Annotated in this window: 197 protein-coding genes, 7 tRNA genes, 9 pseudogenes and 1 other annotated feature (1 of these 214 cut by a window edge); of the genes and pseudogenes, 123 read left to right on the top strand and 90 right to left on the bottom strand. The window is 51.9% G+C overall.

The window, feature by feature from the left end:
* The 4 genes from mdtC to yegD all read right to left on the bottom strand — a co-directional run.
* Positions 1 to 553 carry the beginning of a multidrug efflux RND transporter permease subunit MdtC gene (gene mdtC, locus AC4OVU_RS14310; RefSeq protein WP_017693079.1) on the bottom strand. The gene continues 2,525 nt to the left of window position 1, outside the view, so the window shows 553 of its 3,078 coding nt (coding positions 1-553); its start codon is at positions 551 to 553; its stop codon lies beyond the left edge, outside the window.
* Entirely contained in the window at positions 554 to 3,676 is a 3,123-nt protein-coding gene (locus AC4OVU_RS14305) for an MdtB/MuxB family multidrug efflux RND transporter permease subunit (protein WP_491928722.1), read from the bottom strand.
* Positions 3,676 to 4,875 carry an MdtA/MuxA family multidrug efflux RND transporter periplasmic adaptor subunit gene (locus AC4OVU_RS14300; protein ID WP_032619336.1) on the bottom strand — a complete coding sequence of 400 codons (1,200 nt, stop codon included), beginning with the start codon at positions 4,873 to 4,875 and terminating at the stop codon, positions 3,676 to 3,678. Before AC4OVU_RS14300 ends, AC4OVU_RS14305 begins: the two co-directional genes overlap by 1 nt.
* A gap of 215 nt (positions 4,876 to 5,090) precedes the next feature.
* On the bottom strand, positions 5,091 to 6,443 hold the full coding sequence (gene yegD, locus AC4OVU_RS14295; RefSeq protein WP_110292962.1) for a molecular chaperone: 1,353 nt from the start codon (positions 6,441 to 6,443) through the stop codon (positions 5,091 to 5,093).
* A 130-nt stretch (positions 6,444 to 6,573) separates the two neighbouring features.
* On the opposite strand from yegD, the gene alkA reads away from it, so the two are divergent.
* Positions 6,574 to 7,446: a DNA-3-methyladenine glycosylase 2 gene (gene alkA, locus AC4OVU_RS14290; RefSeq protein ID WP_017693082.1), complete on the top strand. Its 873-nt coding sequence runs from the start codon at positions 6,574 to 6,576 to the stop codon at positions 7,444 to 7,446.
* Here alkA and AC4OVU_RS14285 read toward each other — a convergent pair.
* The gene (locus AC4OVU_RS14285; RefSeq protein WP_110292963.1) at positions 7,411 to 10,740 is read right to left on the bottom strand and encodes a diguanylate cyclase; all 3,330 of its coding nucleotides are present in this window, start codon (positions 10,738 to 10,740) and stop codon (positions 7,411 to 7,413) included. The two genes, alkA and AC4OVU_RS14285, sit on opposite strands and share 36 nt — an antisense overlap.
* A 342-nt stretch (positions 10,741 to 11,082) precedes the next feature.
* On the opposite strand from AC4OVU_RS14285, the gene udk reads away from it, so the two are divergent.
* The 3 genes from udk (at position 11,083) to asmA (ending at position 14,271) form a co-directional block, all read left to right on the top strand.
* A complete protein-coding gene (gene udk, locus AC4OVU_RS14280; protein WP_000130320.1) occupies positions 11,083 to 11,724 on the top strand; it encodes a uridine kinase in 642 nt (213 codons plus the stop codon).
* A 91-nt stretch (positions 11,725 to 11,815) separates the two neighbouring features.
* The gene (dcd, locus tag AC4OVU_RS14275; RefSeq protein ID WP_006811250.1) at positions 11,816 to 12,397 is read left to right on the top strand and encodes a dCTP deaminase; all 582 of its coding nucleotides are present in this window, start codon (positions 11,816 to 11,818) and stop codon (positions 12,395 to 12,397) included.
* A gap of 23 nt (positions 12,398 to 12,420) precedes the next feature.
* Positions 12,421 to 14,271 (top strand): outer membrane assembly protein AsmA, encoded by a 1,851-nt coding sequence (gene asmA / locus AC4OVU_RS14270; RefSeq protein WP_032654208.1) that lies wholly within the window; start codon positions 12,421 to 12,423, stop codon positions 14,269 to 14,271.
* Between the two features lie 90 nt (positions 14,272 to 14,361).
* Here the strand turns inward: asmA and AC4OVU_RS14265 are convergent, their stop codons facing one another.
* Positions 14,362 to 15,945 (bottom strand): TerC family protein, encoded by a 1,584-nt coding sequence (locus tag AC4OVU_RS14265; protein WP_015572372.1) that lies wholly within the window; start codon positions 15,943 to 15,945, stop codon positions 14,362 to 14,364.
* 693 nt (positions 15,946 to 16,638) lie between these two features.
* Here AC4OVU_RS14265 and AC4OVU_RS14260 point away from each other — a divergent pair.
* From AC4OVU_RS14260 to ugd, 27 genes and pseudogenes are all read left to right on the top strand, one after another.
* A complete protein-coding gene (locus AC4OVU_RS14260) occupies positions 16,639 to 17,775 on the top strand; it encodes a polysaccharide export protein (protein WP_003862079.1) in 1,137 nt (378 codons plus the stop codon).
* Between the two features lie 6 nt (positions 17,776 to 17,781).
* Entirely contained in the window at positions 17,782 to 18,225 is a 444-nt protein-coding gene (wzb, locus tag AC4OVU_RS14255) for a low molecular weight protein-tyrosine-phosphatase Wzb (protein ID WP_003862078.1), read from the top strand.
* Between the two features lie 2 nt (positions 18,226 to 18,227).
* The gene (gene wzc, locus AC4OVU_RS14250) at positions 18,228 to 20,390 is read left to right on the top strand and encodes a tyrosine-protein kinase Wzc (RefSeq protein WP_015572374.1); all 2,163 of its coding nucleotides are present in this window, start codon (positions 18,228 to 18,230) and stop codon (positions 20,388 to 20,390) included.
* Between the two features lie 110 nt (positions 20,391 to 20,500).
* The gene (gene wcaA / locus AC4OVU_RS14245) at positions 20,501 to 21,343 is read left to right on the top strand and encodes a colanic acid biosynthesis glycosyltransferase WcaA (protein ID WP_017383272.1); all 843 of its coding nucleotides are present in this window, start codon (positions 20,501 to 20,503) and stop codon (positions 21,341 to 21,343) included.
* Entirely contained in the window at positions 21,343 to 21,834 is a 492-nt protein-coding gene (wcaB, locus tag AC4OVU_RS14240; protein WP_003863505.1) for a colanic acid biosynthesis acetyltransferase WcaB, read from the top strand. Before wcaA ends, wcaB begins: the two co-directional genes overlap by 1 nt.
* Positions 21,831 to 23,048, top strand: a complete 1,218-nt coding sequence (gene wcaC / locus AC4OVU_RS14235; RefSeq protein WP_017383273.1) for a colanic acid biosynthesis glycosyltransferase WcaC — start codon at positions 21,831 to 21,833, stop codon at positions 23,046 to 23,048. The genes wcaB and wcaC overlap by 4 nt, the downstream gene beginning before the upstream one ends.
* A complete protein-coding gene (gene wcaD, locus AC4OVU_RS14230; protein WP_015572375.1) occupies positions 23,023 to 24,243 on the top strand; it encodes a colanic acid polymerase WcaD in 1,221 nt (406 codons plus the stop codon). Before wcaC ends, wcaD begins: the two co-directional genes overlap by 26 nt.
* Positions 24,244 to 24,259: 16 nt before the next feature.
* Positions 24,260 to 25,006: a colanic acid biosynthesis glycosyltransferase WcaE gene (gene wcaE, locus AC4OVU_RS14225; RefSeq protein WP_003863510.1), complete on the top strand. Its 747-nt coding sequence runs from the start codon at positions 24,260 to 24,262 to the stop codon at positions 25,004 to 25,006.
* A gap of 16 nt (positions 25,007 to 25,022) precedes the next feature.
* Positions 25,023 to 25,577: a colanic acid biosynthesis acetyltransferase WcaF gene (gene wcaF / locus AC4OVU_RS14220; protein WP_015572376.1), complete on the top strand. Its 555-nt coding sequence runs from the start codon at positions 25,023 to 25,025 to the stop codon at positions 25,575 to 25,577.
* Positions 25,578 to 25,598: 21 nt separating this feature from the next.
* A complete protein-coding gene (gmd, locus tag AC4OVU_RS14215) occupies positions 25,599 to 26,720 on the top strand; it encodes a GDP-mannose 4,6-dehydratase (RefSeq protein WP_003863514.1) in 1,122 nt (373 codons plus the stop codon).
* 2 nt (positions 26,721 to 26,722) lie between these two features.
* The gene (gene fcl / locus AC4OVU_RS14210; protein WP_023303988.1) at positions 26,723 to 27,688 is read left to right on the top strand and encodes a GDP-L-fucose synthase; all 966 of its coding nucleotides are present in this window, start codon (positions 26,723 to 26,725) and stop codon (positions 27,686 to 27,688) included.
* A gap of 2 nt (positions 27,689 to 27,690) precedes the next feature.
* Positions 27,691 to 28,170 (top strand): GDP-mannose mannosyl hydrolase, encoded by a 480-nt coding sequence (locus tag AC4OVU_RS14205; protein ID WP_065186924.1) that lies wholly within the window; start codon positions 27,691 to 27,693, stop codon positions 28,168 to 28,170.
* Positions 28,167 to 29,390, top strand: a complete 1,224-nt coding sequence (gene wcaI / locus AC4OVU_RS14200; RefSeq protein WP_022651482.1) for a colanic acid biosynthesis fucosyltransferase WcaI — start codon at positions 28,167 to 28,169, stop codon at positions 29,388 to 29,390. The genes AC4OVU_RS14205 and wcaI overlap by 4 nt, the downstream gene beginning before the upstream one ends.
* A gap of 3 nt (positions 29,391 to 29,393) precedes the next feature.
* Positions 29,394 to 30,830 (top strand): mannose-1-phosphate guanyltransferase, encoded by a 1,437-nt coding sequence (gene cpsB / locus AC4OVU_RS14195; RefSeq protein WP_047738846.1) that lies wholly within the window; start codon positions 29,394 to 29,396, stop codon positions 30,828 to 30,830.
* A gap of 109 nt (positions 30,831 to 30,939) precedes the next feature.
* On the top strand, positions 30,940 to 32,310 hold the full coding sequence (gene cpsG, locus AC4OVU_RS14190; protein WP_045338360.1) for a colanic acid biosynthesis phosphomannomutase CpsG: 1,371 nt from the start codon (positions 30,940 to 30,942) through the stop codon (positions 32,308 to 32,310).
* Between the two features lie 128 nt (positions 32,311 to 32,438).
* Complete coding sequence (gene wcaJ, locus AC4OVU_RS14185; RefSeq protein ID WP_006811236.1) at positions 32,439 to 33,833, top strand: undecaprenyl-phosphate glucose phosphotransferase; 1,395 nt, start codon at positions 32,439 to 32,441, stop codon at positions 33,831 to 33,833.
* A 1-nt stretch (position 33,834) separates the two neighbouring features.
* Positions 33,835 to 35,313 carry a colanic acid undecaprenyl disphosphate flippase WzxC gene (wzxC, locus tag AC4OVU_RS14180; RefSeq protein WP_110293153.1) on the top strand — a complete coding sequence of 493 codons (1,479 nt, stop codon included), beginning with the start codon at positions 33,835 to 33,837 and terminating at the stop codon, positions 35,311 to 35,313.
* A 15-nt stretch (positions 35,314 to 35,328) separates the two neighbouring features.
* A complete protein-coding gene (gene wcaK, locus AC4OVU_RS14175; RefSeq protein WP_045338358.1) occupies positions 35,329 to 36,609 on the top strand; it encodes a colanic acid biosynthesis pyruvyl transferase WcaK in 1,281 nt (426 codons plus the stop codon).
* The gene (gene wcaL / locus AC4OVU_RS14170) at positions 36,606 to 37,826 is read left to right on the top strand and encodes a colanic acid biosynthesis glycosyltransferase WcaL (protein ID WP_108394037.1); all 1,221 of its coding nucleotides are present in this window, start codon (positions 36,606 to 36,608) and stop codon (positions 37,824 to 37,826) included. The genes wcaK and wcaL overlap by 4 nt, the downstream gene beginning before the upstream one ends.
* 12 nt (positions 37,827 to 37,838) lie before the next feature.
* Positions 37,839 to 39,230 carry a colanic acid biosynthesis protein WcaM gene (wcaM, locus tag AC4OVU_RS14165; protein ID WP_063624465.1) on the top strand — a complete coding sequence of 464 codons (1,392 nt, stop codon included), beginning with the start codon at positions 37,839 to 37,841 and terminating at the stop codon, positions 39,228 to 39,230.
* Positions 39,231 to 39,404: 174 nt separating this feature from the next.
* On the top strand, positions 39,405 to 40,301 hold the full coding sequence (gene galF / locus AC4OVU_RS14160; RefSeq protein WP_491928721.1) for a GalU regulator GalF: 897 nt from the start codon (positions 39,405 to 39,407) through the stop codon (positions 40,299 to 40,301).
* A gap of 359 nt (positions 40,302 to 40,660) precedes the next feature.
* Positions 40,661 to 41,746: a dTDP-glucose 4,6-dehydratase gene (rfbB, locus tag AC4OVU_RS14155; protein ID WP_491928720.1), complete on the top strand. Its 1,086-nt coding sequence runs from the start codon at positions 40,661 to 40,663 to the stop codon at positions 41,744 to 41,746.
* On the top strand, positions 41,746 to 42,630 hold the full coding sequence (gene rfbD / locus AC4OVU_RS14150; RefSeq protein ID WP_491928719.1) for a dTDP-4-dehydrorhamnose reductase: 885 nt from the start codon (positions 41,746 to 41,748) through the stop codon (positions 42,628 to 42,630). The genes rfbB and rfbD overlap by 1 nt, the downstream gene beginning before the upstream one ends.
* A gap of 28 nt (positions 42,631 to 42,658) precedes the next feature.
* Positions 42,659 to 43,356, top strand: a protein-coding gene (locus AC4OVU_RS14145; RefSeq protein ID WP_223429336.1) for an IS1 family transposase whose coding sequence is annotated in 2 segments (ribosomal slippage) — positions 42,659 to 42,908 and positions 42,908 to 43,356 — 699 coding nt in all. Because the reading frame shifts where the segments join, the coding sequence is not laid out codon by codon here.
* Positions 43,357 to 43,382: 26 nt separating this feature from the next.
* Positions 43,383 to 44,294 (top strand): annotated as a pseudogene (gene galE / locus AC4OVU_RS14140) (UDP-glucose 4-epimerase GalE); the annotation flags it as partial.
* A gap of 150 nt (positions 44,295 to 44,444) precedes the next feature.
* The gene (gene gnd, locus AC4OVU_RS14135) at positions 44,445 to 45,851 is read left to right on the top strand and encodes an NADP-dependent phosphogluconate dehydrogenase (protein ID WP_023303973.1); all 1,407 of its coding nucleotides are present in this window, start codon (positions 44,445 to 44,447) and stop codon (positions 45,849 to 45,851) included.
* 253 nt (positions 45,852 to 46,104) lie between these two features.
* The gene (ugd, locus tag AC4OVU_RS14130; RefSeq protein WP_110292756.1) at positions 46,105 to 47,271 is read left to right on the top strand and encodes a UDP-glucose 6-dehydrogenase; all 1,167 of its coding nucleotides are present in this window, start codon (positions 46,105 to 46,107) and stop codon (positions 47,269 to 47,271) included.
* A gap of 49 nt (positions 47,272 to 47,320) precedes the next feature.
* Here the strand turns inward: ugd and AC4OVU_RS14125 are convergent, their stop codons facing one another.
* Positions 47,321 to 48,325, bottom strand: coding sequence for an NAD-dependent epimerase (locus tag AC4OVU_RS14125; RefSeq protein ID WP_110292755.1), 1,005 nt, complete (start codon positions 48,323 to 48,325; stop codon positions 47,321 to 47,323).
* Between the two features lie 166 nt (positions 48,326 to 48,491).
* Between AC4OVU_RS14125 and AC4OVU_RS14120 the strand changes: the two genes are divergently transcribed.
* The 3 genes from AC4OVU_RS14120 to wzzB all read left to right on the top strand — a co-directional run bounded on the left by AC4OVU_RS14120 (position 48,492) and on the right by wzzB (position 52,050).
* Positions 48,492 to 49,699, top strand: a protein-coding gene (locus AC4OVU_RS14120; protein ID WP_089617520.1) for an IS3 family transposase whose coding sequence is annotated in 2 segments (ribosomal slippage) — positions 48,492 to 48,813 and positions 48,813 to 49,699 — 1,209 coding nt in all. Because the reading frame shifts where the segments join, the coding sequence is not laid out codon by codon here.
* A gap of 195 nt (positions 49,700 to 49,894) precedes the next feature.
* Positions 49,895 to 50,875, top strand: coding sequence for an IS5-like element IS5 family transposase (locus tag AC4OVU_RS14115; protein ID WP_213060656.1), 981 nt, complete (start codon positions 49,895 to 49,897; stop codon positions 50,873 to 50,875).
* A 194-nt stretch (positions 50,876 to 51,069) separates the two neighbouring features.
* Entirely contained in the window at positions 51,070 to 52,050 is a 981-nt protein-coding gene (wzzB, locus tag AC4OVU_RS14110; RefSeq protein ID WP_110292754.1) for an LPS O-antigen chain length determinant protein WzzB, read from the top strand.
* A gap of 38 nt (positions 52,051 to 52,088) precedes the next feature.
* Here wzzB and hisIE read toward each other — a convergent pair whose 3' ends face one another.
* From hisIE to hisL, 9 genes are all read right to left on the bottom strand, one after another.
* Positions 52,089 to 52,700: a bifunctional phosphoribosyl-AMP cyclohydrolase/phosphoribosyl-ATP diphosphatase HisIE gene (gene hisIE / locus AC4OVU_RS14105; RefSeq protein WP_110292753.1), complete on the bottom strand. Its 612-nt coding sequence runs from the start codon at positions 52,698 to 52,700 to the stop codon at positions 52,089 to 52,091.
* The gene (gene hisF / locus AC4OVU_RS14100; protein ID WP_003859481.1) at positions 52,694 to 53,470 is read right to left on the bottom strand and encodes an imidazole glycerol phosphate synthase subunit HisF; all 777 of its coding nucleotides are present in this window, start codon (positions 53,468 to 53,470) and stop codon (positions 52,694 to 52,696) included. Before hisF ends, hisIE begins: the two co-directional genes overlap by 7 nt.
* Positions 53,452 to 54,189: a 1-(5-phosphoribosyl)-5-[(5-phosphoribosylamino)methylideneamino]imidazole-4-carboxamide isomerase gene (gene hisA, locus AC4OVU_RS14095; RefSeq protein ID WP_015572395.1), complete on the bottom strand. Its 738-nt coding sequence runs from the start codon at positions 54,187 to 54,189 to the stop codon at positions 53,452 to 53,454. Before hisA ends, hisF begins: the two co-directional genes overlap by 19 nt.
* Positions 54,189 to 54,779 carry an imidazole glycerol phosphate synthase subunit HisH gene (gene hisH / locus AC4OVU_RS14090; protein ID WP_015572396.1) on the bottom strand — a complete coding sequence of 197 codons (591 nt, stop codon included), beginning with the start codon at positions 54,777 to 54,779 and terminating at the stop codon, positions 54,189 to 54,191. Before hisH ends, hisA begins: the two co-directional genes overlap by 1 nt.
* Positions 54,779 to 55,846: a bifunctional histidinol-phosphatase/imidazoleglycerol-phosphate dehydratase HisB gene (gene hisB, locus AC4OVU_RS14085; RefSeq protein ID WP_015572397.1), complete on the bottom strand. Its 1,068-nt coding sequence runs from the start codon at positions 55,844 to 55,846 to the stop codon at positions 54,779 to 54,781. Before hisB ends, hisH begins: the two co-directional genes overlap by 1 nt.
* Positions 55,843 to 56,904, bottom strand: a complete 1,062-nt coding sequence (hisC, locus tag AC4OVU_RS14080; RefSeq protein WP_059295492.1) for a histidinol-phosphate transaminase — start codon at positions 56,902 to 56,904, stop codon at positions 55,843 to 55,845. The genes hisB and hisC overlap by 4 nt, the downstream gene beginning before the upstream one ends.
* Entirely contained in the window at positions 56,901 to 58,205 is a 1,305-nt protein-coding gene (gene hisD, locus AC4OVU_RS14075; RefSeq protein ID WP_017693108.1) for a histidinol dehydrogenase, read from the bottom strand. Before hisD ends, hisC begins: the two co-directional genes overlap by 4 nt.
* Positions 58,206 to 58,210: 5 nt before the next feature.
* Entirely contained in the window at positions 58,211 to 59,110 is a 900-nt protein-coding gene (hisG, locus tag AC4OVU_RS14070) for an ATP phosphoribosyltransferase (protein WP_000886595.1), read from the bottom strand.
* 45 nt (positions 59,111 to 59,155) lie between these two features.
* Positions 59,156 to 59,279, bottom strand: a sequence feature (His leader region).
* A complete protein-coding gene (gene hisL, locus AC4OVU_RS14065; protein WP_099516347.1) occupies positions 59,255 to 59,305 on the bottom strand; it encodes a his operon leader peptide in 51 nt (16 codons plus the stop codon). It overlaps the preceding feature by 25 nt.
* 172 nt (positions 59,306 to 59,477) lie before the next feature.
* Here hisL and AC4OVU_RS14060 point away from each other — a divergent pair, with 172 nt between their 5' ends.
* From AC4OVU_RS14060 to AC4OVU_RS14045, 4 genes are all read left to right on the top strand, one after another.
* The gene (locus AC4OVU_RS14060; protein WP_110292751.1) at positions 59,478 to 60,302 is read left to right on the top strand and encodes an SDR family oxidoreductase; all 825 of its coding nucleotides are present in this window, start codon (positions 59,478 to 59,480) and stop codon (positions 60,300 to 60,302) included.
* A 41-nt stretch (positions 60,303 to 60,343) separates the two neighbouring features.
* Positions 60,344 to 61,273 carry a LysR substrate-binding domain-containing protein gene (locus tag AC4OVU_RS14055; protein ID WP_015572401.1) on the top strand — a complete coding sequence of 310 codons (930 nt, stop codon included), beginning with the start codon at positions 60,344 to 60,346 and terminating at the stop codon, positions 61,271 to 61,273.
* 219 nt (positions 61,274 to 61,492) lie between these two features.
* Positions 61,493 to 61,555: a membrane protein YoeI gene (gene yoeI / locus AC4OVU_RS14050; RefSeq protein ID WP_099458931.1), complete on the top strand. Its 63-nt coding sequence runs from the start codon at positions 61,493 to 61,495 to the stop codon at positions 61,553 to 61,555.
* A complete protein-coding gene (locus tag AC4OVU_RS14045; protein ID WP_006811203.1) occupies positions 61,545 to 62,903 on the top strand; it encodes an APC family permease in 1,359 nt (452 codons plus the stop codon). The genes yoeI and AC4OVU_RS14045 overlap by 11 nt, the downstream gene beginning before the upstream one ends.
* Before the next feature lie 121 nt (positions 62,904 to 63,024).
* Here the strand turns inward: AC4OVU_RS14045 and sbcB are convergent, their stop codons facing one another.
* Positions 63,025 to 64,461 carry an exodeoxyribonuclease I gene (gene sbcB, locus AC4OVU_RS14040; RefSeq protein WP_015572402.1) on the bottom strand — a complete coding sequence of 479 codons (1,437 nt, stop codon included), beginning with the start codon at positions 64,459 to 64,461 and terminating at the stop codon, positions 63,025 to 63,027.
* A 191-nt stretch (positions 64,462 to 64,652) separates the two neighbouring features.
* Between sbcB and dacD the strand changes: the two genes are divergently transcribed.
* From dacD to AC4OVU_RS13985, 11 genes are all read left to right on the top strand, one after another.
* Positions 64,653 to 65,825 carry a serine-type D-Ala-D-Ala carboxypeptidase DacD gene (dacD, locus tag AC4OVU_RS14035; protein WP_060460480.1) on the top strand — a complete coding sequence of 391 codons (1,173 nt, stop codon included), beginning with the start codon at positions 64,653 to 64,655 and terminating at the stop codon, positions 65,823 to 65,825.
* Positions 65,826 to 65,943: 118 nt separating this feature from the next.
* Entirely contained in the window at positions 65,944 to 66,417 is a 474-nt protein-coding gene (gene sbmC, locus AC4OVU_RS14030) for a DNA gyrase inhibitor SbmC (RefSeq protein WP_017383302.1), read from the top strand.
* A 91-nt stretch (positions 66,418 to 66,508) separates the two neighbouring features.
* Positions 66,509 to 67,567 carry an FUSC family protein gene (locus AC4OVU_RS14025; RefSeq protein WP_017693112.1) on the top strand — a complete coding sequence of 353 codons (1,059 nt, stop codon included), beginning with the start codon at positions 66,509 to 66,511 and terminating at the stop codon, positions 67,565 to 67,567.
* A gap of 147 nt (positions 67,568 to 67,714) precedes the next feature.
* Positions 67,715 to 68,050 (top strand): DUF496 family protein, encoded by a 336-nt coding sequence (locus AC4OVU_RS14020; RefSeq protein ID WP_000450410.1) that lies wholly within the window; start codon positions 67,715 to 67,717, stop codon positions 68,048 to 68,050.
* A 548-nt stretch (positions 68,051 to 68,598) separates the two neighbouring features.
* Positions 68,599 to 69,462, top strand: coding sequence for a DUF6387 family protein (locus tag AC4OVU_RS14015; protein WP_032278482.1), 864 nt, complete (start codon positions 68,599 to 68,601; stop codon positions 69,460 to 69,462).
* Between the two features lie 187 nt (positions 69,463 to 69,649).
* On the top strand, positions 69,650 to 69,865 hold the full coding sequence (locus tag AC4OVU_RS14010) for a helix-turn-helix transcriptional regulator (protein WP_262816703.1): 216 nt from the start codon (positions 69,650 to 69,652) through the stop codon (positions 69,863 to 69,865).
* 29 nt (positions 69,866 to 69,894) lie between these two features.
* Positions 69,895 to 70,209, top strand: coding sequence for a hypothetical protein (locus AC4OVU_RS14005; protein WP_491928718.1), 315 nt, complete (start codon positions 69,895 to 69,897; stop codon positions 70,207 to 70,209).
* An 11-nt stretch (positions 70,210 to 70,220) separates the two neighbouring features.
* The gene (locus AC4OVU_RS14000; protein ID WP_491928717.1) at positions 70,221 to 70,607 is read left to right on the top strand and encodes a hypothetical protein; all 387 of its coding nucleotides are present in this window, start codon (positions 70,221 to 70,223) and stop codon (positions 70,605 to 70,607) included.
* A gap of 16 nt (positions 70,608 to 70,623) precedes the next feature.
* Positions 70,624 to 70,911 carry a hypothetical protein gene (locus AC4OVU_RS13995; protein ID WP_491928716.1) on the top strand — a complete coding sequence of 96 codons (288 nt, stop codon included), beginning with the start codon at positions 70,624 to 70,626 and terminating at the stop codon, positions 70,909 to 70,911.
* A gap of 90 nt (positions 70,912 to 71,001) precedes the next feature.
* Complete coding sequence (locus AC4OVU_RS13990; protein WP_262816701.1) at positions 71,002 to 71,295, top strand: hypothetical protein; 294 nt, start codon at positions 71,002 to 71,004, stop codon at positions 71,293 to 71,295.
* Between the two features lie 112 nt (positions 71,296 to 71,407).
* On the top strand, positions 71,408 to 71,803 hold the full coding sequence (locus AC4OVU_RS13985; protein ID WP_491928715.1) for a hypothetical protein: 396 nt from the start codon (positions 71,408 to 71,410) through the stop codon (positions 71,801 to 71,803).
* A 96-nt stretch (positions 71,804 to 71,899) separates the two neighbouring features.
* Here the strand turns inward: AC4OVU_RS13985 and AC4OVU_RS13980 are convergent, their stop codons facing one another.
* Positions 71,900 to 72,193: a hypothetical protein gene (locus AC4OVU_RS13980; protein ID WP_064179591.1), complete on the bottom strand. Its 294-nt coding sequence runs from the start codon at positions 72,191 to 72,193 to the stop codon at positions 71,900 to 71,902.
* A 793-nt stretch (positions 72,194 to 72,986) separates the two neighbouring features.
* Between AC4OVU_RS13980 and AC4OVU_RS13975 the strand changes: the two genes are divergently transcribed.
* A complete protein-coding gene (locus tag AC4OVU_RS13975; protein ID WP_491928714.1) occupies positions 72,987 to 73,631 on the top strand; it encodes a hypothetical protein in 645 nt (214 codons plus the stop codon).
* A 75-nt stretch (positions 73,632 to 73,706) separates the two neighbouring features.
* Here AC4OVU_RS13975 and mobQ read toward each other — a convergent pair whose 3' ends face one another.
* The gene (gene mobQ / locus AC4OVU_RS13970; RefSeq protein WP_117093281.1) at positions 73,707 to 75,218 is read right to left on the bottom strand and encodes a MobQ family relaxase; all 1,512 of its coding nucleotides are present in this window, start codon (positions 75,216 to 75,218) and stop codon (positions 73,707 to 73,709) included.
* Between the two features lie 1,598 nt (positions 75,219 to 76,816).
* Here mobQ and AC4OVU_RS13965 point away from each other — a divergent pair.
* The 6 genes and pseudogenes from AC4OVU_RS13965 (at position 76,817) to AC4OVU_RS13940 (ending at position 80,545) form a co-directional block, all read left to right on the top strand.
* Positions 76,817 to 77,326 carry a hypothetical protein gene (locus AC4OVU_RS13965; RefSeq protein ID WP_001400543.1) on the top strand — a complete coding sequence of 170 codons (510 nt, stop codon included), beginning with the start codon at positions 76,817 to 76,819 and terminating at the stop codon, positions 77,324 to 77,326.
* A gap of 26 nt (positions 77,327 to 77,352) precedes the next feature.
* Positions 77,353 to 77,874 carry a hypothetical protein gene (locus tag AC4OVU_RS13960; protein ID WP_071080764.1) on the top strand — a complete coding sequence of 174 codons (522 nt, stop codon included), beginning with the start codon at positions 77,353 to 77,355 and terminating at the stop codon, positions 77,872 to 77,874.
* 83 nt (positions 77,875 to 77,957) lie between these two features.
* Positions 77,958 to 78,281, top strand: coding sequence for a conjugal transfer protein TraD (locus AC4OVU_RS13955; protein ID WP_491928713.1), 324 nt, complete (start codon positions 77,958 to 77,960; stop codon positions 78,279 to 78,281).
* 117 nt (positions 78,282 to 78,398) lie between these two features.
* Positions 78,399 to 78,926: a type II secretion system protein gene (locus AC4OVU_RS13950; protein ID WP_064356895.1), complete on the top strand. Its 528-nt coding sequence runs from the start codon at positions 78,399 to 78,401 to the stop codon at positions 78,924 to 78,926.
* A 514-nt stretch (positions 78,927 to 79,440) separates the two neighbouring features.
* Positions 79,441 to 79,638, top strand: a pseudogene (locus AC4OVU_RS13945) (conjugal transfer protein TraD); the annotation flags it as partial.
* A 337-nt stretch (positions 79,639 to 79,975) separates the two neighbouring features.
* Positions 79,976 to 80,545, top strand: coding sequence for a type 4 pilus major pilin (locus AC4OVU_RS13940; protein WP_077270737.1), 570 nt, complete (start codon positions 79,976 to 79,978; stop codon positions 80,543 to 80,545).
* 617 nt (positions 80,546 to 81,162) lie between these two features.
* Here the strand turns inward: AC4OVU_RS13940 and AC4OVU_RS13935 are convergent.
* Together AC4OVU_RS13935 and AC4OVU_RS13930 are read right to left on the bottom strand one after the other, a co-directional pair.
* Positions 81,163 to 84,123: a type III restriction-modification system endonuclease gene (locus tag AC4OVU_RS13935; RefSeq protein ID WP_491928712.1), complete on the bottom strand. Its 2,961-nt coding sequence runs from the start codon at positions 84,121 to 84,123 to the stop codon at positions 81,163 to 81,165.
* Positions 84,124 to 84,132: 9 nt separating this feature from the next.
* On the bottom strand, positions 84,133 to 86,049 hold the full coding sequence (locus AC4OVU_RS13930) for a site-specific DNA-methyltransferase (RefSeq protein ID WP_491928711.1): 1,917 nt from the start codon (positions 86,047 to 86,049) through the stop codon (positions 84,133 to 84,135).
* Positions 86,050 to 86,243: 194 nt separating this feature from the next.
* Here AC4OVU_RS13930 and AC4OVU_RS13925 point away from each other — a divergent pair, with 194 nt between their 5' ends.
* Positions 86,244 to 87,632: a SpnT protein gene (locus tag AC4OVU_RS13925; protein ID WP_491928803.1), complete on the top strand. Its 1,389-nt coding sequence runs from the start codon at positions 86,244 to 86,246 to the stop codon at positions 87,630 to 87,632.
* A gap of 46 nt (positions 87,633 to 87,678) precedes the next feature.
* On the opposite strand, the gene AC4OVU_RS13920 is transcribed toward AC4OVU_RS13925, so the two are convergent.
* Positions 87,679 to 88,953: a tyrosine-type recombinase/integrase gene (locus AC4OVU_RS13920; RefSeq protein WP_491928710.1), complete on the bottom strand. Its 1,275-nt coding sequence runs from the start codon at positions 88,951 to 88,953 to the stop codon at positions 87,679 to 87,681.
* Positions 88,954 to 89,133: 180 nt separating this feature from the next.
* Positions 89,134 to 89,209, bottom strand: a tRNA-Asn gene (locus AC4OVU_RS13915).
* Positions 89,210 to 89,435: 226 nt separating this feature from the next.
* Between AC4OVU_RS13915 and emmdR the strand changes: the two genes are divergently transcribed.
* On the top strand, positions 89,436 to 90,854 hold the full coding sequence (emmdR, locus tag AC4OVU_RS13910; protein WP_023294986.1) for a multidrug efflux MATE transporter EmmdR: 1,419 nt from the start codon (positions 89,436 to 89,438) through the stop codon (positions 90,852 to 90,854).
* A 103-nt stretch (positions 90,855 to 90,957) separates the two neighbouring features.
* A tRNA-Asn gene (locus tag AC4OVU_RS13905) sits at positions 90,958 to 91,033 on the top strand.
* Between the two features lie 120 nt (positions 91,034 to 91,153).
* Here the strand turns inward: AC4OVU_RS13905 and AC4OVU_RS13900 are convergent.
* Positions 91,154 to 92,608 carry an AMP nucleosidase gene (locus tag AC4OVU_RS13900; RefSeq protein ID WP_015572404.1) on the bottom strand — a complete coding sequence of 485 codons (1,455 nt, stop codon included), beginning with the start codon at positions 92,606 to 92,608 and terminating at the stop codon, positions 91,154 to 91,156.
* 76 nt (positions 92,609 to 92,684) lie between these two features.
* Positions 92,685 to 94,001 carry a shikimate transporter gene (gene shiA / locus AC4OVU_RS13895; RefSeq protein WP_110292537.1) on the bottom strand — a complete coding sequence of 439 codons (1,317 nt, stop codon included), beginning with the start codon at positions 93,999 to 94,001 and terminating at the stop codon, positions 92,685 to 92,687.
* A gap of 256 nt (positions 94,002 to 94,257) precedes the next feature.
* On the opposite strand from shiA, the gene pagP reads away from it, so the two are divergent.
* Positions 94,258 to 94,833, top strand: coding sequence for a lipid IV(A) palmitoyltransferase PagP (pagP, locus tag AC4OVU_RS13890; RefSeq protein WP_491928709.1), 576 nt, complete (start codon positions 94,258 to 94,260; stop codon positions 94,831 to 94,833).
* Here the strand turns inward: pagP and AC4OVU_RS13885 are convergent.
* The 3 genes and pseudogenes from AC4OVU_RS13885 to AC4OVU_RS13875 all read right to left on the bottom strand — a co-directional run bounded on the left by AC4OVU_RS13885 (position 94,830) and on the right by AC4OVU_RS13875 (position 99,939).
* Entirely contained in the window at positions 94,830 to 95,753 is a 924-nt protein-coding gene (locus AC4OVU_RS13885; RefSeq protein ID WP_026080612.1) for an acyltransferase, read from the bottom strand. The two genes, pagP and AC4OVU_RS13885, sit on opposite strands and share 4 nt — an antisense overlap.
* Positions 95,754 to 95,791: 38 nt before the next feature.
* Positions 95,792 to 98,854 (bottom strand): annotated as a pseudogene (locus tag AC4OVU_RS13880) (efflux RND transporter permease subunit).
* Positions 98,854 to 99,939, bottom strand: a complete 1,086-nt coding sequence (locus AC4OVU_RS13875) for an efflux RND transporter periplasmic adaptor subunit (protein ID WP_181419216.1) — start codon at positions 99,937 to 99,939, stop codon at positions 98,854 to 98,856. The pseudogene AC4OVU_RS13880 and the gene AC4OVU_RS13875 overlap by 1 nt, the downstream one beginning before the upstream one ends.
* 474 nt (positions 99,940 to 100,413) lie before the next feature.
* Here AC4OVU_RS13875 and AC4OVU_RS13870 point away from each other — a divergent pair, with 474 nt between their 5' ends.
* The 4 genes from AC4OVU_RS13870 (at position 100,414) to AC4OVU_RS13855 (ending at position 105,752) form a co-directional block, all read left to right on the top strand.
* On the top strand, positions 100,414 to 100,845 hold the full coding sequence (locus AC4OVU_RS13870) for a universal stress protein (protein WP_045341309.1): 432 nt from the start codon (positions 100,414 to 100,416) through the stop codon (positions 100,843 to 100,845).
* Between the two features lie 47 nt (positions 100,846 to 100,892).
* Positions 100,893 to 103,586 (top strand): cation-transporting P-type ATPase, encoded by a 2,694-nt coding sequence (locus tag AC4OVU_RS13865; RefSeq protein WP_110292536.1) that lies wholly within the window; start codon positions 100,893 to 100,895, stop codon positions 103,584 to 103,586.
* 62 nt (positions 103,587 to 103,648) lie between these two features.
* Positions 103,649 to 104,581, top strand: a complete 933-nt coding sequence (gene ldtA, locus AC4OVU_RS13860) for a L,D-transpeptidase (RefSeq protein ID WP_058689056.1) — start codon at positions 103,649 to 103,651, stop codon at positions 104,579 to 104,581.
* A gap of 616 nt (positions 104,582 to 105,197) precedes the next feature.
* Positions 105,198 to 105,752, top strand: a complete 555-nt coding sequence (locus AC4OVU_RS13855; RefSeq protein ID WP_491928708.1) for a hypothetical protein — start codon at positions 105,198 to 105,200, stop codon at positions 105,750 to 105,752.
* Here AC4OVU_RS13855 and AC4OVU_RS13850 read toward each other — a convergent pair.
* A protein-coding gene (locus tag AC4OVU_RS13850) for an IS3 family transposase (protein WP_089617520.1) occupies positions 105,749 to 106,956 on the bottom strand; the annotation gives its coding sequence in 2 pieces (ribosomal slippage) (positions 105,749 to 106,635 and positions 106,635 to 106,956; 1,209 coding nt in all). The genes AC4OVU_RS13855 and AC4OVU_RS13850 overlap by 4 nt on opposite strands.
* 99 nt (positions 106,957 to 107,055) lie before the next feature.
* Here AC4OVU_RS13850 and AC4OVU_RS13845 point away from each other — a divergent pair.
* The 3 genes from AC4OVU_RS13845 to AC4OVU_RS13835 all read left to right on the top strand — a co-directional run bounded on the left by AC4OVU_RS13845 (position 107,056) and on the right by AC4OVU_RS13835 (position 113,849).
* On the top strand, positions 107,056 to 110,538 hold the full coding sequence (locus AC4OVU_RS13845; protein ID WP_491928707.1) for a hypothetical protein: 3,483 nt from the start codon (positions 107,056 to 107,058) through the stop codon (positions 110,536 to 110,538).
* A gap of 45 nt (positions 110,539 to 110,583) precedes the next feature.
* A complete protein-coding gene (locus tag AC4OVU_RS13840; RefSeq protein WP_000019403.1) occupies positions 110,584 to 111,564 on the top strand; it encodes an IS5-like element IS5 family transposase in 981 nt (326 codons plus the stop codon).
* 158 nt (positions 111,565 to 111,722) lie between these two features.
* Positions 111,723 to 113,849: a hypothetical protein gene (locus AC4OVU_RS13835; RefSeq protein WP_129541324.1), complete on the top strand. Its 2,127-nt coding sequence runs from the start codon at positions 111,723 to 111,725 to the stop codon at positions 113,847 to 113,849.
* A gap of 90 nt (positions 113,850 to 113,939) precedes the next feature.
* Here the strand turns inward: AC4OVU_RS13835 and AC4OVU_RS13830 are convergent, their stop codons facing one another.
* Positions 113,940 to 118,793: an NACHT domain-containing protein gene (locus tag AC4OVU_RS13830; RefSeq protein ID WP_491928706.1), complete on the bottom strand. Its 4,854-nt coding sequence runs from the start codon at positions 118,791 to 118,793 to the stop codon at positions 113,940 to 113,942.
* A gap of 405 nt (positions 118,794 to 119,198) precedes the next feature.
* Here AC4OVU_RS13830 and AC4OVU_RS13825 point away from each other — a divergent pair, with 405 nt between their 5' ends.
* From AC4OVU_RS13825 to AC4OVU_RS13805, 5 genes are all read left to right on the top strand, one after another.
* Entirely contained in the window at positions 119,199 to 119,660 is a 462-nt protein-coding gene (locus tag AC4OVU_RS13825) for a hypothetical protein (RefSeq protein WP_049004530.1), read from the top strand.
* The gene (locus AC4OVU_RS13820; RefSeq protein ID WP_047738806.1) at positions 119,657 to 119,878 is read left to right on the top strand and encodes a helix-turn-helix domain-containing protein; all 222 of its coding nucleotides are present in this window, start codon (positions 119,657 to 119,659) and stop codon (positions 119,876 to 119,878) included. Before AC4OVU_RS13825 ends, AC4OVU_RS13820 begins: the two co-directional genes overlap by 4 nt.
* A gap of 496 nt (positions 119,879 to 120,374) precedes the next feature.
* Positions 120,375 to 120,728 (top strand): type II toxin-antitoxin system RelE/ParE family toxin, encoded by a 354-nt coding sequence (locus AC4OVU_RS13815; RefSeq protein ID WP_110292920.1) that lies wholly within the window; start codon positions 120,375 to 120,377, stop codon positions 120,726 to 120,728.
* 4 nt (positions 120,729 to 120,732) lie between these two features.
* On the top strand, positions 120,733 to 121,035 hold the full coding sequence (gene proR, locus AC4OVU_RS13810) for a transcriptional regulator ProR (RefSeq protein WP_110292919.1): 303 nt from the start codon (positions 120,733 to 120,735) through the stop codon (positions 121,033 to 121,035).
* A 504-nt stretch (positions 121,036 to 121,539) separates the two neighbouring features.
* Positions 121,540 to 122,427 carry an integrase domain-containing protein gene (locus AC4OVU_RS13805; protein WP_110292918.1) on the top strand — a complete coding sequence of 296 codons (888 nt, stop codon included), beginning with the start codon at positions 121,540 to 121,542 and terminating at the stop codon, positions 122,425 to 122,427.
* A gap of 697 nt (positions 122,428 to 123,124) precedes the next feature.
* On the opposite strand, the gene AC4OVU_RS13800 is transcribed toward AC4OVU_RS13805, so the two are convergent.
* Together AC4OVU_RS13800 and AC4OVU_RS13795 are read right to left on the bottom strand one after the other, a co-directional pair.
* The gene (locus AC4OVU_RS13800) at positions 123,125 to 124,387 is read right to left on the bottom strand and encodes a tyrosine-type recombinase/integrase (RefSeq protein WP_110293216.1); all 1,263 of its coding nucleotides are present in this window, start codon (positions 124,385 to 124,387) and stop codon (positions 123,125 to 123,127) included.
* Between the two features lie 161 nt (positions 124,388 to 124,548).
* Positions 124,549 to 124,624, bottom strand: a tRNA-Asn gene (locus tag AC4OVU_RS13795).
* Between the two features lie 320 nt (positions 124,625 to 124,944).
* On the opposite strand from AC4OVU_RS13795, the gene nac reads away from it, so the two are divergent.
* Both nac and cbl read left to right on the top strand, forming a co-directional pair.
* Entirely contained in the window at positions 124,945 to 125,862 is a 918-nt protein-coding gene (nac, locus tag AC4OVU_RS13790; RefSeq protein ID WP_003859531.1) for a nitrogen assimilation transcriptional regulator NAC, read from the top strand.
* A gap of 96 nt (positions 125,863 to 125,958) precedes the next feature.
* Positions 125,959 to 126,909 (top strand): HTH-type transcriptional regulator Cbl, encoded by a 951-nt coding sequence (gene cbl, locus AC4OVU_RS13785; RefSeq protein WP_017383311.1) that lies wholly within the window; start codon positions 125,959 to 125,961, stop codon positions 126,907 to 126,909.
* Positions 126,910 to 127,063: 154 nt separating this feature from the next.
* On the opposite strand, the gene AC4OVU_RS13780 is transcribed toward cbl, so the two are convergent.
* The 3 genes from AC4OVU_RS13780 to AC4OVU_RS13770 all read right to left on the bottom strand — a co-directional run bounded on the left by AC4OVU_RS13780 (position 127,064) and on the right by AC4OVU_RS13770 (position 131,273).
* Positions 127,064 to 127,945, bottom strand: a complete 882-nt coding sequence (locus AC4OVU_RS13780) for a nucleoside-specific channel-forming protein Tsx (RefSeq protein WP_017693117.1) — start codon at positions 127,943 to 127,945, stop codon at positions 127,064 to 127,066.
* A gap of 84 nt (positions 127,946 to 128,029) precedes the next feature.
* On the bottom strand, positions 128,030 to 129,592 hold the full coding sequence (locus AC4OVU_RS13775) for a bifunctional metallophosphatase/5'-nucleotidase (protein ID WP_491928705.1): 1,563 nt from the start codon (positions 129,590 to 129,592) through the stop codon (positions 128,030 to 128,032).
* A gap of 127 nt (positions 129,593 to 129,719) precedes the next feature.
* Positions 129,720 to 131,273 (bottom strand): bifunctional metallophosphatase/5'-nucleotidase, encoded by a 1,554-nt coding sequence (locus AC4OVU_RS13770; protein ID WP_015572415.1) that lies wholly within the window; start codon positions 131,271 to 131,273, stop codon positions 129,720 to 129,722.
* Between the two features lie 132 nt (positions 131,274 to 131,405).
* Here AC4OVU_RS13770 and AC4OVU_RS13765 point away from each other — a divergent pair, with 132 nt between their 5' ends.
* Positions 131,406 to 132,581 carry a cytoplasmic protein gene (locus tag AC4OVU_RS13765; RefSeq protein WP_110293196.1) on the top strand — a complete coding sequence of 392 codons (1,176 nt, stop codon included), beginning with the start codon at positions 131,406 to 131,408 and terminating at the stop codon, positions 132,579 to 132,581.
* A gap of 105 nt (positions 132,582 to 132,686) precedes the next feature.
* Here AC4OVU_RS13765 and AC4OVU_RS13760 read toward each other — a convergent pair whose 3' ends face one another.
* The 10 genes from AC4OVU_RS13760 to AC4OVU_RS13715 form a co-directional block, all read right to left on the bottom strand.
* Entirely contained in the window at positions 132,687 to 133,472 is a 786-nt protein-coding gene (locus AC4OVU_RS13760; protein ID WP_226868913.1) for an aryl-sulfate sulfotransferase, read from the bottom strand.
* Complete coding sequence (locus AC4OVU_RS13755) at positions 133,427 to 134,212, bottom strand: aryl-sulfate sulfotransferase N-terminal domain-containing protein (RefSeq protein ID WP_226868914.1); 786 nt, start codon at positions 134,210 to 134,212, stop codon at positions 133,427 to 133,429. The genes AC4OVU_RS13760 and AC4OVU_RS13755 overlap by 46 nt, the downstream gene beginning before the upstream one ends.
* A gap of 246 nt (positions 134,213 to 134,458) precedes the next feature.
* The gene (locus tag AC4OVU_RS13750; RefSeq protein WP_017693120.1) at positions 134,459 to 134,848 is read right to left on the bottom strand and encodes a M15 family metallopeptidase; all 390 of its coding nucleotides are present in this window, start codon (positions 134,846 to 134,848) and stop codon (positions 134,459 to 134,461) included.
* Positions 134,835 to 135,161 (bottom strand): phage holin family protein, encoded by a 327-nt coding sequence (locus AC4OVU_RS13745; RefSeq protein WP_017693121.1) that lies wholly within the window; start codon positions 135,159 to 135,161, stop codon positions 134,835 to 134,837. The genes AC4OVU_RS13750 and AC4OVU_RS13745 overlap by 14 nt, the downstream gene beginning before the upstream one ends.
* Before the next feature lie 329 nt (positions 135,162 to 135,490).
* A tRNA-Asn gene (locus AC4OVU_RS13740) sits at positions 135,491 to 135,566 on the bottom strand.
* Between the two features lie 163 nt (positions 135,567 to 135,729).
* Positions 135,730 to 137,919, bottom strand: coding sequence for a TonB-dependent siderophore receptor (locus tag AC4OVU_RS13735; protein ID WP_032654151.1), 2,190 nt, complete (start codon positions 137,917 to 137,919; stop codon positions 135,730 to 135,732).
* A 26-nt stretch (positions 137,920 to 137,945) separates the two neighbouring features.
* Positions 137,946 to 139,271: a lysine N(6)-hydroxylase/L-ornithine N(5)-oxygenase family protein gene (locus AC4OVU_RS13730; RefSeq protein WP_491928704.1), complete on the bottom strand. Its 1,326-nt coding sequence runs from the start codon at positions 139,269 to 139,271 to the stop codon at positions 137,946 to 137,948.
* Positions 139,268 to 141,010 carry an IucA/IucC family protein gene (gene iucC, locus AC4OVU_RS13725; protein ID WP_110292912.1) on the bottom strand — a complete coding sequence of 581 codons (1,743 nt, stop codon included), beginning with the start codon at positions 141,008 to 141,010 and terminating at the stop codon, positions 139,268 to 139,270. The genes AC4OVU_RS13730 and iucC overlap by 4 nt, the downstream gene beginning before the upstream one ends.
* The gene (locus tag AC4OVU_RS13720; RefSeq protein ID WP_110292913.1) at positions 141,007 to 141,954 is read right to left on the bottom strand and encodes a GNAT family N-acetyltransferase; all 948 of its coding nucleotides are present in this window, start codon (positions 141,952 to 141,954) and stop codon (positions 141,007 to 141,009) included. Before AC4OVU_RS13720 ends, iucC begins: the two co-directional genes overlap by 4 nt.
* Positions 141,954 to 143,696 (bottom strand): IucA/IucC family protein, encoded by a 1,743-nt coding sequence (locus tag AC4OVU_RS13715; RefSeq protein WP_110292914.1) that lies wholly within the window; start codon positions 143,694 to 143,696, stop codon positions 141,954 to 141,956. Before AC4OVU_RS13715 ends, AC4OVU_RS13720 begins: the two co-directional genes overlap by 1 nt.
* 138 nt (positions 143,697 to 143,834) lie before the next feature.
* Between AC4OVU_RS13715 and AC4OVU_RS13710 the strand changes: the two genes are divergently transcribed.
* Complete coding sequence (locus AC4OVU_RS13710) at positions 143,835 to 145,034, top strand: MFS transporter (protein WP_110292915.1); 1,200 nt, start codon at positions 143,835 to 143,837, stop codon at positions 145,032 to 145,034.
* Between the two features lie 3 nt (positions 145,035 to 145,037).
* On the opposite strand, the gene mtfA is transcribed toward AC4OVU_RS13710, so the two are convergent.
* Positions 145,038 to 145,835, bottom strand: a complete 798-nt coding sequence (gene mtfA / locus AC4OVU_RS13705; RefSeq protein WP_017693127.1) for a DgsA anti-repressor MtfA — start codon at positions 145,833 to 145,835, stop codon at positions 145,038 to 145,040.
* 266 nt (positions 145,836 to 146,101) lie between these two features.
* Here mtfA and psrA point away from each other — a divergent pair, with 266 nt between their 5' ends.
* Complete coding sequence (gene psrA / locus AC4OVU_RS13700; protein WP_003859540.1) at positions 146,102 to 147,004, top strand: L-proline-binding transcription factor PsrA; 903 nt, start codon at positions 146,102 to 146,104, stop codon at positions 147,002 to 147,004.
* Here psrA and AC4OVU_RS13695 read toward each other — a convergent pair.
* From AC4OVU_RS13695 to AC4OVU_RS13685, 3 genes are all read right to left on the bottom strand, one after another.
* Entirely contained in the window at positions 146,976 to 147,764 is a 789-nt protein-coding gene (locus AC4OVU_RS13695) for a substrate-binding domain-containing protein (RefSeq protein WP_047735601.1), read from the bottom strand. The two genes, psrA and AC4OVU_RS13695, sit on opposite strands and share 29 nt — an antisense overlap.
* A 6-nt stretch (positions 147,765 to 147,770) precedes the next feature.
* Positions 147,771 to 149,072, bottom strand: a complete 1,302-nt coding sequence (locus AC4OVU_RS13690) for an MFS transporter (RefSeq protein ID WP_129541327.1) — start codon at positions 149,070 to 149,072, stop codon at positions 147,771 to 147,773.
* Positions 149,073 to 149,332: 260 nt separating this feature from the next.
* Positions 149,333 to 150,628, bottom strand: a complete 1,296-nt coding sequence (locus AC4OVU_RS13685) for a serine hydrolase domain-containing protein (RefSeq protein ID WP_110292916.1) — start codon at positions 150,626 to 150,628, stop codon at positions 149,333 to 149,335.
* Between the two features lie 95 nt (positions 150,629 to 150,723).
* Here AC4OVU_RS13685 and AC4OVU_RS13680 point away from each other — a divergent pair, with 95 nt between their 5' ends.
* Positions 150,724 to 151,629 (top strand): LysR family transcriptional regulator, encoded by a 906-nt coding sequence (locus AC4OVU_RS13680; protein WP_491928703.1) that lies wholly within the window; start codon positions 150,724 to 150,726, stop codon positions 151,627 to 151,629.
* On the opposite strand, the gene fumA is transcribed toward AC4OVU_RS13680, so the two are convergent.
* Together fumA and AC4OVU_RS13670 are read right to left on the bottom strand one after the other, a co-directional pair.
* On the bottom strand, positions 151,618 to 153,267 hold the full coding sequence (fumA, locus tag AC4OVU_RS13675; protein WP_049013076.1) for a class I fumarate hydratase FumA: 1,650 nt from the start codon (positions 153,265 to 153,267) through the stop codon (positions 151,618 to 151,620). The genes AC4OVU_RS13680 and fumA overlap by 12 nt on opposite strands.
* A gap of 52 nt (positions 153,268 to 153,319) precedes the next feature.
* Positions 153,320 to 154,828: an anion permease gene (locus AC4OVU_RS13670; RefSeq protein WP_080347204.1), complete on the bottom strand. Its 1,509-nt coding sequence runs from the start codon at positions 154,826 to 154,828 to the stop codon at positions 153,320 to 153,322.
* Between the two features lie 608 nt (positions 154,829 to 155,436).
* Here AC4OVU_RS13670 and AC4OVU_RS13665 point away from each other — a divergent pair.
* Together AC4OVU_RS13665 and AC4OVU_RS13660 are read left to right on the top strand one after the other, a co-directional pair.
* Positions 155,437 to 158,217 (top strand): flavocytochrome c, encoded by a 2,781-nt coding sequence (locus AC4OVU_RS13665; protein WP_058687490.1) that lies wholly within the window; start codon positions 155,437 to 155,439, stop codon positions 158,215 to 158,217.
* A 58-nt stretch (positions 158,218 to 158,275) separates the two neighbouring features.
* Positions 158,276 to 159,238: an FAD:protein FMN transferase gene (locus AC4OVU_RS13660; protein WP_045338595.1), complete on the top strand. Its 963-nt coding sequence runs from the start codon at positions 158,276 to 158,278 to the stop codon at positions 159,236 to 159,238.
* Here AC4OVU_RS13660 and dcuR read toward each other — a convergent pair.
* Together dcuR and AC4OVU_RS13650 are read right to left on the bottom strand one after the other, a co-directional pair.
* Entirely contained in the window at positions 159,219 to 159,938 is a 720-nt protein-coding gene (dcuR, locus tag AC4OVU_RS13655; RefSeq protein ID WP_045339044.1) for a two-component system response regulator DcuR, read from the bottom strand. The genes AC4OVU_RS13660 and dcuR overlap by 20 nt on opposite strands.
* A complete protein-coding gene (locus tag AC4OVU_RS13650) occupies positions 159,935 to 161,551 on the bottom strand; it encodes a sensor histidine kinase (RefSeq protein ID WP_032619380.1) in 1,617 nt (538 codons plus the stop codon). The genes dcuR and AC4OVU_RS13650 overlap by 4 nt, the downstream gene beginning before the upstream one ends.
* A gap of 153 nt (positions 161,552 to 161,704) precedes the next feature.
* Between AC4OVU_RS13650 and AC4OVU_RS13645 the strand changes: the two genes are divergently transcribed.
* Entirely contained in the window at positions 161,705 to 162,568 is an 864-nt protein-coding gene (locus AC4OVU_RS13645) for an N-acetylmuramic acid 6-phosphate etherase (protein ID WP_032671692.1), read from the top strand.
* Positions 162,569 to 162,623: 55 nt separating this feature from the next.
* On the opposite strand, the gene ompC is transcribed toward AC4OVU_RS13645, so the two are convergent.
* Complete coding sequence (gene ompC, locus AC4OVU_RS13640; protein WP_129541329.1) at positions 162,624 to 163,811, bottom strand: porin OmpC; 1,188 nt, start codon at positions 163,809 to 163,811, stop codon at positions 162,624 to 162,626.
* Positions 163,812 to 164,095: 284 nt separating this feature from the next.
* On the opposite strand from ompC, the gene AC4OVU_RS13635 reads away from it, so the two are divergent.
* Genes AC4OVU_RS13635 through AC4OVU_RS13625 form a run of 3 tightly spaced genes read left to right on the top strand, consistent with a single transcriptional unit; the run spans position 164,096 to position 166,746 of the window.
* Positions 164,096 to 164,797 (top strand): phosphohydrolase, encoded by a 702-nt coding sequence (locus AC4OVU_RS13635; RefSeq protein ID WP_110293040.1) that lies wholly within the window; start codon positions 164,096 to 164,098, stop codon positions 164,795 to 164,797.
* Between the two features lie 43 nt (positions 164,798 to 164,840).
* Positions 164,841 to 166,274 carry a DNA cytosine methyltransferase gene (locus AC4OVU_RS13630; protein WP_110293041.1) on the top strand — a complete coding sequence of 478 codons (1,434 nt, stop codon included), beginning with the start codon at positions 164,841 to 164,843 and terminating at the stop codon, positions 166,272 to 166,274.
* On the top strand, positions 166,255 to 166,746 hold the full coding sequence (locus AC4OVU_RS13625; RefSeq protein ID WP_017693140.1) for a very short patch repair endonuclease: 492 nt from the start codon (positions 166,255 to 166,257) through the stop codon (positions 166,744 to 166,746). Before AC4OVU_RS13630 ends, AC4OVU_RS13625 begins: the two co-directional genes overlap by 20 nt.
* Here the strand turns inward: AC4OVU_RS13625 and yedA are convergent.
* A complete protein-coding gene (yedA, locus tag AC4OVU_RS13620; RefSeq protein ID WP_110293042.1) occupies positions 166,718 to 167,632 on the bottom strand; it encodes a drug/metabolite exporter YedA in 915 nt (304 codons plus the stop codon). The genes AC4OVU_RS13625 and yedA overlap by 29 nt on opposite strands.
* A gap of 178 nt (positions 167,633 to 167,810) precedes the next feature.
* Between yedA and AC4OVU_RS13615 the strand changes: the two genes are divergently transcribed.
* The 3 genes from AC4OVU_RS13615 (at position 167,811) to dgcQ (ending at position 170,767) form a co-directional block, all read left to right on the top strand.
* A complete protein-coding gene (locus tag AC4OVU_RS13615; protein ID WP_017383336.1) occupies positions 167,811 to 168,722 on the top strand; it encodes a DUF808 domain-containing protein in 912 nt (303 codons plus the stop codon).
* A gap of 77 nt (positions 168,723 to 168,799) precedes the next feature.
* Complete coding sequence (locus AC4OVU_RS13610) at positions 168,800 to 168,982, top strand: YodC family protein (protein ID WP_003859574.1); 183 nt, start codon at positions 168,800 to 168,802, stop codon at positions 168,980 to 168,982.
* A gap of 84 nt (positions 168,983 to 169,066) precedes the next feature.
* A complete protein-coding gene (dgcQ, locus tag AC4OVU_RS13605; RefSeq protein ID WP_110293043.1) occupies positions 169,067 to 170,767 on the top strand; it encodes a cellulose biosynthesis regulator diguanylate cyclase DgcQ in 1,701 nt (566 codons plus the stop codon).
* Here the strand turns inward: dgcQ and AC4OVU_RS13600 are convergent.
* Positions 170,752 to 171,552 (bottom strand): mannosyl-3-phosphoglycerate phosphatase-related protein, encoded by an 801-nt coding sequence (locus tag AC4OVU_RS13600; protein ID WP_110293044.1) that lies wholly within the window; start codon positions 171,550 to 171,552, stop codon positions 170,752 to 170,754. The genes dgcQ and AC4OVU_RS13600 overlap by 16 nt on opposite strands.
* Before the next feature lie 294 nt (positions 171,553 to 171,846).
* Positions 171,847 to 172,074 carry a YodD family peroxide/acid resistance protein gene (gene yodD / locus AC4OVU_RS13595; protein WP_017383339.1) on the bottom strand — a complete coding sequence of 76 codons (228 nt, stop codon included), beginning with the start codon at positions 172,072 to 172,074 and terminating at the stop codon, positions 171,847 to 171,849.
* A 128-nt stretch (positions 172,075 to 172,202) separates the two neighbouring features.
* Between yodD and dsrB the strand changes: the two genes are divergently transcribed.
* Positions 172,203 to 172,391: a protein DsrB gene (gene dsrB / locus AC4OVU_RS13590; protein WP_003859583.1), complete on the top strand. Its 189-nt coding sequence runs from the start codon at positions 172,203 to 172,205 to the stop codon at positions 172,389 to 172,391.
* A gap of 99 nt (positions 172,392 to 172,490) precedes the next feature.
* Here dsrB and rcsA read toward each other — a convergent pair whose 3' ends face one another.
* The 7 genes and pseudogenes from rcsA to fliM all read right to left on the bottom strand — a co-directional run.
* Positions 172,491 to 173,114 (bottom strand): transcriptional regulator RcsA, encoded by a 624-nt coding sequence (rcsA, locus tag AC4OVU_RS13585; protein ID WP_017383340.1) that lies wholly within the window; start codon positions 173,112 to 173,114, stop codon positions 172,491 to 172,493.
* A 287-nt stretch (positions 173,115 to 173,401) separates the two neighbouring features.
* Positions 173,402 to 174,197 (bottom strand): annotated as a pseudogene (fliR, locus tag AC4OVU_RS13580) (flagellar biosynthetic protein FliR).
* 6 nt (positions 174,198 to 174,203) lie between these two features.
* The gene (gene fliQ, locus AC4OVU_RS13575) at positions 174,204 to 174,473 is read right to left on the bottom strand and encodes a flagellar biosynthesis protein FliQ (protein WP_003859587.1); all 270 of its coding nucleotides are present in this window, start codon (positions 174,471 to 174,473) and stop codon (positions 174,204 to 174,206) included.
* A 10-nt stretch (positions 174,474 to 174,483) separates the two neighbouring features.
* Positions 174,484 to 175,221, bottom strand: coding sequence for a flagellar type III secretion system pore protein FliP (gene fliP / locus AC4OVU_RS13570; protein WP_015572437.1), 738 nt, complete (start codon positions 175,219 to 175,221; stop codon positions 174,484 to 174,486).
* A complete protein-coding gene (fliO, locus tag AC4OVU_RS13565; RefSeq protein ID WP_015572438.1) occupies positions 175,221 to 175,595 on the bottom strand; it encodes a flagellar biosynthetic protein FliO in 375 nt (124 codons plus the stop codon). Before fliO ends, fliP begins: the two co-directional genes overlap by 1 nt.
* A 2-nt stretch (positions 175,596 to 175,597) precedes the next feature.
* Complete coding sequence (fliN, locus tag AC4OVU_RS13560) at positions 175,598 to 176,011, bottom strand: flagellar motor switch protein FliN (protein WP_003859592.1); 414 nt, start codon at positions 176,009 to 176,011, stop codon at positions 175,598 to 175,600.
* A pseudogene (gene fliM / locus AC4OVU_RS13555) lies at positions 176,008 to 176,778 on the bottom strand (flagellar motor switch protein FliM); the annotation flags it as partial. The pseudogene fliM and the gene fliN, both read right to left, overlap by 4 nt.
* On the opposite strand from fliM, the pseudogene AC4OVU_RS13550 reads away from it, so the two are divergent.
* The 5 genes and pseudogenes from AC4OVU_RS13550 to AC4OVU_RS13530 form a co-directional block, all read left to right on the top strand.
* A pseudogene (locus AC4OVU_RS13550) lies at positions 176,778 to 177,431 on the top strand (terminase); the annotation flags it as partial. The pseudogenes fliM and AC4OVU_RS13550 sit on opposite strands and share 1 nt — an antisense overlap.
* An 11-nt stretch (positions 177,432 to 177,442) precedes the next feature.
* Positions 177,443 to 178,903 (top strand): DUF1073 domain-containing protein, encoded by a 1,461-nt coding sequence (locus AC4OVU_RS13545; RefSeq protein WP_110292986.1) that lies wholly within the window; start codon positions 177,443 to 177,445, stop codon positions 178,901 to 178,903.
* Positions 178,857 to 179,843: a phage minor head protein gene (locus tag AC4OVU_RS13540; protein WP_165852144.1), complete on the top strand. Its 987-nt coding sequence runs from the start codon at positions 178,857 to 178,859 to the stop codon at positions 179,841 to 179,843. Before AC4OVU_RS13545 ends, AC4OVU_RS13540 begins: the two co-directional genes overlap by 47 nt.
* Before the next feature lie 33 nt (positions 179,844 to 179,876).
* Positions 179,877 to 180,158 (top strand): annotated as a pseudogene (locus AC4OVU_RS13535) (phage tail protein); the annotation flags it as partial.
* Positions 180,159 to 180,216: 58 nt separating this feature from the next.
* Complete coding sequence (locus tag AC4OVU_RS13530; RefSeq protein WP_110292984.1) at positions 180,217 to 182,430, top strand: tail fiber/spike domain-containing protein; 2,214 nt, start codon at positions 180,217 to 180,219, stop codon at positions 182,428 to 182,430.
* Here AC4OVU_RS13530 and AC4OVU_RS13525 read toward each other — a convergent pair.
* A complete protein-coding gene (locus AC4OVU_RS13525; protein WP_491928702.1) occupies positions 182,413 to 183,510 on the bottom strand; it encodes an acyltransferase family protein in 1,098 nt (365 codons plus the stop codon). The genes AC4OVU_RS13530 and AC4OVU_RS13525 overlap by 18 nt on opposite strands.
* A gap of 171 nt (positions 183,511 to 183,681) precedes the next feature.
* On the opposite strand from AC4OVU_RS13525, the gene AC4OVU_RS13520 reads away from it, so the two are divergent.
* The 3 genes from AC4OVU_RS13520 to yedD all read left to right on the top strand — a co-directional run bounded on the left by AC4OVU_RS13520 (position 183,682) and on the right by yedD (position 186,021).
* Positions 183,682 to 183,990, top strand: a complete 309-nt coding sequence (locus AC4OVU_RS13520; RefSeq protein ID WP_110293180.1) for a hypothetical protein — start codon at positions 183,682 to 183,684, stop codon at positions 183,988 to 183,990.
* Positions 183,990 to 185,258, top strand: a complete 1,269-nt coding sequence (locus AC4OVU_RS13515) for a Y-family DNA polymerase (RefSeq protein ID WP_110293179.1) — start codon at positions 183,990 to 183,992, stop codon at positions 185,256 to 185,258. The genes AC4OVU_RS13520 and AC4OVU_RS13515 overlap by 1 nt, the downstream gene beginning before the upstream one ends.
* A gap of 349 nt (positions 185,259 to 185,607) precedes the next feature.
* Positions 185,608 to 186,021, top strand: coding sequence for a lipoprotein YedD (yedD, locus tag AC4OVU_RS13510; RefSeq protein ID WP_003859613.1), 414 nt, complete (start codon positions 185,608 to 185,610; stop codon positions 186,019 to 186,021).
* A 102-nt stretch (positions 186,022 to 186,123) separates the two neighbouring features.
* Here yedD and amyA read toward each other — a convergent pair whose 3' ends face one another.
* The 4 genes from amyA to fliD form a co-directional block, all read right to left on the bottom strand.
* Positions 186,124 to 187,611: an alpha-amylase gene (gene amyA / locus AC4OVU_RS13505; protein ID WP_003859614.1), complete on the bottom strand. Its 1,488-nt coding sequence runs from the start codon at positions 187,609 to 187,611 to the stop codon at positions 186,124 to 186,126.
* 98 nt (positions 187,612 to 187,709) lie between these two features.
* Positions 187,710 to 188,081: a flagella biosynthesis regulatory protein FliT gene (fliT, locus tag AC4OVU_RS13500; RefSeq protein WP_006811148.1), complete on the bottom strand. Its 372-nt coding sequence runs from the start codon at positions 188,079 to 188,081 to the stop codon at positions 187,710 to 187,712.
* A complete protein-coding gene (fliS, locus tag AC4OVU_RS13495) occupies positions 188,081 to 188,491 on the bottom strand; it encodes a flagellar export chaperone FliS (protein ID WP_006811147.1) in 411 nt (136 codons plus the stop codon). The genes fliT and fliS overlap by 1 nt, the downstream gene beginning before the upstream one ends.
* 30 nt (positions 188,492 to 188,521) lie before the next feature.
* Positions 188,522 to 189,934 (bottom strand): flagellar filament capping protein FliD, encoded by a 1,413-nt coding sequence (fliD, locus tag AC4OVU_RS13490; protein ID WP_006811146.1) that lies wholly within the window; start codon positions 189,932 to 189,934, stop codon positions 188,522 to 188,524.
* 268 nt (positions 189,935 to 190,202) lie between these two features.
* Here fliD and AC4OVU_RS13485 point away from each other — a divergent pair, with 268 nt between their 5' ends.
* From AC4OVU_RS13485 to sdiA, 8 genes are all read left to right on the top strand, one after another.
* Positions 190,203 to 191,840, top strand: coding sequence for a FliC/FljB family flagellin (locus tag AC4OVU_RS13485; protein ID WP_491928701.1), 1,638 nt, complete (start codon positions 190,203 to 190,205; stop codon positions 191,838 to 191,840).
* Positions 191,841 to 192,003: 163 nt separating this feature from the next.
* Positions 192,004 to 192,723, top strand: coding sequence for an RNA polymerase sigma factor FliA (locus AC4OVU_RS13480; protein ID WP_003859623.1), 720 nt, complete (start codon positions 192,004 to 192,006; stop codon positions 192,721 to 192,723).
* A 54-nt stretch (positions 192,724 to 192,777) separates the two neighbouring features.
* Positions 192,778 to 193,329, top strand: coding sequence for a flagella biosynthesis regulatory protein FliZ (gene fliZ, locus AC4OVU_RS13475; RefSeq protein WP_015570235.1), 552 nt, complete (start codon positions 192,778 to 192,780; stop codon positions 193,327 to 193,329).
* Between the two features lie 86 nt (positions 193,330 to 193,415).
* The gene (gene tcyJ, locus AC4OVU_RS13470) at positions 193,416 to 194,216 is read left to right on the top strand and encodes a cystine ABC transporter substrate-binding protein (RefSeq protein WP_110293055.1); all 801 of its coding nucleotides are present in this window, start codon (positions 193,416 to 193,418) and stop codon (positions 194,214 to 194,216) included.
* A gap of 103 nt (positions 194,217 to 194,319) precedes the next feature.
* Positions 194,320 to 195,306, top strand: coding sequence for a D-cysteine desulfhydrase (gene dcyD / locus AC4OVU_RS13465; protein ID WP_017693220.1), 987 nt, complete (start codon positions 194,320 to 194,322; stop codon positions 195,304 to 195,306).
* Positions 195,307 to 195,327: 21 nt separating this feature from the next.
* A complete protein-coding gene (gene tcyL / locus AC4OVU_RS13460; RefSeq protein ID WP_003859632.1) occupies positions 195,328 to 195,996 on the top strand; it encodes a cystine ABC transporter permease in 669 nt (222 codons plus the stop codon).
* Positions 195,993 to 196,745: an L-cystine ABC transporter ATP-binding protein TcyN gene (tcyN, locus tag AC4OVU_RS13455; protein ID WP_003859634.1), complete on the top strand. Its 753-nt coding sequence runs from the start codon at positions 195,993 to 195,995 to the stop codon at positions 196,743 to 196,745. Before tcyL ends, tcyN begins: the two co-directional genes overlap by 4 nt.
* A gap of 223 nt (positions 196,746 to 196,968) precedes the next feature.
* Entirely contained in the window at positions 196,969 to 197,691 is a 723-nt protein-coding gene (gene sdiA / locus AC4OVU_RS13450) for a quorum-sensing transcriptional regulator SdiA (protein WP_017384479.1), read from the top strand.
* Between the two features lie 64 nt (positions 197,692 to 197,755).
* On the opposite strand, the gene AC4OVU_RS13445 is transcribed toward sdiA, so the two are convergent.
* Together AC4OVU_RS13445 and AC4OVU_RS13440 are read right to left on the bottom strand one after the other, a co-directional pair.
* Complete coding sequence (locus AC4OVU_RS13445) at positions 197,756 to 197,980, bottom strand: DUF2594 family protein (protein ID WP_003859644.1); 225 nt, start codon at positions 197,978 to 197,980, stop codon at positions 197,756 to 197,758.
* Positions 197,967 to 198,047, bottom strand: a complete 81-nt coding sequence (locus AC4OVU_RS13440) for a hypothetical protein (protein WP_418235935.1) — start codon at positions 198,045 to 198,047, stop codon at positions 197,967 to 197,969. Before AC4OVU_RS13440 ends, AC4OVU_RS13445 begins: the two co-directional genes overlap by 14 nt.
* Before the next feature lie 397 nt (positions 198,048 to 198,444).
* Between AC4OVU_RS13440 and uvrY the strand changes: the two genes are divergently transcribed.
* The 7 genes from uvrY (at position 198,445) to AC4OVU_RS13405 (ending at position 202,719) form a co-directional block, all read left to right on the top strand.
* The gene (uvrY, locus tag AC4OVU_RS13435; RefSeq protein ID WP_017384478.1) at positions 198,445 to 199,101 is read left to right on the top strand and encodes a UvrY/SirA/GacA family response regulator transcription factor; all 657 of its coding nucleotides are present in this window, start codon (positions 198,445 to 198,447) and stop codon (positions 199,099 to 199,101) included.
* Positions 199,098 to 200,930, top strand: coding sequence for an excinuclease ABC subunit UvrC (uvrC, locus tag AC4OVU_RS13430; protein ID WP_047731769.1), 1,833 nt, complete (start codon positions 199,098 to 199,100; stop codon positions 200,928 to 200,930). The genes uvrY and uvrC overlap by 4 nt, the downstream gene beginning before the upstream one ends.
* Positions 200,931 to 200,986: 56 nt before the next feature.
* Complete coding sequence (gene pgsA, locus AC4OVU_RS13425) at positions 200,987 to 201,535, top strand: CDP-diacylglycerol--glycerol-3-phosphate 3-phosphatidyltransferase (RefSeq protein WP_003859652.1); 549 nt, start codon at positions 200,987 to 200,989, stop codon at positions 201,533 to 201,535.
* Positions 201,536 to 201,698: 163 nt separating this feature from the next.
* Positions 201,699 to 201,774: transfer RNA gene (locus tag AC4OVU_RS13420), tRNA-Gly, on the top strand.
* A 51-nt stretch (positions 201,775 to 201,825) separates the two neighbouring features.
* Positions 201,826 to 201,899, top strand: a tRNA-Cys gene (locus tag AC4OVU_RS13415).
* Positions 201,900 to 201,910: 11 nt separating this feature from the next.
* Positions 201,911 to 201,997 (top strand) — tRNA-Leu (locus tag AC4OVU_RS13410).
* A gap of 278 nt (positions 201,998 to 202,275) precedes the next feature.
* Complete coding sequence (locus tag AC4OVU_RS13405) at positions 202,276 to 202,719, top strand: hypothetical protein (RefSeq protein ID WP_032634721.1); 444 nt, start codon at positions 202,276 to 202,278, stop codon at positions 202,717 to 202,719.
* Between the two features lie 139 nt (positions 202,720 to 202,858).
* Here AC4OVU_RS13405 and AC4OVU_RS13400 read toward each other — a convergent pair whose 3' ends face one another.
* From AC4OVU_RS13400 to AC4OVU_RS13380, 5 genes and pseudogenes are all read right to left on the bottom strand, one after another.
* A complete protein-coding gene (locus AC4OVU_RS13400) occupies positions 202,859 to 203,869 on the bottom strand; it encodes a tyrosine-type recombinase/integrase (RefSeq protein WP_058652862.1) in 1,011 nt (336 codons plus the stop codon).
* Positions 203,869 to 204,096, bottom strand: coding sequence for a DUF4224 domain-containing protein (locus AC4OVU_RS13395; protein WP_072207491.1), 228 nt, complete (start codon positions 204,094 to 204,096; stop codon positions 203,869 to 203,871). Before AC4OVU_RS13395 ends, AC4OVU_RS13400 begins: the two co-directional genes overlap by 1 nt.
* A 40-nt stretch (positions 204,097 to 204,136) precedes the next feature.
* Positions 204,137 to 204,970 (bottom strand): hypothetical protein, encoded by an 834-nt coding sequence (locus AC4OVU_RS13390; protein WP_491928700.1) that lies wholly within the window; start codon positions 204,968 to 204,970, stop codon positions 204,137 to 204,139.
* 143 nt (positions 204,971 to 205,113) lie between these two features.
* The gene (locus AC4OVU_RS13385) at positions 205,114 to 205,326 is read right to left on the bottom strand and encodes a hypothetical protein (RefSeq protein WP_048208446.1); all 213 of its coding nucleotides are present in this window, start codon (positions 205,324 to 205,326) and stop codon (positions 205,114 to 205,116) included.
* Positions 205,313 to 205,942 (bottom strand): annotated as a pseudogene (locus AC4OVU_RS13380) (chromosome partitioning protein ParB); the annotation flags it as partial. The gene AC4OVU_RS13385 and the pseudogene AC4OVU_RS13380, both read right to left, overlap by 14 nt.
* Here AC4OVU_RS13380 and AC4OVU_RS13375 point away from each other — a divergent pair.
* Positions 205,931 to 206,563 (top strand): annotated as a pseudogene (locus tag AC4OVU_RS13375) (LysR substrate-binding domain-containing protein); the annotation flags it as partial. The pseudogenes AC4OVU_RS13380 and AC4OVU_RS13375 overlap by 12 nt on opposite strands.
* A gap of 5 nt (positions 206,564 to 206,568) precedes the next feature.
* Here the strand turns inward: AC4OVU_RS13375 and AC4OVU_RS13370 are convergent.
* From AC4OVU_RS13370 to AC4OVU_RS13345, 6 genes are all read right to left on the bottom strand, one after another.
* Positions 206,569 to 207,039 carry a hypothetical protein gene (locus tag AC4OVU_RS13370; RefSeq protein WP_045910790.1) on the bottom strand — a complete coding sequence of 157 codons (471 nt, stop codon included), beginning with the start codon at positions 207,037 to 207,039 and terminating at the stop codon, positions 206,569 to 206,571.
* A 165-nt stretch (positions 207,040 to 207,204) separates the two neighbouring features.
* Positions 207,205 to 207,921 carry an ABC transporter ATP-binding protein gene (locus AC4OVU_RS13365; RefSeq protein ID WP_110293163.1) on the bottom strand — a complete coding sequence of 239 codons (717 nt, stop codon included), beginning with the start codon at positions 207,919 to 207,921 and terminating at the stop codon, positions 207,205 to 207,207.
* Positions 207,918 to 208,793: an ATP-binding cassette domain-containing protein gene (locus AC4OVU_RS13360; protein WP_110293164.1), complete on the bottom strand. Its 876-nt coding sequence runs from the start codon at positions 208,791 to 208,793 to the stop codon at positions 207,918 to 207,920. The genes AC4OVU_RS13365 and AC4OVU_RS13360 overlap by 4 nt, the downstream gene beginning before the upstream one ends.
* Positions 208,790 to 210,064, bottom strand: a complete 1,275-nt coding sequence (gene livM / locus AC4OVU_RS13355) for a high-affinity branched-chain amino acid ABC transporter permease LivM (protein ID WP_110293165.1) — start codon at positions 210,062 to 210,064, stop codon at positions 208,790 to 208,792. Before livM ends, AC4OVU_RS13360 begins: the two co-directional genes overlap by 4 nt.
* Positions 210,065 to 210,075: 11 nt before the next feature.
* Complete coding sequence (locus AC4OVU_RS13350) at positions 210,076 to 210,990, bottom strand: ABC transporter permease subunit (protein WP_110293166.1); 915 nt, start codon at positions 210,988 to 210,990, stop codon at positions 210,076 to 210,078.
* Between the two features lie 68 nt (positions 210,991 to 211,058).
* Positions 211,059 to 212,180 (bottom strand): branched-chain amino acid ABC transporter substrate-binding protein, encoded by a 1,122-nt coding sequence (locus AC4OVU_RS13345; protein WP_032654017.1) that lies wholly within the window; start codon positions 212,178 to 212,180, stop codon positions 211,059 to 211,061.
* Positions 212,181 to 212,591: 411 nt separating this feature from the next.
* On the opposite strand from AC4OVU_RS13345, the gene AC4OVU_RS13340 reads away from it, so the two are divergent.
* Complete coding sequence (locus AC4OVU_RS13340) at positions 212,592 to 213,260, top strand: YecA/YgfB family protein (protein ID WP_003859671.1); 669 nt, start codon at positions 212,592 to 212,594, stop codon at positions 213,258 to 213,260.
* Positions 213,261 to 213,576: 316 nt separating this feature from the next.
* Here AC4OVU_RS13340 and tyrP read toward each other — a convergent pair whose 3' ends face one another.
* Positions 213,577 to 214,788 carry a tyrosine transporter TyrP gene (gene tyrP / locus AC4OVU_RS13335; RefSeq protein ID WP_045342371.1) on the bottom strand — a complete coding sequence of 404 codons (1,212 nt, stop codon included), beginning with the start codon at positions 214,786 to 214,788 and terminating at the stop codon, positions 213,577 to 213,579.
* Between the two features lie 191 nt (positions 214,789 to 214,979).
* Here tyrP and AC4OVU_RS13330 point away from each other — a divergent pair, with 191 nt between their 5' ends.
* Positions 214,980 to 215,216 carry a YecH family metal-binding protein gene (locus tag AC4OVU_RS13330; RefSeq protein ID WP_003859673.1) on the top strand — a complete coding sequence of 79 codons (237 nt, stop codon included), beginning with the start codon at positions 214,980 to 214,982 and terminating at the stop codon, positions 215,214 to 215,216.
* A gap of 36 nt (positions 215,217 to 215,252) precedes the next feature.
* Here AC4OVU_RS13330 and ftnA read toward each other — a convergent pair whose 3' ends face one another.
* Positions 215,253 to 215,750 (bottom strand): non-heme ferritin, encoded by a 498-nt coding sequence (gene ftnA, locus AC4OVU_RS13325; RefSeq protein ID WP_003859676.1) that lies wholly within the window; start codon positions 215,748 to 215,750, stop codon positions 215,253 to 215,255.
* A gap of 200 nt (positions 215,751 to 215,950) precedes the next feature.
* On the bottom strand, positions 215,951 to 216,289 hold the full coding sequence (gene yecR / locus AC4OVU_RS13320) for a YecR family lipoprotein (protein ID WP_015570249.1): 339 nt from the start codon (positions 216,287 to 216,289) through the stop codon (positions 215,951 to 215,953).
* A gap of 245 nt (positions 216,290 to 216,534) precedes the next feature.
* Here yecR and AC4OVU_RS13315 point away from each other — a divergent pair, with 245 nt between their 5' ends.
* A complete protein-coding gene (locus AC4OVU_RS13315; RefSeq protein WP_003859680.1) occupies positions 216,535 to 217,173 on the top strand; it encodes an RpiB/LacA/LacB family sugar-phosphate isomerase in 639 nt (212 codons plus the stop codon).
* A gap of 42 nt (positions 217,174 to 217,215) precedes the next feature.
* Here the strand turns inward: AC4OVU_RS13315 and AC4OVU_RS13310 are convergent, their stop codons facing one another.
* Complete coding sequence (locus AC4OVU_RS13310) at positions 217,216 to 218,634, bottom strand: MFS transporter (RefSeq protein ID WP_017384426.1); 1,419 nt, start codon at positions 218,632 to 218,634, stop codon at positions 217,216 to 217,218.
* Positions 218,635 to 218,848: 214 nt separating this feature from the next.
* Between AC4OVU_RS13310 and azuC the strand changes: the two genes are divergently transcribed.
* Both azuC and AC4OVU_RS13300 read left to right on the top strand, forming a co-directional pair.
* A complete protein-coding gene (azuC, locus tag AC4OVU_RS13305; protein ID WP_003859682.1) occupies positions 218,849 to 218,932 on the top strand; it encodes a stress response protein AzuC in 84 nt (27 codons plus the stop codon).
* Positions 218,933 to 219,038: 106 nt separating this feature from the next.
* Positions 219,039 to 219,290 carry a DUF2766 family protein gene (locus tag AC4OVU_RS13300; RefSeq protein ID WP_003859683.1) on the top strand — a complete coding sequence of 84 codons (252 nt, stop codon included), beginning with the start codon at positions 219,039 to 219,041 and terminating at the stop codon, positions 219,288 to 219,290.
* An 80-nt stretch (positions 219,291 to 219,370) separates the two neighbouring features.
* On the opposite strand, the gene AC4OVU_RS13295 is transcribed toward AC4OVU_RS13300, so the two are convergent.
* The 3 genes from AC4OVU_RS13295 to AC4OVU_RS13285 form a co-directional block, all read right to left on the bottom strand.
* Positions 219,371 to 220,714, bottom strand: coding sequence for an anaerobic C4-dicarboxylate transporter (locus AC4OVU_RS13295; protein WP_129541382.1), 1,344 nt, complete (start codon positions 220,712 to 220,714; stop codon positions 219,371 to 219,373).
* 576 nt (positions 220,715 to 221,290) lie between these two features.
* A complete protein-coding gene (locus AC4OVU_RS13290; RefSeq protein ID WP_045911142.1) occupies positions 221,291 to 221,794 on the bottom strand; it encodes a non-heme ferritin-like protein in 504 nt (167 codons plus the stop codon).
* 256 nt (positions 221,795 to 222,050) lie between these two features.
* The gene (locus AC4OVU_RS13285) at positions 222,051 to 223,076 is read right to left on the bottom strand and encodes an IS630 family transposase (RefSeq protein ID WP_040118421.1); all 1,026 of its coding nucleotides are present in this window, start codon (positions 223,074 to 223,076) and stop codon (positions 222,051 to 222,053) included.
* Between the two features lie 319 nt (positions 223,077 to 223,395).
* On the opposite strand from AC4OVU_RS13285, the gene AC4OVU_RS13280 reads away from it, so the two are divergent.
* The 6 genes from AC4OVU_RS13280 (at position 223,396) to otsA (ending at position 230,196) form a co-directional block, all read left to right on the top strand.
* Positions 223,396 to 223,953, top strand: coding sequence for a DJ-1 family glyoxalase III (locus tag AC4OVU_RS13280; RefSeq protein WP_110292692.1), 558 nt, complete (start codon positions 223,396 to 223,398; stop codon positions 223,951 to 223,953).
* A 316-nt stretch (positions 223,954 to 224,269) separates the two neighbouring features.
* Positions 224,270 to 225,259 (top strand): arabinose ABC transporter substrate-binding protein AraF, encoded by a 990-nt coding sequence (gene araF / locus AC4OVU_RS13275; protein WP_017384422.1) that lies wholly within the window; start codon positions 224,270 to 224,272, stop codon positions 225,257 to 225,259.
* A 71-nt stretch (positions 225,260 to 225,330) separates the two neighbouring features.
* Complete coding sequence (gene araG, locus AC4OVU_RS13270) at positions 225,331 to 226,845, top strand: L-arabinose ABC transporter ATP-binding protein AraG (protein WP_110292690.1); 1,515 nt, start codon at positions 225,331 to 225,333, stop codon at positions 226,843 to 226,845.
* Positions 226,846 to 226,859: 14 nt separating this feature from the next.
* Positions 226,860 to 227,840 carry an arabinose ABC transporter permease AraH gene (gene araH / locus AC4OVU_RS13265; protein ID WP_003859689.1) on the top strand — a complete coding sequence of 327 codons (981 nt, stop codon included), beginning with the start codon at positions 226,860 to 226,862 and terminating at the stop codon, positions 227,838 to 227,840.
* A gap of 153 nt (positions 227,841 to 227,993) precedes the next feature.
* The gene (otsB, locus tag AC4OVU_RS13260) at positions 227,994 to 228,797 is read left to right on the top strand and encodes a trehalose-phosphatase (protein WP_491928699.1); all 804 of its coding nucleotides are present in this window, start codon (positions 227,994 to 227,996) and stop codon (positions 228,795 to 228,797) included.
* The gene (gene otsA / locus AC4OVU_RS13255) at positions 228,772 to 230,196 is read left to right on the top strand and encodes an alpha,alpha-trehalose-phosphate synthase (protein ID WP_015570257.1); all 1,425 of its coding nucleotides are present in this window, start codon (positions 228,772 to 228,774) and stop codon (positions 230,194 to 230,196) included. The genes otsB and otsA overlap by 26 nt, the downstream gene beginning before the upstream one ends.
* A 15-nt stretch (positions 230,197 to 230,211) precedes the next feature.
* On the opposite strand, the gene uspC is transcribed toward otsA, so the two are convergent.
* The gene (gene uspC, locus AC4OVU_RS13250; protein WP_017384418.1) at positions 230,212 to 230,640 is read right to left on the bottom strand and encodes a universal stress protein UspC; all 429 of its coding nucleotides are present in this window, start codon (positions 230,638 to 230,640) and stop codon (positions 230,212 to 230,214) included.
* Between the last annotated feature and the right edge of the window lie 46 nt (positions 230,641 to 230,686).

Below are 230,686 nucleotides of genomic sequence, written 5' to 3'. Positions count from 1 at the left end.
CGGCGGGCAGGGAGCTGCCGCCGACGTCCACGTCGCCCACGCCGTCAATCTGGGCGATGGTTTGCGCCAGTTGGGTGGAGGCAAAATCGTACAGCTCGCCCTGGGAGTAGGTCTCTGACGTGAGCGTCAGGATCATGATCGGCGCGTCGGACGGGTTAGCCTTGCGGTAGGTTGGACGGCTCGGCATGCCGCTTGGCAGCAGGCTTTGGGCGGCGTTTATCGCGGCCTGCACGTCACGCGCCGCGCCGTTGATGTCCCGGTCGAAGTTAAATTCCAGAATGATGCGCGTGCTGCCCAGCGAACTGCTGGAGGTCATCTCGTTAACCCCGGCAATTCGCCCAAGCGAGCGCTCAAGCGGCGTCGCCACTGATGACGCCATGGTCTCCGGCGAGGCACCCGGCAGCGAGGCGCTGACCATGATCACCGGGAAATCGACCTGCGGCAGCGGGGCCACCGGCAGCAGCCGGAAGCCCAGCACGCCGCACAGGGTAATAGCGACGGAGAGTAAAATCGTCGCCACCGGACGGTAAATGAAGAGGGCGAAAAACTTCACTTACGCCTCCTCTTCACGTTTCGGGAAGCGGTTTTTCGTCCACAGGGCCAGACGGTCAAACAGCAGGTAGATAACCGGCGTGGTAAACAGCGTCAGCACCTGGCTCACCAGCAGGCCGCCCACCATCCCGATGCCCAGCGGACGGCGCAGTTCGGCCCCCACGCCGGTGCTCAGCATCAGCGGCAGCGCGCCCAGCAGGGCGGCGAGGGTGGTCATCAGGATCGGACGAAAACGCAGCAGACAGGCCTGGTAAATGGCCTCGCGCGGCGCCATACCCTGCTCGCGCTCGGCGGCCAGCGCAAAGTCGATCATCATGATGGCGTTTTTCTTCACAATGCCGATAAGCAGGATGATGCCGATGATCGCAATGACGTCCAGCTCGCTCCCCGCCAGCATCAGCGCCAGCAGCGCCCCCACGCCCGCCGTCGGCAGGGTGGAGAGGATGGTGATCGGATGGATAAAGCTTTCATACAGCACGCCAAGCACGATATACATCGCCACCACCGCTGCGACAATCAGCCAGACGGTGCTGCCCAGCGCGGCCTGGAACGCCAGCGTACTGCCCTGGAACTGGGTCTGAATATCGGACGGGAAGCTGAGTTCTTTCTCCGCGCCCAGAATGGCCTCCACCGCTTCGCCCAGGGAATACCCGTCCGGCACGTTGAACGAAATGGTGGTGGACGGGAACTGATCGAGATGGTTAATCGACAGTGGGGTGTGGCGCTCTTCCACGCTGGCAATGGCGCTGAGCGGCACAATCCCGCCGTCTTTGCTGGTCAGGCGCACCGTGTCCAGCGCGGCCAGCCCGGGCGTGTTTTCGGTGTTATGTTCCAGCACCACGCGATACTGGTTGGCCTGGGTATAGATGGTGGAGATCAGGCGCTGGCCAAAGGCGTTATACAGGGCGTTATCCACGTCGGACATGGTAATGCCCAGACGGCTGGCGGTGTCGCGGTTGACGTTCACGTACGCCGCCAGCCCTTTATCCTGCCAGTCGCTGCTGACGTCAGAAACCTGCGGCAGTGCTTTCAGCTTGTCCACCAGCTGCGGCACCCAGGTGCTCAGTGCCTCAAGCGAGGTGGCCTGGAGCGTAAACTGGTACTGCGTGCGGCTCACCTGCGTATCAATGGTTAAATCCTGGATCGGTTGCAGATACAGCTCAATGCCCGGCACGTGCGCCACCGCGCTTTGCAGGCGTTCAATCACCGCGTTAACGCGATCGTCGCGGTCATCGAGCGGTTTAAGGTTAATTTGCAGGCGCGCGCTGTTGAGCGACGGGTTGGTGCCGTCCACGCCCACGTAGGCAGTCAGGCTTTCCACCGCCGGATCTTTCATGATGATCTCAGACACCTGCTGCTGGCGCTGCGCCATGTTGGCGAAGGAGACCGTCTGCGGCGCCTGAAGCGTGCCCTGAATAATGCCGTTGTCCTGAATCGGGAAGAAGCCTTTCGGAATGAAAATCCACAGCATGACGCTGAGCGCCAGGGTGCCGAGCGCCACGCCGAGCGTTGCCCACGGATGGTTCAGCACTTTCGCCAGCACGCGGCCGTAGGCGGCGATAATGCGCTCGAACATCCGCTCGGAGGCGCGCGAGAAGCGGTTTTGCTTGCGCAAGGACTCGTGGCTCAGCATGCGGGCGCACATCATCGGCGTCAGCGTCAGCGACACCACGGCAGAGATCAGAATGGCGACCGCCAGCGTCACGGCAAACTCGCGGAACAGCCGCCCGACGATATCGTCCATAAACAGCAGCGGGATCAGCACCGCAATCAGCGAGAAGGTGAGCGAGATAATGGTAAAGCCGATCTCCCCCGCGCCCTTCAGCGCGGCGGCTAACGGCTTTTCACCTTTTTCGATATAGCGCGAGATGTTCTCGATTACCACGATGGCGTCGTCCACCACAAACCCGGTGGCGATGGTGAGCGCCATCAGCGTCAGGTTGTTAATCGAGAAGTCGAGGAACACCATCACCGCGAACGTTCCGACCAGCGAGAGCGGCACGGCGACGGCGGGAATGATGGTTGCCGGGACGTTGCGCAGGAACAGGTAGATGATCATCACCACCAGCGCAATCGCCAGCATCAGCTCGAACTGGGTGTCGGTCACTGACGCGCGAATATTCGTGGTGCGGTCAGAGAGCACTTTCACGCTGACCGATTTTGGCAGGCTTTCCACCAGCTGCGGCAGCATGGTGCGAATGCTGTCGGCGGTATCAATGATGTTCGCGCCCGGCTGGCGCTGAACGTTCATGACAATCGCCTGCTGCTTATTGGCCCACGCCCCGAGCCAGCTGTTTTCCGCGCCTTGTTCAACGGTTGCCACGTCGCCCAAACGGATCGGCGCGCCGTTCTGGTAGGCAATGATCAGCTGACGGTACTCATCGGCGGACTGCATCTGGTCGTTGGCGGAGAGCGTGACCGCGCGGGTCGGGCCGTCCAGCGAACCCTTCGCTGAGTTGACGTTGGCGCTGCTGATGGCGGTGCGAATGGTTTCGCTGGTTAACCCCAGCGCGGCAATGGCCTGGGCATTCAGTTTGACGCGCACGGCGGGGCGTTGACCGCCCGCCAGCGTCACCAGCCCCACGCCGGTCACCTGCGAAATCTTCTGCGCCACGCGGGTTTCAACCATGTCTTCCACCTGGGTCATCGGCATGGCGGAGGAGGTGACGGCAAGGGTCATGATCGGCGGATCCGCCGGGTTGACCTTGCTGTAAACAGGTGGATTCGGCAGGTCAGACGGCAGCAGGTTTGTGGCGGCGTTAATCGCGGCCTGCACCTCCTGCTCAGCGACGTCCAGCGACAGCGTGAGCTGGAACTGAAGCGTGACGACCGAAGCGCCACCGGAGCTCTGGGAGGACATTTGCTTCAGGCCAGACATCTGGCCAAACTGACGCTCCAGCGGGGCGGTGATGGCGGACGTCACCACATCCGGACTGGCGCCCGGATAGAGGGTGACAACCTGAATGGTCGGGTAGTCCACTTCCGGCAGCGCCGACACGGGCAGAAAACGGTAGCCAATGATCCCGGCCAGCAGGATCGCCACCATCAGCAGGGTCGTCGCAACCGGACGTAAGATAAACAGGCGTGATGGCCCACCTGTAGAGCTCGGCGGCATCACCTGCATCAGGCTTTTGCTCCTGTATCCTGCGCTTCCACCACCTCGACCTGCGCCCCTTCGGTCAGACGGTCAATACCGTCTGTCACGACGCGGTCGCCAGCGGACAGTCCGGCGCTGATCACCACCGTCTGGCTGTCCTGGATGCCGGTTTTCACCAGGTGTTTACTGACCTTGTTTTCGCTGTTCAGCACCCAGACAAAGTTGCCTTCACTGCCCATTTGCAGGGCCGCCGTCGGGATCACTACCGCGTTTTCTTCGGTCGCGACCAGCATTCGCGCGTTGACGAACTGATTCGGGAACAGGGCATCGTCCTGATTGTTGAAGCGTGCTTTTAGCTTAATGGTGCCGGTGGTGGTGTCGATCTGGTTATCCAGGCTCAACAGCGAACCTTCGCTCAGCTTCTGCTTGTTGGTGCGATCCCAGGCTTCAACCACCAGCGCTTTTCCGGCCTTCTGCGCCTGTATCACCGTCGCAATGTCGCTTTCCGGCAGGGTAAAGACGAGATCGATAGGGTGCGTCTGGGTGATCACCACGATGCCCGTGGTGTCGCCGCTGGAGATTTGGTTGCCGATATCGACCTGTTTCAGGCCCACGCGGCCGTCAATCGGCGCGGTGATCCGGCTCCAGTCGAGCTGGAGCTGGGCGCTGGCGACCGCGGCTTCGTCGGCCTTGATGGTGCCCTGAGATTCACTGACCAGAGACTGCTGGGTGTCCAGCTCCTGGCGCGACACGAGGTTGGTTTTTACCAGCTGCTGATAGCGGGCTAAATCGCGGCGGGCATTGGCGAGGGTGGCTTTGTCTTTCGCGAGCTGCCCCTGCGCCTGCGCCAGGGCCACCTTAAACTGGCTTGGATCGATTTCCGCCAGCAGATCGCCGGCTTTTACCTGCTGACCTTCCTGGAAATGGATGGCCATCAACTGACCGTCCACGCGGCTACGTACCGTCACGGTGTTGGCGGCGGTGATGGTTCCCAGCCCGGAGAGATAACGAGGCACCGCTTTATTCACCGCCGTTGCCGCCTGCACCGGTGCCAGCGCACCGCCGCGCATACCGTGGCGCCCGCCGCCCGTTGAGCGTTGTGAGGGGCTATTAGCGCCAGCAGGTGCCGTGGAGTTCGCGGACTGGCTGTGCCAGTACCAGGCGGCCAGGACCACCACAATCAGACCAACGGCGATTGCCCAGCGGGATTTGTTACTGCCTTTCATCGTTATACGTTCTCATCCTGAAACTCTTTCGGGGAATGATACTAGTTTAGTCAGCTAACACAGCGGAAAAATGGAGGAAATATGGAAGACTGTCGGGAATTGTCTGAGTGTGGCGCGCTGTTTCGCCTTCGCCGGGTGGCGCTGCGCTTACCCGGCCTACGGTTGGAGGATCTTGTAGGCCGGGTAAGGCGAAGCCGCCACCCGGCACAACCCCATTAGCTAAACACCACCTGCGCCCAGCGCGCCAGCCCTGCCGTAACGGAGCCAAAGTCATCGCCGCCGGCAATCGGGATCCCCGGCAGCTGTTCCGCCAGCGCTTTCTTGATCAGCGGCGAACGGGCGCTACCGCCAGTCAGGTAAATTACGTCCGGCTTCACGTTGCCGTTCTCAAGCGCCAGTTGCACCTGCTCCAGAATACGCTGAAGCGGCTGAGTCAGCGCCATTTCCAGCCCTTCCTGAGTGATAGCCGTAGCCAGATCGTCACTGATAAACGGCAGCGAAACCGTATGCTCTGGACGATCGGAAAGGGCAATTTTGCTCTCTTCGGCGGTGCGCACCACCCGGTAGCTCAGGCGCTGACGCCACACCTTATACAGAAGTGCGACCTTCTCTGCATCCTGCGCATCACGCACCAGATCGTTGAGGAAACGGCCATTCGCGGTGCTGTAAAAATCACTCTGGGCAGGGACGTCGTTGATGGCAATCGCGTTCCACCACGGCAGGATCGGCAGGGCGATGCCTTTATCGGTTTGACCGCCCATACCGAGCAGCGGCATCAGGCTCTTGAAGGCCAGGGCAATATCAAGATCGTTACCGCCCACGCGGCAGCCGCTGTGCCCCAGCAGACTATTTTCACGATCGCGACGGTGATGCCACTGGGGACCCATCAGCAGTAATGAACAGTCCGTCGTACCGCCGCCGATGTCCACCACCAGCACCCGTTTCTCTTCCGTCTGCGTGGCTTCAAAATCCAGCCCCGCCGCAACCGGCTCATACTGGAACACCACGTCGCGGAAGCCTGCCCGGTGCGCTGCACGCTCAAGGATCCCCTGCGCCTGCTGGTTGGCTTCGTCGCCGCCCAGCCCCTGAAAGTTAATCGGACGGCCAATCACCGCCTGGGTGATGGCATCCGGCACCTGGGACTGCGCCTGATTGCGGATGTGCAGCATCATCGCGCAGACCAGATCTTCAAACATCGCCACCTGCTGCGGCTTCAGGCCGCTGGCGCCGAGGAAGGATTTCGGCGATTTAACGAAGTAGACCTCTTCCGGGTCTTCAATATACTGCCCGAGGGAAGAGAGGCCGAACTGCACGCTGGACGGGGTAACGTCGATATCTTCCTCGCGGTTAAAGCTGACCGCACGGCGCAGCAGCGCCTGGGTCTCCGCCGCCGTGGCCGGAACCTGATGGTGGCGGAACAGCCACTCGCTCACCGCTTCACGCGTGGGCGCACAAAGCATTGACGGCAACAGCGTACTGCCGTTTTCCATTTTCAGGAGCTGCGGTTGTCCGTTTTGCATTATCGCAACCGAGCAGTTTGCGGTGCCGTAGTCGAATCCAATAAACACAATAAATCCCCATGCCGGTGAGAAGGGGCGAGACTTTAGCGAAATGTCTGCTAGGCGACAACAGGAATATGAAAGCAAGGCGCAAGGCGATCTTTCGGTTTATGCTGAGGTAAATACAAAAGGAGAGACGATGTACACCCTGAACTGGCAACCGCCCTACGACTGGTCGTGGATGTTTGGCTTTCTTGCCGCGCGTGCGGTCACGGGGGTTGAAACCGTTACGGAGGATTACTACGAGCGCAGTTTTGGCTATGCCGGGCACCAGGGCGTTTTCCGGGTTACGCCAGACAGCGCAACCCCTACGCTGGCGGTGTCGCTCAGCCCTGGCCTGATCCCGGTGGCGGATATCTGCCTCGACCGCATCTCCCGCCTGTTTGACCTCGATTGCGACCCGCTGCACATTGCGCAGACTCTCGGCGAGCTCGGCGCGGCGCGGCCGGGCTTACGTTTGCCCGGCGCGATGGATGCATACGAGCAGGGCGTGCGCGCCATTCTCGGGCAACTGGTGAGCGTGGCGATGGCGGCAAAACTGGCGTCACGGGTGGTGGCGCTGTGCGGTGAACCCATTGAGGATGCGCCGGGCTATCTCTGCTTTCCTCCGCCAGAGGTGCTGGCCGCGGCAGATCCGCTGGCGTTGAAAGCCCTCGGGATGCCGCTCAGGCGTGCGGAGTCGTTGATTCATCTGGCGCAGTCGGTGGTGGACGGTGAATTCCCGCTGTTCCCGCCTGCGAACGTTGAGGCCGGGATGAAGGCGCTACAGCAGCGCCCCGGCATCGGGCGCTGGACCGCGAATTATCTGGCCCTGCGCGGCTGGCAGGCGAAGGATGTTTTCCTGCCGGATGACTATCTGATTAAACAGCGCTTTGCCGGTATGACGCCCGCGCAGATCCGTCGCTATGCCGAACGCTGGCAGCCGTGGCGCTCGTATGCGCTGTTACATATCTGGTACACCGACGGCTGGTCGCCGTCAGTTGATGGCGAAATAGCTGGTATTCAGCAGTAGATCGAGCGGCTGCGCTTCCCGGATGGTGTCGCCGTAAATAAAATCAACGCCGATGCCCGACAGCGTATCCATCATGATCGACTGATGGCATGGCCCGGCAATGGTTTTTATGCCCAGACGCTGGGCGTGGCCCTGAATGATTGTCACCATCATCTCATCCATCAGATTGCCGTGGACGTTGGTCACCATGTCTGTATCCAGCAGCAGATAATCGGCGGTGTTGGCGCTGAGCTGGCTGAAGACGTTCATATCGCGTCCGACCCGGGTCAGCACCACGCGACAGCCGGCCTGACGAAGCTTTTGCAGACCCTGCTGCACGTTTTCATCCGTATTGCTCAGCACATCAACGGCGATCGCCAGATGCAGCAGCCGCGCCGGCAGCGGACCTTTGGTAATGAGGTCGAGCAGCTCATCCACCAGCGTGACGCTGGCTAAACCCGCTTCTGAGAGCGGCAGCGCGACGCCCATTCCTTTGGCCGCCACCTGTGCGGCATAGGTACGGAAAAATTCGCTGAATATACGTCGGTCCAGGGCGTGCAGCAGCTCCGGCTCCGCCAGCCCGGCGCGGAAGGCATGCTCTTCCAGCACTTCCCCCTGGCTGGTCCATAGTCGCAAGGAAATCAGCCAGAAGCTACTGCTCTCGGGAATGCGCGGCGAGGCGACGCTGCGGGCGATCATCAGCAGATGGTTATCTTTAATCATGTGCCACTGCTCATCCAGCGACATCATGCTGCGCGTGCTGTGGATCCGCTCCTGCTGGGGTTCGTAGACGGTGACCACGCCGCGCCCGCTGTTTTTCGAGGCGTAGCAGGCGATATCGGCCTGCGACATCACTTCCGCAGCCTGATAATTGGTGTCGTCAATCAGCGTAATCCCCGCGCTGGCGCCAATGCGGTGCAGGCGTCCTTCCCAGGAAAAATGATAGTTGTTGATGGCGTCGATCAACCGGCCCGCAATATAGCGTGCGCTTTCGACGTTGCAGTCCGGCAGCAGCAGGCCAAACTCGTCGCCGCCCAGACGCGCCAGCACGTCGCTGGAGCGCAGCATGGTCAGCATCAGCGAAGAGAGTTCGCGCAGGAGAGCGTCGCCCGCCGCGTGGCCTGCCGTATCGTTCACCGCCTTAAAACGGTCAAGATCGATAAAGACCAGCGCGTGACGCTGATGGGTCTCCTGTACCGTCTGCAACAGGCGCTTAAGATGGTTTTCAAAGCTGACGCGGTTCGCCAGGTGGGTAAGGGCGTCATGGGAAGCGCTGTAGCTCAGCTGGCGCAGCATTTTGCGCGACTCGGTGACGTCCTGAATCACCAGCACCGAGCCGATGGTGTGTCCTTCCAGAGTGCTGAGGGGGGTTATGCTGTAATGAATGTCGAAACTGCCGCCATTGCGGCAGTTAAGCACCACATCCTGTTCGATATCGGTACGGGACATATCGCCGCTGTGGATGTTTTCCATTAACGGACCGTTCTCGCCGAAGGTAATGTGCAGCACCTTCAGAATGGGCTGACCCAGCGCTTCGCTTTGCGACCAGCCGCTCATCTTCTCGGCGACCGGGTTCATAAAGGTGATGTTCATGTCGATGTCGGTACACAGCACCGCTTCGCCGATAGAGTCGAGGGTGATATGCAGGCGCTCTTTTTCCTGGAACAGCGCCTCGTTCAGCTGCTTCACCTCGGTCATATCCATGTTGATCCCTAACAGCCGCTCCACTTCGCCCTGTTTGTTCAGCACCCGGTTCGCCAGCGAACGAATGTGGCGAATGCCATCCTTGACGCGAATGCGAAATTCCAGCTTGAAAGGTACCCTGGCCTGGAGTGACTCACGCAGGACCTGTTCGGCGTGCGTACGATCTTCAGGCACCATGGCCGCATGCCAGAGCTGCCAGGTGGGTTTAATGTGCGGGGGGATTTCGTAAAGCTCAAACATCCGTTTATCCCAGCTGATCACGTCCGGCTCCAGATCCCACTCCCAAATCCCGATGCCACCGGCTTCGTTAGCGAGAGTGATACGCTCCATCAGACGCTTATTCACCCACTCGGTCTGTTTCAGATCGTTGATGTCTTCAATCTGGGCAATAAAGTAGAGCGGCGTGCCGTCGGCATGGCGCACAACGGAGACGGCCAGCAGCGCCCACACCACCTCGCCGCTGCGGGTGTAGTAGCGTTTTTCGAGGGTGTAGGTGTTGATCTCGCCGTGAATCAGCTGTTGCAACTGCTCCAGGTCGGTATTTAAATCTTCCGGCCAGGTTAACTGCTGGAACGTGAGCGACTGAAGCTCAGACTGGCTGTAACCGAGGAAATTGCACAGCGCCTTGTTGGCCTGGAGCCACTGGCCCTCAACGCCCACCAGCGCCATACCAATCGCGGAATACTCCATCGCATTGCGAAAACGTTCTTCGCTTTCCGTAATATGTTTACGCTCGGCCCTGAAGGCATACATCACCATCGTCATAATGTTGGCGGGAAGCAGCATCATCAGGAAGGGGAGCCACGGCGCGTTGAAGGTGACGATCATGCTGGAGGGCGTCATGGAGAGCGGATTTCGCGCCATCATCAGGGACACCATCATGATGGTGAATAAAAATATCAGGAACGCTTCCATACGCGGCAGACGCACCGCGCTCCACATCAGCAGAACGATAATGCAGGTGAATGGCCACGGCAGCCAGGTGATTGCCGTCCAGCTAAGAACCAGCGTGACGACCAGGGTCACCAGCGTTTCCAGCAGCAGTTTCGGGTTGCGGTGGCGCAGCAGGTAATGCGGCTTAAACAGCAGACCTAACGGCACCAGCGCCAGTGCGCCAATGGCTTCTGAAAGTACCCAGACAAGGAAATTACGCAGCGGCTCCGCGCTCGGCACCAGAAAATGAACCAGAACGCCCCCCACCAGCGGCGGCACCAGGGCACTGCCGAGGGCAAGCCGGACCCAGTCGTTGAGGTTTTGCAGCGGATTATACCAGGGGAGCAGCTTACGCAGTAACAGCGCGCCAACCGTGGCCTCAATGATATTGATCGCCGTGTAGGTGATGTTGATCGATGCCCATGAGAAGAGCATCCACGAGGCAAAAATATTGCCAAAGGAGCAGGCGAGCGCAATGCCGGGCCACATTTTTCCCGCATGGCGGTAAAACGCCACCATCATAATTGAAGTCGGGAACCATAGTGGCGCCAGCAGCGTACCGAAGCGAGTCAGCTCGAGGGAAAATAAGGTGAAGATGAACGTGACCAGACCCAGACAGACAAGCCGCAGTAAAGGATGTGGGGTAGTAACCAAAACCCGCTGGTATTGTTTATTCATTACCGCTCTATCCAGGGACGCCATGTTGTCAGGAGCCAGGTCCGGACGCGTGAAATTATTAATTTGGTTTATGCTAGTACAAACATTTTACAATTCATATGCTGAGTGGTCAGATTTTGACTTCATAGACTTATAAAATAGTTACTCTGCGAAGAAGGGTGATGAAATGGCGAAAAACCGCGCGTAAAAATTTCGCTAAAGGCGTGAAACGGCGCTTTTCAGCCCGCCTCGCATAACCTGCGCATTCGACTGGTATCACGCCCCCGAAATCCCTATAATTGCCGCGTTTGACGCTCCGGCGTCGTCCTTCCTTACATCCAGGTTAATCAGGTCGCTAAATTTATGACTGATAAGTCTCATCAGTGCGTCATCATAGGCATCGCCGGCGCATCGGCTTCAGGTAAAAGTCTTATTGCCAGTACGCTTTATCGCGAACTGCGTGAACAAGTGGGTGATGAGCATATCGGTGTGATTCCCGAAGATAGCTATTACAAAGATCAATCCCATCTTTCGATGGAAGAGCGCGTAAAAACCAACTACGACCACCCCAGTGCGATGGATCACAGCCTGCTGTTCCAGCATCTGGAAGCGCTCAAGCGCGGCGAGGCGATTGAGCTGCCCGTCTACAGCTACGTGGAACATACCCGCACCCAGGAAACGATCCGTATCGAGCCCAAGAAGGTGATTATCCTTGAAGGGATTTTGCTGCTCACCGACGCCCGTCTGCGCGAATCTATGAACTTCTCGATTTTCGTCGACACTCCGCTGGATATCTGCCTGATGCGGCGTATTAAACGCGACGTTAACGAACGCGGCCGCTCCATGGACTCCGTGATGGCGCAATATCAGAAAACCGTTCGCCCGATGTTCCTGCAATTTATTGAGCCTTCGAAACAATACGCCGATATTATCGTGCCTCGCGGCGGTAAAAACCGTATTGCCATTGATATCTTAAAAGCGAAAATCAGTCAGTTTTTTGAATAAGCCGTGTGAATTGTGTACCGTTCAGAGATAACCTGGTTTTGCCCTGACGCCGTAAGGCTTCAGGGCGCGATGCACGAAAGGAGAAAGTGCCATGCGTCTTTGTGACCGCGATATAGAAGCCTGGCTGGATGAAGGCCGCCTGTCTATCACCCCGCGTCCGCCGGTTGAGCGTATTAACGGCGTGACCGTCGATGTGCGTCTGGGGAATAAATTCCGCACCTTCAGCGGCCACACGGCACCGTTTATCGACCTCAGCGGGCCGAAAGACGAAGTCAGTGCGGCGCTGGATCGCGTCATGAGCGACGAAATCGTCATCGAAGAAGGAGAGGCGTTTTATCTCCATCCTGGCGAACTGGCGCTGGCGGTGACCTTTGAATCGGTCACGCTGCCTGCGGACCTGGTCGGCTGGCTTGACGGACGCTCTTCCCTGGCGCGTCTGGGCCTGATGGTGCACGTCACCGCGCACCGTATCGATCCGGGCTGGTCTGGCCGTATCGTGCTGGAGTTCTTTAACGCCGGTAAACTGCCGCTGGCGCTTCGTCCGGGAATGATGATTGGTGCGTTGAGCTTTGAACCGCTGACCGGCCCGGCAGACCGTCCTTATAACCGCCGTCAGGACGCAAAATATCGCGACCAGCAGGGTGCGGTTGCCAGTCGTATCGATAAAGACTGATCTGTGAGTTCACTGAGGAAGCCATGAGAAGAGTTCTGACAACGCTGATGATTTTGCTGGTGGTGCTGGTGGCTGGCCTTTCAGCGTTGGTGCTGCTGGTTAACCCGAATGACTTCCGGGCCTATATGGTGCGGCAGGTGGAAGCGCGCAGCGGGTATGAACTCAAGCTGGACGGGCCGCTGCGCTGGCACGTCTGGCCTCAGCTCAGCATTCTCTCCGGACGTATGTCCCTCACCGCACCGGGTGCCGCGCAGCCGCTGGTCACGGCGGATAACATGCGTCTTGATGTCGCGCTCATCCCGCTCTTATCCCATCAGCTCCAGGTTGAACAGGTGATGCTGAAAGGGGCGGTGATTCAGCTTACGCCGCAAACCGAAGCCGTTCGTCAGGCGGATGCTCCGGTCGCACCGCGTGAAAACACCTTGCCTGACGTCCCGTCTGACACCGGCTGGTCGTTCGATATTGGTAATCTGAAAGTTGCTGACAGCGTGCTGGTTTTCCAGCATGAAGATGACGAACAGATCACCGTACGCAATATCAACCTCAGGATGGAGCAGGATGCCAACCATCACGCCACCATGGAGTTCTCCGGGCGGATCAACCGCAATCAGCGCGATCTCAACCTGTCGATGAACGCGAACGTGAACGCCTCTGATTATCCGCACCAGCTGACGGCGGACGTTCAGCAGCTTAACTGGCAGCTGACCGGCGCGGATTTACCCGCGAAGGGGATTGCCGGCCAGGGCACGATGCAGGCGGTGTGGCATGAAGAGCGCAAACAGCTCGAACTGAACGCGCTCAACCTCCAGGCCAACGACAGCGCCCTGAAGGGGCAGGCGAGCGTCACGCTTGATGAGAAACCTAAGTGGGTGCTGGATCTGCAATTCGACAAGCTGAACCTCGAGAACCTGCTTCCGCCCCAACCGGTGAACGCGACCGATGAGGGAGCCACGCAGGTGGGGCAAAGCCAGGTCACGCAGTCGCGTCCGGTGATCTCCTCAAATCTCGATCAGCCTGACTACAACGGCCTGCGCGGATTTACCGCCGACATTCTGCTGAAAGCGAACAGCGTGCGCTGGCGTGGGATTGATTTTACTGACGTCAGCAGCCAGATGTTCAACCACAACGGCCTGCTGGTCATCTCCGAGCTCAGCGGAAAAATGGGAGCAGGGAACCTCTCCCTGCCGGGCACGCTGGATGTACGCAAAGACGTTGCCAGCGCCGCGTTCCAGCCGCGTCTGGAAAACGTTGAGATTGGCACCATCCTGAAAGCCTTTAATTACCCGATTGCCCTCACGGGGCAGCTGTCGCTGGCAGGGGATTTCTCTGGTACGAAGATTGATGCGGACGCCTTCCGTCGTAGCTGGCAGGGGCAGGCGCACGTTGAGCTGAAAGATTCGCGCATGGAAGGGCTGAACTTCCAGCAGCTGGTGCAGCAGGCGGTAGAGCGCAGCAGCAGCGTGAAAGCGAATGAAAACTACGACAGCGCAACCCGTCTGGACAGCTTTACCAGCGAGCTTGCCCTCGATAACGGTCAGCTCTCGCTTGACGACATGCAGGGGACTTCGTCACTGCTGGCCCTGACAGGAACCGGCGCGCTGGATCTGGTGAAAGAGACGGCAGACACCCGCTTCAACGTCCGCGTGAAGGCTGGCTGGGAAGGCGAAGGCCAGCTTGTGGAGTTCCTGAAAGAGACGCCGATACCGCTGCGCGTGTACGGAAAATGGCAGGAGTTGAATTACAGTTTGCAGGTCGATCAGATCCTGCGGAAGCACCTTCAGGATGAAGCGAAACGTCGGCTGAATGACTGGGCGGACCGCAATAAAGAGTCTCAGTCAGGTAAGGACGTGAAAAAGCTGCTCGATAAGCTGTGATGCCTGTTGTGCCGGGTGGCGGCTTTGTCTTACCCGGCCTATAAAAGCCAGACACCGTAGGCCGGGTAAGCGAAGCGCCACCCGGCTTTTTTACACCTCAAAATCCATCTCATCTTCACCGCGCAGCGGTATCAGCTGCACCTTCTGCACGCGATGGCTCTCTACCTGCAAGGTTTTGATCATGTAATCCCCCACCTGGACCTCTTCGCCCGGCTGCGGAATACGTTGCAGATATTCCATCAGCAAACCGGCGATGGTGTGGTATTCGCGCTTCTCATCCAGCGGAAGCGGAACGAACTGCACCAGATCTTCGAGCGGCATATGGCCGTTGGCGGTCCAGCTGCCGTCGGCGTTTTTCTGAATATCGTGACGCGCATCGATCTCATCCACCTCATTAGGCAGATTACCGGCGATGGTTTCCATCACGTCGCTGAGCGTCACCAGCCCTTCCACAGAACCAAACTCATCAACGACAAACGCGAAGTGGGTACGCGCGTTGCGGAACTGCTCCAGCGCGGAGAGCAGCGGCAGCGCTTCCGGGAAGACCAGCGGCTGGCGCACCAGCGCCCGCAGGTTGAGCGGCTCGCCGTGAAGCTGCTGTTGCAGGAGGTCAATCACGTGTACCACGCCCAGCAGCTCTTCTTCCTCTTCACCGCCGGTGACAACCACCCGGGTGTGCTGGTTTTTATCCAGCAGGGCACGGATCTGCTCTTCCGGCGCCGTCAGGTCAATATGCTCAATGTCATGGCGGGAGGTCATGATACTGCTCACCGAGCGCTGGTTGAGGTTAAGCACGCGCTCTATCATCCGGCGTTCCTGCGGGTTGAAGATCTGCCCGTCGCTGTGGTCGGCAAGCATCGCCGCGGATTCAGCATCCAGCTCGGCATCCTCTTTTTTGCCGCTCAGCAGGCGCATCACCGTATCTGCGGTGCGCTGTCGTAATGTCTGGTTCGCGGAGAGAAAACGGCGACGGTTGAAAATGGCCAGCTGGTTGAGAAACTCAATCAGCACCGAGAAACCAATGGCGGCGTACAAATACCCTTTCGGGATATGGAAGCCAAAACCATCCGCCACCAGGCTAAAGCCAATCATCAGCAGGAAGCTCAGACAGAGGATGACAATAGTCGGGTGACTGTTCACGAAGCGCGTCAGGGCTTTACTGGCGAGCACCATCAGGGTGATGGCAATGATCACCGCGGCCATCATCACCGCCAGATGGTCAACCATCCCGACGGCCGTGATCACGGAGTCGAGAGAAAAGACGGCGTCCAGCACCACGATCTGTGCGACCACCGGCCAGAATTTAGCGCCGCGTCGCTGGGTGGGGTTTTCACTGTCTTTTCCTTCCAGCCGCTCATTAAGCTCAACCGTGGCTTTGAACAGCAGGAACAATCCGCCGAAAAGCATGATCAGGTCGCGGGCGCTAAAGCTCAGACCCTGCACGCTGAATAAGGGTTTGGTCAGCGTCACCAGCCAGGAGATTGAGGCCAGTAACAGCAGACGCATCACCATGGCGAGCAGAAGACCCGTCACGCGGGCGCGGTCGCGTTGTGAAGGGGGTAATTTATCGGCAAGGATGGCGATAAACACCAGGTTATCAATGCCGAGCACTAATTCGATGACAACCAGCGTCACCAGCCCGGCCCAGATTGATGGATCGGCAATCCATTCCATAGTAAATGCAATACCTTCTGTTATATGACTAATGTCACACTTCGATCATGGATAAAGCCGACGGAAATTGCAATGCCGGGGTGAGATTTCTCTTAATGATACACTCTGGTAAACCCCATTTGCCGGGCGGTGTAAATAAGTTAATTGCGAAGATTTAATTACACAAGTCGATATTTAGGAAATATCGCAATAAATGGTCCGGCGATCTATTTTGTCAATATAAAGAAAATCCGAAAACCTTAAAACTTTGCTCTTAATATTAATCTTAAAAACGAATATTAGGACGGTTGTCTCCTTGCCTGCTATTAGGTTAGCTGCAACAATTCTTCCAGCATCAAATGTTAAATCTCCTTGTTGCTATTTTTGTTTCGGTCTTTGGTGAAGGTTATACATTTTCAATCGCCCCTGTGAGGCGTTTGATATATTTCGCAAAAGGCCTTATCCAAGAGGGTGTCTAACCATAACGCATTGTTTAGTCAGTGGATTGGTAACTGAAAGCCAAGGGCGGTAGCGTGCCTGAAAGCGTGTGAATCAGCCTCAATTATTCTGTCAATAGCCAATCGATGAATAAGCTTTTTTTAGGACTGATGCCAGTTATATTGCTAAATGATTAACTGCATTCTGATTGTCACCACGACCCGCGCTTATTTTAATTGCACAGGATAATTACTCTGCCAAAGTGATAAATAATCAATGATGAAATCCAAAATGAAATTGATGCCATTATTGGTGTCTGTGACCTTGATGAGTGGTTGCACGGTCTTTCCCGGCAGCAATATGTCGACAATGGGCAAGGATGTGATTAAACAGCAGGATGCTGATTTTGATCTCGACAAAATGGTGAATGTGTATCCATTAACCCCACGTCTGGTGGAACAATTACGCCCACGTCCAAATGTTGCTCAGCCAAATATGTCTCTGGACCAGGAAATTGCCTCTTACCAGTATCGCGTGGGTCCGGGTGACGTCATTAACGTGACCGTCTGGGATCACCCTGAACTGACCACGCCTGCGGGCCAGTACCGCAGCTCAAGCGACACCGGTAACTGGGTACAGTCCGATGGCACCATGTTCTATCCCTACATTGGCAAAGTGCACGTCGCGGGCAAAACGCTTGCTGAGATCCGTAGTGATATTACCGGCCGCCTGGCGCAGTACATTGCTGACCCGCAGGTGGACGTTAATATCGCCGCGTTCCGATCCCAGAAAGCCTATATCTCTGGCCAGGTCAATAAATCCGGCCAGCAGGCGATCACCAACGTCCCGCTCACCGTTCTCGATGCGATCAATGCCGCAGGCGGCTTAACCGACGGCGCTGACTGGCGCAACGTGGTGCTGACCCACAACGGCAAAGAGCAGCGCATTTCGCTTCAGGCGCTGATGCAAAACGGTGACCTGACCCAGAACCGCCTCCTTTATCCGGGCGATATTCTGTACGTGCCGCGCAACGACGATCTGAAAGTGTTCGTGATGGGTGAAGTGAAGAAACAGAGCACCCTCAAGATGGACTTCAGCGGTATGACCCTGACCGAAGCGCTGGGCAATGCGGAAGGCATCGATCTGACCGCCTCCAACGCCAGCGGTATCTTCGTGATCCGTCCTATCAAAGGCGAAAACGCGAAGGGCAAGATTGCCAACATCTACCAGCTGGATATGTCCGACGCGACGTCCCTGGTCATGGCAACGTCGTTCCGTCTCCAGCCGTACGATGTGGTCTATGTCACCACCGCGCCGGTTGCCCGCTGGAACCGTCTGATCAACCAGTTGCTGCCTACCATCAGTGGCGTTCGCTACATGACGGATACGGCGAGCGACGTTCATAACTGGTAAGCCGCGATGTTTAACAAAATTCTGGTGGTGTGCGTGGGGAACATTTGCCGTTCCCCCACGGCTGAAAGGCTGTTGAAAAATTACCAGCCTGCGTTAACGGTCGACTCCGCAGGGCTGGGCGCGCTGGTCGGAAAAGGTGCCGACGAACGTGCCGCAAGCGTTGCCCTTGAGCATAACCTCTCACTCGACGGGCACGTTGCCCGTCAGGTCTCTGGCCGGATGTGCCGGGAATATGACCTGATCCTCGCGATGGAAAAACGCCACATTCACGCGCTGTGCGATATCGCACCGGAGATGCGCGGCAAGGTGATGCTGTTTGGTCACTGGGATGGTGAGCGCGAAATTCCCGATCCGTATCGCAAGAGCCGCGAGGCCTTTGAGGCGGTATACACCTTACTAGACCAGTCTGCCCGTCAGTGGGCGCAGGCACTGAAAGCTCAGCAGGGATAACAATGACAGAAAAAACAAGACCTTCTGCCGCCCCGACGTCGGGCAGTGATGAAATCGATATCGGTCGCCTGGTCGGGACCGTTATTGAAGCGAAATGGTGGGTGCTGGGTATTACCGCCATCTTTGCCGTGGCGGCGATCGTTTATACGCTGTTCGCGACGCCTATTTACAGCGCCGACGCGCTGGTGCAGATCGAACAAAATACCGGAAACTCGCTGGTTCAGGATATCGGCTCGGCGCTGGCCAACAAGCCGCCGGCATCGGAAGCCGAAATTCAGCTGATCCAGTCGCGCCTGGTACTGGGCAAAACGGTTCACGATCTGGGGCTGGATATCGCGGTTACCAAAAACACCTTCCCGGTATTTGGCGCAGGCTGGGATCGCCTGATGGGGCGCAGTAACGATACGGTAAAAGTGACCGACTTCGTGATCCCAAAAGGGGCAGGGGACCAAACCTTTACCCTGACCGTGCTGGGACCAAAACAGTATCAACTGACCAGCGACGCGGGCTTCAGCGCACGCGGCGAGGTGGGGCAGATGCTGACCAAAGAGGGCGTCAGCATCAAGGTCAGCGCAATTCAGGCGCATGAGGGCGGGGAGTTTACGGTCACCAAATTCTCGACGCTCGGGATGATCAACAACCTGCAAAACAACCTGACCGTCACCGAAAACGGCAAGGACACCGGCGTCCTGAGCATGACATTCACCGGTGAAGACAAGGATCAAATTCGCGACATCCTCAATAGCATCACCCGCAACTATCTGGAGCAGAACGTTGAGCGTAAGTCAGCGGAAGCCGCAAAAAGCCTGGCGTTTCTCAGTAAACAGCTGCCGGAGGTGCGCGCCCGTCTGGATGACGCTGAGAACAAGCTGAACGCGTACCGTCAGGACAAGGATTCCGTCGATCTGCCGCTGGAGGCGAAATCGGTTCTCGACTCCATGGTGAATATTGATGCGCAGCTGAACGAGCTGACCTTCAAAGAGGCGGAGATTTCCAAGCTCTATACCAAACGTCACCCGGCGTACCGCACGCTGCTGGAGAAACGTCGTACCCTGGAAGAAGAGAAGGCGAAGCTGAATGACCGCGTGACCGCGATGCCGAAGACGCAGCAGGAAATTGTACGCCTGACGCGTGATGTGGAATCCGGCCAGCAGGTTTACATGCAGCTGCTGAACAAACAGCAGGAGCTGAAAATCACCGAAGCCAGCACCGTCGGCGACGTGCGTATCGTTGACCCGGCGATTACCCAGCCGGGCGTGCTGAAGCCGAAGAAAGCGCTGATTATTCTCGGCAGCATTATTCTCGGCCTGATGCTTTCCATCGTCGGCGTGCTGCTGCGCTCGCTGTTTAACCGCGGTATCGAAAGCCCGCAGGTGCTGGAAGAGAACGGGATCAGCGTGTACGCCAGCATCCCGCTCTCCGAGTGGCAGAAGTCCCGTGACAGCGTCAAAACCGTTAAGGGCGTCAAGCGCTACAAGCAGAGCCAGCTGCTGGCCGTGGGTAACCCGACCGACCTGGCGATTGAAGCGGTGCGCAGCCTGCGTACCAGCCTCCATTTCGCCATGATGCAGGCCAAAAACAACGTCCTGATGATGACCGGTGTCAGCCCGTCAATCGGTAAAACCTTCGTCTGCGCCAACCTGGCGGCGGTGGTGAGCCAGACCAACAAGCGCGTGCTGCTGATCGACTGCGATATGCGTAAGGGCTACACCCACGAGCTGCTGGGCACCAACAACGTTAACGGTCTGTCGGAAATCCTGCTCGGTAAAGGGGAAATCAGCGAGAGCGCCAAGCCGACGTCGATTCCGAAATTTGACCTGATCCCGCGTGGCCAGGTGCCGCCGAACCCGTCTGAACTGCTGATGAGCGAGCGCTTCACGCAGCTGATTGAGTGGGCGAGCAAAAACTATGACCTGGTGCTGATCGATACCCCACCAATTCTGGCGGTCACCGACGCTGCCGTGGTAGGGCGTCATGCGGGCACCACGCTGATGGTTGCACGCTATGCGGTGAACACCCTGAAGGAAGTGGAAACCAGCCTGAGCCGCTTTGAGCAGAACGGTATTGAGGTTAAGGGGGTCATTCTGAACTCCATCTTCCGCCGCGCGACCGGGTATCAGGATTACGGCTACTACGAGTACGAATACAAGTCTGACAGTAAATAATAATCCCCCTCATCCTAACCCTCTCCCCAGGGGGGAGAGAGGACTGCATGGTGCAGCTTTTCTCCCTCTCCCTCCGGGAGAGGGTCGGGGTGAGGGATAAGGGGAAGACCATGACCACACAACGCCCTTTGATTTCTATCTATATGCCGACATGGAATCGTCAGCAGCTGGCGATCCGCGCGATTAAATCGGTCCTGCGTCAGGATTACGATAACTGGGAACTGATTATCGTGGATGACTGTTCCTCCTCTTACGAACAACTGCAAAAGTTTGTTGAAGACCTGAACGACCCGCGCGTGGTGTACACCCACAACGCCATCAACTCCGGGGCGTGTGCGGTGCGCAACCAGGCGATTATGCAGGCGAAAGGGCAGTATCTGACCGGTATCGACGACGATGACGAATGGACGCCAAACCGTCTGTCAATCTTCCTGTCGCACAAAGCGCAGCTGGTGACCCACGCGTTTCTGTATGCCAATGACTATGTCTGCCAGGGCGAGGTCTATTCGCAGCCGGCCAGCCTGCCGCTGTATCCGAAATCACCGTATTCCCGCCGCCTGTTCTACAAGCGCAACATTATCGGCAATCAGGTGTTTACCTGGGCATGGCGCTTTAAGGAGTGCCTGTTCGATACCGAGCTGAAGGCCGCGCAGGATTACGACATCTTCCTGCGGATGGTGGTGGAGTACGGCGAGCCGTGGAAGGTGGAAGAGGCCACGCAGATCCTGCACATCAATCACGGGGAGATGCAAATCACCTCGTCACCGAAGAAATTCTCGGGCTACTTCCATTTTTACCGCAAGCACAAGGACAAGTTTGACCGTGCCAGCCGGAAGTATCAGCTCTTCACCCTGTATCAGATCCGTAATAAGCGCATGAACTGGCGCACGCTGCTGACGCTGCTGTCGGTACGTAACGGCAAGCGTCTGGCTGACGGGCTTCGGGGGAAATAATGTTTCTGGAAGATTGCCGCGCTAACAGCTGGAGCCTGCGCCCGTGCTGCATGGTTCTGGCCTACCGTATTGCGCACTTTTGCTCGGTGTGGCGCAAAAAAAATGTGCTGAACAATATCTGGGCCGCGCCGGTGCTGGTGCTGTACCGCATCATCACCGAATGCTTTTTTGGCTATGAAATTCAGGCCGCTGCCACCATTGGCCGCCGCTTTACCATTCATCACGGCTATGCGGTGGTCATCAACAAGTTCGTCGTCGCGGGTGATGATTTCACCATTCGCCACGGGGTGACAATCGGCAACCGCGGGCCAGATAGCCTGGCCTGCCCGGTGATTGGCAATAACGTCGAGCTGGGCGCCAACGTGGTGATGATCGGGGACATTACCGTGGGCAATAACGTGACGATTGGCGCAGGCAGCGTGGTGCTGGACAGCATTCCGGACAACGCGCTGGTGGTGGGCGAGAAAGCCCGCGTGAAGGTGATTAAATGAACATTCTGCAATTTAACGTACGCCTCGCAGAGGGCGGGGCGGCAGGCGTAGCGCTGGATCTGCACCAGCGCGCGCTGCAAAAAGGATTACAGTCGCGTTTTGTTTACGGTTACGGCAAAGGCGGCAAGAAAAGCGTCAGCCATGATAACTATCCGCAGGTGCTGAAGCAGACGCCACGTCTGACCTCCATCGCCAATATTGCGCTGTTCCGTCTGTTTAACCGCGACCTGTTCGGCAACCTGAATAATCTCTACCGCACCGTCACCCGCACTCGCGGCCCGGTTGTGCTGCACTTCCACGTGCTGCACAGCTACTGGCTGAATCTGGAAGAGGTGGTGGCGTTTTGTGGCAAGGTGAAGGCGCACAAGCCGGATACCCGATTTGTCTGGACGCTGCACGACCACTGGAGCGTGACCGGACGTTGCGCCTTTACCGACGGCTGCGAAGGCTGGAAAGATAACTGCCAGAAATGCCCTACGCTCAGCAACTACCCGCCTGTGAAGGTCGATCGCGCGCATCAGCTGGTTGAGGGTAAGCGTCAGCTGTTCCGCGATATGCTCTCGCTCGGCTGCACCTTTATCTCCCCAAGCCAGCACGTGGCGGACGCTTTTAATAGCCTGTACGGAGCAGGGCGCTGCCAGATCATCAACAACGGTATTGATGTGGCAACGGAAGCGATCCTGGCCGAACTGACGCCCGTAGCCGTTACCCCCGGTAGGCCGAAAATTGCGGTCGTCGCCCATGACCTGCGCTACGACGGCAAAACCAACCAGCAGCTGGTGCGCGACATGATGGCGCTCGGCGACAAAATTGAGCTGCATACCTTTGGCAAATTCTCGCCGTTTGATGGCGCTAACGTGGTGAACCACGGGTTTGAAACCGACAAGCGCAAACTGATGAGCGCGCTGAACGGTATGGACGCGCTGGTGTTCAGCTCCCGCGTGGACAACTACCCGCTGATCCTGTGCGAAGCGCTCTCCATCGGCGTACCGGTGATTGCCACCCACAGCGACGCCGCGCGGGAAGTGCTGGAGAAATCCGGCGGTAAAACTTTCAGTGAAAATGAGGTGCTGCCGCTGGTGCAGTTGTCGAAGGCCGATATCGCGCAGGCTGTTTTTGGCACGGACCTGGAATCGTTCCGCAACCGTAGCCGCAAAGCGTACAGTGGACAACAGATGCTGGAGGAGTATGTCTCGTTCTATCAGAATCTGTAGTTATCTGCTGCTGCCGCTGATCTACCTGCTGGTCAACGTTAAGATTGCCCAGCTCGGTGAAAGCTTCCCGATCACTATCGTCACCTTCCTGCCGGTTCTGCTGTTGCTTTACGTTGACAAGCTTAACCTCAAAAAGCTGATGATTTCACTGGGCATCGGGTTTGGTCTGACGGCGTTTAACTACATCTTTGGTCAGTCGCTGGACGCCAGCAAATATGTCACCTCCACCATGCTGTTTGTTTATATCGTTATCATTATTGGCATGGTGTGGAGTATTCGCTTTAAAACTATTTCTCCGCACAATTATAGGAAAATCCTCAGGTTCTTTTATATTGTCGTCGGGCTGATTGTTGTGCTTGCGGCAATGGAGATGGCGCAAATTATTCTCACAGGCGGCAGTAGCCTGATGGAAATAATTTCGAAATATCTTATATACAGTAACAGCTATGTACTGAACTTCATTAAGTTTGGTGGCAAGCGTACAACCGCGCTCTATTTTGAACCGGCGTTTTTTGCTCTGGCATTAATCTCAATTTGGCTCAGCATCAAACAGTTCGGTATCAAAACCCCCAAGACCGATGCTATGATTCTTGCAGGAATCGTTCTGTCAGGGTCGTTCTCCGGGGTAATGACGTTTATTCTGTTTTACCTGCTGGAGTGGGCGTTCCAGTACCTGAACAAAGAGGCGATTAAGAAAAAACTGCCGCTGGCGATAATCTCTCTGACGGTATTTCTAGTGGGCGTAATATTTGCGTTTCCGTACATTTCTGAACGTCTGGGTGATTTGGGAACGGAAGGTTCGTCGTCCTATTATCGCATCATTGGTCCACTGGTGATGGTGGGTTATTCCTTAACCCATATTGATGGCGTAGTAAGATTCGGCTCACTTTACGAATATGTTGCATCATTCGGAATCTTTAACGGTGCGGATGTCGGTAAAACCATAGACAATGGTCTGTATCTGTTAATTATCTATTTTTCCTGGTTCGCCGTACTGTTGACACTGTGGTATCTGTTTAAAGTTTTCAAAATGATGATTAACGCGTTTGGTGATAACCAGAACTTTCGCGTGCAACTTTATCTGTTCACACCGGTGTCGTTGTTTTTTACCGGGTCAATATTTAGCCCGGAATATGCATTCTTAATTGTATGTCCGTTTATTTTGCGCAAAGCGCTGAATATTACGAGCGTATGACGAAATGAGGTGATTTATGTTTCTTAGCGTCATTACTGTCGCCTTTCGTAACTACGAAGGGGTGGTAAAAACCTGGCGCTCGCTGCGCAACCTGGCGCGCGATCCGAGCCTCACCTTTGAGTGGATCGTGGTCGATGGCGGCTCGAACGACGGCACGGCGGAGTTCCTGGAAAAACTCAACGGTGAGTTCAACTTACGTTACATCAGCGAGAAAGATAAAGGTATTTACGATGCCATGAATAAAGGCATCAACATGGCGCAGGGGCGTTACGCGATCTTCCTCAATTCCGGCGATGTGTTCCATGAAGATGTGGCGCTGTTTGCCCGTCAACTGGCGCGCCAGAAAGAAGATGCCATGTTTATTGGTGATGCGCTGCTTGATTTCGGCGAGGGGAAAAAAGTGCTGCGCGGCGCGAAACCAGGCTGGTATATCTACCACAGCCTGCCGGCCAGCCATCAGGCTATTTTCTTCCCAATGAGCGGCCTGAAAAAACAGCCTTACGATTTGCGCTATAAAGTGTCATCAGATTATGCCCTGGCGGCCAGCCTGTACAAATCTGGCTACCCGTTCCGTCGAATTAAAGGACTGGTATCTGAATTTTCAATGGGTGGCGTGTCAACCTCGAATAATCTGGAACTGTGCCAGGATGCCAAAAACGTGCAGCGTAAAATATTACGCGTGCCGGGGTTCTGGGCGGAATTATCTTATTTCTTACGTCTGAAAACGACGGGTAAAGCGAAAGCCTTATATAACAAAGCCTGAGATATAAGGAAACGTAATGCAGGAATTAAATGGATTCTCCGTGCCGAAAGGTTTTCGGGGCGGGAGCGGTATTAAAGTTCAACTGTGGTGGGCTGTACAGGCAACGTTATTTGCCTGGTCGCCGCAAATACTGTACCGCTGGCGCGCATTTTTACTGCGTCTGTTTGGCGCAAAAATAGGAAAAAACGTAGTCATTCGACCTTCGGTGAAAATTACTTATCCCTGGAAATTAACGCTTGGGGATTACGCCTGGGTTGGGGATGACGCGGTGTTATATACCCTTGGCGAGATTACGATTGGCGCAAATTCGGTGGTTTCACAGAAGTGTTATTTGTGCACCGGCAGCCACGATTTTATGAGCCCGCATTTTGATATTACCGCTTCGCCTGTTGTGATCGGTGAAAAATGCTGGCTGGCAACAGACGTCTTTGTTGCACCCGGTGTTTCTGTTGGCGATGGCACGGTAGTCGGTGCCCGCAGCAGCGTTTTTAAATCGCTTCCGGCAAATAAAATTTGCCGTGGCAACCCCGCAGTGGTGATACGCGAACGCGTTGAAACTGAAAAACTTTGATAAGTACAGAGGAATATAAACATGTCTAAAGTCGCTCTCATCACCGGCGTTACCGGACAAGATGGTTCTTACCTGGCAGAATTGCTGCTGGAAAAAGGGTATGAAGTTCACGGTATTAAGCGTCGTGCCTCTTCATTCAACACCGAGCGTGTCGATCACATTTACCAGGATCCGCATGCGGCAAACCCGAAATTCCATCTGCACTACGGCGACCTGACCGATACCTCCAACCTGACCCGCATCCTGCAAGAAGTACAGCCGGACGAAGTGTACAACCTGGGGGCAATGAGCCACGTTGCGGTTTCCTTCGAGTCCCCGGAGTACACCGCTGACGTGGATGCGATGGGTACGCTGCGTCTGCTGGAAGCGATTCGCTTCCTTGGTCTTGAGAAGAAAACCCGCTTCTACCAGGCATCTACCTCTGAGCTGTACGGTCTGGTGCAGGAAATTCCGCAGAAAGAGACCACGCCGTTCTACCCACGTTCTCCGTACGCTGTGGCGAAACTGTACGCTTACTGGATCACCGTGAACTACCGTGAATCCTACGGCATGTACGCCTGTAACGGCATTCTGTTCAACCACGAATCTCCGCGTCGCGGCGAAACCTTCGTGACCCGCAAAATCACCCGCGCGATCGCCAACATCGCTCAGGGCCTGGAGTCTTGCCTGCACCTCGGCAACATGGATTCCCTGCGTGACTGGGGCCATGCGAAAGACTACGTGAAAATGCAGTGGATGATGTTGCAGCAGGAACAGCCAGAAGACTTTGTGATCGCGACCGGCGTGCAGTACTCCGTGCGTCAGTTCGTTGAGATGGCTGCGGCACAGCTGGGCATCAAGCTGCGCTTCGAAGGCACCGGCGTGGAAGAGAAGGGTATCGTTGTTTCCGTGACCGGCCACGACGCACCGGGCGTGAAGCCAGGTGACGTGATTGTCCAGGTTGATCCGCGTTACTTCCGTCCTGCTGAAGTGGAAACCCTGCTGGGCGACCCAACCAAAGCGCACGAGAAGCTGGGCTGGAAACCAGAAACCACCCTGCAAGAAATGGTATCCGAGATGGTGGCCAAAGATCTTGAAGCAGCGAAAAAACACTCCCTGCTCAAGTCTCATGGCTACGAGGTTGCCATCGCGCTGGAGTCCTGAGAATGACAAAACAACGTATTTTTGTCGCCGGTCATCGCGGAATGGTGGGTTCCGCGATTGTTCGCCAGCTGGAACAGCGCGGCGACGTTGAGGTGATTGTTCGCACCCGCGACGAGCTGAACCTGCTTGACAGCAAAGCGGTGCAGGACTTCTTCGCCAGCGAACGTATCGACCAGGTGTATCTGGCGGCGGCGAAGGTGGGCGGCATTGTCGCTAACAACACCTACCCGGCGGATTTCATCTACGAGAACATGATGATTGAGAGCAACATCATTCACGCGGCGCATCTGTACAACGTGAACAAGCTGCTATTCCTCGGTTCATCCTGTATCTACCCGAAAATGGCGAAGCAGCCGATCGCCGAGAGCGAACTGTTGCAGGGCACGCTTGAAGCCACCAACGAGCCGTATGCGATTGCCAAAATTGCCGGGATCAAGCTGTGTGAATCCTACAACCGTCAGTATAACCGCGACTATCGCTCGGTGATGCCGACCAACCTGTACGGACCGCACGACAACTTCCACCCGAGCAATTCGCACGTGATCCCGGCGCTGCTGCGTCGTTTCCACGAGGCGACTGCCGAAAACGCCCCGGACGTGGTGGTGTGGGGCAGCGGTACGCCAATGCGTGAGTTCCTGCACGTGGACGACATGGCGGCGGCCAGCATTCACGTCATGGAGCTGGATCGCGAGGTGTGGCAGGAAAACACCGAGCCGATGCTGTCGCACATTAACGTCGGGACCGGCGTGGACTGCACCATTCGCGAGCTGGCGCAGACCATCGCGCAGGTGGTGGGCTACAAAGGACGCGTGGTGTTTGACGCCACCAAACCGGACGGCACGCCGCGCAAGCTGCTGGACGTGACCCGTCTGCATCAGCTGGGCTGGTATCACGAGGTCTCACTGGAGCAGGGGCTGGCCAGCACCTACCAGTGGTTCCTGGAAAACCAGCACCGCTTCCGGGGGTAATCATGTTTTTAAGTCAGGAAGATTTTGCCACGGTAGTGCGTTCCACTCCGCTGATCTCAATTGATTTGATCGTGGAGAACGAACGCGGCGAGTTCTTGCTGGGGAAACGAACCAATCGTCCTGCACAGGGCTTCTGGTTCGTGCCCGGCGGGCGCGTGCAGAAGGATGAGACGCTTACCGATGCGTTTGAGCGTCTCACTCTGGCGGAACTGGGCCTGCAACTGCCGATGGCAGCGGGCCAGTTTTACGGGGTCTGGCAGCACTTCTATGACGATAACTTTTCAGGCACCGGGTTCACCACGCACTACATCGTGCTGGGGTTCCGCCTGAAGGTGAGTGAGGCAGACCTGCGTCTGCCTGATTCTCAGCATGACGATTACCGCTGGTTAACGCCAGAGGCGCTGCTGGCAAGCGACAACGTCCATGACAACAGTCGGGCGTACTTCCTTGCGGAACGTCAGGCCGAGGTGCCAGGTCTATGAAAATCCTCGTCTACGGAATTAACTACTCGCCGGAGCTTACCGGTATCGGGAAATACACCGGCGAGATGGTCGAGTGGATGGCGAGCCAGGGACATGACGTGCGGGTGATTACTGCCCCGCCGTATTACCCGGAGTGGAAGGTAGGCGAACGCTATTCCAGCTGGCGCTACCGCCGCGAAGAAGGCGCCGCGACCGTCTGGCGCTGCCCGCTCTACGTGCCGAAACAGCCCTCGACGCTGAAACGTTTAATTCATCTGGGCAGCTTTGCCCTGAGCAGTTTCTTCCCGCTGATGGCGCAGCGTCGCTGGAAGCCGGATCGCATCATCGGTGTGGTGCCGACGCTGTTCTGCACGCCAGGCATGCGCCTGCTGGGCAAACTCTCCGGCGCGCGCACCCTGCTGCACATTCAGGATTATGAAGTGGACGCCATGCTCGGGCTGGGAATGGCCGGGAAAGGCAAGGGCGGCAAGGTGGCGAAGCTCGCCAGCGCCTTTGAGCGCAGCGGCCTGCACAACGTGGATTACGTCTCGACCATTTCGCGCTCAATGATGAACAAGGCGCAGGAGAAGGGCGTCCCGGCGGAAAAAGTGATCTTCTTTCCGAACTGGTCCGAAGTGGCGCGCTTCCGCGATGTGACAGACCAGGATGCGCAGGCGTTACGCGCGCAGCTCGGGTTGCCTGCTGAGCAAAAAATCATTCTTTACTCAGGCAACATCGGCGAAAAACAGGGGCTGGAGAGCGTGATTGACGCCGCGCTTCAGCTGAGCGAACACCCGTGGATGTTCGTGATAGTCGGGCAGGGCGGCGGTAAAGCGCGGCTGGAAAAAATGGCCAGCGAGCGGGGACTGACCAACATCCGCTTCTTCCCGCTTCAGTCTTATGACGCGCTGCCCGCGCTGCTGAAAATGGCGGATTGCCATCTGGTGGTGCAAAAACGTGGCGCGGCGGATGCGGTGCTGCCGTCCAAGCTGACCAACATTCTGGCAGTGGGCGGAAACGCGGTGATTACGGCAGAAGCCGCAACAGAATTAGGCCAGCTGTGCAACAGCTACCCGGGCATTGCCGTTTGCGTGGAGCCGGAATCGGTTCCTGCGCTTGTGACCGGAATTGAGCAGGCACTCGCCATGCCAAAAGAGAACACGGTGGCACGTGAATATGCCGAACGCACGCTCGAGAAAGAGAACGTGCTGAGCCAATTTATTGCAGATATACGGGGATAAATCATGAGTCAAACCACTTTGTATCCGGTCGTAATGGCGGGTGGATCCGGGAGCCGGTTGTGGCCACTGTCCCGCGTGCTTTATCCAAAACAATTTCTGTGCCTGAAAGGCGACCTCACCATGCTGCAAACGACGGTTAACCGTCTGCACGGCGTGGAGTGTGAAAGCCCGGTGGTGATCTGTAACGAACAGCACCGCTTTATCGTTGCCGAGCAGCTGCGCCAGCTGAACAAACTGACCGAAAATATCATTCTGGAACCTGCCGGACGCAACACGGCGCCTGCCATTGCCCTTGCGGCGCTGGCGGCAAAACGCAGCAGCCCGGACTGCGACCCGCTGCTGCTGGTGCTGGCGGCTGACCACGTCATCCAGCAGGAAGAGGCCTTCCGCGACGCGGTACGCGCGGCGATTCCTTACGCCGAGAACGGCAAGCTGGTGACCTTCGGCATCGTGCCGGATCTCCCGGAAACCGGCTATGGCTACATTCGCCGCGGCAGCGTTACGCCTGGTGAAGGCGACAGCGTGGCCTTTGACGTGGCGCAGTTTGTCGAAAAACCGAATCTGGAAACCGCGCAGGCGTACGTGGCCAGCGGGGAATACTACTGGAACAGCGGTATGTTCCTGTTCCGCGCCGGTCGCTACCTGGAAGAGCTGGAAAAATATCGCCCGGATATCTTGCGCGCCTGCGAAAAAGCGATGGCGGTGGTGGATCCGGATCTCGATTTTATCCGTGTGGACGAAGAAGCCTTCCTCGCCTGTCCGGAAGAGTCCATTGACTATGCGGTAATGGAACGTACGGCAGATGCGGTAGTGGTACCGATGGATGCGGGCTGGAGCGACGTCGGCTCCTGGTCGTCACTGTGGGAGATCAGCGCGCATACCCCGGAGGGTAACGTCCATCACGGGGATGTGATCAGCCACAAAACGGAAAACAGCTACGTCTACGCCGAATCTGGCCTCGTCACCACGGTAGGGGTGAAGGATCTGGTGGTCGTGCAGACTAAAGACGCGGTGCTGATTGCCGACCGTAATGCCGTGCAGGACGTTAAAAAAGTGGTGGAGCAGATCAAGGCCGATGGCCGCCACGAACACCATATTCACCGCGAAGTCTACCGCCCGTGGGGCAAATATGACTCCATCGACGCCGGCGAGCGTTACCAGGTGAAACGCATCACCGTGAAGCCGGGAGAAGGGCTGTCGGTGCAGATGCACCATCACCGCGCCGAACACTGGGTGGTGGTGGCGGGGACCGCCAAAGTGACCATCGACGGTGAAGTGAAGCTGCTCGGTGAAAACGAGTCCATTTATATTCCGCTGGGGGCGACGCACTGTCTGGAGAACCCGGGGAAAATTCCGCTCGACTTAATTGAGGTGCGTTCCGGCTCCTATCTGGAAGAGGACGACATCATCCGCTTCCAGGATCGCTACGGGCGCGTGTAGCACTCCGCATCATGCCCGGTGGCGCTGCGCTTTCCGGGCCTACGAATGACAAAAATAAATTTGGCCATTACATGGTCAGGGCCAACTGTTGCCTGAAAAAGGGGTCATCATGGAAAAATTAACCTGTTTTAAAGCCTACGATATTCGCGGCAAGCTGGGCGAAGAGCTGAACGAAGACATTGCGTGGCGCATCGGCCGCGCGTACGGCGAATACCTGAAACCACAAACTATCGTGCTGGGCGGCGACGTGCGTCTGACCAGCAAATCCCTGAAGCTGGCGCTGGCGAAAGGGCTACAGGACGCGGGCGTCGATGTGCTGGACATTGGCCTTTCCGGTACCGAAGAGATCTATTTTGCCACCTTCCACCTGGGCGTGGACGGCGGTATCGAAGTGACGGCCAGCCATAACCCGATGGACTACAACGGTATGAAGCTGGTGCGCAAGGGCGCGCGTCCTATCAGCGGCGACACCGGCCTGCGTGACGTGCAGCGTCTGGCCGAGGCCAACGACTTCCCGCCGGTGAATGAAGCCACACGCGGCAGCTATAAGCAGATTAACCTGCAAAAAGAGTACATCGACCACCTGCTGGGCTACATCAACGTGGCGAACCTCAAACCGCTGAAGCTGGTGATTAACTCCGGCAACGGCGCGGCAGGCCCGGTTGTCGATGCACTTGAAGCCCGCTTTAAGGCGCTGAACGTGCCGGTGACCTTCGTCAAAGTGCACAACACGCCTGACGGCAACTTCCCGAACGGTATTCCTAACCCGCTGCTGCCGGAGTGCCGCGACGACACCCGCAACGCGGTGATTGAGCACGGCGCCGATATGGGTATCGCCTTTGACGGCGATTTCGACCGCTGCTTCCTGTTCGACGAGAAAGGGCAGTTTATCGAAGGCTACTACATCGTTGGCCTGCTGGCGGAAGCGTTCCTCGAGAAAAACCCGGGGGCGAAAATCATTCACGATCCGCGTCTTTCCTGGAACACCGTCGACGTGGTGAAGGCCGCGGGCGGCGAGCCGGTGATGTCCAAAACCGGCCACGCGTTTATCAAAGAGCGTATGCGTGAGGAAGACGCCATCTACGGCGGCGAGATGAGCGCCCACCACTATTTCCGTGATTTTGCCTACTGCGACAGCGGGATGATCCCGTGGCTGCTGGTGACTGAGCTGCTGTGCCTGAAAGGGCAGAGCCTGGGCGAACTGGTGCGTGACCGCATGGCGGCGTTTCCGGCGAGCGGCGAGATCAACAGCAAACTGGCGCAGCCCGCTGAGGCCATTGCCCGCGTAGAGCACCACTTTGCCATTCATGCGCTGGAGATTGACCGTACCGACGGTATCAGCATGGCGTTCCCGCAGTGGCGCTTCAACCTGCGCTCCTCCAACACCGAGCCGGTGGTGCGCCTGAACGTGGAGTCCCGCGCCGATACCGCGCTGATGGAAGCCCGAACGAAGGACATTCTGGCGCTGTTGAATCAGTAAAAAGAAAACCTTACCCCTCACCCTAACCCTCTCCCCAAAGGGGAGAGGGAACTTGAACACCCTCTCCCCTTTGGGGAGAGGGCCGGGGTGAGGGGCGAGGGGAAAGGTTTAGAACTAAAGGAACAACGATGACAAATCTAAAAAAGCGCGAACGAGCGAGAACGAATGCATCGTTAATCTCTATGGTGCAGCGTTTTTCTGATATCACCATCATGGTCGGCGGACTGTGGGCGGTGTGTTGGGTCAGCGGGCAGTCGTTCTTATACATGCACTTGCTGATGGCGTTGATTGCGCTGGTGGTGTTTCAGATGATCGGCGGCATGACCGATTTTTATCGTTCATGGCGCGGCGTCAAAATGACCACCGAACTGATGCTGCTGCTCCAGAACTGGACCTTAAGCCTGGTTTTCAGCGCAGGGCTGGTGGCGTTCAGCCATGATTTTGATAACCGTCTTGTGACCTATCTCTGCTGGTATCTGTTAACCAGCATTGGCATGGTGGTCTGCCGCTCGCTGATCCGCTTTGGCGCGGGCTGGCTGCGCAACCGCGGGTATAACCGTCGCTTCGTTGCCGTGGCGGGCGACCTGCCGGTGGGACAGGTGTTGCTCGACAGCTTCCGCAAAGAGCCGTGGTTAGGTTTTGAAGTGGTCGGGATTTATCACGACGCGAAGCCCGGCGGCGTGCCGTCCGACTGGGCAGGTAACTACGAACAGCTTATTGACGATGCGAAAGCCGGCAAAATTCATAACGTCTACATCGCCATGCAGATGAAAGATGAATCCCGCATCAAGAAACTGATGCGCGAGCTGGCGGATACCACCTGCTCGGTGATCCTCATCCCGGATGTCTTCACCTTCAATATTCTCCACTCCCGTATTGAAGAGGTGAACGGGGTACCGGTTGTTCCACTGTACGACACGCCGCTGTCGGGGATTAACCGCGTGCTGAAGCGCGTGGAAGATATCGTGCTTTCGTCCCTGATCCTGCTGCTCATTTCCCCGGTGCTGTGCTGTATTGCGCTGGCGGTGAAGCTCAGCTCGCCGGGGCCGATCATCTTCCGTCAGACCCGCTACGGCATGGACGGTAAGCCGATCATGGTGTGGAAATTCCGCTCCATGAAGGTGATGGAGAACGACAAGGTGGTGACCCAGGCGACGCAGAACGATCCGCGCGTCACCCGCGTGGGCAACTTCCTGCGCCGTACCTCGCTCGATGAGCTGCCGCAGTTCATCAACGTGTTCACCGGCGGGATGTCCATCGTCGGGCCTCGTCCTCACGCCGTGGCCCATAACGAGCAGTACCGCACCCTGATTGAAGGCTACATGCTGCGCCATAAGGTGAAGCCAGGCATCACAGGCTGGGCGCAGATCAACGGCTGGCGCGGCGAGACCGACACGCTGGAAAAAATGGAAAAACGTATCGAGTTCGATCTGGAGTACATCCGCGAGTGGAGCCTCTGGTTCGATATCAAGATTGTTTTTCTGACCATTTTCAAAGGCTTCGTGAACAAAGCGGCGTACTAAGATGAGCTTACGAGAAAAAACCATCAGCGGCGCGAAATGGTCAGCCATGGCCACCATCGTCATTATTGGCCTCGGCCTGGTGCAGATGACGGTGCTGGCGCGCATTATCGATAACCACCAGTTTGGTCTGCTGACCGTCTCGCTGGTGATTATCGCCCTGGCCGATACGCTGTCGGACTTTGGTATCGCCAACTCCATTATCCAGCGCAAGGAGATCAGCCATCTGGAGCTGACCACCCTCTACTGGCTGAACGTCGGGCTGGGGATCTTCGTGTTCGTACTGGTGTTCCTGCTGAGCGATGTGATTGCCGGCGTGCTGCATAACCCGGACCTGGCGCCGCTGATGCGCACCCTGTCGTTCGCTTTCGTGGTGATCCCGCACGGGCAGCAGTTCCGCGCGCTGATGCAGAAGGAGCTGGAGTTCAACAAAATCGGCATGATTGAAACCAGCGCCGTACTGGCGGGCTTTACCTTCACTGTGGTCAGCGCCCATTTCTGGCCGCTGGCGATGACCGCCATCCTCGGCTACCTGGTTAACTCTGCCGTGCGCACGCTGCTGTTTGGCTTCTTTGGCCGCAAGATTTATCGCCCGAGGCTGCATTTTTCGCTGGCGTCTGTTTCATCCAACCTGCGCTTCGGCGCGTGGCTGACGGCAGACAGCATTATCAACTACGTGAATACTAACCTCTCCACGCTGGTGCTGGCGCGCATTCTGGGCGCGAGCGTCGCGGGTGGCTACAACCTGGCGTATAACGTCGCGGTTGTCCCGCCGATGAAGCTCAACCCTATCATTACCCGCGTGCTGTTCCCGGCGTTCGCCAAAATTCAGGACGATACCGAAAAGCTGCGCGTGAACTTTTACAAGCTGCTCTCCGTCGTGGGGATCATCAACTTCCCGGTGCTGCTGGGGCTGATGGTGGTTGCCAGCAATTTCGTACCGCTGGTGTTTGGCGAGAAGTGGAACAGCATCATCCCGATCCTGCAACTGCTGTGCGTCGTGGGGCTGCTGCGCTCGGTGGGGAACCCGATTGGTTCTCTGCTAATGGCGAAGGCGCGAGTGGATATCAGCTTCAAGTTCAACGTGTTTAAAACCTTCCTGTTTATTCCGGCAATTATTGTGGGCGGCCACATGGCGGGCGCCATTGGCGTGACGCTCGGCTTCCTGCTGGTGCAAATCGTCAATACCGTGCTGAGCTACTTCGTGATGATCAAACCGGTGCTGGGCTCCAGCTACCGTCAGTACATCCTCAGCCTGTGGCTGCCGTTCTATCTCTCCTTACCGACGCTTGCGGTGAGCTACGGCCTGGGCGTGGTGCTCAACGGGCATCTGCCGCTGGCGGCGCTGCTTGCGGTGCAGGTCGCGGCAGGCGCGCTGGCGTTCGCCGTGATGATTGTGCTGTCACGCAATGCGCTGGTGGTCGAGATGAAGCGCCAGTTTTGCCGTAACGAAAAAATGAAAACGCTGCTTCGCGCAGGCTAATTTTACGAGGCCATTATGAAATTACTTATTCTTGGCAACCATACCTGCGGCAACCGTGGCGACAGCGCCATCCTGCGCGGTTTACTGGATGCAATTAACACCCTTAAGCCTGAGACTGAAGTGGATGTGATGAGCCGTTATCCGGTCAGCTCATCCTGGTTACTGAACCGCCCGGTGATGGGCGACCCGCTCTACAGCCAGATGAAACAGCACAACAACGCCGCGGGCGTGATGGGGCGCGTGAAGAAAGTGCTGCGTCGCCGCTACCAGCATCAGGTGCTGCTTTCTCGCGTGACCGACACCGGCAAGCTGCGCAACATTGCCATCGCGCAGGGCTTTACCGATTTTGTTCGTCTGCTGTCCGGCTATGACGCCATTATTCAGGTGGGCGGTTCGTTCTTCGTCGATCTGTACGGCGTGCCACAGTTTGAGCATGCACTTTGTACGTTCATGGCGAAAAAGCCGCTGTTTATGATCGGCCACAGCGTCGGGCCATTCCAGGATCCGCAGTTTAACCAACTGGCGAACTATGTCTTCGGCCACTGCGACGCGCTGATCCTGCGTGAATCGGTCAGCCTCGACATGATGAAACGCAGTGAAATCGACACCACCAAAGTGGAGCACGGTGTGGACACCGCCTGGCTGGTGGATCATCAGGATGACAGTTTCCAGGCCAGCTACGCGGTACAGCACTGGCTCGACGTGGTGGCAAAGCAGAAAACCGTCGCCATTACCCTGCGTGAACTTGCTCCGTTCGATAAACGCCTCGGCACGACCCAGGCGGCGTACGAGAAAGCCTTTGCCGACGTGGTGAACCGCGTGCTGGACAGCGGTTACCAGGTGCTGGCGCTTTCCACCTGTACCGGTATCGACAGCTACAACAAAGATGACCGTATGGTGGCGCTCAACCTGCGCAACCTGGTGAACGACCCGTCCCGCTATCACGTGGTGATGGACGAGCTGAACGACCTTGAGATGGGCAAGCTGCTCTCCGCCTGCGACCTGACCGTGGGCACGCGTCTGCACTCGGCCATTATCTCGATGAACTTCGGCACGCCAGCCATCGCCATTAACTACGAACACAAGTCCGCGGGCATTATGCAGCAGCTCGGTATGCCGGAAATGGCCGTCGATATTCGTCATCTGCTGGACGGATCTCTGGGGGCGATGGTGGGCGACACGCTCGGCCAGCTGCCTGCGATCAACGAACGTCTGGCGGTGGCGGTAAAAGCCGAACGCGAAAAAGGTATTGGCATGGTGAAATCCGTACTCGACCGCGTCCGGGAGGGGAAATGAAGGTTGGTTTCTTCTTACTGAAATTCCCGCTGTCGTCTGAAACCTTTGTGCTGAACCAAATCACCGCGTTTATCGATATGGGGTATGACGTGGAGATTATCGCCCTGCAAAAGGGCGATACGCAAAACACCCATGCGGCGTATACCCGGTATGGGCTGGAGGCGAAAACCCGCTGGTTGCAGGATGAACCCACCGGACGATTGAACAAACTGCGCCATCGCGCCAGCCAGACGCTGCGCGGCCTGCATCGCGCCTCGACGTGGCGGGCGCTGAATATGTCGCGCTATGGGGCGGAGGCCCGCAACCTGATCCTTTCCGCCATTTGCGGGCAAACGGCGCAGCCGTACCGGGCCGATGTCTTTATCGCCCACTTTGGCCCGGCGGGCGTCACTGCGGCAAAACTGCGTGAGCTGGGGGTGATTGACGGCAAAATCGCAACCATTTTCCACGGTATCGACATCTCCAGCCGGGAAGTACTGAACCACTACACGCCGGAATATCAGCAGCTGTTTCGCCGCGGCGACATGATGCTGCCGATAAGCAACCTGTGGGCCGGACGCCTGAAAACCATGGGGTGCCCGAGCGAGAAAATCACCGTTTCACGCATGGGCGTGGATATGGAACGTTTCACTCAGCGACCGGTCAAGGTGCCGGGCAAGCCGCTGCAAATTATCTCTGTTGCCCGCCTGACCGAAAAGAAAGGGCTGCACGTAGCCATCGAAGCCTGTCGTCAGCTGAAGGCGCGCGGCGTGGACTTCCACTACCGCATCCTGGGCATCGGGCCGTGGGAGCGTCGCCTGCGCACGCTGATTGAACAGTATCAGCTGGAAGACGTGGTCGAGATGCCGGGCTTCAAGCCGAGCCACGAAGTGAAAGCCATGCTTGATGATGCGGATGTGTTCCTGCTGCCTTCCGTAACCGGCGCCGACGGCGATATGGAAGGTATTCCCGTGGCGCTGATGGAGGCGATGGCGGTCGGCATTCCGGTGGTCTCGACCCTGCACAGCGGGATCCCTGAGCTGATCACCTCTGAACACTCCGGCTGGCTGGTCCCTGAAAACAATGCGCTGGCGCTGGCGGATCGTCTGGCCGCGTTCAGTGATATCGATCAGCAGACGCTGATCCCTGTGCTGCAAAATGCGCGGCAAAAAGTTGAAGCAGAATTCAATCAGCAGGTGATTAATCGCCAGTTAGCGAGCCTGCTGCAAACGCTGTAACGCTGAGGTTGTATGCTGAAAAAGATTACCCGACGCCGATTTGTCTCTTCTTTATCCGTCCTGGCTGCCATGCCGCTGCTGTCGCCCCGCTCTGTGCGGGCGGCAACCGGGAAGACGGTTTCTGTCGATCGCTACAACAATAACGACTGGATCGCCGCCTTTAAGCAGGCATTTACCGAGGGCGATACCGTTGTTGTTCCCGCCGGGTTAACCTGTGAAAACATCAATACCGGCATTTTCATTCCTGATGGCAAAACCCTGCTGATCCGCGGTGCGCTGAAGGGCAACGGCCGGGGGCGGTTTGTGCTCCAGGAAGGCTGTAAGGTCATTGGGGAAGGAGAGGGGCGCACGCATAACATTACGCTGGACGTGCGTGGCTCCGACTGTGTCATTAAAGGGCTGGCGATGAGCGGCTTCGGCCCCGTCACCCAGATCTACATCGGCGGTAAAAAGCCGAGAGTGATGCGTAACCTGCTTATCGATCGCATTGCCGTGAGCCAGGCCAACTACGCCATTCTGCGCCAGGGTTTTCATAATCAGGTGGACGGTGCGCGCATTACCAACAGTAAATTCAGCCACTTGCAGGGTGACGCGATTGAGTGGAACGTGGCGATTAACGACCGCAATATCCTGATCTCTGACCACGTGATCGATAACATCAACTGCACAAACGGCAAGATCAACTGGGGGATAGGCATTGGGCTGGCTGGCAGCACGTACGACAATGACTATCCGGAACAGCAAACCGTTAAAAACTTCGTGGTGGCAAATATCACCGGCAGCAACTGTCGGCAGTTGGTCCATGTTGAAAACGGTAAACACTTTGTGATCCGTAATATCAAGGCCAGCAATATTACCCCCGACTTCAGTAAAAAGGCCGGAATTGATAACGCAACGGTAGCTATTTATGGCTGTGATAATTTCGTTATTGATAATATCGATATGGTGAACAGCGCCGGAATGTTAATCGGGTATGGCGTGATCAAGGGCGATTATCTGTCGATACCGCAAAACTTCAAACTTAACGATATTCGCCTGGATAACCGACAGCTTGCCTATAAGCTGCGCGGGATACAGATTTCTTCCGGCAATGCCACCTCGTTTGTTGCCATCACCAACGTCAACATGCAGCGGGCAACGCTTGAGCTGCACAACAAGCCACAGCATCTTTTCTTGCGTAATATCAACGTGATGCAGGAGTCAGCGACGGGACCAGCGCTTAAGATGAACTTCGACTTGCGCAAAGACGTGCGCGGGAAGTTTATGGCCAAAAACGAGACGCTGTTGTCGCTCGCGAACATAAAAGCGGTAAATGAAAAGGGGCAGAGTTCGGTAGATATTGATCGGGTCGATCAACACGTGGTGAATACGGAACGGTTGAATTTTGCGCTGCCGCACAGGTAATCCTACAGCCTATTTTGCGACTATTCCTGGTACGGAATCGCGATCTATTCAGATTACAACTACTGTAATTTGTGGTGGGGTGACCTAGGATTACTTCATATTTACGGCAAAACATGCTGGCGAAAACAGGTTTAAAAGCTATAATTCGTCAACCATTTTAAGGTGGAAGAAATAATGATTAATTTGAAAGCAGTCATAACGGTAGCGGGTTTGGGCATGCATATGTTGCCCGCCACAAAGGCCATTCCTAAAGAGATGCTGCCGATCGTTGACAAGCCGATGATTCAGTACATCGTCGACGAGATTGTTGCTGCGGGGATCAAAGAAATCGTTCTGGTGACGCACTCTTCGAAGAATGCCGTTGAGAACCACTTCGACACCTCTTATGAACTCGAGGCGCTGCTTGAGCAGCGTGTTAAGCGCCAGCTTCTGGCAGAAGTTCAGTCTATCTGTCCTCCTGGCGTGACCATCATGAACGTGCGTCAGGCGCAGCCGCTGGGCCTGGGCCACTCCATCCTGTGCGCACGCCCGGTGGTGGGGGATAACCCGTTCATCGTCGTTCTGCCCGATATCATTATTGATACCGCCTCTGCTGATCCGCTGCGTTATAACCTGGCGGCAATGGTGGCGCGTTTCAACGAAACGGGCCGCAGCCAGGTACTGGCTAAGCGCATGAAAGGCGATCTGTCCGAATACTCTGTTATCCAGACTAAAGAAGCATTGGAGACGGAAGGGCAGGTAAGCCGTATCGTTGAATTTATCGAAAAACCGGATCAGCCGCAGACGCTGGACTCAGACCTGATGGCGGTTGGCCGCTACGTGCTGAATGCAGATATCTGGGCCGAGCTGGAGAAAACCGCGCCGGGCGCCTGGGACCGAATTCAGCTGACCGATGCGATTGCCGAGCTGGCGAAAAAGCAGTCCGTTGATGCGATGCTGATGACCGGCGACAGCTACGACTGCGGAAAGAAAATGGGGTATATGCAGGCGTTTGTGAACTATGGCCTGCGTAACCTGAAGGAAGGGGCGAAGTTCAGAAGCCGGATTGAGAAGCTGCTGGCTAACGACTGATAGCTCCTCGCAGGCATAATCGGTTTACGAGCGACAGCCATCATTTTGTTATGTGGTTACATAACTAAAATGATGGCTGTCGCTTTTTTGTTATTAATTCCTATGATAACAGAGAGTTATCTGCTTTATATCTGGACTGATTTGTAACGATTTGTGCTTGTTTCTGATGTGATTTAGGACGACAATTAACGCAAGTTTTGTCTGTAATCAGACTGTAAATCTTTTATTCAAACGTCGCTCAGTGCACTGGTAGCTGTCAAGCCAGGGGCGGTAGCGTGCAAAATTTGTGAAACCGTAATTAAGACAGTGGTTTCTCGATTGCCAATATCTCTATATCTCCATTAGACGGATTAGTTAACGTGAAAATTCTTGTGACGGGCGGGGCCGGTTTCATCGGTTCAGCGGTTGTACGACATATTATTAAAAATACCCAGGACGAAGTCGTTAACGTGGATAAATTGACGTATGCTGGCAACCTGGAGTCGCTTAACGATGTCAGCGGCAGCGACCGTTATGCCTTTGAGCATGCGGATATTTGTGATAAGTCGGCTATGGATCGTATTTTTGCCGAGCATAAACCGGATGCGGTAATGCACCTGGCGGCAGAAAGTCACGTTGACCGTTCCATTACCGGTCCGGCTGCGTTTATTGAGACCAACATCATTGGCACCTATGTGCTCCTGGAAGCGGCCCGCGCTTACTGGTCTACGCTGGGTGATGCAGCAAAAAAAGCGTTTCGCTTCCATCACATTTCTACCGATGAAGTGTACGGCGACCTGCCGCACCCGGACGAGCATCCGGCTTCTTCCGACCTGCCGCTCTTCACTGAAACCACAGCCTATGCGCCAAGCAGCCCATACTCAGCCTCTAAAGCGTCCAGCGACCATCTGGTCCGCGCCTGGCTGCGTACCTACGGTTTCCCGACGATTGTCACCAATTGTTCAAACAACTACGGTCCGTATCATTTCCCGGAAAAGCTTATCCCACTGGTAATCTTGAACGCGCTGGACGGAAAAGCGTTGCCGATTTACGGCAAAGGCGACCAGATCCGCGACTGGCTATATGTCGAAGACCATGCACGTGCGCTCTATACCGTTGTTACTCAGGGTAAACCGGGGGAGACATACAACATCGGTGGGCATAACGAAAAGCAAAATCTGGACGTGGTGCACACTATTTGCGATTTGCTGGATGAGATCGTGCCGAAAGAAGGCTCCTACCGCGATCAGATCACTTACGTTGCTGACCGCCCGGGGCATGACCGTCGCTACGCGATTGATGCGCACAAAATTGGCGTTGAGCTTGGCTGGAAGCCTGAGGAAACATTCGAAAGCGGAATTCGTAAGACTGTTGAATGGTACCTGAGCAACCAGGAGTGGGTTTGCAACGTAAAAAGCGGTGCTTACAAAACCTGGATCGAACAGAATTACGGGGAACGTCAATAATGAACATCCTTCTGTTCGGCAAAACAGGGCAGGTGGGTTGGGAGCTACAGCGCGCGCTGGCCCCACTGGGCAACCTGATTGCGCTTGACGTGCATTCAAAGGATTACTGCGGCGATTTTAGCAACCCTGAAGGGATTGCTGAGACGGTTCGTAATATTAAACCTGATGTGATCGTCAACGCAGCTGCACACACCGCAGTGGATAAAGCAGAATCTGAGCCAGAGTTTGCGCAGTTACTGAATGCGACAAGCGTTGAGGCTATCGCGAAAGAAGCTGCAAAGATCGGTGCCTGGGTTGTGCACTTCTCCACGGATTACGTCTTCCCGGGTGATGGCGAAACGCCATGGAGTGAAACGGACGCGACGGCGCCGCTCAATGTGTATGGTCAGACCAAGCTCGACGGCGAAAAAGCGCTTCAGGCATATTGCGCTAAGCACCTGATTTTCCGTACAAGTTGGGTTTATGCTGGCAAAGGTAATAACTTTGCAAAAACAATGCTTCGCCTGGCGAAAACGCGTAAAGAACTTTCAGTGATCAACGATCAGGTTGGTGCGCCAACAGGCGCTGAGTTACTGGCTGACTGTACCGCCCATGCAATCCGTGTGGCGATGGTTAAACCGGAAGTAGCTGGTCTTTATCATCTAGTAGCATCGGACACGACCACCTGGTATGACTATGCCGCGTTAGTATTCGATGAAGCCAGAAAAGCGGGGATTGAACTGGAAATTGAAAAACTCAATGCCGTTCCAACCACCGCGTATCCTACGCCTGCGCGTCGTCCTCAGAATTCGCGTTTAAATACAGAGAAATTCCAGCATAACTTTGGCCTTGTATTACCGGCATGGGATGTGGGCGTTGGTGATGCTGCCAACTTACTGATTTAGTGTATGATGGTGTTTTTGAGGTGCTCCAGTGGCTTCTGTTTCTATCAGCTGTCCCTCCTGTTCAGCTACTGACGGGGTGGTGCGTAACGGCAAAAGCACTGCCGGACATCAGCGCTATCTCTGCTCTCACTGCCGTAAAACATGGCAACTGCAGTTCACTTACACCGCTTCTCAACCCGGTACGCACCAGAAAATCATTGATATGGCCATGAATGGTGTTGGATGCCGGGCAACCGCCCGCATTATGGGCGTTGGCCTCAACACGATTTTACGTCACTTAAAAAACTCAGGCCGCAGTCGGTAACCTCGCGCATACAGCCGGGCAGTGATGTGATTGTCTGCGCTGAAATGGACGAACAGTGGGGCTACGTCGGTGCTAAATCACGTCAGCGCTGGCTGTTTTACGCGTATGACAGGATACGGAGGACGGTTGTGGCGCACGTATTCGGTGAACGCACTCTGGCCACACTGGAGCGTCTTCTGAGCCTGCTGTCGGCCTTTGAGGTCGTGGTATGGATGACGGATGGCTGGCCGCTGTATGAATCCCGCCTGAAGGGAAAGCTGCACGTTATCAGCAAGCGTTACACTCAGCGCATTGAGCGACATAACCTGAATCTGAGACAACATCTGGCAAGGCTGGGACGGAAGTCACTGTCGTTCTCAAAATCGGTGGAGCTGCATGACAAAGTCATCGGGCATTATCTGAACATAAAACACTATCAATAAGTTAGAGTCATTACCTCGATAATTTATCAAATTCTAATCTGTCGGTAATTAAACGAATAAATGAACTTTGCGGTGAGTCGTTTTGCTTCTATAAAGGAGATATACTTGATAGCAATGTCTTGAATGAAATATTTCGATCTCACTCTATCGAAAGTGTTATACATTTTGCTGGGTTAAAATCTGTCAGTGAATCTATTTCTAAACCTATAAAGTACTATAACGATAATATTTCCGGGACTTTGAATTTACTTAATGTGATGAATTTTTTTGATGTTAAAAAAGTAATATTTAGTTCATCAGCTACGGTTTATGGTCAACCCCAAAAAATACCGTTAACAGAGCAGTGTCCTATTGGTGGGACAACAAATCCTTATGGGACGAGTAAATTCATGATTGAAAAGATCTTGATGGACCTTTCAACTAGTGATGCAGAATGGGATATAACAATTTTAAGATATTTTAATCCTGTCGGCGCGCATCCATCTGGTTTATTAGGGGAAGAACCTAAAGGAACACCAAATAATCTAGTTCCTTATTTAACGAAGGTTGCAATTGGTGAGTTGGAATCACTCTCTATTTATGGTAATGATTACAATACTGTAGATGGCACCGGAGTTCGGGATTTTATTCATGTATGTGACCTTGCCACTGGGCACATTTCGGCTCTGGAAAATATGTCAGGAACCAAACTGAAAATTTATAACTTGGGTACTGGAGTTGGGACATCTGTTTTGAATTTAATCAAAACATTTGAAAATGTTAATAAGGTTTCTGTTCCTTATTCAATTACAGCAAGAAGAGATGGGGATATTGGCGAATGTTGGGCGGATGCTACTTTAGCAATGAGAGAATTAAAATGGAAAGCTAAATATGATCTGGCTGATATGCTTAGGCATGCCTGGAATTGGCAGATTAAAAACCCTAGTAGGCGTAAGTGATATATGTTTGTGATCAAGCGTAACTTTTTACAATAAAATCATTTTTTAGGATTTTTATTATCTCTTCTATATTATTTCAGTTTAGGTTATTATATTACAAATTTGTAGCCGCGCATAAGCCGTGGTGACCACACCTGACAGGAGTATGTAATGTCCAAGCAACAGATCGGCGTTGTCGGTATGGCAGTGATGGGGCGCAACCTGGCGCTCAACATCGAAAGCCGTGGTTATACCGTCTCCGTTTTCAACCGTTCCCGTGATAAGACCGAAGAAGTCATCGCTGAGAATCCAGGCAAGAAACTGGTTCCTTTCTATACGGTTAAAGAGTTCGTTGAGTCTCTGGAAACACCTCGTCGTATCCTGTTAATGGTGAAAGCGGGCGCAGGTACCGATGCTGCTATCGATTCACTGAAACCGTATCTGGATAAAGGCGACATCATTATCGATGGCGGTAACACCTTCTTCCAGGACACCATTCGTCGTAACCGTGAACTGTCTGCTGAAGGCTTCAATTTCATTGGTACCGGCGTATCCGGCGGTGAAGAGGGCGCTCTGAAAGGTCCATCCATCATGCCTGGCGGTCAGAAAGAAGCGTACGAACTGGTCGCGCCTATCCTGACTAAAATCGCAGCCGTAGCTGAAGACGGCGAGCCGTGCGTGACCTATATCGGTCCTGATGGCGCTGGTCATTACGTGAAAATGGTTCACAACGGCATTGAATATGGCGACATGCAGCTGATTGCTGAAGCTTACTCCCTGCTGAAAGGTGGCCTGAACCTCTCCAACGAGGAGCTCGCAGAGACCTTTACCGAGTGGAACAAAGGCGAGCTGAACAGCTATCTGATCGACATCACCAAAGATATCTTCACCAAGAAAGATGAAGAGGGTAAATACCTGGTTGATGTGATTCTGGATGAAGCTGCGAACAAAGGTACCGGTAAATGGACCAGCCAGAGCTCTCTGGATCTGGGTGAGCCATTATCCCTGATCACCGAATCCGTATTTGCACGTTATATCTCTTCTCTGAAAGAACAGCGCGTTGCAGCGTCTAAAGTGCTGTCTGGCCCGCAGGCTAAACCCGCTGGTGATAAAGCGGAGTTCGTAGAAAAAGTTCGTCGCGCGCTGTATCTGGGTAAAATCGTCTCTTACGCGCAGGGCTTCTCTCAGCTGCGCGCGGCATCTGACGAGAATAACTGGGATCTGAACTACGGTGAGATTGCGAAGATCTTCCGTGCCGGTTGTATCATTCGCGCTCAGTTCCTGCAAAAAATCACCGATGCTTATGCTGAAAATGCAGGTATCGCGAACCTTCTGCTGGCGCCTTACTTCAAGCAGATTGCAGACGAATATCAGCAGGCGCTGCGTGATGTTGTTGCGTACGCGGTGCAGAACGGTATCCCGGTTCCGACCTTCTCCGCAGCGGTGGCATATTACGACAGCTATCGTGCTGCCGTTCTGCCAGCGAACCTGATTCAGGCACAGCGTGACTACTTCGGTGCGCATACCTATAAGCGTACGGATAAAGAAGGTGTGTTCCACACCGAATGGCTGGATTAATCTGATTTAACTCAGTCTGATAGCATGGCCCGGTGAGTCTCACCGGGCTTTTTTTATCGCTTTCAGGCCCATGTTGACTTACTTTCTCCAGCCAACCACTTTCATTGCCGCATAAATCACTACATTTATCCCTTTCTGAAGCAAGGCATTCGTCTTGACAGTCCCTCAACTTAAGAGGTAAAAACCTCAACAGTTGTTTATTGCGGTGGTGTGCTTACGCCTCCAGAAACTCAAACTTGAAGAAGTTAAACGAATGAAAATAACTATCTCCGGAACAGGCTATGTTGGTCTCTCAAACGGTATTCTGATTGCACAAAACCATGAAGTGGTTGCGCTGGATATCGTGCAGGCAAAAGTGGACATGCTTAACCAGAAGAAGTCCCCGATCGTCGATAAAGAGATTGAAGAATACCTCACGACCAAACCGCTGAACTTCCGCGCTACCACGGACAAAGAAGATGCTTACCGCGATGCGGATTTCGTCATCATCGCCACCCCAACTGACTACGATCCTAAAACTAACTACTTCAATACCTCAACCGTTGAAGCGGTGATTAAAGACGTTACGGCAATCAACCCGAACGCAGTGATGATCATCAAGTCGACGATTCCAGTGGGCTTCACCAAATCGATTAAAGAAGAGTTGGGTATTGATAATGTCTTCTTCTCGCCGGAATTTCTCCGCGAGGGCAGGGCGTTATACGATAACCTGCACCCATCCCGTATCGTGATTGGCGAGCGTTCCGAGCGTGCAGAGCGTTTTGCTGCGTTGCTTCAGGAAGGCGCAATCAAAAAAGATATTCCGGTCCTGTTCACCGATTCCACAGAAGCTGAGGCCATTAAGCTTTTCGCCAATACCTATCTGGCGATGCGTGTGGCTTACTTCAACGAACTTGACAGCTATGCCGAGAGCTTAGGTCTGAACACCCGTCAGATCATCGAGGGCGTGTGTCTTGACCCGCGTATCGGTAACCATTACAACAATCCGTCCTTCGGTTACGGTGGTTACTGCCTGCCAAAAGATACCAAGCAGCTGCTGGCAAACTATCAGGCAGTGCCGAACAACCTGATTTCCGCCATTGTGGATGCCAACCGCACGCGTAAAGACTTCATCTCGGATTCCATTCTCGCGCGTCAGCCGAAAGTGGTGGGCGTATATCGCCTGATCATGAAGAGCGGTTCCGATAACTTCCGCGCTTCTTCCATTCAGGGGATCATGAAGCGTATTAAGGCGAAGGGCGTGCAGGTCATTATTTATGAACCGGCGATGCAGGAAGATGAGTTCTTCCATTCGCGTGTGATCCGCGATCTGGATGCGTTTAAGAAAGAAGCGGATGTAATTATCTCCAACCGTATGGCGGAAGAGCTGGCGGACGTGAAAGATAAAGTCTATACCCGCGATTTGTTCGGCAGTGACTGATCAAAATCGTGATATAAAAAAACCCGGCGCTCTGCCGGGTTTTCTGTTTTTAAACGTTATAGAAGTTGCGGTACCAGTCGACGAAGTTTTTCACGCCTTCTTTGACTGAGGTTTGTGGTTTAAACCCAATAACGTCATACAGCGCTTTGGTGTCCGCACTGGTCTCCAGCACGTCCCCCGGCTGGATCGGCATCATATTTTTCACCGCTTCTTTGCCCAGCGCCTCTTCAAGCGCGGTGATGTAATCCATCAGTTCGACAGGTGAACTGTTACCGATGTTATACACGCGATACGGGGCAGAGCTGGTTGCTGGCGAACCGGTTTCGACTGTCCAGTCGGCATCGGCCTGAGGAATAACGTCCTGTAGGCGAATAATCGCCTCCGCAATATCATCGATATAGGTGAAGTCGCGCTTCATCTTGCCGTAGTTGTATACGTCGATGCTGTTGCCTTCAATCATGGCGTTGGTGAATTTAAACAGCGCCATGTCCGGGCGCCCCCATGGGCCATAGACGGTAAAGAAGCGCAGGCCAGTGGTCGGCAGATTGTACAGATGCGAATAGGTATGCGACATCAGCTCATTGGCTTTTTTGGTTGCGGCATACAGGGATACCGGATGGTCTACGGAGTCGTCAGTAGAAAACGGCATCTTACGGTTGAGGCCGTATACAGAGCTGGATGAAGCATACAGAAGATGCTGAACCTTGTTGTGGCGACAGCCTTCCAGCACGTTCAGGTGACCTGCCAGGTTCGCATCCGCGTAGGCATGCGGGTTTTCCAGTGAGTAACGCACGCCCGCCTGTGCGGCAAGATGGATCACGCGGTCAAATTTCTCATTGGCGAAGAGCGCAGCCATGCCCTCGCGGTCCGCTAAGTCCAGCTTGTGGAAGGTGAAACTCTCGGATTTGAGCAGCTCGAGGCGAGCGAGTTTGAGGTTAGGGTCATAGTAATCATTCAGATTATCAAGCCCAACAACTTCATGCCCTGCATCAAGCAGGCGCTTGCTGACATGAGAACCGATAAAGCCCGCAGCGCCAGTTACCAGAAATTTCATAGTTTCCTCATTTAGTTTGTGTTCTTGTTGATGCCACTGGGCATCAAAGTTCATCTATGATAACGCGTTGGAATCTGATGTAGCCCCCTGAAACACCGGACAGTAGCTGTATCTCCAGATAAGAGATAGGCTTGAATATATGTCTAACACTAACGCCAATTTTGAGATGACCGGGATCCTGTTAGGGCAAGAAGTCCGTAAACGTAAAACTCCTCAGGAGAAGATCGCCATTATCCAGCAGACGATGGAGCCGGGTATGAATGTCTCCCATGTCGCCCGCCTGCATGGTATCCAGCCCAGCCTGCTGTTTAAGTGGAAGAAGCAATATCAGGAAGGCAGCCTCACCGCCGTTGCGGCTGGAGAGGAAGTCGTTCCTGCTTCTGAGCTTACTGCTGCTCTGAAGCAGGTCCGGGAGCTTCAGCGCCTTCTGGGCAAGAAAACGATGGAAGTTGAGATCCTGAAAGAAGCCGTGGAGTACGGTCAGTCGCGAAAATGGATAGCGCACGCGCCCTTGTTGCCAAAGGACGGGGAATAGCCATGGTCAGCCGGACCATGGGCGTGTCGCGTGCGCAACTGTCACTGCGGATTAACCGTTCTGCCGACTGGCAGGACAGGCGCTGTAACCGGCGTAATGAAGAAGCAGACGCAGAAATACTGTCGGCTATCCTCAACATTATCAGCGATATGCCGAGTTATGGTTATCGACGCGTGTGGGGCATCCTGCGCAAGCAACGTCGCACAGAGGGACAGCCACCTGTGAATGCCAAACGGCTTTACAGGATAATGAGCGAGCATAACCTGTTGTTGTTGCATCACAAACCAGAGCGACCGAAGCGTGAACATAAGGGCAAGATAGCGGTGGCAGAAAGCGATATGCGCTGGTGTTCAGATGGCTTCGAGTTCGGCTGCGACAACGGCGAAAAACTGCGGGTAACGTTCGCGCTGGACTGCTGCGACCGTGAGGCCATAGACTGGGCAGCAAGCACGGGAGGCTATGACAGTTCGACCGTGCAGGATGTGATGCTGAGGTCGGTGGAAAAGCGCTTCGGCGACAGGTTGCCCGACACAGCGGTGCAGTGGCTGACGGATAACGGTTCAGCGTATACCGCGTATGAAACGCGGAGGTTCGCGAGAGAGCTGAATCTGGAGCCCTGCACAACAGCGGTGAGCAGCCCGCAGAGTAATGGCATGGCCGAACGGTTCGTGAAAACGATGAAAGAAGACTATATCGCGTTCATGCCAAAACCGGATGTGAGAACAGCACTGCGAAACCTTGCAGTAGCGTTCACGCATTACAATGAAAACCACCCGCACAGCGCGCTGGGATATCACTCCCCGAGGGAATACCGGCGGCAGCGGACATCGTTAACTTAAGATACAAAAGCTGTTCGGAGATGGAGGGTCAAGATCAATAACGCGTTGGAATCAACATACATAACCCATCTTTCCGATATAACTCATCGGATTCTTATAGAAAATTCGCCAGCAACGGATACACTAAGGAAGGTGCGAACAAGTCCCTGATATGAGATCATGTTTGTCATCTGGAGCCATGGAACAGGGTTCATCATGAGTCATCAACTTACCTTCGCCGACAGTGAATTCAGCAGTAAGCGCCGTCAGACCAGAAAAGAGATTTTCTTGTCCCGCATGGAGCAGATTCTGCCATGGCAAAACATGGTGGAAGTCATCGAGCCGTTTTACCCCAAGGCTGGTAATGGCCGGCGACCTTATCCGCTGGAAACCATGCTACGCATTCACTGCATGCAGCATTGGTACAACCTGAGCGATGGCGCGATGGAAGATGCTCTGTACGAAATCACCTCCATGCGTCTGTTTGCCCGGTTATCCCTGGATAGCGCCCTGCCGGACCGCACCACCATCATGAATTTCCGCCACCTGCTCGAGCAGCATCAACTGGCCCGTCAATTGTTCAAGACCATCAATCGCTGGCTGGCCGAAGCAGGCGTCATGATGACCCAAGGCACTTTGGTGGATGCCACCATCATTGAGGCACCCAGCTCTACCAAGAACAAAGAGCAGCAACGCGATCCGGAGATGCATCAGACCAAGAAAGGCAATCAGTGGCACTTTGGCATGAAGGCCCACATTGGTGTCGATGCCAAGAGTGGCCTGACCCACAGCCTGGTCACCACCGCGGCCAACGAGCATGACCTCAATCAGCTGGGTAATCTGCTGCATGGAGAGGAGCAATTTGTCTCAGCCGATGCCGGCTACCAAGGGGCGCCACAGCGCGAGGAGCTGGCCGAGGTGGATGTGGACTGGCTGATCGCCGAGCGCCCCGGCAAGGTAAGAACCTTGAAACAGCATCCACGCAAGAACAAAACGGCCATCAACATCGAATACATGAAAGCCAGCATCCGGGCCAGGGTGGAGCACCCATTTCGCATCATCAAGCGACAGTTCGGCTTCGTGAAAGCCAGATACAAGGGGTTGCTGAAAAACGATAACCAACTGGCGATGTTATTCACGCTGGCCAACCTGTTTCGGGCGGACCAAATGATACGTCAGTGGGAGAGATCTCACTAAAAACTGGGGATAACGCCTTAAATGGCGAAGAAACGGTCTAAATAGGCTGATTCAAGGCATTTACGGGAGAAAAAATCGGCTCAAACATGAAGAAATGAAATGACTGAGTCAGCCGAGAAGAATTTCCCCGCTTATTCGCACCTTCCCTAAGGAAACAAGATTATGTTTGCCCTTTTTTATCTGTTAGGGATTGTATGACGCAAAACAACAACAACCTGGTCACACGCAACAATGACCCGGAGCAAATTGATTTACTGGATTTAGTGCTACAGCTGTGGCGTGGTAAGTGGGTAATTGGGGCATTTGTTGCTGCTTTCATTGTTCTCGCCGTTGTTTATATCACTGTAGTTAAAGAAAAATGGACATCATCTGCCATCATAGCTCAGCCTGATGCTGCACAAATAGCTACCTATTCCAATGCGTTGAATATTCTCTATGGTGGCGCAGCGCCTTCCATGCTGGATATTCAGAATCGTGCTATTGGTCGTTTTAATTCCTCTTTCTCGGCATTAGCACAGGCGCTGGAGAATCAGGAAGATCCGGAAAAACTGACTATTGAGCCTACCGTAAAAGGGCAAAGTTTACCTTTAACCGTAAGCTATCAGGGCGAATCCGCTGATGCAGCTCAAAAGCAATTAGCTCAGTATATTCAGCAGGTTGATGAGCAGACGGCTAAAGAACTGACGCTTGACCTCAGAGATAACCTCAAGCAGCAGATCACAACCTTGAACGACTCCCTTCAGAACCAGGAGAAAGTGGCTCAGGAGCAGAAAGATCTGCGTATCAAACAGATCTCTGAAGCTTACAAGAATGCGGAAGCAGCTAAGATTAGTACTCCACAGCTCCAGCAAACGCAGGATGTCACTCAGGAAACCATGTTCCTGCTGGGTACCGTAGCGCTCAAGTCAATGATTGATAACGAAGCGTCACGTCCGCTGGTCTTCTCAGGCGCTTACTACCAAACCAAACAGAACTTACTGGATATCCAGAACCTCAACGTTAACCCAGACACTATTCACGTCTATCGTTACGTAATGAAACCTAACCTGCCTATCCGTCGTGACAGCCCTAAAAAGGCCATCACCCTCATCCTTGCCGTTCTCCTCGGCGGGATCATCGGTTCTGCTGTCGTCCTCGGCCATAACGCGCTGAGAAACTACAAGCCAAGAGCCTGATTTACACACAAAAAAGACCGGGTTTCCCCGGTCTTTTTTTATTTATGTCGTTTCCGCAAATTCTCAATCACCGTCGTTAAATCCAGCTCCTGATCCTGAAGCAGCACCAGCAGGTGATACATTAAATCCGACGCTTCGTTCGTCACCTCCTCCCGATCATGCACGGTGGCCGCCAGCGCCGTTTCAACACCTTCTTCACCCACCTTCTGCGCAATACGCTTGGTGCCGCTGGCGTACAGCTTCGCCGTGTACGAGCTCTCGGGATCCGCTGATTTACGCTCTGCCAGCAGCTGTTCCAGCTGATAGAGAAACAGCCACTGGTGGCTCGCCTCGCCGAAGCAACTGCTGGTGCCTTTGTGGCAGGTCGGCCCAATCGGGTTGACCAGCACCAGCAGGGTGTCGTTGTCGCAGTCTGGCGTAATGCTGACCACATTCAGGAAATGACCCGAGGTTTCCCCTTTCGTCCACAGGCGCTGTTTGGTGCGCGAGAAAAACGTCACCTTGCCGCTGTCGAGCGTTTTTGCCAGTGCCTCCTGGTTCATGTATCCCAGCATCAGCACTTCGCCTGAAACGGCATGCTGTACAACCACCGGCAGTAATCCGTCAGTTTTTTCCCAGTCCAGCTGCGCCTGTTGTTGCTCTGTTAACATACCCTGATCTCCACGCCCTGGTCGGCCAGGTACGTTTTTAACTCACCAATATTGATAATCTGTTTGTGGAATACGGAAGCGGCCAGCGCGCCGTCTACGTTCGCATCGCGGAAGGCTTCAAGGAAGTGTTCCATGGTGCCTGCGCCGCCGGAGGCAATCAGCGGAACCTGGCAGACCGCGCGCACTTTTTTCAGCTGCTCGAGGTCGTAACCGTTGCGTACGCCGTCCTGGTTCATCATGTTCAGCACGATTTCACCTGCACCGCGTTTTTGTACTTCCTGCACCCAGTCCAGCGTCTCCCATTGGGTGACGCGCGTGCGGCTTTCATCGCCGGTGTACTGGTTAACGTGATATTTGCCTGTCGCGGTATCAAACCAGGTGTCGATCCCCACGACAATGCACTGCACGCCAAAGCGGTCCGCCAGACGCGTAATCAGCTCCGGATCTGCAAGCGCAGGGGAGTTAATCGAAATTTTGTCCGCACCGAAAGAGAGAATTTTCGCCGCATCGTCAGCAGATTTAATCCCGCCCGCCACGCAGAAGGGAATATCAATCACCTCTGCCACGCGCGCCACCCAGCTTTTGTCCACCACGCGGCCATCGCTGGAGGCGGTGATATCGTAAAATACCAGTTCGTCTGCGCCTTCTTCGGCATAGCGTTTTGCCAGGGGAACGATGTCGCCAATGATCTCGTGGTTGCGGAACTGCACGCCTTTTACAACCTGACCATCACGCACGTCCAGGCAGGGAATTATCCGTTTTGCCAGCATTGAATCGCCTCCTTCACCGTAAATTTGCCTTCCAGCAGCGCGCGACCCACGATCACGCCACGTACACCGGTTCCGCGCAGAGCGGCGATATCCGCCAGGTCGCCGATACCGCCAGAGGACTGAAATGCCACCTGCGGATAACGCGCGCAAACCTCTTCATACAGCGAGACGTTAGAGCCTGCGAGCGTACCATCGCGTGAAATATCCGTGCACAGGACGTGCTTAAGCCCTACCGGGAGATACATCCCGACCAGCTCTTCCAGCGTTACGCCGGAGTTTTCCTGCCAGCCGCTGACTGCGACCTGCTTGTTACCCTGCGCGTCAATGCGCACATCCAGCGCCAGCACCAGCGCATCCGCACCGAAGCGGCGGAACCAGCCCTTGACACTCTCAGGATCTTTCACAGCGGTCGAACCGACTACCACGCGAGCCACGCCGGCGTCCAGTAAGGCGGCAACATCGGCTTCCGTACGCACGCCGCCGCCCACCTGCACCGGGACGTCCACGCCAGCCACCAGTGTTTTAAGCAGCGGGATCTGGCGTTTGGCCGGATCTTTCGCGCCGGTCAGATCGACCAGGTGCAATACCTCAGCGCCCTCCGCGGCGTAAGCCTGTAACCGCGGCAGCGGGTCGTTGCCGTAGTCGCGCTGCTGCCCGTAATCGCCCTGGTGGAGACGAACAACCGTGCCGTCAATTAAATCTAAAGCGGGAATTATCATCACATCTCCAGGAAATTTTTCAGCAGTTGCGCACCGGCGGCGCCGGAGCGTTCCGGGTGAAACTGCACGCCGTAAAAGTTATCTTTCTGCACGGCGGCGGTGAACGCCTCGCCGTAATTGCACTGGGCGATGGTGTAGGCATTCACGGGCATGGCGTAGCTGTGGACGAAATAGAAGTACGCGCCGTCTTCAATACCCTGGAACAGCCTGTTGCCCGCCTTCGGATAAACGCGGTTCCAGCCCATGTGCGGCAGCGGCAGGCCGTGGTCGGTCATTTTCGGCACGTCTTCTTCAATAATGCCCAGCAGATCAACGCCGTTGCTCTCTTCGCTGCGGCGGCCAAGCAGCTGCATGCCGAGGCAAATGCCCAGCACCGGCTGAGTACAGGCTTTGATGAGATCCACCAGCTCGCGCTCATGGATCTGATCCATCGCCGCCTGGGCGGTGCCAACGCCCGGCAGAAAGAGTTTATCCGCACGCAGCACCACGTCCGGGTCGCGGCTCACCACCGGCTCGTAGCCGTGGCGCATAATCGCCGACTGTACGGAGTTCAGGTTGGCGCATCCGGTGTCCAGAATCACCACGTTCATTACAGCACTCCTTTCGACGAGGGCAGGGCGTCACCTTCCACGCGGATCGCCTGGCGCAGGGTACGGCCAAAGGCTTTGAACAGGCTCTCGACGCGGTGGTGATCGTTTTTGCCTTTGGTTTTCAGGTGCAGCGTCAGACCCATAGTGTAAGAGAGCGAGCGGAAGAAGTGTTCCACCATCTCGGTGCTGAGATCGCCCACGCGCTGGTAGGTAAAGTCGGCTTTGTATTCAAGGTGCGGACGCCCGGAGATATCCATCGCGCAGCGCGCCAGGCACTCGTCCATCGGCAGAACAAAGCCGAAGCGGTTGATACCGCGCTTGTCGCCTAGCGCCAGCTTCAGGGCTTCGCCCAGCGCCAGGCCGGTATCTTCCACGGTGTGGTGATCGTCGATATACAGGTCGCCCTTAACGGTGATCTCCATACGGAAGCCGCCGTGAGTGGCGATTTGATCCAGCATGTGGTCAAAGAAACCGACGCCGGTGTGGATCTTGCTGCCGCCTTCGCGGTCCAGCCAGACCTTCACGTCGATCTGCGTCTCTTTGGTGTTGCGTTCAACGTGGGAATAGCGGTCGCGTCGGGTGAGCTGCTCGCCAATCATCGCCCAGTTTAGCGTGTCGCGGTTATAGCGCAGGCCCGCAATGCCCATGTTGTCCGCCAGCGTGATATCCGTGACGCGATCGCCGATCACATAGCTGTTGCCTTTATCCAGCGCCTCTTCCGCCAGATAACGCTCAACAAGCTTCACTTTTGGCTTGCGGCAGTCGCACTCGTCGGCAGGCATATGCGGGCAGATCAGCACTTCGTCGAAGGCGATGCCCTGCGAGGTCAGCACCTGCATCATCAGGTTGTGCGGGCCGTCAAAGTCTACCTGCGGGAAGCTGTCGGTGCCCAGACCGTCCTGGTTGGTGATCATCACCAGCTTATAGCCTGCTTTCTGAAGCTTCAGCAGCACCGGGATCACGTCGGGTTCAAACGCCAGTTTGTCGAAACGATCGACCTGAAAATCGCTGGGTGGCTCCGAGATGATGGTGCCGTCACGATCGATAAAGAGATACTTCTGACTCATACTTTCTCCGCTTTCAGGGCGTCAATCACGCGCTGGCTCTCTGCACGGGTGCCGACGGTAATACGCAGGCAGCCGCTCAGGGTAGGTTGTTTATTCTGGTCTCGTAAGATAATGCCCTGATCCCACAACGATTTAAATATCGCGCTTGAGGCGGTGAAGCGCACCAGGATGTAGTTGGTTTCCGAGTCGAACACCTGCTCCACGCACGGAATCGTTTTAAGGGCATCGACAAGATACTGACGCTCTTCCAGGATCTGCGCCACACGCTCGCGCATCGCGCTGATGCCCTGCGGGGCCAGCGCCTGTGCCGCAATATCGGCAACCGGCGTTGAGAGCGGATACGGGGCAATCACTTTCAGCAGCAGGTCGATAACCGCTTTATTCGCCAGCGTAAATCCACAGCGAAGGCCGGCGAGGGCGAAGGCTTTGGAAAGGGTACGCAGCACAACGAGATGCGGATACTCCTCAAGCCAGCCTGCCAGCGTCGCCTGCGGGCAGAACTCAATATAGGCTTCATCAGCGACGACCAGGGCCTTGCCGCGCGTCATCTCCAGCAGGGTGCGGATATCCTGCGGATGAATAATCTGCCCGGTGGGGTTGTTCGGGCTACAGACAAACACCACCTTCACGCCGTCGAGGTTATCGGCGATGCCCTGCAAATCCAGCTGCCAGTTGTCGAGCGCCTGCACGTTGCGGCAGGACACGCCAAAGGTTTCGGCGCTGACGCTGTACATCCCGTAGGTAGGCTGGCAGTACATCACCGCGTCTTTACCCGGCTCACAGAAGGCGCGGATCAGCAGCTCAATCCCTTCATCAGCCCCACGGCTGACCAGCACCTGCTCAGGCTTCACGCCTGCATACTGCGCATAGTTCTCGATCACCGCTTTCGGCTGACACTCCGGGTAGCGGTTCAGCGTCTGCTGCGAGAGCTCAAAGGCCACCGCCGTGGGATATTCATTGGCATTCAGCCAGACGTCGCCGTTCCCGCCCAGACGACGCGCAGACTGATAGGGCGTCAGGCGACGGACATTTTCGCGGGCTAATTCTTCGATGTTCATGCTTGCTCCTTCAGGGCGGCAACGCGCAGCGTCACGGCATTTTTGTGGGCAGTCAGGCGCTCGGCGGCGGCCAGGGTTTCAATGGTCGACGCCAGCGAGGCAAATCCCTCGCGGGAGAGTTCCTGCACGGTCATGCGCTTCTGGAAATCCGCCAGCCCCAGGCTGGAGCAGGTTGAGGTATAGCCATACGTCGGCAGCACGTGGTTGGTGCCGGAGGCGTAATCCCCGGCGGATTCCGGTGACCAGTCGCCGAGGAACACCGAGCCTGCGCTGGTTATGCTGTCGACCAGTTCGCGCGCGTTGCGAGTCTGAATAATCAGGTGCTCAGGACCGTACTGGTTGGAGATGGCGATGCACTGGTCGAGATCGCGGGCCACAATCAGGCGGCTGGCGGATAACGCCTGACGCGCCGTTTCCGCCCGCGGCAGATCAGCCAGCTGACGCTCAACGGCGTCGCCCACGCGTTTTGCCATGTCGGCATCTGGCGTCAGTAAAATCACCTGCGAGTCAGGGCCATGCTCGGCCTGCGAGAGCAGGTCAGAGGCCACGAAATCCGGCGTGGCGCCGCTGTCGGCAATCACCAGCACTTCAGACGGACCGGCAGGCATATCAATCGCCGCGCCGTCCAGACGCTGGCTGACCTGACGCTTCGCTTCGGTCACGTAGGCATTGCCCGGGCCAAAGATTTTGTCGACCTTAGGAATGGAACCCGTCCCGAACGCCAGGGCAGAAATCGCCTGCGCACCGCCTACTTTATAGATCGCCTGCACGCCGCACAGCTTCGCCGCATACAGGATCTCGTCGGCGATCGGTGGCGGAGAGCAGAGCACCACCTTCTGACAACCGGCAATACGTGCCGGGGTGGCCAGCATCAGGACGGTCGAAAACAGCGGGGCAGAGCCGCCAGGAATATAGAGGCCGACGGACGCCACCGGGCGCGTCACCTGCTGGCAGCGTACGCCGGGCAGGGTTTCCACATCCACCGCCTGCAATTTCTGCGCGGTGTGGAAGGTATCAATATTTTTCACCGCGACGGCCATCGCCTGTTTGATGTCATCACCCAGACGATTGCTGGCATCAATGATTTCCTGCTCGGTAACCTGTAACGCGTCGACCTCAGTTTTATCAAACTTCGCGCTGTACTCGCGCAGCGCGTCGTCCCCGCGGGCTTTGACGTTATCGAGGATCTCCGCCACAGTGCGGGTGATGCTCTCCGAGGCGGAAATTGCCGGGCGCATCAGCAGCTCGCGCTGTTGCGCGTCGCTACAGGTATTCCAGTCGATGATTGTGTTAAAGCTCATGGTCGTTACTCCATCATCTTCTCAATTGGCAGCACCAGAATGGAACTTGCGCCCAGCGCTTTCAGTTTTTCCATGGTTTCCCAGAACAGGGTTTCGCTGCTGACCATGTGCATCGCCACGCGCTGCTGGTCGCCCGCCAGCGGCAGAATGGTTGGGCGCTCAGCGCCCGGCAGCAGGGCAATCACTTCGTCCAGGCGCTCGGTCGGCGCATGCATCATGATGTATTTGGATTCACGCGCCTGAATCACGCCCTGAATGCGGGTCAGCAGCTTGTCGATGAGCTGCTGTTTGGCGTCGGCCATCTCGCCGTCGCGCTGAATCAGGCAGGCTTTGGAGCGGTAGATCACCTCCACTTCGCGCAGGCCGTTCGCTTCGAGCGTGGCGCCGGTGGACACGAGGTCACAGATGGCATCGGCAAGGCCCGCACGCGGCGCCACTTCAACAGAGCCGTTCAGCAGACAGGATTTAAACTGCACGCCTTTTTGATCGAGGTAACGCTTCAGCAGGTGAGGGTAAGAGGTGGCGATACGTTTGCCGTTCAGCGCGGCCGGGCCGTCCCAGGCTTCATCGACCGGCGTAGCCAGCGACAGGCGGCAGCCGCCAAAGTCCAGACGACGCAGGGTAAAGTAGCGCGGATCTTCGCCCTGCGCGCGGCGGGTTAATAACTCTTCTTCCAGTACGTTTTCGCCGATGATGCCGAGATCAACGACGCCATCCATCACCAGGCCCGGGATATCGTCATCACGTACGCGCAGAATGTCGATCGGCATATTTTCAGCCAGGGCGATCAGGCGCTGGGTGTGCAGGTTGATTTTAATCCCGCAGCGGGCCAGCAGTTCGCGTGAATCGTCGCTTAAACGGCCTGATTTTTGAATAGCTATGCGTAAACGTGAGTTATCTAACATTCTGTGTTCCTCGTTAACCTGTTTTAACCTGTCTGAATGCGGTCCAAAAAAAAGCCCCCGGAAGAAGATCTTCCGGGGGCTTTTTCATGCGTTCATGCACCACTGGAAGATCCAAACGTCTTCCAGCACACATCGCCTGAAAGACTAGTCAGGATGATGGTGATGATGGTGGTTTTTAAAAGGAACGCGTGTCATATAAATTCTCGTTGAATGCTTATGCATTTGATGTCTTTTAACCTAAACCAGTTGTACGCCATAAAGCAAGGGCTTTTTTTGATCATTAATTCATTTCATATTGATGGTATGAATTGTGCGTTCCACCAGGCTGGCGTAGCCTTATAACAGGCATCGTTAAGCGGAGAATGTAATGAAAAAGGTCGCGATTGTCGGGTTAGGATGGTTAGGAATGCCACTGGCGATGTCATTAGCCGCGAAAGGCTGGCAGGTGACAGGGAGTAAGACCACCCGAGATGGGGTTGAAGCGGCACGCATGTGCGGCATTGATGGTGTCGAGCTGCGTCTCGAACCCGAGCTTATCTGCGATACCGACGAGCTGGATGAACTGATGAATGTGGACGCGCTGGTCATTACCTTACCGGCGCGGCGCAGCGGCCCGGGTGAGTCTTTTTACTTGCAGGCGGTGCAGGAGATCGTCGACAGCGCCCTGGCGCACCATATCCCGCGTATCATTTTCACCAGCTCCACCTCCGTCTATGGCGATATCGACGGTACGGCGAAAGAAAACACCGAGCGCCGTCCGGTGACCGCCAGCGGCCGGGTACTGAAAGAGCTGGAAGACTGGCTGCACAATCTGCCTGGCACGCAGGTGGATATCTTACGCCTGGCCGGACTGGTGGGGCCGGGGCGTCATCCGGGGCGCTTCTTTGCCGGTAAATCCGCGCCGGATGGCCAGCACGGGGTTAATCTTGTGCATCTTGAGGATGTTATCAGCGCAATAGAACTGCTTTTGCAGGCTCCGAAAGGGGGGCACATCTATAATATATGTGCGCCCTTGCATCCGCCGCGCAGTACCTTTTATCCGCTGATGGCGCGCCAGCTGGGTCTGGCGCCGCCGGTATTCAGCGAGGCGCAGGGGGAACGCAAAGGCAAAATTATTGATGGTAATCGTATTTGCCATGAACTGGGATTTGAATATCAGTATCCCGATCCGCTGGTTATGCCCATGGAATAATTGCGCCGGCGGAGACAATCGCACACCGCAAGGGGGCGAAGATGAAACCGCTGCTGGATGTTCTTGTTATTCTGGATGCGCTGGAAAAAGAGGGGAGCTTTGCCGCCGCCTCGGCGAAGCTCTATAAAACCCCTTCGGCTCTGAGCTACACCGTGCAAAAGCTCGAGAGCGATCTTAATATCCAAATCCTTGACCGCACCGGGCATCGCGCGCGTTTCACCCGTACAGGGCAGATGCTGCTGGAAAAAGGGCGTGACGTGCTGCATACGGTTCGCGAACTGGAAAAACAGGCCGTCAAACTTCACCAGGGCTGGGAAAATGAGCTGGTGATTGGGGTTGATGATACATTCCCTTTCTCCCTGCTTACCCCGCTTATTGAGGCGTTCTATCAGCGCCACAGCGTCACCCGGCTGGTTTTTATCAATGGCGTGCTGGGCGGTTCCTGGGAGGCCCTGACGCAGGGCAGGGCGGATATCATCGTTGGGGCGCTGCATGAGCCTCCCCAGTTGAGCGAATTTGGTTTTGCGCGGCTCGGTGTTCTGGAGCAGGTTTTTGCCGTTGCGCCTCATCACCCGCTGGCGAATGAACCGGAGCCTGTTACCCGACGCGTCATTAAAAACTATCGCGCCATTGTGGTTGGAGACAGTTCTCGCCCCGAATGCGGCATTTCATCGCAGCTGCTGGATGAGCAGGAGGCCATCACCGTTTTTGATTTTAAAACCAAGCTGGAGCTGCAAATAAGCGGCCTGGGGTGCGGTTACCTTCCCCGTTATTTAGCGCAGCGGTTTATTGACAGCGGAGCGCTGGTGGAAAAACAGGTTTTAGCGCAAAGCAGTAACGAATCGGTATGGGTAGGCTGGAATGAACAGACCGCCGGGCTTGCCAGCGCCTGGTGGCGAGACGAAATTTTAGCAAATAGTGCTATCGCCACAGTTTACGCTCAGGCAGATGATGGGAAATCAATCAGTTAGTAAAATTAATTTATGGGCAGGTTTCTCAATGTATTGCCTTTTGTATCTGGAATAGGGCAAAATGCCGCCGCTGCAAACAAATGAATAATCGACGATATAAAAGGCGTCGGTTATTTTTTTTTGCATGTACGAAACGAAACTAAAAACCAAGAGGCCGGGCTTCGTACCGGATAGATATTTACTAAAATCCGACAGTTGTTGTCGCTGAGGAAGAAAGAAATGGGGCAATTTTTCGCTTACGTGGCGGTTATCACCGTAAAGGAGAATAACTATGTCGCATAACGCAACTCCAAACACCTCTCGCGTGGAATTACGTAAAACGCTTACGTTGATTCCGGTTGTTATGATGGGCCTTGCCTATATGCAACCGATGACGCTGTTCGATACATTCGGTATCGTATCAGGCCTTACTGACGGTCACGTTGCAACGGCGTACGCCTTTGCGCTGGTCGCCATCCTCTTTACAGCGCTGAGCTACGGTAAACTGGTTCGCCGTTTCCCGTCCGCAGGCTCTGCGTACACCTATGCTCAGAAATCCATTAGCCCGGCGGTTGGCTTTATGGTGGGCTGGTCATCACTGCTGGACTACCTGTTCATGCCGATGATCAACATTCTGCTGGCAAAAATTTACTTCGAAGCGCTGGTGCCTTCCGTGCCGTCGTGGATCTTCGTTGTGGCGCTGGTGGCCTTTATGACCATCTCTAATCTGCGCAGCATCAAGACCGTGGCTAACTTCAACACCCTGATTGTGATCCTTCAGATGGGGATTGTTGCGGTTATCGTTGGGCTGATCATCTACGGCGTTTCCCACGGTGAAGGCGCAGGTACGCTGACCAGCACCCGTCCGTTCTGGTCTGAAGGCGCTCACGTAGTGCCGATGATCACCGGTGCAACTATCCTGTGCTTCTCGTTCCTGGGCTTCGACGGTATCTCTTCTCTGTCTGAAGAGACCAAAGACGCTGAGCGCGTGATCCCGAAAGCGATTTTCCTGACCGCGCTGATTGGCGGCCTGATCTTCATTGGTGCGTCTTACTTCTTACAGCTGTACTTCCCGGATATCTCTCGCTTTAAAGATCCGGATGCATCACAGCCTGAAATTATGCTGTACGTGGCGGGTAAAACCTTCCAGTGGGGCGTGCTGATCTTCTCCAGCGTCACCGTACTGGCTTCCGGTATGGCTGCGCACGCGGGCGTTTCTCGTCTGATGTACGTGATGGGCCGTGACGGTGTGTTCCCAACCCGCTTCTTCGGTTACGTGCATCCTAAATGGCGTACCCCGGCGTGGAACGTGCTGCTGGTGGGCGCTATTGCCCTGCTGGCGATTAAATTCGACCTGGTAACGGCCACGGCGCTGATTAACTTTGGTGCGCTGGTGGCGTTCACCTTCGTTAACCTCTCCGTGATTTCGCAGTTCTGGATCCGTGAGAAGCGCAACAAGACGCTGAAGGACCACATCAACTATCTGGTGCTGCCAGTGTGTGGTGCCCTGACGGTGGGCGCCCTGTGGATCAACCTGGAAGAGAGCTCAATGGTTCTGGGTCTGATCTGGGGTGCAATCGGTCTGATTTACCTGGCTTGCGTGACCAGAAGCTTCCGCAACCCGGTTCCTCAGTACGAAGACGTCGCGTAAGACTGTGTCGGGTGGCGGCTTTGCTCAACCCGACCTACAGTTTCGTAGGCCGGGTAAGCGTTAGCGCCACCCGGCAAAAAAAAGCCGGAGACATCGCCTCCGGCTTTTTTGTACCCGCTACTCAGACAATTTCTTGCGCATACTGGAACAGCGCTTTCAGCAGCGCCTGCTTCTCAGCATTCCCTTCATACTGACCGTAAAGCATCTCCAGCTCCTGGGCGTAGCTATTAAGAAACTCCGGCGTAAACACGTTGCGCCGATGCTGTAACCAGCGTTCCTGCTCTGCTTCATCCAGCGTGCCGGGATAGTTGCGCGCGCGATAATTAAACATCAGCTTCTCAATGCGCTTATCTGCGAAGGTGATATCCAGCGCGGGCAGGTTACGCGGGTCGGTTTGCAGCACGATATTCATCGCCGCGCGATCGGCGTCGCTGAAGAAGCCGTTATAAAGCTGCGCATCCACATTCTCAGACGGCACGAACGGCTCTGCTTCGGCAAAAATGGCGACGACTTTCTCGCGCACCTGCGGGTTGTCGCGCAGCACTTTCAGGTTATCGAGGCAGTGCTGACGGTTAATCCCCAGCCGGTCGGCGTCTTCCGGGCGCAGCGTGTTGGCCTGCGCCAGCACCGGGCACTTATTGATGTGCACCAGTTTTACCGGTACGGCTGGCAGGTCACCCAGCGCCTCTTTCGGCGTATAGAGCCGTTCACGTAAGGTGTCGCTGTCGAGCTCAAGCAGCGGGGAGATATCTCCGGCGAGATCCACCATGATGACGGCGTTACGGTTGTCCGGATGCCAGGCAAGCGGCGCCACCCAGCTTGTATTCCCGCGCCACGCACCGAACATCCCTGAAATATGCACCAGCGGTTTCATCTGCGGCACGTCAATTAGCGTCATCAGCTTTTGCTTGCTGCGATGGCTCAACAGATACTCAAACAGGCGCGGCTGCGCGGTTTTTACAAGTTTCGCCATAGCGATGGTCGCGTAAACGTCTGCCATCGCGTCGTGGGCGTTGCTGTGCTCAATGCCGTTGGCCCGCGTCAGGTGCTCGAGCCTGAAGCTCGGCAAGCCGTCGTCGTTCTCCGGCCAGTTAATCCCCTCCGGGCGCAGCGCATAGCAGGCGCGCATGATATCCAGCAAATCCCAGCGTGAATTACGGTTCTGCCAGCTCCAGGCATACGGATCGTAGAAGTTGCGGTAGAAGATATTGCGCGTCACTTCATCGTCAAAACGGATGTTGTTATAACCCACCACGCAGGTATTGGGCACCGTGAACAGGTCGTGGATGCGACGGGCAAATTCTGCTTCGCTAACGCCTTTATCCCGCGCTTCCTGAGGCGTGATGCCCGTCACCATCACCGCGCCCGGCTGCGGCAGATAGTCATCGGCGGGCTTACAGTAAAACACCTCGGGTTCGCCGATGACGTTAAATTCGTCATCGGTACGGATAGCCGCAAACTGCGCCGGTCGGTCCAGCGCCGGATGGGTGCCAAAGGTTTCGTAATCGTGGAACAAAAAAGTCGGGCGCGCGGCAGAGTCAGACACCAGTAATCTCATCCTGTTAAAAATTGACGTCTCTATGGTAAACGATTGGGGTGAGCAGTCCGAATAAAAAGCACCGTCAGGCAAGAAATTTGCGAGATTTGTTCCGAAAAAATCTGCGTGCTGTCACATTTTTTTGCAATTAAGGCAGGTAACGACATCAGAACTCCCGTAAAAAGGTCATCGATTTTTACTGACCTGAGGATATACCGTTGAAACGCCGTCTGTTTATTGCTGTTTCTTTACTCGCTTCGAGTATTTCTTCCGCGCTGGCTGCCGAGCCGCTGGATTTTTCACCTCAGCCGCCTGCCATCCAGGCTGGCTCCTGGGTATTGATGGATTACACCACGGGTCAAATCTTAACGGCGGGCAACGAACATCAGCAGCGTAATCCGGCGAGCCTGACCAAACTGATGACGGGGTACGTTGTCGATCGCGCCATTGATAGCCACCGCATCAGCCCCGATGACATTGTGACGGTCGGACGTGACGCCTGGGCAAAAGGCAATCCGGTCTTTGACGGTTCGTCGCTGATGTTTCTGAAGGAGGGCGATCGGGTTTCCGTGCGCGATCTCAGCCGCGGCCTGATTGTTGATTCCGGCAATGACGCCTGCGTGGCGCTGGCGGATCACGTGGCGGGCGGTCAGCCGCAGTTCGTCAGGATGATGAATGACTACGTTGAAAAGCTGAACCTGCGCGATACCCACTTCGAAACCGTACACGGGCTGGATGCACCGGGCCAGCACAGCTCCGCTTACGATCTCGCCGTGCTTTCCCGGGCCATCATTCACGGCGAGCCTGAGTTCTATCACATGTACAGCGAAAAGAGCCTGACCTGGAACGGCATCACCCAGCAGAACCGCAACGGCCTGCTGTGGGATAAGACCATGAACGTGGATGGCCTGAAAACGGGTCACACCTCGGGCGCGGGCTTTAACCTGATTGCCTCCGCGGTGGACGGTCAGCGTCGACTGATTGCGGTGGTGATGGGGGCAGACAGCCCGAAAGGACGTGAAGATCAGGCGCGCAAGCTGCTGCACTGGGGACAGCAAAATTTTGATACGGTGCAGATCCTGCATAACGGTAAAAAAGTGGGAACCGAGCGCATCTGGTACGGCGATAAAGAGCAGATCGCGCTGGGCACGGATCAGGACTTCTGGCTGGCATTACCCAAATCGGAAGTGCCGAACATCAAGGCGAAATACGTGATGGATAAAAAAGAGCTGGAAGCGCCGATCGCCGCGCATCAGCGGGTAGGGGAGATCCAGCTGTACGATCGTGACAAGGTGGTAGCGCACTGGCCATTGGTTACGCTGGAAAGCGTTGAAAAGGGCGGCCTTTTCTCCCGTATTGGCGATTATCTGCATCATAAACTCTGACCTTTTTGGGCAGACTGGCAGTGTTGCGAGTCTGCTCACATAATAAACACTCCTGGTTTGCCGATAATCTCGATTCTGCTTTACAGTGTATATATATACAGTAATAAACGGAGGCAGCATGGACTACAGCATCAGGCAGCAACAGAAACGTACGATCGCTGGCTTTCATCTCGTGGGGCCGTGGGAAAAGACGGTCAAGCAGGGATTTGAACAGCTGGTCATGTGGGTAGACGGGCGTCATATTCAGCCGCAGGAGTGGGTGGCCGTTTATTATGACAATCCGGATGACGTGCCGGCAGAAAAGCTCCGCTGCGTAACCGCCGTAACGGTAACGGACGATTTCACTATCCCTGAGAACAGCGAAGGGGTGATGATGACCGAAATTGCTGCCGGAGAGTATGCTATTGCCGCCGCGCGCGTCGAAAATCATGATTTCGCCACTCCATGGTATCAGTTCTTCAACTCCCTGCTGGAAGACAACAAATTCCAGATCGCGGCAAAACCCTGCTTCGAACGTTATCTTAACGATGGCAATGCTGACGGCTACTGGGATATTGAGATGTTTGTACCGGTAGAGCACAAAGTGGGATAATCCTGCGGAATGCAGGGTTTTTCAGCCGGGCGCGATCCACCCGGCTGAAAACACAGTACAATTGTGGTTTGCCGTAGAGCTGGAGACGGGTGTGCGCCCCGACAAGTCATTAACCCCTTTTGAAATTCGGTTATACAAACATTATCGCGTGGTGCACGGTTGCCGCATTGCGCTGGCGTTTGTGTTGACCTTCGTACTGGTTCGTCTGCTGGATATCCCGGAAGGGACGTGGCCGCTGATCACGCTGGTGGTGGTGATGGGACCGATCTCATTCTGGGGGAACGTGGTCCCGCGCGCTTTCGAACGCATAGGCGGCACCGTTTTAGGCTCAGCGCTTGGGCTTATCGCCCTGAAGCTGGAGCTGATTTCGTTTCCGGTCATGTTGCTGTGGTGCGCGGTGGCGATGTTTCTTTGTGGATGGCTGGCCCTCGGCAAGAAACCGTATCAGGCGCTGCTGATTGGCATTACGCTCGCGGTTGTGGTCGGCGCACCGGCGGGCGATATGACCACCGCATTGTGGCGAAGCGGGGATGTAATCCTCGGCTCGTTGCTCGCCATGCTGTTTACCGGCATCTGGCCGCAGCGCGCCTTCCTGCACTGGCGCATTCAGATGGCAAACTACGTCACGGCATTTAACCGGGTCTACCAGGCCGGGTTTTCGCCGAATCTGATTGAGCGCCCGCGTCTGGAAAAGCACCTGCAAAAAATCCTCAATGATGTGGTCAAAATGCGCGGGTTGATTACCCCGGCAAGCAAAGAAACCCATATCCAGAAAGCCATTTTTGAAGCTATTCAGACGGTCAGCCGTAATCTGGTCTGTATGCTTGAACTGCAAATCAATGCCCACTGGGCCTCACGCCCCAGCCATCTTCTGATGCTCAACGCGCATACGCTGAAAGAGACGCAGCAGATGACGCAACAAACCCTGCTGACCATCGCCCATGCGCTCTACGAAGGTAACCCACAGCCGATACGGGCGAACAGCGAGCGGCTGAACGAAATCGTCGCCGAGCTCAAACAGCTGATGAATGAGCGCCAGGGCGACAATGTGGCGGAAACGCCCATCCATGGTTATGTCTGGCTGAGTATGGAGCTGGCGCGACAGCTGGAGTTGTTATCGCAGCTGATTTGCCGGGCACTGCGCAAATAAAAAGCGTATGTGATGCCTGCTGCTTCGATTCAGCAACAATTAGGGTTATGATGGTTTTAAACGATATACTCATTGTCATTCGCAGCCGCTGTCTGTTAAAACGGTTGCTTTAACGAATCCGAATCTCACATTATCAGGGGTGTAAAAATGGAAACTACCAAGCCTTCGTTCCAGGATGTTCTGGAGTTCGTCCGCCTGTTCCGCCGCAAAAACAAGCTACAGCGCGAAATCCAGGACGTAGAGAAGAAGATCCGTGACAACCAGAAACGTGTCCTGCTGCTGGACAACCTGAGCGACTACATCAAGCCTGGCATGAGCGTTGAAGCTATTCAGGGCATCATCGCCAGCATGAAGAGCGATTATGAAGATCGCGTTGATGACTACATCATCAAAAACGCTGAGCTGTCCAAAGAGCGTCGCGACATCTCCAAGAAGCTGAAAGTGATGGGCGAAATCAAAAACGTCGACGCTAAAGGCGAGTAATCGCACACTCTGTTGCCCGGTAGCGCTGCGCTTACCGGGCCTACAGGACTGTTATCACGTAGGTCGGGTAAGGTGAAGCCGCCACCCGATAATTTCACGAACGCAAAAAAGCAAAAAGCCTGCTCTAAAAGCAGGCTTTTTAAATTTGGCTCCTCTGACTGGACTCGAACTTCATCTACATCTCCTGTTATTACTGCCTTTGTTAAATATAGCCATATTTTTACCAACATATTTACCATCATTATTGTTTTCTTGTTGTAAAAATGTCAATTAAAAACAATTGGTTGTTGTCATAATCATCTGACTATACGTATCTAAATTTGCTTTCATTATCAACATGATGTTGTCGTTGTTTTTGTTAAAATAAATGATGAAAAACAATTGGTTATTTTTTATTAAATAAATCACGTTTAGTCAAGGTGAAAGCACTGACCTCCAAGGTCACTTACTGTGCTCACACCATTTTGAAAACCCGCTCCTCTTTTCCACTTTCTCTATCATGTTGAATGGGCTAACGTTTAGGAAACACAAAAGCAATCGGTAGAACAATGACTACACAAAAGGAAATGGAAGAAATCAGGGCAGCGTTATCTTGGTTTGATGTACGCCGATATGATGGCCTGAAAGACCTCACCTTAGAACAAATCTATGCAGAGCTTGAAAGACGGATGTTGGCTTACAAAACAAGACAACAATGGGAAACAGCAGGCAAAGATAATCAAATGCAAGCGATATACCATGATGCCACAATCCGATGTGGTGATGTGATACTTAAATCAGACTGGATTTCAGACAATCACAGACTGTCGCATAGCTATGCTGTAAGACCAATGACCAGAGTTCAATTGTTCAACTATGGGCGGGCTATGTATCGGCTGGAGACTTCAGAGCAAACAGATCCTGTTGCAGTGAGTTCGGACTACATCTCTGAGTATCTGAAACAAGGAGGCATGAACCCTGCTAACAAGATGCTGATTGAAATTGACTTGGAAGAAGCCAGCAGTGACGATCTCGCAGAACATCTGAAAGTACTGATTGCTCTATGGCAAAAGCACCTGAAAACGCCTAAACCCCCGAAACGAAAATTTAGGTTTGGTCATAAGACCTTTGAAAGAATACTTGATTACAAAGTCATCCCTTTGATGGATTTGATCTCATGGGAACAGCTCTACAACGAAGGTAAGAACATACCTTTCACCATTTTAGCTGACATCCTGCATGGTAATAATGGGGTCAGAAGTAGTGAGAACATCAAAGATACTGATTATGATTACGCGAAAAGTTATCTTGATAACGATGAGTACTTCAAGGTTTTAAATGATTTTTACATTAAAAACAATATGTTGAAGGATTGGGATATCGTTGATGTGATAACACTTAACGATAAATCCTCGGATAAAAACAAAAAGTAAACACAAGGGATGTTCACAACCTGCGAACATCCCTAAAAAGCGTATCCCTCCAAAAATTTCCGCGAAACTCACGGTTGGTGAACATCCCTAGTTTAGAACCAGCCAAAATCCTAGAATTATCTCCATCGAACAACATACTAAAAAACGAAATATCCAAGATATTACGTAAAAAAAACAGGAGATAAATATGATTCAAAACAAAACAGATAAACATCCGAAACTGATTCGTTTACCGGAAGTAAAAAGAAGAACCGGGTTTGGTAAAACGTGGATATATACCTTAATAAGAGCGGGTAAATTTCCTAAGCAAGTAAAAACCGGATTGCGCTCTATAGCATTTATTGAAAGTGAGATTGATGAATGGATTTACAAAATCATTTCTGATTCTCGCAATCACATCTAAAAAAGTTTATTAAATAATGAGGGGTTAAGATGAAAAGTAAAAACGTACTGCCTTGTGTGGTGACTGTTACGAATGATGAGACAGAAGTATTTATGGAAATGGCAATAAATAACTTTAGAAAACATCTTCAGGTCATGATTGATTGTATGGGAAATGATTATGAGCGTCATTTTAAAGACCGACTTTATATTGAAGAAGTGATTGGAAAAGTGATCGAACGAACAAAGCAAGAGTTTGCTGAATCAATGAAAGATAATAAAGGGAAAGAATATCATCTGTTCTTGGATGAGGTGAGAAGGAATCTGAGAGTTATTTACTCTGCGTATCGTACTAACTATAAATGAGAGAGGATAATATGAACGAAAAATGTTTAGGCTGGAATGAAATACCCGTTAAAATATCCGCAAGTAATGCTGAGACAGCAAACTTTGCTACTGATGTTGTAAATACCTATAACGAGTTAATACATTACTTATACTTTAATCTAAGTGATGATGCATTTCTGAAAAAAATGAAGGATGGATTTTACAGGGAGATATTCATAATGGATATTATTAATCTCACGCTACAGGAATGGTTTGAAAGTGCTGAAGAGATAAAGATTAAACACATATCAGTTCCAGAGGTTAAAACTATACTAAGTAGTTATCATGAGTTTTTGATTAAATGTTTTAGTGGAGATGATTATGTTCTTTATTACAAAAGAATAGAAATCAGCGCAAATAAACAGTCTGTAATATAAATCAAGAGGTAGAGACATGAGTGAAAAACTGATAAAAGAATCTCAAAAAGTATTTATGCATATGGCAGGTTTGTTTTATGAAATGAAAATAAATACGCTTAAGGAAGTCCGACTCGATGAAGCAGAGATGTTAATGGAGGATGATGCATTCATGGAAGGTATTTTTAAGGATTGTATTAAGAATGCGAGCGCATCTTTTAAAAAGGTAGTCAGGTGGGAGTACTTTGAACAAGGACATTCAGTAAAAATGGTTGATAAGGAGGTGGTGTTGATAACATTACGTGTTAATCACAAACGAAGATAAAAACGTTATTTAATAAATCATTTTCAGCCTCATTCATAGGGCGAAAAAAATAAAAAACAAACAAATATCATTTAATAGTGAGGCGTAACCATGAGTAAAGTTTTTGAAATTAAAAATGTATCTACAGAAACGTTTTATAATATTGCAGAGCGTTCGTTTGAGGCTAGTTGGAAAGTTATGCAGGATATGGCCTCTGATAATGTCTCATACTTGGTATATGATGCGGATTTTATGTGTGTTTTCATCGGCAATGTTATTGAGCATATCAGTAAAAATTTTTACATCATTATCCAATGTGAATGTCTGGAAGGAAAGCTTGAAGAAGTAAACTTTGAAGAGGTAGCGGAACGTCTGGTCCGGCATTCATGGGAGTTTTGTAAATAATATCAAAATAAAAATAGATTAAGAAATCATGGGCAGAGTTGTTATCTACTCACTGATTTAGATTATGTAGCCCCGTAATGGGGCTGTACATCGATTACAAGAGGAATATGATATGAATGATGTGGTATTATACGAAAAAAATGAATCAATGTTTTTTGCCATTTGCACGGTCTTATCATTATATTGCGATTTCATATACGAAATTGCATATGGATTTCATAATGAAGCGGTAATGATCATTGAAAATGAAAAGTGTGTGGGACAGGCACTTGAAATACAAATAAACAATCTGTTCGATGATTTCGATTACTACAAAAAAGTGAATGGAACAGGAAAAGAAAAACGGGAAGATATAGATGAAAAAGAACTCTTTAACAAAGTAATGGCAGCACATAACCAAGGAGTAAAAGCGCTAATCATGAAGAATCTTGAGGCCAATCTTCGAGAGAAAGAGGAAGGTTCTGAATATTGGAAGTTAAAAATATTTAATAGGTTTAATGGGATATAGAAGTCAATGTAGGCTTCTATATATTCAGATAAAGAAAGTAGTCATGATCTTTATCTCATCGGAGAAAGTGTTTTTCATGGCTGGATATTTAAAAAATTATTTTATTTTGTTTTTCATTATTTTTTCGACTTCTTTTTTTTGTGATGTAGATAAATTCCTTTTAATCTCTTTCATTTTGTTTTTAAAATTAAGATTATCTTTTTCATCATGCAAGAACTTCATTTTATTATATGCTTCGTCACTGAAAGGATGTAAGTTATCATCTATTTTTTCATCTAAGTAAGAAGAAAGGAAGCATCTATCAAAATAATTTTTTCTAAGCGCATCGTAAATTTTAGCACTATCAATAATTGTTTCATCTTCTGGTTCTTTTTTTATATGGTCTGTCATGTTGACTCCTCTTATTTTTGAGTGAATTGTGTATATATTTTATTTTAAGGGATTGGTTCAAAGTGTCAAATTTAAATGTTCTTTCAAAATAACGTTCAATGGTATTTTGAAGCTTTCAATGCTGAATTATATAAGAATGTTTTTACATGTTTATTTGAAAAATAGCTATCAACTTAAGTACCGGGATTCGGGACTTTAACTCCCGGAAGTCGGTACTTTTTTTAGCTATAACTGGCCTGAGAGCATTTTTTTCTTCATTATTCAGTTAGTGAAGATGAGAACAACTAATCATAGATGCTTTAGGAGGCAGTTTTACTTTTTATGGCATTAGTTTCCTCTCTTGCATTTATATCTAAGCTTAGCGATTGTTTGGAATAATCACTAAGCGCTGCTGCTGGAAATATAGTTTTATTATACGTTTAAGATCAAATATCATAGGTTGTAAATAACATGCTATATTTCAAGATGTGATCATTATCAATTATCATAAGGAAATGATCTATAACGAAACTAGATAATTTAAATTTACCATTTAAGTTATACGCTAAAACGGAATAATTGATTCAGTATTAGGGCATAGCCGTGTGTAAGTAGTAGATGGAATTTTCAGGAAGAATGTTTTAAAAATACATGCTCATATTATTTTAGCAGTATAAATAAATGTGATTATTGTAACCATGATGAAATAAAAAAATAATAACCCTATTATAAACAGAGATTGACTTTCTACAAATCGAATAATACCATGATAACTATTTATGTTATTATGATATTAGTTAAAAATGGAAAGGATATGAATAAAAAACTTAATATGCTATATGTCAACAACATTAACGCATTAAATAATTACCGTGAGAAACATTCAGATAATAACTTACATGGCCCCCTCCTTTTAGAGCTAAAAAATTATTTTCATCAGCATAATAAATTGATGGTTATAGGACAGGAAACCTATGGATGGTGCAACTCTCCCGATATTAATGAACAGCTTGAAACATATGAGGAGTTCGATTTTGGCGTATCATATTATAGCAGTCCATTCTGGAATATCATAAGGAAAGTAGAGCGAGCGCTTAGTATTGAACCATATGCAATTGCATGGTCAAATCTGAATCGGTTTGATGTTGATTGCGGATCACCAGATTATACCGAGCTAGCTAGAGATATATCATCGTTTGATTATATATTAAAGGAGGAAATTAATATTCTTACTCCTGATATATGTGTTTTCTTCACAAATCATAAATATGATCATCGACTAACGTCTTTATATGAAGATTTAATGTTTGAAAACATAAATGGATTGCCAGAAAAACATTTCGTAAGATTATACCATCCAGACCTCCCAGACCATACGATTAGAGCGCCTCACCCTAAAACAATCAGAATAAAAGGATGGGAAAATGATTTTATAAAATATATAGAGGCTATTAAATGATTATGCAGATGCGATCTTATTAATATGAGTAAACAAAATTGTGTTACTAATTGCATAACAGCAATATAAGTTATTCTATAGTTTATCTAGGCCACGGCGTGTAGGTGGCCTTAAACGAGGAGTATGATTTTTATCATTTATTGTTGAAACAGTCGGCTTAAAACTCATGTTATTATCTGCATTGACTCGTTCGTGCTTAGGACGACTAGGGAAGCGTTTTATCTCTGAAGGTGTAGGCTTATAATCATCTTGGTTAAATTTAGCTACTTTCTCATATTCAGTACGAGAAACATAATGACCTAATACTTCATCAAAGACATAGTTTTCAGCAATACGTTTATCATGTTCCTCATTGATAATATCAACTTTGGTTTTGTTTACTTTAGCCCATACGAGCTTCTGCTTGAAAAAATCTATGACAAGAGTTGTGAAACGTTTAAAAATATTATCCTGACGTGGTGTAGTCTTATGCTTTCTTGCACGGTCAGGGGCGCTTCTGGATGCCCTGTTTGGGTTTTGAGAGGTGGATGTTTTCAGAATAGTATTTGTACCAGAATCAGAAATACTGATTGATGGCGGAATACCAGCCACAACCTTACTGACTTTTGTTTTATCACGGTAAGATTTGACTCCACGCATACGAGTATGAGGAGTTGGTGCTACCAGTAAAGGTTTTTGTTCTTCATTGGTGGAAGAGCTGGATCGCGTTTCTGGTAAAACAATTTCTTCTGGTTCAGCAAGAACAGACACGGTGAAGCTTCTGACATCAACAACAATTTCAAGGTCAAGTTCACAGAATGTTTTGTAGACTTCAACAGCTTCTTGTTTAGCAGCATCACGAACAGCCTGTTCTGCGGCTCTTTGCTCCTGAGCAGTCTTACTACGCCATTTGGCACTGTGGATACGTTTCATCGCAGGGCGATTTGTTTCAGCGGCCTTGGCAAGCCATAACGCTTTTTCTTCATTATCTAAAGCTACTGCTGCATTTTCTAACGCTTCCTCATGCTGGGCCTGAAGAGAACGATGATCAATACGTTCTGATGAACCAGCGGCAGCAAGGTAGCTGTTAGCCATAGATGCCCATGATTCACGCCAAAAAATAGACATTTTTCTGTCGTTCCAGCTTCTTTCCTTTTTGCCAAAACCATCCGGGCCTATGGTTTTTAACGTCAACATAACGTGAGCATGAGGATTATCACTATCGAGATCATGAAAAGCGATGTCAGCAATCATGCCTTTATCAACGAAATTTTTCTGACAATACTCAAGGACAAGTCTTTTCTTGTTGTCATTGTTTAACTCGGCAGGAATAGCAACATCGAAATAACGGGATGTTTGACCATTGTTCTGGCGCTCAACTCTTTCCACTTCATTCCACAATGCTGTAGAGTCTTTTACGATGTGTTCTGGTGCGTTAGCTGGAGCTAATATGAAATGCCCATATAAATCAGTACGGCGACTGTAATCATACGTATCACCTGTTCTTTCATCTGTTATACGTGTACGAGCATGATAGGCAGCCTTCGCAACGGAAGACCTGCCTTCTGAACGTTTCACAATTTTAAAATCAAGATGAAAAATAGCCATACAATAAAAACAACCTCAATATTAATTTAAATATCAAACCAAAATATAACTCTCCAATGCGACTATGCTGGTTTTAGTTTTTCGCAAGAAAAACTCTGGTGTTGACGTTGACCTTGTTTCCGAAGGAAACGGTGTTAGCCTGCGGCAGGCAACCGTCGGTAGACCCCACACACTGCGTAGCAGTGTATAGGTGGGCATTGCTTTATTTTTATATCTCCTAACGGAGCTAAAAATAACGACAATGTTTAAAGTTTTTCTATACTTAAATAATAACTCTAGTTTTATAGGCTGTGAAATTTACAGGGCTAGAATCGGATGAACGGCTGAGGTATTACACGAATCTTAATGACTATGGTTTTAGAGAGCGCCCGTAAGGGCAAAAGTAGTTAAATTAGTCTCCCACCGTAGGCGGGAAAGATGAAATTTATAAAAATATGATAAAAGATAACTTAGAATAGATTAATGTGTGAAATTCTTGTCAGAAATTAAGAAGTGATTTTAAAATCATGAATGAGAGGAAATAAGTAACGCGATGAGGATTAGACGTTTAAGGTTAGTGTTTGAATATATATGTGTTGTGTATTTACGTGCAGGTGGTGTTGCATTTTTGTGTAGACTCTTGTAAACAAATTTTTTATAAATCCATCATTAACAGTGCGAAGCCCTATTCCGGCGATGTTATTGTTTGTGGCAATCACCAAATGCTGCTTATAGGTGATAATAGATCATGTGCTATTAAAATATTTTTTTTGAGTTTTATTTGACAATCTAAATGCGGTGTTGTAAATAAAATAAAGATACAAAAAAAGCCAACTTCCAAAGTTGACTTTTTAAGGACTAAAAAAGTTTTGCCGACTTTTGAAGCCTTGTAATCAGTTAAACGGAACGTGATTACAAATATAATAAAGTATTAAATAATCTTTTCATATTTGTCAAATCTAAATCTCAACTTTTTATAAGCTTTTCAAATACCATTTCCAAAAACATTTTAGTCTTCAAAAGCAATAACGTTAAACCTGTGTATCAGGTCTAAGAATCTTTGGACATCATGTGTTAAAAACTGTTTTGTTCTTAGGTTATTGTAGGTGGCATATAAACGGGGGGAAGTCGGTAGCCACCAACTTGAAGCGTTCATCTAAAATCTATAAAGCGGTAGTATAATTTTCTTTAGTAAAACGAGAAAATGCTTTAAATGATCATGATGTATCCGTAGGAGTCCGATGGGGTGTCCCAGTAATGGAAACGTGCTGGAACTCAATAGCTACGGTGAGAATCGCCAACCTGCGAACCTAAAAAAATATTACAATAGTATTTTTTACGGGGGGTTAGGGGGGTGAAGCTTGCAGAAAAACTAAGTTTTCCTGACGGAAAACTACTACGACTGAAAGTCGCTACCTAAAACCCAGAACCTAATCTAATAAAATTCTAGTACTACTAGTACAAAAAAATAATTTAAAAAATCAGTAGGTAGGTGATGTTTCATTAAGTAACTAATGGAAAGTACGTAGGTTCATAAACTAAATATAGTGCATGGATTAATTTGAGTATTTTGGTTTTTAATTGTATTAATTAAGAAATATAAATAAAAAGGTAATGATATGGAAAGTAAAACAAAAAAATTAAGAATGGGATGGATACAAAATCTTACTGAGAATGAAAAAAAGATAATAGATGATTTTCTGGAAGAAGCCGCTAAGTTAAAAGGTAAAGCACTAAATAAAAAAGAAAAACAGACTGTCAAATTTATTGCTCGTGATCAAGTCCGCTCGATTAGAAAAGAGCAAAAATCAAAAAAACAAAAGAAGAGTAAAGTTGATATGGAAAAAAAAGAAGATGAAACAATTAATACCATATCAAATAATGCGGATGAGCAAGGAAGATTAAAGATACTATCAGCTAACGAAAGAGATTTTATCAATAATGCCATATATGAAGAAATGAAAATTAAAGGTAGAAAGCTTGTAAAATGTGAAATGAAAGAAGTTTTAAAAATCGCTCGAAAAAAGATCCTCAACAATCGTATATCTTGTCAGATCAAAAAAGAAAGAGACAAAGAACGTCATGCAGTAGTGTTTGAGTGGAAAAGACCAGAAACCTTCCGTCGTTAATCGGATATAATAATAGTGAGAAATATATGAATAAAACTAAAACTAAAACTAAAAACTTGAAGGAAAGTGAGTTTATAAGACATATAGAAAACAATCCTGTTGTCTCAACGGCTCTATGCGAGAAATATGGAATCTCTACTGAAACTATTGCCTATGCTTTATATGTTCATAGCAATAACTTCTTTCTTAAAAACGACTACGTTCAGGATGACATTCACTATGATATAGTTAAAAACAATTTAATAATAATGAAACCCACGCTTAGACAATATTATAGAAGAACAAGGCAAGTAGATTATAACGGTTATACTTTTTTATCAGGAATTAAAGAATATCAAGACTATTGTATTTTGTTGACGCTTTGCTGCTACCACTGGATAGCTGATGTATTTACTGTCTATGATCATAGTGAACAAAGTCAATTTATCGTTGATATTGCCAATGATCTCCTGAAAAGGAGTGTAGATCATTTTTCAGTAGAACATGAAAATGTTATCAACTGCTTTAACATTTTAAAAGAAAAGTTCCCATCGTATAAAAAGAAATAATAATCCAATTTTTCAAATATCCTCATTGACTAACAATTTTATAAGAAATATATATGTATCATGGAACTATAAGAGGATAGAAAATGAGTGATATTTCAGATAAAGAACAAACCAGAAAGAAACCACGAATAAAAAAGACACTGGAACAGCAATTAGCATCTGCTCAGATGCGTTTAAATCGTTTACAACATAAGTCTAAGAAAGAGTCTAAACAGATAGAAACACGCCAGAAAATAATTTTAGGTGCGGAAGTTGCCAAGGCTCTTGATTGTGATGTTTTTACAGTGGATAAGGATCTTGTTTTAGGTATGCTACTAGAGATACCTCACCTACAGCCAGATGATAAAGAAAGATTTAAAAGAAGCGGAATGTTATTTCTGGCGAGTATGAAAGGAAGGAAGACTTAACATAACATTAAAACCGCTTAAAGCTTGTTTTGATATGGGTGAATTGATGAGCAAGTCCCAGAGGGTGCGGTTGCTGAATTTTAGGCAAGAATGTGATATATTAATGATGAGGTGTTTATGAAAAAAGGCTTGGGTTTTACCTTAATTGAGATTGTTTTGGCTATAGCCATTTCTACAGTGTTTTTAACTTCAATTTTTATGACCTATAAAAAAGCAGACATGAATAAAAGATTAACTGAGGAGTTGCGAAATACTCAAGGTGTTATGAATGAAATAGAATCTATTTACACGGGGTTTTATAATATACCGGGCAGAACTAATGGGCAGCACTTGCAAGTTTTTCGATCTTTAAAAAATAATAAACCTTATAGCTATTACGATAGCTCTAACAAGGGAGAAAAATTGGTTTTTTATTTTGATAGCAGCAATTCGATTTATTATAAGAACAGTCTGGGAGGCCAGACATACATTACGTACTATGGAGGGGGCTATAATGGGAACCATTCTTTAAATCACTGCCTGAGAATCACATCGAAAGAATACCCGCTAGATAGAATATCTAAAGCATATGAAACAACTGGTTATTATGTCAAAGAATTTAGAAGCAATTCTGGCTTTATGGAGGGGTTATGGATATGTTTCTGAATATCAATCTATATTCATGGTTAAGTAAAATTATAAAGAAAGTGGAGTTATAAAATAAAGATAGGTCCTTCATTGTTAGAACCTGTTCCGATGCTCGGTATTGAGGGTAAAGGCTTAAGTCTCATGATCTCGTTCGAAATGAATGATAATTTAGTCACGGAGATAAATTTTTTGCCAGATACTGATTTTGTTGATATAAAAGGATTTAGAACATAAGAGAAAATAAATATCGAAGATGTTCTTGATTAGCATTTAAAAAATGAAGCCCTCCTGATAGAGGGGATTAAAACCCTAAGGTTAGATCAGGATTCTTATAAGCTGACTATATTATTTTCACTTTTACTCCTGCGACACTAAGAATTTCGGAAGCATATCCGAATGCTCCATAAAATGTCAACGCAAGGAATGCTAATGCTGTTAATATGAGCCAGAACTCCACGTCACCATTTTTGATGAATTTATAAAATGAGTACAGAAAGAAAATAAAAAACAATGCCAAGCCAGAAATACACATTATCAGATAGAAACACGCCAGAAAATAATTTTAGGTGCGGAAGTTGCCAAGGCTCTTGATTGTGATGTTTTTACAGTGGATAAGGATCTTGTTTTAGGTATGCTACTAGAGATACCTCACCTACATCCAGATGATAAAGAAAGATTTAAAAGAAGCGGAATGTTATTTCTGGCTAGTATGAAAGGCCGAAAAACTTAATGAAATATAGAAGTCATTGCATAAATATAAAATGTTTTATGAAATTTAACTGTCATTGAATTAAATTTGACATTATTTCATATTAATTGTATTTTATTTTTATCATCACAGATGAATAACTCCATATTCAAATCTTGTAAGCTGTGGTGGTATTTAATAAAGTCATGGGGGTATCCTCCCGATAAAGAGACCGTGTTCACTCGCGGTCTTTTTATTTTCTGTTAAGTAATCCGCTTATCGGCTACTTTGTATATAATATTGTTTAAGTGGTTGCGTTTATTTTTAAATTTATTATTTTCTTTATATCATTTTATTAAACAATGGAGATATAAAAGAAATGAAAAAAACAGTATTAATTAAAAACATAAAAAGTAAAAAAGGTTTCTCACTTTTAGAACTATTACTTGTTCTTGGTATTATCGCAGCGTTAGTGGTAGCAGCATTTATCGTTTATCCAAAAGTACAAGCGTCTCAACGTGCACAGGCTGAAAGTAATAATATAGCAACAATACAGGCTGGTGTAAAAGCACTCTATACATCAGCATCCAGTTTTACCGGATTAACAAACTCTGTGGCTGTTCAGGCGAAAATATTCCCGGATAATATGTTGAGCGGTTCAGGTTCTTCTGCAACACCTATCAATGCATTCAAAGGAAATGTTGTCGTGGCATCAGCCGATACAGGGCCTTCCGCAGCAACAGGCTCTTCATTTACTATCACGTATTCAAATGTGCCAGCAGCAGAATGTACCAAGATTATCACTGCAGCCGCAGGGAATTTCTATACAGCAGGTGTAGGAACTGCAGGTAATGTCAAAGCCGCAGGTGAAGTATTAGATGTTGCTAAAACTGCAACACAATGTGAAAGCGGTGGGAATAGCAACACATTAATTTTCACGTCCATATAATTGATATATGAAAATAGCTATCATGTTTAAATAATATGATGGCTATTATATAAGAAATATAATTAAGGTGTGAAATGAATAAGCATAATAAAGAAGGGTTCTCTCTGTTAGAGTTATTGCTGGTTTTAGTATCGACGTAACATATGTTCCATCTGCTGACTGTCAGAAAATTATATCTAATGTGTATACTTCATTTCAAGCTGTTAGCGGTACTACCGTGTACCAAGCACATATAAAGTTTGGCAATAGGCAAATTGGATTTGATCGTTCTGTAATTGCCGAAGCATGTAACAAGACAGAAAATGTAACCATTCAATTTTATACTTTATAAAAATAGTTTGAATCTAAATCATTAAAATCATATGTATCTTCATGCGTTTATTGATTTTTATTATTTGATACTTTTAACTTATTATGCTGAAATTTGATTTCCATAGTAAATGGGTAATTTACTGTTTTTTATTACATATCAATGTTTAATATTACATCCAGTAAAATATACTTTCGAATATTTACTTCATGAATTGTCTGATATGCTTCATATATGGGATATGTACCCTACCCAATGTGTAGTTCCCTTAACGGTAAAAGAAAGGGCCTTTTGGCCCTTTTCTCTTTTATTTGCCACTTAAAACTTCATTTATATTTGTAGCACGCATATATCTCGCAGGATTACTCATCTGATCTTTGAGTGAGATAAAGTGAGCATTACCACAAGTAATTTTCGCATCTTCTTCATTACCAAGACCAACGTGTTTACTTTTTGTCTCAACAACAAAGTAAATATGGTCTTCACCATTGTCTTCAATAACCAAAGCCCAGTCAGGATTGTAAGTTCCTAATGGTGTCGGGATTTTAAACCAGCCGGGAAGCTTCACATAAAGCTTAACTTCATCCTGTTCTTCGAGTTCTTGAGCGAAACGACTTTCGACTTCAGAATCTTTAGGAACATATTCGTAAACTGACTTAGACGAGGTTTCGAAAAGATTGCGGGCATATCCTGTTAGCTCCTTATCCATAAAGAGACTTTGCGCATACACCTCTCCTTTTAGTGGATAATATTTAATACCATCAACAATAGACAAGCGCTTGCAGTAGTTTATTCTGGTGATAGCTTCACTAATAAACTGCTGTGGATTTTTAGCAAAATCAGCGAGTCTTCCACTCTCTTTAAGGATGGTGCATAAACTGCGTCTTGTCAGGCCCGTTTTTTCCTGTAGAACACCAAGAACATCTGGCAGTGGCTGTTCTTCAACATCAATAACAGAGCTTGTCGTTCCATTTGACTGAGCTTCAACACCAAGACCTGACTGGCTTTGTTTTATTGTGGCTTTACTGAAACTGACCATTGCTTTTGCTACAGGCTGCATTTCAGAAAGTGATTTCGTACAGGATTTAATCAATAAATCTTCATCAAATGCCAGACGATACAATGTTTTTTGACTAATGCGCTGCCATAATGCTTCAAATTCCGGGCTGTTTAAGACCTCTTTCCGGTATTTGATTACTTTACGCTCATCAGCATTATTTATATTGAGTCGTCCTGCTGATTTACGCAGGATAGATTCAATTTGCTCCTGAAGGGTAAGGAACTTTTCGCTAACAGTAAAAGTGCCATCGAAAAGAGTCTCTTTCAGTGTTTTGGTGATTTTCCCGGTTTTTTCCAGATAACCTTCAGCATGTAGTTCAGACCATATCTCCTGTGAAGCGATGATACCTACAACTTGTGAGGAATCAGAGCATATCAGATGGGCAAACGCATCTTTTTCGACGATGCCAAAACGGATGCCTGTTTCGTTCTCAATTTCAGACTGTAAGCGCTCGGCGTAGGCTTGATAATTTTCACTGGCAACTACAGTCAGAATGTTAATGCTGTCATCCCGGACACGTTCACCCTCTTGGTTAACACACAGGCGAAGCCCACGGCCTAATGTCTGACGGCGTTCTCGTTCACTTCCCATCTCTCGAAGGCTACAGATCTGGAATACATTGGGGTTATCCCAGCCTTCTTTCAAAGCAGAGTGTGAAAAAATAAACCTCACTGGATTCGAGAAACTCAAAAGCTTCTCTTTATTTTTCATGATGAGGTTATAACCACGTTCAGCATTTTCACGGCCTGTATTATTGCTTTCGCTTGTTTCAGCCCACGCACCTTTTTTATCAATGGAGAAATAACCATCATGAACGTCTTTAGCATGTTCTGGATGAGAAGGGAGTAAATCTTTATATGCAGGGCTTTTGATGGCTTTAAGGTATTCTTCCTCAAAGATACGGGCATATTCTCCCGGCTCACGTTGTCCTTCTTCAGTGAACTGACGGTAGAAATCAACCTTATCGATGAAAAACAGGGTAAGAACCTTGATTTGCTGAGTATTCAGGCGAAGTTCTTTATCCAGATGTTCACGGATTGTACGTCTGATCATATGACGCTGGATGAGCATAGGGTCAATATCCCCCACGACATCACCGACTTTCATATAGTAGGTATCAGAAGGTGTTTCCAGTGTAAGATAACCCTCTTTGCCAGTTCGGATCTCGCTTATCCGGTAACCCTGATAAATATCACGTCCTGTTTCGTCATCGAGTGTCATACCGTCATATACGGTAATCTCTGAACGATTTACGTTCCCTTTTTTATCGGCTATATCAACAAGAACAGTACCACTGATAACATTTTTCTTACTATTAATACTGACCAGTTTCACATAAGGGCTGTTGCTTGCATTCTGGACTTCAAGCCCGGCAACCTCGATCTGTTTGACCAGTTTTTGGTTGTAAGCATCAATGGCATCAAGGCGGTACACCATATGATGTTTATGCACATGCGTTGCTGAATAGCGTAAGGTGAACATAGGGTGCATAGCATCAAGTGCGGTTTTACCCGCACCGTTCAAGCCACCATCAACACTTTGCGGTTCATCGACAATAATAATTGGACGTGTAGCACGGATTAAATCAATGGGCTTATCCAGATCGTCCACAGTTGTTTTTTCACTGGACTGATAGAGCTTGTTAACATCTTTTTTGTTAATCGCACCCACAGTCATTACCATGATCTGCATAACAGAACTGGTTGCAAAATTTCGAACATCCGCAGGTTTTGCCGAATCATACAGATAGTATTCGTATGGAACTCCCGCATACAGGCTTTTGAAATGTTCTTCAGTTATTTGTAGTGTTTTATAAACGCCTTCCTTGATAGCAACGGAAGGAACAACAATAATAAATTTACTCATGCCATAGCGTTTATTCAGCTCCAGCATGGTGCGAAGATAAACATACGTTTTACCTGTCCCTGTTTCCATTTCGACAGTAAAATCATGGCTGTCGAGCACAGGTGAAGGTGGAAGCTGGTTTTTTAACTGAACATTGTTCAGATTTTTAAGCAGTACATCATCTTCGGGTATTTGTGGGTTAACAGGCATTGAACCTGTTGCGCCTTCAAATGAGAGTGCACCCTGAGCTGGGGCCAGCACAGTCATTTCGCTTTCCCATTTCTCTTGCCCTTCAAACAAATCACAGACCGAAGTTATGGCGTTTTGCTGATAGGTAAGGTCAGATTCAAAATGTAGTTTCATCTCATTCCCTTACAGGCTGTGCAGGTTAGTCAGGCCATGCTGTTCCAGAATGGCGCAAAGATTTGTTTTAGCAACGTTATTTTCAAATGCGTCATCAAGGAAATAGCAGACAGTATCTTTGCCAGCTTTCAAACTCTTATGCCAGTCGATGATCCCCTTGGTCAGTTCTTCTACTGAAGATGCAGGGATTTGTTTAGCAAAGCAGGTAAACAATTTGCCACCGTCAACGCAAGAAACGGTTAATCCATCAAACTGACGGATTTCAATGTTTACACTCAAGTCAATGCCACGCTTTAGCATTAACTCTGTGAGCAAATCTTCTTCACTACGGCCTTCAAGGATTGGGCTTACATAGGCATCTATCTGTTCTGAAAGGGTTTCTGCTGTGGCTTCCCACGGACGGATATTAGATGTATCGAGTTTGAAAACACGAAAACCAACATCACCATTCCAGTCGGGGTTTTCTTCACGAACTTTTTTACCTGCACGGCGGAGACGTTCTTTAGTAAGTTCACTTATTGTTGGCTTGAGATTGTTTTTTATACAAAAAGAGTATGAGGCTTTCTGCTCACGATTACTTTCTAATAATACTTCAGGAAGTTGTACAATTATACTTTTGCGAGAAATACTATCTTCCTTATTTTGTTCAAAAATAGCATGCGCTGTTGTTCCTGAACCCGCAAAAAAATCCAAAATAATATCATCGCTTTTGTTTGATGATAGTTGAATTATTCTTCTTAACAATTTCAGTGGCTTTGGTGTGTCAAATACTTGCTCACCAGAAAATAGTTCCTTTATTTCATTCGTCGCTTGTTGAGTATGACCTACATCGCCATAATTCCAGATGGATCTTGGAACAACGTCATCCATTTCTGAAAGATATAGTTTTATACGCGGGAATTTTGCAAGTCCATCAACCCCCCAATATAAGCGTTTTTCGCTTATATATTTTTCAGTTATATCCTTTGAGTATTTCCATACCGCTGTTTCTTTAGGCCATATCTCTTCCATAGTATTTGGATTTACTATTGGGTAATAAAGGTTCGGCCTCTCATACATGCTTTTATTACATGTGTACGTTGCAGAATTCCATTCTCCTTTAGGATCATGGTCAGGGTTCTTATAATAAGATAGCTGATCGCCAGTGCGTTTAAGCTTTTTGGGTCTCCAAATGTCTTTATTCTTTGCATATACTAAAATAAAATCATGATCCGAACTAAACCATTTAGCATCATTTGCAGGTGATACTTTCTTTTGCCAACATATAGACGTGATTTTATTTTCTTCTCCGAATACATTATTCAACAAATGTTCTAAATTCGAGGCTTCTGTTCCATCTATGGATAGAAAAATAACCCCATCTTGAGCCAACAAGTTTTTGGCTAAAATAAGTCGTGGATACATCATATTCAGCCAATCAGTATGATAACGTCCACTGGTTTCTGTATTCGAACTTATGCGTACGCCTTCATCTGTTTGCCCCGTTATTTCAAGATAATTCTTCATGTTATCTTGAAAATTATCCGGGTAAACAAAATCCTTTCCTGTATTATAAGGAGGGTCAATAAATATTAGCTTTACTCTATTTACATAACTTTTTTGAAGAAGCTTTAAAACTTCAAGGTTATCACCCTCGATCACGATGTTTTTGGTGTTGTCCCAATCAACGCTTTCATCTTTACATGGGCGTAAGGTTCCACGGGAAGGGGTAAGAGCAAGCTGACGAGCCTGACGCTTACCATGCCAGTTCAGGCCATAGCGTTCTTCTTTGTCGTCTACATTCTCACCCAAAAGCTGCTTTAAAACCTCAAAATCAACACTGTCTTCATTAAAAGCTTCAGGAAACAATGATTTAAGCTTGGTGATGTTATCAGCAGTGATATTCATTGATTGCAGTTCGGGCATTTCAGGCGAAAGTTTGTTCATTGACCATTCCACGTATCTGTATCAGGTTACTGTGTGATGGGGGATATTTTACGGTAAATAGTGCATTTCATCAATGAACAGCGTGCTACAGATTTCTTTTTAAATCATTATGTTAATGCTTTTATTGAATGTTCTGTCCTCGTGTTAGTACAATTAGCTTTTCTGCGTCTACCAAACATTATCAGGATGTGATGATGGCTAAACTGAACAAGAAACAACTTGCTTTACTCAAGGAAATGCCTGCCGATCAACTCATGCAAATAATTTGTGATATTGCAGAGAATAATGGTCAGGCAAAATCCTTTATTATTAATAAATATCTGTTAACTCCAGAAGAATCACTGAAAAAGGCTGAGGCTGAATACAAAAGGGTAATTAAAACAAAACGCTTTTATGATTATTATGAAGCAGCGGTTTTTTTTGAGGGGCTATACAGGAATGTCATATTTCCACTTGAAAAGACGGTATCAACGCTGCCTGAAAAAACCGAGGCGTTTTGCCATGATTTACTGCTCTCATTTGATAAAATCAGCGAAATTGCTGATACATCAGATGGATCATGGATGGACTATTATAATGGTGCTGTCGAAACATGGTTAAAATCCCTGTCCCTACAAAAAGACAAAAGCATTGATGTTATAGCGGATAAAATACTTTCCGTGCTTAAAGGTGATGTATATTTTAACTTTGATATTTTTGATAAGTATAAAAAAGATCTGGGATACAATGTTATTCGTGCTTTAAGGGAAAGTCTTCTTAAGACAGGTGATGTTAATTATGCTGTTGAGTTAAGTCTGTATATCAGGGATGTTGATTTCATCAGGCAATGCTTTGAGAAAAGAAAACTGAACCAGCCAGAATACATCATTAAGTTTGCTGAGTTGCTGGTTGATGAACTGTGTACTGAGGAAGCCATTCAGGTTCTCAATAAAATCAAAGAAGATAAATCAGTTGATCAGGCAGGGCTTCGTGATAAATGGACTGAGGTGTTGGCTCTGGCGTTGATTGAAGAAGGTGAGATTCAGCAGGCAAAAACAATTTGTATAGACGGATTTAAGAACAGGTGTGATGTTATTTTTTATAATATCTATAATCGGGTGGAGAAAAATAATGACTCACTGGATTTGTTCTCTGGCATAGCAAAGAAAAAAGGCTTTCCGTTTGTTATTCTTTTCTTGTCCGGGACAGATAGTTATGGAAAACTTGATTCTGAAGTCATTAATGCGAGTGAAAATGAAATCGCAGAGATGATGTCTTTATTACGCGGTTCTTTTGTTCGTACCTTATCGAGTGAACTTTACAGGCATGGTTATGCATGTTCTGCAACTCTGCTCCGTAGAGTGCTGGCAGAGGACAGTATCAGTCGTTCTCAGAGTAAATACTACACCTATGCAGCATCTGATATGAAAAAAAGCATTGATTACAGTAAAGATATTACATGGACTGAAAAAATCCCTTCTACAGAAGAGTATTTAAAATCCCTGTTTATTGAGCACAAAAGAAAATACGCACTCTGGGAAATAATGCTGGAAAAAATCGCTGGTTTAGTGATAGAGAAAGATTCAGTATCATATTCAGCATAGAGTGTAATTAAGCATGAAGTTGAAAGGCCGCGAACGGCCTTTCCCTTTATTTATTTGAAGCAAACTCAAACGGCCTGACCATATCGTTGCTGTTAGCATCAAGGAAATCAGCCCACCACTGAAGCATCAGGCGGCGCTGTTCAAGGTGTTTAGCCTTGTGGGTATAAGCTGCCCGGACACTGTTGCTTTCCTTATGGCTCATCTGAAGCTCTACAGCGTCTTCTGACCATAAACCGGACTCAATCAAGGCACTACAGGCCAGAGTGCGGAAACCGTGTCCACAGATGTCCTGCTTCGTGTTATATCCCATATTACGCAGGGCTTTGTTGATGGTGTTTTCACTCATGGGTTTAAACGAGTCATAACAGCCAGTGAAGATTAATCCATCATCATGGCCTTCTTCATAAGTCAGTTGTCGGATCTCTTTTAGTATCCTCATAGCTTGCTTACAAAGGGGAACGAAGTGCTTACGCTTCATTTTGGCACCACGAGTCGAATGTTTGACGTTTTCAATTGCTTCACGCTGTTCGGGTATCACCCATAACTTACTTTTGAAATCAATTTCAGACCAGCGAGCGAAACGAAGCTCACTGGAACGAATGAAAATCATCAGATTGAGCTGTATTGCCAGTATGGTTAACCTGCGGCCTTTGTATTCGGCAATTTTGTTCAGTAGCTGGGGTATTTCTTCCAGCTCAAGTGCAGGGCGGTGTTCAGTTTGTGGTTTCTGAACTGCACCTTCCATATCATAGGCTGGGTTATGGCGTATCAGCTTTTGCTGGACGGCATGACGCAGGATTGCCGTAATGTATTGTTGAATGCGCATGGCAACTTCAAGATAACCAAGAGCCTCCACCTTTTTCACCGGAACCAGCAGATCACCTGTATCCAGTTCGGCAACATCTTTGTCACCGATTACCGGGAAGACATAAGTTTCAAGGCGCTTCCATACGGCATCACCATAATCATCAGACCATTTTTTTTTCGTGGCGAACCACGCTTTGGCTACTGTTCTGAAGGAGCGTGTATTATCACGTTTGGCTTTAAGCTCTTTAACCTCTGCCTGTTTCTTTGCATTAGGGTCAATACCCTGAGCCAGAAGCCTTCTGGCCTCGTCACGGCGTTGTCTTGCGTCAGAAAGAGAAACTGCAGGGTAAACACCAATAGAGAAGAGTTTTTGTTTCCCTTCGAAGCGGTAAGCCATTTGCCAGTATTTCGAACCTTTAGGGGTAACACGAAGGAACATACCAAAGCCATCAGTAAGCTTGTATTCCTTCTCAAGGGGTTTTGCATTTTTTGCTTTAATATCAGTCAGTGACATGAAAACACCCCCTCATTTGTTGGTAAAAGGGAAATCGAACCAGCATTACCAGCATTTTTACCATCAAAATGATATGGCTTCGAGTGGTTTTTAGTGAACGAGGGTGAACGACTGAGAGGGGATAACCAATTGATAGAAATGCAGAAAGCAGACGTTAGTGAACGTCTGCTTTCTTGAAAATGGCTCCTCTGACTGGACTCGAACCAGTGACATACGGATTAACAGTCCGCCGTTCTACCGACTGAACTACAGAGGAATCGTTGTGGAGGCTTATCTTAGCGGCGAAAAAACTTTTGTCAAACCTGATCTCAGGCAAAAGCGTTTGTTTGATGATTCTGTCGTCATTTTGTTGTAAATCCAAACATAATTTTATGGAAAATACTTTGCAGGATACGCATTTCTGCCCCATCATTTGAAATGGAGTTTCAACTTTCTCGCTAAGGTCCATTTTGAACGTCACCGCACCCCTACGCCAGGCGATTATGCGCACGCCCTGGTATGCAAAACGTAAGAGTTATCGAGTTCTCTTCTGGCGTGAAATCACCCCCCTTGCCGTGCCTATTTTCCTGGAGAATACCTGCGTCCTGTTGATGGGCGTGTTGAGCACCTTTCTGGTGAGCTGGCTCGGTAAAGAAGCCATGGCCGGGGTAGGGCTGGCGGACAGTTTCAACATGGTTGTGATGTCCTTCTTTGCCGCTATCGATCTCGGTACGACGGTGGTGGTGGCGTTTAGCCTGGGCAAGCTTGATCCGAAGCGTGCCCGCGAAGCGGCCAGACAGTCGCTGATGATCATGACCCTCTTTTCGATCATCCTTGCGGCGGTTATCCATTATTACGGCAAAGAAATTATCGACATTGTCGCGGGAGAAGCGACCAGCGAGGTGAAGGATCTGGCTCTCACCTACCTGGAAATGACGGTGCTGAGTTATCCGGCAGCTGCCATCGCGCTGATTGGTAGCGGTGCGCTTCGTGGAGCAGGAAATACCAAAATTCCGCTGCTGATCAACGGCGGCATGAACATCCTGAATATCATTATCAGCAGCGTTTTGATTTACGGCGTCTTTTCCTGGGAGGGGCTGGGCTTTGTCGGCGCGGGTTTAGGGCTGACCATTTCCCGCTATATTGGTGCGGCGGCGATAATTGGCGTACTGATGGCGGGAATTACGCCATCGTTGCGCCTGACGCTGAAAAGCTATTTCCGTCCGCTTAACTTCGCCATTATCTGGGAAGTGATGGGGATCGGGATTCCGGCCAGCATCGAATCCGTGTTGTTTAACGGTGGGAAACTGCTGACGCAGATGTTTGTTGCCGGGATGGGAACAGACGTCATCGCCGGCAACTTTATTGCCTTCTCCATCGCCTCGCTCATTAACCTGCCGGGAAACGCGCTGGGGTCGGCGTCGACGATCATCACCGGCAGACGCCTCGGAAAGGGGCAGATAGGGCAGGCGGAACGGCAACTTCGGCACGTCTTCTGGCTTTCAACTATTGGACTGACGGCGATTGCGTGGGGAACTGCGCCTTTTGCCGGGCTGATGGCCTCGTTCTATACGCATGAAAATGACGTGAAAGAGGTCGTGAAGGTGCTCATTTGGCTCAACGCGGCGTTTATGCCAATTTGGGCCGCGTCCTGGGTACTTCCTGCCGGGCTGAAAGGGGCGCGCGATGCCCGGTTTGCGATGTGGGTCTCCATGCTCGGCATGTGGGGCTGTCGCGTTGTGGCGGGCTACACGCTGGGGGTAATGTTGGGTATGGGCGTTGTCGGCGTCTGGCTGGGGATGTTCCTTGACTGGGCCGTGCGCGGGGCGCTGTTCTACTGGCGCATGGTGAGCGGGCGCTGGCTGTGGAAATATCCGCGAAAAAAACCGGAGCAGGAGGTTTCGGAAACGGCAAGTGCCTGACAAATGTGCGAAGTGGAGAATAAATCGGCAAACGATTGAAAATCTGCATTCACCCTTTGACATCCTCAGAGCGCATCGATAATATGCGCCCCGTTCACACGATTCCTCTGTAGTTCAGTCGGTAGAACGGCGGACTGTTAATCCGTATGTCACTGGTTCGAGTCCAGTCAGAGGAGCCAAATTTGAAAAGCCTGCTTTTAAAGCAGGCTTTTTGCTTTTCTGCGTTCGGTCAGTTTGTCGGGTGGCGCTCCGCTTACCCGACCTACGGAATCCCAGGCCGGGTGAGTGGGTCCTTGTTATCAGCGGAACGGTGGCTCATTAAAGGTGCGCAGCTTGCGGGAATGCAGTTTGTCGCCCTCTGCACGCAGTAAATCGATAGCGCGAATACCAATCTGAAGATGCTCTGAGATCGCCCCTTCGTAGAAACGGTTCGCCTGGCCCGGCAGTTTGATCTCGCCGTGCAGCGGTTTATCGGACACGCACAGCAGCGTGCCGTAAGGGACGCGGAAGCGATAGCCCTGCGCGGCAATGGTGGCGCTTTCCATATCGATTGCGACCGCACGGCTGAGATTGAAACGCAGGGCGGAGGCGGAATAGCGCAGCTCCCAGTTACGATCGTCGGTGGTGACGACCGTACCGGTACGCAGGCGCTGCTTCACCTCTTCACCCGGCATGCCGCTCACCTCTTTGGTGGCGTCGTACAGGGCGCGCTGCACTTCCGCGATACTCGGGATAGGAATATCCGGCGGCAGAACCGCGTCAAGGACATGGTCGTCACGCAAATAAGCGTGGGCGAGGACGTAATCGCCAATCAGCTGACTTTCACGCAGGCCGCCGCAGTGGCCGATCATCAGCCAGACGTCCGGGCGCAGTACCGCCAGATGGTCGCAGATGGTTTTCGCATTCGACGGGCCAACGCCGATGTTAATCAGCGTAATGCCCTGACCGTCGGCGGTGATCAGGTGCCAGGCTGGCATCTGGTGCTTTTTCCACGCCAGGTCGGAGATGGCCTCTTCCGGTGCTTCGGTTTCGGCGGTGATCCAGATCCCGCCCGCGCAGGAGAGGGCGATGTAAGGGCTGTCCGGATCGAGGATCTGGCTACAGCCCCAGCGGACAAATTCGTCCACATAGCGGGTGTAATTGGTAAACAACACGAACGGCTGGAAATGTTCGGCTGGGGTGCCGGTGTAGTGGCGCAGGCGTGCCAGCGAGAAATCGACACGGCGGGCATCAAAGTGCGACAGCGGTGAAAACTCTGCCGGGTGATAGATCCCGTCCGCCGTCTCATCGCCAATCTGCGACAGCTCAGTGGTCGGGAAGTGGCGGGTCAGCCCCGCGCTCATGGAGCGATCCAGCGTCAGCGCTGAACCGTCTATCACGTACGGGTAAGGGATCTCGTGCAGGGACGGTTCAACGCTGATATGCGCGCCGTAATCCTGATACAGCAGGGTAAGCTGCTCTTCCAGGTAGGGGCGGAACAGCGCAGGTCGCGTGATGGTCGTGCTGTAACAGCCGGAGTGGGTGAAACGCGCATAGGCGCGGGTTTTCGGATTGCTGCTGGCGCTGCCGTCCCAGGTGACAGAGAGCGATGGATAAACAAAAAGGCCCTGGGTTCTGGCCTTTTCATCGGGAAGTTTCCCTGTTTCGATATAGTCACTGATGGCGCTGCGCAGTGCATTGACGGACTGTTCATACAGCGCGTCGAGTTTTTCCAGCGCCTGAGCCGGGGTCAGGCTGGAGCCCTTATTATTCATGTCTGTCTCCTTGTTCCACAGGTGTGCGGCTTTACCCGATAGTATGTCACACGCCTGTGAAACAAAAGTGAGGAGATCAGCTGTGCGCGGTTTCCTTCATCAACAGGGCGGTGGCGGCAGAAAGCAGGCAACCCGCCAGCAGATAAATCGCCACGCTGTGCCAGTTACCGCCGGAAAACGTCACCAGCGCGGCGGCGATAAACGGTGTAAACCCGCCGCCGACCACGCTCGCCACCTGATATCCCACGCCCGCGCCGCTGTAACGGTAGCTTGCGCCAAACAGCTCGGTAAACATTGGCTGCTGCACGCAGACCACCATATCGTGAGCGATGTTCGCAAGCATGATCGCGAAGAAGACAATCCAGAAGACCGACTGTGCCTCCAGCGCCATAAAGAACGGCCAGGCGCTGAGTGTGCCGATGAGCGCCCCGGTGATATACACCCGTCGACGGCCAAAGCGATCCGCCAGCCAGGCGAAGCAGGGGATGGTCAGGCAGCTGATCCCGCCCACCACCAGGCCAATATTCAGGAACAATTCCCGCGGCAGGCCGAGGTTTTGCGTGGAATAGTTCAGGGCAAAGGCGGTGACGATATACATCGTCAGCAGTTCGCACAGGCGCAGGGCAATGATTTTCAGAAAAGCGCCAGGGTGCTGCACCAGCGCTTCCATCACCGGCAGCCGTTTTTTCGCGACCGGTTTTTCGCGCTGCTGCCGCTCAAACTCAGCTGACTCTTCCATGCCGTTACGGATCCACAGGGCCACCACGACCAGCACAATGCTGAAGATAAACGGAATACGCCAGCCCCAGCTCAGGAACTGCTCGTCTGTCGTGAGCTGGCTTATTAGCGACACCAGGCCCGTGGAGAGCAGCAGACCCACGCCATAACCCACCTGCACGCCGCTGCTGTAAAACGCTTTCTTATTCTTCGGCGCGCTTTCCACGGACAGCAATGCCGCGCCGCCCCATTCGCCGCCGACGGCAAAGCCCTGAATGGCGCGCAGCGTCACCAGCAACACCGGGGCCCACCAGCCAATCAAGGCAAAGGAGGGCAAAATACCGATCAGCGCGGTGGCAATACCCATCATCCAGACGGTGAGCATCAGCATACGTTTCCGGCCAAGGCGGTCACCGAAGTGGCCGAAAATTATCCCGCCCAGAGGACGAAACAGAAAACCGACGCCGAAGGTGGCAAATGCAGCAAGCGTGCCCATGGCGGGGCTGATCTGGGGAAAGAATTCACGGTTAAAGACCAGCGCAGCGGTAATACCGTAGAGCAGAAAGTCATACCAGTCGACGACGGCGCCTGCAAAGCTACCTAAAGCGGCGCGGCGGGCGCGGTTAAGCGAAGGTGTCTCCTCGTTGCGGCGAGCGGAGATAAGGGTGGAGTCCATAGTTGTCCTGTCTGTACTGATTTTTAATTATTGGTATAAGAAAAGGTCACTCACATCGCGGCCGTCATATTGACGGAATGTATGAGACTACCGCGACAGGCGGCCTGAGAAAACGTTTTTATCTTTCCTGAAAGCGCAGAATAAATAAATTTCATCTTATCGGGCGACAACATAAATCAGCCTGTTTGGTTCCGGTTAGGGCTGAATGGTTTACAGTAATAACGATCGCTGCGTGACGTAAGCTGAGGGTATAACGATGCAACGCCTCTTTCCTGCACTGTGGGTAGTCCTGGTTTTAGTCGTATCTCCGCTGCATGCGGAGCCGAAAGTCTATGGCGAACAGCGTATTCACCGCTGGTGGGATGCAGTAACGGACGATATTGCGCAAACCTGGGAACAGCCGGATCGTTACGATCTCTACCTTCCGTTTCTGAGCTGGCATGCTCGATTCATGTATGACAAAGAGAAAACGGACAACTACAACGAAATGCCGTGGGGCGGGGGGCTGGGCGTGTCCCGCTACAACGACGAGGGCAACTGGAGCGCGCTCTTTGCCATGATGTTCAAAGATTCACATAACGAATGGCAGCCTGCGATGGGCTACGGCTGGGAGAAAGGCTGGTATCTGGATAACGCAAAAGATTTCCGTCTGGGGCTGGGGGCCGCTGCGGGGATCACGGCACGCGACGACTTTGCCAACTATGTCCAGCTGCCGTTTATCTTCCCGCTTTTCTCTGCCGGATATAAGCGCGTCACCGTCCAGTTCACCTATATTCCCGGGACCTACAACAACGGCAACGTGCTGTTTGCCTGGCTGCGCCTGGGCTTTTAGAGGGTGATCACTTTTTTGGCCACTGCGTTGGACAGGATCAGCAGCGAAAACAGGACCGACGTAACAAACGTAAGCACAATCAGAGCAAGTTTGGTGCTCAGGGACGTCACCGGAATGAGCGCGGTCAGCAGGTGAAACACCGAGTAGTGCATAATATAGACCCCGGTCATGGTTTTGCTAATGGCGGCCAGCACGGACTCTTTAAACTCCGCATTGCGGCGAAACCGCACGCCGTTGGCCGCAATCACCAGGGCAATAATCAGAATGTAGATTTGCGATCCGGTGAGAATAAAGGCGTTTCTGTCTGCTTTAAATAGCGCAAAAAAGAAGTGCCGTTCGTAAAACCACGTGAAGAGATAAATAAACGGTATGGCGATGACCGCTGCCCTGACCACATTTTTGCGGCCGATCCACGCCGCGATCTGCGGATCGCAAAAGAGCTGCCCCGTCAGATAAAACAGCAGCCACGTCCACAGGCGATACTGCGGCGACAATGAAAGGACATGGGCATCAGGATAGAGGGCTGACAGTAAATCGTACCCGTATGAGAAAAGCAGCAGGGCGGCAATTACCCCGCAAAAGAGCGTTCGTCGCTGGCTGAGCCACTCCACCACCGGGTGAAACGTGTAAATCACGATAAACGCGAACACGAACCAGGGCTGGATCAGATATCCGCGCTGATAGGGCTCCCACAGGTAGTAAATCGTTACCCAGAACAGAAAGACGATCACCAGGCTTTTGATCTTATCCAGCTGCCAGCGCGTACCGTGTCGGGATTGCCCGTCCAGATACCCTGCAACCACAAAAAATAATGGTGTGGCGATGGTCGAAATGAAGGTTAAGAAACCGAGGATCCAGTGATAGTCATAATCATAATGATCCCAGGTGTTGTAGATGGTGAAAAAGGTAACCGCCGTCATACAGCCCAGCGTCTTGATGATATTCAGCCCTGTCGCATTCATTGTTGTTCAGCTTTGTCCTTACGATGGAAACACGCGTAAATTACGGGGAGTACCAGCAGCGTCAGGATTGTAGCAAACCCAAGCCCAAACATAATCACAACGGCCATGCTCTGGAAGAACACATCCAGCAGCAGAGGGGCGAGGCCGAGTACGGTCGTAAAGGCGGTGAGCAGGATGGGACGCAGGCGCGACGTGGCGGCGTACACGATCGCACTGTGCTGATCCTGCTGCGCTTTCTGCTGTTCTATCTCTTCCACCAGCACAATGCCGTTGCGGATCAGCATCCCGCTCAGGCTCAACAGGCCAATCAACGCCATAAAGCCAAAAGGGATGCCGGTAATTAAAAACCCCGGCGTCACGCCGATCAGCGCCAGCGGCACGGTCAGCCAGATGGCGACGGCGTTTTTCACCGAACTGAACATCAGCACCGTGATCACAAACATCACCAGATAGCCGAGCGGCAGCGTGGTAAATAGCCCCTGCTGCGCTTCGCTGGAGTTCTCCGCGTCACCGCCCCACTCAATGCTGTAGCCGTGGGGCAGGGGCAGGGCATCAATTTACGGCTTCACGCGGGCGAGAATATCGCCGGAGGTTTGCTGGCTTAGCGGGTCAGGGTCGGTCTGCACGGTCAGCACGCGGGAGCGGTCACGGCGAAGGATCAGCGGATCTTCCCACTCCAGCGCGAAGCCGCTGATGACGTTGCTCAGCGGAATATACTGCTGCCGGGTCTGGCTCCAGACCAGAACGTTATTCAGGTGATTGGCGTCCAGCCGCTCGCTTTCCGGCGGGCGCACCACCACGGGCAACAGGTCGCTGCCTTCTCTGTACAGTCCTGCCCGACTGCCGGAGAAATTCATCTCCAGTGCGTTATCGACGTCCTGCTTATCCACGCCAAGCTCACGTCCCAGCGCGGTGACGTACTGCGGGCGGATCACTTTGCTACGATTTTGCCAGTCGTTCCTGACGCTGTCCGTCGCCGGATCGCGCGTAAGGATGTTGTCTACCTGGCTGGCGATCAGACGCAGCCTGTCCGGATCGGGGCCTTTAATACGTATTTCAATGGCGCTGTCGCCGGAGGGGCCAAACATCACCCGCTTCGTGCTGGCGTTAACCTGCGGATAGTTCCGTGCGATGTACGCATCCACGTGGCGGGTCAGGGCGGGGATGTTACGCTGGTCGTCCATTCTCACCATAATTTGCGCATAGTTGCTGTACTGCCGCTGTCCGCTGTAGGTCAAAATAAATCGCATACTTCCCTGACCAATCGTCGAGACCGTAGTTTCCACGCCTGGCTGGCCGTTAATGGTTTTCTCGATATCACCGGTCATCTTCTCGGTCCAGTTAATGTCGGTACCGTAAGGGAGCCAGAGGTCGACAAAGAAAATTGGCGTACTGGAGGAGGGGAAGAAGTTCTGCCGCACCGAGCCAAAGCCCCAGATGGCGGCGGCCAGCAGTGCGGCCATCACTACCAGCGTTGGCGCTTTACGCCGTAACAGCGCGTTGAGCACACCCTGATAGATCCCATAGATGCGTTTGTCATAGGGATCCGTTTTGTCGGCCTTTGGCGGTGCAGCATCTCGTTTAAACAGCCACCACTTAATCAGCACTGGCGTAATGGTGAGGGCTGAGAACCAGCTCAGCATGAGCGAAATCAGCAGAACCTGAAACAGCGACTTACAGTATTCGCCGGTGGAATCCTGCGACAGCCCGACGGGCGCAAAGGCCAGGATGGCAATGACCGTCGCTCCCAGCAGCGGCAGCGCAGAACGGCGAATAATGTCGCTAATGGCGTTCATCAGGGACGAGCCCTGCTGCCGGGCTACCAGTACCCCTTCGACAATAACAATGGCATTGTCGACCAGCATGCTGAGGGCGATGATCAGCGCACCCAGTGAAATGCGCTGTAGTTCAATACCCCAGAGATACATGATCAGCAGCGTGCCCAGCACGTTGAGGGCGAGGGAAAAGGCGATAATGATCCCGCTGCGTAAGCCCATAAAGATCAACAACACGCCGATGACAATCGCCAGCGCCATCAGGAAGTTAATGATAAATCCGTTAACGGAATGCCCGACCTCCGCCGCCTGATCGTAAAACAGGTCGATATGGATACCTGCCGGTTTCTCGGCTGACATCTGCTCTAGCTTCGCCTCCAGGGCATGTCCCACGTCGATCACGTTAACGCCGGGGATAAAGGAGACGCCCATGGTGACGGCTTTTCTGCCGTTGGCATGGTAGATGCTGGCAGGGGACGCATCCAGCCCGCGTGACAGGGTGGCAATATCCCGTAAGCGGGTAGCCGCCCCAACGCCGGGCGGGGTCACGATGAGATCGGCCAGCTCGTCAATACTTTCGAATTCACCGGTAGGATGCAGACGAATTGACTCGGTACCGGAGGGGATCTCTCCCGCGCTGGAGACCACGTTCAGCCTGCTGAGCTGGGCAGAAAGCTGGTTCAGCGTTATCCCGCGCGCGGCCATTTTGCTCAGAGAAATGTCCACGTTAATCTGCTGAGTGAGGGCTCCGCCGATGGCCACTTTGCCCACGCCTGGCACGAGGACCAACTCCCGGCGCAGCTGCTCGGCATACCGGACCAGTTCCGGATTGCTGAATTCATCTCCTGAAATGGCAAAGAAAAAGCCGAACACATCGCCAAAATCGTCATTCACAAACGGAGTCACTACGCCGGGTGGAAACTGTCTGGCGGCATCTCCCACCCGACGACGCAGTTCATCCCAGATTTGCGGCAGTGCATTTGAGTGGTAGCGCGAGGCTATATTGACCGTGATCTGCGACAGGCCGCTGGAGGAGATGGAGCTGACGTTATCCAGATAAGGTAACTGCTGAAGCGCATTTTCCAGCGGCAGGGTGACCTCTTCCTCAACCTGCTGCGCCGACGCGCCCGGATAATGGGTGATCACCACCGCCGTTTTGATGGTAAACGCCGGATCTTCCAGTCTGCCAATGTTCAACAGGGCAATAATGCCGCCTACGCCCAGCAGCAAAATCGTCAGCCAGACGCGAACCGGGTTGCTGATAAACTGACGAGAGATATCCATTACAGTCCCCGTTCACGCGTCCAGATACGTACCGGCTGGTTGGGACGTAGCTCCCCAACGCCTGCGGCCACCACGCGTTCACCGGCCTTAAGCCCACCGACGATGACGACCCCCTCAGCGCTGACTTGCCCCACGCTGACCTTACGATCTTCAAGGTGCAACGTATCGCCTTCGCCCGTCACCACCCAGACATGTGGCTCATTGCGCGGGCGGTTATCCGGGTTAAAGACCGCTTCAACCGGCACTACCAGCGCCTCACTGCCCACACCAGCCGGAAGGTTGGTTAAATTGATGGTGACCGTTCCGCTGACGCCGCCCACGACGGGAAAATCATCCGGGCGGGGCATGGTTAAAATCACCTGCCAGGTCAATGTGTTGCTGTCGCTACTGCCTGAGTGCTCTTTGTACACAGCGGTAAACTCGCGACCGGGCAGGGCATTGATCCTCACTACCGGTTTGTACTGCGCATTGCGAATATCGAAGGTGTTAAACAGGTTCTCTGGAAGGCTGAACACCACGTCCAGCAGATCGGTACGGGTCAAAGTGACGATGGGCTGGCCGGCGGAGACGACCTGATGATTTCGCACATGGACGCTGGCCGCTGTCCCGCTAAAGGGGGCGACGAGCGTCATCTGGCTTAATTCTTCGCGCGCAATCTGTAGCGCGGCGTTTGCTGAATCGCGGTTGGCGCGCTGGACATCCATCTCGGCTTTCGACACGGCCTGGCGTCCCGCCAGGGTCTGGAAGCGGTCGAATTGCCGCTGAGCCAGGGTCGCCGCCGTTTGCCTGTCGTTCAGGCGCTGCCGGGCTTCACGGGCGTTGAGGCTGGCGAGTCGTTGCCCCTGTTTGACAATGGCACCCTGGCGAATGTCCAGGGTCTCAATCTGCCCGGCTCGTTTGAACGCGAGATCCGTGGCGTCGCCGGATTCAATACGGGCGGGAAACACGCGCTGCTGCGCGTTGCCGGCCTTGACCACCTCTGCGACTTTTACCATTTTCGGCAGGGGCGCGGCGCGGTCGGGTTTCGGATCGCACGCCGTCAGCAGCAATAAAACAGCAGGCAGAAGAGAGAGGTAGCGCTTCACAGTATTCCCCTGATAATAATTGTTTTATTTATTTCGTCATCAATGCTGGGGTGGCGCTATTCTGCCAGGGCCGAGACGACCACATAGGTAAATAGACCGATTGCTGTGCTGGCGATAATGGCGAGCGCAATAAACAAACCAAGGCGAATCAGGCTTAAACCGTACATGCATTCCTCCATGAGGTTGAAGGTGGCGCGGGATAAAGAGAATAAACGTGTTGCATGCCTGACTATGAGCATAGTCGGTGAATAAATAAATGTTAAATAACCATTATTAGTGGCGTGACATACTCAGGCGAAACAAGCGTTACGATGGTGTATCTCCTTTGAATAACATCCTGATATTCCTGTGCTACGTTTAATAGCATCCATTCCTTTTTTTCCGTAAAAGGCATTCACGCCTGTACCCATGGGTTTGATGCGATCTCTCCTGATTCACTCACTGTTGTGTTGGTTATAAAAAAGGATGCTTGATATGTATAAAACGATTCTGGTGCCGGTGGATGTATACGAAACAGCATTGTCTGATAAAGCGCTACAGCATGCCCAATTCCTGGCGCAAAGCGCATCGGGTAATGTCCATCTGCTGTACGTTATGCCAAAGTTCTCGGCGGAACTGACCCGCGGTTTTATTGCAGACGCGAGAAAGATGGATGAATATATGTTTAATAATGCTAAAGAAAAACTGGCTGCGCTGGTAAAAAAAATCAACCTGCCGGAAGCAAATGTCCATCTACACGTTCGCAGCGGGAATATACGTGATGAGGTAATCAAACTGGCGGATGAGCTTAACGTCGGTGCGATTATTGTGGGATCGCGTAATCCAAATATTCAAACTCATTTATTAGGGTCAGAGGCGGCGAGTATCGTTCGTTACGCGCATGTTCCTGTTTTCGTTATTCGTTAATGTCATGAAAGCAAGGTGATTTCTGAAAAGAACCTGAGGAAGGAACGATGATAACAGAAAAGCCTCACCGTCCGTATTATCAACAGACCGTTGATGAAACCCTGACAAATATCCAATCCAGCCTCGACGGACTTAGCAGTACAGAAGCCACCGCCAGGCTGGAAAAATACGGTGAAAATGCCTTACCGCAAAAACCGGGTAAACCTGGCTGGCTGCGCTTTCTGGCCCATTTCAACGATGTCCTTATTTACGTCCTTCTGGCGGCGGCGCTGCTGAAGCTGATAATGGGACACTGGGTGGATATGTTTGTCATTCTTGGGGTAGCCATCATTAACGCCCTGATTGGCCATATTCAGGAGAGCAATGCGGAGAAATCGCTGCAAAGTATTCGCAATATGCTCTCCAGCGAGGCTGTGGTCATCCGGCAGGGCAACCATGAAACTATCCCGACGACAGCACTGGTGCCCGGAGATATCGTCGTGATACGCGCCGGGGATCGCATTCCTGCCGATCTTCGCGTGACAGAGGCGCACAATCTGCGGGTGGAAGAAGCTATTCTCACCGGCGAATCCACGGTAGTGGAGAAAAGCAGCGATGCGCTCCACGGGGAGTTGCCGTTAGGCGACCGTTACAACCTGCTTTATTCTGGCACCACCGTCAGCTCCGGCGGCGGAAAAGGGCTGGTGGTGGCGACCGGTGGGGAGACTGAACTCGGCCATATCAACCAGATGATGTCAGACATTGAAAAACACCGTACCCCGTTAATGGTGCAAATGGACAAGCTCGGCAAGACCATTTTTATCACCATTCTGGTGATGATGCTGGCGCTGTTCGTTTTCAGTCTTATCTTCCGTGATATGCCCGTATCAGAGCTGGTGCTGTCGCTGATTAGCCTTGCGGTGGCGGCGGTGCCGGAAGGATTACCGGCCATTATCTCGATCATCCTCTCGCTGGGCGTGCAGGCGATGGCGCGTCGCAAGGCGATTATTCGCAAGCTGCCTACCGTGGAAACGCTGGGGGCGATGACGGTTATCTGCTCGGATAAAACCGGCACCCTGACCATGAATGAGATGACGGTAAAAGCGGTGATTACCGCGGACGCCACCTACCGCGTGGAGGGAGACAGCTACGAGCCGGTAGGCGCGATTCACCCTGTTGACGATCCGACACCGGTCACCGTGACCCCGGGATCTGTGCTGGAGCGCTATCTGCGCACCGTCGATCTCTGTAATGACAGCCAGCTGATCAAAGATGAGCAGGGGCTGTGGAAAATCACCGGCGGGCCAACCGAAGGCGCGCTGAAGGTGCTGGCGGCCAAAATCCCGCTTCCGGCAATTGACGCCGAGTTGCGCAGTAAAATCCCATTTGATTCGCAATATAAATACATGTCCACCCTCTATCGCCTGGGCGACGAAGAGGTGATGTTAATCACCGGTGCGCCGGACGTCCTTTTCCGTCTTTGCCAGCACCAGCAGACCCAAAACGGGCTGGAGCCGTTCAACCTGCACTATTGGGAAGAGAAGATTGAAGAGTATGCGCGCGAGGGATTGCGCATGGTGGCTGCGGCCTGGAAACCGGCTGCCAGCGGGCAGCGCGAGCTGACGCATGCGGATCTGCAAGAAGGGGTCATACTGCTCGGCATTGCGGGCATGATGGATCCCCCGCGCCCGGAAGCCATTTCGGCCATTGCCGACTGCTTGCAGGCGGGTATTCGCGTGAAAATGATTACCGGGGATCATCCACAAACGGCGATGAGCATTGGACAGATGCTGGGTATTGGCAACGCGGCGAGCGCCATCACCGGGCGCGAGCTGGAGGCGATGGACGATCACCAGCTGAGCGAGGCGGCGCAAAAATACGATATCTTTGCCCGCACCAGCCCGGAAGATAAATTCCGCCTGGTGCAGGCGCTGCAAAGTAAGCAGGAAGTGGTAGGAATGACCGGGGACGGGGTGAACGATGCGCCGGCGCTGAAGCGGGCGGATGTCGGCATCGCGATGGGGATCAAAGGTACTGAAGTCACCAAAGAAGCCGCCGATATGGTGTTAACGGATGATAACTTTGCCACCATTGCCCGGGCGGTCCATGAAGGGCGTCGGGTCTACGACAACCTGAAAAAGACCATTTTGTTCGTTATCCCGAGCAACATCGCCCAGGCCTTACTGATCATTATTGCCCTGCTGGCGGGGAACCTGATCCCACTAACGCCGGTACTGATCCTGTGGATGAACATGGCAACCTCGGCAACGCTGTCGTTTGGCCTGGCGTTTGAAGCGGGTGAGAAGGACATCATGAACCGGCCGCCGCGTAAGTCTAACCTGCATGTGATGGACGGTTATGCCATCTGGCGAGTAGTGTTTGTCGGCCTGATGATTGCCATCAGCGCCTTTATGCTGGAGGCCTGGCTGCAACCACGCGGCTACTCACCGGAGTTCATTCGCACCGTGTTGCTGCAAACGCTGGTCACCGCCCAGTGGTTTTATATGCTCAACTGCCGCGTCACCGACGGCTTCTCCCTGAGTAAAGGTCTGCTGGCTAACAAGGGGATATGGATCGTGAGCGGCGTACTTCTGGCCCTTCAGCTTCTGATCATCTATGCGCCGTTCATGCAAATGCTGTTCGGTACCGAAGCGCTACCGTTCCGCTACTGGATCATTACCTTCCTGATTGGGTTTGCGATGTTCATGATTGTTGAAGCAGAAAAAGTCCTTACCCGGAGATGGCGCACGACGAAAAGATGACTGAATGGGTAGGCTAAGCCTGCCCACCGGCAGGCTTTCTCTTTGACTGAGTACAGAACACTATGATTCGATTTGCCTCATTCGTTTTTACGCTTGGTATTCTGGTTCCCGCTGCATCTGCTGTAACCTACCCCCTCCCTCCCGAGGGCAGCCGTCTGGTGGGGGCGCCGATCACCATAACCGTGCCTGAGGGCAATACTCTGCCGCTCGAAGCGTTTGCAACGCAGCACGGACAGGGGTTGAGCAATATGCTGGAAGCCAACCCGGGGGTGGATCCGTTTTTACCGCGAGCCGGAACACAGCTGGTGGTACCCCAGCAGCTTATTCTGCCGCCAACGGTGCGCGAGGGGATTGTGGTGAACGTCGCGGAAATGCGACTTTACTATTATCCACCCGGCAGCAACACGGTTGAGGTGCTGCCTATTGGCATCGGTCAGGCCGGGCGCGAAACGCCGCGTAACTGGGTAACCGCCGTTGAGCGCAAACAGGAAGGCCCAACCTGGTCACCCACGCCAAATACGCGACGCGCTTACGCGAAAGAGGGGAAAACGTTGCCCGCGTTCGTTCCCGCCGGGCCGGATAACCCGATGGGGCTGTATGCCCTCTATATCGGCAGGCTGTACGCGATCCACGGTACCAACTCAAATTTCGGCATTGGTCTGCGCGTCAGCCAGGGCTGCATTCGCCTGCGTAATAACGATATCAAATACCTGTTCGATAACGTTTCGGTGGGGACGAGGGTACAGCTTATCGATCAGCCCTTAAAGGTGACCACCGAGCCGGACGGTAGCCGTTGGGTAGAGGTTCACGAGCCGCTGTCACGCAATCGCGCGGAATTTGAATCGACAAATAAGGTGCCGCTGCCCATTTCAGCCGCACAAAGGACGCAGCTAATTAGTGAAGGGGCGGGCGCTGAGCTGGAACGGCGGTCGGGGATGCCGGTGAAGCTTGCTATGCCCGGTGGCGCTGCGCTTACCGGGCCTACAGGACCGTAGGTCGGGTAAGGCGAAGCCGCCACCCGACAATTTTACCGAACGCAGAATGTAGGTCGGGTAAGCGCAGCGCCACCCGACAAACTGACCGAACGCAGAAAAGCAAAAAGCCTGCTTTAAAAGCAGGCTTTTCAAATTTGGCTCCTCTGACTGGGATCGCCTTTGCCATTAACTGGCTGATTGGTAAGCTAAAGTAAAATTTCTTGGTTGTCAAGACCACCAGAATGACCACCTTTTTACTACTGACTTTTCCTCCCGTCATGCAAGCCAAGTACAATGAACCAGCATATCATCTATACCATATCTGCCTGCATATCCAGACGTAGCTCAGCGGTGAGATATGAACCAATTCGAAGCAAATCAATCAGCAGCAGATATGAATTTTTAACCATATAAAAATATGGGATTAAGTTTCTGACATTTGCATAATGTCAGGTAAAATACGCACTTAACTACCATCACAGTAGTGATTGAGCGTAGCATAATAAGTGTCCGTACCACCTTTCGAATTCAAGCCGCCCCAGAAAGTATTTCACATAGCCCTCTATTGTTGTGTCTGGTGCGTTAAACGTCCATACCTGATTTTCAAAATGCAGTTGTGCCAGAAGGAATTGAAGATATGCAGTCCGAACAAAATCACAACTCCCGACATCTTCCATTACCACAAAGTGTCAGAGAAGCAATTACCGCAGCAAGAAAACAGGCCGGTACGTTTTACGCTTTTACCGAAGCAGATACACCACTACTGATTCAATCCCAGGATGGTACGGCGAGCGGTAAAAGCTATAACGTTTTTGCTCAATACATCGAAAGCGTAAATCCAGCAATCAACCCTGGCAATAGTCATCGCAATCTGGTGTTTATCACACCGTTGAAATCACAAATTGACATCCCGGAACAACTCATCGCTCGCGCCCGAGATAAGAAGATTGAATTGTTACCTTATCTTTCGCAAGGGGATGTCGCAGATCTTGGTTTTACGTCATGGGTCAAATCTCCTGAAGGGAAAACACCTACAAACCGGGAACGTTATCGTCGCTGGATCAAGCAAGCCAACGAATTGATGTCGGGTGAAATTCAGCTTATTTTTCAACGTCTGAAAGCTGAAGTTGATGCACGTAATAGTTTGGAAGTGATCTTGACCCTCCATCTCCGAACAGCTTTTGTATCTTAAGTTAACGATGTCCGCTGCCGCCGGTATTCCCTCGGGGAGTGATATCCCAGCGCGCTGTGCGGGTGGTTTTCATTGTAATGCGTGAACGCTACTGCAAGGTTTCGCAGTGCTGTTCTCACATCCGGTTTTGGCATGAACGCGATATAGTCTTCTTTCATCGTTTTCACGAACCGTTCGGCCATGCCATTACTCTGCGGGCTGCTCACCGCTGTTGTGCAGGGCTCCAGATTCAGCTCTCTCGCGAACCTCCGCGTTTCATACGCGGTATACGCTGAACCGTTATCCGTCAGCCACTGCACCGCTGTGTCGGGCAACCTGTCGCCGAAGCGCTTTTCCACCGACCTCAGCATCACATCCTGCACGGTCGAACTGTCATAGCCTCCCGTGCTTGCTGCCCAGTCTATGGCCTCACGGTCGCAGCAGTCCAGCGCGAACGTTACCCGCAGTTTTTCGCCGTTGTCGCAGCCGAACTCGAAGCCATCTGAACACCAGCGCATATCGCTTTCTGCCACCGCTATCTTGCCCTTATGTTCACGCTTCGGTCGCTCTGGTTTGTGATGCAACAACAACAGGTTATGCTCGCTCATTATCCTGTAAAGCCGTTTGGCATTCACAGGTGGCTGTCCCTCTGTGCGACGTTGCTTGCGCAGGATGCCCCACACGCGTCGATAACCATAACTCGGCATATCGCTGATAATGTTGAGGATAGCCGACAGTATTTCTGCGTCTGCTTCTTCATTACGCCGGTTACAGCGCCTGTCCTGCCAGTCGGCAGAACGGTTAATCCGCAGTGACAGTTGCGCACGCGACACGCCCATGGTCCGGCTGACCATGGCTATTCCCCGTCCTTTGGCAACAAGGGCGCGTGCGCTATCCATTTTCGCGACTGACCGTACTCCACGGCTTCTTTCAGGATCTCAACTTCCATCGTTTTCTTGCCCAGAAGGCGCTGAAGCTCCCGGACCTGCTTCAGAGCAGCAGTAAGCTCAGAAGCAGGAACGACTTCCTCTCCAGCCGCAACGGCGGTGAGGCTGCCTTCCTGATATTGCTTCTTCCACTTAAACAGCAGGCTGGGCTGGATACCATGCAGGCGGGCGACATGGGAGACATTCATACCCGGCTCCATCGTCTGCTGGATAATGGCGATCTTCTCCTGAGGAGTTTTACGTTTACGGACTTCTTGCCCTAACAGGATCCCGGTCATCTCAAAATTGGCGTTAGTGTTAGACATATATTCAAGCCTATCTCTTATCTGGAGATACAGCTACTGTCCGGTGTTTCAGGGGGCTACATCAGTAATAGTTTGGAAGTACGTCTGGAAACAGAGATTAAAGTGGGGGCAACGTTTGAACAAAAACGTCTGGAGGATGAGTTACGTCTCAATAGTTTTCATTTAGCCGGCCGCTTACAGGAAGCGACTGTGGCGATGCTTAATGCCCTGAATCAGGATCTGGCGGCTTTACTTGATGGGGAAGCGACTAACCCTCGATATGCACTGGCGACGGAAATGGTTAAACATCTTTTCCCGTTTCAGATTGCACTGTATCGCCGATGTATCCTGTTGGCCACGACGAAAAAGTTCGATGGCAGTGTGCTGTTACTGAAACGCGATAAAGAAGGCGGCTATCACCGGAGTTCACAAAACCTGGACCACGTTCTGGGTCAGAAAAAAAGCCTCAAAGTGAATCCGTTAGGCGAGATTGCTAACCAGACTAATCCACAGCGAATTGAGAGCTTAAAAGAGCAATATTGGATAACCGACGAAGACTCACCTTTTGCACAACGTGATATTCGTTTTACATTAGTTCTGGACGAAGAGCACGAAGCCTACCGTATCTTCCAGCAGAATGTTTGCCAGACATTAATGAACGACGATCAGCAACTTCCTTCGTTACTGGCAATTTTACATCGTGTACTGGAATATGTGGATGAATGTTCTTCAGATGAAAGAGCGCCAGGGTATACCCCTCTGAAAAATTATGTCGATGAGATCAACAAAGCCTTATTACAATGTGATTTACGACCAGATTTCGATCTTAAGAAGCTGACCAGACTCTTTAGAAATAGTTTGCTTGATATCGTCGTCGATAGCCGTAATGCTGAGCAGGTTATCGCGTTAATTGGTAATATTTTCAGTTATCAGATTCAGCGATTTTACCGTGAGTCAGATCTTCGTCGTATTCATTTACGTAGTCACGGGCGTCACTCATACACTGAAGTCTATGTTTCTGAAGATGAAAAAAAAGTTCCAGATGAATTTACCTTATATGAACTGTATCAGACACTGACCGCTCTATTATTAGCCTCTGCTCGGCTGGAAACACCCAAACATGTCTGCGATTTGCTGGCACAGCAGGAGATGGCAAATCAGAATAACCCATTATCAGTTTTCATTCGTAAAGCCCAAAGCATTAAAGGAGATATAGATCATTTATCTTCCAGAGAGCCTCAGAAAGAACAGTTGATAGATGACTTTTTTACCTATTTTCAACCCAAAACATTGTTTTCCCTTTCGCCACGTGAACAGGTAAGAATTGAGGCTGAACAACTGAGGGGATGGGTATTACTCAAATTTCGGATGGAGTTAATTAAGGAGTTACCCGAAATAGCATTATTACGTGTGCTTTATAATACACGTAATACTATTATTTTACTGTCAGCTACAGCAGGATTTCCTGCAACGTATAATGGGCAGTACAGCCGCCCGTTTCTGGATAAATACGCCCGTGACTTGAACTATCGCATCAGGCAGCGGGATGTTGATTCTGCTTCGCCCCTGTCGGCGATCCGCGATAACAGAAACCTTCACCGCCCTGTAGCGCTGGAGGTATTTGACGATCAGGTACTGGAGTTTTTACCACAAAACGAGGAGCCTGAGTTCAGGAATGCATATCGTTTCTGGCTCAAAATGCTCGAACCATACTCTACATCAGTTCAGTTTAATCGCTATCATAAACGAGAGTTTCATCGTCAGTTACAGAGTATGTTACTTGCGGCCTATACTGGCCGGCACATTTTATGTATTGGGATCAGTAGCCGTTTTTTTGCGATTATCGGGAATTTTCTTCGTGCCAATAAGTTAAGTGCAAATCCCTATCGTGGGGTTGCTATTCTTGACAATGAAACACGTCGGGGGAATGATTTACCTCGTGTATTTGAAATCACTCCTTTTGCTGAGCGGCATAGATTGCGTGTCGTCATGTTTGATTCAAAACTCAACCGGGAAGATCCGGTAAGAGACTATCTGCAAATTGATCACCAAAACTTAGCAATATGCATGGTTTCCCACTTCCAGGGGGCTGGCACAGGGCTTAATTACTATGTCACTTATCCGGTACCGTCAGAACTTACAGGAGCAGATTCAGAGCAAATCGACTTCGATGAATTAGCAATGGTCTGCGGTAGCTACTGGAGTCAGATTAATGCAACTCCATCGCGAAACACGCTGGAAAATTATATTACCTTACTCAAGCATTATGCTCATGGAAGTGTGCCTCGTCAGGTTGGTGATTTCGATACGGATCTAGTTGATTCTGATGCTGCCCAATTGCTGGATACTGAACATACCGTCGAGCTTCATAAAATTGCAATGCAAACTATTGGCCGTACAGAACGGCGTGATGCCCAAATGAATGGGGTTATTCGTTTACCTTCTGGTGTTCATCATAATGCATTGTGTGTTTTTCGGGATTTGGATCGTCACCCAAATGCACAATCGTTACTTGCTTCCCTGAGTCTGCATAACCACCTATGGTTCAAACGCTCAAAAAAGGATTTATTAAAAGCCAGCTTTTCTTCCGATAGTCAACGTAGCGAATTTGAAATTAAAGTTGCTAAAGCAATAGATATGTATAGCGACTTTGAAGCTGAACTGAAAAATAAAATTCTGCCACTGGCAAGGCAAGGTGATCGAGATGCAATTGAGTTAAATGAAGCATTACGTCACCGGGACAGTTTTACCGATCCTCAGTCATATATAAAGCGTCTTAAACGCAACGTGATTATTAAGAAAAATGCTTACCTTAGCGACTGTGTAAGCCATTTTTATCTGGAGCGTACTGCCGATTGGAAAAGTGTAATACTGGCTAAAACCTTAGATGGTTATGGATTAACAGATATTTCAGCTGGAGCAAATCCATACAAACCGGAATATTGTTTACCCCAATATCATGAAGCCATGGCTGAAGAGTCATCCGGAACTGAACAGCGTATTTTTGCGAAGATTCTGGGATTAGATGCCAAGCCTTTACAACAATACATCCCCATTCCTTCATTGATGCCACTTCTAATTGGCAATATTGGTGAATGGCAATTACATCTTGTGCTCCAGGAAATGAATATTACGCCCATTCCATCACAAGAGCTATCACACTATCTGGATAGTCATTGTTATGAGTTGTTTGATGTGTATTGCATTAACAAGAACCGAATTGTTGCAATCGATGTAAAAAACTGGCGAATGCAAGGAAATAACCGTCAATTAGCGAAAAAAATGCATAATAACTCATTGGGAAAAGTCAGTGAGTTGCAGAAAATAGTTGCAGCAAAAACACAGTTTGATGGTGTTGACGTCGTTTATCTTAATACCCGATATGCTTTAAACAGCCTCAACATTCGTGCCGAACACTCTAACCATAAAGGCATCTGCTATTATAACCTTTTTAAAAATATTTCATCTTATGAAAAAGATAATGGCAAAAATCCTTATGATGCAAAAATAAAATCAGAATTAAGAATAAATCAATACTTACTTAATATTCTAGGGAAGGTGCGAACAAGTCCCTGATATGAGATCATGTTTGTCATCTGGAGCCATGGAACAGGGTTCATCATGAGTCATCAACTTACCTTCGCCGACAGTGAATTCAGCAGTAAGCGCCGTCAGACCAGAAAAGAGATTTTCCTCTCCCGCATGGAGCAGATTCTGCCATGGCAAAACATGGTGGAAGTCATCGAGCCGTTTTACCCCAAGGCTGGTAATGGCCGGCGACCTTATCCGCTGGAAACCATGCTACGCATTCACTGCATGCAGCATTGGTACAACCTGAGCGATGGCGCGATGGAAGATGCTCTGTACGAAATCGCCTCCATGCGTCTGTTTGCCCGGTTATCCCTGGATAGCGCCTTGCCTGACCGCACCACCATCATGAATTTCCGCCACCTGCTGGAGCAGCATCAACTGGCCCGCCAATTGTTCAAGACCATCAATCGCTGGCTGGCCGAAGCAGGCGTCATGATGACTCAAGGCACCTTGGTCGATGCCACCATCATTGAGGCACCCAGCTCGACCAAGAACAAAGAGCAGCAACGCGATCCGGAGATGCATCAGACCAAGAAAGGCAATCAGTGGCACTTTGGCATGAAGGCCCACATTGGTGTCGATGCCAAGAGTGGCCTGACCCACAGCCTGGTCACCACCGCGGCCAACGAGCATGACCTCAATCAGCTGGGTAATCTGCTGCATGGAGAGGAGCAATTTGTCTCAGCCGATGCCGGCTACCAAGGGGCGCCACAGCGCGAGGAGCTGGCCGAGGTGGATGTGGACTGGCTGATCGCCGAGCGCCCCGGCAAGGTAAGAACCTTGAAACAGCATCCACGCAAGAACAAAACGGCCATCAACATCGAATACATGAAAGCCAGCATCCGGGCCAGGGTGGAGCACCCATTTCGCATCATCAAGCGACAGTTCGGCTTCGTGAAAGCCAGATACAAGGGGTTGCTGAAAAACGATAACCAACTGGCGATGTTATTCACGCTGGCCAACCTGTTTCGGGCGGACCAAATGATACGTCAGTGGGAGAGATCTCACTAAAAACTGGGAATAACGCCTTAAATGGCGAAGAAACGGTCTAAATAGGCTGATTCAAGGCATTTACGGGAGAAAAAACGGCTCAAACATGAAGAAATGAAATGACTGAGTCAGCCGAGAAGAATTTCCCCGCTTATTCGCACCTTCCCTAGGAGTGAATTATGACTGATGTAACTGATAGTCTACAGCATAATGAAACGGATGTTGTGATGGCTGCCGAATGGGACCTTCAGCCTCCAGATTATGCACCTAAAGCACGAACACAGCTCTTTGATATTCATGATGCTGCAGATGTAATGTTGGAAAAACTTCTGCAATTACCCTCGGCAAATGGTTGGGGAATTGATGCAATCTGTATCAACAAGGTAAAAGAATACACCATGAAATGGGATGATTTTTTTATTGAATTGCACAGAGAGATTCAAAATATATTATCCTTAAAACTAGGCGTGAAGAATAACAGAGATTTCCAGTATCAAACGTTAAGAAAAGCAAACAGCTATCTTGTGATGTTTCTGTCACCTGATGCCCGTCCGTATCATCAATGGATTAATGAACTAAAAATTAAGGGCTTTGATCAATATAAAATTTCTCAAACTGTGCTCGGGCTGCGTCTGAAACTACATTTTTTAGATAATGCCGGAAAGTATTTTGATGTGAGTCATGGGGCTTATAATAGCGAAATTTTTCTGGGTGCCGTCGTACAAAAAGAAGAACCAGACAAGAGAGGAAACTATTACGTCGATGCATTGCAAAGTGACCTCTTTTACAGCCCGGATTATGGCGACCTCACTTTTACCCTGAAAGGGGTCTGCTTCAGAGCTAAAGCGGAAGAGCTTGGTGTACTCAGCGATTATGGTCGGATTCTGATTAAGGGTAAAAAATCATTGCAGTTGCTTGAGAAAGTAGATGGTAGAAAATACCGGAAAATGCCCTATATGCGTTTTGCCAGTAAAGCTTATTCTGGCTGCAAAAATCATGCAGAAAATCTGGTTCAAAACGTGCTCGGTGATATACTGGCTCAGGCTGACATCGCTTTTTCACCACGTGTTTTTTGTGCAACCCACAGTCAGTTAGACTTTTTAACGACCAATATCAAAGCACTTCAACGCCCGTTAGTTATTATAGACAATCTTGATAATGGCGAAGAACCAGAAGCGCACCAACGATTTATTCACTATCTGAAAAAAGAATTAGGTGCAGTAGATATAATTTCACCTCAGGAACTTATTGATCTTGATAGAAATATTAACTATCTGGTGCTTAATCAGTCTAAAAAAATAAATGGGTCCAGCATTTCCCTTGGTGAAGATACCTTTTTAAACTCTACCTGGCAGGCACTGAATGAGGCAAAAGCGGGTAAAAAAGATCTGTTAGATTATTATTCAAGGCTAAAAGTGGATTTCATCCTTGATTTTGAGAAAAATTATCAGCGAGTCTTTCAGGGATGTAATATTGAAGCCATAGAGCAGAATAAAAAAGACCCTGTTACCCAAGTGGTTAAAAAAGTTCTTAATCCTGTATCTGTCGCTAAGTTGGAAATGATCCGCAGCGAACTCTGGCTAAAAGAAGCTGTGCTGGTGAGAAAGAAACTTACCGGTTTTAGCATTAACGATGGTGAGTACATTCTTGTCTCAATTCGGTGCTCCTCTTCCGGAAACAGAAGAGGGAATGATTTTTATGGCGTTGCTACACCCGTCGTATTCAGCCATGGCGTAATGAACATCGCAGAGCCAAAAATGTATACAAATGAGGTGGATTTCCGTAATAATGTTCCGGGGATGAATATCAACTGTATTGATAAATTGCGTGATGATAATTTTTATCTTGTTGATACAATAAATCAGGTTGTGATTAAGCGATACAATACTGTTCGCATTCCGAGATTATTAGGTTCTTCGGAACGTTGTTCTCTTCAGGTAGCAGAAGAGAATCATGATAAAATTAATAAATTCGGTGCGGCGGATAAAACATGTTTGCCTTACTACTTAACGCCGAAACCTAAAAGTCATGCTGTCAGTCAGTATCAACAACTCTTTATTGAAAAACGAGGCAATGAGGCATTACTTTTTTGTACTAAAAGCAACCAGCCCAACCAGATTATGGACAGGGCAACGTTAGTTTATAATTTGGTGGCGACAACATTTGACGGTAAAGAGGTTGATGTGATGACGCAACCAGCAACTGAATTACTGTTGCGAACTTTAACTTACGATACCACCCGTTATAATGAAGTCAGTCAGACATCTCTTCTGGAAAAGATATCGCGTTTGATGCTGCATAACTAATTTTATCAGCTTTTAACGTGGGTTATTCTTGATCAGGCCATGTGTTATGGCCTGAATATTTTTAAACCAGATAATATCGAACCTGTTCGTTCACTGAATCAACTCCGGCAACCTATAAAGCAAACGCCTGGCAGATGGCCAGCCTGCATCCATAAAAATATCCAGACTTTCTATCAAACAGGTACGTCGGTGTTCTTCTTCAAAAATGATTTTATAGTCGGCAAGAAACACCCCCATCATTTTTACCAGCTGTTCCATTCCCATATGTTCGTTCTGGAAACCAAACCTTGTTCCGTGACGTAATGCATGGGCCATTAGATCAAAACATTTTGCAGGATCGACAGGAACAAGCGTTTCCAGCAGTTCCAGAAGGTTGTAAATAGTGTGTGGCGTGCTGCAATCACCAATGCGCCGCATGTGCAGTTCAGTTTCGTTTAGAAATCTCTTAAGTTCTTCTTTTTCTAATGGTTTCTCAGGATTATGTTTCCCTTCACAAACAAAGCGAAGTTGCAGACATGCTCCGTCTATAATTGCAAAACAGCGTCTTACGTCTTCCAGTTCAATCTCTGTCAGATCGGTGCGGGGTGAAGACTCTTCCAGTTTTTTTCCGGCAGCATCAATAATGCTATAGGCTATATCTAACGCCCGTCGTCTGATTCCAATGTCCTTCGGTGTACTCTGTTCGGCAAAGCCAAGAACGAATCCATCCCTTAATGTAAATAAAATTTGTTTAAGTTCATGGCTATAAATAGTGGGATCGACAATCCAGCATTGAAGAATATCATATGCTTCCCTGATTTCATGGACTCCCCAGAGAATTGCCAGATCGATGCTAACTATCTTGCGAATACGGTGCTGACGTTCAGGATCGTTACTAAAACGTCCCAGCAGTTTCTGGATGAGACAGGAAGAACGCGTCGGGTCGGTATATAGCAGACGTCTAATTCCATCCCCAACCATATGCTCTATTATGCCGGTATTGATTTCCTGCTCCACGCGTTCATTCAGGTAATGCCATACGCTATCCGGAGCAATATCCCACAACCTTAACAGGCGTGTTGATGCCTGAAGGCGAACGGCCGGGTGAGGGTCAATCAACATCCTTTCGATATCAGGTTTCAGTCGATCATACAGATCGGGACGTAAAGGAATTACATCCAGAAAAATTCGTGCAGCATCAATCCTCGGTGAATGAGAGCCCCAGCTAACGCTGTTGGCAAAATTATCCTCGGTATCTTCGTTGACAGTTGGAGATATTGCGCGAGAAGTCATATGCAATAAGTCCAAAAAATGAGGGGTCAGTTCATCTACCTGGTTGTCATTGGCAGGTGGTAATAATTTCTGTTCAACAGCCGCAGCGCAGGCCCGAACAATAACATCCTCTGCGGTTGTGCGCACATAGGTATGAATATTTGCAGCATTGAGTTGTTCACGAAGCGGCTCGAGAACGCTAAAAACATCTTCCAGCGATAATTCAGAGGAGAGTGTATTATTTGTCGTTAACCCCAGTGCAGTTTTTGCTGTTTTGACAGCACTGATAAGCATGGCATTGGCTGGCTCATTTCGATCCAGACCTTCGATAAAATCATAAGGTATACCCGTACTAACGTTGACCGGAGAAATATCGAAAAGCCTTTTATTGCTTGATATTTCATCATCCCCCTGTGTATTTTTCAGAAAGTCCCGGACGGCTTCAGTAGAAAGATTATCTGATCCAATCGCGTTGAAAAGACGATATAACAGTCGTTTCTTTGCCTCTTCCGGGTAAATATAGCCAGAGAAATTATACTGGAATGCTGCATTCTCCAGCATTTGCCGTTCCTCCACTGGACGCCGGGCAATTCCTTTGCTGACCAAATCGATAGCATCTTTACGAGTATCTTCGTTCCGGATAAACGCTTCCTGCGCTGCAATGGGCCAGAGAAAATCAACCAGGCTATCATTACGTTCATTTGCCGCCAGAAACAGCCTGGCCCAGAAGATTGCCAGTGAGGCTTTTTGACGAATAAGTTCTGCGAGAACTAACACGTCTGGTTCAGTCGCGCTTTTCAAATGCTGAAATAGTTTCTTAACCAGTACTTCTCCGTCATGCGCGTGTTCGCCTGTAGGATTGTACGCCCAGATGTGGCTGCGATCGGCCCTAAGAGAGATATCATTCCCGGAAATGGATAAATGCATCACAGGGGAATCAATAGGATGGCGCCGGGCAACGTATCCATTTAAAGCGTTAACGGCAGCATCAACAGCCTGTTCGGGATGTTGTTCGAGAAAATGGGAGAAAAACTCACCGAGGGAATAACGAGCCGATTCATAGTCCTGTCGGGCATTTGATCTCAAAGGCAGAATTCGGCTGTTCCCAAGCGTAGTTTCCCGTTCTTCGGTGACATCGTAGCTGTAGACAAACTCGAATACCCTGGCGACAAACTCAGGCGCACGATCTGCGATTTTATTGATGTTATAACAGAGTACGGGAATTTCCTCTGAACCAAAATGCTGGAGACGTTTGACGGAAATAATTTGCTCCAGTAAACGGCAAGATGCATCAACATCGGTATTGATAGTATCTGCAACGAGAGGTATAGCACTTCTGACAAAATAGCCCGGCTCACTCTGCTTAAGGCCATAAGAAAGCACGGCGCGGCAGGCTGTACCCAGAATATTGCGTAGATCAGGATCAGTCACCTGCTTAGTAAGCGGATGCAGCAAAAATCGCAACGTCTCCGCGACTTTATTGATGTCAGGCGTTAAAGCAGAGACCAGGTATACCCATGGAAGCAGAGCCACTTCTTTTTCATCTTCAAACCGAATTGCCAGCGCGCCGCAGAGATGACTGAGCGTGGAAATAACGTTCTGATCGTCCATTGCCACACGTTTAGCGAGCCAGAGCAGGTCGTTTTGTGCAACAGGATATTCAGCCGCAATTCGGCCTGTCGAACTACGGATAATGGGATCGCCATCGCCATCATTAACCAGATGACTTACTGCTTGCCAGAAACCGTGATGATCTTCGTTATAATCCCAGATTTCCTGGAGCACAAAACCCAGTGCGGGAGAAAGCATCAACCCCTGAGCCTGCTGTTTAGGGAAACGCAAGGTTCCCGCAATGAGTGCGTCAGGATCGAATGATATTTTTGCCGCAGCATAGTCAAAGAGCAGATGATGACGAAACTGTACCCAGCGATCGTTAGCCTCCCTGACGACAACGCCTTCACGAGAGAGTGTATCAATCATATCAGCATCTGCGCCCGTCAACAGGGATGGAGCCCTGAGTGAACGAGTGGCAATCATATGATCAACCAGAGCCTTAAGACACTGCCGGGCGTTCAGCCCATGTTTCTCAACGCGATACTGCCAGTAGAGTTTTAATAATTCGCTCTGGGATGAAATACGACTCAGATTAATATCCGCATATTGCGAAACCAGGTCGGCCAGCAATCGTGTATTAAACGGTACTTTTGCTAAATCGCGAAGCCTGTCAGAAAGCTGCTTAAGTGCTGCTGTCAGCGCCGAAGATTGTTCCAGTAACTGGCTGAATTCGTTATCTGACCAGCGTGGAATAACAATATGGCGAACCGAAGAAAACTGCGTATCGGCACGTTCCGACACTGGAGGATGTCCTTTAAACAGATCGCGAAGCTTCACCCCCATACGTAAATCGAAACTGCGAATGGAGGCAATAACGCGCCATCGCCCCTTTTGATTCAGTACCTGTTCGATCAGGGGACGAAAAACGGCCTCACCTTTCCCCCCACGGGTCGCATCCAGTGCATCAATAATCAGCCAGCCGTGAGACGTACCATCCCATGCTTCAAGCACTTCAGTCAGACAATGATCTAGCCGGAGTTCACGGCTCAGTCCTTCGAGCGACTCAACCGAATAGTGATCAACCGCCAGTTCAAGAACATCGTCCCCACGATTGCGCAGGCTACGTGCCAGCGCATTCAGCACGCCGCTTTTACCGGCTCCGGGTTCACCAATAATTAATAACGAGCCGGACTGCACAGCCTGCTCAACTGCATCCTGGCATTCCCTGTGCAAAGTAAGCGGTTGGCCGGAGGGATTATCGATGGTTTCATACTGCTGCAAGACATTAGCAACGTGCTGAGAATGGCGGATAAGTTGATGGATATCCGCCTGATATTGTGGCGGTGCGGCCAGTTTAATCCCTTTTCCTGCCAGCATGTTACGTAATAATAAGGCATCACAGCCATCACGTCGGGACATCATCTCCCCACAGGTGGTGACAAGAATACTCAGGGCTGCTGCTGAGTCAGTTTCTCTGGCAAGGCTGCGGCTAAGTCGCATCTGAAGTGTTGATGCGATATTTTCAACATCAACAACGTGAACGACAATCAGACGGGCAAGTTCGGCTAACAGATCTGATGGCCGGGGTTCCGTGGTAATTCGGCCCCACGCGGTCAACACACAGCGTTCGAAAATATCAGACGCTGATTTCTGTTTCCTGTTCATAGCTCCGCGGCCTTGCTGGGAAAGATGGCGTAACGCGGCGGAAAGGTCGGTTTGAACAGTCGCTGATGCTTTGGTGCTTACAGCTAAAATCAGCCGATCTTTCTCCGGCGACAGAGGGCGGTTCCACTCCAGAGAACCATCACCATCCCGACAGGTTAGCCAGTGTCGGACGAACTGTTCAATCGTCCGGTAAAAAGGACTCTTTTCATTGTCTGAAAGTGGGACGGTTGTTTTTGCCTGAATTGCGAGAAATCCACCCACAGAAGTTGCCACAAGAATATCATCAACTGGCGCTTCAGTTTCGAAACGAAGCCGAACAGGTGTTGCATCACCCAGTATCAATGAAGGATCCAACGGGTCATTACTCAGGATCTGAGCGGCAAAAAACGCGCCTAATTGTTGTTGAAAGACAATACCGCTGCTGGTTGCCGCGCCACCACCGTTTGAGGGACCGCTCAGATTCGTATCAGACAAGTTCCACCTTCATAGCATGAATTCCGTGTTGGCGTTTATTTTACGGACAGGCGATTGGTAAAACAAAGAGATAAAAATACAGTACCCCGGTAAAACCGTCATTGCGACAATGGCATTTCAAATGCGGGCTCTTGCCGCCCATCGCCAAACGCAGTATTCTTAATCCGCGCCTGCAAAATCAGGCGCCGGGATTGGTCTCCTGAATATCATACCTGCGACATAATGGCGCATCCGCGCTTTTTTTATGTCGTGCGTTCGGCTACATCTCTATGGTGGGCTGGGCGGGGGCACCGTAAGGTGCGCCGGTGTAGGTATGGCCGGTAAGACCAACTCCGTTCAGTTCACCACCCGTAAGATTGGTCTCTTCGGTGGTGGAATTTAAATTCACATACCGGAGGTTGCCCTATGGCTACAATCCTCACTCAGACACACCCGTTACTTGCTGTTCCCTTTAATGCCGCCACGGATTTCACTGTACTGGCCGATCACTGCGAAAACTTCGCCGAAACTCTGATTGAAAGCAACGATCCCACACTCAAAATGGCGCTCTGCGGCAGACTCAACGCCTGTCTGACGCTGTTGCAGCCCACGCTGTTAGAACCCGTTCCTCCCCATCTTATTGAAAGCCTGACCGTTGACACCCTCCCTGCAAATTCCCCCCGTTTCGAGCCTGAATGCACAGAGCTTTGTCGCTACTGTCTCTCCCTGACGCAGATGCTGGCAGGGCAAGGCTTTTACTCTGAAATGGAGAAACACCTTAGCTGCCTGCTGTATGAACTGATCAACTATTTCGCTGCGGAAATGAAAGCGCCGCGCTGGCTCCGCACTGCCGATGGCGTGAAGTTTATCGACGAGGTGGCCGCATGATGCGACAGGACTGGCATTCTGCCGACATTATTGCGGCGCTGAAAAAGCGGGGAATGTCGCTGGCGGCGGTTTCCCGTAATGCCGGGCTGGCGTCCTCCACGCTGGCTAATGCGCTTACCCGCCACTGGCCCAAAGGCGAAAGATTGATTGCTGAAGCGTTAGATGTTGCGCCTGAGGACATCTGGCCATCGCGCTACCGTAAATCAGAATATCGATAAGGTAAACAGATCCACCCGATCTTCTGCCTGCCCTTGCGGGTGGGAGATCGAGAGAGCGCCAGTGACGCGCGGCAACTCAGCATCTAATCAAATCAACGGGAAATGTTTTCCAGGCAAAAACAGTTTCCTCTTTCTGCGCCAGTAGCATTCGTATAATTTCCCCCATGCAACGAATGGCCCTCCGGGCTACCCTTACGCTTCATGACCTGCAAGAAGCGGCCTGATTTCAGGCTGGTCGTCCCGTTACCGACAATACCTTTGAAAATGTCGGACTGCGTTGCAGTTAAGGTCACTCTTCACACTGCGTTAATACCTGAACTGGTTTTTCGGTACAGGTCGTAAAACGGTGAATGTCTTGCATGTTATTCACTGAAATACCCGAATGCGTCTTCATCTTTGAAGTAATGACGCATGAATCCTTCATCCCATCACTTCATAATCCGCTTTATAGCTTTACATCTATATAGCATTTAACCTATATTAATTGGGAGGTCCCGTGTGGACAATTAAAACAACGGATACGTTTGATCGCTGGTTTGCCTCGCTCAACGATACCGACAGGGTCAGCGTGCTTGCAGCACTGCTGGTCCTGCGGGAAAAGGGGCCGGGTTTGTCCAGACCTTATGCCGATACGGTCAGGGGTTCCCATTACAGCAACATGAAAGAGCTGCGTATTCAGAGTCGGGGCGATCCGATAAGGGCGTTTTTCGCTTTTGACCCGACCCGTACCGGCATTGTGCTTTGTGCCGGAAATAAGGTCGGCAATGAAAAACGTTTTTACGATGAGATGCTCCCTGTTGCTGACAGGGAATTCACGAACTGGCTGAACACATTAAAAGAGAAGGAGTAGCGCGATGGGCAGAACGCTGGAACAGCTTATTGCGGATGAAAAACCTGAAGTCGTGGCCGAAGCTCAGGCGATGGCGACGGACATCCTGCTCAACATTCACCTTGCCGAACTGCGTGAGAAAGTACAGAAAACGCAGGTGGAGATGGCACAAGCGCTGGGCATCAGGCAACCTACCGTTGCAGGAATGGAAAAACGAGGGCGCGATCTGAAGCTTTCCACTCTCAAACGCTACGTTGAAGCGACTGGCGGTAAGCTACGTCTTGATGTTGAACTGCCGGATGGTTCTCACTACGGATTTGTACTGTAAACACTGACGCTCCCTGAACCGGAGCGTCAACCCCTTCATGACGGACAGTGGCCTGCATTGCCGAAGGCTTTGCTGCCGCGTGGCTGTAAAACTGCACCAACGATAAATTTTCAGACACTGCACCAGACCAGTGCGTCACTTTAACCGCGCAAAGCGGGAAAGTGACGCACGCAGCCTTTTCGACCTGCACCAGAAAACTCAACTGCACCGGCCCATTGCTGGATTCTGACACTGCCTTTTCAGGCCATTTTACCCATAAGGAGAACATGAACCGATACCGAGGCGGATCTGGACGATCCGGGGGATAACCCGCGCAAGCGGGCGGCTGCTCTGAGAGCACAACCGAAGCCCCACAACACCTCAACGGCTGCCGCCCCGGCGCTCAGGTATCGTTCGCAGCCCCGACAAAAAAAACAGGGGCTATCGGCCTGTGCGCCGGGGAAAGCAGTATCAGTTTTGGATTTTTGGGGAATGAGTTTGCGGCAATCATAAAAGGGGAAAAATGTGGGAATACTGGAGCAGGAAATGAAGCGGCTTGCGCAGCAGGCAGGCGGTAGCCATAAGACCGTTCACGACCGTATTAAGCTGGCGCAGCGGTTTTGTGAACGTCTGGTACTGGCGCAGAATGTGCAGATCCGCCGGGTGGAGCAGCTTAAGGTGCGGCATATAGAAGGTTATGTCCGTGAACGGCTGGCGCAGGGCATTGCAAAGCGTTCCCTGCAAAATGAGATGGCGGCGGTACGTTGCATTCTGAAACAGGTTGGGCGTAACAGGCTGGCGCAGAGTGAGCGGCTGAACAACCGTTCTCTTGGTCTGTCTGGCGCATCCCGTAATGGTACAAAGCAGGCTATTACGCCGGAGCACTATCGTGACGTGCTGGAGACGGCGCGCGTAAAAGATCCGGGGCTGGCGGCAGCGCTTGAGCTCTCAAGGCTGATGGGATTACGTTCGCAGGAGACGGTGCAGAGCGTACAGTCGCTGAAAACGTGGCGACAGGCGCTGGAACGTGGTGACACCCGCTTAACCGTGGTTTTCGGCACCAAAGGCGGACGGCCCCGCGAGACGATTATTCTTGATACTGCCGCTGTCAGAAAAGCGCTGGATAATGCGCTGGCAGTGGCAGAAGATCGACACGGCAGGCTGATAGATAAGCCGGATCTGAAAAGCGCGATGAAATACTGGCACAGTCAGGCGTCACGTCTCGGCTTGACGGGCGCATATTCCCCGCACTCGTTGCGCTATGCGTGGGCGCAGGATGCGATCCGTCATTATCTGGCGCAGGGATTTTGTGAGAAAGAGGCGCTGGCAATGACGGCGATGGATTTGGGGCACGGCGACGGGCGCGGGCGGTATGTGGCGCAGGTTTACGGGCGAAAGGATAGTGCTGATTGATAGCCTAAGGCTTGCAATATGGTGTTATTCATCGGTTTTAACCCCAAATTATTTCACCCCAAATAATTTGGGGTGGTTTCCTATTAATCTCGGGGGTATTAATCGGTTTTTATACAAAAAATTTTGGGGGCAAAATTTTTTGTATGCTTTCCTCTTAATAACAATCCTTCTGAACGGTATGGCCTATTAATATGCTTCTGATGCAGCATTTCGGTATTTTTTCTGGTGAGTGCGCCAGCAGAAGGAAAAAGGCCAGATAAAGGTAAAGGGTGATTAAGGGTAACTGCGCCAGACCGGAAAAGGTCAAAAGGCTGAAAGGGCCTTAACTCTGACGCAGTTCGATATTTATCCGATAATATCTGGCGCAGTCCTGACATAGACAGGCGACGGCAGACTGGTGCTGGCAAATGGTGACATTGAACTGGTGCAGATATGATGTATCGGGGAATCGGTTTCTGGTGCAGATTATCTGGCAGCTATCGCCTGAAATTATTCACTGTGAATAATTTTCGTTATTTGCCTATTGATTCGTAATATATTGATAGGGTTACGTACAAAATTATTCGAGTCGAATAATTTTGTACGCTTTCCGATTAATAACCCAAAAATTGAAGGCAAATCCTTTCAATGCAAAAAGCAGATCCGGATTCAATCAGGATCTGCTTTTTCATTTTTAATAAATCATACTGCTACTGACTCAGGCCGCTTTATGTCGCCGCGCATAAATATAGGGCGCAACGTACCCCTCGCGGCTCACGTCCAGATAGTCTGACCACCACTGCATCATGGCTTTACGGGCATCGAGGTGTTCTGCGCGGTGGATATATGCCGCCCGCACGCTGTTGCGTTCCTGATGGCTCATCTGCCGCTCCACGGCATCACGCGACCAGAGTTCAGATTCCACCAGTGCGCTACAGGCCATTGCCCGGAAGTCATGCCCGCAGACGTCGGTTTTGGTATCGTAACCCATCAGGCGCAAGGCCCGGTTAATGGTATTTTCACTCATCGGCTTATACGGGTTATGGTCGCCGGGAAAGACCAACTCCAGATGGCCGGAGATTTCCTGTATTTGCTTCAGAATAGTAATAGCCTGCCGGGACAATGGCACAATATGCGGAGTACGCATCTTAGCGCCACGACCTGAAAAACGAACTTTGTCGATTGCCTCGCGAGTGGCGGGAATGGTCCAGATTTTATGTCTGAAATCTATCTCGCTCCAGCGGGCAAAGCGCAGTTCGCTGGAACGGATAAACAGATGCAAAGTCAGCGCTACCGCCAGTTGTGTTAACTGTCGCCCCTGTTGATAGTCACCGATACGCTCCAGCAGTTCAGGCAACCGCTCCAGCGGCAGGGCGGGATAGTGATTTTTAACCGGCGGTGCTGTGACACCTTCCAGATGCTGCGCCGGGTTGTTTTCGGTCAGTCCCTGCTGAACGGCGTAGCGCATGATGCTGCAGAGTTGCTGCCGGGTTCGGGACGCGACTTCCAGAAAGCCTTTATCCTCGATAACTTTCAGCAACGCCGTGAAATGCTGCGTTTTCAGCAGAGTGACGGGCAGATGACCAATCGCCGGAAAGATATGATTTTTAATACTGGCAAGGATGCGCTCTGCATAGTCAGCCGACCACTTTTTGTTGGTTTTGTGCCATGCCACCGCAATGGCCTCAAAGCATTTTTCCGGTGACGCGGCGGCTTTTTCAGTCATGCGCTGTTGTGCTGGATTGATATTCTGCGCCAGCAGTTTACGGATACCGTCGCGCTGTTGGCGGGCGTCGGAAAGCGAGACCTGCGGATAGGCACCTAATGCAATACGGGATTCTTTTCGGTTGAAGCGATATTTGAGATACCAGAGGCGTGAACCGCCCGGATTGACAAGCAGAGACAGACCATGAGAATCGGTCAGTTTAAAGGGTTTACCAGAAGGCTTGATACTACGGATTTTCGCGTCGGACAGGGACATATGGTGGTCACTCCATTATCGAACTGAAATGACCCCAAATCAGACCACCAATTTCGCCGGATGCGCAGGGAAAACCAGATACGCATCGGGAAAGATTTCCATGCTAACTTATTGAATCCTAAACGAATAGGGACTTATAAGCACGCCTGAAAACAGGAATTTGGCTCCTCTGACTGGACTCGAACCAGTGACATACGGATTAACAGTCCGCCGTTCTACCGACTGAACTACAGAGGAATCGTGTGAACGGGGCGCATATTATCGACCTGCGTACGCCTTGTCAAAGGATGGATCGCCGACTTTGAACTGTTTGCTGACAAAACCAGCAAAGTGACGTTTTTGCCAACGGAATGCACCATTATTGTGCAGATATACCCCGAATGGGGCAGATCGGAAACCGTTGTCCCCGTCTCAAAACAGGCACCAGTGATTGGCTTTCCTTATTTTCAGCCGCTTAGCAGCGACATACACCCGCTGCAAAAAACTGGCATCCATATTGCAAAACCTGTTTAACAACACAGCCGTTACCGGCACGCTATTTTCGAACAGGGGGCAACATGAACTTAAGACGACTGAAATACTTCGTAAAAATCGTCGATATCGGCAGCCTGACCCAGGCGGCTGAAGTGCTGCATATCGCGCAGCCTGCGCTGAGCCAGCAGGTCGCGACTCTGGAAGGCGAAATGGACCAGCAACTGTTGATCCGCACCAAGCGCGGCGTAACGCCTACCGAAGCGGGAAAAATTTTATATACCCATGCCCGCACGATCCTGCGTCAGTGTGAACAGGCGCAGCTGGCCGTGCACAATGTGGGTCAGACCCTGAGCGGCCATGTCTCCATTGGTCTGGCGCCGGGAACGGCCGCATCGTCTGTCACCATGCCGCTGCTTCAGGCGGTGCGCGCGGAGCTACCGGAAGTGCTGGTTTATCTGCATGAGAACAGTGGTTCCGTGCTCAATGACAAACTGCTCAACGGTCAGCTGGATATGGCGGTGCTGTACGATCGCTCCCCGGTTGCCGGGATCACCAGCCAGCCGCTGCTGAAGGAAGATCTTTACCTGGTCGGTACCCGTGATTGCCCCGGCCAGAGCATTGATTTAACCGCTGTGGCAGAGATGAATCTGTTCCTGCCGCGCGACTACAGTGCCGTGCGCGTGCGCGTTGACGAAGCGTTCTCGCTGCGCCGTCTGACGGCGAAGATCATCGGCGAGATTGATTCCATCTCCACGCTGACTGCCGCCATTGCCAGCGGCATGGGTGTAACGGTTCTGCCCGAGTCTGCCGCACGTTCACTGTGCAGCGCGGCGAACGGCTGGATGGCCCGCATCACCACGCCATCCATGAGCTTACCGCTGTCGTTGAATATGTCCGCGCGCGGCTCCCTGTCACCGCAGGCGCAGGCGGTGAAAGAGATCCTGATGTCTCTGGTCAGTAAGCCGTCGCTGGAAAATCGCGAGCTGCAACTCGTCAGCTGATATTCCAAATAAGCATAAGATGCTGGTTTTTATTATTTGTTCTCCAGCCCGCCTGACTCTAACAATAGCCTTATGTCAGATGCGCCGGAGTGAATTGTGAATTTCCAGCAACTTAAAATTATTCGTGAGGCGGCCAGGCGGGATTACAACCTGACCGAAGTCGCCAATATGCTTTACACCTCTCAGTCGGGCGTCAGCCGACATATCCGCGAGCTGGAGGAGGAGTTAGGCATTGAGATTTTTATCCGTCGCGGCAAGCGCCTGCTGGGTATGACCGAGCCAGGCAAGGCATTGCTGACCATCGCTGAGCGCATTCTCAACGAGGCCAGCAACGTTCGTCGGCTGGCGGATCTCTTTACCAACGACGCTTCCGGTGTGCTGACTATCGCCACCACCCATACACAGGCGCGTTACAGCCTTCCGACGGTTATCAAAGCATTTCGTGAGATCTTCCCGGACGTACGTCTCGAACTGATCCAGGGCACGCCGCAGGAAATTGAAGTGCTGCTGCATAACGGTGGGGCCGATATCGGTATCGCCAGTGAACGGCTGAGCAATGACCCGCTGCTGGTGGCGTTCCCGTGGTTCCGCTGGCACCACAGCCTGCTATTACCCGCCGAACACCCGCTGAACCAGGTTTCACCGTTGACGCTGGAAGAGATCGTCAAATGGCCGCTTATCACCTACCGGCAGGGCATTACCGGGCGTTCGCGCATAGATGAAGCGTTCAAGCGTAAAGGGCTCACGCCGGACGTGGTGCTGAGCGCGCAGGATTCCGACGTGATCAAAACCTACGTCGAGTTAGGGCTGGGGATTGGCCTGGTGGCCGAGCAGTCTGGCGGAGAATATGAGGCTGGTAATCTGGTGCGTCTGGATACACGTCATCTGTTCGATGCGAACACCGTCTGGCTCGGGCTGAAGCGCGGGCAGCTTCAGCGTAACTATGTGTGGCGTTTTATCGAGCTGTGCAATGCGGGGCTCTCTGTAGATGAGATCAAACGCCAGGTGATGGAGCCGGAAGAGGTGGCGATTGATTATCAGATTTAGTTTTTGCCCGGCGGCGCATTGTCTGCCGGGAACGGTAAGAGTGGCTCTAAGTCTTCCTGGGTGATACGTGTACCGGGTTAAATAAAATAATGCCATCCATAAATGAATGGCATTATTATTTTATTTCTTAATGGCTAATTCCTTTTAGACATATTTAAAAAGTGTATCCGGCAGTTAAATAGTAGGCCCACCCCGTAGAGTCTATACGGGTGATCTGCCCTTTGCTATTATATGCTTTACTGCCTTCTTCAAATTGCCCACCATGATAGAAATAACGAAGGGTGGCGCCATAGCTCCAGTGAGAGTAAACTAAGCTGAGGATATGGGTAGAAACTATTGAATCATTAGTACGGGAGTAAAAGGGTTGCTCGCCACCTGATTCGTCTTTTAAGTCTGAGCCAAAATCAAAATTGGTGAAACCGATGTAATTTAGCTTGCCGCCAAACAGTGTAGTTAAAGGAATAGCATATTTTAATTTAAAGCGATATCCATCCCATTCGTTTTCGTTGGCGGCGTTATAATTATTCCCCTGGTATTTAGCGTAGATGTTTGCAGATAAAGTCATCGGTAATCCCGTATCAATATCCGTCCCAATTCCCATATACCAGGTACTTTGACGCTGTCCTTCGTTAGTACCCGCATCATAAATATAGTTGTGAGCAAAATACCATTCTTTAAATGGACCAACGCTCAGATCAAGTCCCGTTAATTTACCGATACTAAAACGTGGCTCTATTTCTGTAAAGAATGGCGAGCCATTGTCCCAAATACCAATGTCGTTGTCATTTCCCAAACCAAAAAATTTAGGTAAATCCGCATAGCCGTAAAAATCAAACCAATCCACATGTGCCCACGCACGGTATTCTGGATAGAGATCGGACCTTTTTTGTGGCCCAAAGCGAGTAGAGTTGCTGCCGACTATATTAATGCTTTGATGCCACCAGTCTGATAGATATTCATTATTACCAGAGTCCGCAAACGCAATCATGGGGAGCATTATCAATGCGCCTGGTAAAAGATATTTCATTTTTTTCATGCGTGTATTTCCTTTAATGGGAGTATGTTGAAAAGCGAGTGGTATTTAAAATACATGTCAGTATTTAATCACTTCTTGTTTAATTCATTTTGCTGCGCTTACATCAGTCACCCTCATTTCATGATCGGGTTTAACTGGGCTATGCGCCTTCACATAATCAATAATTGAATCGGCAGAGGTAGTGCTGTTAATAGTTTTAATATTTTTCCCTTTTAAAAATGCTTCAAATCCATCGCCACCTGTCGCACAAAATGAGTGTGTAGCAACCCGATATATCCTGGTCGGATCTATGGGTTGATTATTGACAGTGAATTTAATGAGACGTTTGCCCAGCGGTTTTGTACTGTCATAGACAACATGAACGCTTTTTGATACTTGCAAAATACCATTGGTGAGATTAGTCGCATGGATCATTAAATCGGTGAGATCTTTTCCGGTAAGATCCATTTCAACCAGGTCATTATTAAACGGGAAGGTGGTAATAACATCGCCGTAGGTTAAATTTCCCTGTGGGAAATCAGCACGTATCCCTCCGCTGTTTTGTAATCCAACGACGGCATCCGGCACTTTTGCCATCATGACATCAATTATCAAATTACCGACGGGTGATGATTCCCCATATGAACGCGTAAAGTGCGCCGTTGTCGAACCAATAACCTGGCCAGTGATTTTTTTCAGACTGGCATTCCACTCATCAATTTTAAGCTGTACTTTTGGATCAGGTTTATATTCATCAGAAAATACAGTGATTAATTCACCTTTGTAACGCTCAATTTTCTTCGTCTGAGGGTTAAAATCCAATACTAATTTACCAATGTCAGTACCATAGGCATCCGTTGAAACAATGAGAGTGTCATTAACTTTAATCGGTTCTGGCGTCCCTACATGGGCATGGCCTGTGATTAATACATCAATACCCTTAAATTTCTTCGCGGTATCGATATCAGCTTGTAGCATTCTGGCTACGTCTTTGTTTCCATAGCTTGACTGGCGCGCTGGCGTACCTTCATGAATAAGCAGCACGATGATATCCACTTTACCTTTTAAGGCATCAAGCCCTTTTTGAATATAAGGCTCTTCATCACGCGCCTCTGAACCAGCGTAAGCCTTAGCTGCAATCGTGTCATAAAATGCAAATTTCTGATGTACCCCGATTACGCCAATTTTGATGCCATCTTTTTCGACAACCGTCCAGGGGGTATTCCAGACGGGCTTTTCACTGTTGGTATAAAAAACATTACCTAACAAAATGGGGAAGTGTGCTCTTGATAACTGCTTAACCATGTTATCAACGCCATAGTCAAATTCGTGGTTTCCCACTGACACAGCATCAAAGGGCATGGTGTTCATGATATCAATAATGGCTTCGCCTTTGGTCAGGGTACTTATATAGGGCCCGGTAAAGTAATCACCTGCATCAAAGAAAAAAACATCTTTACTTATTTTCTTAGCATCATTGACGATGGTCGCTATATTCGCAAAACCTCCTACCAGACGTTCTTTGTCAACGGTGGGTAGTTTCCCAGGAGAGACATGAGCATGTAGATCGTTGGTATAGTAAATTGTTACATCTTTTGCATGAACTGAGGCGGTTAACGTTGCGAACCAACATAACGTAATCAGGCTCAGCTTTATATTTTTCTTCATAATCAATTCCCTTGAAAAAATAATAGCTTGAAAAGGGTCCATGTAGAGGTATGAACCCTTAAACGTTTATTTTATTTCAATGCATTCATCACCAATGCGGCGCCAAAAGCCTGTATGGTAAGAACCTTTACTTTTTCACATCAGCAACGCGCATGCCGTTGAGCTGCTCATCCGTAATAGTGTTGCCCGCTTTGAAGTAATCGATCACGGCATTAGAAACGTAGTAACCGCCTGTTGTATTACGCGCTTTACCCTCGGTAAAGGTGGTAAAACCATCGCCGCCGTCAGCAAGGAAGCTCTGAGTGGCAATGTGGTAGACTGTCGCATCCTCAATCGGCTTGCCATTAAGGTTAAATACGACGACCCGCTGACCGATTGGTTTACTGCTGTCATACTTCACCTCCAGGCCTTTTGAAACCTGCAAGACGCCATTACTTAAACTTGCGGCATGTTCCATCAACGTGCGTAATTGTTTACCCGTAAGATCCATTGTGGCCAGCTCGTTAGGGAAGGGGAACGTACTGATGACGTCACCCATCGTAATTGCGCCCGACGGGATCTCATTGCGAATGCCGCCCGAGTTGGTCAAGGCTAGCTGAGTATTTTTACCCGCAGCCACCAGTAGAGCGTCCGCAGCCAGATTACCCAGCGGGGCTGATTCACCATACGCGCGCGTCAACTCAACCGGCGACTGCGCCACCGTTTGTTGAACTACTTTATCCAGTTTCTTATTCCAGCCGTCTATAACCTGTTTCGTTTGCGGATCGGGCTTCCACTCATCGGCGTAAATGGTTTTAAGCTCAAAATTTTTCATCGTAAACTGATGCGGCTTCGTGTAGTCCAGTACCAGTTTCCCCACATCAATGCCGCCGCTGTCGGTCGAGAGGATCAGCGTATTGCCAACTTTAATCGGTTCCGGCGTACCGACATGCGCATGTCCCGTAATCAGAATATCCAGACCTTTCACCTGGCTTGCAGTTTGAATATCTTTATCCAGTGCACGTCGTACGTCGGTCCCTCCCATACTGGACTGACGCGCCGGTGTACCTTCATGGACCAGCAATACGGTCAGGTCGACTTTGCCTTTCAGTTCATCCAGATAGCGCTGTAACCACTTAATTTCATCCCGCGCTTCAATGCCTACGCGCGTTGCCGCGGAGACGGTATCATTGAAGGCAAACACGCCGTGCAAACCAATGACGCCAATTTTCACGCCATCTTTTTCGACGATGGTATAAGGTTTATCCCAGAATAATTTGCTGCTGTTCTCATAGAATATGTTGCCCTGTACGACAGGGAATTTCGCCTGGCTTAGCTGTAATAATGTATTATCCCAGCCATGATCAAATTCATGATTACCTATCGTTACAACATCAAACGACATGGTATTCATAATATCAATAATTGCTTTTCCCTTCGTTAAGCTACTAATATAAGGGCCAGTGAAATAGTCACCTGCATCAAAAAACCATGTCGCTTTACTTTTTGATTTTTCCTCTTTTACCAGAGTAGTGATATTCGCCCAGCCACCAATATCCCGTTTGCCGTCAGCAATCCATGGCACTTTATAAGGTTCTACATGAGCATGGAGATCATTGGTATAAAGGATGGTGACATCCTTAGCGCAGGCCCAAAATGGTAGCGTCGTCAGAATACCCGCAGCGATTAACTTTATCTTCATAAGTCGTTCCTTTCAGTCATATAAAGATTCGCTACTTTACGTTCTGAAAGGATTTTTTATGCGAACCTGCTCACACACTTATGCAAGAGTTATGCGGCAAAATCACCGACCCATTCAAATCGTTGGTGATTAATATTGATTCTGTTTACGATTAATACCTGTAAATCGTTTGGTTGCCGTAATTTAGGGCTGCCAGTCTCAGCATCTGAAGATTACAGTTGGCCAGACTACAGGCTGGGATATCCAGCATTGCACTGCCGGGCATGTGGGAGTTATCCCCCTCTGTTTAATGAACAACAATTTAATGAATGGCTTTTTTCTTGCTTAAGCGCCTATGCCTTAGAAAACGGTTATTTTTGCCCTGAATGTTATTGCGCGAAAACTATTTGTTATGGTTATAACCCACGGGGGACACAGCGCGTTCAGTGCCGCGCCTGCAAAAAAGTCTGGACACCCAAACAGCAAAAGCAAAGAAAAATAGTGTCTCCAGAACGTATTGAAACTGTGTCACTGGTTGTACCGTTCCAGGGGAGAATTGCAGAACAGAAATTGTATGTCCTGATCAGTTTTGATGCCATTCGCGGTAATATTATTCATCTCTCCACTAATTTTACTGAGCATCAAAGTGGGGAAACATTACGTTATCACTGGAAGGGAAATATCGAGCCTGATTTGCAACACGCTGATATTGTAAAACGCGTTGATATGCGAGAGACACAGTTTCTGCGCCGGAGCCAGTTCGATGAAATACAGTATGGAAGCGCGGCTCTGAAATGTAACGCCAGAGGTTCGATTGTGCGCCCGGTGATAGCGGCTCACGGGCATTTTCGAATACTGAATCTCCTCTTTCCTGAGGTAAAGATGCATGTTATTTCACACGAATGCTTTCTTCGGGGAGCAGTCATTACCGCCTGGGCAAATTTGTTTCGCCTGGGGCAAGGTGAAATGTGGTTTATAGAAGAAGAAATCAACGATAATGATAGTGATATACCCTGGAATTTTCAGAGAACGTCACAGCATGGCTGGTGGCAAAGTCAGTGGCAGCTTTGGGAGCAGGGAAGAAACCGTAAGATGGTTTGCCCATTAACAGGGGGGGATAGCAGTAACGCTAAAAGGCTCTCTTTAACGGCCAGCAGGTGCTTTATCAACTGGCTATATAAACAAACGCATTTTAGTCGCAGCGCGCAACTATCCGCAGGGCGGGTGACGCAAATACTACTTTCCCTGGCGCAAGACTATAACGATAAATTTACATTAGTGCCTTCAGGTATGAATAATGGCTCAATCTTTTCGGCGATGAAGTCATGACCTGTGCGCTTCGTATATAGCATCAAGGGGTCATGGCTCGACATGACCCCCTATTAACATATGCAGTGATCAATTGCATCTGTTCCAGATTGTTACATCATTTGATTAATTTGCATAAATAGATGCCGCAGTGATGACGTCAGTAAGCTCCGTTTCATTAAATAATCTTGCACGGTAGGCCTCCCCAGGGTATTGAGGAGCGCCATCAGATAAAGAAATCACATCATAGATAGAGGCAACCATATTACCGTCTACGTCACTGATAAAGAATGAGCGCGCATGGCAGGTAAAAATAGTGAAATAATCACCATGATCAAACACGCCTCCCATAAAGTCGGTCCATTGGAGGATAGGCGTCGTTGGGAGTTCAACAGGCGCATGAATCTCAACAGCGGTGCCTGCTGCTAAGTCGACCGCATAGAACAGAATGCGGGCTGGATCTGTTTGATAGGGGTCCGACGTCGCTGCGTCATTTATCGGACGAATAACGGGGTTGCCATTTTCATCTAAGCAAGATCGGTTATCGAACACTGATAAGACAAATTTTCCTGCGGTAGGATCGATACTGGCAGAAAAAGCACTATTATTCGTAATGCACACCGTATGGGCACCATTTTCAAAATGAGTAATACCCGAATTATCAATATGAATAGTCGCTTGTTTTGCCGGGAACTGAGGGTTGAAATTACCTGTGTCGATTGCCCACAAGATACTGCCATCAACGATAGAGATACCAAAAGTTGTACTCGTTGTGCGAGAATGGACAATAATGGCTTCTTCGTTATTTGGGCTGCTTGCAATCCATGTAAGAGAGTTAAAATGGACATCATTAGGCGTATTGTTATTCAGAATTTGAGAACCACTATATTCGCTGGTATAGTTTTCGCCCAAATCATTTTCCCTGTCTGATCGTTAAATTTCAGAACCAGCGCATCTTGCGCCATCGTGTTGGTTAGTCGGTTAGGGCTATCGGTGCCAAACATATAAATGTCGCCCGCGGAGTCCCAGACTACATCATGAGTATTTGCATAGTGATTGCCATCAGCATCACGCATGTCGAATTCAAGGACGACATTGCCCATGATATCAATTTTGAAAAAGCGACGGCCGTACCACGCCATATCTTCGTCGCTGCCGGTATAGAGGTAGCCATTGTGGATCCGCAGCGGCTGGAGATGATAAACCGATAAGAAGTTAAAACGCAGGTCACCATTTTGGTCATAACCTCGGCCAGTGGATTCCATTAACCAACTGTTTCCCCATACAGAGGTAAATAGTGCAGGATCGGTTTGCTCAATATCGAGGTGGAAGATGACAGATGTATCATATTCCTGATCTTCTGTACTGATGATAAATGGCTGATTGAAAACTTCAGTACCCGTGTCATCCTTAAATACGACCTGCACACTGTTTGCATATTGCGCATAAAGACCAATAACAGGGATTTTAATGGTTTGAGTAACACCATAAATGAGATCCGATGTATAGGTAAAATCTACGCTGGTTGGACTGGTCGTCCTTTTTGTAACAGTGTAAGAATAACTTACCGGGGTATCTGAGGTAAAATAAAGGTATGCAGCGAGCTGGTTGTCGGCTGGTGCAAGTTCAGTTTTAATATAAGTAATTGTCATGATGGTATTCCTTTTATTTCATTCAATAAGATATATGGTTTTTTTTCAGCGCAATTAAGCATCGCCTGTATAAATAACGAGTAAATAAACGCCTGACGGATAATTTTGTGCTGTGATAATTAAAAGCGATTTTGTATTCTCATTCTCCTATTATAAACTTTATGTAAAAAGAACATGGTTAATCATCCGGAAAATAACGATGTGCTGCATTCTCTGCGGAAATATACATATCAAATGTGTTAGGTTCTATTCAGGATACATCTTTCGTGATAGCTGAAAATGAACGCCATCCTTTATTTCCGTCCAGTTGCCACCCCACTCAACATCAACAGATAGCTCCTTAGCGGCCTGAAAAACAGCCGTTGCAATTGTCTGATAATGTTTAAAATCCCATGAAACGGTACCGTTGATGACCGCAAATACATCGACGGCGTGCCCCGTTAAATGCCTGCTTTTAGACGTTAAGGATTTTCCTAATGCTAATAGCTCAAGCTGTCGTTTTTGGTTTCTTACCCCTTCAGAAATACCGAAGTCAACAGGCGATAATTTCAATGCTTTTCTCATCACCTCCGAAAGATCTTTATGTACTCCTTTAAGGTTCTTTTCAGTCTTTCTACTAAATTCATGATTTATCATTACTATCTCCAGAGATTTTCTTCCAGTAATAATTAAGAGCAACAACACCCATTGCACCTGATATACCGCTGACTGCAAGCGAAGTATGAAATACTGAACCAAGGCTTTGTGACATCAACCCAGCAAGTACACCGGTAAATCCTGATACAATAATTTGTGCTAACGCAGAAAATAAACTTCTTCCCGACTGGCCTGACTTAACGTCAAGGAGATATCTGACAAGTCCTCCCCACGCGCCAAATAATATTATGTAAAGCCAGCTAAAAAATGCATTTGATGATGGGTCTTTCCATGGCAAAGCAATTACCTCCATAGGGTATATAAGTAAAAAACTTTAGCTCTTGATGAGATTATTTTTCCTGGTCTAACGATTTGCTTTTGCTATGCGATAAATAATAAACGTTGAGCAATCCCGTTTTGTGATGAATATCACACGGAATGTAATTAATAGTTTTTGCCGATCGATATTTGATGAATGATAGTTATGTGTTATTAATATTAATGATTCTATTTATTAGTGGAATATATAACAGGGACAGGTGAGGAGGTGGGGGTAAACACTAAAACGGCAACGGGCGCCGTCCTACATTTCTCATGCGCTGAAAAGCAAAAAGCCTGCTTTAAAAGCAGGCTTTTCAAATTTGGCTCCTCTGACTGGACTCGAACCAGTGACATACGGATTAACAGTCCGCCGTTCTACCGACTGAACTACAGAGGAATCGTGTGAACGAGGCGCATATTATCGACCTGCGTGCGCCTTGTCAAAGGGGAAAACATCGTTTTTGTTCGTTTGCCGAGAATTTCAGCAAACCGATGATTTAATAGCAAATTTGCTTTCAAATTGCACAGCAAAATGCGCCGCCCGCAGGCGGCGCGCAGGATCAGAACAGAACGGAGTAGTTCAGGCCAAACGTACGTCCACGGCCTTTATAAGTATAAAGACCCGGTGAGCCATAGGTTGGGCTATACAGCCCCGGTGCGCGCTGGCCCCAGGCGGTGGTGTAGTCTTTGTCCAGCAGGTTTTCCACGCTGAAGCTGACTTTGCCCACCGGCAGGGCGTAGCTGCCCAGGAAATCAACGGTATTATAGCCATCAATCTTCTTACCGTCGGCGTCAGACACGTCGAAGGTTTGTGTGCTCTGCACGCGCAGGGCCCAGTCGCCCGGCGCCCAGTTAACCCATGCGCTGGCTTTAGACGGGCTGGCGCTGTCGACCGTCAGCTTCTCCCATTTCCCGTTTTCACGCGTTTCGGACTTGATGGCGTTAAAGTTCGCCCCGGTGCTCCAGTCGCTGTCGGTGAAGAAATAGTCCACCTGGCCTTCAACCCCGTAGATACGACGTTTGTCGTCCTCCAGGTTGATGGTCATGTCGCTCTTGTTGATGGTGATGGTTTTATCCGAGAGCGAGTAGTACGCCGCCACCTGGGTACGCAGGTTATCGCCGGTGAAGCGCCAGCCCAGCTCGTAGGCATTGACCTTAATACCGTCCAGCGTTGAGTCGTTCACGTTGACGCTGTTTTGCAGGCGATAGTGACCATCGACCAGCTGATAGGTGCCGGAGCCGTAGTACTTCGCCAGGTCCGGGATCTCGAAGCCCTGGGAGAAGTTAAACCACAGCTGCTGCTGTTCGGTAAGACGTCCAAGGATCCCGGCGTTAAACAGGAAGTTGTTGTAGTCGGTTTTCCCGCCCGGCACCGCGTCAGCGGAGGTCGCTTTGCCCGTGGCGATTGCCTGCTGCTGGGCGTAGCCGACAAAATCGTCCACCTTGTTTTCGGTGTACTGGTAACGCACGCCGCCGCTCAGGGTGATGGCGTCAATGTCATAGCTGGCTTGCAGGAACGGCGCGAGGTTGGTAATGCTGTAACCCGGATAACGGCCCACGTTGTAGGCATTGTCCAGCTCCATGCCGCCGCTCGCCGCCGCTTTGCTTAAGTCGAAGAACTGCTGGTTGGCATCGAATGTTTCGTGGTCGGCATCCACACCCCAGGTGAGGGTCAGGTCGTCCATCGGTTTGCTGTTTAGCGTCAGCTTGCCGCCGTAAAAATCGGTTTTCTGCTGGGACGCGCCAATGCTGGTCACCGCGCCTTTGCTCAGCGTCGGGAACGGGTAGTAGGTCAGGCTCTCGTCACGGTAGTAAATCTGCGCAACCAGATCCTGACCCCAGAAATCGGTGTTCGAGTATTGCAGGTTGATCAGGTGACGCTCTGTGCCCGGGATACGGTCAGAGTTCAGGTTATCTTTATTATAGGCTTTGGCATCGCCCGTGACCGCAGCGAAATTCTCCCCAAGGAACAGGCCGTGCTTGCCGTCGGATTCGCTCTTGTAGTACTGCGTGGTTAACTGGAGCTGCTGATGATCGTCGATGTTGATGGTGCCTGTCCCCATCACGTCGATACGGTCGGAATACTGCAAGCCGGTCTGGGTGTTATCGATAATCACCTCGTCGCCGTTGCCGTCATACCAGCCGCCGTAGCGCTGATAGGAGACCGACAGACGGCCAGAGGCGTTGTCATTGCCGCCGCTCACGGCTGCGGAGACGTTCTCATCATGGTCGTTATGGCTGTTAAACCCGCTTTTTGCCCCGGTCTGGAACTCCACTTCGGTCTCCGGCTGGCCTTTTTTGGTGACGATGTTCACCAGCCCGCCGGTACTGCCGCCGCCGTACAGCGAGGTGGCGCCGGAAATGACTTCGATACGGTCAATGTTGAACGGATCGATAGAGTCGAGCTGGCGGCTGTCGCTGCGGGAAGAGTTCAGACGTACGCCGTCCACCATCACCATCATGGAGCGACCGCGCAGGTTCATGCCGTAGTTGGTACGTCCCTGGCTGCTGACGTCCATGCCGGGGATCAGCTGGGCCAGCACGTCTTTAATCTCTTTCCCGCCCTGAACCTGCTGCTCAATTTCCGCCCGCTCAATAACCCAGGTGGTTTGCGCCATCTCTGCCACGCTGCGATGTGCCCGGCTGGCGGAGACCACAATATCTTCTTCCTTTTGTTCTTCCGCCCACGCAGAGGTAGAAAGCATGGCAAGCAAGCACGGATTTAAAACCCAAAGATGAGAACGTTTCATTGTTATGTTGATCCTGAATGTGTGTGTCAGTACTCGGTGGTCTTCATTAATGATTTAAAAACCTGGCTGCTCTCCGGGCTGGTGGTGCTCCGCCAGTGGATCACGCCGGGGGTGGTTGCCAGCTCAAACGGCTCGTCATCGTGAGCGCGATTCAAAATTCGCGCCGCGCGCCAGGCCATCAGGCTGAGCTGGGGTTCGGCAATACCGAGACGGTGCATCCCGGCATTGACGGCAAACAGGCGGTTGCTCTGCGGGCCGTCCCATTCAAGGGTGAAATCGTTGTTGATGCAGAAGGCTTCATTCTCATCCAGACGCAGTCGGGAAGAGAGCGGGGCGAGAAACGCGGGCTGCACGGCGCGGTAGCCGGTGGCGAAAATCACCACGTCGCTCTCCAGCTGTTCGCGCCCGCCGTCCAGGTGATGCTGGATGCTGAGGCGATGTCCGGTTTCCTGGCGCGTCAGCGCCGTCACCGAGCGGGACGGCATCAGATGCGCCCAGGGTTTTTCGCGCAGCACTTCGAAGCGGTGATACATGGCGCGATAGATGGCCAGCAGCGACTCCGTGGTGATCCCGTCGGAGGTCATCTTCTGCTCCTGCAACATCTGACGTCGGGCGTCGTCACCAAGGGTCGAGAAGCTGTCCACGTACTCCGGCGTGAAATACTCATTGGCAAACGCGGCTTCATCCAGCGCGTTGTAGTTGTTGCGGCGCGACACCCAGTTGAGGCTCAGCGGCTGCCCCCATTCCCCACGGAAGATATTTAAAAACAGATCCGCACCGCTCTGGCCGCCGCCGACGACGGTGACGCGCTTGCCCGCTAAATCCGGCGTGCGCAGCATCATTTCGCTGGCGTGGAAGCAGGTGTCGTCCTGCGCGGTGACGCAGTCTGGGAGATTGATCTGCTTCCCAATCCCCACGCAGACGTGGCGCGCCAGGAAGCGATCCCGCTGGGTCACGACCTCAAACAGGCCGTTTTGCTCATCAAAGCTGACCTGCTGTACCTGCTGGCTGAAGGCCAGGTTAGTGAGGTTATCCGCCGCCCAGCACAGGTAGTCGGCAAACTCCTCGCGCGACACGGTGCGCTGCTCGGTGGTGAGGAAACGGTAGAACTTTTTGCGCTGTACCAGATAGTTCAGGAAGCTGTGGCGGTTGGTTGGCTCCACGGCGCTGACCAGATCCTTCAGGAAGCTGGTCTGCATATGGCAGTCCGGCACCATCATCCCCTGGTGCCAGGAGAAGTGCGGCTTGCGTTCAAGAAACAGCGAGCTAAAACCGTCCAGCCCCTCTGCCAGCGCGGCAATACTGAGGTTGAACGGACCGATACCTATGCCGATGAAATCATAGGTTTTCATTGCGCTGACTCCTGGGAGACCAGAAAAAGAGGGTTATCAAGATCGCAGACGTAGTTCGGCAGCATGCGGCTGCCGCCGTCGTGTTCAGAGAAGGTAAGTTTGACCGGGTTGAGGATCACGCGAATAATCTGCGGCTTAAACAGGTCGAATTTGGCGAAGCGCGCCGCAAGATCCGGATGGGCGGCTATATAGCGACGTAACACCAGCGCCAGGATCTGATAGAAGCGGGTTTCGCTCACGCCGCATTGCAGGGTGAGGCGGGATATAAAGCGCAGCACCGTGACAAAGTTGCCGGTTTGCAGGTCGTGGATGATGTAATCCGCGCTGAGGCGCGCCGTCACCGCTTTTACCTGCTCCGGCAGGCTCTTCGCCTGCGGGAAATCTTCATCCACCAGGCGCATGTCGCCCTGGAAATCCTTCAGCAAAATGCGCTGCGGAACGTAATCTTTCATCACCAGCGTGACGTTCTGGCCGTGGGCGATGAGCGCCACCCCGTAGCGACAGAGCAGGTGATAGAAGGGGATCACCGTCGCCTCAAACAGCTTTTCCAGCCATGCGTCAGCGGTTAACCCCGAGCGTTTGATCCACGCGTCAATCAGCGGGCGCGCCTGGTTATCGGTTTCCATCAGCGCCGCCATCAGCACCGCCTGTTCGCCATCCTGTAAATAGCAGGATGGGTTCTCGCGCCAGATCACCCCCAGCATCTCCTGATAGCGGTACGGCGCCTCAGGCAATGCGGCATAACCCGGATGCGACAGATATCCGGCTGCGGGTTCGCCAAGCACCTGCGCCCCGGAGTGAATCAGCGTGGCATCGCTGGCGAACTGCTGCTGTAGCCAGCGCGAGGCAAGCGGACCGGCGGCGATATACTTGCCCGGAATACCGCGATAGCAGGAGGTGTTGTAGATAGTCAGCGGCAGCTTGATGTCATACGGCGCGCGACGGCTGGCGTTGGTCAGCGTGCGCAGGGACTGCTGCGCCAGATACTCATCGCCGAACTCACCCAGCTCTACCATCTCACCGCGCGCAAGCTGCGCCAGGAAATGAATGGCAATTTTTTGCTGCCACTGCCACGGGTGCAGCGGCACCGGCAGCCAGCTGTCGTCCAGATCCAGCTCCTGCCAGCGGGCGTCGAACCGCTCGCGCTCGGCATCGTCCATGGCGCTGGAGAGCAGGGCGTTAATATCGCAATCGGCGTCGCTGCTCCAGACCAGACGCTCGCGCTGCACGGCGACCCAGTGCAGGCGGAAACGCCCGCGATATTCCGGCGCGTACAGGCGCAGGGCATCCAGCCCCCAGCCGCGGCGTCCCTTGTTGAAAATAAACTTCGGGTGACCGCGCATCAGGCACTGTAGTTCGTCCGGGTCGAGGTGGATCAGCGCATCGGCATCCAGCGTTTCACGCGCCTGCAACAGCTGCATGTCACCCCGCAGCGTGGCGTAGAGATCTTCCATGTGCTCCGCCGTTTGCGCGTCGCTCATCTCCAGCACGGTGGCCAGTTGCAGCAGCGCGTTTTCCGCTTCGACCGCCGCGCCGCTGGTGGTGGTCAGGGTATCAGGGTCAATATGCAGCCAGCCCCATATCCCACGCGTGGCGCGAAACTGCCAGCACGCGTTGCCCATACTGATGCGCCAGTTGTCCGCCGAAACCGGCTCGGCGCGCAGGGTGCGTTCATATTCCAGTTCGGCGAGGATCTTCGCCACCATCTCGCGGTTCACTTTCTGCCAGAGTGCGTTCACAGTTCCACCTCGTGGAAGAAGCGGTGACGCTCGCTCATGATCAGACGGGAGCGTTTGTGCGGGAAGTCGAACTCTTTCACCGTGTCGAAACCGGCGGACGCCAGATGGCGGAACAGACGCTGATTGTCGAAGCGCGGCTCGGCGACAATGCGCGTGGTGCGCGGTTCATCGAGATACAGATAGTGGCTCAGGCCGCGCAGCCAGCTGCGGATGTATTGCGCGCCGCGCCAGTTTTCTTCACCCACCAGCATGTGCAGCCCGCGGTCAAACGGCTGCCAGCGATAGTGGCGGCCAATGCGATCTTCTGCCGCCCAGTAGAGTTCAAAATAGCCGAACGGCTGATCGTCAAAGCAGCCGATCACCGGGTAACAATAGGTCGAGACGAGCTGGCGACGCAGGTAGTTCTCCTGCTCGGCCTGCGGACCGGCCATCTCCCAGAAGGCATTTACGCGCGGGTTGTTCATCCAGCGGGTAAAACGCTCGCCGTCCAGCGCCACGTCCGCCACGCGGAAGCTCAGGGTGCGCTTAATCTGCGGATCGTAACGGCGGTACACCTCGCTCTGCGGGCGGTGAGGGCGCAGCGGGAAGTACAGCTGACGGCTTTCGTCAAACTGCATTCCGCCGCTCGCCTGTGGACGTTCGCCTTTCAGCCACAGCGGCAGCTGCCAGAAAATTTCACGCGCCAGATAGTCCCCGTGAACGAGGCTAAACAGCGCCTGCGCCTGAGGTTCATCCTGCCAGGCTGCCCACGGCAGGGTAATGCCGGTCAGGGCGGGCGCGGCAACAAACAGCTGGTCGAGGGCGTCCACCAGCCAGCCGTCCGGGAGCCCGGTCAGCCGCTCCAGCACCGCGCTGCCGTCGAGACCCAGCGTCAGCGGCAGGTTTTGTTCCGTGGCCGTGCAGCGAAAGCCGTAGCCGGAATGGACGATATTCGCGTTTGCCATCACGCCTTCTCCTTATAAAACGGGTTGCTAAAGTCGAAATAGATCACCGCCGGATCGACGATGGTGTTTTCGTTGCGATCGTGCAGATAGCAGAAGAAGTTGCCTTTGCAGTTCCAGGTCGGGCTGTCGAGCACGTAATCGAGGCAGCGGGTCTGCTTCGCCGTGGTGCGCAGTTCGGCCAGCGCGTCACGCACGCGGGACATCAGGTTCTCTTCGCTGTCGAAGCAGGCGGCGGCGAGCGCGGCGGTGACGGCAAGGGTAGAGTTCAGCAGCAGGTAATAAGGAAAGTAGCGCAGCAGCTGGCTCTCACCGAAGCGGTTTTCCACCTCGGTTTCACCTGCCTCTTTCAGCCACGCGTCGGCCCCTTCGGTCCAGGCGCTGCCCTGGCAGTCGCGGTAGATCAGCCCAACGGGGAAATCCTGCTGCATCTCAACGAGGATATTTTGCTGGTGCGCCAGCAGGACCAGACCGTAGTCCGCCTCGGCGCTGAACAGCGGAAGCAATACCCGGTCGCAGTAGGCATCCAGCCAGCAGCGCGCGGCCTGGGCGAGGGGTAAGTCCAGACGCTGGCTCAGACGACGCACCGCCGCGGCGAGCAGGCTGTCGCCGCCGTCCGGCGCGGCCTGGGTCAGGCTCACCAGCACGTTGGTTTGCGTTTCAGGGGTATCGAACAGCAGGTTGACGCGCAGGGCCATCAGGCTCTCTTCCTGAACGACGCCGTGCTCATCGCACAGCCCCGCCCAGCCGTCCTCCTGCATCACGCGCATGGTCGGGTAGCGCGCCTGAAGTTCCTGCCAGCGTGCCGTTTTCGCCAGGCGTGCCAGGCGCATGCCGCGCATAACCTCTTTCACCGACAGCGTGCGCACGGAGTTGGTCAGCCGCACGCTCAGGGAAAACTTAATCATGTCGCTGTTGGTTTCACTGTACAGCGAGCGGGAAGAGCTGGTGGGCAGCCATTGCGCACCGGCTTCGCCCAGATCGCGCAGGGCGCCTTTTTCTACCAGACGCTGGCACCAATCCTGCTCCAGCAGATAGTCGGCCTGCCACGGGTGCATCGGCAGCATCCAGCAGGTGTCGGTGAAGTGACCGAGAAGGGCCGGCGCGCTCTGCGCTGCAAAGCGCAGCAGACGTTCCCGCAGGGAGACATTCAGGCTGTCGCCGGTAATCAGCTCATGCTCAACCGCAAACCAGCGCAGCGGGAAGCGGGAGGCGAAATCCGGCAGATAGCGACGCGCCTCGGCCTCGTTGAACGGCTCGTGCGACTTTGGGGCAGGATGAAAAGCATGGCCGACCAGCAGCGCCTGTTCCGCTTCGGCAAACGTCAGCGGCTTATCGCGCAGGTTTGCCCAGTTGTGGCGTAAATCAATGGCCTGCCAGGTGTGCGTATGGCTTTCCAGGACGCGCTGCTTAAAGCGAGCCAGCGTATCGGCATCCAGGGCGCCTCTTACCGTCTCTTTTTCAAGAATGTAATCAATCAGTTGATGGAATGTGACCGTGTCACCGCCGTCGCTGTCGGCCTGAATCAGCGTTGCGGGGAAACGATACTGGTGATGCTGCGTGGGGGAGAAATAGCGTACCGGAACCCGAATGGCCTGGGTTGGGGAGAGCGGGATATGAATCTGCGATAACTCATCCGCACGGGTTGCGGGAAGATAGTGCCAGTCCTTCGTTTCGCGCAGCAGCGCGTTCAAAAAACACTGGGCCGCAACATCTGTACCGGCGGAGCGGGGCAGAGTACGCATAGTTGTACCTCATTCCATGACTGATAATAATTCTCGTTATGATATTCATTCTGTTTACAGTGGCAACTATTTTTGCAATATTTGTTTTCATAAACTTCATAATTTCCACACATTTATTGACATTATCTTCACAATTTTATGCGCACCCGTACTGAGAATCTCACTGACGTTGTGACCCCTAAAGCTAACTGGCCCCTGGCACTGGGCGCCGGTTTATTAGGTATTGGGCAAAACGGTTTGCTGGTTATGCTGCCGCAGCTGGTCTCCCTGACCGGACTGTCGCTCTCCGTCTGGGCCGGGCTGCTGATGTTCGGCTCGATGCTCTTTTTACCCGCATCGCCCTGGTGGGGACGCCAGAGCGAGCGGCACGGCTGTAAGATCGTTATGCTGGCCTCGCTGGGAGGCTATCTGGCGAGCTTTGTCGTGATGGCGCTGGTGGTCTGGGCGATGGCGAACGGCGCGCTGAATGCTCTCTGGGGAATGGCAGGCCTGGTGCTGTCGCGCATGCTGTACGGCCTGACGGTATCAGGGCTGGTGCCTGCGGCCCAGACGTGGGCCATTCAACGCGCGGGGCTGGATAAAAGGATGGCGGCGCTGGCGACGATAAGCTCTGGCCTAAGCTGCGGGCGTCTGCTGGGACCGCCCCTGGCCGCGCTGATGCTCAGCGTCAGCCCGGTCGCACCGCTCTGGCTGATGGCGCTGGCGCCGTTTATCGCGCTGCTGCTGGTGCTGCGCGAAGCCGCCGATCCCCCGCTGCCGCCGGTGGCGCACCAGTCGACGCGGTTACAGGCCTCCATGCTGCCTTTCCTGGTGCTGGCACTGCTGCTGGCGGCGCTGGTCAGCCTGATGCAGCTTGGTTTATCGCCGCATCTTCACCCGTTATTTAATGGCGATGCCGTGCAAATCAGCCATCATGTCGCGCTGCTGCTGAGCCTGGCCGCGCTGGCGACCCTGGCGGCGCAGTTTCTGGTGGTACGCCCGCAGCATTTTACCCCGAGATTTTTACTCTTAATTGCCGCGGTCTTGATGGTGGCGGGTCTTGGGCTGATGTGTCTCGCCAGTTTAGCCCTGTTCTACGTGGGAATTGTCATCACTTCGCTGGGGGCCGCCATGGCAACGCCGGGATACCAGCTTTTGCTCAACGATCGGCTGACGACGGGCAAAGGCGCAGGGGTGATCGCCACCAGCCATACGCTGGGATACGGGGCCAGCGCGCTGCTGGTACCCGTGGTGACGCGCTTTTACGGTGAGCAGTTTTTGATTACTGCCGCATGGGGAATGGCGCTGCTGTTTCTCGCGGTGAGCGTGTGGGTACGATCGACCGATCGTACCCCTTAAACATTAGTGGAACGGATGAGGGGAGGTGCTGGCTGCGTCCTCACTTTGCCGCAGACGCTGGAGCGGATCCTGCTGATAAAACTGGCAAAAACGCTGCCACAGCGCCGGGAAGCGCGGAGCGAAAAGCTCAGGTGCGCTAAAGAAATACTCGGACAATACCGCAAAACACTCGGCGGGATCGGTCGCGGCATAGGCATCAATGCTGGCCGCGCTTTCACCCACCAGGTCTATCTCATCCTGAATGTTTTCCATCGCCGCGTGCAGGTCGTGCTCCCATCCCGCGACTTCACGCAGCGGGATCAGCGGCACGCCGCTGGCGCGATCGCCGTTGCGGGTATCCAGCTTATGCGCCACTTCGTGAATGATCAGGTTGAAGCCCGAGGCATCGAACGAGTCCTGAATATCCAGCCAGTTGAGGATGATTGGCCCTTGCTGCCAGCTCTGCCCGGACTGCACCATACGCTGGTTGTGCACCAGCCCGATGTCATCCTCCCACTCATCATCGACGATAAACGGCGCCGGGTAGATCAGCACTTCGTGGAAGCCATCCAGCCATTCGATACCCAGCTCCAGCACCGGCAAGCAGAAGAGCAGGGCGATGCGGGAATTTTTAAGCGGATCCAGTTCGAAGCCCTGTAGCGGTACCAGCCGTTTTTGCTGTAAAAAACGCTCGGCCAGCTGAATCAGCTTTGATTGCTCTTCAGGCAAGAGATTCGCCAGCACGGGGATCGCCAGAGCCTCATCCCAGGGCAGCGCCATATTTCGACCAGCGTCGTTCGTTTTCCAGGGCCACTTAATCATCGCTTTGCTCGTTACTCGCACGTGAACAAAATGGAAAGGTCAGGGGCTGTTAGCATGCCAACATACTCTGTTAAGCAGTATGACACTCCTCTTCGGCTGCATGCAGACTGGCAGCCTGTTTAAGAGGAATCCAGCCCGCATAAACTATCACTATGTGCCGTCAGGTTGATAGCGCTTTAGGGGTATCCCCTTCATTTTGTGAAGTATGTCGTGCGCGACTATGATAAATCTCTTCTTACCCTACCGTGCTTAAGGATCCCGTCAGTATGCCCGTCAATTTTGACCTCAACGATCTCTATGCCTTCCGCGCTTTACTGGAATATGGCAATTTCCGTCTTGCGGCGGAGTCTATCTGCCTTTCCCAGTCGGCGTTGAGTCGCAGAATTGAAAAGCTGGAGGCGGCACTGGGGACAAAACTGTTCGACAGAACCACCCGGCGCGTCACGCTGACCCTGTATGGACAGACCTTTGCCGACCGGTGCGGACAGCTGCTTGCTGATGTGGAGTCCATGCTTTCGGATATCGATAAGGCCAGCGAGGAGCGTACGGGGCTAATCACCGTGGCAACGGTGCCGTCCGCCGCCTGTTACTTTATGCCGGATGTTATCCGCCGCTTTCAGTCCCGTTACCCCCGCGTGCGCATAAAACTGATCGACAGCAGCGCCGGAAATGTTATCGAGGCCGTCACCCGCGGACAGGCGGATTTTGGTATCTGCTTTGCCCGGAGTTTGCAGCCCGACATCGAGTTTGTCCCGCTGGTGGAGGATGTCTACGTGGCCGCCTGCCGGCGCGACAGCCCGCTTGCAAAAAGAAAAAGCCTGACGTGGCAGGCTTTTTATCAGCAGGATTATATCGGTCTGGATAAGACCTCCGGCAACCGTAATCTTCTCGACCAGCGGGTCGGGCATATTCGGCCTGAACGCCCCAGCATCTGCGAAACGCGGCACGTGACGACCATGCTGGGGATGGTTGAAGCCGGGATCGGCATTGCGGCCGTTCCCGCCATGTCAATGCCCCGCGCAGAGCATTCGCTGCTGACGTCGGTACCTTTAACCGAGCCTGAAGTCAGGCGAACCGTGGGGCTGATCCGCCGCCGCGGGCGGATCCAGTCCTATATTGCTGCCGAACTCGAAACGCTAATTACCGAGCAGTATCGCGAGGTGCACTGACGGGCGTTAAGCCCGTTGCCGTAATGACGCTGGCAGCCTGTAGCGAAGAGAGATAGGCCAGCAGCGCTTTTCCCTGTTCGGGATGGTCGGCCTTCTGCGTTACGGCTCCGGCGAAACGGGTAATGTACTGCATGTCGTCAGGCAACTTACCCACAAACGTCACCCCCGGGACCGGCAGAAGCTCGCTCACCTGCTGAAAGCCGAGATCGTATTTCCCCTTTGCCACTTCAGACGCCACCGGGATACGCTCAACCCGGTGCGCTTTATCGTGAACCTGGCCGTCGATGCCCAGCTTACGGAACAGCTGGCTCTCTACATACCGGCCGCTGGCGCTGTCGGAATAAGCCATGGAATGCGCCTTCAGCAGCGTTTGCCGCAGGGCAGGCACCGTACTGATATCCGGAACCGGCGCGCCCGCTTTGACGACCATCCCGACGGGCGAATCCGCCAGCTCCACGCGGGAGCCCGCCGCCGTCCTGCGATCCTGTTCCAGTTTCGCCAGCGCATCGCCCACCATAATCACCACGTCCGCTTTTTCGCCCCGGGCGAGCCGGGCCGGAATGGCCTGCGGCGTTTTGCCCATCGACGGGCCGGAGATCACAATGAGCCTGTCGCCGCTTTGCGCTTCGTACTGCGGCGTCAGCTTCTCCAGCGCCGCTTTGAAGCCGCCAGAAATCATCACCGTCACATCCTGCGCAAGCGCGCCCGCGCTGAGGGAGGCGAAGGTCAGGGCGGCAATCACCGTTCTGAATGTAAGCATGAGGGATCACTCCTTAACGGCAGTTTGCAGGATTAACGTGCGACGACGATAGAGATAAAGCGTTGCCAGCAGGGCGCAAACGGCGGCAAAGCTCATCCAGTAGCCCGGGGAGGCTTTGTCGCCGGTGTACTCAATTAAGGCAGTCGAAATCACCGGCGTGAAACCGCCAAAGACCGCCGTTGCCAGGCTGTAAGCCAGTGAGAAGCCCGCCACGCGCACCTCTGCTGGCATGATCTCCGTCAGGGCCGGGATCATCGCGCCGTTATACAGGCCGTAGAGGAAAGAGAGCCACAGCAGCACGGTCAGCATCATTGAGAAGCTCGGGGCTGCGGCCAGCATCGTCAGCGCCGGATAGCTGGTCGCCAGCGCCAGCAGCGTCATGGCGATCAGCACCGGTTTACGCCCGAAGCGATCCGACAGCGCGCCGCCCACCGGAAGCCAGATGAAGTTGGACACCGCCACCAGCAGCGTGACCAGAAGACTGTCCGACGCGCTGAGCATCAGGACTTTTTTACCGAAGGTCGGCGCGTAAACGGTGATCAGGTAAAACGCGGTGGTGGTCATCGCCACCATCAGCATGCCCGCGACGACTACCGGCCAGTTGGCGAGCAGCGTTGTGAAGACCTGACGCATTGCCAGATGGTGGCGACGGGCGCTGAATTCCTCGGTCTCTTCGAGCTTGCGGCGCAGGAAAAAGATAAACGGCACAATCAGACAGCCAAACAGGAACGGAATACGCCACCCCCATTCGCGAATGGCACTCTCTTCCAGCACCACATTCAGGGCGAAGCCCATCGCCGCCGCGATCATAATGGCGACCTGCTGGCTACCCGACTGCCAGCTGGTGTAGAAACCCTTGCGGCCCGGCGTGGCGATCTCCGCCAGATAAACCGAAACCCCGCCCAGCTCGGCGCCTGCCGAAAAACCCTGCAACAGGCGGCCGGTCAGCACCAGCAGCGGCGCCCACAGGCCAATGCTCTGGTAAGAAGGGATCAGCACGATCAGGAAGTTTCCGGCGGCCATAATTGACAGGGTGACGATCAGCCCTTTACGGCGACCCACTTTATCAATGTAAGCCCCCAGCACAATGGCCCCGATCGGACGCATCAGGAAGCCCGCGCCAAAGACGGCGAAGGTCATCATCAGGGACGCAAATTCACTGCTTGCCGGAAAAAAAGTATGGGCGATGTAGGTGGCATAAAAGCCGAACAGAAAGAAGTCGAATTGCTCAAGAAAGTTGCCCGACGTGACGCGGAAAATCGCGCCCGCTTTGGCACGAAGCGTTGCAGGTGAGGTTGAGGAAACCATGATTATCTCCAGTTTTATAGTGACGTTATGCTCGTCTGTTTCTGAAAACTGGATCAGGAAGTGGAAATTAATAAGCGCAAATAGCGCATGGACTGATGCGTGTGGTGCATTAATGACAAAGCGTTGACCAGTATTTACATATTCAACAATAACTTAACATTTCGGTGATCTTTTATTTACTCGATTTCGCTAAGTTGCTGATATATCGGTTTTGTGACATCGCGCAGGTGAGAAGCCAGGCGGGGCCTGGCTTGGGATTATCAGCGCAGCGCGTTCGCAATCGCGCTAAACATCAGCGACGCTTCCAGCGGCTGGGCGCTGAATGACGGCTCTGCCTGCGGCCAGGTGGACCACTGGACGATAACCAGATTTTCTTTCTGATTAACCATGATCATCTGACCAAAAATACCCAGCGCCCACAGGGAATCCTTCAGCGAATTTTCGACTTTCGGCTCCACGTGTGTGGCGGTGGCTGGTACTTCGTTGTTCCACCACTGGTAGCCGTATAACCCCTTCGGATGCGCGTCGGACACCGATCCTTTGGCCTGTGTCCAGGCTGAGGACTGTTTCACCCAGCCCTCGGGGAGGATCTGCTTCCCGTCCGGCAGCGTACCGTTATGCAGGATAAACTCCCCGAAACGCCCCCAGTCTTCCAGCGTGGCGTTGAACCCATGCGCACCCACGTCGTGCTGGCCTTTGCTGTAGGCATGCCACACGCCGTCGCTCGCCATGCCGTACGGCTGCCAGATGGTCTTCTCCAGATACGCCGCGAGCGTCATGCCGGTGGCGCGCTCAAGCACATCGCCTAACAGCCAGGCGCCACCCGAGGAATAGGACCAGTTTTCGCCCGCCGGGTGTTCACGGTGTAACCCCTTCACCAGGGTGCGCACGCAGTTGTAGGTGCCCGGCTTCGCTTCGCATTCGGTAAGCCGGGCGAAGTCAGATTGCGGGTTGGTGTAATCTTCTTTCCACGCCACGCCAGAGGTGTGGGTGATGAGCTGTTTTAGCGTTACGCCCTCCCAGGCGGTGCCTTTTAAGTCAGGTTCGTATTGGGTGACAAGGTCGTCCAGGGAGTGGATTTTCCCTTCTTTAATTGCAACACCCACCAGCGCGGAGACCACGGATTTGCCCACGGACCGCGACGTCCAGAGCGTTGAGTCGGTATTGCCTTCTCCCAGGTATTTATAGGCCACTTTGCCATTTTTCAGCACCAGCATGCCGCTGACGTTCTGGCGTTTCAGGTAATCCTGAAGAGTGTAACTCTTACCCTTCACCTGATAGCGGGCATCGGTGAGCGGTTTTTCTGCGGGCAGCAGCGGCGTAGCGTTGCCGTGGCGGAACACATCCCCTGCGTAGTTGCGGTAGTCATTGCGAAAGCCCACCACGCGATCGGCCTGGCTCCAGGTGAGCATGGTATGCGCGTCCGGGAGTCTGGCATCGAAAGGCGCCGGACAGGTGGTGAGGTCGGTACCGTTGCAGGCCGCCATAACGGCGGGCGAGAGCAGGCTGCTGACAACCAGCGCCGCGAGCAGCGTGCGGTTTGTTTTGATTTTCATATTTATCTCGTTTGGCTCAGGAAGGACTTCAGTTTAAGAACCTGCGGCCTATAATAAAAAACGCGTTATGGGGGAAAATCCCCCGTAAAAATTGCGTGGAGAATGGCGTGGCATCACTGATCTATTCCTTTGCCCAGCTTGAGGCGTTCACTGCCGTCGCTGAACACGGCAGCCTGATGAAGGCGGCCAGTAAACTCGGCAAAGATCGTACTACCCTGCGGGATCTGATCGATTTCCTTGAGGATGGGCTGGGCTATGCTCTGTTCCTGCGGGAGGGGCGCAGCCTGCGCCTGACGCCGGAGGGGGAGCAGCTTCAGCGGCAGGCGCACCTGCTGATGCGCCAGGTCAAAGTGTTTGAGGCGTTTGCCAGATCGGTACCGGACAGCGCGACGCAGGACATCGCCCTCGCTTACGATCCGTTCACCCCCAGAGCTTTTTTACAGGCGCTGATTGCCACACTGGCGACGAAAAAGATCCGCCTGAGCCTGACCAGCGCATCGCGCGATGAGGCGGAAGCGATGCTGGCAAACGGTCAGGCCGATCTGGGGATCTGCCAGGCGCGCAACCGCAGCGTGGGCAATGAGATGGAGTGGCGGGCGCTGGGGGCGATCGAAATGGATTTTTACGCCGCAACGGCGCTTTTTGCGGAGGTTGCGTCGCCGGTGTCGCTGCTCGATCTCTCTCTGGTGCCACAGGTGATTATGCATCCCGCGTCAGACGAGCCGGTTGCCCGTCGCCTGCAAATTTCAGGGCACACGCTTTTCACTAACGAACTGGAGATGCTGCGCAGCCTGCTGGAGCAGGGCTGCGGCTGGGGGTTTTTGCCGACCCATCTTCAGGCAACGCAGTGGAAAAATGTAAAAAGGATGCCCACCGAAGTGGGCAGCCAGGGGATAAGCCAGACGATGGTCACTATCTGGAAGCCGGGCAGCGACAAGCGCGGGTTGATCAACGATACGCTGTCGCTGCTTCCGGCGTTATGGAAACGTTCAGCGCTGTGAGCACCCTTTGCACTGTTTATTCTGGATCTGCTGGAAGAAGTCGTTGCCTTTGTCATCCACCAGGATAAACGCCGGGAAGTTCTCCACTTCAATTTTCCAGATGGCTTCCATTCCCAGTTCAGGATACGCCACGCACTCCAGGCTCTTGATGCTGTTTTGCGCCAGCACCGCCGCCGGGCCGCCGATGCTGCCGAGGTAGAAGCCGCCGTGCTTATGGCAGGCGTCGGTGACCTGCTGGCTGCGGTTACCTTTGGCCAGCATGATCATGCTCGCGCCGTGGGATTGCAGTAAGTCCACATAGGAGTCCATACGTCCCGCAGTGGTCGGGCCGAGTGAGCCAGACGCGTAACCTTCTGGCGTTTTGGCCGGGCCTGCGTAGTAAATCGGGTGATCTTTAACGTACTGCGGCAGTTCTTCCCCGTTGTCGAGCAGCTCTTTCAGCTTCGCGTGGGCGATATCGCGCGCCACGATGATGGTGCCGTTCAGCGACAGGCGGGTGGAGACCGGGTGCGCGGAAAGCTGCGCCAGGATCTCATTCATCGGCTTGTCGAGATTGATGCTCACCACGTCGCCTTCACCCTGTTGACGCAGGGATTCAGGAATATACTGGCCCGGATTGTGCTCCAGCTTCTCAATCCAGATCCCGTCGCGGTTGATTTTCGCTTTGATATTACGGTCAGCGGAGCAGGAGACGCCCATGCCGATTGGGCAGGAGGCACCGTGGCGCGGCAGGCGGATTACGCGAATGTCGTGGGCAAAGTATTTGCCGCCAAACTGCGCGCCCAGACCAAGGTTCTGCGCTTCCTGAAGCAGTTCCTGTTCGAGCTGAACATCACGGAACGCCTGGCCGTGTTCGTTGCCTTCGGTTGGCAGCGCATCGTAGTAGCGGGTAGAAGCCAGCTTAACGGTTTTCAGCGTGGCTTCCGCTGAGGTTCCGCCGATAACAAAGGCAATGTGGTACGGCGGGCAGGCTGCGGTACCCAGGGTCCGCATCTTCTCAACCAGGTAGTTTTTCAGCTTCGCCGGAGTGATCAGCGCTTTGGTTTCCTGGTAGAGATAGGTTTTGTTGGCAGAACCGCCGCCTTTCGCCATGCACAGGAATTTATACTCGTCGCCGTCCACGCTGTAGAGGTCAATCTGCGCGGGCAGGTTGGTGCCGGTATTCACCTCTTTATACATATCCAGCGCCGCATTCTGCGAGTAGCGCAGGTTGTCTTCAATATAGGTGTTATACACGCCCTGACTCAGCGCCGCTTCGTCTCCGCCGCCGGTCCAGACGCGCTGGCCTTTCTTACCCATAATGATTGCCGTACCGGTATCCTGACAGGTGGGCAGCACGCCTTTCGCCGCAATCTCGGAGTTGCGCAGGAATTGCAGGGCAACGTACTTATCGTTCTCGCTGGCTTCCGGGTCGCTCAGAATAGCCGCAACCTGCTTCTGGTGAGAGGTGCGCAGCATAAATGCCGCGTCGTGGAAGGCCTGCTGTGCCAGCAGGGTCAACGCCTCTGGCTCGACTTTCAGCACTTCCTGACCGTCGAACTCGGCAACGGAAACGTGCTCTTTGGTCAGCAGATAATATTCGGTGTCGTCATGCGCGAGGGGGAAGGGGTTCTGGTAGAAAAAGGGTTTGTTTGACATAGCTTGCTCCACAAAAATTTAACCGCCGGAGGAAATGTCCGGCGGTCAGGAATCAGAACATCATGGACATCCACGGGTAACCAATCAGCAGCAGAGCTGTCAGGAAGATGGCACCGAAGATGGTACCGAGGCGCCAGTAGTCTTTGGTTGGCAGGTAGCCGCTACCGTAGTAAATCGGGCTTGGACCGGTACCGTAGGGGGTAATGATCCCCATCACGCCCAGCGAGGTCACCATCAGCAGAACGAACACTTCCATATTCATGCCCGGAATGGTGGAGGCGATGGTCAGCATCGCAGGCAGCAGCGCCGTGGTGTGCGCGGTGGTGCTGGCGAACAGGTAGTGCAGCAGGTAGAAAGCCAGCAGCAGCACGATGGTGGCGACACCCGGAGAGATACCGCTCATCAGCAGGCCGCCTTCTTTACCCAGCCAGCTGATAAAACCGGTGGAGGAGAGGCCATCCGCCAGCGCCACCAGGGTGGCGAACCAGACGAAGGTATTCCACGCGGCTTTGTTACCGGTGATATCGTTCCACTCCAGCACGCCGGTCCACAGCATCAGGCCAACGATCAGCAGGGCAGCCATGGCCGGTTCAATCCACGCCGCGGCGAAGATCCACATCAGCAGCGCACAGCACACGAACACCAGCAGCAGGATCTCATTGCGCGACAGTTTGCCCAGTTTTTCCAGTTCACGGGTCGCCCACAGCGGTACTTCGTTGTTTACCTTCACTTCCGGCGGGTAGAACCAGTAGGCCAGCAGCGGCATGGTCAGGATCAGCAGGATGCCCAGCGGCAGGAAGGCGAGGAACCAGGTCCCCCAGGAGATATCAATTCCAACCGTGCTTTTTACCAGCGCCAGCGCCAGCAGGTTAGGTGCCAGAGCGGAAAGGAACATCGAGCTGGTGATACAGGCCGCGGTGATGGCTACCCACATCAGATACGAACCGATTTTGCGCGCGCTTGGGTCATTGGGTTTTGAACCGTACAGCGGCGGCAGGTTGGCGATGATCGGGTAGATGGTCCCGCCGCTGCGCGCGGTGTTGGACGGGGTGAACGGGGCCAGCAGCAGGTCCGCAAACGTAATGGCGTAACCGAGCGTCAGGCTGCGACGGCCCAGGTACTTCACCAGAATCAGCGCCAGACGGCGGCCGAAGCGGGTTTTGTCGTAGCCTGCGGCGAACATAAAGGCACCGAAAATCAGCCAGACGGTGGAGTTACCAAACCCGCTGACCGCCCATTTAAAGGAGGCGCCCGCCAGCTTGAATTTTGGGTCAGCCAGCTGTTCCGGGCTAAAGAGTACCCACTGGCTGCACAGCGCAATCGCCACGACGCCGGTAAGACCGATCACGGCGCCCGGCAGCGGTTCGAAAATTAAGCCGACGATGACGCCGACAAAGATGGCGAAGTAGTGCCACGCATAAGGCGGCAGCCCTTCCGGAACGGGGACAAACAACAGCAGGACGGCAACAATGACGGGCAAAGCCATCATCAGCAGTCGTTTTGCTGTTCCATTTGATGCCAGATTCGCCGCAGGAGGCGTTACAGCAGTTTTTGTATTCATAGTTTCACGTCTTAAGTTGTCAAAAATTCGTCGCCCGGCGAAAACACAAATTCGATTGAAATATCCTTTTTGCTTTTTTTAGTTATTTAAGGTGCGGATTTGTGTTTTCACTAATAGCGATTTAACGCATTTTGGTTTGCGCTAAATAAAAAATGATGATGTTTTTATATTGCTCTTTTGAATGCCATAACTATTGATCGCGATCAAAAAAACGGAACTGAATGGCTATTTTTATATTTTTTATAATAACCACTCTGAGTAGTGTGGTTATTCGCTAATTTTACGCATTTTATGTATCAAAACTATAACATTTAAATTCTGGTGTTTTTGTTTATCGTTGTTTTATAGGGTTTTTTGCTAGATTTGGTGTATTGGTTTGACCTTTTATAATTTAACTTTTTTTAAATTCTTGTGAACGAGTGAAACATTCCTGCTAACACCAATGTGTTATTAATGTTATCGAAGGGATTAAATAGTTTATTAACTAACGTAATGACTTTAGAAACTAAAAAAAGCTTTATATTACTATCATGACATCGGCAAAAAACACGAAATAAAAAATCATCCCGATAACGAATTCTTAATTTTTAAAGTTTGGAGTTTCTATTATGAGCACTAACGAACGTATTTTAAGCCCCTTCACATTACCGAATGGTACTGAACTGAAAAACCGTTTGTTAATGGCCCCGATGACAACCTGTACCGGTTATTACGATGGCACCGTGACCAGCGAGCTGGTGGAGTACTACCGCGCCCGCGCGGGCAGCATCGGCACCATCATCGTTGAGTGCTGTTTTGTTGACGATCTCGGCCTGGCGTTCCCGGGCGCAATTGGTATTGATAACGACGAGAAAATCGCCGGGCTGGCAAAAATCGCTGACGCCATTAAGTCAAAAGGCTCCAAAGCCCTGCTGCAAATCTACCACGGCGGCCGCATGGTTGACCCAAAACTGATCGGGGGCCGCACGCCGGTTGGCCCAAGCGCCGTTGCCGCGCCGCGTGACGGTGCCGCCACGCCGGTTGCCCTGACCGCGGAAGAGGTGGAAGGCATGATCGGCAAGTTCGGCGAAGCCGTGCGCCGCGCAATTCAGGCCGGGTTCGACGGCGTCGAAATCCACGGGGCGAATACCTATCTGATCCAGCAGTTCTTCTCCCCGAACTCCAACCAGCGCGACGACGAGTGGGGCGGTAGCCGCGAAAACCGCGCGAAATTCCCGCTGGCGGTGCTGGACATTACCCACAAGATGGTGCGCCAGTACGCGGACGACGCGTTTATCATTGGCTACCGTTTCTCTCCGGAAGAGCTTGAAGTCCCGGGCATCCGCTTTGAGGACACCCTGTATCTGCTGGAAAAACTGGCCGCGCGCGGGGTGGATTATCTCCACTTCTCCCTTGGCGCCGCCCTGCGTCCTTCTATCGTCGATACTCAGGACCCGACGCCACTTATCGAAAAATACTGCGCCATGCGCTCTGACACGCTGGCGCAGGTACCGGTAATGGGCGTTGGCGGCGTGGTGAATGCCACGGATGTGAATGAAGCGCTGGATCACGGTTACGACCTGATTGCCGTTGGCCGCGCCACCATCGCCTATCCGGACTGGACCGATCGCATCGCGGCGGGCGAAAGCCTGGAGCTGTTTATGGACAGCACCCGACGCGAAGAACTGAGCATCCCGGAACCGCTGTGGCGCTTCTCGCTGGTGGAAGCGATGATCCGCGACATGAGCATGGGCGAATCTAAATTCAAACCGGGCACCTTTATTGAAAAAGTGCAGGACGATGCTAACGAGCTGGTGATTAACGTCAGCCTCGAAACCGACCGCATCGCCGATATCGAACTGGCCTCCGGCCCGAGTGAAGACGTCGAGTTTGTCACCAGCTTCGAAGAGATCCGTACCCGTATTCTGGATGCCAACACCCCGCACGTGGACGCGATTACGGGCGCGACCAGCCAGAGCGAGGCGGTGAAAAAAGCGGTCTCGAAGGCGATGCTGAAATCCAGCAAAGCGCTGGCGGCGGAAGAGGGCGCAGACCCGAATGAGACTAAAAGCGTGGATGTGGTGGTGGTCGGCAGCGGCGGCGCCGGTCTGGCAGCGGCGATTCAGGCGCATGACGAAGGCGCGAACGTGCTGATCGTCGAGAAAATGCCCACCATCGGCGGGAACACCATTAAAGCCTCGGCCGGGATGAACGCGGCGGAGACCCGCTTCCAGCGCGTGAAAGGTATTCAGGACAGCAAAGAGCTGTTCTACCAGGAAAGTCTGAAAGGCGGTGGCAACAAGAACGACCCTGAACTGCTGCGTCGCTTTGTCGAGAACGCGCCGCAGGCTATCGAATGGCTGGCCACGCGCGGCATTATGCTGAACGACATTACCACCACCGGCGGGATGAGCATCGACCGTACGCACCGTCCGAAAGACGGTTCCGCAGTGGGCGGGTATCTGATCAGCGGCCTGGTGCGTAACGTCAACAAGCGCAACATCGAGGTGATGCTGGATACCTCCGTGAGCGACATCATTTTCGAAAATGGCGAAGTGACCGGCGTGCGTCTGACCACCGAAGAGAACGAAACCCTCACCGTGGCAACTAAAAGCGTGATTGTGGCAACGGGCGGCTTCAGCGCCAACAGCCAGATGGTGGTGAAATACCGTCCGGATCTGGCAGGGTTCGTTACCACCAACCACAAAGGGGCGACCGGAGGCGGTATCGCGCTGCTGGAGCGTATCGGTGCGGGCACCGTGGATATGGGCGAAATTCAGATCCACCCAACCGTTGAGCAGAAAACGTCGTATCTGATTTCCGAATCCATCCGCGGCGGCGGGGCGATTCTGGTAAACCAGCAGGGCAACCGCTTCTATAACGAAATGTCGACCCGCGACAAAGTCTCGGCGCAGATCATCGCGCTGCCGGAGAAATACGCTTACATCGTCTTTGACGAGCATGTTCGCGCCAAAAACAAAGCCGCGGATGAGTACATCGCAAAAGGGTTTGTTACCAGCGCCAGCTCGCCAAAAGCCCTGGCGGAAGCACTGGGGATGGATCACCACCAGTTCCTGGCAACGCTGGAACGCTACAACGGCTTTGTGGAGAAACAGCACGACGATGATTTCGGCCGCACCACCGCGCTGCGTGCGCCAATCAACGAAGGGCCGTTCTACGCCATTCAGATTGCACCGGGCGTTCACCACACCATGGGCGGCGTGACCATTAACACAGAAACCTGCGTGCTGGACAGCAACCACAACGTATTGCCGGGAGCGTTTGCTGCGGGTGAGGTTGTCGGAGGCATCCACGGCGGTAACCGCATCGGCGGTAACGCGGTGGCAGATATCATTATTTTTGGTACGCTTGCAGGACATCAGGCGGCTATGCGTTCGAAAACACGGTAAGGCTCCTGTTTCCCCGGCGGCGCGGTGCCTGCCGGGGCTACATCTGAGGACTCATGAAATGCCTGATAGCCATCGCGTTTACAGCTACTCCGCCGTTCTGATGGGATCGCCCATCCTCCTGAAACTCTTTTCCCATGACGAAGCGCTTGCCTCTCGCGTGTTTCGCCTGATCAAACAGTACGAAGATCTGCTTACCGTTAACCGAGCGCACTCCCAGGTAATGGACATCAACCATGCGGCCGGTCAGCATCCGGTTGCCGTCAGTCGCCCGGTGTTCGAGCTGATCCGCTGCGCGAAAGCGGCCAGCCTGCTTAAAGACAGCGCCTTTAACCTGGCGATCGGCCCGCTGGTGAAGCGCTGGAAAATTGGCTTTAAGGGGGACGCTGTACCGCCCGCGGACGAGATCGCCGCCTTGCTGGGCATCACGCATCCTGCGGACGTGGTGCTGGATGAAGCCAACAGCAGCGTGTTCCTTACTCGCCAGGGAATGGAGATCGATCTGGGGGCCATTGCTAAAGGCTATATCGCCGACAGGGTGCGGGATTACCTGCATAAAGAGGGCGTTGAACTTGGGCTGATCAACCTTGGCGGCAACGTCCAGACGTTAGGTTCGCCGGAGGGCGGCTGGCGCGTCGGCCTGAAAAAACCGTTCGCCGGTGACGCGCTGATTGGCGCAATGACGGTCGAAAACCGGTCGGTGGTGACGTCAGGCACCTATGAGCGCTACTTCGAGCTGAACGGCAAACGTTATCACCACATACTTGACCCACGCACCGGCTACCCGCTGGATAACGAACTGGACAGCGTGACGATTATTTCGCCAGACTCCCTCGACGGCGATATCTGGACCACGCTGATCTACGGCATGGGCGTGGAAAAGGGCTGCACCGCGCTGCGTTCGCGCCCCGATATTGAAGCCATCTTTGTCACCAAAACAAAAGAAGTGGTGATCTCCTCGATGCACCACTTCCGTTTTACCCTTCTGGACGACAGCTACCGAATTACTGGCAGTACTGTTTGAGTAGGCCGACCTGTTCCGGCTGCAAACGGTAGCGATATACCGGCCGGCCGGTAGCGCCGTAGTGAATGCTGGTGAACAGGATATTAATTTGCGCCAGCCAGATCAGGTATTTGCGGCAGGAGACGCGGGAAATGTTGACCGCATTCGCCAGATCGTCGGTGGAAAATTCTATCTCCGGATGGCTGTCGATCCACTGGCAAATGGTGCGCAGCGTCTGCGGCGTCAGGCCTTTCGGTAATTTTTTGCTGTCGGCCAGCTCCGGCGCGCCGCCGTGGATCAGCCTGTCGACGTCGGCCTGTTCATAATACTGATGCGATCCCATCAGGCTGCGCTTTGCCTTCCAGCCGTTCAGCGCCTCTTCAAAACGCGGGAACTGGAACGGTTTAATCAGGTAATCCACCACGCCATAGTGCATTGAGGTCTGGATCGTTGTGGCGTCGGAGGCCGACGAGATCATGATGACATCAATCGGGCGGCCCGATGCGCGGATGATGGGCAGCAGATCCAGCCCGTTATCCTGCTGCATATAGACATCCAGCAGCACCAGATCGATCGGCTGGCCTGGGTTGGCGATCAACGCCTCGGCCTGGTTGAGCGTGGAAGCGACGCCGCAGCAGCTAAAACCCTCAACGCGGTTAACATACAGACGGTTGAGGTCGGCTACCATGGCGTCATCATCGACAATTAACACATTTATCACGCGATATTCCTCTCGCTATCCCAGGGGATCTGAACAAAAAATTGGGTAAATACGCCAGGCTCCGACTCGACGGTAATATCTCCGCCCAGATTCTGGATCTGCTGACGAGCAAGGAACAGCCCAACGCCGCGGTTTTCACCTTTTGTTGAGTAGCCCTTTGTAAAAATAGCCTCCAGCCGCTCGGGATCAATGCCGGGACCGTCATCGCTGACCTCACCGCTCAGCCAGCCGTTCTGATAATGCAGCAGCAGGCCTATCTCGCCTTCCGGCTGGCCTTCCATCGCATCCAGGGCATTTTCGATTAAATTGCCCAGCACGGTGATCAGCACCGCAACCTGCTCTTCATTGGCGGTGTCAGGAAGCTGACTCTCCTCCGCCAGCGTCAGGGTCACTCCGGCCTCTTTAGCGCGGTTAATTTTACCCAGCAGGAAGCCCGCAATGACCGGCGATTTAACTTTGCGCTGTATTGCGCCGATATCCGTCTGATAATTCTGCGCGGTCTGGATGATGTACTCCTCCAGCTTATCGTAGCGCTTCATGTGCAGCAGGCCGAGGATCACGTGCAGCTTATTCATAAACTCATGCGTATGGGAGCGCAGGGCATCAACGTAGCTGACCATGCCATCAATACGCTGCATTAACTGGCTGATTTCGGTTTTGTCGCGGAACGTGCTGATCGCCCCGATCACCTGATTCTGGCTTTTCACGGGGACCATGTTGCACAGCAGCAGCCGCCCGTTACAGCCGATCTCCTGATCCTGGCGGGCAATGCCGGTCCTGGATACTTCGCGCAGGCTGGCCAGCAGCGGTTCACTGCTGCTTTCGGAGTGCTGGCCCGAGGTCAGGAGTAATATTTCTCTGGCGGTGTGGTTAATCATCGTCACGCGCCCGTGCATATCCACGGCCATCACGCCTTCGCGCAGGGACTGCAACATGGCCTGGCGCTGCTCAAAGAGGGCTGAGATTTCGTAAGGCTCCAGCCCAAAGAGGATACGTTTCAGAACCCGGACCAGACCCCATATCGCCACTGAGCTCATCAGAACGCTGAATAAGATGGTCCACACGGCGTTGAGCCGCCCGCGGGCAATCTGATCTTCAACTTTATTCAGCGAAATACCCACCACCACCACGCCGATCTGGTCGTGCTGGTCGTCATACACGGGCGTAAAGACGCGCAGCGCTTCCGCGAGCGCGCCGCGGTTAACGGAGACATTCTCTTTCCCTTCCAGGGCGGGCGTCAGATCGTCGCCAATAAAATGCAAACCTAACAGCGCTTCGTTTGGATGGGAATAGCGGATCCCACGCAGGTCGGTGACCACGGTAAACAGCAGGTCGTTGCGCTTCGTCACCGCCTCGGCAATCGGCTGGATGATGCCAGCCTGCGGCGATTCCATCAGGCCACGCTTGATCTCCGGGCTGTCGGCCAGCGTCCTGGCGATACCCAGCGCGGTATCTTTCACGTCATCGCGCGTGGCGCGGGTGATCTGCACAGAGTACAGCGCGAAGACCACCAGCAGCACCGAGCCGATAATCGCGCACACCATCAGCGTAACCAGCGTATTCAGCTTCATAGGGCGCTTGCGCGTCGGGGGGAAGGGCTGCAAATCGCTCATTAACACTCCGCGATGAATAAGAAAGGGCTAATTATCGCTGATGACGGGCGTTTCATAAAGCCATGTAAAGAGAGGCGTTTCGTGAGCCTCCTCTCAGGTGACCTATATAAAACACTTTATAGTGTGAGGGTACTCATAATAAGGAGGCAGTTTATGAGCATTATGCTTACCGGTACGGCCAGGGAAAGACGGCACGCCAGCACCACGAACATCGACAGATTATCGACGCTGGATATGCTTAACGTCATACACCAGGATGACGCGCAAATCTCTTCTGCACTTACCCCTCACTTAAGTATGCTGGCCCGCGTGGTGGATAACGCGGCGGCGACGCTTAGCCACGGCGGACGTCTGGTACTGACCGGCGCGGGCGCGTCCGGACGCGTGGCTGAACAGGCGGCAGAAGCGTTTGCGCCGGGAAAACATCCCGTCATTGCGATGACAGCAGGCGATCACGCCGGTAGCTACGCGCGCGGCGTTGCCGACCTTCAGACGATAGAATTTGGCGAGCATGACATGATGCTGGCGCTGTCCGTCAGCGGCAAAACCCCATGGGTATGGGGCGCGATGCGTCATGCGTGGTCTCTGGGCTCAACGGTTGCGATCATTACGGAGGATGCGCAAAGTGAAGCGGCGCAGCTGGCGAGCATGGTCATTGCTCCCGATCTGGGCGCGGATGTGGTGGCCGGGTATACCAACGCTAAAGCAGGCATTGCGCAAAGCATGATCCTGCATATGATCACCACCGGTCTGGCGGTACGTTCCGGACGGGTGTACAGCAACCTGCGCGTTGATCTGGAGGCAAGCAATACCAGATGGGCCGAACGACAAATTGCCATTGTGATGGAAGCGGGGGGATGTAGCCGGGCTCAGGCGAAGGCCGCGCTGGAAAGCTGCAACCACCAGTGCAAAACGGCGGTACTGATGGTGCTGACGGGGCTGGATGCCTGGAAAGCGCACGAATTGCTGGCGCAGAATAACGGGTTTGTTCGCCTGGCCTTGCAGGAAGCGCCATAACATTTCAGCGTCAAATAAAAAAAGCCCGCATCGCGGGCTTTAATATTGATGGGAATTAGAACTGGTAGGTCATGCCTACGCCAACGATGTCATCGGTAGCAATACCGTTGTCATTGTAGAAGGCATCATCTTCGTCCAGCAGGTTGATTTTATAATCAACGTAGGTGGAGAAGTTTTTGTTGAAGCTGTAGGTCATGCCCACGTCGATGTAGTTAACCAGATCCTGGTCTACATAGTCATAGCCATTGCCTGGGTGATAATCGTTACCGCCCAAATCGATGCCTTTAGAATAGACCCACGCCAGGGATGGACGCAGACCGAAGTCAAACTGGTACTGCGCTACGGCTTCAAAGTTCTGTGTTTTGTTGGCGATGCCATCGTTGCCGTACGGAGTCATGTTACGGGTTTCCGCATACATCATGGCCAGGTAGACATCATTAGCATCGTATTTAGCACCGATTGTCCACGCTTCCGCACGTTCACCGCCAGCATATTTGCTGAAGCGGTTATAGGTGCCAGCGCCGTAAGCGACCTGGTCGTTAGTACGGTCAGAGGAAGAATAAGCCGCACCCAGCGTCAGGCCGAAATCGAAGTCATAGGTGGTAGACATACCGAAGCCGTCGCCGTTCTGGAAACGAACGTCATCATGGCCGTTTTTGGTGCCTTCCTGAGTATTGATATAATGGCCTTCCTGATCTTCGTGTGGTCCACCTTCATTATTTCCCTGATATTGCAGCGCAAAGTTCAGGCCGTCGACCAGACCAAAGAAATCATTGTTACGGTAGGTCGCCACACCGTTAGTACGGCCAACCATATAGTTATCCGTCCAGGTGTAAGAATCTCCACCAAATACCGGCAGCATATCGGTCCAGGCTTCAACGTCATACACGACGCCGTAATTACGGCCGTAATCAAATGAGCCGTAGTCGCCATATTTCAGACCAGCGAATGCCAGACGGTTGAAAGATTTATCCCCTGCGCCTTCGGTGTCGTTAGCGTAGGTTTTATATTCCCACTGGCCATAGCCTGTCAGGTCGTTCGTGATCTGCGTTTCGCCTTTGAAACCCACCTGTACGTAGGTTTCATCGCCGTCGTCGCCTGGGTTGTCGGAGAAGGTATGACGCGCATCAACCTTACCGTACAGGTCAACTTTGTTGCCATTCTTGTTATACATTTCCGCCGCATTTGCTGCGCCAGCCATTAATAACGCGGGTACGAGAATTGCCAGAACTTTTCTTTTCATTATATATTCCCTTTAAATATAAATTGTCTGAATATATGTAATTACCCTCCGTAACTACATGGCTGATACTATTCTATGGATTATTATTTAGGTTCAAAAATAAATGTAATTAAAGTGGTAAAAATATTACAAAATATTTCTTTTTATCTCTTTATTTTTCATGTGAATTAATTCATTGAAAATATAGCGGGTAATTATTATTAAGTATTTCGTAATTCTATTTATAAAAGATTTTAATTCGGGTGTATTATAATTCACTCACTTTTGAGCAACAGGATGGGATGATGGAACTTGCGCAGTGGCAGCACCGTTATGAGCGCTGGCTCGACGAAAATCATTTTACTGATGATGCGGCGCACGATATCGCCCATTTTCGCCGCGTCTGGATGACCGCGCAGGCCATAATGGCTGACGAGGATAGCGATCCGCTGGTTGTGCTGACCGCATGCTACTTCCATGACATTGTCAGCCTGCCGAAAAATCACCCGCAACGTAGCCACTCCTCGCGGCTGGCAGCGCGAAAAACGCGCGAGATCCTCAGTCGCGATTTTCCTGATTTTCCGCCCGATCGTGATGCAGCCGTTGAACATGCCATTGAAGCGCACAGCTTCAGTGCCGGTATCGCGCCGCAAAGCCTGGAGGCCAAAATTGTGCAGGATGCCGACCGGCTGGAGGCGTTAGGCGCTATCGGCCTGGCGCGCGTCTTTGCCGTCGCCGGTGCGCTGGGCGCCGCGCTGTTTGATGCCGACGACCCGTTCGCCGGAACACGAGAGCTGGATGATAAAGCCTTCGCGCTCGACCACTTTCAGACCAAACTCCTGCGCCTGCCGGACACCATGCAAACCGCGCGGGGGCGCGAACTTGCGCGTCACAATGCCGATTTCCTGATCCAGTTTATGGCGAAGCTGAGTGCCGAATTACAGGGCGATTACCTCGGAACCGACAGCCAGATATTGACCCATTTCCGTCGCAGTGTGCGATCCTGAACTGTGGTACTCTGTTTTCTGTCTTTATTGTCCGGTTAAGAGAATGCAGGAAAATCGATCAGTGACTGTGCCCGCGCCTGAGCGGGTTGAGAAATCAACGGCAGCCGTGCAGGCACTCCTGCGTCAGCTGCTGGAAATGTATGATGCTAAAACGCTGGCAAACCAGCTGGTGGCCCATGGCGAGAGCCACTGGAGCCCGGCGATACTCAAGCGGCTGCTGATAAGCGACAGGGCAGGGCACCGCCTGAGCGACGGTGAGTTCCGCTATCTGCAAAATTTGCTGCCGCGTCCGCCTGCTGCGCATCCAAATTATGCCTTTCGCTTTATCGATCTCTTTGCCGGTATCGGCGGCATTCGCCATGGCTTTGAAGCTATTGGCGGGCAGTGTGTATTCACCAGTGAATGGAACAAACATGCCGTCCGTACCTATAAAGCCAACTGGTATTGCGATCCCGACGCGCACCAGTTCAACGCGGATATTCGGGATGTCACGCTGAGCCACAAAACCGGCGTCAGCGATGAAGAGGCCGCCGAACACATTCGCAATACCATTCCGGCGCACGATGTGCTGCTGGCGGGCTTTCCGTGTCAGCCGTTCTCGCTGGCTGGCGTGTCGAAGAAGAACGCGCTGGGACGCGCACACGGCTTTGCCTGCGATACGCAGGGCACACTGTTCTTTGATGTTGCCCGGATCATTGATGCCCGCCGCCCGGCAATTTTTGTCCTGGAGAACGTCAAGAATTTAAAGAGTCATGACGGCGGCAAAACCTTCCGCATTATCATGCAAACGCTGGATGAACTGGGTTATGACGTGGCGGATGCAGAGGACATGGGGCCGGACGATCCGAAAATTATCGACGGCAAACACTTCCTGCCACAGCACCGGGAACGCATCGTGCTGGTGGGCTTTCGCCGCGATCTCAATCTGAAAGGCGATTTTACGCTGCGTGATTTGCCCTCGCTGTATCCGGTGCGCCGACCGACGGTGGCCGATCTGCTGGAGCCCGCCGTCGATGCGAAATTCATTCTGACCCCGGTGCTGTGGAAATACCTCTATCGCTATGCCAAAAAGCATCAGGCCAAAGGCAATGGCTTTGGGTTTGGCATGGTCAATCCGCTTAATCCTGACAGCGTGACGCGTACGCTGTCGGCGCGCTATTACAAAGATGGCGCGGAAATTCTTATCGATCGCGGCTGGGATAAGGCGCTGGGCGAAAAAGATTTTGACGATCCCCAGAACCAACAGCACCGGCCGCGGCGCTTAACGCCGCGCGAGTGCGCCCGCTTAATGGGCTTTGAGACGCCGCAGGGCTACAGTTTTCGCATCCCGGTATCGGATACCCAGGCCTATCGTCAGTTTGGCAACTCGGTGGTGGTACCCGCCTTTGCCGCGGTAGCTAAATTGCTGGCCTCACGCATCAGCAAGGCCGTTCAGCTTCGTCAGAGTGAGGCCGTCAATGGCGGACGTTCACAATAAGGCCACGCGCAGTAAAAACATGCGTGCCATCGGCACGCGTGATACCGCGATTGAAAAACGGATCGCGGGCCTCCTGACCGCCGTCGGGTTTGAATTCAGGGTTCAGGATGCCACGCTTGCCGGGCGTCCTGATTTCGTCATCGACGCGTACCAGTGCATCATCTTTACCCACGGCTGTTTCTGGCATCATCACGACTGCTATCTGTTTAAAGTCCCGGCGACACGCACCGACTTCTGGCTGGAGAAGATTGGCAGAAACGTCGAGCGTGATAAACGCGATGTTTCTCAGCTTTACGCTCAGGGCTGGCGGGTGCTGATTGTCTGGGAGTGCGCGCTGCGTGGAAGAATGAAGCTGAATGACGTGGAACTGACGGAGCGGCTGGAAGAGTGGATCTGCGGCGGCGGTCAGGCCGCGCAGATCGATACCCAGGGCATTCACCCGATCACGGTTTCTCCACCTCACACCTCGTGACAATCGGTTTCGCGGGCAGCAAATATTTACCCAGCGTGACCAGTACCACGGCAAAGACAATCACACCCAGCGCCAGCCATTCAATCGTCGACAGCACTTCGCCCGCAAAACCGGTACCCAGCAGCACGGCAACCACCGGGTTAACGTAGGCGTAGCTGGTGGCAACCGCCGGTGAGACGTTGCGGATCAGGTACATATAGGCGTTGATGGCGATAATCGAGCCAAACAGCGCCAGATACCCGACGGCCAGGAAACCTGAAAGGTCTGGCATCGCCGTCAGTTTTTCACCCGTCAACGCGGAGGCCATCAGCAGCACAATGCCCGCCGCGAGCATCTCAATCGCACCTGCCATCATCCCGGAGGGCAGCTCGATGCGTGAACCGTAGACCGAGCCGAAGGCCCAGCTCATGGAGCCGATCATGATCAGAACGGCAGCCCAGGGGTTCCCGCTCAGGTTACCGCCGCTGTTCAGCAGGATGATACCCACAAGCCCAATCGCGATGCCCAGCCATTCGAGCTTACGGGTGCGGATCCCGAAGAGGCGACTAAAGCAGAGCGTAAACAGCGGCACGGTTGCGACGACCACTGCGGCGATGCCCGACGGCACGTTCTGGTGTTCGGCGACGGTTACCGCGCCATTGCCCACCGCCAGCAGCAGCAGGCCAATCAGGGCGGCGTTAAGCAGGGGACGCCGCGGCGGTAGTCTGTGGCCGCGCAGCAATAAAAACGCCATCAGCAGCACGCTGGCCGTAAGGAAACGAATACCGGCCATCATCAGCGGGGGCCAGCTTTCCACGCCTATACGAATGACAAAATAGGTGGACCCCCAGATGATATACAGGGAAAAGAGTGCTCCAATGAGCGGTAATAAATGCCGGAAACGCATAGTCCCTCACGACGAAATAAAAAGTTCGCTCATAGTTAACGCCAAAACTATCAGCCTGGCGAGTGCTTTAATTGTGTTGTTGATGTGAAATTTTTGTTGACGCGAGGTGCCAGTTTCCGGGCGGTGAGTTTTGTTCCATACTATTCACTTAATTAGCAAAAAAAGAAGGAAAGAGATTTTGGCAGGAAGTAGCTTATTAACATTACTGGACGACATCGCCACCTTGCTGGATGACATTTCGGTTATGGGAAAACTGGCGGCGAAAAAGACCGCCGGGGTACTGGGAGATGATTTGTCGCTTAACGCGCAGCAGGTCAGCGGCGTGCGGGCGAACCGTGAGTTGCCGGTGGTGTGGGGCGTTGCGAAAGGGTCCTTTATTAACAAGGTGATCCTCGTTCCGCTGGCGCTGCTGATTAGCGCCTTTATACCCTGGGCCATTACGCCCCTGCTGATGATTGGCGGGGCGTTCCTGTGCTTCGAGGGTGCCGAAAAAGTGTTGCATATGTTCGCTGCACGCAAAGAGAAAGACACCCCGGAAATGCGCCAGCAGCGTCTGGAAGCGCTGGCCGCACAGGATCCAAAAACGTTTGAACGCGATAAGGTCAAAGGCGCGATCCGCACGGACTTCATCCTCTCAGCCGAGATTGTGGCGATTACGCTGGGGATCGTCTCAGATGCCCCTCTGATGAACCAGGTGCTGATCCTGTCCGGCATTGCGATCCTCGTGACGATAGGGGTTTATGGCCTGGTCGGGCTGATCGTCAAGCTGGACGATATCGGCTTCTGGCTGGAAAAAAAATCCAGCGCAATCGCGCGCGGCATTGGGAAAAGCCTGCTGGTGCTGGCGCCGTGGCTGATGAAAACCTTGTCGGTGGTGGGAACCCTGGCGATGTTCCTGGTCGGCGGCGGAATTATCGTGCACGGTGTTGCTTCGCTGCATCACATGATTGAACATTTTGCGTCAGGCCAGGGAGCGGTAGTTGCTGCAATTCTGCCCACACTGCTTAACCTCGTACTGGGCTTTATCGTCGGTCTGATTGTGGTAGCCGTTGTTAAGCTGGTTGAAAAAGTACGCGGGAAATCGCATTAATTATTGCTGACCCCGGATGCAAAAAGACCATTCCTCGTCTAAATTGAAAACGTTTCACCCTGATACAGGAGGCAGGTATGGTCTTTTTGATCAGTGATGAAGTTAAGCCCAAAAATGGTGGTCCAGGTATGATCGTCACCGGGTATTCCAGCGGAATGGTGGAGTGTCGGTGGCATGATGGATACGGCATTAAGCGGGAGGCTTTTCGCGAAGACGAGCTTCAGCCTGCTAATAAAAGGCAAAAACGCGACAAGGCTTAATCACACAACGCCCGGCCTTGCCGGGCGTTTTTACTGGCAGAAGACTTATCATATCGGATGGTGAGCGACAATCAGGGAGTGTGTGTGCAGCACGATACCTTTGTTGTAAAACAATCTTTTTTGCAGTGGCTGCATAAGCGTAGCAATCCCCGTTTGATTGTTAACTTCTGTTTTATCGTTGTCCTGATCTTTTCCACCCTCCTGACCTGGCGCGAGGTTGTGGTACTGGAAGATGCTTATATCTCCAGCCAGCGTAACCATCTGGAAACGGTTGCCAGTGCGCTGGACAGACAGCTTCAGTTCAGCGTCGATAAGATATTGTTTTTTCGCCACAGCATGCGTGATGCGCTGGAAACGCCGCTGGCGTTTGGCGTGCTGCATGATGCGGTAAAGCGTTTTGCGCATTTGCGCACGTCCCCCAGCTGGCAAATTGCGGTTGATAAACAGCGCACGTTACCGATCAACGGTGTTTCGGATGCCTTCGTTGAAAAGACGACCCTTCTGAACCGTGATGATGAGTACCTTGATAATGAACTGTCCGCCGCGCTTGAAGTGGGGTATTTGCTGCGTCTGGCATCCAGCCCTTCCCGCAACGAAGAGCGCGTGATTTATGTCTCTCGCGCCGGATTCTTTCTGGAAACGGATACGCCGGGAAATTCCAGCGATATCGTGCAGCGCTATTACCATCTGGTCACTCAGCCCTGGTTTACCCAACAGTCCGAGCGTGAAAACCGTGCGCGTGCCGTGCGCTGGTTTATCTCGCCGCCTTCCACCTTTGTCGGCAAAAAGCCGCTGATCACCGCCAGCGTGCCGGTTTATTACAATCACGTCTGGTATGGCGTGGTGGCGATGGATTTCACCTTTGCCACCCTGCGTCGCCTGCTGGTGGAAGCCGTGGGCGATAACCCGGAAGGGGAAGACCAACTGTATGACAGTCGGCTTACTCAGCTTGCAACGTCTGAATCACCGGCTGCGGACGTTAATCATTTTGACGCGCGCGAATTAGCGCAGATAGCGCACGCGATAGAATCGGATTCCGAAGGTGGCATTCGCCTGGGGAGTCGTTTTGTGAGCTGGGAGCGTCTCGACCATTTTGATGGCATCGTCCTGCGCGTGCACACCCTGGATGAAGGGGTGCGCGGTGATTTCGGCAGCATCAGCATTGTGCTGGCATTGCTTTGGGCGCTGTTCACCGCGATGCTGCTCATCTCATGGCTGGTGATCCGGCGCATGGTCAGTAATATGTATTCGATGCAGAACTCGCTGCAATGGCAGGCCTGGCACGACCCTCTGACCCGGCTGAATAATCGTGGGTCGCTGTTCGAGCAGGCGAAAATGCTGGCGAAGCAGTGTGAACAGCAGTCGCTGCCTTTCTCGGTCATTCAGATCGATCTTGATTGCTTCAAGAGCATCAATGATCGGTTCGGGCATCAGGCGGGTGATAAGGTGTTGTCCCATGCCGCGGGTCTGATTGCCAGCACCCTCCGGACTAAAGATATTGCCGGACGCGTCGGGGGCGAAGAGTTCTGTGTGGTGCTGCCGGGCATGACGCTTGAAGAGGCGGCGGAAGTCGCAGAGCAGATCCGCGAGCGTATCGACAGCAAAGAGATCCTGATTAAGAAAAGTACCACCCTGCGCGTAAGTGCGTCGTTTGGCGTCTCTGGCGCGCAGGAGAAGGGCAATTATCACTTCGAAAATCTGCAATCCACCGCCGATGCGCGTCTGTATGAGGCGAAACAGCGCGGGCGTAACCGGGTCATCTGGCAGGATCACGTCAAAAAGTAATCAAGCCCCTCGCACCAGCCGGTCGGCCCGGTGTGCTGAGTGTGATAAACCCGGGCGGGATCGTTGTTCTTAAGGCTGACGCCCTCCCGGTTGAAGCCTTTCACCACGACGGCAAAGCCTACGCTGTCCAGCAGCGGGGCATCATTCGGGCCGTCGCCCAGGCCCAGCGTCGTCGGTTCGGAACCCTCGTGCAGGCGATACTGGTCCACAAGCCAGTGAACCGCCGCGTCTTTGCCGCAGCAGGTGTTCAGGATATGCCAGAAGCGTGCTCCCTGGACGATCTTCAGCCCCTGCCGGGCGAGTTCGGCGGCAAAGCGTTCCATTTGTTCATCACTGTCACGCCAGATCAGCGTCACGGAAGCCTCGTGTTTACGCGCTAGCACTGAGCGGGGACGACTCAGCCCAGTCCATCCGGCGACCACGCGCTCATCCACGTCATCGAAGGTGGTGAATTTAAGATGCATTTCCTGACGTACCCGGGCAATACACTGCCGGATATCGTCATGCTTCTTTTCTGAGATGAACCGTGCGGCGTTTTCCCACCGTACGTCAGGCTGGATCACCGCGCCGTTTTCCGCAATATAGGGCAACCCGCCAAGCCCCAGCTCCTGCTGGATGTCATCCATCTCGGACGCGGTTTTGCTGCTGCACAGAATGACCGGTACCTGTTCATCCATTAACTTTTCCAGCCAGGGGGCCGCAGGCTGCCAGTCGAGTGTGTGAAAATCCAACAGCGTGCCGTCGAGGTCGGTAAAAACAAGCAGAGTCTCCTCAAACGAAGGCATAACGTCTCCCGGGTGATGATTTCACCTAAGATAAATCTTAAAAAAACAGGCATTGACGCGCCGTTGAAGTGGAAACGATCCCGACAAACCCACACGCGGCGCATGTTTATACTCATAACCAAAATTCACATGTATAAAATATAATATTCGCTAAGAGAATATATGCTTGTAAGACTATTCCGTTGGGGATAATGTCTTACCTGCATCAGATTTCCTGGTGTAACGAATTTACAAGTGCTTCTTGCATAAGCAAGTTTGATCCCGGTCATCCCCATGACCGGGATTTTTTTCGCCTTAGCGGTTCGTCTCCGAGACGCTAAAGTCATGGATATCCAGCTCGAATGCTTCAGCCAGTTCACGGTAGGTATGGTAATCCCTACCATTGACCACGACACGGTCGGAATTATCCTCCGCGCGATGAACTTCGGACTCACTGATTTCATTGATGGCGGCAAGCAGGGCATCGACATCCACTTCAACCTCACGCTTAATGGTGTCGCTGTACTCTTTGTCGGTCTTCATGGCGGGTTCCTCATTTAATCGTCTCAACAGTTAAGTATAGACCGCACACAAAAACGCCATTCGCGCCAGGTGGCGATGCCAGGCAATGCAATTTGTTCTACACTGGCTCAAAACCACAGGAGGAATGTATGAAGGTCAACGATCGGGTAACCGTCAAAACGGACGGTGGGCCGCGCCGCCCGGGCGTGGTGCTGGCTATAGAAGAGTTTAATGAAGGCACAATGTATCTGGTGTCGCTGGAAGATTACCCGCTCGGCATCTGGTTCTTCAACGAACTGGGGCACCCGGATGGGATCTTTGTGGAAACGGCGGAATAGGGCGGCGTCGGGGGCATCTTCTCCCCGGCTCCGGCTACTGAAAAGCAAAATCTCTGGCCAGGCCAGAGATCAAGGTAGGGTACAACATGGCCGTGCAAATTAGCGCATATTAACGAAAATCCCATTCGTCACATTATCTGTCAGGCGTACGACATGGTATATGACTTGCTTATTATGCGTTTTAATTTTCCTTTTAATATTTCCTTTGTGTGACGATACTGTTTTTGCCTTGATATTCATCTGGTCTGAGATCTGAATTGTCCCTTGTCCAGCCATCCACATTCTTAGCATACTTGATTCAGTTCTGCTTAATGATAGGGTGGGTAAGTTAACCGCCCCTACATTCTTAACTTCTTTATTCAAATAATCGCCCAGGATATCATCAAGCGACTCTGGTTTAATCGATTTCGAACTGATTAATAAGTTTTTACGCACCAACAAATACTCATCGAAATGAATATTGGCGATCGCCATAAAAACAATAAACAGGGTCTTAGGATGCTGATTAATGATCTGCTTAATGTGCTGACTGTTAGCGGGGTCGTGAATGAAACAGTCCTCATTAATAAACACCACGCCGGGCTTGTGGGCGTCACAAGCGGCTGCGAGTTCTTCAACGGTGTGTGCATCGTTGATGTCTCTCTTTCTTACCCCTCTGCTTGCTAAGTACCCGGTTAACCCTAGCCGGGTGTAGCTGCATAAATCCATAATGATCGTTGACATGGCATACCCTCACTCAATGCGTAACGATAATTCACCACCTGCCTGAGAGCTCATAAACAGCCATACGGGATGGAAAAAATCTAATAAAACCTGTGAGCATGACAAAGACTTTCAGGCGAACTCACTATCCCGTAAAGTTACGTATAATTTGCCAGGAATCATCTTAAAGTAAAGTAAATATTAAGTATTGTGAGGTGGTTAGAAACATTTAAACCGCGTCAGATATATCCTGGTAGATGTTTTTCGAGATTATTTTTAGGAATATCCTCAGAAAGACATTGCAAACACTACGGGTTATTATTTGCGTGGAAGTTCGCTGACAATATCCGCTAACAGATTGAATATCTCGCTGAATAAATGCTCGCAGAAGGGGGCTATAAGTGGCATCAATAATGACATTAATAAAAGGCCAACCGTCAAAGTCACCGGAAAGCCGATGACGAATACCGACAACTGCGGAGCCATTCGGTTGAGTAAACCTAATGCGAGGTTAACGGTGAGCAGCAGGGTAATGATCGGCAGCGCCAGCATCAGCCCGTTGAGGAAGATCAGCCCGGCAGCCCGCACCAGCGCCAGAAACGCGTTGCTGTTTACCGGGTTGTCGCCAATCGGCAGCGTGTGGAAGGTGTCCACCAGCATCGAGATGAGCCACAGGTGGCCGTTGAACGAGAGAAACAACAGCATCGCCAGCAGGTCGATAATACGCGCCAGCACGGGCATATTCAGATGGCTGCCCGGGTCAACGAACGTCGCGAAAGACAGGCCCATCTGCAAACCGATAAGTTCACCCGCCGTTCGTACCGCGGCGAAGGCGAGCTGCATCGTAAACCCGACCGCCACGCCAATCATCACCTGTTGCAGGGCAATCCAGATCGCATTCGGGGAAAAGATCGGGATATCCACCGCCGGCAGGGTAGGGGCAACGATAATCGTGATAACGATGCCCAGCCCAATTTTGACGCGTTTAGGCACCGACTTTTCACTGAGTATGGGGGCGGTGGAGATCAGCGCCATGATGCGCAGCATCGGCCAGAAATAGATCCCGAGCCACTGAACAAACTGATCGCTGGTGAAATGCAGCATCGTCCGTCAGCCGATGATGTAAGGCAGATTGGTGAACAGGTTGCGCATATAGTCCAGCAGCAAATTGAGCATCCATGGCCCGGCAACGATAATCGCCACGAAGACGGCAATGATCTTCGGGATGAACGACAGGGTCATTTCGTTAATCTGCGTGGCGGCCTGGAGAATACTGATAATCAGACCGGTGACCAGCGCAACCAGCAGCAGGGGCGCGGCGACGGCAATCGCGACTTTCATCGCCTCCGTGCCCATCATCATGACCGACTCAGGCGTCATTGCGCGCTCCTCAACTGTAGAAACTCTGCGCCAGCGAGCTGACCAGCAGCTGCCAGCCGTCGACCAGCACGAACAGCATGATCTTAAAGGGCAAGGCAATGGTTGCGGGCGGGACCATCATCATCCCGAGCGCCATCAGGACGCTGGCGATCACCAGGTCAATAATCAGGAACGGAATGAAAATGGTGAAGCCAATCTGGAACGCCGTTTTCAGCTCACTGGTCACATACGCCGGGAGCAGAATACGCATCGGCACCGCTTCCGGCCCCTGTAACTCACCGGTGTTAGCGAGACGGGCAAACAGGGCCAGATCCGCTTCGCGCGTCTGGCGAAGCATAAATTCACGTAATGGCTGCGCGCCCTTTTCCAGGGCAACCTGCATGGAAATTTTATCTTCGCTGAACGGCTGGTAGGCCTCGGTGTAAATCTTGTCGATAACCGGCGACATAATGAAAAAGGTCAGGAACAGGGCTAAACCCAGCAGCACCTGATTGGGCGGCGCGGACGGCGTGCCGAGCGCGTTGCGCAGCAGGCCAAACACAATGATGATGCGGGTGAAGCTGGTCATCATTAGCAGGATCGCCGGGATAAAGGTCAGCGAGGTGATGAATACCAGCGTCTGCACGGACAGGGACCAGCTTTGCCCCCCGTTCGCCAGCGGCGTGGAAACCAGCCCCGGCAGTTGCGCATACACAGAGGGCGCGAACAGGCCCAGGCCTGTCAGCGTAAGGAATAACAAACGGCGCATCAGGATCTCCCGGGACGCTTGAGCAAACTCTTCATTACGGACTGGAAATCCGCAGGGGCCTGGGCGTTAGCCTCCACCGTGACAGGCGCAGGGGGGAGCGTGTGGAGGACGTTAATGCTGGAGGCGGTCACGCCCAGCACCAGTCGTGCATCTTCCACCTCCACAATGACCACGCGCTCGCGCGGTCCTAGCGGGGTGCTGGCGCTGACCTTCAACCCGCGGGTACCGGCCGTTTTCCCCGCCAGACCGAAACGCTTTGCCAGCCAGGCGGCGATAAGGATAAAGGCAATAATACCGAACAGCGCGCCGCTCACCTGGAGCAGCGGTGAGCCGGGTACGGCGGAGGGCGCGGACAGTGTTGCCTGGGTTTTCATACTTAACGACTCAGACGACGCATGCGTTCGGAAGGGGTAATGATGTCGGTGATACGTACGCCGTATTTATCGGCCACCACCACTACTTCGCCCTGTGCAATCAGGTAGCCGTTGATCAGAATATCCAGCGGCTCACCCGCTAAACCGTCAAGCGCCACCACGGAACCCTGCGTCAGGCGCAGCAGCTCTTTAATGGTCATGCGGGTGCGACCCAGCTCAACGGTCAGCTTGACCGGAATGTCCATAATCAGGTCGATGTCCTGCAACGTGCCGCTGACGTCGCCGCCGCCTAACTGCTGAAAGACCGCGTCTGCCGCGCTTTTCGTCGGCGTCGTTTTCTGCTCGTTTAACGCGTCAGCCCACAGATCGTCCAGTGCTCCGCTGTTTTCATCGGACGGATTGTTCATGTCACTCATTTGGGCTGTTCCTCATTCAGCGAATTCAAAATCGGGTTGATCAAGTGCTCAACGCGTAACGCATACTGGCCGTTAATCGTGCCGTACTGGCTTGTCAGCACGGGTACGCCATCCACATGGGCAATAATGCGGTCGGGTTTATCTATCGGCAAAACGTCGCCGGGTTGTAATTTCAGGATCTGCGATAAGCGCATGGAGATGTCGGCGAAGTTGGCTACCAGCTCCAGCTGCGAATGCTGCACCTGACGCACCAGGTTTTCACGCCAGTTCTGATCTTCGTGACGTGAGTTCTCCAGCGGCGGGTTCACCAGCAGTTCGCGCAGCGGTTCAATCATGCTGAACGGCAGGCAGATGTTGAACTCGCCCGTCAGGTTGCCGATCTCGACGTGGAACGGGGTGTTCACGACGATGTCATTCGGGGAGGTGGTGATGTTGGTAAACTTCACCTGCATCTCGGAACGCACGTACTCGACTTCCAGCGGGTTAATCGCTTTCCACGCGTCACTGTAGGATTCCAGCGCCAGCTTCAGCATGCGGTTAATCACGCGCTGTTCGGTATGGGTAAACTCGCGGCCTTCCACTTTGGTCGGGAAACGGCCATCGCCACCGAACAGGTTATCCACCGCGATGAATACCAGGCTTGGCGAGAACACAACCAGGCCGGTACCGCGCAGCGGTTTCAGATGGATCAGGTTAAGGTTGGTTGGCACCGGCAGGTTGCGGGCAAACTCATGATACGGCTGAATGCGGATCGCACCGACGGTGATACCCGACCATTCCGGCTGAGGCGTTCCAGCAGTCGGTCGAGGGCGCGTACTACGCCAAGCAATTCCGCTGGCTCTACACCAATAAGCGGATCGGCCAAATCCCGGATAACTCACACCTCCCGGTGCACACGTTCTGGGATATCGGCGTGGGGGACTCCACGGCGATCTGGTTCGTTCGCGAGGTCGGCGAAGAATTCCACATCATCGACTACTACGAAAACTCCGGAGAGGGGCTGAGGCACTACATGAAGGTGCTGAAGGATAGGGGTTATGAGTACGGTGAGCACTGGGGTCCGCACGACATCGATAACCGTGAATTCGGTGCTGACGCCAAATCCCGCAGAGAACTTGCCCGTGAAGGGTATGAAATCGACGGGCAGGTTTACAGCATGACGTTTCAGGTGGTTCCGAAAGTGGGAATAGACACTGGCATTGAGTCGGTGCGCGAAATCCTTCCGTCCTGTGTATTCGATGAGGAGAAGTGTGCCGAGGGCATATCTCACCTCGAGGGCTACCGCAAGGAGTGGGACGACAAGCGCGGATGCTGGAAAGATAAACCGCTTCATGACTTCACATCACACGGTGCTGACGGCTTCCGTTACTTTGCAGTAGCGAAGAACAATCACAAGCAGGTCGGCGCAGTATTCTTCTAAGGAGCTCATCAGTGAGTGAACAACAAAGCGAGGTTTCATTCCTCGTTAATGCCCTTGCTGATGCTATCGGGCGGCAGCGCATGCTGTACGCAGGCCAGCCGGGAAATACCAAACGCACGAAGTTGTGGGATGAGTTTGGCTATCCAAACAGTCTCGAGTTCGACCGCTACTACCGGGCATACGAGCGCAACGCGGTGGCGTTTGCCGCAGTCCATAAGCTTCTTGATTCGTGCTGGGTTGATAACCCGACGATCATCGACGGCGACGACGGTAAGGAGTCAACCGAGACAACGGACTGGGAAAAGTCAGCCACTAAGCTGCTGAAGAAGCACTGGCCGAAAATTAAGGATGCGGATCGCCGCAATCTTGTTGGCCGGTACTCGGCATTGCTCATTCAGTTCCGCGACGGCAGGGAATGGCATGAGCCGGTAGATCGGGCGAAGGTTAAATCCCTGCGAAATATCGGTAGCGGACCTATCGTTAAGCTAATCCCCGCGTGGGAATCGCAGATCAAGCCAGGCAACTTCGATACAGACACGCTTTCAGAAACGTACGGCCAGCCAATCTCGTACAACTTCAACGAGCAGCCAGTTGGTGATGATGGCACGTATGGCCCGGTGCGCGGCGTTACCGTGCACCCAGAGAGAATCATCATTCTCTGCGAAGGCTCAGAAGACGAGAACATGCTCTCTGGCGTGCCTTTCCTGCGCGCTGGTTACAACAAACTTCTCGACCTCGAAAAGGTATCTGGTGGTAGTGCCGAAGGTTTCCTGAAGAATGCAAGTCGCCAGCTCGGGATTGCGTTCGACAAAGAAACCAACATTGCGAACCTGTCAAAGCAAGCCATAGAATCTGGCTACAAAGACCTGGGCGAGGCGCTTAACGACAAAGTCGCCAAGATGAACCGTGGCACGGATGCGGCCCTGGTTATGCAGGCCGGCACGCCGTCGGTGCTTTCCGTAGCAGCCGCCGATCCATCCCCTACATGGACGGTGGCCGCCAACGAGTTTGCATCCTCGATTCAGTGCCCGTTCACCATACTGTTTGGTCAACAGACGGGACGCCTTGCCTCCGATGAGGACAAAACAGACTGGGCGAAGCGTTGTAACGGCCGCCGATGGGGATTCCAGTCAACGATTGTAGAGACCGTGCTTGAGCGCTTCTGGACAGTAGGTGTCATTGACCCGCCTTCATCCGGAGAGGTTACGCTGGCATGGTCTGATCTGCTCGCTCCGAGTGAGAAAGAGAAGATTGCCAACATGCAGGCAATGGCTGTCGTGGCGAAAGATACTCAGCAGGCATACGGCACTCCGGCAGTGGATGAAAACGAAATCCGCGCAGTCGGTGAGTTGGAACCTCGCAAGGTCATGTCGCCACCTAACCCTGATGTAAAGCAAACCGATAAGGATCCGCTGACAGATGATGATGACAGCGCAAACCAGAATCGGGACGCCGATCGTACCGCGCAATAAAGCTGACCCTACGCAGTCCTCGCGGCAGGTCAGCAGGATGTTCAATGATATCGAAGACCGGTATCTGAACATCAAGCGCAGGCTTAAGGCTCTGTTTGATCTGCGGCTGACTGGGCAGCAGCGTGAGGCGAACGCACAGCAGTCCTGGATGATGTGCAACAACGAGGGCGCAGAACCTTCGCTGTATCAAGTCAATGCCGGTAAGTTCGTCTATGACATGACCGCTGCTGAATTGGCCGATCTGCTCCAGGTGGTGCAGTCGATTCTGGATGATGAGCTTCTTGAAGGCGGCAGTCAGAACCTGTGGGCGATGGACTACGTCATTGCGGAATATGACCGCGGCACGCTAAACGCCTTCACCAACCTGTCGGTTCAGTCGCAGGTGTACGCCAGCCAGACGACGCTACAGCAGCTTTTAAGCAGCCCGGGCTACCTGAACCAGATTGCGGCGGCCAGGCTGACAACGTTCAGTGACTGGAAGGTCATCAGCGACACCGCCCGCGGCGACCTGACAAACATCATCACCGATGCGGTAGCGCGCGGCGTGAATCCCCGCGAGACAGCCAGCGTAATCAGTAAGCGCCTCGATGTGTCCATGTCGAAAGCGAAAAACATCGCTCAGACCGAGCAGGTCGGCGCGCTGAGGCAGGCGCAGTGGAACGAAACGGACTGGGCCGCTGACCGGCTTGGGCTGAGCACCGGCCTGCTGTGGCTGTCAGCGCTTAAGCCGACCACCAGGTGGTGGCACGCCGCTGAACACGGAAAGGTAAAAACGACAGATTGGGTCAGGGAATTTTACTCGCGGGATGGTAACAAATATCACTGCTACTGCGGCCAGATTCCTGTGTTGCTCAACGACGACGGCAGCATCTTCAACGAGGGGCTGGCGGATAAGCTGAAGAAAGAGCGTCAGCAGTGGACCACCAAGGAGGCTGCTTGATGTATATTTATTCGCAGTTTTCTCATTGAGGATACCGGTTCTATGTACGTGCTGGTGACCGACAGTCTGGGTAACCCGACACTGCGTTATCCGGCCACCGCCCGCGGTGACACGAAGTACGGTTTCACCGCGGCAATACCCGACATTCAGCTCAATATATGGAACGGAGACACTGTTCAGCTCCCGTCGCGCTATCTCATTGCGACAGTGGAGGAGCTGGACAGTCAACTATGGACGGTCAACAGCATCAAACCGAACACAGATAACACGGTATCTCTGACTGTCGCGGAATACAGCGACGCCATCTACCAATAAGAACCGTCCCCGACCAACCAGACCCGGCCACCGCGCCGGGTTTTTTTATGGAATCAATATGGCTACGCAACCTACCAATTTGTCTGTACCAAGCGAATCACCGCGCGACCTGAAGTTTAACGCGGGGAAAATTGACGAATTCGTTACGTCTTTGGCGCTGCAATACATCGATCGCTTTGGCAATGCTCATTACACGCTTGAAGGGCTGAAGCAGCTTGTTCTCCAGCAAATTTATAATCTCGGCTGGAATACTGTCGGCACGTTTCAGGATGGGGCTATTATCAGCGCAGCTGGTGATATCATCCAGGATGAGTCTACAGGGGTATGGTATCGATGGGACGACCTTTCTACCCTGCCAAAATCCGTTCCAGCTGGATCGACCCCGGATTCAACTGGTGGGGTTGGTGAAGGTAAGTGGCTTGCAGTGGATGTTAGTGACATTCTGCGCAAGCAGCTCGCTGAAGATGATGGCGCACTCCTGATAGGAAACTTCGCCTCATCAGCAGGTGTTATTTCTGCGAAGCTGTATGGCGTGAAAAGTGGCATTGATTGCGCTCCAATCATTCAGCAATTGCAGGATTTATCGGAGTCACTGCGGTTGCCGATTGATTTTAGTGGTATAGCAGAAATCCGCTTCACAGGCCGAGTTCAGATAGGGGATTGGTTTTACTGGAAAGGCGCCGGGAGGTTTAATACGGTAATCAAGCCGTTATCATTGACACGATCAGAAGTTGGCACCTACGGAGATGGTGTGTACGCATGGTTCAGCAGGAAGGACCCAACCCAAAGTTTAGACTTCGCAATGCTGGAAGATATTGGGTTTGATGGGCAATATCAGGATGGCTATGACATATCGACAATTGCTCCACAAAAAGTCATCAGGGCTTTTTGCTGGCATTTTAAAGGTACTGCAATTGGTCGTAACATACTCGCCTTGCGCTGTCACTTCAAAAACTGTCCGCACGAGGGTTGGGAGGGATACACAACGGCAGGTGGTCAAATTGATGGAATTGGCTACGTTGATTGTACGAGCGAAGGCACTGACCCGTTGCTTACTTCAGTTGGTTTTAACTCCTTTAAGTGTATGAATGGTGCAATAGATTCACCTGGCTCCTATGGTACTTATTCAATTAGGAATGTTGCATGTATCAATGCGACAGGTAAGGGGCATAGAACTATAGCTGACATTAAAAGAGGATGTGAAAAAATAATCATCAATAAGGTTAGGTCTAATGATATTAATGATTGCCACATTAGTCTTGACGGCGTTAGAAAAGCTATGGTCAGCGATGTTATTGGTGTTCAGACAGGTTTGTCTCAGAATACAAAAAATTTAATTGAGTGCCAGGGGGAGGATGTTGATATCCACGACACGCAATATTATGCAGCACAAACCAGCTCAGCAGGTGTTGCAGGAGTTCTTATTACAGATTATAAATATCCATCTGAGGCTAACTATCATCAAAGTCTGCAAATCAGAATAAAGAATAATTACATTAACAGAGTTAACAACCATGCTATAAGAGTAATTAACGCGTCTAATGTTTTTGTTGAAAACACCACCGCTGAAAACTGTAACGGAGCTGGCGTATCATTTGAATACATATCTGGTAGGATTGATGGGGTTACAAACAATCCAATAGTCCCTAAAAATAATTCTTTAGGAAATCTTGTTACTAGAGGTTGTAACTTCGAGGCGAGCATAAACAACGGCCATGATGTTTATGTTACTGGTGCGGTCAGAAATGGTTCGGATGGTTGCCGATTCGGATCAGGTAATATTGTGTATCAGGACACGAAACCGTGGAGAGTGTACAACCCTAAGGTAATGAACTACGACAGACTAATGCAAAATGTTACCTCGACGTCACCAGCGAAAACAGACGCGGCGACCCATCCAATTGATGTTCCGTATGCATTTATGCTTAATGACAATAATGCAGCATCTGTACAGTCACTAACCGTCTACACAGTAGCGGCGACCACAGCAGACTATGTGTATGTGTCCCTTCGTGTGCTTGCCGGGACGGCTTCTCAGGCTTGTGTTCTTTATAGAGAACTAAATTCATCTGGTACAGTTGTAAACACTTCCGCGTTGCAGTTATATCCAGAAGGAACATGGAAGAAAAGAGATCATGCATACAAGCCTGCTAATTCAGGATGTGCATACGTTGAGGTTTTACTTGCACCTGCATGTGATTCCAGCCTGACAGTCTCACTAACTGGAACCACATCTTTTTCAGGGATTGATGTCTCAAATAAGGTTTTGTAATCTTTTTATGGTGGAGGGTAAAACCTTCACCATTATGAAAACTTTAGCCTTGTCAAAGTAATATGCTAATAAAGGTATTAGCATTAATGGTAGGGTGATATAAAACACCCATGAGTTAGCTGTGTAGTAATGCTTAGTAGGAGTTGCCAGTTCAATATTATAGTTGAAAATTTTATAGCTTACCGCATCCAAAAACAGGAAAAACACCAAATGGTATGACATGATGCTTTTACTATATGCTGATAGCAGGAGTAGTTTGCTATTTTCACAGGACCTTGCAATGCAGTTTGCGGTAAACATAACCACATAAATAGCAAGTAGAGCACCCGCAAAAAACAAAAACACATTCGGCTTGTACATGCTCCATGCCATTACAGGCAAGCCATAAAGATTATTCGCAATCATTATGCTAACTATTAAGAATGATAAAACAGCAACATAAACATTATTGAATTTACTTTTATGTCTTCTGGTAATATTACCAAATAGCATAAAACAAAAAGCCATAAGGACCTGTATTGTTAGATTAAGGTATTGATTCCAGTAGTTCTCCTTGTTTGATGTTATTAAGTATGATGCTATCAAAATAAACCAAATCGTGGTAATGGATATGAATGTTTTAATATTATCATCATTAGATTTTAATGTTAATTTAATAAAGCAATTTAAAATTAATGATGAAATAGCATAAGCAAGCAGGAACCAACCAACTAGAAAATAAAGGTTATTATGAAAGTTTCTTTCAAGAGCTAACTTAATTGTATCAATGACATTATTTGCAAATGGTTGTCCGACATTAATTGGCGCATTGAATGACAACTTAATGGAAATGGCAATGCATGCAACTATGGCGTATGTCACTAATGTATAAGTTATATATTTAAAGAATGTATCTTGTACGCATTTAATAATTGGCTTGCGACCACTGCATAAAAAACCTCCAATGAAAAAGAAAAGGGGCATGTGGAAATAATATGGATCTAGCGTCTGGAATGGTTTCCATGCGGTATGACCAATAACCACAAGTGAGATTCCAATGGCCTTTGCATAATCAATGGTTAATGAAGTTTGCTTATCCATACCACTCCCTAAATAGTGCGCATGTCAAATATGACAAAGTTGACTTTAATGACTTTAATCCATGAGATTTAAGAGAAAAATCATAGCACAATTAAATAATTCTGTATCAGGTTGATCTACGAATTAAATGCATGTACTGTTTTTATAAACAGTGTTTTTTTTGAGGTGAACATGCCACGCACAGTAGACATACACGCCGCCTTTGTTGCGGCTCCTGAGCCATTCATTCCTTCATCTTCCAACATTGTTGAAACGCAGGAAGGCTTTGATGTTATTGAAAGCGCATCGCTTTGCAAGCGCGGAGACACATTGCTCATTTGGTTTTGTGGCCGCCAGCAGCACGCATATTGGGCCGGTGATGCACTGATCACTGATGATGGTGAGGCCATAGAAGGCGAGGCACTTGATGATGTTCGCCTTGTTGGCGTGGTCACGCATACCATTAGCCCGGTATGGGTCGACGACAATCCGGTGATGTGATGTTTGCCCTGGTCGATGTGAACTCATTTTATGCCAGCTGTGAAACAGTATTCAGACCCGACCTGCGCGGTCGGCCGGTGGTTGTTCTGTCGAATAATGACGGCTGCGTAATAGCGCGTAGCGCAGAAGCAAAGGCTGCCGGGATAGCGATGGGTGAGCCGTTCTTCAAGCAGAAGGAGTTGTTCCGGCGAGCCGGAGTTGTTTGCTTCAGCAGCAACTACGAGCTCTATGCAGACATGTCAAGCCGGGTAATGACCACGCTGGAAGAAATGAGCCCGCGCGTGGAAATTTACAGCATAGACGAAGCCTTTTGCGACCTGACCGGCGTAAGAAACTGCCGTGACCTGACTGAATTTGGTAAAGAGATCCGCGCGACGATTTTACAGCGGACACATCTTACAGTCGGCGTCGGAATAGCCCAGACCAAGACGCTGGCTAAGCTGGCTAACCATGCTGCTAAAAAATGGCAGCGGCAGACGGGAGGTGTGGTCGATCTCTCAAACGTCGACCGGCAGCGCAGGTTAATGGCACTAGTGCCGGTAGAGGATGTCTGGGGCGTTGGCCGGCGCATCAGCAAGAAGCTGAACGCTATGGGCATCAAAACCGCACTGGACCTTTCAGAGCAGAGTACGTGGATTATCCGCAAGCACTTTAATGTGGTGCTGGAGCGAACGGTCCGGGAACTGCGCGGCGAGCCGTGCCTGGATCTGGAAGAGTTCGCGCCGGTGAAGCAGGAAATCGTATGCAGCCGATCGTTTGGCGAACGTATTACTGACTATGAACACATGCGGCAGGCGATTTGCAGTTATGCGGCCCGTGGAGCTGAAAAGCTACGTGGTGAGCACCAGTACTGCCGTTTTATCTCCGCTTTCGTCAAGACATCACCTTTTGCCCTTAATGAGCCGTATTACGGAAACAGCGCATCGGTAAGGCTTCTCACGCCAACTCAGGACAGCAGAGACATCATCAACGCCGCGATAAAGTGTCTGGACAAAATATGGAAGGACGGCCACCGGTACCAGAAAGCGGGTGTGATGCTGGGTGACTTCTTCAGCCAGGGCGTGGCACAACTCAACCTGTTCGACGACAGTGCGCCTCGAGCTGGTAGCGAGAAGTTAATGGAAGTGCTGGATCACCTGAATGCAAAGGACGGAAAGGGCACGCTCTATTTTGCCGGGCAGGGTATACAGCAGCAGTGGCAGATGAAGCGTGAAATGCTGTCGCCTCGATACACTACGAGATTTTCAGATTTGCTTGTTGTCCGATAAAAGAGGTGCGCACCTGATAAATCTTACAATCGGATCGGTGGTGATTATGCTGATGGTATGGGAAGGCGTAAAGCGGCAAGTTGCGAAACTGGAAGGAGCTACGCAAAGTTTTGGTAGTGGGGCATGGGTGGGACATAAAACAGCACTCGATCTAAGGTGAACTTAGACGACTGATGTTTTCGACGACTATAACCATCTGTTATTTGGAGCGCTCTTGGACGATCTTTGTCGATTATGAAAAATGTATGCTCATGTGATGGGGATGCAGGTTTAATCAATACCTATCTTACGCTGGCAGCCTGATGGCTTTAATGCCACAATATTTTTTTCTTCGCATGCAGGAAAGATGATGAAAAAAGTAGCAATTGTGGCTGCGATGCTGACGTTAGCGGGATGTGTTCAGGTTGATAACTATCAGGAAGTGATTAAGCACCCGGTACCTTCGCAACTGGCAGGTTACTGGCAGTCGAAAGGGCCGCAGAGCGCGATGGTGAGCCCGGAAGCGATCGCCACGCTGGTGGTGACGCCAGAGGGGGATACGCTGGATTGCCGTCAGTGGCAGCGCGTTATCGCGGTGCCGGGTAAGATCATGCTGCGTTCAGATGATTATTATAACGTGACGCGTAAGCTGGATGTCTATCCGCTGGAGCGTGATGGGGCGGCGCTGGAGTATGACGGTATGGAACTGTACAAGGTTGACCGTCCAACGGTGGAATGCGCAGATTACCTGAGCAAGAATCCGCTGGAGAGTAAGCTTCCGTAGCGGTAAAAGCAAAACGGCAATCATATTGCCGTTTTTAGGGTTTGCTCCCTCTCCCGGTGGGAGAGGGTCGGGGTGAGGGCATCAGGCCGCACTTTCCCAGCATTACAGCGCGTCCTCAATCACCCAGACGCTGACGCTTCCCCCGTTACAGAAGAACGTCCCTTCGCCATCCGCCGCCGTGGTCACGGTTTCCTCGCGGTTGCCTAAAAAATCACGCCAGGTCTTATTGCCGTAATTTTCCCCGAGGCAGATGGTCTTCTCGCCGTCATCACCATTCGACAGCACCACCACACAGCCCGGGTGCTCCTCAGTCCCGCTGCGGCTGAACGCAATGCAGTTTGGATGATCGAAAAACAGCGTCTGCACGCCGTGGGCAAAACGCTGCCGGGCGAGGATCAGCTCGTGGAGCTGTTCAATCACCGGCATATCGATGTGATACGTCTCGCCATCCCCGCCGGTGTCGTCATAGCTGGCGCCAAAAAGATCCGGGTAGAATACGCTCGGCACGCCGTTTTCACGCAGCAGGATGAGCGCGTAGGCCAGCGGTTTGAACCAGGCTTCAACCGGGGCTTCCAGCGCCTGCAAGGGTTGGGTATCGTGGTTGGCTACCAGCGTCACGGCATGGAACGGATCGGCTTCCACCAGCGTACCGGTGAAAATCTGGCTCATATCGTAGTCGCGTCCCTGGCGTGAGGCTTCGTGAAATTTCATTTGCAGTGGCGCATCAAACAGCATTGTTTTACCGTCCACCTGATTGATGTAGTGCTGCAATTTATCCACTTCGTGAGACCAGTATTCCGCCACAATAAACAGCGGCTGCGGGGCCACCTCCTGGACGTGCTCAATCCACTCTTTATAGAACCAGGCCGGGATGTGTTTTACCGCGTCCAGGCGGAAGCCGTCGCAGTGGGTTTGCTCCATCACCCAGCGCGCCCAGTATTTGATCTCCTCCGTCACCGCATGGTTGCGAAAATCGATATTTTCACCCATCAGGTAATCGAAATTGCCCATCTCGTCGTCGACCTGATCGTTCCAGCCTTCGCCGGTGTAGTCGTTCACGATTTTGAAGATACCGTCCTCATTGGGGTTTTCAATGTGGTCGATACCGCTGAAGCATTTGTAATCCCAGATGAACTGCGAATACTGCCCGGCCCGAACGGGGAAGGTGTAACGCGTCCAGGCTTCGCATTCGATGATCTCATCGCTGATTTGGGTGCGATCCTGAGCATCCACACGCTGCACGCGGACGGGTTCCTTTTCATCGGCCCCCATTTTATGGTTGACCACCACGTCCAGAAGCACCGCAATCTGGTTGCTTTTTAAGGCGTTGATGGCCTCCAGCAGCTGGGCTTTATCGCCGTATTTGGTGGCGACGCTGCCTTTCTGGTCAAACTCACCGAGGTCGAAAAGGTCATAAGAGTCATACCCGACGGAATAGCCGCCGGATGCCCCTTTGTATGCCGGCGGTAACCAGACCATATTGATGCCGATTTCGTTCAGGTTGGGGGCTAATGCCGTGACTTCTCGCCACAGTTCACCGCCGGTGGGGTAGTACCAGTGAAAACATTGTAAAAGTGTTGGGTTGCGCATGCACCATCTCCATGAGGTCGCGAAACTCAAGTATGGAGCAGGTTTGGCAGAAATGCCTGGCGAACGAAACGGTTAACGCTCGAACGCCAGTTAAATGGCTAATTAATATCGCTATTACTTTGTGGAACCAGGACATGACCGCCCTGGTTACCGTAGGTGGAGAGAACGGTTTTCTGGATGGAGGATTGCCCAACCAGCTTCGCCAGTTCATCCATTCTGGCTTGCAGCAACGTTTTTACCTGGCCTTCGTTGTCCAGGATCACCCGCAGCGTCGGGCGAAGCTGCTCCTGAATCTGCATCGAAGGTTCACTTTCCTGAGTGAGACGAGCCAGTGAGTGCACCGCATTAACATAGTCGGTTTCACAGATGATCAGATCATCCCATAGTCCCTGCCGGGCCAGTCGCAACATCAACTGGCTCTGCTCAAGGAGTTGCTGATAAAGGGCATAAAGTTGCGGTGCGTTACTCATTAGACGGCGTCCTGGACAAGAGTTGGTATACCTGCTGCCTCCTTCCAGCCATCCGCAATATTGCGCAGTAAATTTTCCACCTCTTCGATGGCACTGGCATCATTGCGAAGGTTGGCCTGAAGCAGGCGACGAACCATATAGGCATAGAGAGCGATCAGGTTTTGTGTTAACTCGTCTTTACTCTCTTCATCCAATCCGACCTTCAGGCCATTTTCGATGATATTAATCGCTTTGGAGAGCGCCAGCCCTTTTGCCTGTATATTACCGTCTGCAAGGAACAGACGTGCCCGTACCAGTGCGCTGAGGGCTCCATCAAATAGCATGATAACCAGCTGCTGCTGGCTGGCGCTCATCACCGCGCTTTCAACTTCTATCTTTGCGTAGGCTTGCGTGCCTTTTGCGCCGTACATGTTATCCCCCTCGGGTCTGATTAGCGTTTACTACTTGTTGCTGGACGTATTTTCGAACTGCTGCGTCAGGTAACTGCTGGTAGAGTTCAGCGAGTTCATCATGACGTCTAATTGCGTAAACTGTTCTTTATAACGCGCTACCATGGTGTCGATACGCTCGCTGGCCGCGTTATATTGCTTAGTTAAATTGTTCAGGGTTTTACTGACGCCATCTTTGGCAGCCTGAATGATGCCGGTGCTGGAGAGCCAACCTGTGAGGTTTGTTCCAACGGTGGTGGTGATACCGGATGTTTTCCCGTCACCGATCAGCAGGTCTTTGATACCAGCCGCGCTGTTTTTCATTGCCGCGCTAAGCTTGTCATCATCCACTTCCAGTTTACCGGTGCTTGGGTCGGTAGTGATGCCAGCTTGAGCAAGGGTCTTGATATTGGAACTGGTGTGAGGGTTATTCAGCACGCTTCTCAACTGAGTCTGAATAGTGCGTAGCGTACTGTCGCCTAATAACGCGCCGTTGCTGGTATTCTGAGCGTCTGAGCCTGCATCCACTGCTGTATATTTTGTCAGGCTGCTAAAGGTGTCTTGCAGTGAGTTATAAGCGGTAACCCAGTCGTTTATCGCTTTGGTTGCTTTGCTGGTGTCGTTGGTGATGGTTAAGGTCTGGTTGCCGCTCGTAATATCATTCAGGTTCAGCGTGATGTCTTCCAGCGCATCGCTGATGGTGTTACTGCTGTTTTCTATGTCGACGTTGTTGACTTTTAGTTTAGCGTTTTGCGCGTTAACGCTTTCTAGCATGCCGTTGCTGGCATCACCTTTCGTGCCGTTGTAACCCATAAAAGATTGCAGCGCCGAATCGCCGCTGACGCTGATGGTCATCGCATTGTCTTCGCCAGTCTCTTTAGAGGTAATGGACAGACGATACTCACCGTTACCAACGTTAATAATACTGGCGCTAACGCCTGCATCCGCTTTATTGATTGCGTCGCGGATGCCTGTCAGAGACGAGTTTGCTGCGCTGATATCAATAGTGACGGGTTTTTTATCGCCGCCCTGCTGAATGGTGATCTTGCTGTCCGCGGTTGCGATCGCCGTTTTGCTGTCGCTTTGAGTTTTTGACGTAGTCAGCGTTTGGGCCTGAGCGAGCTGCGACACACTAATGGTGTATTTACCCGCGATTGCGCTGCCGGTAGTGGTTGCGCTAAACGCCGTTGAGCTGCTAATCGTGGTGGTCGCGGTAAAGAGGTCCGCTTTACTTAACGCAGTATTTGCCGTCTGGAAGGATTCCAGTGCACTTTTCAACGTGCCGTAGGCGCTGAGTTTTGCTGTGTAGGAAGACTGCTGTTTGGTGATTGGCGTTAACTGAGCCTTCTGTGCAGCGGTAAGACTATCCAGAATGTCTCCTAACTGTAGACCTGAGCCGACTCCCAACGTAGAAATACTTGCCATATTTATTCCTTAATGTAACGACACGTAGAACGAATAGTGTGGTTATCGGCCTCAACTCAGGAAAGTTTACGGTTAGGTTCAAATTTTTAATGGCGAGAATAACGCTATTGGAGAAGAGTATTTCTGTGGCTAAAAAAAATGATGCGATCCTGAAAAAAATTCTAAAGGTTGTTTTGGACCAGACGATAACACCTTTGACGGCGATGAAGCCGAAGGGTGGAAACCCAAATCTAATCCACAGATTTGATGAACAACAGGAAACGAAATCATGGCACAAGTCATTAATACCAACAGCCTCTCGCTGATCACTCAGAACAACATCAACAAGAACCAGTCTTCAATGTCTACTGCCATTGAGCGTCTGTCATCCGGTCTGCGTATCAACAACGCAAAAGATGACGCTGCTGGCCAGGCGATTGCTAACCGCTTCACCTCTAACATCAAAGGTCTGACCCAGGCTGCACGTAACGCCAACGACGGTATCTCCGTTGCGCAGACCACTGAAGGCGCACTGTCTGAGATTAACAACAACTTACAGCGTATCCGTGAGCTGACCGTTCAGTCCTCTACTGGTACTAACTCCCAGTCTGACCTGGACTCTATCCAGGACGAAATCAAATCCCGTCTGGATGAAATTGACCGCGTATCCGGTCAGACCCAGTTCAACGGCGTGAACGTGCTGGCAAAAGACGGCTCCATGAAAATTCAGGTTGGCGCGAACGATGGCCAGACCATCACCATCGACCTGAAACAAATCGACTCTAATACTCTGAAACTGTCCGGCTTTAACGTTAACGGTAAAGGTGGCGTAGCCAACGCAGTTGCAACTGCAGCCGATATGACCGCTGCTGGCTTTACCCTGGCTGGTAATACGTACACAGGTTCTGCAGGATTTAAAGCTGCATCTTCTGCAGATGTATTAGGTAGCCTGGCAAATGGTGACACTGTCCTCAGTGTTGGCACTGTTGCTGATGGTCTCTCAGGAGCAGCAAATACCTACACCTACGATAAAGCAAACGACAAGTTTACTTTCGGTGTAACAGGCGCTACCTCTGCTCAGGTTCTGAGCTACCTGAACCCAGCTGCGGGCGACACTACCTCAGCTACCGTTACTATCGGTACAACTAAACAAGACGTCATCATTGCTAAAGACGGTACTTTAACCGCTAAAGATGATGGTGCTGCTCTGTATCTGGATACTACCGGCAACCTGACCAAAAACAGCGCGGGTACCCCACCTGTTGCAACACTGGCTGGTCTGCAGGCTAACGGCGGTGGTACTGCGATTGCTTCTTCTATTACCACAGCATCTGGCGAAACCCTGACTCTGACAGGCGGTACGGCTGGTACTATCGATGTTGCTAATGCCTCTATCAGCGCTGACAAACTGCAGAGCGGTGCTGCTGCAGGTTATACAACATCTACCGGCTATGCCGTTGACAACGCCGGTGCGGTTAAAAGCGGTGCTGCGGATGTGTATGTTGATAACAACGCTGCATTAACCACCACAAATACAGCTACTTATTTTGTTCAGACTGATGGCTCTATCACCAATGGTTCTGGCAAGGTTGCGCACAAAGATGCGAATGGTAAGATCACCACTGACGCTCAGACTGCTACTACTGCCACTACTGACCCACTGAAAGCCTTGGACGACGCTATCAGCTCCATCGATAAATTCCGTTCTTCTCTGGGTGCGGTACAGAACCGTCTGAGCTCTGCCGTAACCAACCTGAACAACACCACTACCAACCTGTCTGAAGCGCAGTCCCGTATCCAGGACGCCGACTATGCGACCGAAGTGTCAAATATGTCTAAAGCGCAGATCATTCAGCAAGCCGGTAACTCCGTGTTGGCTAAAGCTAACCAGGTTCCTCAGCAGGTTCTGTCTCTGCTGCAAGGCTAATCGCCTGATTACGCTCAAACCCCGCTTCGGCGGGGTTTTTTCTGTCCACGTACATACGTAACCCCCCAAATAACCCCTCATTTCACCCACTATTCACCCGATTAAAACCCCTCCAGAATCGGATAATCATGCCGATAACTCAACTAACGCAGGGCTGTTTATCGTGAATTCACTCTATACCGCTGAAGGTGTAATGGATAAACACTCGCTGTGGCAGCGTTATGTTCCGCTGGTGCGTCACGAAGCATTGCGCCTCCAGGTGCGTTTGCCGGCGAGCGTGGAACTGGACGATCTGCTACAGGCGGGCGGTATCGGGTTATTGAATGCAGTTGACCGGTACGACGCTCTGCAAGGAACGGCATTTACGACTTACGCAGTGCAGCGTATTCGTGGTGCGATGCTGGACGAGCTGCGCAGCCGCGACTGGGTGCCGCGCAGCGTTCGCCGCAACGCGCGCGAAGTGGCGCATGCGATGGGGCAGCTGGAACAGGAGCTGGGGCGCAACGCGACGGAAACCGAAGTAGCGGAGCGTCTGGGCATTCCTGTTGAAGAGTATCGCCAGATGTTGCTCGATACCAATAACAGCCAACTCTTTTCTTATGATGAGTGGCGCGAAGAGCATGGCGATAGCATCGAGCTGGTGACGGATGAACATCAGCAAGAAAACCCGTTACACCATTTACTGGAAGGGAATTTACGCCAGCGCGTGATGGAAGCGATTGAAGCTTTACCGGAACGTGAGCAACTGGTGTTAACCCTCTATTACCAGGAAGAGCTCAATCTCAAAGAGATTGGCGCCGTGCTGGAGGTGGGCGAGTCTCGGGTGAGCCAGCTGCACAGCCAGGCCATTAAACGCCTGCGCACAAAACTGGGTAAGTTATAGGTGAGTCATTCGCCTTGGAAATGCCGCACAACGTATTGACAACCAGGAGTTATCATGACGGTGCAGCAATCTAAAAGACGGCCTTTAAGCCGCTACCTGAAAGACTTTAAACACAGCCAGACGCATTGCGCCCACTGTAAAAAATTACTCGACCGCATCACGCTGGTTCGTCGCGGTGAAATCGTGAATAAGATTGCGATTTCCCGCCTCGACACGCTGATGGATGAAGCCGCCTGGCTTGAAGAGCAAAAAGAGTGGGTAGCGCTTTGCCGTTTCTGTGGCGATCTCCATTGCAAAGAGCAAAGCGACTTCTTCGATATTATCGGCTTCAAGCAATTCCTGTTTGAACAAACGGAGATGAGTCACGGCACCGTGCGTGAATACGTGGTTCGCCTGCGCCGCCTGGGTCAGCATTTGACCATGCAAAATATCTCCCGCGATCTGCTGACAACCGGATACCTGGATGAAAATCTGGAGCCCTGGCTGCCCGCCACCAGTACCAACAATTACCGCATCGCGCTGCGAAAGTACGCGCAATATAAAGTCCAGATGCCGGGCGTCATAAAGCAGAAAGTCCGCGCCGGAACAACTTCTGATATATATTAAAAAAGAATAAGATGTAGCGCAGCCGCCTTTGACGTTGCAGGCGATTTCTCTACACTACTCAAAAATTCCACTGTATCGGAGTACTTATGAAATTAGCACTTCTGGGTCGTCAGGCGCTGATGGGGATGATGGCCGTTGCGCTGGTCGCGGGGATGAGCGTGAAAACGTTCGCGGCAGAGAATCTGCTTAACAAAGTCAAAGAGCGCGGCACGCTGCTGGTTGGGCTGGAAGGAACCTATCCTCCGTTCAGCTTCCAGGGCGACGACGGTAAACTGACCGGTTTTGAAGTGGAGTTTGCGCAGGAGCTGGCAAAACACCTCGGCGTTAAAGCCTCCCTGAAACCCACCAAATGGGACGGGATGCTGGCGTCACTGGACTCCAGACGTATTGACGTGGTGATTAACCAGGTAACCATTTCTGACGAGCGTAAGAAGAAGTATGACTTCTCCACGCCGTACACCGTGTCCGGTATTCAGGCGCTGGTGAAGAAAGGTAACGAAGGCAGCATCAAGTCCGCAGCCGATCTGAAAGGTAAGAAAGTCGGCGTCGGTCTGGGCACCAACTACGAAGAGTGGCTGCGCCAGAACGTGCAGGGCGTGGACATCCGTACCTACGATGATGACCCGACGAAATACCAGGATCTCCGCGTAGGCCGTATTGACGCCATTCTGGTTGACCGCCTGGCGGCGCTGGATCTGGTGAAGAAAACCAACAATACCCTGGCTGTCGCGGGCGATGCGTTCTCCCGTCAGGAGTCCGGCGTGGCGGTGCGTAAAGGTAACGAGGATCTGCTGAACGCCATCGACGGCGCCATTGCTGAGATGCAGAAAGACGGCAGCCTGAAAGCGCTTTCTGAGAAGTGGTTCGGCGCTGACGTGACGAAATAAGTCTTTGACTGACAAAAAAAGGCGCTTTTAAAAGCGCCTTTTTTATTTCTCGCGCGTCTGCGTGCATAATGAAATAACAATTGTTTGCGTGACCGGAGGAACCATGTCACTACAGAATTTAACGCGCTTTCCCCGTCTGGAATTTATCGGCGCACCCACGCCGCTGGAGTATCTGCCGCGATTTTCTGACTATCTGGGGCGCGATATTTTCATTAAGCGTGACGATGTGACGCCCATGGCGATGGGCGGGAATAAGCTGCGCAAGCTGGAATTTCTCGCCGCCGATGCCCTGCGCGAAGGCGCGGACACGCTGATCACCGCCGGGGCAATTCAGTCTAACCACGTTCGCCAGACGGCGGCAGTGGCGGCGAAGCTGGGGCTCCACTGCGTAGCCCTGCTGGAGAACCCGATCGGGACGCAGGCAGAGAATTACCTGACTAACGGTAACCGTCTGCTGCTGGATCTGTTCAACGTGCAGGTTGAAATGGTCGACGCGTTGACCGACCCGGCTGCACAGCTCGACGAGCTGGCGACGCGTCTGGAAGCGCAGGGTTTTCGTCCGTACGTGATCCCGGTTGGCGGCTCGAATGCGCTGGGTGCCCTCGGCTATGTTGAGAGCGCGCTGGAAATCGCTCAGCAGTGCGAAGGCGCGGTGAGTTTATCCTCGGTGGTGGTGGCGTCCGGCAGTGCGGGGACCCATGCTGGTTTAGCGGTCGGGCTTGAGCAACTGATGCCGGAGGTCGAGCTGATTGGCGTGACGGTTTCCAGAAGCGTTGCGGACCAGAAGCCGAAAGTCGTCACCCTGCAACAGGCGGTGGCTGAACAGCTTGCGCTTCAGGCGAAGGCAGAGATACTGCTGTGGGATGACTATTTCGCGCCGGGCTATGGCACCCCCAATGATGAAGGGATGGAGGCCGTTAAGCTGCTGGCCCGTCTCGAAGGTATTCTGCTCGACCCGGTCTATACCGGCAAGGCAATGGCGGGCCTGATCGACGGCATCGCCCGCAAGCGCTTTAAGGATGAAGGACCCATTTTGTTTGTTCATACTGGCGGGGCGCCTGCGCTGTTTGCCTATCATCCTCATGTCTAAAAATCAGGTAGAAAAATAATAATGCAAGAAAGTATTCAACTGGTTATTGATTCGCTGCCGTTCTTGCTTAAGGGCGCGGTGTTTACTTTACAGCTCAGTATCGGCGGGATGTTCTTCGGGCTGGTGCTCGGGTTTGTGCTGGCACTGATGCGCATGTCGAACATCTGGCCGGTGCGGTGGCTGGCGCGGTTTTACATCTCCGTGTTCCGCGGAACGCCGCTTATCGCCCAGCTGTTTATGATTTACTACGGGCTGCCACAGTTTGGTATTGAGCTGGATCCGATCCCGGCGGCGATGATTGGCCTGTCGCTGAATACCGCGGCGTACACCTCTGAAACGCTGCGTGCGGCGATCTCCTCCATCGATAAAGGACAGTGGGAAGCGGCGGCCAGTATCGGGATGACCCCGTGGCAGACGCTGCGCCGGGCGATCCTGCCCCAGGCGGCGCGCGTGGCGCTGCCGCCGCTGAGCAACAGCTTTATCAGCCTGGTGAAAGACACCTCGCTTGCGGCGACCATTCAGGTGCCGGAGCTGTTCCGTCAGGCGCAGCTGATCACCTCGCGCACGCTGGAAGTGTTTACCATGTATCTGGCGGCCTCGCTGATTTACTGGGTGATGGCGACGGTACTGTCCGCTCTGCAAAACTATTTTGAAAACCAGCTTAACCGCCAGGAGCGTGATCCAAAATGAGTGCAATTGACGTCAAAAACCTGGTGAAAAAATTCCATGGACAAACGGTGCTGCATGGCATTGATCTTGAGGTTGAGCAGGGCGAAGTGGTAGCAATTATCGGCCCGAGCGGGTCAGGCAAAACCACGCTGCTGCGCAGCATCAATTTACTGGAGCAGCCCGAAGGCGGGACGATCCGCGTGGGTGATATCACCATTGATACCGGGAAACCCATCAGCCAGCAAAAAGGGCTGATTCGCCGCCTGCGCCAGCATGTCGGCTTCGTGTTCCAGAGCTTTAATCTCTTTCCGCACCGCACGGTGCTGGAAAACATTATTGAAGGGCCGGTCATCGTCAAGGGGGAACCTAAGGAAGACGCGACGGTCCGCGCCCGCGAGCTGCTGGCGAAGGTTGGGCTGGCAGGGAAGGAGACGAGCTATCCGCGTCGCTTATCTGGCGGGCAGCAGCAGCGTGTCGCCATTGCGCGCGCGCTGGCGATGCGCCCGGATGTGATCCTGTTTGACGAACCCACGTCCGCGCTCGATCCTGAGCTGGTCGGGGAAGTACTGAACACGATCCGACAGCTGGCGCAGGAGAAACGCACGATGGTGATTGTGACGCATGAAATGAGCTTCGCTCGCGACGTTGCCGATCGGGCTATTTTCATGGATCAGGGGAGAATAGTTGAGCAGGGGCCGGCTAAAGCGCTGTTTGCCAATCCGCAGCAGCCCCGAACCCGTCAGTTCCTTGAAAAATTCTTAATGCAGTAGCATTTTAGCGTTCAATTTGCTCCAGATGCCGCTTCTGGAGCAAATTATCCTCCCTTAAACTCCGTTCTGTTGCTTTTTTATTCCGCCTGATGTGGATAAGCCATCGCCAAATTAAAGATAATCTGCCTGTGGCCGATATTTTATATAAATAATCATGCTTTATGTGTTAGGTTATATTCACCATAATAATGATTATCTTTATCAGAGGCTTCATTCAGTAAGTATGAGGGATATAGACTTTTTCACCTGGCGACGGGAATGCTTCCTCCGGTTTCAGGAAATGACCTGTGCCGAAGAGGTATATCAGGAACTTCAGCGACAAACGCAGGCGCTTGAATTCGATTATTATGCGCTTTGTGTTCGACACCCTGTGCCATTTACCCGCCCGCGAACATCCGTCCATTCCAGTTATCCGCAACAATGGATGGCGCAATATCAGTCCGAGAATTATTTCGCCATTGACCCGGTGCTGAAGCCGGAGAATTTCATTCAGGGACATTTGCCCTGGACGGATGAATTATTCACGGATGCCCAGCAATTATGGGACGGCGCGCGGGACCACGGATTACGCAAGGGAATAACGCAGTGTCTGATGATGCCAAATCATGCGCTCGGTTTCCTCTCCGTGTCATGTACCAGCTTACAGGCACACTCGATATCCAGTGAAGAAGTTGAGCTGCGTTTACAAATGCTCGTCCAGATGGCACTCACTACACTGTTGCGCTTTGAACATGAGACGGTGATGCCGCCTGAAATGAAATTCAGCAAGCGTGAGCGGGAAATTCTGAAGTGGACCGCAGAAGGGAAGACGTCAGCAGAAATCGCCATCATTCTCTCCATCTCGGAAAATACCGTCAATTTCCATCAAAAGAATATGCAGAAGAAATTCAACGCACCGAATAAGATCCAGATAGCGTGTTATGCCGCGGCGACGGGGCTTATCTGACTGATATCACGTTCTGCGTGTCAGACGAGAAAACGGCTGAATGCTTTGCATCCAGCCGTTTTTGTTACTGGCGGTAGGCTTGTTTAATTTGCTTAACCGTATTGGCAAAAACAGCGGATTCCGCCTGGTCTTCCATCTGCGCGATCTGTTTTTCCATTTTAATGATCACACGACCAGCATCAGCCTGGCCCATCGCCTGTAGCATAAGCGTCAGCAGCGACTTCAGGCAGTTTACTTCCTGTGCCAGTTCCTGGTTATTCTCGGCAGTGGCAAATTCAGGTGTGCTCATTTATTTTCCTCATTATAAAACAGCGCATGAGCGCGACGATGAAAGTTAAGGCGGCGGAGTATACCACAAGCTACGGCAAAAAATGCAGTGGTTGTTTTTTATACTTATCGCGCAGTGATTATTGGGCGGCGCGGATTATGAAGGTACCCTGTCCAATATGTTAGCGACAATTAAATGTTTATCCCCGGTTCGCCATTCGTTAATTGTTGTTACAAAAAATCGCGCGCTCTTTTTCGTTTGAGTTAACAACTGTTTTAGTAACTTTTCGAATGTCGATGCTAAAAAATAGCGGTAAAAGCCCGGCGGGCAAGGGTTTTCTTTCCACTTACTGTACAGCTTAATTTCCAAAAACGAGACCAGAATCGAATAGCCGATTTTTTAGCGTTTTAATCTTGCATGGAAAACCGTTAATATAAACCCAATTAGCAGTCAGTAGCGTTATCCCTATTCTGGAGACATTTCCTTTGATCAACGTCCTTCTTGTTGATGACCACGAACTGGTGCGCGCAGGGATACGACGCATTCTTGAAGATATAAAGGGTATTAAAGTTGCCGGCGAGGCGTGCTGTGGCGAAGATGCCGTCAAATGGTGTCGCGCTAACTCCGCAGACGTGGTGCTGATGGATATGAACATGCCCGGTATTGGCGGGCTTGAAGCCACGCGCAAAATCGCGCGCATGTTCGTTGATACCAAAGTTATCATGCTGACCGTCCATACCGAAAATCCGCTGCCCGCCAGGGTTATGCAGGCGGGTGCTGCCGGGTATCTCAGTAAAGGCGCCGCGCCGCAGGAAGTCGTCAATGCGATCCGCACCGTACACGCCGGGCAGCGCTACATCGCTTCTGATATTGCTCAACAGATGGCTCTGAGTCAGATTGAACCGGAAAAAACGGAATCTCCGTTTGCCAGTTTGTCTGAGCGCGAATTGCAGATTATGCTGATGATCACTAAAGGTCAGAAGGTGAATGAGATCTCAGAGCAGCTGAATCTCAGCCCGAAAACGGTCAACAGCTATCGCTATCGAATGTTCAGTAAACTGAACATTCACGGTGATGTCGAACTGACTCACCTGGCCATTCGCCATGGTTTGTGCAATGCGGAGTCGTTAATAAGTCAGTGAGTGAAGCGTTCGATTCAAAAGCATTTCTGAAAACCGTCACCAGCCAGTCAGGCGTCTACCGTATGTACGATGCTGGCGGTACGGTTATCTATGTCGGTAAGGCGAAAGATCTGAAGAAACGCCTTTCCAGCTATTTCCGCAGCAACCTTGCCTCCCGTAAAACCGAAGCGCTGGTCGCACTTATACATAACATTGATGTCACCGTAACGCATACGGAAACGGAAGCGCTGCTCCTTGAGCACAACTACATTAAGTTGTATCAGCCGCGCTACAACGTTCTGCTGCGCGATGACAAATCCTATCCGTTTATCTTCCTGAGCGGCGACACGCACCCGCGGCTGGCGATGCATCGTGGCGCTAAGCATGCGAAAGGTGAATATTTCGGCCCGTTCCCGAACGGTTATGCCGTGCGGGAAACGCTGGCGCTTTTGCAAAAAATCTTTCCTGTTCGCCAGTGCGAAAATAGCGTTTATCGCAACCGCTCCCGGCCATGCCTGCAATATCAGATTGGCCGCTGCCTGGGGCCGTGCGTTGAAGGGCTGGTGAGCGAAGAAGAGTACGCGCAGCAGGTGGAATATGTCCGCCTGTTTTTAGCCGGGAAAGACGATCAGGTGCTGACGCAACTGATTGCCCGTATGGAAAAAGCCAGCGCGGCGCTGGAATTTGAGGAGGCCGCACGCATCCGCGACCAGATTCAGGCGGTGCGCAGGGTGACCGAGAAGCAGTTTGTTTCCAATACGGGCGACGACCTCGATGTTATCGGCGTAGCCTTTGACGCCGGTCTGGCCTGCGTTCATGTGCTTTTTATTCGTCAGGGCAAAGTGCTCGGCAGCCGCAGCTACTTCCCGAAAGTGCCGGGCGGCACTGAGCTGGGTGAAGTGGTGGAGACCTTCGTCGGCCAGTTTTATTTGCAGGGCAGCCAGATGCGTACGCTGCCCTCGGAGATCCTGCTCGACTTCACGCTCGATGATAAAACCCTGCTGGCGGAGTCGCTTTCAGAGCTGGCAGGCCGCCGGGTGAATGTTCAGACGAAACCGCGCGGTGATCGTGCGCGTTATCTGAAGCTGGCGCGAACCAATGCCGCCACGGCGCTGACCACCAAACTGTCCCAGCAGTCGACCGTCAGCCAGCGTTTAACCGCGCTTGCTACGCTGCTTAAGCTGCCGGAAGTGAAACGCATGGAATGCTTCGACATCAGCCATACGATGGGTGAGCAGACCGTGGCGTCGTGTGTGGTCTTTGATGCCAACGGTCCGCTGCGGGCAGAGTATCGTCGCTATAACATCACCGGCATTACGCCCGGTGACGATTATGCCGCCATGAACCAGGTGCTGCGCCGTCGCTATGGTAAAGCGATTGAAGAGAGCAAAATCCCGGACGTTATCCTTATCGACGGCGGGAAAGGGCAGTTGGGGCAGGCGAAAGCGGTATTTGAATCACTCGACGTGGAGTGGGATAAGAACCATCCGCTGCTGCTAGGGGTAGCGAAAGGGGCAGATCGTAAGGCTGGCCTGGAAACGCTGTTCTTTGAGCCGGAAGGCGAGGGCTTTAGCCTGCCGCCGGATTCCCCTGCGCTGCACGTGATCCAGCATATCCGCGATGAGTCGCACGATCACGCCATCAGTGGGCACCGTAAAAAACGGGCAAAAGTGAAAAATACCAGTACCCTTGAGACGATTGAAGGGGTCGGGCCAAAACGTCGCCAGATGCTGTTGAAGTATATGGGCGGATTGCAAGGATTACTCAACGCCAGTATGGAAGAAATTGCAAAAGTGCCGGGTATTTCGCAAGGGCTGGCAGAAAAGATCTACTACTCGTTGAAACATTGAGGGCTCTGTAGCAACATAGAGCTAAATTTTACTGACAACAGACAGTTACCGTCATCATGCGATTTAATATCCCTACGTTGCTCACTCTCTTTCGCGTTGTGCTCATTCCGTTCTTCGTCCTGGCATTTTACCTGCCGGTCGTCTGGGCGCCTTTTGCCTGTGCGCTTATTTTCCTGATCGCTGCCGTGACGGACTGGTTTGACGGTTATCTGGCGCGTCGCTGGAACCAGAGTACCCGCTTTGGCGCGTTCCTCGATCCGGTTGCGGATAAGGTGATGGTGGCAATCGCGATGGTGCTGGTGGCGGAACATTATCATACCTGGTGGGTAACGCTGCCTGCCGCGACCATGATTGGCCGTGAGATTATTATCTCTGCCCTGCGCGAGTGGATGGCGGAGCTGGGTAAACGCAGCAGCGTGGCGGTGTCCTGGATCGGTAAAGTTAAAACCACCGCACAGATGGCGGCGCTGGTATGGATGCTGTGGCGTCCGAATGCCTGGGTAGAGTGGGCCGGCATTGGTCTGCTGTGGGTTGCGGCGGTGCTGACGCTGTGGTCAATGCTGCAATATTTGAACGCTGCGCGCGGTGATTTGCTTGAACAGTGATCGTTTCGGCTTAATTTTCAGCAAACGATCCTGAGATGCAAAAAATAACGTTGACTCAAAACGTCATATCAGTAGAATGCAACGCATCGAACGGCGGCACAGTTAGCCGGACGACAATGAAATCAAGTGGTTAGGAAGTAGTTAAATAGTTACTTGATGACATGCGGGAATAGCTCAGTTGGTAGAGCACGACCTTGCCAAGGTCGGGGTCGCGAGTTCGAGTCTCGTTTCCCGCTCCAGATTAATGCATCGGCAGCTTGCGGGTGCAGGTCGAAAGACAACAGATTTAAGGCGCGTTAGCAAAGCGGTTATGTAGCGGATTGCAAATCCGTCTAGTCCGGTTCGACTCCGGAACGCGCCTCCACTTTCTTCCCTGGCCGGATGGTGGAATCGGTAGACACAAGGGATTTAAAATCCCTCGGCGTTCGCGCTGTGTGGGTTCAAGTCCCACTCCGGCTACCATGGGAAAACTAGAATAAAATCAATGATAAGCAGTGTCGTATAAACCACCGAAAGGTGGTTTTTTATTGCCTAATTTTCGCCATTCACCATTCTTTCGCCATTACGTTTCGCCATTCGAGAATTTTTTTACGGTGAAGTACCTAAGTACAAGTTAAATTTTACTTCAGGTTATTCGTTCTTGCTCTATGATGGTATACGTGTAATTTAACGAGAAGCCGAACTCGATATTCATACAAGTAAAATATCTCTCTAAGCATAAAATTTAAGGAGAATTTTAAATGCGTGCCTTTACTTCAGTAGTTTTGTTCCTTTGTTGTATTCTCAATCCAGTCCATGCTGAAGGCTGGTACATCAATAAACGTGGTGAACCAACAGTCATGTCAGATGATGGCTATTGGTATATGCTTCTTTCAAAGTCTATGAAAGGTGATGTGAATGCCTACCTGTTGCCTCGTAACGGTATCGAATGTAAAGCTTCTGGCAGTTCGTCAAGCATGTATGTTAATGGAACTAAATTGCGTTGGTGGCAGAACTGCGACCCATCTATGGGAATGTATTGGTACGCTTATACACAAGCAGGAATAAATCACCTAATTGGTGAATTCATGCGCCGTCAAACAGTCACCATCCGTGACGGTAGCTTAACAATTGTTTTTTCTGCGGTAGGCTTTAATGACAAAGCTCGACAGTTCATCGACGATGTAGCTGATCCTGGTTTATAAGATGTTTCGCGTCTTCAAGTTTGAAAAATACAAGTAAGAGCACCCTTCCTCGATTTTGAAGATGATAACTGGATCTGATTATTAGAATGAGAATGATTATCTGAAGAGTCTTGGTTCTTAAGTGTATTTGAGGAGGGCATTACTGCCCCCCGACCACCGGTACTACAGAAATTTTTCGGTTATATCTCGCCGTTTGTGATGCATTTTTATGCCCTGAAATTTCCTGCTTCTCGTGAAGTGTTCCTTTCAGATCGGATATCCCTTTAGCTTTCAGATCATGGAACGTGAAGTTAAACTCAAGCTCAGGAAATTTTTCAGCAGCTAACTTTTTAGCTTTCATCCACTGCGCATTAAATGCATCTCGTGTGTAACGAGACCCTGACTGCTGGTGGATAACGTACAGACTTACCATGCCACTATTTAACGGAAGGGAATCGGCCAAGGTAATCGCTTTCGATAGGCGTGCTGTCCAGGCCTTAATCTGACTCACTGCCGTCTTGCTTTGCTGAATTAAAATGCCTTCATCAAGTATCTGACTCTTTTTAAGATCAAGAATGTCACCTTGACGTGCGCAGCATAAATACGCCAACTCCATGGCAATCTTCACTGGTAATGACGAAACGCTGAATAGAGCATCATATTCTTTGTCCGTGACGTACCGTGTGCGCGCCTGCTCCTTAAATTGCTTCACACCATGGCATGGATTCATCTTCACCTTGCCACGCTCATATGCCCACCTGAACACCCTCGACATAAACGCTTTCTCTCGGTTCGCCTGAACCCTGCTTTTAACACCTCTCTTATCCATATACTTCCTGATATGCTCAGGCTTAATGTTGTCTGGCTTCATCTTCCCGAAAACAACATTTACTTTTGAACCATATTTTCTGTAGTCCTTTCTGGTTTCGGTGGCCAGTTCATGAAAGTCGCCCGAGTTAAAGAACTCTTCACAAAGTGCGTGAAAGTTGGAACCTGCCCTGATATCGTTGATGAAGTTTTCATAGGCAGCCCAGACCTGAGACTTAGTAAGATCGCGATTGCACAATCTCACAGTTCTGCCGTCTGGCGTTCTGAACTCATAGGCTGATTTGCCCCGGCGAACGCGGGGCGGCATCCAGTTATCTTCCGGGTTTTTGCGGATTCTAGGCATTACATGTCCTTAAAGTTTGGTTCTTCTTCCTCTGGATTGTTGTCTACCTGCTTCAGGCCAGCTGGATTAGTTACATGATCCCATGTAGTTCCCGGCCTGCCATCTTTACGTGGTACAAAAAATACACCGCTTTCTTTCAGCGCTCTGCACTGAAGGGAAGGGCGGCGATAACCAGTAAGTTGATAGAGGTCATCAGGGGTAAGAAAACGTTGGCTTTGTCCGCTCATCGTATAGCTCTCCACTTAACCGGCTGCACCCGGCAAAATATCAATCAGTTTTTAAAACGCTGAATGCCATGAATACTTCTAAGGTGAATCTTCTGTAGAATTTTACGAACCCACAATAGAAAACATATGTCATCAGTAGCATAGATAAAGTTGATAATATGTTAAATCCAAACATTTCGTCTGTTAGGGTATTAATTACAAGTCTGACGAAAGCTACCCAAAAGAACAATAAAAATACCAAGCACACGTTCCTGCAAAATCCATATAATGCTACATAATTCTGTATTTTAGGCTGATGGTTGGAGGAGTGTTCATATGAGTAATGGTAGGCTAATCTAAAAAGATCACCTCGTAAGGCATAACCATTTTTAAGTTGAGATAAATCTACTGAAAAAATCTTCTTATAAGACTTTTCCAGCATGCTCCATAGCGGCGAAGCTAACTCCTTTGTAAGCTCTCGGGAGTACAGTTTATAAAAAGTAATTCTATCAAGAATAAATACTGGTAGTAATATCGTCTTAATTATTAGATACTTAGTTGTTCTGCCGTAATCTTTTTTGACTTCGTCTTTGAAATCATTATTTAACTCCCAAAAAAGATAGATAGAAGGGTACTGTAATGTATCATTCATATACTTTTCAACTAGAAAAGCAGAGCATATTGCTATTGCATGGCCAATGATATATGCAAGTATAACAATTGAAGAATATCCCAACAAACTGAGAGAAGATTCCTGTGCGATTGCAGTTTTCTTTAGTTGGATGATTACATCCCAATCCAGAGTGATCCCGCAAAAATATAGAAGATATAAAAACAATCCTCCTGGTATCAGGTAGCCAAGAAAATCATATATTGAAAAGGGGTTCTGGTTCATATCTTTTCACTCCCAAAATTGTGTTTGCTAGGGGGCAACACTATAAACGATCTACCTCACGAAGTTTATCTACTATTTTTTTTCGATTGGATTACGTTGTAAGTAACCGATTGATTTATTCATAAACCATTAATGTTCTTGATTTAGGCTTGTGCGTGTTTAAGCGACGTAGTATCCGCAACCTGCGCCGCCACGTTAGTACGGAGATTACGCAGTTCCAAAACAGCTACCTGCACTGCATAAGCGAACATAGCAGCAGGGCGGTCACTCACTTTTTCACTATCTCGTTGCATGTTGACAGCAATAGTCATCAGTTCATCCAGCTGTTCACCGGTCATTGGTTTATTGACTGTCATGATTTTGCTCCTGCTGCAATTTGTGTTGCTTAACGAAGTGGGCCACAGCCTTTGACTGGCTGGCGACAATGGTTTTGTCATCCATGTCCAGCCAAACGGTTTTACCGCGATACAGTGAGGCCCGACCAATTTCCTTACCATCGAGCATCACATACAGAGATCGTCCGCGAATTTCTGTTGTCGGTACTGGTTGTGACAAGCGATAGAGTTCACGTGCTTCAGCAATGGCTTTATGTTCGTCAATAATCGACAGCGCCTCGGCTAGGGCAGTGCCTTCAAGAGTGAAGACACCTTCATCACTGATCGTGGCCTGAGCCATCAGCTCAACGAAACGGCGCGCGTTCTTTACGCTCAGCACTGGCGCGATAGAGCTACGGGTAACTTTCGTTTTCCCCTGTGCAGCCGCTACAGCTTTATCGTGTTGGAGTACTTTCCCGGCCTGTTCGCCATACTCCATAACGCGATCAACCGCGACATCGACTGAAACAGCACCGGATTTAACCTCCTGCTGAACGTCATGGTTCGCCGTGCTGAGGAGCAGCAGCTTTTCGACGGTGGCCACAGACTTATTCACCAGCTTTGCTATCTCGCTGGTGGTCTGGTTACCCTGACCATGAGATGGCTTCTCGACGTGCTGCGATCTTTTCGCAACAACCATGCAAAACCACAGGTTGAGATTGCCAGCGTCTGGATGGACATTGACACCGTTGATTTCAATCTTGAGCCCTACGATTGCGCCATTCTTCTCGGCAATGGGCGTTTTGGTGACACAACGGAAAGCCAACTGCTATTTCATGAATGGCTTATCCCGGTTTGTACTCCATCGCTTATCGAACCGGCCCGGCAGCGGCTTCCGCAATGCGATCTGATCCATCCTTCACCGGACAGACGTGACTGGCGGCGCTGGCTGCGAAGAACAGGATTGTTCCCGGGGCTCGATATGAGCAGCGGTATGGTGTTCGATACCCTTGAACAGGGAAGTATTGCCGCGATGAACGGGCACGGCATCGCTATCGCCGACCTGCATCTCACGCTTGATGCCCTGAAAAGTGGCCTGCTGGGCCTGCCTTTCAGGGAAGCTATCGCGACGGGGGATGGCTACTACCTCGTCTGGCCAAAAAATTCACTCAAAAGAGAGAGCATTCAGCATCTTCTGGCCTGGCTGCAAAACCATACCCCGGTCGTTCCGGCGCTGGATATCGATTATCTGGAATACGATGACAGTCGGATTTATTAATACCGTTATGAATAAGATATATTTGCCATCTTTTTATAACGTTCTGGCAAAGCGCTGTTCAGGTTGAGCACCTTATCCAGAATATAAAATGCTGGCGTGTTTTTCTGTTGCTCAGCGTCAATAATTGCCGCACGTAATAGCGTGGCGGCAGACGAAATCTTGTGAAAATAGTCCTCAGACTCGGGCGTCTGTAATTCACCAGAAGTGGCGTAACGCACGTCCGGCCAGCCAGAGAAGTTGAGCAGCGGGAGAGGGTTGCCTGCTTCGGGCTGACAGGATGAAAGCAACGCAGCTGCTTTTTGGGGATCGCGATAGGCAACTGAAAGCATATACGCGCGCTGCGAAAACGGTAACAGGGCGTCAGAATGATTTTTGGTGGAGATAAGCAGGGTCATAAAATTCGCTAAATCGCCATCTGATGGAATTTCAGATGGCGATATAATTTTCATTAACTGAAATAAAGCATCAAGTGTCATGTTTGCCCCGGTTCCTCTCATTATGACTATTCAGTTTGCGCCTGAATGTTTTAATTGGCCCACCGTCAGGGTAGGTCGAGAGGATAATATTGGAAGGCGTGCGTTTTTGAAAAACGATTAATAATGGCAATCACTGTGAGTTTTTCTCACTATAGCCTTTTCGTTTCACACGCCACCCAGATACGCCTTCCTCACCTCCGGATTCTTCAGCAACGCCTCGCCGCTGCCGCTTAACCGAATCTGCCCGTTAACCATCACATAGCCGCGGTCGGACAACTTCAGCGCGTGGTGCGCATTCTGCTCGACCAGAAAAATCGTCATTCCGTTACGGGCCAGTTCGCGCAGCGTCTGGAAAATCTGTTTAACCACGATTGGCGCGAGGCCGAGGCTGGGTTCATCCAGCAGCAGAAGTTTAGGACGGCTCATCAGCGCGCGGGCGATAGCCAGCATCTGCTGTTCACCGCCGGAGAGCGTCATCGCCCGCTGGTTACGTCGCTCCTTGAGGCGGGGGAAGAGGTCGAACATGCTTTGCATATCTTCCGCTGCATGCTGATTGCCGACGGGGATTGTCCCCATCAGCAGGTTCTCTTCTACAGACATATCCGGGAAAATGCGTCGTCCCTCAGGTGCCTGCGCGATGCCGCCGGTGGCAACATAGTGGGTGGATTTGTGGCTGATATCCTCGCCGCAGAAGAGGATCTGCCCGTTGCGGATCCGGGGCTGACCAAAGACAGACATCAGTAATGTTGACTTCCCCGCGCCGTTAGCGCCAATCAGGGCCACGGTTTCCCCTTTGTTAACCTCAAGCGAAACCTGCTTCAACGCCTGGATCACCCCGTAGAAAACATCCACATCCTGAAACTGAAGCATCGGTTCGCTCACAGATTTACCTCGCTTTCGTCGGTGCCCAGATACGCGGCAATCACTTTTTCATTGTGCTGGATTTCAACCGGTTTACCTCTGGCAATCACATCGCCATGATCGAGCACAATGATGTCATCTGAAATGCCCATCACCATCCCCATATCATGCTCGATCAGCAAAACCGTGATGTCATGGTGGTCGCGCAGGAACCGGATGATCTCACTCAGCTTGTGCGTTTCCACCGGGTTCAGGCCGGCAGCAGGTTCATCGAGACAAATCATCTCCGGGCCGGTACACATGGCGCGGGCGATTTCGAGGCGTCGTTGCTGGCCATAGGACATTTCCCCGGCCAGACGGTTCGCGCAATCCACCAGATCCACCACCTCCAGCCAGTAAAACGCCCGGTCCAGCGCATCGTTCTCTGAGCGACGATACGCAGGGGTGTTCAGCACCCCCGCCAGCAGATTGCGGTTGACGCGCATGTGCTGTGCCACCAGCAGGTTTTCCACAACGGACATCTCGCGGAACAGGCGGATGTTCTGAAACGTGCGCGCAAGACCCGCGCGGTTCACCAGATGCGTGCCGCCAAACATCTTATAGAACAGGCGTTGACCAAGCTGCGCCGGGTTGAGCCAGTCGCCCGGCTGGAATTTCTGGCCGAGCACCTGAATGACATTGGTGGTTTTATTTCGTGCATTGAACAGAATGTTGCCGCCGGAGGCCCGGTAGAAACCGGTCAGGCAGTTAAAGACGGTCGTTTTTCCCGCGCCGTTAGGCCCAATGAGTGCGGTAATGGAGCCGCGCTGCACCTCAAGATTGACGTCGTTTAAGGCCTTGATCCCGCCGAAGTGCATCATCAGATGTTCTACACGTAAAATCGTTGCGTTCATGGCGCCACTCCTTTACGCACGGCAAATCCGCTGCGGTTGATGCGGATCAGACCGCGAGGACGCCAGATCATCATCACCACCATCAGCATGCCAAACAGCAGCACGCGATATTCCGCAAAGCTGCGCAGCAGTTCCGGCGTGACGGTCAGCACAAAGGCGGCCAGTACGACGCCGACGGTGGAGCCCATCCCGCCCAGGACCACAATGGCGAGGATCAGGGCCGATTCAAAAAAGGTGAAAGAGGTCGGGTTAACAAACCCCTGGTAGGTGGCAAAAAACACCCCGGCGATACCTGCCGTCGATGCGCCCAGGGTGAAGGCCGAGAGTTTGACCAGAACGTGATTCAGCCCCATTGAACGGCAGGCAATCTCATCCTCACGGAGCGCTTCCCACGCCCGTCCAATGGGCATTCGGGTCAGCCGGTGTTTAATGTACAGCACCAGCATGACTACCAGGAACAGCACCGCATAGATGAAGATAAACTTCAAGTTGGGGTTATAGGTCAGGCCGAAGAACTCGTGGAAGGGGACGCCGCCTTCTTTGGCGCGTCGGCCAAACTCCAGACCAAAAAAGGTCGGGGCAGGGGCTGAAACGCCGTTAGGCCCGCCGGTGAAGGTGAGCCAGTTGTTCAGCACCAGGCGGATGATCTCGCCAAACCCGAGCGTGACGATGGCGAGATAATCCCCGTGCATGCGCAGCACCGGAAAGCCGAGCAGGGCGCCCGCGCCCGCGGCCATTAGCGCCGCCAGCGGCAGCATGCTCCAGAACCCAAGCCCCAGATACTGATACCCGAGCGCCAGCCCGTAAGCGCCGATGGCATAGAAGGCGACATAACCCAGATCCAGCAGCCCTGCCAGGCCAACAACAATGTTCAGCCCAAGACCGAGCAGGACGTAGATCAGTCCGAGAATGGCAACCGTCAGAACGTATTTAGTGGCCACAAACGGGAAGCAGATCGCCAGCGTGACAATCAGCGGAATGATCCAGCGCATGGGACTTTTATACGCCGGCGGCCGGACATACACCCCCGCATTGTCGGATTCAAACTGTGCCTGTAAACGTCTTCCGGCCGCCGTAGCTGAAAACGCGCTCAGCAAAAAGCGTCCCACCATCACCGTGCCTACAATCCACGCCAGCCGCTGGCCGTCAAAGGTAAAGCTGTAACCATCCAGTATCACGCCCGCAATCGGGCCGAAAATAATCAGAGCGATCATTCCGGAAAAAATCGAGTCCAGAATGCAGCGCTTCAGGGAAAAACCGTCAGAGGTCATCGCGTTGTTCCTTACACTTTAGCCACGACGGGGCGGCCCAGCAGCCCCTGAGGACGAAAGATCAGAATTAAGACCAGCAATCCAAACGAGAACACGTCTTTATAATCCGAGTTCACCATCCCGGAGAATTGCGCTTCTGCGACGCCCAGAATCAGCCCGCCAAGCATCGCACCGGGCAGAGAGCCGATGCCGCCCAGCACCGCCGCCGTAAAGGCCTTGATGCCGATAACAAACCCGACGTAAAAATCAAAGGTGCCGTAATTCATGGTGATTAGCACGCCCGCCAGCCCGGCCATGGCTGCGCCGATAATAAACACCAGCGAAATAATTCTGTCGGTGTTGATACCCAGGATGGAGGCCATCTTACGATCCTGCTGTACCGCACGGCACATGCGTCCTAAGCGGGTACGGTTGATAATCCAGGTCAGCACCAGCATGCCCGCGAACGAGGCGATGAGAATAAAGACTTTGGTATAGGTTATCTGGACAAACCCTTCGCCGAGGTGAAAACGCAGCACGCCATCAAGCATGGTGGGCACGCCCTGCTGGCGCGGGCCCTGGCTGAGCTGGACGTAGTTTTGCAGTATCAACGACATCCCGATGGCCGAAATCAGCGGTGCCAGACGCGTCGAGTTGCGTAGCGGCTTATAGGCGATGCGCTCAATCGTCCAGCCATAAACGCCGGTGACCACGATGGTGAAAACCAGCGTCCCCAGGATCAGCAGCGGAAAGGAGTGGAGTCCAAAAAACGCCAGCAGGGCCAGGCCAATGGCCGAGAGATAGGCGGAGATCATATACACTTCGCCGTGGGCGAAATTGATCATACCCATGATGCCGTACACCATGGTGTAGCCGATGGCGATAAGGCCGTAGACCGAACCCAGCGTTAAGCCATTAATTAATTGTTGCAGGAAGAATGTACTCATGGTCGCGCACCTGAATAAAGGGTTACGCCGACAGTCAGACCTGCCGGCGCTGAGCAGATTCCGTCCCGTTAAGGCACTTCTTTATATTTGCCTTTGTCATCCCACTGATAGACCACGTAGTCAGAGACTTTGAGGTCACCTTTGCTGTCCCAGGCTTTTTTACCCATTACCGTGTCGACAGGGTTGGCCTTCAGCCACTCGCTGGCTTTTGCGGAATCCGTCCCTTTCGTGGCCTTGAATGCCGCCGCGATAGCCTGCACAGACGCGTAGGCGTAGAGGGTGTATCCTTCAGGTTCAAATTTACCGGTGCGGAATTTCTCGATGACGGCTTTTCCGTCCGGGATCAGGCGCGGATCTTTACCGAAGGTCATGTAAATACCGTTGGTGTATTGCGCCCCACCGGCGGCGGTGACCATCTCTTCATTGACGATACAGTCTCCCGAGAAGAACTTCGCCTGCACGCCCTGTTCACGCATCTGGCGAACCAGCGGGCCCGCTTCCGGGTGACAGCCTCCGAAGAACACCACGTCCGGTTTTTGTGCGCCAATTTTGGTCACCAGCGCGTTAAAGTCTTTCTCCCCGCGGGATAACCCTTCGTACATCACCTCCTTCACGCCGCGTTTCGCCAGCGCCGCCTTAGTGGCGTCCGCCAGCCCCTGGCCGTAGGTGTCTTTATCGTGGATGATGACCACCCGTTTGGCTTTCAGCTTATCAAGAATGAAATCGCTGGCGACCTGGCCCTGCTGGTCGTCACGTCCGCACATGCGAAATATATCGCTCATGCCACGTTCGGTAATAAGCGGGTTCGTTGAGCCGGGGGTGATGGAGAGGATCCCTGCATCGCTGTAGACCTCGGAGGCGGGCATGGTCGACGAGGAGCAGAAGTGGCCGACGACCGCTTTCACCTTATCCTGATCGACTAAGCGGTTGGCAACGGCGACGGCCTGTTTGGGCTCGCAGGCGTCGTCGCCCTGAACCAGTTTGATTTTCTCACCGTTGATCCCGCCGGCGGCGTTAATGTCTTCCGCCGCCTGCGTAGCGCCATGCCAGTATTGATCGCCGTAGGTTGCGTTCGGGCCTGTGAACGGCCCGGCCACGCCGATGACGATATCGGCCTGCGCGGAAAAGGCCGTCACCAGACAACCGGCGAGCACCAGGGAGAGGGGAGTTTTGATAAATTTCAGCGACATTATTATGTTCCTTAGCAAAGAGGTTTTTGCACCAGGTATAAACCCGAACGCCTGATGGCATCGTAAATCCAAAAACAAGAGCGAGAACAAAATGCACTTTAGAAGCAATCTCATGCTTAATACGGCGAGGATCCCACGCACCGCGAAGCGCGCAGAACATTAAGCAAAAAGGTTGCCAGAATGGTTAATCCCTTGACCGGGTCACAACACGTTGAGTATAGAGCGCCGTTTTATGCGCCTTTGCGGGATGAGATGAATTTACAGCGGAGATCACATCTCCTTAACAACAAAGCCCATAAGTTGTGCAACGGTCACGATTTGCACGTTTTTGCAGCAATAAAGACCTAAACTTCAGATAGGCACACGCGGCGATCTATGTCAGGATCGTTTTTTTTATCAGGAGTATCAGCAATGGCTGAAGGCCCATTAAATGAAAGCGAGATGGCGTGGCTGGAAGAGACATTAATCTCTTACGGTCACGACGATGCATCCGTGATTGACGTGTCCGAACTGGACGGCATGCTTACCGCAGTACTTTCCGGTCCCGTTGTGGTGGAGCCCGACACCTGGCTGGTGGCGGTCTGGGGTGGTGAGAAATATATTCCGCGCTGGAAAAACGATCGTGAGATGAACCGTTTTATCGATCTCTGCTTTAAGCACATGAACGATATTGCCGAGCGTTTGAGCGAATACCCGGATCAGTTTGAACCGCTGTTTGGCTATAACGACGTTGACGGTCAGAGCTATACCGTGGTGGAAGAGTGGTGCTATGGTTACATGCGCGGCGTGGCGCTGACGGACTGGTCATCCCTGCCGGAAGCGCTGGAAGCGGACCTGGCGGTGATTGCCCTGCACGGGACGGAAGAGAACAGCGAGAAGCTGGATGCGCTGACCGAAGAGGAGTACATGGCCAGCATCGAAAGCATTCAGCCTGCGGCGCTGCGTTTGTATAACTACTGGGTGGCTAACCCGCAGCAGCCGGAAGCGAAAAAGCCGATCGTGAACGGGTCGAAGGTGGGGCGTAACGATCCGTGCCCGTGCGGGAGTGGGAAGAAGTTTAAAAGCTGCTGCCTGCATTAAATCATTAATTACTGTGGCCTGAATGGGGCACGGGTGTTGAGTCCCCGCTAAAATCGGCGAACCGGAGACCAGATGACAAAGGCTGGACGCCATGGATGGCGGCCAGAGGCGAATCGAGACAGGATGTCGAGTTGAGCCGACCGCAGGCAGATGGTCGGGAGGTGAGCGCAGTGCGAAGCACCGATTTTCCGCGGGGCCGCGGGGATTGATAAGGGGGCCGCGGCGGCCCCCTTATCCCGTTCACATGCTGTGAAAAAATTATATTCTGTTGATCTTAATGTGAACGGAACAGTACCTCAGGACCTGTATAAATAAGTTATCCCACTTCCGGCAGCATCCCCGCTGCAATCAGCACCTGCACCAGAATAATCACCACCCCACAACCAAACACCACGCACAGCATTGGCGTACCGCCCGCTACGCGATACCCCTGCTGCGGATGTTGCTGGCGGCTCTTCCACGCCAGCAGGGAAGGCAGCAGCAGGGCCAGTACCGATAACGCCACGCCAGCATACCCCAGCGCCATCACAAACCCGCGCGGGTAAAAGAGCGCGAAGGCCAGCGGCGGCAGGAAGGTCATCGCCCCCGTCTGTAAGCGTCCGGCAACGGTATTGCGACGCTGGAACAGATCCGCCATATAGTCAAACAGGCCAAGCGCCACGCCGAGGAAGGAGGTTGCCAGCGCCAGGTCTGCAAACAGATGTACCGCCAGCTCCACGTGTGAAGAGGCCACCACGTTACGCAGGGCAACCAGGAATCCATTCAGACCAGAATGCTCTGCCATCAGGCCGATAAAGGTATTGGAATCAATACTGCCCAGCGTCACCAGCTGCCAGAACAGGTAAGCAATCAACGGAATGGCGCTGCCGATAACAAAGACGCGGCGCAGCTTGCGAATATCACCGTTCATATAGCTCACGATGCTCGGCACGCTGCCGTGAAAACCGAAGGAGGTGAAAATAACCGGGATGGCCGAAAGCGCCAGACCTTTCTCCAGCGGGAGGGAGAGCAGGTTAATCTTGTGAACATGCGGTGCCAGCAGCACCAGCATCACAATCAGGAAGAGAATTTTGGCGCTGAACAAAAAACGGTTAAACAGATCGACCAGCGATGTGCCCGCGCAAACCACGCCGCCACCGATCAGCGTAAAGACAATGGCGCCTGTTTCCGGTGAAAGTGACGCGCCGAAGCCGTCATTGATACTTGACGCAATCAACTCCCCGGCGCCGCTGATGTAAGCGGCAGTCAGGGCGTACATCAGGAACATCATGCTGAAACCGGTGATCCACTGCCCGTAGCGTCCAAGATAGCGTGCAGCCAGGGAGCCTAAGCCAGTATCGGCAGGGACATGCTGATAAACCTCCAGCAATAATAGCGCGGTGTAACACATCAGGGCCCACAGACCGCCCAGCAGCACTACGGTAACCCCAAACCCGACGCCGGCGGCAGCCAACGGCATGGCCAACATTCCTGCGCCAATTGTCGTTCCGGCGACGATAAAAATACTTCCCAGAGTTCTGTTCTTCACGCTTTCCTCTACAACGCTTCCATACCGCGACTCATTCTGCGGCGCAGAGTAAGGGAAAAGCACCATCTCGTCAAATCACCGTTACATAGGGTGTAATAATTAATTTACAAAAAGAAAAGGGTAACCTGAGCCAGCGCAAAGCGTGCCGTGGAGGGAACGTTTAGTCTGCTTTTTATTTGCGAGAGGTAACCATGTCAATTCACGGACACGACGTGCTGAATATGATGATTGAGTCAGGTGAGCGCTATACGGAGGAGAGTCTGGTTGAGGCGATACATGCCCGCTTTGGCGAAGCGGCGCGTTTCCATACCTGTTCAGCTTCGGAGATGACGGCCGCGGAGCTGGTGGCGTTTCTGGCGGCGCGCGGAAAATTCATTCCGGCAGCAGACGGATTTTCCACTCACGAAAGTAAAATTTGCCGCCATTAAATAATGCGGTGCTGAAAACTCAGCACCGCTTTTCTGTTAATTCTGGGTATCGAGCGTCGACAGCTCTTTATCAATGAAGTACAGACCTTCCCCGGATTTACCTGCCAGAGATAATTTATCCAGCACGGATTTAAACAGCTTCTCTTCTTCGTGCTGTTCAGCCACATACCACTGAAGGAAATTAAAGGTTGGATAATCCTGGCTGGTCATGGCGGCATGAGCCAGTTCATTAATTTTCTGGGTGATCAGCTGTTCATGCTCATAGGTGGCGCGGAACAGTTCATCAAGAGAGCCGTATTCGGCAAAAGGCGATGCCACGTTATCAATGCGCGGCAGGCTGCCGGTGTCCGTCAGGTAATCAAACAGACGCTGCATGTGCGTCATCTCTTCCTGGGCATGACGACGCAGGAAGGCGGCCGCCCCTTCAAAGCTGTGATAGCTGCACCAGGCGCTCATCTGCTGATAAAGCAGGGAAGAAAAAAGCTCAAGATTCATTTGCGCATTGAGCTTGTCGATCATTTCAGTTTTTAACATGGTGCAGCTCCGGTTTATTAATTCTGGTTCACGATGAGCGACACTATAATTTGTTATTTAATTATTTGCAAAAAGTAAAATAAATATTTCTTTATTAAAAATACGAATGGGAATAAAACGCATTGCCGCCATTTATATTTATTAATGAGAATTGTTTTAGTTCTTATTAAATAAACTGCCAGCGTGACTGGCAGTAGCGGTTAATACCACGGATTCTGGCTGGAAGAGGTAACAGCATATCCCTGACATTTATACTGAATGGTCACACTTTCGTTCAGACAGAGTGAACCGCTGATCAGGGTGCAGGTTTTAATTGGCTGCCCGTAGGCTGACGCAGTGGCGTAGCCCATATGTTGACAGGCTTTGGTTGCCGTACCGTTATTAACATACTCATCAGACCAGGCGTTTTGCAGCATGGCCTGGCCATAGTCGAGGCGCACAATTCCGTTTGGGGCATCCGTACTGCTGACTTCTGCCTGACGGTTGATACTGCACCCGGCGAGCAACAGGATCGTTCCGGCTATGATTACACGTTTCATGGTTCACTCTGCGTGACGGGAAATACGCCATTGTAACCAACGCGATGGTACGCAATGGCTGGAATAGCCGGAGGATCTGCCCTCTCACTGTGCAACGAGCCGGGCCACCGCGCGAAATTGTGAGCGCATCTTTGTTTTTTAAAACAAGTTTTCACTTAATTTGAAAGTGCGTTTGTTTGATAGTAAGGTTAAGTTGAAAAGGTATCCACAGCGGGATCGCCCGCCATGCATTCAGGAGAGACAAGATGAAAATTGCACTGATGATGGAAAACAGCCAGGCCGCTAAGAATCCCATCATCCTTAATGAGCTGAAAGCCGTTGCTGATGAGAAAGGTTTTCCGGTCTATAACGTCGGTATGAGTGATGAGAACGATCATCATCTCACCTATATTCACCTGGGCATCATGGCGAGCATTCTGCTTAACGCTAAAGCCGTTGATTTTGTTGTTACCGGCTGCGGTACCGGGCAGGGCGCGCTGATGTCCCTGAACATCCATCCGGGTGTGATTTGCGGTTACTGCATCGATCCTGCGGATGCTTTCCTGTTTGCGCAAATCAACAACGGTAACGCGCTTTCTCTGCCGTTTGCGAAGGGCTTCGGCTGGGGGGCAGAACTGAACGTACGCTTTATCTTTGAGAAAGCCTTTACCGGACGCAATGGCGAAGGCTATCCACCAGAGCGTAAAGAGCCGCAGGTGCGTAACGCCGGGATCCTGAACCAGGTGAAAGCGGCGGTGGTGAAAGAAAACTATCTGGATACCCTGCGAGCAATCGATCCTGAGCTGGTTAAAACCGCCGTATCAGGCCAGCGCTTCCAGCAGTGCTTCTTCGAGAACTGCCAGGACAAAGAGATTGAAGCCTTCGTGCGCGGTATTGTTGGCTGATTTACTTTGCCGGGCGGTGCGTTGCCTGCCCGGCAGATAGCGTTACTTTTTCGATGAGACCGCGCTGCCCGCATCTTTAGTCAGCCGCAGCGTGTCAACCATTCCCACCAGGCAGATCAGCGCGATTGCCACAAATGCCAGCCGGAAGCTCATTCCCGGCATACCGGCAATCCCCATCGCCTCACTGACTTTTTCCCCGATACGAATACCAATCGCCCCGAGCGTGATCCCAAGCCCCACGGCAAGCTGCGTTGCGGTTGAAAACAGAGTATTGGCATAGCTCATCTGCGCCGATGGCACATCCGCAAAAGCCAACGTACTGATGGCTGTAAACTGAATCGAACGGAAAACGCCGCCCAGATAAAGGATCAGCATGATGAGCCACGCGGGCGTCTGCGGCGTAAGAAACGCGCAGGCCAGCAACGCCAGGACATTCAACGCACCGTTAATCAGCAACAGCCGCTTAAACCCCAGGCTGCGGATCAGCGGCGTCGTCGCCGGTTTAATGGTGAGATTGCCAACGAAAACCGCCAGCACCAGCAGGCCAGAATGGAACGCGTCCATGCCAAAGCCGACCTGGAACATCAGCGGTAACAGGAACGGAACCGCGCTGATGGAGGCGCGAAACAGCGATCCGCCGTACAGGGTGACGCGAAACGTCGGCACCTGCATCGCATCGAGCCTGATCATCGGCCAGGTTGCCCGCTTAAAGTGACGCAGCGCCAGGCTTAAGGCGACGACACCGACGATAAACAGCGTGGCGGTTAATCCTGTTCGCAGAGGCTCTGCGCCCATCAACTCCATCGCATAAACCAGGCTCACCATGGCAAGGGTGGTGACAACAAAACCCGGTAAATCAAACGGTCGGCGCGTATCTTCATGCAGGTCTGGAATGATGCGCAGTGCCAGCAAAATGGCGATTATCCCCAGCGGCACGTTAATAAAGAAGATCCAGCGCCAGTCGGCATAGCTGGTAATGAACCCACCCAGCGGCGGGCCGATGATCGGCGCGACCAGCGCAGGCCACGTCAGGGTGGCGATTGCCGTGATGAGCTGATGTTTTGGCGTGGTGCGTAGCACGGCCAGGCGACCTACGGGCACCATCAGCGCGCCACCCATGCCCTGGAGGACGCGCATCGCAACGAACTGATCGAGCGTGGTGGACAGGCCGCAAAATACCGAGGCCAGCGTGAAGATCGCCAGCGCGAGGGCAAACACTTTTCGCGCGCCGAAGCGGTCGGCGATCCAGCCGCTGGCGGGGATCAGTACGGCCAGGGTGATCAGATAGGCGCTGATGCCGATATTCAGATCCACCGCCTGGTCGCCGAAGCTTTTTGCCATATCCGGCAACGCGGTGGCGATCACCGTCCCATCCAGAAACTCCATAAAGAAAGCACCGGCCACCAGCAGCGCCGCAGGCGATAATCCACGGCTTTCTTTGCCGGATACGTTTTCACTCATTCTCTTCCTGCCCGCTCAAAAAATTTTATAAACATTTACTAGAATTTATAAGCCTGTAACGTGCGGATTTATCATGGCTTTTTTTAACAAACCAGCAGCACTGAGGGTTTAATAACCGTGACGCAAGTCACAAAATGGTTGATTTTTGTGATGGTGGTCATATTATAAGCGTATTGACAATAACACCTGCATAACACGTTACTGGAGCAACATAATGAAACTGCGCAAAATCCTGAAAAGCATGTGGGCAAACTACTGCACAACGTTTAAAGACGTCCCACCGGGTGCGATGTTCTGATAAAAAAACCTGCTTCGGCAGGTTTTTTTATGTCTGCGGACGACGAGAGGGAGATGGAAGGGCGTCTGTTTTGCTACTATGGCGGCCTTTGAATAAGGAGAACCCCATGTCACAAAACCTGAGCGCCGATCAGGAACTGGTATCTGACGTCGTCGCCTGCCAGCTGGTTATCAAACAAATCCTTGATGTAATTGACGTTATCGCGCCGGTAGAAGTGCGCGAAAAGATGTCGACCCAACTGAAAAACATCGATTTCACCAACCATCCTGCTGCGGCGGACCCGGTTACGCTCCGCGCGATCCAGAAAGCGATTGCGCTGATTGAACTCCGCTTCACACCGCAGGGCGAGTCTCACTAAAATAAACCGATGTTTTAAAATTAGAAACTCTTTTCTGCTTTTACGTCGAAGGGCGACAGAGCCTGTCGCCCGCAGAAGGATCAGAAGAACGTCTGCACCAGCAGATAGCTCACCACGCAGGCACAGCTGACGCCAATCAGCCCCGGCAGAATAAAGCTGTGGTTGATGATGAATTTACCGATGCGGGTGGTGCCGGAGCGATCGAACCCGATACAGGCCAGATCGCTCGGATAGGTGGGCAGCACAAAGTAGCCGTAGGATGCCGGGAAGAAGGCCACCAGCATTTTCGGATCGATGCCCAGCATCAACCCCATCGGGGCGACCGCGGTCAAGGCCGCAGCCTGGCTGTTGACCAGTTTTGATACCAGGAACAGCACGATGGCATACGTCCAGGGATGACTTTTCACCACCCCCTCCAGCGCCATTTTCAGCTCGTCGAGATGCGCCTGAAAAAAGGTATCGCTCATCCACGCCACGCCAAACACCGAGAAAATCGCGACCATCCCCGCCTTAAATACCGCCCCGTTTGAAATGGCCGGCGCATTCACCTTGCAGGTCATCAGCATGATGGCCCCGGCGATCAGCATCATCATTTGAATGACAAGGTTCATCGACAGGGCTGTCGTTTTCCCTTTGATCTCAAACGCCGGACGCAGCTCGGGCAGCGCACCCAGCAGGACCACTACGGCAATCCCGGCGAAGAAGATCCACGTGGACCAGTAGGCCTGTTTCGGGAAACGTTGATCCATCAACGTCTCCGTTCCTCCATAGATAAACTCCCGCTGTTTCGGATCTTTCAGCTTTTCCTGAAATTCAGGATCGTCTGCGAGGTTTTTCCCGCGACGCAAGCTCCACAGTGCCGCAATGGCGACGCCAGACAGTGAGGCCGGTACGGAGACCGCAAGAATTTCGAGGATCCCCCACGCGTGGCCGATACCATGCTGCGCACCCAGAATCGAGACCAGCGAAACGACGGCCACGGAAACGGGGGAGGCGGTGATCGCCATCTGAGATGCCACCGAGGCCACCGCCATCGGCCGTTCCGGGCGTATGCCTTTTTTCAGGGCGATATCCGCGATAATGGGAAACATGGTGTAGACGACGTGCCCGGTCCCGCACAGGAAGGTCAACATCCAGGTGGTAAACGGTGCGAGAAGGGTGATGTGCTGGGGATGTTTACGCAGCAGGCGCTCTGCAAACTGCATCATTACATTCAGGCCACCGGCGGTCTGTAGCGTGGCGGCACAGCCGATGACGGCGAGGATCGTGAGCATCACGTCAACCGGCGGTTTACCGGGTTGCAGACCAAAGACAAAACTCAAAACAAACAGGCCGATGCCGCTTATCAGCCCCAGGCCCATCCCGCCGAAGCGGGTGCCTATCAGCAGGCAGAGGATAATGACAATAAACTCAATGGTGATCATGATGCTCCCTCGTTAATGAATGTAATTAAACAAATCATTACACGATGTATGGTTATTCATTGGGAGCAAGATCTGATTTGTTAAATGTCAGCAAAAGCAGGGAGTTGGTACCCACTCCCTGACGGGCTGAGGGATCCCCAGTAATTTGAAAGCAAAAGCGATAACGTTGCCTTCAGAATAACTGAAGGCTTTCAGCGATGCCCTGGTCCGGCTGTAAATCGCTGAGGCGTTTCCTGTAGGCCGGGGCGAGGCGCAGGGATGCGCCGAGAGGGCGGGCTTTACAGGGATGTTACCTCCGCCCGTCCCCGATAAGCCGGAAGGAATAAGCCGAAGGTACCGCGAAGCGGCGATTTTACGCCGGAAGCCCGGGTCGCCAGGGTGGTGGCGACTGAGCCACCCTGGCACGTTCACCGGTTATGCCGTGACAGAGTAGCAAGGAACATAAAGTGAACGGAATGACCACCAGAGCCGTATGTTCCCCCTCACCCCAGCCCTCTCCCTCAAGGGAGAGGGGGCCGTCTGTGCAGGCATTATTTTGTGGGGAACTCTCAGCCCTGACGGGAGCGGGTGAAGGACTTAGTGGTGTTGCACGGTCGCAATGTCGAGAAGATGGCGGTCCGTCTGCTCCAGACAGATCCCCGCGCGTTTCGCATTGCGGATTTCATCTGCGAGCGTCTTCAGCAGCATGCCATCCTGCTGCTGCTCTCTGTCCATATCGCGTAAAAACTTGAGGGTAATGATGTCCTGTTGCGCCTTGGCTTCATCAGCCAGTTTGCTCAGCTTCGCACAGCGTTGCTCATACTCTTCGAGCGTTTTCTGAAACAGTTCTTCCAGAGAAGTGTAATTATCTTCAATCGTTTCAAGCTCTTTGACGGTAGGGTTTGCCCCGACAGCTTTCAAAAAGTTAAAGACGCGCATCATGTGCGTGACGTTACTTTGCGCCTGAGTACGAAAGAAGGTGGCAGTGCCGTTGAGGCTTTTTCTGGAACACCACGCGCTCAAATGCAGATGCAGATTTGAAGCATAAAACTCCAGGTTCATCTGGGCATTCAGTTTTTGCATCATCGTTTGGGTAGTCATTCTCATATCCTTATTGACTGTGGGACTTGATGTCCGCTACTTAACCTGACCCGGCAGGTATTGACGATTGAATGGCAGAAATAGATTTCTGCAAGGTAAAAAACTCGAAAATTCACTTCCTGTGTTCGATTTAAATAAGCATACGCTTCTCTTTGACTTAAGAAAACTCTTAATAAGGCTGTGTTTACCATACATTACAAATTTAAATATAGCCCAGAATAGAAAGAGGGTTAAGAGATTGTATACCCAATAAACCTCAAGATGCAGGTTTGAGCACCTGAAAATGATCGTTAATTCGGGACGTCAGAAAACCCGCTATCCCCGGTAACGTATGGCTGAAAAATTCAGATATTGCATCCCTGAACTCCCTGCTGTTGCTGAAGTAGCGGTTATTCCGGGCATGTTCGTTCATTAACTTCCACATTCGTTCTATCGGATTCAGGTTCGGGCTGTACGGCGGGAGGTAATGAAGTTTTATATTTACCACCTCCGCCCAGTCTTTCACTAACTGTGAACGGTGATAACCAGCACCATCCAGAATAACATGAACTTTCTGCTGATAATCTGGATAAATTTTACGTATCTCATTGAAAAAACGAGATACGTTGTATTCATTAACCGTTTTATATTCGCAGATTAGCGGATGTTCCGGGGCCTTCAGATTCAGCGCCCCCATGATATTCAGCCGTGTACGACTACCTGTTGTTTTTACCGCTTTTCTCTGGCCTTTACGTATCCAGCCATAACCTATTTTGGTGGCCTGAGTCGGATGGACAGCATCAATAAAAAGAACCGGTTCATCACCTGCGGTGGCTTTGAGTTCCTCATAATATTCAATGAATTGCTTTTGTTTCTCTTCACTGAATTTATGCGGGACGCCTGACGGTTTTTTATAGGTGAAGCCGTTCCGGTGCAGCCACTTATTCATTCCCGGAATGCTGAAAACGATGTTCCATGTCCGCGCGACAAACGCGACAATATCACGGGTATGGTAAAATAAATTGTCGGATAAGTGGCTGATTAAAAAAGCCGTTTGTTCAGCGCTGAGTTTGCTGTCTGAGCCGCCATTTTCGGGCTTCAGCTTGCCTTTGTTCAGAAACTCGCTGATATGGTGGTCAACAGTAGTCTGATGCAGGCGTAAAGCCTGAGCGATCATGGCCGAACTCCAGCCCTCGGAGGCCAGAAGAATGGCTTTAATGCGATCGCAAACGCGCTTATCACGACTGGAGTCATGAAGACGCTCAAGTTCAGCTTTTTGTTGGTCAGTGATAAAGATTTTCATGGGGACAGCATGATCTCCTGTTGCTGAAAAATCAAGCGTCTTCAATGATCACGGGTATATTTAATATAACTTGTTGATTTTAATGGGTGTAAAATTAATATCGCTCATTTTTATCGTTTCAGGAAACGTTCTTTGGCGGGAAATTCTGTAAAAGTGTTAAATCAGAAATAATATCTGCAAATATATCCTGTCGTATCAAATTTGAGCTAAATCAATTTTCACTCAATATACGTTTCTGTGATCGCGTCGCAAGATTGTGATCTGATAAAGAGTGAAAATGAAACACTGTTTTACATCGTTTCATTCGTTGAGGTTTATGATGGCTAACGTTGCGGTGCTGCTGGCACCCGGTTTTGAAGAAGCAGAAGCGATTATCACGATTGATATTCTGCGGCGTTTACAGATTGAGGTGGAGACGCTGGCCTGTGCGGAGTCCCGTGCGGTAGTGAGTTACCACAATATCCCTATGGTGGCTGACAGTACGTTAACGGAGCGCATTAATACGCTGTATGACGCAGTCGTGTTGCCCGGTGGGCCGCAGGGGAGCGTCAATCTTGCGGCTAGCAAGCAGGTGCTCCGCTTTGTTTCCGCGCATGACGAGCAGGGCAAACTCATCTGCCCAATCTGCTCTGCGGCCGCGCGGGTGCTGGGCGGTAACGGGCTACTGAAGGGGCGTCGCTACGTCTGTTCCGGCGATCTCTGGCAGAGCGTTGATGAGGGTGTATATGTGGATGCGCCGGTCGTGGTGGATAATAACCTCATCAGCGGCAAGGGGCTGGGGCACGCTTTTGACTTTGCGCTGGCGCTCTCTGCTCGTCTGTTGGGTGACGACGCCCCCGTGCGCGATCATGCTGAACACATCTATTACCGCTCGTAATTTTTCTGCCGGGCGCTAAGGCGTCCGGGTTACAGGGATTTCTTAGCTGACCTTATGGATAATCCTGCTTAACTCCCTTCCATTTGTAGGACAATTAGGTCCTTTTTTATGTCATTTTTCGCTGAATTTATGTACGCAATTACTGTAATTCTGCGGTGTGATGTCGCTCTCTTATGGATGATTAATTTCCCGCTAAAACTATCTCCAGCAATAACGCTTATGACGAGGTAAGCGCTAATGCCTTGTTTTAAGTCCGATTAAATAAGTTGTTCGCCATTATTCCCTACAGATAAGAATGCTAAAGCTGGAGTTTACCATGCACAAATTTACTAAAGCGCTGGCGGCCATCGGCCTGGCTGCCGTTATGTCACAATCCGCTATCGCTGAAAATTTAAAGCTCGGTTTTCTGGTTAAACAGCCGGAAGAGCCGTGGTTCCAGACCGAATGGAAATTTGCTGATAAAGCCGGAAAAGATTTGGGATTTGAGGTAATTAAAATCGCCGTACCTGACGGTGAGAAAACGCTGAACGCCATTGATAGCCTGGCGGCCAGCGGCGCGAAAGGTTTCGTTATCTGTACGCCGGATCCAAAACTGGGGTCAGCGATTGCCGCGAAAGCGCGCGGTTACGACATGAAAGTGATTGCGGTGGACGATCAGTTCGTGAACGCCAAAGGTAAACCGATGGATACCGTTCCGCTGGTAATGATGGCGGCCACTAAAATCGGTGAGCGTCAGGGCCAGGAGCTCTACAAAGAGATGCAAAAACGCGGCTGGGATGTCAAAGAGACCGCCGTGATGGCCATTACCGCTGACGAGCTGGACACCGCCCGTCGTCGTACCACCGGGTCCATGGACGCCCTGAAAGCGGCTGGCTTCCCGGAAAAACAGATCTACAAAGTTCCGACCAAATCCAACGATATTCCGGGCGCCTTTGATGCGGCGAACTCCATGCTCGTCCAGCATCCGGAAGTGAAGCACTGGCTGGTGGTGGGGATGAACGACAACACCGTACTGGGCGGCGTGCGTGCAACGGAAGGCCAGGGCTTTAAAGCACCGGACGTGATCGGGATCGGCATCAACGGCGTTGACGCCGTGAGCGAACTGTCTAAAGCGCAGGCGACCGGTTTCTACGGCTCTCTGCTGCCAAGCCCGGATGTCCACGGCTATAAATCCAGCGAAATGCTCTACAACTGGGTGACCAAAGGGGTTGAGCCGCCGAAATTCACCGAAGTGACCGATGTGGTGCTGATCACCCGCGATAACTTCAAAGAGGAGCTGGCGAAAAAAGGACTGGGCGGTAAGTAATACGCTGTGATTGCGCCCCTCACTCACCGTGAGGGGCCAGATGTACACACTACAGGAATCACGGAGTCGTTATGCAACAGTCTGATCCGTATCTCTCTTTCCGCGGCATCGGTAAAACGTTCCCCGGTGTAAACGCGCTGACCGATATCAGCTTCGACTGCTATGCCGGCCAGGTTCACGCCCTGATGGGGGAGAATGGCGCGGGAAAATCCACGCTGCTAAAAATTCTCAGCGGCAACTACACGCCCACCACCGGCACGCTGGCTATTCGCGGCGAAGAGGTGGCCTTTGCCGACACCACGGCAGCGTTAAATGCGGGCGTCGCCATCATCTATCAGGAGCTGCATCTCATTCCTGAAATGACCGTGGCGGAGAACATCTATCTGGGCCAGCTTCCGCATAAAAGCGGCGTGGTCAACCGCTCGCTGCTCAACTATGAAGCGGGCTTGCAGCTCAAGCACCTTGGGCTGGATGTCGATCCGCAAACGCCCCTTAAGTATCTCTCCATCGGCCAGTGGCAGATGGTGGAAATTGCCAAAGCGCTGGCACGTAACGCCAAAATTATCGCTTTTGACGAGCCAACCAGCTCGCTCTCGGCGCGTGAAATAGAAAATCTCTTTCGCGTGATCCGCGAGCTGCGCAAAGAGGGCCGCATCATTCTGTACGTTTCTCACCGAATGGAAGAGATTTTTGCCTTAAGCGATGCCATCACCGTGTTTAAAGATGGCCGCTACGTGCGCACCTTCACCGATATGCAGCAGGTCAACCATGACCAACTGGTGCAGGCGATGGTCGGACGCGATCTGGGGGATATTTACCACTGGAAACCGCGCGAGTATGGCCCTGAGCGTCTGCGTCTGGATAACGTCAAAGCCCCGGGCGTGCGCATGCCCATTTCACTCTCGGTGCGCAGCGGCGAAATCGTCGGGCTGTTTGGCCTTGTGGGGGCAGGGCGCAGCGAGCTGATGAAAGGGCTGTTTGGCGGCACCCGAATAACCCAGGGCCAGGTTTACGTCGACGGGAAAAAGGTCGATATTCAGAAGCCTGCGCAGGCGATTAACGCGGGGATTATGCTCTGCCCGGAGGATCGAAAGGCCGAGGGCATTATTCCGGTGCACTCGGTGCGCGACAACATCAACATCTCTGCCCGGCGCAAGTTCATCCGTGCGGGATGTCTGATTAACGACGGCTGGGAGGCGAGCAACGCGGATCACCATATCCGTTCGCTGAACATCAAAACCCCCGGGGCTGAACAGCTGATCATGAACCTGTCCGGCGGCAATCAGCAAAAAGCCATTCTGGGGCGCTGGCTGTCGGAAGACATGAAGGTCATTTTGCTGGATGAGCCAACGCGCGGTATCGACGTGGGGGCGAAACACGAAATCTATAACGTCATCTATGAACTGGCAAAACGCGGTGTGGCGGTCCTGTTCGCCTCCAGCGATCTGCCTGAGGTGCTGGGCGTCGCCGACCGCATTGTTGTGATGCGTGAAGGTGAAATTGCCGGTGAATTGCTGCATGAACAGGCGAATGAACAACAGGCGTTGAGTCTCGCCATGCCTAAAGTTAGCCAGGCTGTCGCCTGAGTAAGGAGTCAATGATGTCTTCTGTTACTACATCCGGAGCGCCGAAGTCGGCTTTCAGTTTTGGCCGCATCTGGGACCAGTACGGCATGCTGGTGGTCTTTGCTGCCCTGTTCGTCGCCTGCGCGATTTTTGTGCCGAATTTCGCCACGTTCATCAATATGAAGGGGCTGGGGCTGGCTATCTCCATGTCCGGCATGGTGGCCTGCGGAATGCTGTTCTGCCTGGCCTCCGGCGATTTTGACCTGTCGGTTGCCTCGGTGATTGCCTGTGCTGGCGTCACCACTGCCGTGGTGATCAACATGACCGAAAGCCTGTGGATCGGCGTGCTGGCCGGGCTGCTGCTCGGCGTGCTGAGCGGCCTGGTGAACGGGTTTGTCATTGCGCGCCTGAAGATTAACGCCCTGATTACGACGCTGGCAACCATGCAAATCGTGCGCGGTCTGGCCTATATCATCTCCGACGGGAAAGCCGTGGGGATTGAAGATGAGCGTTTCTTCACGCTGGGCTATGCCAACTGGCTGGGGCTGCCTGCGCCAATCTGGCTGACGGTAGGCTGTTTGATCCTGTTCGGTTTCCTGCTTAACCGCACCACCTTTGGCCGTAACACGCTGGCGATTGGCGGCAATGAAGAGGCGGCGCGTCTGGCGGGTGTCCCGGTCGTACGGACCAAGATCATTATCTTCGTGCTTTCCGGGCTGGTATCGGCGGCGGCGGGGATTATTCTGGCGTCGCGTATGACCAGCGGCCAGCCAATGACCTCCATTGGATATGAGCTGATCGTCATCTCAGCCTGCGTTTTAGGGGGCGTTTCCCTCAAGGGCGGCATCGGAAAAATCTCATATGTGGTGGCGGGGATCCTCATTCTGGGGACCGTGGAGAACGCCATGAACCTGCTTAATATTTCTCCGTTCTCTCAGTACGTCGTACGCGGCCTGATCCTGCTGGCAGCGGTGATCTTCGACCGTTACAAGCAAAAAGCGAAGCGTACCGTCTGATTTATTTTTAGCCATCAATATGCTCAACTATTAACCATAGTTGACCCCCTGACCGGCCCGCCAGTTTTGCTGACGGGCCGGTTGCCAAATGGCGAGCACCGTCACACTGTCTATACTTACATGGCTGTTTTGTTCACTGTAAGGAGGATTAGGGTGGCTGACTTGTTAACCGCACCGCCTGTACTGCCCGGAAAATTTGCTTTCTTTTTTGACCTCGACGGGACGCTCGCCGGGATTGAACCGCATCCGGATGACGTCGTTGTACCGGACACGGTGTTAGAGAATTTGCAGCAGCTCTCCCGACAGAACGAGGGGGCACTGGCATTGATTTCAGGGCGCTCAATGGCCGAGCTGGACGTGCTCGCCAGTCCTTATCACTTTCCGCTGGCCGGTGTGCACGGAGCGGAGCGCCGCGATATCCATGATCAACTGCATATAGTTTCACTCCCCGACACGCTGATTCAGGCGCTGCATACGCAACTCTCTTCGGCTCTGGAAATGCTTCCCGGTACGGAACTGGAAGCCAAAGGCATGGCCTTTGCGCTGCACTACCGTCAGGCGCCCCATCATGAGGCGGCGATATTTGCGGTGGCAAGAAGCGTGGCGGAAGCCCATCCGGAGCTGGCGTTACAGCCGGGTAAATGTGTGGTCGAGATTAAACCGGCAGGAATTAATAAAGGCGCTGTCATTGCAGCGTTTATGGCGGAAGCGCCGTTCAAAGGGCGTACGCCAGTCTTTTTTGGGGATGACCTGACCGACGAGGCCGGGTTCAGGGTGGTAAACCAGGCCCAGGGCATGTCTGTCAAGGTTGGATCTGGTGAAACCATTGCCGGATGGCGGCTGGAAAATGTCGCCAGCGTCTGGCAGTGGATATCTGACGTCGCTAACCAGCAACAACAACAAATAGCGCAAAACAACGGGAGAAATCATTATGGGTCGCTTAGTCGTCGTCTCTAATCGCATCGCACCGCCGGATGATAAAAAAGCCAGTGCCGGTGGCCTGGCGGTCGGGGTATTAGGTGCCCTCAAAGCCGCGGGTGGTCTCTGGTTTGGCTGGAGCGGGGAAATCAGTAATGATGAGAAACCGCTAAAAAAGGTGTCACGGGGCAATATCACGTGGGCCTCCTTCGCCCTTAGCGAGAAGGACTACGATGAATATTATTCCGAGTTCTCAAACGCCGTGCTGTGGCCAGCGTTTCACTATCGTCTGGATCTGGTGAAATTCCAGCGTGAATCCTATGAAGGCTACATGCGCGTTAACGCGCTGCTGGCAGATAAACTGCTGCCGCTAATCGAAGAAGACGATATTTTATGGATCCACGATTACCATCTGCTGCCCTTCGCCAGGGAGCTGCGTAAACGGGGTGTGAAGAACCGGATCGGCTTCTTCCTGCATATTCCGTTCCCGACCCCGGAGATCTTTACGGCGCTGCCGCAGCATGATGAAATTCTTGAAGCATTGTCTGATTACGACCTGCTCGGTTTCCAGACGGAAAATGACAGGCTGGCGTTCCTCGACAGCGTGTCGGGTAAAACCCGGCTGGTCACTCACGGCGGCAAATCTCACACCGCGTGGGGACGAAATTTCCATACCGAAGTCTACCCGATTGGTATTGAGCCAGACGAAATCGCCGAGCAGGCCTCTGGTCCGCTGCCGCCGAAGCTTGCCCAGCTCAAGGACGAACTCAAGCACGTTAAGAATATCTTTTCGGTTGAACGACTGGATTATTCCAAAGGGTTGCCGGAGCGATTCCTCGCTTATGAAACCCTGCTGGATAAATTCCCGCAGCATCACGGCAAGATCCGCTATACCCAGATAGCGCCGACCTCGCGCGGTGAGGTTCAGGCTTACCAGGATATTCGTCACCAGCTGGAGACCGAAGCAGGGCGCATCAACGGGCGCTATGGTCAGCTTGGCTGGACTCCACTTTTCTATCTGAATCAGCACTTTGAGCGCAAAATCCTGATGAAAGTGTTCCGCTATGCGGACGTCGGGCTGGTCACCCCGCTGCGCGACGGGATGAATCTGGTGGCAAAAGAGTATGTAGCAGCACAAGATCCTGCTGACCCGGGCGTGCTGGTGCTGTCCCAATTTGCCGGTGCGGCAAACGAGTTAACCTCCGCGCTGATTGTGAACCCTTACGATCGCGATGACGTGGCAAATGCCCTGAACCGCGCGTTAACCATGCCGCTTGCGGAACGTATTTCACGTCATTCAGAAATGATGGAGACCATCGTTAAGAATGATATCAACCGCTGGCAGGCGCGTTTTATTGACGATTTGCGCGCGATCCAGCCGCAAACTCAGGAAGGTGATCTGCAAAAAAAGATCGCGACCTTCCCTAAACTCGCCTGATTTTCTCCGGGGGCATTAATTGCCCCCGAGAGGCACCAGCAGGACATCCACCTGGCTTGACGAAACGATGGATTTTGCCGAGCATGCCGCCCGGGAAAAAAAGCTCTGGTTATGATTTCCGCAAATGACCAGGTCAACATTCTGTTTCTGACAAATGTCGAGAATATGTCCACTTAACTCGCCGGTGGCAATCACCGTCTGGTGGACAGGATATTTTGCCCGCTCAACCAGCTCGCGCAGAAATTGCTGCGTTTCCTCCTGAAGAACCTCACGAATATCTTCCAGCATTGGCGCTGCCAGTTGATTATACATTTCGGGTTCAGCAGCCAGGGTAATCAGACTTATGCGGGCATTATTCGGGCGGGCAATGGAAACGGCACGGGCGACGAGTTGATGACTTTCGGGGGAAACCGCAACAGAAACAAGAAGATGGGAGTAACTCATCACACACTCCTTTTATGTCAGAATGACACGTTTCTCAAGCTTTACC

The sequence above is a fragment of the Enterobacter sp. 6722112 genome (assembly GCF_058661685.1).
Note: the sequence above shows the minus strand (reverse complement) of the source record. Positions and strands in the feature narration are given on the sequence as shown.

Bases quoted from the DNA above. Each gene is read 5' to 3' on its own strand.
- AC4OVU_RS13745 (WP_017693121.1), bottom strand. From the start codon at position 135,161: ATGGAGGTAATTGCTTTGCCATGGAAAGACCCATCATCAAATGCATTT.
- wzc (WP_015572374.1), top strand. From the start codon at position 18,228: ATGACAGAAAAAACAAGACCTTCTGCCGCCCCGACGTCGGGCAGTGAT.
- AC4OVU_RS13515 (WP_110293179.1), top strand. From the start codon at position 183,990: ATGTTTGCCCTGGTCGATGTGAACTCATTTTATGCCAGCTGTGAAACA.
- gnd (WP_023303973.1), top strand. From the start codon at position 44,445: ATGTCCAAGCAACAGATCGGCGTTGTCGGTATGGCAGTGATGGGGCGC.
- AC4OVU_RS13445 (WP_003859644.1), bottom strand. From the start codon at position 197,980: ATGAGCACACCTGAATTTGCCACTGCCGAGAATAACCAGGAACTGGCA.
- azuC (WP_003859682.1), top strand. From the start codon at position 218,849: ATGAAACTGCGCAAAATCCTGAAAAGCATGTGGGCAAACTACTGCACA.
- sdiA (WP_017384479.1), top strand. From the start codon at position 196,969: ATGAGGGATATAGACTTTTTCACCTGGCGACGGGAATGCTTCCTCCGG.
- araG (WP_110292690.1), top strand. From the start codon at position 225,331: ATGCAACAGTCTGATCCGTATCTCTCTTTCCGCGGCATCGGTAAAACG.
- sbmC (WP_017383302.1), top strand. From the start codon at position 65,944: ATGGACTACAGCATCAGGCAGCAACAGAAACGTACGATCGCTGGCTTT.
- pagP (WP_491928709.1), top strand. From the start codon at position 94,258: ATGCAACGCCTCTTTCCTGCACTGTGGGTAGTCCTGGTTTTAGTCGTA.
- AC4OVU_RS13770 (WP_015572415.1), bottom strand. From the start codon at position 131,273: ATGAAGATAAAGTTAATCGCTGCGGGTATTCTGACGACGCTACCATTT.
- rcsA (WP_017383340.1), bottom strand. From the start codon at position 173,114: ATGTCAACGATCATTATGGATTTATGCAGCTACACCCGGCTAGGGTTA.
- AC4OVU_RS13965 (WP_001400543.1), top strand. From the start codon at position 76,817: ATGGAAAGTAAAACAAAAAAATTAAGAATGGGATGGATACAAAATCTT.
- wcaK (WP_045338358.1), top strand. From the start codon at position 35,329: ATGAAATTACTTATTCTTGGCAACCATACCTGCGGCAACCGTGGCGAC.
- wcaC (WP_017383273.1), top strand. From the start codon at position 21,831: ATGAACATTCTGCAATTTAACGTACGCCTCGCAGAGGGCGGGGCGGCA.
- wcaB (WP_003863505.1), top strand. From the start codon at position 21,343: ATGTTTCTGGAAGATTGCCGCGCTAACAGCTGGAGCCTGCGCCCGTGC.
- yedA (WP_110293042.1), bottom strand. From the start codon at position 167,632: ATGCGTTTCCGGCATTTATTACCGCTCATTGGAGCACTCTTTTCCCTG.
- AC4OVU_RS13600 (WP_110293044.1), bottom strand. From the start codon at position 171,552: ATGCCTTCGTTTGAGGAGACTCTGCTTGTTTTTACCGACCTCGACGGC.
- AC4OVU_RS13730 (WP_491928704.1), bottom strand. From the start codon at position 139,271: ATGAAAACCTATGATTTCATCGGCATAGGTATCGGTCCGTTCAACCTC.
- AC4OVU_RS13990 (WP_262816701.1), top strand. From the start codon at position 71,002: ATGAGTAAAGTTTTTGAAATTAAAAATGTATCTACAGAAACGTTTTAT.
- AC4OVU_RS13870 (WP_045341309.1), top strand. From the start codon at position 100,414: ATGTATAAAACGATTCTGGTGCCGGTGGATGTATACGAAACAGCATTG.
- mobQ (WP_117093281.1), bottom strand. From the start codon at position 75,218: ATGGCTATTTTTCATCTTGATTTTAAAATTGTGAAACGTTCAGAAGGC.
- AC4OVU_RS13360 (WP_110293164.1), bottom strand. From the start codon at position 208,793: ATGAACGCAACGATTTTACGTGTAGAACATCTGATGATGCACTTCGGC.
- AC4OVU_RS13685 (WP_110292916.1), bottom strand. From the start codon at position 150,628: ATGAAAATCAAAACAAACCGCACGCTGCTCGCGGCGCTGGTTGTCAGC.
- hisIE (WP_110292753.1), bottom strand. From the start codon at position 52,700: ATGTTAACAGAGCAACAACAGGCGCAGCTGGACTGGGAAAAAACTGAC.
- AC4OVU_RS13315 (WP_003859680.1), top strand. From the start codon at position 216,535: ATGAAAATTGCACTGATGATGGAAAACAGCCAGGCCGCTAAGAATCCC.
- galF (WP_491928721.1), top strand. From the start codon at position 39,405: ATGATTAATTTGAAAGCAGTCATAACGGTAGCGGGTTTGGGCATGCAT.
- wcaD (WP_015572375.1), top strand. From the start codon at position 23,023: ATGTCTCGTTCTATCAGAATCTGTAGTTATCTGCTGCTGCCGCTGATC.
- AC4OVU_RS13280 (WP_110292692.1), top strand. From the start codon at position 223,396: ATGGCTAACGTTGCGGTGCTGCTGGCACCCGGTTTTGAAGAAGCAGAA.
- AC4OVU_RS13690 (WP_129541327.1), bottom strand. From the start codon at position 149,072: ATGGTTTCCTCAACCTCACCTGCAACGCTTCGTGCCAAAGCGGGCGCG.
- ugd (WP_110292756.1), top strand. From the start codon at position 46,105: ATGAAAATAACTATCTCCGGAACAGGCTATGTTGGTCTCTCAAACGGT.
- AC4OVU_RS13720 (WP_110292913.1), bottom strand. From the start codon at position 141,954: ATGGCAAACGCGAATATCGTCCATTCCGGCTACGGCTTTCGCTGCACG.
- fliQ (WP_003859587.1), bottom strand. From the start codon at position 174,473: ATGACGCCTGAGTCGGTCATGATGATGGGCACGGAGGCGATGAAAGTC.
- nac (WP_003859531.1), top strand. From the start codon at position 124,945: ATGAACTTAAGACGACTGAAATACTTCGTAAAAATCGTCGATATCGGC.
- wcaF (WP_015572376.1), top strand. From the start codon at position 25,023: ATGCAGGAATTAAATGGATTCTCCGTGCCGAAAGGTTTTCGGGGCGGG.
- fliN (WP_003859592.1), bottom strand. From the start codon at position 176,011: ATGAGTGACATGAACAATCCGTCCGATGAAAACAGCGGAGCACTGGAC.
- hisC (WP_059295492.1), bottom strand. From the start codon at position 56,904: ATGAACATCGAAGAATTAGCCCGCGAAAATGTCCGTCGCCTGACGCCC.
- AC4OVU_RS13975 (WP_491928714.1), top strand. From the start codon at position 72,987: ATGAATAAAAAACTTAATATGCTATATGTCAACAACATTAACGCATTA.
- AC4OVU_RS13755 (WP_226868914.1), bottom strand. From the start codon at position 134,212: ATGACAATTACTTATATTAAAACTGAACTTGCACCAGCCGACAACCAG.
- hisF (WP_003859481.1), bottom strand. From the start codon at position 53,470: ATGCTGGCAAAACGGATAATTCCCTGCCTGGACGTGCGTGATGGTCAG.
- AC4OVU_RS13735 (WP_032654151.1), bottom strand. From the start codon at position 137,919: ATGAAACGTTCTCATCTTTGGGTTTTAAATCCGTGCTTGCTTGCCATG.
- wcaA (WP_017383272.1), top strand. From the start codon at position 20,501: ATGACCACACAACGCCCTTTGATTTCTATCTATATGCCGACATGGAAT.
- AC4OVU_RS13295 (WP_129541382.1), bottom strand. From the start codon at position 220,714: ATGATCACCATTGAGTTTATTGTCATTATCCTCTGCCTGCTGATAGGC.
- AC4OVU_RS13840 (WP_000019403.1), top strand. From the start codon at position 110,584: ATGAGTCATCAACTTACCTTCGCCGACAGTGAATTCAGCAGTAAGCGC.
- hisH (WP_015572396.1), bottom strand. From the start codon at position 54,779: ATGAACGTGGTGATTCTGGACACCGGATGCGCCAACCTGAACTCCGTA.
- AC4OVU_RS13835 (WP_129541324.1), top strand. From the start codon at position 111,723: ATGACTGATGTAACTGATAGTCTACAGCATAATGAAACGGATGTTGTG.
- AC4OVU_RS14300 (WP_032619336.1), bottom strand. From the start codon at position 4,875: ATGAAAGGCAGTAACAAATCCCGCTGGGCAATCGCCGTTGGTCTGATT.
- AC4OVU_RS14205 (WP_065186924.1), top strand. From the start codon at position 27,691: ATGTTTTTAAGTCAGGAAGATTTTGCCACGGTAGTGCGTTCCACTCCG.
- AC4OVU_RS13400 (WP_058652862.1), bottom strand. From the start codon at position 203,869: ATGCCTAGAATCCGCAAAAACCCGGAAGATAACTGGATGCCGCCCCGC.
- wzxC (WP_110293153.1), top strand. From the start codon at position 33,835: ATGAGCTTACGAGAAAAAACCATCAGCGGCGCGAAATGGTCAGCCATG.
- AC4OVU_RS13820 (WP_047738806.1), top strand. From the start codon at position 119,657: ATGATGCGACAGGACTGGCATTCTGCCGACATTATTGCGGCGCTGAAA.
- wcaE (WP_003863510.1), top strand. From the start codon at position 24,260: ATGTTTCTTAGCGTCATTACTGTCGCCTTTCGTAACTACGAAGGGGTG.
- fumA (WP_049013076.1), bottom strand. From the start codon at position 153,267: ATGTCAAACAAACCCTTTTTCTACCAGAACCCCTTCCCCCTCGCGCAT.
- AC4OVU_RS13995 (WP_491928716.1), top strand. From the start codon at position 70,624: ATGAGTGAAAAACTGATAAAAGAATCTCAAAAAGTATTTATGCATATG.
- AC4OVU_RS13780 (WP_017693117.1), bottom strand. From the start codon at position 127,945: ATGAAAAAAATGAAATATCTTTTACCAGGCGCATTGATAATGCTCCCC.
- fliZ (WP_015570235.1), top strand. From the start codon at position 192,778: ATGACGGTGCAGCAATCTAAAAGACGGCCTTTAAGCCGCTACCTGAAA.
- AC4OVU_RS13665 (WP_058687490.1), top strand. From the start codon at position 155,437: ATGAGCACTAACGAACGTATTTTAAGCCCCTTCACATTACCGAATGGT.
- AC4OVU_RS13650 (WP_032619380.1), bottom strand. From the start codon at position 161,551: ATGAGCGATTTGCAGCCCTTCCCCCCGACGCGCAAGCGCCCTATGAAG.
- emmdR (WP_023294986.1), top strand. From the start codon at position 89,436: ATGCGCACGCCCTGGTATGCAAAACGTAAGAGTTATCGAGTTCTCTTC.
- ompC (WP_129541329.1), bottom strand. From the start codon at position 163,811: ATGAAAAGAAAAGTTCTGGCAATTCTCGTACCCGCGTTATTAATGGCT.
- AC4OVU_RS13940 (WP_077270737.1), top strand. From the start codon at position 79,976: ATGAAAAAAACAGTATTAATTAAAAACATAAAAAGTAAAAAAGGTTTC.
- wcaJ (WP_006811236.1), top strand. From the start codon at position 32,439: ATGACAAATCTAAAAAAGCGCGAACGAGCGAGAACGAATGCATCGTTA.
- AC4OVU_RS13865 (WP_110292536.1), top strand. From the start codon at position 100,893: ATGATAACAGAAAAGCCTCACCGTCCGTATTATCAACAGACCGTTGAT.
- AC4OVU_RS14010 (WP_262816703.1), top strand. From the start codon at position 69,650: ATGATTCAAAACAAAACAGATAAACATCCGAAACTGATTCGTTTACCG.
- hisD (WP_017693108.1), bottom strand. From the start codon at position 58,205: ATGAGCTTTAACACAATCATCGACTGGAATACCTGTAGCGACGCGCAA.
- wcaL (WP_108394037.1), top strand. From the start codon at position 36,606: ATGAAGGTTGGTTTCTTCTTACTGAAATTCCCGCTGTCGTCTGAAACC.
- AC4OVU_RS13825 (WP_049004530.1), top strand. From the start codon at position 119,199: ATGGCTACAATCCTCACTCAGACACACCCGTTACTTGCTGTTCCCTTT.
- livM (WP_110293165.1), bottom strand. From the start codon at position 210,064: ATGACCTCTGACGGTTTTTCCCTGAAGCGCTGCATTCTGGACTCGATT.
- AC4OVU_RS13540 (WP_165852144.1), top strand. From the start codon at position 178,857: ATGACAGCGCAAACCAGAATCGGGACGCCGATCGTACCGCGCAATAAA.
- ldtA (WP_058689056.1), top strand. From the start codon at position 103,649: ATGATTCGATTTGCCTCATTCGTTTTTACGCTTGGTATTCTGGTTCCC.
- AC4OVU_RS13985 (WP_491928715.1), top strand. From the start codon at position 71,408: ATGAATGATGTGGTATTATACGAAAAAAATGAATCAATGTTTTTTGCC.
- udk (WP_000130320.1), top strand. From the start codon at position 11,083: ATGACTGATAAGTCTCATCAGTGCGTCATCATAGGCATCGCCGGCGCA.
- rfbD (WP_491928719.1), top strand. From the start codon at position 41,746: ATGAACATCCTTCTGTTCGGCAAAACAGGGCAGGTGGGTTGGGAGCTA.
- uspC (WP_017384418.1), bottom strand. From the start codon at position 230,640: ATGAGTTACTCCCATCTTCTTGTTTCTGTTGCGGTTTCCCCCGAAAGT.
- AC4OVU_RS14045 (WP_006811203.1), top strand. From the start codon at position 61,545: ATGTCGCATAACGCAACTCCAAACACCTCTCGCGTGGAATTACGTAAA.
- AC4OVU_RS13395 (WP_072207491.1), bottom strand. From the start codon at position 204,096: ATGAGCGGACAAAGCCAACGTTTTCTTACCCCTGATGACCTCTATCAA.
- otsA (WP_015570257.1), top strand. From the start codon at position 228,772: ATGGGTCGCTTAGTCGTCGTCTCTAATCGCATCGCACCGCCGGATGAT.
- AC4OVU_RS13385 (WP_048208446.1), bottom strand. From the start codon at position 205,326: ATGACAGTCAATAAACCAATGACCGGTGAACAGCTGGATGAACTGATG.
- AC4OVU_RS14020 (WP_000450410.1), top strand. From the start codon at position 67,715: ATGGAAACTACCAAGCCTTCGTTCCAGGATGTTCTGGAGTTCGTCCGC.
- araH (WP_003859689.1), top strand. From the start codon at position 226,860: ATGTCTTCTGTTACTACATCCGGAGCGCCGAAGTCGGCTTTCAGTTTT.
- fliD (WP_006811146.1), bottom strand. From the start codon at position 189,934: ATGGCAAGTATTTCTACGTTGGGAGTCGGCTCAGGTCTACAGTTAGGA.
- wcaM (WP_063624465.1), top strand. From the start codon at position 37,839: ATGCTGAAAAAGATTACCCGACGCCGATTTGTCTCTTCTTTATCCGTC.
- AC4OVU_RS13750 (WP_017693120.1), bottom strand. From the start codon at position 134,848: ATGATAAATCATGAATTTAGTAGAAAGACTGAAAAGAACCTTAAAGGA.
- AC4OVU_RS13950 (WP_064356895.1), top strand. From the start codon at position 78,399: ATGAAAAAAGGCTTGGGTTTTACCTTAATTGAGATTGTTTTGGCTATA.
- AC4OVU_RS14260 (WP_003862079.1), top strand. From the start codon at position 16,639: ATGATGAAATCCAAAATGAAATTGATGCCATTATTGGTGTCTGTGACC.
- AC4OVU_RS13900 (WP_015572404.1), bottom strand. From the start codon at position 92,608: ATGAATAATAAGGGCTCCAGCCTGACCCCGGCTCAGGCGCTGGAAAAA.
- yedD (WP_003859613.1), top strand. From the start codon at position 185,608: ATGAAAAAAGTAGCAATTGTGGCTGCGATGCTGACGTTAGCGGGATGT.
- cpsB (WP_047738846.1), top strand. From the start codon at position 29,394: ATGAGTCAAACCACTTTGTATCCGGTCGTAATGGCGGGTGGATCCGGG.
- AC4OVU_RS14115 (WP_213060656.1), top strand. From the start codon at position 49,895: ATGAGTCATCAACTTACCTTCGCCGACAGTGAATTCAGCAGTAAGCGC.
- hisA (WP_015572395.1), bottom strand. From the start codon at position 54,189: ATGATAATTCCCGCTTTAGATTTAATTGACGGCACGGTTGTTCGTCTC.
- dcd (WP_006811250.1), top strand. From the start codon at position 11,816: ATGCGTCTTTGTGACCGCGATATAGAAGCCTGGCTGGATGAAGGCCGC.
- AC4OVU_RS13920 (WP_491928710.1), bottom strand. From the start codon at position 88,953: ATGTCACTGACTGATATTAAAGCAAAAAATGCAAAACCCCTTGAGAAG.
- AC4OVU_RS14055 (WP_015572401.1), top strand. From the start codon at position 60,344: ATGAAACCGCTGCTGGATGTTCTTGTTATTCTGGATGCGCTGGAAAAA.
- AC4OVU_RS14005 (WP_491928718.1), top strand. From the start codon at position 69,895: ATGAAAAGTAAAAACGTACTGCCTTGTGTGGTGACTGTTACGAATGAT.
- AC4OVU_RS13885 (WP_026080612.1), bottom strand. From the start codon at position 95,753: ATGACGGCGGTTACCTTTTTCACCATCTACAACACCTGGGATCATTAT.
- AC4OVU_RS13925 (WP_491928803.1), top strand. From the start codon at position 86,244: ATGGCTAAACTGAACAAGAAACAACTTGCTTTACTCAAGGAAATGCCT.
- AC4OVU_RS13485 (WP_491928701.1), top strand. From the start codon at position 190,203: ATGGCACAAGTCATTAATACCAACAGCCTCTCGCTGATCACTCAGAAC.
- dcyD (WP_017693220.1), top strand. From the start codon at position 194,320: ATGTCACTACAGAATTTAACGCGCTTTCCCCGTCTGGAATTTATCGGC.
- amyA (WP_003859614.1), bottom strand. From the start codon at position 187,611: ATGCGCAACCCAACACTTTTACAATGTTTTCACTGGTACTACCCCACC.
- pgsA (WP_003859652.1), top strand. From the start codon at position 200,987: ATGCGATTTAATATCCCTACGTTGCTCACTCTCTTTCGCGTTGTGCTC.
- psrA (WP_003859540.1), top strand. From the start codon at position 146,102: ATGCCCGTCAATTTTGACCTCAACGATCTCTATGCCTTCCGCGCTTTA.
- hisG (WP_000886595.1), bottom strand. From the start codon at position 59,110: ATGTTAGATAACTCACGTTTACGCATAGCTATTCAAAAATCAGGCCGT.
- AC4OVU_RS13855 (WP_491928708.1), top strand. From the start codon at position 105,198: ATGCAGTCCGAACAAAATCACAACTCCCGACATCTTCCATTACCACAA.
- AC4OVU_RS14285 (WP_110292963.1), bottom strand. From the start codon at position 10,740: ATGAATAAACAATACCAGCGGGTTTTGGTTACTACCCCACATCCTTTA.
- AC4OVU_RS13980 (WP_064179591.1), bottom strand. From the start codon at position 72,193: ATGACAGACCATATAAAAAAAGAACCAGAAGATGAAACAATTATTGAT.
- dsrB (WP_003859583.1), top strand. From the start codon at position 172,203: ATGAAGGTCAACGATCGGGTAACCGTCAAAACGGACGGTGGGCCGCGC.
- fliP (WP_015572437.1), bottom strand. From the start codon at position 175,221: ATGCGCCGTTTGTTATTCCTTACGCTGACAGGCCTGGGCCTGTTCGCG.
- AC4OVU_RS13710 (WP_110292915.1), top strand. From the start codon at position 143,835: ATGCGCACCCGTACTGAGAATCTCACTGACGTTGTGACCCCTAAAGCT.
- fliT (WP_006811148.1), bottom strand. From the start codon at position 188,081: ATGAGTAACGCACCGCAACTTTATGCCCTTTATCAGCAACTCCTTGAG.
- AC4OVU_RS13340 (WP_003859671.1), top strand. From the start codon at position 212,592: ATGGCTGAAGGCCCATTAAATGAAAGCGAGATGGCGTGGCTGGAAGAG.
- AC4OVU_RS14015 (WP_032278482.1), top strand. From the start codon at position 68,599: ATGACTACACAAAAGGAAATGGAAGAAATCAGGGCAGCGTTATCTTGG.
- AC4OVU_RS13670 (WP_080347204.1), bottom strand. From the start codon at position 154,828: ATGAATACAAAAACTGCTGTAACGCCTCCTGCGGCGAATCTGGCATCA.
- cpsG (WP_045338360.1), top strand. From the start codon at position 30,940: ATGGAAAAATTAACCTGTTTTAAAGCCTACGATATTCGCGGCAAGCTG.
- ftnA (WP_003859676.1), bottom strand. From the start codon at position 215,750: ATGTTAAAAACTGAAATGATCGACAAGCTCAATGCGCAAATGAATCTT.
- hisB (WP_015572397.1), bottom strand. From the start codon at position 55,846: ATGAGTCAGAAGTATCTCTTTATCGATCGTGACGGCACCATCATCTCG.
- araF (WP_017384422.1), top strand. From the start codon at position 224,270: ATGCACAAATTTACTAAAGCGCTGGCGGCCATCGGCCTGGCTGCCGTT.
- wzb (WP_003862078.1), top strand. From the start codon at position 17,782: ATGTTTAACAAAATTCTGGTGGTGTGCGTGGGGAACATTTGCCGTTCC.
- alkA (WP_017693082.1), top strand. From the start codon at position 6,574: ATGTACACCCTGAACTGGCAACCGCCCTACGACTGGTCGTGGATGTTT.
- AC4OVU_RS13405 (WP_032634721.1), top strand. From the start codon at position 202,276: ATGCGTGCCTTTACTTCAGTAGTTTTGTTCCTTTGTTGTATTCTCAAT.
- AC4OVU_RS13285 (WP_040118421.1), bottom strand. From the start codon at position 223,076: ATGAAAATCTTTATCACTGACCAACAAAAAGCTGAACTTGAGCGTCTT.
- shiA (WP_110292537.1), bottom strand. From the start codon at position 94,001: ATGGACTCCACCCTTATCTCCGCTCGCCGCAACGAGGAGACACCTTCG.
- AC4OVU_RS13955 (WP_491928713.1), top strand. From the start codon at position 77,958: ATGAGTGATATTTCAGATAAAGAACAAACCAGAAAGAAACCACGAATA.
- AC4OVU_RS13635 (WP_110293040.1), top strand. From the start codon at position 164,096: ATGGAACTTGCGCAGTGGCAGCACCGTTATGAGCGCTGGCTCGACGAA.
- AC4OVU_RS14060 (WP_110292751.1), top strand. From the start codon at position 59,478: ATGAAAAAGGTCGCGATTGTCGGGTTAGGATGGTTAGGAATGCCACTG.
- AC4OVU_RS13390 (WP_491928700.1), bottom strand. From the start codon at position 204,970: ATGAACCAGAACCCCTTTTCAATATATGATTTTCTTGGCTACCTGATA.
- AC4OVU_RS13695 (WP_047735601.1), bottom strand. From the start codon at position 147,764: ATGCTTACATTCAGAACGGTGATTGCCGCCCTGACCTTCGCCTCCCTC.
- AC4OVU_RS14265 (WP_015572372.1), bottom strand. From the start codon at position 15,945: ATGGAATGGATTGCCGATCCATCAATCTGGGCCGGGCTGGTGACGCTG.
- tcyJ (WP_110293055.1), top strand. From the start codon at position 193,416: ATGAAATTAGCACTTCTGGGTCGTCAGGCGCTGATGGGGATGATGGCC.
- AC4OVU_RS13525 (WP_491928702.1), bottom strand. From the start codon at position 183,510: ATGGATAAGCAAACTTCATTAACCATTGATTATGCAAAGGCCATTGGA.
- fcl (WP_023303988.1), top strand. From the start codon at position 26,723: ATGACAAAACAACGTATTTTTGTCGCCGGTCATCGCGGAATGGTGGGT.
- yodD (WP_017383339.1), bottom strand. From the start codon at position 172,074: ATGAAGACCGACAAAGAGTACAGCGACACCATTAAGCGTGAGGTTGAA.
- AC4OVU_RS13625 (WP_017693140.1), top strand. From the start codon at position 166,255: ATGGCGGACGTTCACAATAAGGCCACGCGCAGTAAAAACATGCGTGCC.
- AC4OVU_RS13715 (WP_110292914.1), bottom strand. From the start codon at position 143,696: ATGCGTACTCTGCCCCGCTCCGCCGGTACAGATGTTGCGGCCCAGTGT.
- proR (WP_110292919.1), top strand. From the start codon at position 120,733: ATGGGCAGAACGCTGGAACAGCTTATTGCGGATGAAAAACCTGAAGTC.
- AC4OVU_RS13800 (WP_110293216.1), bottom strand. From the start codon at position 124,387: ATGTCCCTGTCCGACGCGAAAATCCGTAGTATCAAGCCTTCTGGTAAA.
- AC4OVU_RS13530 (WP_110292984.1), top strand. From the start codon at position 180,217: ATGGCTACGCAACCTACCAATTTGTCTGTACCAAGCGAATCACCGCGC.
- tcyL (WP_003859632.1), top strand. From the start codon at position 195,328: ATGCAAGAAAGTATTCAACTGGTTATTGATTCGCTGCCGTTCTTGCTT.
- asmA (WP_032654208.1), top strand. From the start codon at position 12,421: ATGAGAAGAGTTCTGACAACGCTGATGATTTTGCTGGTGGTGCTGGTG.
- AC4OVU_RS14125 (WP_110292755.1), bottom strand. From the start codon at position 48,325: ATGAAATTTCTGGTAACTGGCGCTGCGGGCTTTATCGGTTCTCATGTC.
- fliO (WP_015572438.1), bottom strand. From the start codon at position 175,595: ATGAAAACCCAGGCAACACTGTCCGCGCCCTCCGCCGTACCCGGCTCA.
- AC4OVU_RS13330 (WP_003859673.1), top strand. From the start codon at position 214,980: ATGTCAATTCACGGACACGACGTGCTGAATATGATGATTGAGTCAGGT.
- AC4OVU_RS13610 (WP_003859574.1), top strand. From the start codon at position 168,800: ATGGTCTTTTTGATCAGTGATGAAGTTAAGCCCAAAAATGGTGGTCCA.
- AC4OVU_RS13775 (WP_491928705.1), bottom strand. From the start codon at position 129,592: ATGAAGAAAAATATAAAGCTGAGCCTGATTACGTTATGTTGGTTCGCA.
- AC4OVU_RS13290 (WP_045911142.1), bottom strand. From the start codon at position 221,794: ATGACTACCCAAACGATGATGCAAAAACTGAATGCCCAGATGAACCTG.
- mtfA (WP_017693127.1), bottom strand. From the start codon at position 145,835: ATGATTAAGTGGCCCTGGAAAACGAACGACGCTGGTCGAAATATGGCG.
- fliS (WP_006811147.1), bottom strand. From the start codon at position 188,491: ATGTACGGCGCAAAAGGCACGCAAGCCTACGCAAAGATAGAAGTTGAA.
- AC4OVU_RS13310 (WP_017384426.1), bottom strand. From the start codon at position 218,634: ATGAGTGAAAACGTATCCGGCAAAGAAAGCCGTGGATTATCGCCTGCG.
- sbcB (WP_015572402.1), bottom strand. From the start codon at position 64,461: ATGAGATTACTGGTGTCTGACTCTGCCGCGCGCCCGACTTTTTTGTTC.
- AC4OVU_RS13645 (WP_032671692.1), top strand. From the start codon at position 161,705: ATGAGCATTATGCTTACCGGTACGGCCAGGGAAAGACGGCACGCCAGC.
- AC4OVU_RS13350 (WP_110293166.1), bottom strand. From the start codon at position 210,990: ATGAGTACATTCTTCCTGCAACAATTAATTAATGGCTTAACGCTGGGT.
- tcyN (WP_003859634.1), top strand. From the start codon at position 195,993: ATGAGTGCAATTGACGTCAAAAACCTGGTGAAAAAATTCCATGGACAA.
- wcaI (WP_022651482.1), top strand. From the start codon at position 28,167: ATGAAAATCCTCGTCTACGGAATTAACTACTCGCCGGAGCTTACCGGT.
- AC4OVU_RS13300 (WP_003859683.1), top strand. From the start codon at position 219,039: ATGTCACAAAACCTGAGCGCCGATCAGGAACTGGTATCTGACGTCGTC.
- AC4OVU_RS13630 (WP_110293041.1), top strand. From the start codon at position 164,841: ATGCAGGAAAATCGATCAGTGACTGTGCCCGCGCCTGAGCGGGTTGAG.
- AC4OVU_RS13370 (WP_045910790.1), bottom strand. From the start codon at position 207,039: ATGACACTTGATGCTTTATTTCAGTTAATGAAAATTATATCGCCATCT.
- wzzB (WP_110292754.1), top strand. From the start codon at position 51,070: ATGACGCAAAACAACAACAACCTGGTCACACGCAACAATGACCCGGAG.
- AC4OVU_RS14000 (WP_491928717.1), top strand. From the start codon at position 70,221: ATGAACGAAAAATGTTTAGGCTGGAATGAAATACCCGTTAAAATATCC.
- AC4OVU_RS13345 (WP_032654017.1), bottom strand. From the start codon at position 212,180: ATGTCGCTGAAATTTATCAAAACTCCCCTCTCCCTGGTGCTCGCCGGT.
- yecR (WP_015570249.1), bottom strand. From the start codon at position 216,289: ATGAAACGTGTAATCATAGCCGGAACGATCCTGTTGCTCGCCGGGTGC.
- AC4OVU_RS13520 (WP_110293180.1), top strand. From the start codon at position 183,682: ATGCCACGCACAGTAGACATACACGCCGCCTTTGTTGCGGCTCCTGAG.
- AC4OVU_RS13935 (WP_491928712.1), bottom strand. From the start codon at position 84,123: ATGAAACTACATTTTGAATCTGACCTTACCTATCAGCAAAACGCCATA.
- AC4OVU_RS13660 (WP_045338595.1), top strand. From the start codon at position 158,276: ATGCCTGATAGCCATCGCGTTTACAGCTACTCCGCCGTTCTGATGGGA.
- AC4OVU_RS14305 (WP_491928722.1), bottom strand. From the start codon at position 3,676: ATGCAGGTGATGCCGCCGAGCTCTACAGGTGGGCCATCACGCCTGTTT.
- gmd (WP_003863514.1), top strand. From the start codon at position 25,599: ATGTCTAAAGTCGCTCTCATCACCGGCGTTACCGGACAAGATGGTTCT.
- AC4OVU_RS13930 (WP_491928711.1), bottom strand. From the start codon at position 86,049: ATGAACAAACTTTCGCCTGAAATGCCCGAACTGCAATCAATGAATATC.
- AC4OVU_RS13960 (WP_071080764.1), top strand. From the start codon at position 77,353: ATGAATAAAACTAAAACTAAAACTAAAAACTTGAAGGAAAGTGAGTTT.